The sequence below is a fragment of the Sedimentitalea sediminis genome, assembly GCF_042687825.1.
Classification (GTDB): Bacteria; Pseudomonadota; Alphaproteobacteria; order Rhodobacterales; family Rhodobacteraceae; genus Sedimentitalea.
In genome coordinates this window covers 1-202,711 of sequence record NZ_JBHUQE010000004.1, presented here as the reverse complement: position 1 = coordinate 202,711, position 202,711 = coordinate 1, and the positions used below count along the sequence as shown (strand labels likewise).

The following is a 202,711-nucleotide window of genomic DNA, read 5'->3' as shown; positions in this document are numbered from 1 at the left end:
CAGTCAGACCGGACGCTTACGTTGCTACCGCAGAGACCGAATGACCCGCGCGAGGTCAGCTTTGGGCCGATCAGGTTCCGAAGAGCGAAGACGCTTCGCAACTTTGCAGCGGCGGCTTCCTGCGCATTGCCGCCATTCGTCTGGCCCATCCAACGCCGACACCTCTCCCACTTCCGCGTGTCGGGCATCCAAATATTGACGAGAGGACCACCCTCTCGCCGCTCTCCCGGTTTGTGTTGCGAGGTTGGCCCGCAACACCACAGGGCCACCGTTCTGCCGCGTGTTCTGGATGACACGCGGCAGAACGGGCGCCCCGGATAAAGGGGAACCTTCGCTGGTGTCAATCTTTCACATCAAGGAGACCCGAGATGTTTCAACGCCCCCAGACCTTCGTTCCGGCCCCGGACTGGGCCACGGCCCCACAGCGCGGCGATATCGTGCTGTTCCGCTTTCCCGTCGCCGAGGACGACGCCCGGATCGAGCCGTCAAAGCGGCGGCCCTGCCTGGTGCTCGATACCTTTGCGCGCGGGCAGGACCGCTTTGTCGAGCTGGCCTGTGGCACCTCGTCCGGTGGCCCGGCCAATCGCGGCTATGGGTTCTTCGTGCGGCAGCCGCAATCGCAGGCGCATGCCGGGCTGACCAGGCCGACGCGTTTCGTCTGCGCCCGCCGCATCACCGTTCATTGCCGCAACCGCGAGATTGAGGGTCTGGTCGATGGATCATCGCCCCTGATCGGCCGCCTGGATGACGCGCTGGTCGAACGGATGAACGCCGTGCGCGCCTGGATCCAGGCCGAGGCGGATATCGCCGCGCACCACCGCGAGGAAAAACGCCGGGAACAGGCACGGTGGGCGCGCGAAGATCGCGATTTCCGGTAAGGAACCGCGCCTTCCGGTGCCTCCCGCACCCCCAACAATTCAAGGATACAGACAAGGGAACTTCCCTTTCCTTCGGCTGAAAAACTCACCAGCATGGCCTCCTCCTGCTTTCCGCTGGCCCGCGCCGCCGCGACCGGCATCGAGCGGGATGTGCTCGACCTCATCGCGCCCGAGACCAAGCGCGAAGCCAGAAAGCTCGCGGCACGGCTTCGGAGCGGCGCGATTTTCGACAAGGGCATCCTGGCGATGCTGCACCAGATCGTCGAGGGCACCTGTGTGGAAACCTGCTACGATCACAGCCCGGAAAATGTCTCGGACAACCGGAGTTGGGGCCGCGAGCGCCTTACGCCCGAGGCCGACAGGCCGACCAACGCGCTTTCGGTTCTCATGGAACTCTACGCCACGCTCTCGGCCGTGCATGACGTGCTGCGCGCGGAAAAGGCGCTGAAAGAACTGCGCGCCGCCGCCTGATCGAACCACGCGGGTCGAACCCCCCGCGCCAGGGCGCGCCGGCGAATTTCTGCTGCTACAGAGATGTCGGCGCGTCCGCCTTCGAGGATCAAAAGGCTCTACAAAACTTCACGAACGTGTAGCAAGAAAGGGGAGAACCAATGCGCATCCGACGATTATCGCATTGTTTTTGTTGGAATCACCGGCCTGAGCGGCGGGAAAAATGGCGGAGAGACAGGGATTCGAANGGATCAAAAGGCTCTACAAAACTTCACGAACGTGTAGCAAGAAAGGGGAGAACCAATGCGCATCCGACGATTATCGCATTGTTTTTGTTGGAATCACCGGCCTGAGCGGCGGGAAAAATGGCGGAGAGACAGGGATTCGAACCCTGGAGACGGTCTCCCGCCTACACACTTTCCAGGCGTGCGCCTTCGACCACTCGGCCACCTCTCCGTGGAGGCGATATGTGCCGGATCGCGCCGATCTTTGCAAGATGGAAATATCCGGTATTTCGGCGATCTCAGCTTCTGTTCGGCGCTATGATTTTTCGGCTTGGGTCCCGCCGGTGCCCTGCCCCGTCCCTCTGCCCGGCGTCGTCGCCCCGTCGGGGTCGGTCTGTGTCGTCATGTCATCCGCATCCTGTATCTTTGGCAACGCTTCGGGATTGCGCAGCCATATATCACGCTGGGCAAAGGGTATCTCTATGCCCGCTTCGACAAAGCGGCGGGCGATCTCGTGGTTCAGGTCCGATTTGACGCTCAGAACCCAGTTCACGTCGCGCAGGATCGCGCGGATCTCGAAATTCAGCGAGTCGGCGCCAAAGCCCTGGAACACCACGCTGGGCGCGGGGTTGGCCAGCACCATAGGATGATCATTAGCGATCTCGCCCAAGATCTTTTCGACCTTTCGTGTGTCGGTGCCATAGGCGACACCGACCGGCGCAATCACGCGACCGATCGTATTGCCGCGGGTATAGTTGGTCACCGTGCCGCTGATCAGGTCCGAGTTGGGCACGATCACGTCGCTGCGGTCAAAGGTCTCGATCCGGGTCGAACGCACCGAAATATCGCGCACATAGCCCATAAGGCCGCCGACCTCGATCCAGTCGCCCTTGGAGATCGGCCGTTCAACCAGAAGGATGATCCCGCTGACAAAGTTCGACACGATGGTCTGCAGACCAAAGCCAATACCGACCGACAGCGCACCTGCGACGATGGCCAGGGAGGACAGGTCGATCCCGGCTCCGGTGACCGCGACCAGCGCCGCCAGGAAGACCCCGACGTAACCGATGCCCGCCACGATGGCGTTCTGCCCCCCCGGGTCGATGGCGGTCTTTGGAAGCAGACTGTGCCGTAGCCCGCCCTGCAGCAGACGCGTCAGGCCAAATCCAATGGAAAAGATCAGCGCAAAGGTCAGGAAATTCGTCGGCGATATCTGAACGCCGCCCAACGAAAAGCCGGACAGAAACTGATCCCAAAGCTCGGTCAGGTCGGAAACCCGCGCGCCCCATATCAAGGCCAGAACCGGCAGAGCCAGCAAGGCCAGCACAAAGCCCAGCAGCACGATCAGCAGCGAATCCCGCGCCGCCTCGCCCCGGCCGGACAACCAGCCATAGAGATCGCCAAAGAACCGCTGCAGCGTGACGGCGACCGACACCAGGGCCAGCGTCTCAATCGCCGGATAGACGATGGCTTCGCCTGCATTCACAAATCCGGCGGCAGCCAGCAAAGGTGAAAGCACCGCCATGACCACCGCCCCGCGGCGCAGTGCGTTTACCAGCTTGGGCAGGCCAATGCGTTGTTGGGGGCCGTCCTCGCCGTCTTCGGGCGCGGCGGTTTTAAAGCGCATGCCGATACGCTGCAGGCGCAGCAGAATAAGAGCCGACAGCAGGATCGGCGGGAACACGACGACCGCGCGCGAGGCGTCACTGATATTCTCCATCCGCTGATACAGTTGGATCAGATCGTCCGCGATCAGCATCACCGCCAACATCATGACGAGCAGGAGGGATTCCGCGCGGTGATGCTGCTTGACGAATTCGACCCGGTCATCGCCGGCATCGCGATAGACCCGTTCCGCCAGCCAGCGAAAGAACAAAAAGGTCACGCCCCAGCCCGGAATGGCTTCGAGCAGCAACATGCCCCGCAGCCCCAAAAGTCCGGTCATGGTCATGCCCTTGCAAAAGGCCAGCAAGCCGATCATCGGCAAGACGATGCTGATCAGCGAGGCGACAAAGGTCCAGACCCCGGATCCGACCCCGCCAAACTGACGCAGAAACGCACGCAAACGGCGCGACCAGCGCCCGCCCATCGCCATCAGGACCACACCGACCAGCATCAGCACCGAAGCGCCGGGCCAATGGGCCTTCAACTCGCCCGTTGCAACGCCGCTTTTCCAGGCGATGCGGGTTTCGTTGTACAACCCGCGGATTGCCTCATTCACATCGCGCAACGCCACCGGCCAGTGGGCCGGGTTCAGGGGCGACGGACCGCGCAACAGCAGTTCTTTCGCCTGCCGCTCGCGGATGATCCGGTCGATTTCGCCGATCAGGCCATTGGCGCGGTTGTGCGATTCCTCGGCGACCACCCGCGGCACCCGCAGATCCGCCAGTTGGCTGTTCAGGGACTGCCGTAGCTCGGCGATATCCGCAGGTTCCTCGGCCCCCTCTTCGGGTTTCGGACCCAACGCATCAATCTGCGATTGCAAGGTCTTGATACGCGCCGAATTCTGATCGCGGGCCGAGGCAAATACCTGGCGGAATTCGGCGATCTCGGCGCGCAGTTTCTCCAGCGCCGCATCCGAGGCCCGCCCCTGATCGATGATGGTCTCGGCCCGATCGGCGGTGCGCGTCCATTCGTCAAAAACCTCCCGGTTCAGGTTCGGGTCATTTGCCGCGGCGACGCTGGCGCACAGCGCCAGCAGCAACACGCAGATAAGACGGATCACCGCGGGCACCTGCGTCACGCGTCCTGAAAGACACCAGGGATGCTGGCCGGGGCGCGGGTCATCCAGTCAGGCACCGGCAGTTCCTTTTCGCGCAGAAAATCCGGGTTGAACAGTTTCGACTGATAGCGCGTGCCATAGTCGCACAGCACTGTGACGATGGTATGGCCCGGCCCCAGATCCCGGGCCAGCCTGACCGCGCCCGCGATATTGATGCCGGTCGAGCCGCCCATCACCAGACCCTCGTCGCGCAGCAGATCAAAGACATAGGGCAGCGCCTCGTTGTCCGGAACCTGATAGGCAAAATCCGGGGTGAACCCTTTGAGGTTCTCGGTGATGCGCACCTGGCCGATACCCTCGGCGATGCTGCTGCCCTCCATTTCGAGCTTGCCATCGGTATACCAGGAATACAGCGCCGCCCCCATCGGATCGGCCAGCGCCATCTTGACGCCCTTGGGCTGCAGGGCTTCGGCGACGCCGGCCAGAGTGCCGCCCGATCCGACAGCGCTGACGAAACCGGCGACCTTGCCGTCGGTCTGCTCCCAGATTTCCGGCCCCGTGGTTTCCACATGGGCCTGGCGGTTGGCAACATTGTCAAACTGGTTGGCCCAGATCGCGCCATTGGGTTCGGTCTGGGCCAGTTCGCGGGCCAGCCGTTCGGAATAGCGCACAAAGTTGTTCGGGTTGCGATATGGCGCCGCCGGCACCTGCACCAATTCGGCTCCGGCCAGGCGCAGCATGTCCTTCTTCTCTTCGCTCTGGGTCTCGGGGATCACGATCACCGTCTTGAACCCCATCGAAGCGCCAACCAGGGCCAGACCGATCCCGGTATTGCCGGCGGTGCCCTCGACGATGGTGCCGCCGGGTTTCAGCTCGCCCTTGGCGATGGCATCGCGGATGATGTACAGCGCCGCGCGGTCCTTGACCGACTGCCCGGGGTTCATGAATTCGGCCTTGCCCAGAATCTCGCAACCGGTCTCTTCGCTGACGCGGCGCAGCCGGATCAAAGGGGTGTGTCCTACGGCCTCGGCCAGATCGCGTGCGATATGCATGGTGGTCCCAATCCTTGTTGTCGAAATCAGGTGTATCGCCGGCGGGTGCCGACCTCAAGCGCCGTCGCGCCCGATCGCCTCACCCGGCCAGGCGCAGCCGGTCGCGATGCCGGGCCAGCCACAGGGCGGTCGTGACCAGGGGCATGTCACGATAGCTACGGGCGTCAACCCCTTGCATCAACTGGTCAAAGGTCAGGACCCGGCTGCGGATATCCTCGCCTTCGTCCGTGCCGCCGATCGCCGAAAAATCGCCGCCGAGATCCGCCAGTCCGATGAAAAGATGCAGATATTCGGTCGAGGATCCGGTGCTGGAATAGACCTCACCCGCCGATTCCAGATGCCGCAAGATCAGGCCCGCCTCTTCGGCCGCCTCGCGCCTGGCAGCGGCCTGCGCGGTCTCACCGGGTTCCAGCAGCCCGGCTACCGGCTCCCAGACCCAGGGGGCGCGGTCACCGGTGATGAACAGCGGCGCGCGGAACTGTTCGATCAGCAGTACGGTGTCGCGCACCGGGTCATAGGGCAGAACCACAGCCGCCTCGCCCACCAGTACCGCCGCCCGGTTCAGGACCGGGCTGATGCTGCCGTCATACTGGCGCAGTTGCAGGTCCATCTCCTGCATCGCAAAGAACCTAGCATAGGCGTGGGTATGGCCATGCACGATCACCTCTTGCGCAACGTCCCGGTGCGGATCGCGGGCACGCGTCCGGGCGCTGACATGGGCCGCGGCGCGCCGCTGGATGCCCGGCAAGGCCGCGGCGATCGCATCGGGGCTCTTGCGCCCGTACCAGGCCATGACTTCGCGCGCCGCCTGTTCGCTGATCGCGGCCCAGTCCGCGACCCAACCCTGCAGCGACCAGGGCGCCGCGCCGGAACCGGCACCGGGCGCGGAAAAGAACACCTGCGCGGTGACCGTATCGCCATTGTCCAGCTGCACCGGAACCGGGCGCGGATCATGCCCGCAACTGACTTGATAATACTGAAGACGCTGCAATCCCGCCGCGCAAACTCCGCGCAACAGCAGGCCCGGTACGCGCCCGACCGCGTCGGCCTGCAATAGCGGAACGGGTTGGCCGGGCGGCTGCCGGACAACATGCCCGCACAGAACCGCAGGTGTCAGTTCGGCGTCGTCGACCCTGCGCCCCAGAACGATTTCCAGCAAAGGCAGATGGCGCAGGGCGCCGTGAAGAAACAAGTCGGCCAATTCAGCGGATCCTTGCGATATGTTGGGTTGCTGTCTGCTAGCGCCAGCGCCGCCAGGCGTATTCGGTGGCCAGCCCCGACAGAACGCCACCGATCAGTGCCGCGGCGATCAGGCTGGGCGCCAGCAGGGTCAGCGCATATTTCGCGCCAATCTCGAAAATCGCCAGAACAGCTTCGAACGGCCCGTCAAACCGGTTTCGCATCGCCTGGCGCATCATCTCATAGGCGCCCTGCACAAACAGGCCCCAAAACACCAACGCCACGATACCGGTCAACCCGTTGTTGACCGCCGCTGTCCAACCGCGCCCGGCACGCTTGCCCACGACGATCCACCCGACCACCACGCCCAGCAGCATGTTGATATGCGTGAAATATCCGAACCCCGTGCCTTCGGGCATCAGGGGCATGATCAGCCCGGACAGGATGAATGCAAGCAGCGCGAGGGTGATCGCGGCGACTAGTCGGGCGGCATTGGGCATCGGGTCGTTCGGGATCCTAGGCTGGACGCGTTACCGTTATCTGTGTCACGTCCACATTCCTGCTGTCAAAGGCTGCCGCGCAAGAGGTCAGATAAAAATTCCACATGCGGCGAAACCGCAAGTCAAACCCCAGATCCGCGATCTGTTCCCACCTGGCGTTGAACGTCTCGTGCCAACGCCGCAGCGTCAGGTCATAGCTGTCACCGAATTCGACAGAGCGCACGACGGTAAGACCGGCCTTTTCGATCTGCGCGCGCAGGACCGTGGGCGATGGCAGCATGCCGCCGGGAAAGATGTATTTCTGAATAAAGTCGACACCCCGCCGATAGACGTCCCAGCGCCGGTCTGCGACGGTAATGATCTGCAGGGTGGCATTGCGCCCGGGGCGCAACCGGTCGTGCACGGTGCGGAAATAGGCCGGCCAGTACTTCTGGCCCACGGCTTCGAACATCTCGATGCTGGCGATGCCATCATAGCGACCGGTCTCGTCGCGGTAATCCCGCATCTTGAATGTCACACGATCACTTAAACCCGCATTTTCAATACGTTTCACCGCATAGTTGAACTGTTCCTTGCTGATGGTCAGGCCGGTGACGCGCAGCCCGCGTTCGCGCGCGGCATATTCCGCGAACCCGCCCCAGCCGCTGCCGATCTCAAGAATGTGATCGCCGGGCCGGGCCCCCATCTGGTCGATCAGGCTGGCATATTTCGCGGTCTGCGCAGCCTCCAGGCCTTCCTGTCCGGTGCGGAACAGCGCGCTGGAATAGGTCATCGTCTCGTCCAGCCACAGCGCGTAGAATTCATTGCCCAGATCATAGTGATAGCTGATGTTCTTGCGCGCCTGGGCACGGTGATTGCGCTGCAGCCAAAAGCGCAGGCGCTCATAGGCGCGCACTATCCCCATGCCCGGAAACCCGTCATAGATCGTGTTGGTGCCCAAATGCACCAGGTCCATGAAGGCCTGCAGGTCCGGCGTGCTCCACCAGCGGTCGAAATATGCTTCGCAAAAGCCCAGATCGCCCTCGCGGATCAGGCGGGCGAACAGGTCGTCATTGTGCACGTCAAGCTCGGCGGCCGGTCCGGGTTTTTCGCCCTGGGCCCGAAACACCCGGCCATCGTCCAGGCGGATGTCCAGACGTCCATATTCAAGGTGACGCAGCATCTCCATCACCTGGGCAAAGTACCTGGGCAGGTTTTCCTGCCCCTCTGTCGATGTCAGTACCATCCGCGCTCCCCCAGCGGTCTCGGCATGAAAAGGTTAATTTGTCACGCCATCACGCGCAAGTCACGTCTTGTAAGCTATTCAAAAATCTCGGTTTTCATAGGCGTTCAACGCAACCGCCCGGCCGTCGCTTGCCGACACGATCGGATCGGGATACGGCGCGTCCGCCGTCAGCCCCCAGCGGCGCGGAATCGCGTCGAAATAGCGGCACGCGGTGGCGGGCGGGTCGGCCTGGCCCTCGGCAATCCAGCGCCGTACATAGGTGCGGTCCGGATCAAAGCGGTCCAATTGCGTTCGCGGATTGAATACCCGGAAATAGGGCGCCGCGTCGGGGCCCGAACCGGCCGTCCATTGCCAGCCCATGGCATTGTTGGCCGGGTCCCAGTCCACAAGGCAGTCGGCGAACCAGTCCAGGCCGATTTTCCAGTGACACATCAGATGCTTGGTCAGATAACTTGCGGCGATCATCCGGCCCCGGTTGTGCATCCGGCCGGTGACATACATCTCGCGCATGGCGGCATCGACAAAAGCCATTCCGGTACGCCCCTGTTTCCAGGCCCGCACATGAGGATGCGCCGGGTCGGTGATCCAGGGAAATCCGTCCCATTCACGGCGCCAGTTGTCGGTCAGGATATGGGGGGTGTGATGCATCAGGTGATAGGCGAACTCGCGCCAGACCAGCTGCTTCTGAAAGGTTTCCGCCCCGGCCATGCCGTCATGGCGGGCGCGCAGGGCGGCATGCCAGCAGCGATGCGGGCTGATTTCGCCCAGGCTGAGATATTCTGCCAGGCCCGACGTGCCGTCCTCGGCGGGCAGGTCGCGCCGGTCGCGATAGGCGTCGATCCCCTGCCCGACAAAGCGGTCCAGCCGCGCCAATGCGGCCGCCTCACCTGGCTGGATATGCGGTCGCAGCACCGCCGCCCCCCGGTTCAGGGCCCGCGCCATCGCCCAATCGTCCAGATCATCGCTGTCCGGCCAGTTCTCTGGCGGCGGGATGCGGTCTGGCGGTGGCAGCGGCACATCGACCTCGCGCGCCCTGACCGCCTTCCACATCGGCGTGAACACCCGGTAAAAGCTGCCTGTCCCGGTCTTTACCGTCCACGGTTCGAACATCAGATGCCCTCCGAACGAGCGCGCGGTCAGGCCCTGTGCGCGCAAGGCCGACTTGACGGCGGTGTCCCGGGCCACCGCCTGCGGGTCATAGAGGCGCGACCAATAGACCGTGTCGGCCCCGGTTTCCGCGATCAGCGCCTGCAGAACCTCCAGCGCATCCCCCCGACGCAGGATCAGACGGCTGCCCTGCGCCGCCAGCGCCCGTGCAAGCGCGTCCAGCCCCAGGCCCAGCCGGAACCTTGCCGCCGCACCCAGGTTCCGGGCCGCCGCGTCCAGGATGAACACCGGAATGACCGGCCGGCCCGTCGCGCTGGCCGCGGTCAGCGCCGGATGGTCCCCCAGACGCAGATCGCGCCGGAACCACATCAGGATCGGTGAATTTTGCGCCATGTTCCCCCGCGTGTTTGCCGGTGATACGCACGGGGTGCCGCGCCGGATCAGTTTCGACGGGGGCGCAGCCCGATCGGGCCACGCCCCTGCTGCCGGCATCTCAGGTCTTGAAGACCCGATAGATCGCCGGGATCACCAGAACCGTCAACAGGGTCGACGACAACAGCCCGAACAGCAGCGACAGCGCCAGCCCCTGAAAGATCGGATCGTTCAGGATCACCACCGCACCGATCATCGCCGCGATCGCGGTCAACAGGATCGGCTTGAACCGGATCGCGCCGGCCTCGATCAGGATATCGACGGGGGATTTTCCAGTCCTGTCCGCGTGCCGGATGAAATCCACCAGCAGGATCGAATTGCGCACAATCATCCCCGCCAGGGCGATGAACCCGATCATCGAGGTGGCGGAAAACGGTGCGTTCCACAGCCAGTGGCCGGCCATGATGCCCAGAAAGGTCAACGGAATGGGCGTCAGGATGACCAGCGGCAGCCGGAAGCTGCCGAACTGTGCCACCACCAGGATGTAGATGCCCAGCAGCGCCACGGCAAAGGCCGCGCCCATGTCGCGAAAGGTGATCCAGGTCACCTCCCATTCCCCGTCCCACAACAGGGTGACGCCGGTTTCGTCCTCGGGCTGGCCGTTCAGCCGGATCTCGGGTTTGGTGTCCGCCTCCCAGTCCATCGCGTCCAGCGCTTCGGCCACCGCCAGCATGCCATAAAGCGGTGCCTCGAAATCGCCGGCCAGTTCGCCCATCACCATCTCGGCGTCGCGGCCATTATGGCGAAAGATCGGGAACGAGGCGCGTTCCTGATGCACCTGCACCACATCGCCCAGCTCGACCACGCCGCGCGCACCCGGCAGGGCATTGGCCGGAATCGGCGTCGTCAGAAACCGTTCGTCCATTACCCGGTCACCACGGGCGCGTTCGACCACGATGGGGATCGGGTTGCGACGCGCGGCACGGTGCGAATAACCGACGGTCTGGCCGGCGTTCAACAGGGTCAGCGTGTCAAAGACATCGCGTTCCTGCACCCCGAAATACTCCAGGTCATCGGTGGATATCGTTGCCCGCAACCGCCGGGGCTGGGTGCCGAAACTGTCGTCGATATCGACGATATAGGGCACGCTTTCAAAAGCCTCGCGGATGCGCGCGGCCGCAGCGCGTCGGCTGTCGGCATCGGGCCCATAGACCTCGGCCAGCAGGGTTGCGATCACCGGCGGACCCGGCGGCGGCTCGACGGTTTTCAGCACCGTGCCCGCCGGCATGTCGATGGACGCCAGGCGCGACCGGATATCCAGGGCGATATCGTGGCTGGGCCGGTCCCGGTGATCCTTGGCCACCAGGTTGATCTGGACATCGCCCAGGTTCGGCTCGGCGCGCACATAATAGTGCCGCACCAGCCCGTTGAAATTGAACGGCGCCGCGGTGCCGGCATGGGTCTGAACCGACACCACCTCGGGCAGGTCCAGCACCGCAGCGGCCACCCGCTGCGCCACCGCGTCCGTGGCCTCTACCGCCGCTCCCTCGGGCAGGTCGATCACCACGGCCAGTTCCGACTTGTTGTCAAAAGGCAAAAGCTTGACCGTCACGTCCTTGGTATAGAGCAGGCCCAACGAGCCAAAGGACAAGACCGCCGTGACCAGCAGGAACACCAGGCTGGCGGATTTGCTGGCCAGAACAGGACGGGCCACGGCCGCATAGATGCGGCCCAGCCGACCACCGCTGTTGTCATGCCCGGCGCCGGCGCCGTCATGCGGCGCGCTTCCGGCGATCCTGACCATCAGCCAGGGCGTGATGATCACCGCGACGAAAAAGGAAAAGATCATCGCGGCCGAAGCGTTGGCCGGAATCGGGCTCATATAGGGACCCATCAGCCCCGAGACGAACAGCATCGGCAACAAGGCGGCGACCACGGTCAGGGTAGCGACGATGGTCGGATTGCCGACCTCTGCCACCGCGTCGATGGCGCTGGCGGTGCGGCTGCGCCCGTCGGCCATGGCCCAGTGGCGGGCGATGTTCTCGATCACCACGATGGCGTCGTCCACCAGGATGCCGATGGAAAAGATCAGCGCGAACAGCGACACTCGGTTCAGCGTATAGCCCATGATCCAGGCCGAAAACAGCGTCAGCAGGATGGTCACCGGGATCACGATGGCCACGACGATCCCCTCGCGCCAGCCGATCGCCACCAGTACCAGACCGATGATCGAGACCGTCGCCAGTCCCAGGTGAAACAGCAGCTCGTTGGCCTTTTCATTGGCGGTCTCGCCATAGTCGCGGGTGATGTCCACCTGCACCGTCTCGGGGATCAGACGGCCCTGCAGCCCGTCCAGCCGGTGCAGGATGTCCTCGGCCACCAGAACCGCATTGGCGCCGGCGCGTTTGGCCACGGCCAGCGTCACCGCCGGGCTGCGGGTGATCGTGCCATCGGGGCCGCGCGTGACATGGGCGACCACATGTTCGCGGCTGTCGGTCGCAAATTCGACCTGCGCCACGTCGGCGACATAGACCGGCCGGCCATCGCGGGCGCTCAGCAGCAGATTGGCGATCTCGGCCGGTGCGGTCAGGGTCTCGCCCGCCACCAGATCGATCTGCTCGCCGCCGTCATGCAGCTTGCCGGTGCTAAAGGCGCGATTGGCGCTGGCCACCTTGTCGGCCAGCTGCTGCAACGTGATCCCGAACAGCGCCAGCCGTTCCGGGTCGGGCGCGATCCGCAGTACCTCGGGCGTCTCCCCGACCAGATAGGTCAGGCCGACATCCTGAATCTTTGAGATTTCCGTGCGCACCTGACGGGCCACCCGGGTCAGATCGTTGGCCGAAACATCTCCGCCCGGTGCCGGCGAAAAGGTCAGCGAAACGATGGCCACATCGTCGATGCCGCGCCCGACGATCAGGGGTTCGGGAATGCCCACGGGGATCCGGTCGATATTGGCACGCACCTTTTCATGCACCCGCAGGATCGCCGCATCGGTCGAGGTGCCCACAAGAAAGCGGGCCGTGACCATGGCGCCGTCGTCCCGGGTCTGGGAATAGACATGTTCGACGCCGTTGATCGCCTTGACGATGGTTTCCATCGGTTCGGTGACCAGCTTGACCGCATCCTCGGCGCGCAGCCCGTCGGCCCGAATGTGGATGTCCACCAGCGGCACCGAGATCTGCGGCTCTTCCTCGCGCGGCAGCGACGTCAGCGCCACCAGCCCCACCGCCAGGGCGGCCAGAATGAACAAGGGGGTCAGGGACGACTTGATAAAGGCCCGGGTCAACCCCCCGGCAAGGCCCAGCTTGCCCGATTGCGCGCTGTCATTCATCGTCCAGTACCACCGTGTCTCCGGCTGACAACCCGGCAAGGATTTCGATCATCTCGATCCCGTCGATGGTCACGCGCCGTCCCGGCAGCACGGTGCGCTGCTGTTGCGCGCCATCGCCGTCCAGCTGCACAAAATCCAGCCCCGCACGACTGTGAACCGCCGCGGCCGGCACCATGAGCGCGCTGCGTTCCGCCACCGGCAGCCGCACCAGGACGCGTTTGCCGACAAAGACGTCGCTCAGCCCGGCAACCTCGACATCGGCCACCACCCGGCCATTCTCGATTTCCGGATAGAGACGCGCCAGGCGGCCCTGCCGGGCGCCGCCGGATTCCTCGATCTCGATGAGGTCGCCCTCGCCCAGAGCCGCAGCGTGGCGTTCCGGCACCGCCAGGCGCAGATAGAAACCGCCGCCGCCGATCATCGCCACCACTTCACCCGGCAGAATCACAGCCCCCACCGACACCGGCACATCCAGCACCCGGCCCGTCAGTGGCGCCAGAATGTCGCCTTCGGCGGCCTGTTGCTCGATCACCCGCCGTTCGGCGCGCGTGGCGTCGATCCGGTTGGTCAGGACGTCGACCTGAGTGCGCAGCCCGTCCAGACGCTGCACCGTCGTGACCCCGCGCTTCAGCAGTTCTTCGCCCCGGGTCAGCTCGGTCCGGGCATTGGTCAGCTGCGAGTCCAGCACCTGCAGTTGCGCATCCAGCGCCGCCAGCCGGAAATCGAGCTTTCCATCGACAATGCGCGCCAGCGGCTGCCCGGCCGCGACCTGGTCGCCCTCGGTCACGTCCAGTTGCATCAGCGTGCCCCCCAGCCGCGCCCGCGCCGGAATGCGGTCACGCGCCTCGATCCGGCCATAAACCGCCTTCCATTCGGTCACCGCCATGGCCTCTACGACATGAGCTTGCTGTGCCTGCCCCAAGGCAGGCAACAGGATACAGACGATCGCCGCAACAGCCAGTTTTCTCACGATTTCGACCCTTTCCCGTTTGCCGCCCCTGCGGGGAGCCGGCTGATCCGACCGTCATGTATCTGCTTTGGCCATGATATTCAAGTTTTTGCAGATGTAGTTCAGGTTCCGTCGCCTGGCCTTGACGTGGATCAATCTCAACCCGCTCACGGCGCGGATTGCAACGATGGTCGTTAAGGCGCCTTTAACCGCAGTGTCATATTGACTTTGACCAAACATGGCCCGGCATGCCCTAATCTGGTTGGGCGGGCATCTATCGAGCGGAGCGCTGAAATGTTGTTGTTGGCCAGTATGCTGGGTCTGATCGCAGTGGGCGGTGTCGTGCTGACGACAGACTTTACCGGTCTGAAAGCCGATGATGAAGAAGAGGATGGCCTGATCGACGAGCCCGCGGCGGACACCCTGAGGGAAAATACCCAGCTCTTGGATTTTGCGGACAGTGAAAACGACCTGCTACTGAGCGGCGGCGCCCAAGATGATCAGATCACCGGCGGTGACGGCGATGATTCCATCTCCGGCGGTGATGGCAGCGACATGCTGCTCGGCCAGTCCGGTGACGACACCCTTCTGGGCGGCGCAGGCGACGACGTGTTGCTGGGGCATGACGGCGCCGACCTGCTGCAAGGCGGCGCCGGCGATGACGAATTGCACGGGGTCGATGGCGACGACACCCTGTTGGGCGGCGCTGGGGACGATCTGCTTCACGGTGGTCAGGGCGATGACATTCTGACCGGCGGGATGGGCCAGGACGTGCTTTTCGGCGGTGCCGGGGATGATCTGATCTCCGGCCTGGAAACCGCCAGCAACGATAACGGCGCCGATGGCACTCCGACAGCGGATTTCCTGAGCGGAGGCGCTGGCAACGACACGATCCTGGCCGATTCCGGCGACGTCGTCGAAGCGGGCGACGGTGCCGACAGAATCGTGACCGGCGACTGGATCGAAGACGGCGAGGCTGCGGAACTTAAGGATTTCGAGGTCGGCAAGGACCAGTTGCTGATGGTTTGCGACCTGACCGAAACGCCGGATCCCGAGATCGAGATCGTTCCAGACGAGGATATGCCCGGACTGAGTCATGTCCTTGTTGATGGAACCGAAGTCGCTTGTGTGCACAGCGATGCACCGCTGACCGAGGCCGATATCGTGCTTATGGATCACAGCGATGGCGCCACGTTCGGCCTGACAGACGTCACCGCCTGACGCGCTTCGGGCGGTCCGCGGCCAGACCATTCCCTTGGCCGGAACCGGCGGCGCGACCCACCTGCACCTTTCAGAAAAAGCTTGCAGATTTCAGCCAATGACCGATGCGCCTGTCCGAACGGGAACGCAAAAGCGATTTGGACCCGTTCGCGCGCGATGAATCGCCGGTTAGCCCGTGTCGATCCGACATGTTTCCCCCTTGCGCGCCAGCATCACCACCCGGATCGTCTTGCCCCGCACGTCCCGATTTCCCGTCCCGAAGATGCTGTCTGCGGTGGCACCGAACGGTACCCTTGGATGACGATTGATCTTCTCCCGGCAGTTCCCACCCCAGCGGGTTGGTCGCACCGCAGGGTTCTCGCATATTGTCCGCAGGCCGGATCAATGCGCCAAACGCGATCCCCCTGCCGGCTGAACCACGACCGGCTGGCGCCGGCAGGATCGGCGATGTGTTTTTCCAGGTATGAAGCACGATGTCTTCGGTAAACGCGCCGTTGGTCGTCGAGAACTACCCCCGGCCCCAATAACGTCGGCCCCGTAACGCTGGCGTAGCTGAGCGCATTCACGTTGGACCTTGTGGGAAGACCGCCCCTTCATCAGCCGCACCAGATCGCTCACCGCCAGCCCGGGCGGCACCGGCACGAACATATGGACATGATCCGCCGATAGCACATCCCGAATGATGTTGTCTCCCTTCTCGCAGCAAACCTGCCCGCAGATGTCCCGGGCGCGCAACCGAACGTCGCCCTGCAGCACCTTGCAGCGATACTTCGTCGAGCAGTCGATATGGTAGCGGTGATAGAAAAGCAGGGGCTACCCGAAAGCGGTCAGACGGAATTTCTGTGGTTCTTGACCGACATGTCCGGCCTGCATTGCCGTCCGCCCCTCGACCGGACAGTCCCCTCTGCGCCGAAGCATGGGACTGAACCATTCGTCCCGCCGGCAATGCTCGGGCGTTTTGCCCTGGACGTTTCACCCTTCCCGGCGAAATCCGGCATGCCGAACCGCGCAAATGGCTCTGCCGGCCCGAACCCCGGCGAACAGAAGTTTCCGGGTTCCCGCAGATCGCCAAAGGCACAGTCCGGTCGAACCGCTGGGAGTGCCCTTGTGCCGGTTCACGTCGGGTCTGCCCTTTTCAGACGCGTCATTCGGTGGCAGGGTGAGCCCATGCATTGACCGTTCTGCAAGGGCGGCCAATCTGCTGACTGCTACATTAATAAAAAAAAGTCCGAACAACTTGGGAGAAAAGAATGACTCTGAAATCATATCTGGCGGCCGGTGCGACGGCGCTGGCACTCTGTGCCGGATCCGCCTCGGCGCAGGCGCTTGTCTATTGTTCCGAGGGATCGCCCGAAGGCTTTGACCCGGCCCTGTACACCGCCGGCACCACTTTTGATGCCTCGAGCCATCCGATCTACAACCGGCTGGCGGAATTCAAGGTCGGCACCACCGAAGTGATCCCCGGGCTGGCCGAAAGCTGGGAAGTATCCGACGACGGGCTGACCGTGACATTCAATCTGCGCAAGGGCGTCAAATTCCATTCGAATGCGAATTTCACCCCGACCCGCGATTTCAATGCCGACGACGTGCTGTTCTCGTTTGACCGGCAGGGCAACCCGGACCACCCCTACCATAAGGTATCCGGCGGCACCTGGGAGTATTTCGGCGGCATGTCGATGCCGGATCTGATCAAGAGCATCGAAAAGGTCGACGATCACACCGTCAAGTTCCACCTGAACCGTCCCGAAGCGCCCTTTGTCGCGAACATGGCAATGGATTTCGCCAGCATCGTTTCAGCTGAATACGGACAGGCGATGATGGATGCGGGCACGCCGGAACTGCTGAACCAGGCACCGATCGGCACCGGTCCGTTCATTTTCCAAGCCTATCAGAAGGACGCGGTGATCCGCTATCTGCGCAACGACGCCTATTGGGGCGAGCCGGCGCGCGTCGAGGCGCTGATCTTTGCCATCACGCCGGATGCGAGCGTGCGCTATCAAAAGGTTCAGGCGGGCGAATGTCATGTCATGGCCTATCCGAACCCGGCCGATATCTCCGACATGAAGGCCAATGAGAGCATCGTGGTGATGGAGCAGGAAGGGTTGAATGTCGGGTATCTGGCCTACAACACCACCCTGCCGCCCTATGACAATCCCAAGGTGCGCAAGGCGCTGAACATGGCGATCGACAAGCAGGCGATTATCGACGTGGTGTTTCAGGGCTCGGGACAGATCGCCAAGAATCCGATCCCGCCGACCATGTGGTCCTATAACGACGCGATCGTGGACGATCCCCATGACCCCGAAGCGGCCAAGGCAATGCTGGAAGCCGAAGGCGTGTCGGACCTGACGCTCAAGATCTGGGCGATGCCGGTGCAGCGCCCCTATAACCCGAACGCGCGGCGCATGGCCGAGTTGATGCAGGCGGATTTCGCCAAGATCGGCGTGAACGTGGAAATCGTCTCCTATGAGTGGGGCGAGTATCTCAGCCGTTCGCGGGAACTGGACCGCGACGGCGCGGTGCTGCTGGGCTGGACCGGTGACAATGGCGATCCGGACAACTTTCTGGCGGTTCTGCTGGGCTGTGACGGGCGCGAAAACTCGAATCGGGCGCAATGGTGCCATCAGCCCTTTGAGGATCTGATCCAAAAGGCAAAGGTCCTGCCGACCCAGGCCGAGCGCCAGCCCTTGTATGAACAGGCGCAGGTCGTGTTCAAGGAACAGGCCCCCTGGGCCACCATCGCGCATTCCGTGGTCTACATGACCATGCGGCCCGAGGTGGACAATTATGTGGTGCATCCGCTGGGCGGCCACATCTTCAACGCCGTCGGACTGAAGTAAAACCTGTTTCGGGGCAGCCAAATCAGGCCGCCCCGATTTCCCGAATCTGAAAGGCCCAGCCGTGTCGCAGTCTGTTTCCGACCGCTTGACCGACTATGCCCGGGTCGCCGCCGATCTTGGTGTCGATGCGGTGGCGCTGGTGCCCGGCCCGAATTTCACCCGGGCGCTGAATCGCTCTTTCATGAGCCACGAACGTCCCTTTCTGCTGGTGATTCCGGCCACCGGTCCGGCGGCGGCACTGGTCCCCAATCTGGAATTACGCAGTTGGGATCTGGTGGGGTTTGACGGCGCGGTGTTCGACTGGCGCGATCAGGACGGCTATGATGCGGCCTTTGCCGCCCTGCTGGCGCATCTGTCGATCACATCGCTGGCGGTCGAAGGTCAGGTGATGCGGGTCTTTGTGCATCACGCGCTGAAGGCCGCCCAACCCGACCTGCGCATCATCGATGGAGAACGCGCCATTTCAGGGCTGCGGATGATCAAGACACCCGAGGATATCGCGGCCCTGCGCGCTGCCATCGCCATTTCCGAACGCGCTCTGACGCGCACGCTAGACAGCGTGCGCATCGGACAGACCGAGACGCAGATCGAACAGGTGCTGATCCAGTCGCTGTTCGCCGAAGGCGCCCAGGACCTGGCCTTTGCGCCCATTGTCGCGGCCGGCGACAATTCGGCCCGGCCCCATGCCCATGCCCGCGCGGATTACGCGGTGCAGGCGGGCGATGCCCTGTTGCTGGATTTCGGCGCCCGCAAGGACGGATTCGCCGCCGACATCACCCGCACCGTTTTCCTGGGCCATGCCGATGACGAGGCGTGCGCAGTCTATGACACCGTTCTGCAGGCCAATCTGCGCGGCCATGCGGTGACCCGCGCCGGCGTGACGGCGCACCAGATCGACGATGCGGTGACGACCGTGCTGGAACAATCGCCATTTGCCGACCGCGTCCGCACGAAAACCGGCCACGGGTTGGGGCGCGACGTGCACGAAGCCCCCTATATCGTGCGTGGCAACCACATGCCGTTGCCTGCGGGCACGGTCTATACGAATGAGCCTGGCCTCTATGCAATCGGCAAATTTGGCGTCAGGATCGAAGACGATGTCCTGGTTACCGAGGACGCCTGCCTGTCGCTGACCACGTTTCCGAAGGAGCTGACGATCCTGCCATGTTGAAATATCTTGGTTCACGACTGCTGACCTTTGTCCCGACCTTTATCGGCGTGGCTCTGATTTCCTTTGCCTTCATCAGAGTGCTGCCGGGCGATCCGATCATCGTCATGGCCGGTGAACGCGGCCTGACCGAAGAACGGTATCAGGAGCTGACCCGGCAATTCGGCTTTGACCGTCCGGTCTATGCGCAATTCTGGGATTACCTCACCGGAATTCTGCAGGGCGACCTGGGCAATTCCTTCGTGACCAAGCGCCCAGTCTGGGACGAGTTCTTTTCCCTGTTCCCGGCAACCCTGGAATTGTCCATCTGCGCCATGGTTTTCGCCGTGGTTCTGGGGCTGCCTGCCGGTGTGATCGCGGCCGTCAACCGCGGCAAATTCTTTGACCGCGCGCTGATGTCCACCGCTTTGGTCGGCTATTCGATGCCGATCTTCTGGTGGGCGCTGCTGCTGATCATCGTGTTTTCCGGCAATCTGCAATGGACGCCGGTCTCTGGCCGCATCGACCTCGTGTACTATTTTCCCGACGCCACCGGGTTCATGCTGATCGACAGTCTGGCATCGGGCCAAAGCGGCGCCTTTGCATCAGCGGTGCGCCATCTCTTGTTGCCAACGATCGTGCTGGGCACCATCCCGCTGGCGGTGATCGCGCGCCAGACCCGCTCGGCGATGCTGGAAGTCCTGGGCGAAGACTATATCCGGACGGCCCGCGCCAAGGGACTGACACCGGGCCGGATCAACGGGATCCATGCCCTGCGAAATGCGCTGATTCCGGTAATCACGGTGATCGGTCTGTCGGTCGGCACGCTTTTGGCGGGCGCGATCCTGACCGAAACGATTTTCAGCTGGCCCGGCATCGGAAAATGGATGGTCGACAGCATCTTTCGCCGGGACTACCCGGTGGTCCAGGGCGGCCTGTTGATGATTGCCCTCATCGTAATGCTGGTGAACCTCACGGTCGACGTTCTCTATGGCGTCATCAACCCGAAAATCAGGAAGAACTAAATGACCGATACGCTGTCTTCCGACCCTGAAACGACGGTGGAACGCCCCAGCCGCCTGCGCGAATTCTGGTACTACTTTCAGGAGAACCGCGGCGCCGTCTTTGGCCTGTGGGTGTTCATCGCCTTCATCATCATTGCCGCATTCGCACCGCTGCTTGCGCCTTATGATCCGACCGAGCAGTTCCGCGAACACGCCCTGCAGCCGCCGGCATGGCAGGAGGGGGGCAGCTGGGCGTTCCCGCTGGGCACCGACCCGCTGGGCCGGGATATGCTGTCGCGTCTGATCGAAGGCGCGCGGTTCTCGTTCTTTGTCGGCGTTGTCGTGGTGGCCGTGGCCGCCACCGGCGGCATTCTGATCGGGTTGATCGCCGGGTTCGCGCCAAAATGGCTGGACAGCGTGATCATGCGGATCATGGATATCGTGCTGGCCTTCCCGTCCCTGCTGCTGGCGCTGGTGCTGGTGGCGATCCTGGGTCCCAGTCTGACCAACGCGCTGATTGCCATCGCCATCGTGCAGCAGCCGCATTACGTGCGCCTGACCCGCGCCAGCATCATGTCCGAACGGCAGAAGGACTATGTCACCTCGGCCCGTGTGGCGGGCGCCGGCCAGTTGCATCTGATGTTCATCACCGTTCTGCCCAATTGCCTGGCGCCGATCATCGTGCAGGGGGCGCTGTCTTTTTCCAGCGCCATTCTGGATGTTGCGGCGCTGGGCTTTCTCGGCATGGGCGCCCAGCCGCCGACCCCGGAATGGGGCACCATGCTGGCCGAAGCCCGCGAGTTCATCCTGCGCGCCTGGTGGGTCGTGACCTTTCCCGGCCTGACCATCCTGATCACCGTTCTGGCGATCAACCTGATGGGCGACGGGTTGCGTGATGCGCTTGATCCGAAACTGAAGCGGAGTTGATCCGATGAGCCTGCTGCGCATTCGCAATCTCAGTGTCGATTTCACGACCGCCTCGGGCCAGTTCCGGGCCGTGGATGCGGTCGATGTCGATGTCGATACCGGCGATATCCTGGCAATCGTCGGGGAATCCGGCTCGGGGAAATCGGTGTCGATGCTGGCCCTGATGGGGTTGTTGCCCTGGACGGCGACGATCACCGCCGACGAGATGCTGTTTGACGGTCACGACCTCGGCACCCTGACCGCGGCGGCACGGCGCAGAATCGTCGGCAAGGATCTGTCGATGATCTTTCAGGAACCGATGTCCTCGCTGAACCCCTGTTTCACCGTCGGCTGGCAGATCAAGGAGGCGCTGCGCTATCACCTCGGGCTGGACCGCGCCGCGCGCCATGCACGCGCCATCGAACTGTTCGAACAGGTCGGCATCCCGGCCCCGGAAAAACGCCTGTCGTCCTTTCCGCACCAGATGTCCGGCGGCATGAACCAGCGGGTGATGATCGCCATGGCCATTGCCTGCCGTCCCAAGCTGTTGATTGCCGACGAACCGACCACGGCGCTGGACGTGACCATCCAGGCGCAGATCCTCGATCTGCTGATCAGCCTGCGCGACGACGCCGGCATGGGCCTGGTGCTGATCACCCATGACATGGGCGTTGTGGCGGAAACCGCCGAGCGGGTCAGCGTGCAATATGCCGGCCAGAAGATCGAAGAGCAGCCGGTGACGGACCTGTTCGAAAGGCCGCACCATCCCTATACGGCGGCGCTGCTCAGCGCCTTGCCGGAACGCGCCACCGAAAAGCTGCTGCCGACGATCCCCGGCGTGGTGCCCGGCCAGTTCGACAGGCCCAGGGGCTGTCTGTTCTCGCCGCGCTGCAAATTCGCCGATGCGAAATGCAAGGCCGAACCGCCCAGGCCGCAAAGCGATGCCATGGGCCGCGCCCGTTGCCACTATCCGCTGAACGGTGACGAAAGGATTGCTTCATGACTCAGCCCGTGATGAGTGCCAAGGCGCTGGCCCGCCATTATGACGTCGGCGGCGGTCTTTTCGCCAAACCGCAGGTGCTGCGCGCGGTGCAGCGGGTGGATTTCAATCTCTATGCCGGCAAGACCCTGGCGGTGGTCGGTGAATCCGGCTGTGGCAAGTCCACCCTGGCCCGCATGGTCACGATGATCGAGGAGCCGACCTCGGGACAACTGCTGCTGGACGGCAAGCCGGTGGTTCGCGAAGGCTGGCCGGAATTGCGCACCTCGGTGCAGATCGTGTTTCAGGATCCGTATGGGTCGCTCAATCCGCGGCAGCGGATCGGCACCATCCTGATGGAACCCCTCGCCATCAACCGCCGCGATCTCAAAGCTGCAGAGCGCGAGGAAAAGGCGCGAGATATCCTGCGTCTGGTTGGGCTGCGCCCGGAACATTTCGACCGGTATCCGCACATGTTCTCGGGCGGGCAGCGTCAGCGTATCGCGGTTGCCCGGGCGCTGATGCTGGACCCCAAGGTGCTTGTGCTGGACGAACCGGTCTCGGCGCTGGACGTGTCGATCCAGTCGGCGATCCTGAACCTGCTGGTCGAGCTGCAGGATCGCCTGGGCCTGGCCTATCTGTTCATCAGCCACGATCTGAGCGTCGTGCGCCACGTCTCGGACGACATCATCGTCATGTATCTGGGACAGGCCGTCGAAACCGGCTCTAAGGACGCGGTCTTCGCTGCGCCCAAACACCCCTATACCAAGGCACTGCTGTCAGCGACTCCGCGGGCCGACCCGACCGGCGCGAAGGAACGGATCAAACTGACCGGCGAGTTGCCCTCGCCGCTGGCGAACTTGCCCGGCTGTCCGTTTGCGCCTCGCTGCTGGAAGGTTCAGGATATCTGTCGGGCCGAGCGCCCGGCACTGGGCGACACGCCCCATGCCGCCGCCTGCCATTTTCCAATGGAATGATCCGCGCCATGGCGGCAATCAGGCCCCGGCGTCCCCGGGCTGGAACGGTGCCGAGTCCAGTTCCGCCTGGATATCGTCATCCAGCGGCGTGCCGAAACTGTTCAGGATGAACCCAAGAGTGCTGTAAAACCCGACCGTCGCCATCAGGTCAAAGACCCCCTTGGTCCCGACCGCCCGGGTCAGCGACTGCACCGTTGCCCGAGTCAGACCGCCGGCATCGTACAATTCGTCCACGGCCTGCGCCAGCACCGCATCCTCGGGCGGCATCGCCGCTACCGGACCGCGAATCCGGTCGATGCGGGCGTCGCCCAAGCCGTATTTTCTCCCGCGCACCACATGCTGATGCCATTCATAGCTGGATCCCAGCCGATGCCCGGTGCGCAGAATGACGACCTCGGTGCGCTGACGCCCCAGAACGTTCCGGTTGACCACATGTTCGCGCAGATCGGTCCAGGCCCGCAGCAGATCGGGATGATGCGCCATGGTGCGATAGACATTCAGACCGCCGGCAAAGCCGCCCAGCATGTCGGCAATGTCCTCGGGCCAGTCCGCGTCCGAAATCGGTTCAAGTGCAACCTCGTCTGTCATCTGAGGCCCCTCCTCATGCGCGTTGTTCCAGACCGGCCTCGATCAAGGGCAGATCGAACGGTTCGAAACTGGAGGCCCGTGAGCGCCGCCAGCGCATGAGATAGCCGAATTCATCCTCTTCTTCGCGCAGCAGAAAGCCCTCGGGCAGATAGGGGTAGATCTCGTCGCCCGTGACCATGTCGCGGTCGCTTTCCCGCGTGATCAGGTGATGCGGCAGGAACTCGCCAGGGTGATCCAGCCCGGCCGCACCGGTCATTTCCGCCAGCGCATGCATGGTGTTGCGGTGAAACCGGTATACCCGCTCGGATTTCCGGGTGACATCGACGGCGCGCTGACGCAGCGGATCCTGCGTGGCGACGCCGACCGGGCATTCGTTGGTGTGGCAGGCCTGTGCCTGAATGCAGCCGATCGCGAACATGAACCCGCGCGCCGAGTTCGCCCAGTCCGCCCCCAGCGCCAGCGCCTTGGCAATGTCAAAGGATGTCACCAGCTTGCCCGACGCGCCCAGCTTGACCTGGCTGCGCAGCCCCGCACCGCGCAATGCGTTGTGGGCAAAGGTCAATCCTTCGACCAGCGGCATGCCCATATGGTTGGCAAACTCCAGCGGCGCCGCACCGGTGCCGCCCTCTTTGCCGTCGACGACAATGAAATCAGGCACGATCTTTGTTTCGAGCATCGCCTTGATGATACACATGAATTCGCGGCGGTGGCCGATGCACAACTTGAACCCCACCGGTTTTCCATGGGCGTTGTCGCGCAGTTTCTTGATGAACTGCATCATCTCGATCGGGGTTGTGAATTCCGGGTGCGAGGCCGGCGACAGGCAATCCTGGCCCATCGGAATATCCCGTGCCTCGGCGATCTCGGGGGTGATCTTGGATGCCGGCAACACCCCGCCATGACCCGGCTTGGCGCCCTGGCTCAGCTTGAGCTCGATCATCTTGACCTGCGGGTGCCCGGCCTGTTTTCGGAACTTGTCGACATCGAACCGCCCGCTATCGGTGCGGCAGCCGAAATAGCCCGACCCGACTTCATAGATCAGGTCGCCACCGCCCTCGCGGTGATACCGGCTGACGCCGCCCTCGCCGGTGTCGTGCGCAAAGCCGCCCTTTTTTGCGCCAATATTCAGGGCCAGAATGGCATTGGCGGACAACGACCCGAAACTCATTGCGGAAATGTTGTAGATCGAGGCTTCATAGGGTTTCTTGCATTCGGGCCCACCGATGGTGACACGGAAATCTTCGTTGGCGATCTTTTTCGGCACCACGGAATGGGTCAGCCATTCATAGCCGGAATCATAAACCCGCATCCGGGTCCCGAACGGGCGCTTGTCCTCGACCCCCTTGGCGCGCTGATAGACGATCGATCGCTTGTCGCGCGAAAACGGTTCCTCGTCCTGATCGTTTTCGATCAGATATTGCCGGATCTCGGGCCGGATACCCTCGAACAGGAACCGCATGTGGCCGATCACCGGATAGTTTCGCAGGATCGAATGTCGGGGTTGCAGCACATCATACGTGCCCAGAGCCGCCAGAAACCCGAAAATCGCCAGCGGAAAGACGAACCACCAACTGAACATCAGGCCAAACAGGGACAGGATGGCAAAGACCACTGTCCCGGCGAATACCGTGAAACGCGCCATCGGAAATCTCCTCTGCGATTGTCAGATCACCGCCGTGATCGCCTGGTCCAGTTTGTCGGTCAGTTCGTCCAGCTGCGCATCCTCGATGATGAAGGGCGGCGCCAGCAGGATATGATCGCCCTGACGCCCGTCGATGGTCCCCGACATCGGATAGCAGACCAGCCCGGCCTGGAATGCCGCCTTCTTGATTTTCCCGGCAACCCCCAGGCCCGGATCGAACGGCGCCTTGGTCTCGCGGTCGGCCACCAGTTCGATACCGCGAAACAGCCCGCGGCCGCGCAGATCGCCAACATTGGGATGCTGGCCGAACCGGTCCACAAGACGTTGATGCAGCTTGTCGCCCTGCGCGCGCACCCTGGGCAGCAGGCCGCGATCCTGGATCGCCGACACCACCGCCAGACCGGCGGCCGCAGCAGCCGGATGGCCGATATAGGTATGGCCGTGCTGGAAAAAGCCCGAACCATCGGCAATCGTGTCATAGATTTCGGCGCTGCACAGCATCGCGCCAATCGGTTGATATCCAGCCCCCAACCCTTTGGCGATACAGGCGATATCAGGTTCTACCCCGTCCTGTTCACAGGCAAACATCGTGCCGGTGCGGCCCATGCCGCACATCACCTCGTCTAGAATCAGCAACACGCCATACCGATCGCAGATCTCGCGGATCCGTTTGAAATAGCCAGGCGCCGGCGCCAGCGCCCCGGCGGTTGCCCCGACCACCGGTTCCGCCATAAAGGCCATCACGGTGTCCGGCCCCAGCCGTTGGATCTCCTCTTCCAGCGCGTCAGCAGCACGGCGGCCATATTCCTCGGCGCTTTCATCGTCCCGACGCAGCCGGTATTCGTAGCACGGGTCGATATGGCTGACATCCAGCAGCAGCGGCCCGAACTGCGCGCGGCGCCATTCGTTGCCGCCGGCCGACAGGGCGCCAATCGTGTTGCCGTGATAGCTTTGCTTGCGGGCGATCAGCTTGCCGCGCTGCGGCTCGCCTTTCTCCACCCAGTATTGCCGCGCCAGCTTGATCGCCGCCTCGGTGGCTTCGGAGCCGCCCGAGACGAAATAGACCCGGTCCAGCGCGCCGGGCGCGTGCGATATCAGCAGATCGGCCAGAGCTTCGGCAGGTTTCGAGGTGAAAAACCCGGTATGGGCAAAGGCCAGTTGGTCCAACTGGTCCTTGATTGCGGCGGTAATATCCGGATCGCCATGGCCCAGACAAGACACCGCCGCCCCGCCCGAGCCGTCGAGATAACGTTTGCCCGTGCTGTCGATCAGGTAACAGCCCTCGCCGCCCACGGCGACCGGCGGATTCAGTTTCGCGTGTCGTGGAAATACATGCGACATGATACGGTCTCCTGCTGAAGTTTCGCTGTGACCGATGGCTCAGTGCCCCCCCCGGCCCGAACCACAAGCCTATCCGGAAAACCCGCTATGGCAAACGATCTTGATGAATTTTTCGGAACCGTCGCTGTGACGGGGCGCGCGGAAAACGCGCCCCGTCAGGATTTCGAACCCCGGCCATTCTGCGGGGCAACGATAATTTGGCGGTGCTCAGCCTGCCAGGGCGTCCGCCAGCGCGGCCTCGAAGATCGCCAGACCTTCTTCGATGACCGCATCCGACGCGGTCAGCGGGACCATAATGCGCAGGGCGTTGCCATGCATGCCGCAGGCCAGCAGGATCAGCCCGCGCTTGAGCGCATGCGCGATCACCGATTTGGTAAAGGCGGCATCCGGCGCGGCGGTTTCGAAATCGGTGACGAATTCCACCGCCAGCATCGCGCCCAGACCCCGGATGTCCCACATGCGATAGGGGGCCGTGCGCGCGCCGATCTCGGCAAAGCGGGCACGGAAGGTTTCACCCAGCGCCGTCGAACGGGCCAGCAAACCTTCGGAATCGATCGCCTCGATGGCCGCCAGCGCGGCGGCACAGGCCACCGGGTTGCCGCCATAGGTGCCGCCCAGTCCGCCGGGTTCCAGCGCGTCCATCACGTCGGCCCGGCCGATGACACCGGCAATCGGATAGCCGCCGGCCATGGATTTCGCCACGGTGATCAGGTCCGGCGCAACGCCGGAATGCTCGATCGCAAACCAGGTGCCGGTGCGCCCGAACCCGGCCTGGATTTCATCAGAGATAAGCAGGATGCCGTGCTTGTCGCAGATCGCCCGCAGCGCCTGCCACATCTCGGCGGGAACCGGATGATACCCGCCCTCGCCCAGCACCGGCTCCAGGATGATCGCGGCGACGCGCGACGGATCGGCATCGGTCAGCATCAGGGTTTCCAGCGCCTTCAGCGCGTCCTGGACGGTGACGCCGGCACGTGCATCCGGGAACGGCGCACGGTAGATATCCGACGGGAAGGGTCCGACGTCCTTCTTGTAGGGCGTCACCTTGCCGGTCAGGCCCAGCGTCATGATCGTGCGGCCGTGATAGCCGCCGGAAAACGCGATGATGCCGGGCCGACCGGTTGCGGCACGGGCGATCTTGACGGCGTTCTCGACGGCTTCGGCCCCGGTGGTCACCAGCAGGGTCTTTTTGGCGAAATCGCCCGGCGCCAGCGCGTTCAGCTTTTCCGCCAGCGCGACATAGGGTTCGTAGGGAACGACCTGAAAACTGGTATGGGTGTACAGATCTTCCTGCGCCTTGGCGGCTGCGATCACCTTGGGGTGCCGGTGGCCGGTATTCAAGACTGCGATGCCGCCGGCGAAATCGATATAGCGGCGACCTTCGACATCCCACAATTCGGCGTTCTCGGCCCGGGCGGCAAACACCGGCGCGGCCGAGGCGACCCCGCGCGGCACGGCTGCTTCGCGCCGTGCCAGCAATGTCGCATTGTCAGTCCCGCTTGCGGCCTCTGCCTGCGATGCGGTCGCCGCGGCGGCGTCGGCGGCAACGGCAGCAGCTTTGGAGGCCACCGTTTTCGGCGCGGCTTTGGGCTTTGCCTTGGATGTGGTGCGGCGCGGCTTGGCCTTGCTGGCCGTCGCCTTGGCGGGCGCGGCCTTGGATGTCGGCGTCTTGCCGGCGATGTCGTCGGTGGTTTTGCTGGATTTGGTCGTTGTGGTCATCGGTCGCTCCGGCTCAGAATGGCGTTTGATCAGTATTATAATATCTCGCTTAATATTGTTGTCAATAATCTCATACCTCTGACCCCTGCCGCCAGCGACCCAAGGGCCTCCCCCATCCAATCGTCTGTTTTCAAGGGATAACAGCAATTGACCTTTTGTTCGTATTTGCGTTTAATATTTAAATCACGAAACAACTCGGGTCGAGACAGGTGGATATCGGCGGCAGACTCAGGATGATGCGGGAATCGCGCGGTCTGACCCAGCGCGATCTGGCAGCGCGGGCCGGTCTGACCAATGGCGCCATCTCTCTGATCGAGCAGAACAAGAGCAGCCCCTCGGTCGCCTCGCTGAAACGTCTGCTGGACGCGATACCGATGACGATGTGCGAGTTCTTCTCGGAGTTCGAAGAAAACGGCGCGGACAAGTATTTTTATGGTGCCGATGAACTGATCGAGCTTTCGCCGCAGGACATCGGTATGGGCGACGGTGCCGCGCGGGTCTCGCTGCGCCAGGTCGGCGACGCCTCGCGGCACAGCCTGCAGATTCTGCATGAGGTCTATCCCCCCGGCGCCGACACCGGCCCCGATCTGATCAGCCACGAGGGCGAAGAGGGCGGAATCGTGATTTCCGGCATCATCGAGGTGACGGTCGACGATCAGGTGCGGGTGCTGAACCCCTGGGACGGCTATCTCTTCGACAGCCGCCTGCCCCACCGGTTCCGCAATATCGGCGCAGAGGATTGCGTTATCGTCAGTGCGGGTACGCCGCCGACTTTCTGACCTTCGTTCCATGCAGAACGGATACCGCATGCCCGAAATTTTTTAGCGGCTGAGCCCCTCGGGCACGTTTCCGTTGATCCACGTCATATCTGACCCCGGGTCTTTGTCATAAAATCTTTACATTCCACACATCGCGGGAACACCCGCGTTTTGCCCGGTCATGCTTGGGCAAAGCGCCAGGTTTGTGGATCATCTCACAGGGGGGACGACTTTGAAGATTAAGGATTATCTCAAGATCGAACGCGCAACCGACATCAGCCGCAGCGAAGTGGGGCGGCTGGGTACGGCGATATTGTTTGTTGTTGCGGTCATGATCTATACCGGCACCCAGTTCGGTCACGTCGAACAGGCCTATCTGCTGATCGCCGCCGCGGTGATCGGTGCCTATATGGCGCTGAATATCGGCGCCAATGACGTTGCCAACAATGTCGGACCCGCAGTCGGATCCTTTGCCATGTCGATGACGATGGCCATCGTCATCGCTGCGGTGTTCGAGGCCGGGGGCGCCATCATCGCCGGCGGCGACGTGGTGAAGACCGTGAAAAAGGGTATCATCGACCCGGCCGACATCGCCAATGTCGATACCTTTGTCTGGGTCATGATGGGGGCGCTGCTGGGCGCCGCGATCTGGCTGAACGCGGCGACATGGATCGGTGCACCAGTCTCGACAACCCATTCGATCGTCGGCGGTGTCATGGGCGCGGGTATCGCCGCTGCGGGATGGGACATCGTCAACTGGGACGCGATGGCCAAGATCGCCGCCAGTTGGGTGATCTCGCCGGTGACCGGCGGCATCATAGCCGCGCTGTCCCTGTTCACCCTGAAAAAACTGGTCTTCTTCAAGGAAGATCCTCTGGCCGCGGCGCAAAAAGTCGTGCCCTACATGATCGCGATCATGGCCTGGGCCTTTACCACCTATCTGGCGCTGAAGGGCATCAAAAAGGTGTTTCCGGTGTCATTTCCAATGGCGGTGACAGCCGGTCTGGCGGTCGCCGTCGTGACGCTGTTGCTGGTGGGGCCGGTGATCCGCAAGGCGGCGCCCAGGCTGACGCCGGACCGCGACGGCGTGAACCGGCTGTTCACGATACCGTTGATTTTTGCCGCCGCCCTGCTCAGCTTTGCCCATGGCGCCAATGATGTGGCCAACGCGGTGGGGCCACTGGCCGGCGTGGTCGATGTGCTGACCGAAGGCGAAGGCGGCGGCAAGGTGGCGATCCCGATCTGGGTGATGGTCATCGGCGCGCTGGGCATCTCGGTCGGGCTGGCCCTGTTCGGCCCGAAACTGATCCGTACCGTCGGCTCGGAAATCACCGAACTGGATCGGTCCAGGGCGTTCTGCATTGCCCTGGCGGCAGCGATCACGGTGATCATCGCCAGCCAGTTGGGCATGCCGATCAGTTCGACCCATGTGGCGTTGGGCGCGGTCTTTGGCGTCGGGTTCCTGCGCGAATTCCTGGAACAGCGCATGGGCCGGGTCGTCGAAAACGTTCTGTCCCGGCACGAGGGTGACCCGGACTTCCTGCAGGCCGAAAAGGTCCTGCGCGAATTCCAGAACGCCCCGCCCGAGGACAAGCTGCGCCTGCTAAACGCGCTCAAGGAAATGGGCCCCGAAGCGGTGATTTCCGCAGCCCAGCGCAAAGAGCTGCAAAAAGCGCTCAAGCGGCAACTGGTCAAGCGATCGTCCCTGCTCAAGATCGTGTCGGCCTGGATCATCACCGTTCCGATTTCGGCCTTTCTGGCCGCCCTGTTCTATTTCGTGCTGCGTGGCATGATGCTGCCCTAGGAGGCTGGTCCCTTGTTGATGAAAAAACTGCTTCTGCCGGTGATTCTGACGCTGCTGATCGTCAGTTTCTACGTCAGTCCAGACTTTCAGGAGATCGCCGCAGGCGTGGCGATCTTTCTGTTCGGCATGCTGATGCTGGAGGACGGGTTCCGCCTGTTCAGCGGCGGTTTCCTGGAAAGCGTGCTGGCCAGGGTCACCGGTTCGGTGACCCGCTCGCTGGGCTTCGGCGTCGTGGCCACCACCATCATGCAGTCCAGTTCGCTGGTCTCGGTGATCACCATCTCGTTTCTCAGTGCCGGGCTGATCACCCTGCTGGCCGGGGTGGGCATCATCTTTGGTGCCAATATCGGCACCACCACCGGCGCCTGGCTGGTGGCGGGCTTCGGACTCAAGGTCAAGATTTCGGCCTATGCCCTGCCGATGCTGGCAATCAGCATCGTGCTGGTGTTCCAGCGCAACAAATACGTGCGCGGGGCCGGCTATGTGCTGGCCGGGCTGGGGTTCCTGTTTCTCGGCATCCACTACATGAAAGAGGGATTCGAGGCCTTCAAGGATCAGTTCGACCTGTCGCGCTTTGCGATGACCGGTGTCGCCGGCTTGCTGGTCTATACCCTGGTCGGCGCGGCGGCGACCGTGGTGATGCAGTCCAGCCATGCCACCATGGTGCTGATCATCACCGCCCTGGCGGCGGGCCAGATCAGCTATGAGAACGCGCTGGCGCTGGCCATCGGCGCCAATATCGGCACGACCATCACTGCGATCATCGGATCCTTGACCGCCAATTATCAGGGCAAGCGGCTGGCACTGGCGCATCTGATCTTCAATGCGGTGACCGCCGGCGTGGCGCTGGCGCTGATCGCACCGATCCGCGACACCGTCGATTGGGTCAGCGCCGGCGTTGGCATCGCCGACACCGACTATGCGCTGAAGCTGGCGGTGTTTCACACCATTTTCAACATGCTGGGTGTGGTGTTGATGCTGCCTTTTCTGCGCCGTCTCATTGGCTTTCTCGAACACGTGATTGTCGAGCCTGTCGCCGATGTCAGCAAACCCAGATACCTGTCCGAAGCCGTGGACGAGTTTCCCGAAACCGTCGAGGTCGCGCTGGGAAAAGAGGTCAAACACCTGAGCGAAAATGCCATCGAACTGATTGCGCATGGCCTGAACCTGCATCGCCACGAGCTGTATGCCGCCGAGGATATCGCCACCACGGTCCGCGACAGCCGCCAGCCGGTCGAATTCGACATCGACGCGCGCTATGAACACCGGGTCAAGGTGCTGTATGCCGCCATCGTGGAATTCACCACCCGCACCGGCGCCAAGAACCTGCCAGAGCCGGTGATGAAACGGGTCTATGATCTGCGCGATGCGGCCGGGCGTCTTGTGCGGGCCGTCAAGGCGGTCAAACACCTGCGGCGCAATGCCAGCACCTATACAGCGCGGCCGCACGGGCGGATCAGTGAATTATACAACGGGCTGCGCGTCGAGATCGCCCGCATCCTGGTCGAGCTGCACAAGCTGGATCAGAGCGACCCGGCCGACCGCAGCAGCCTGTGGCTGGACGAAGAGCGCATCCAGATCAACAAGGACCGCAAGAACACGTTTCACCGGGTCGAAGCACTGATCCGCAGTGGCGAGATCGACGCCCAGACAGCCACCTCGTTTCTGAACGATTCCGGCTATGCCTATCGCGCCATGCGCGACCTGCTGGCGGCGGCCCGAATCTATTCGGTGCATACAGAGGGTCCCGAAGCAGAGGTGGAACGCATTCTGGCGCTGGACGAAGAGGAAATCGACGCCATTGCGGCCTCGGGCGCGGATACGCGCGCGCAAATGACACATCACTGATACCAAACGCCGTTACAGACCGGCGCCATGACATATTACGCAAGGAACACCGAACCGATGGGTTTGAAGAAAAACATCGAAAAGCTCGACGCCTATTTCGACAGGCTTCGGCGGCAAAAGGTCGAAAAGATCAAGCCTTCGCATGTCGAGAAAGTACTACTGAAGCTGCGGGCCAAGGAAACCGAGTTGCTGACCGATCTGGAAACCAGCGCCAAGGACAGCAAATCCGACCGGCTGAAGACCAAGCTGACCGTCGTGCGCGAACAGATCCGGCGCGGCGAATGGCTGATGCGGGAAATCGAACCCGAATCCTAGGCCGCAGGCGGCACCAGCCTCGCCGGCAGTTCCGCATAGCCGCGAAACCGCAGCCGTCCCCCGGCGACGCGCCCCGGCAGGATCGAAAAACCCGGAAAACGGGTCAGAAACCGGCCGATGGCAATGCGCCCCTCCATCCGGGCCAGGGTCAGGCCGATACAGACATGCGGGCCGGCGGCAAAGGCCAGATGGCGGTTGGGCTTGCGCGCGATATCCAGCCGGGCCGGGTCAGGGAACACCGCCGGATCGCGATTGGCGGCCCCGATACACAGATGCAGGTTTGTGCCCGCCGCGATCCAGTGATCGCCAAGTGTGACCTCGGTGGCGGTTTCACGGTTGCCCAACTGGTTGGGCGAGCGGAACCGCAGGAATTCCTCGACCGCCGGGGCGATCAGCTCGGGCTCGGCCAACAGGCGCGCCTTTTGATCCGGGTAATCATGCAACAGCGCCAGCCCGTTGCCGATCAGATTGGTCGTGGTCTCGTGCCCGGCATTCAGGATGAATATGCAGTTCTGGATCAACTCGATCTCGCTGAGCTGGCCATCGCCGCCCTCGCCCCGGATCAGGCGGGTCAGAACATCGGTTTCGGGATCTCCGGGCCGGGCCCGGCGCCGCGCGATCAGGTCCTGCAGATAGGTCTTGAATTCACGCACGGCGTCATGGCCGCGTTGCGTCTGCTCGGGGGTCAGCACCGGTTCCAGCGCCCCGAGAATGGCCAGCGACCAGTCGCGCAGCGGGCCACGCTCGTCCACCGGCACATCCAGCAGATTACCGATGATCTGGATCGGAATCGCGGCGGCGAAATCCTCGATCAGATCGACCCGGGGCCGGTGGGCCATGTTCTGCAACAGCGCATCCACCGTGTCGACCAGGCCCGGCTCCATCCGGGCGATGGCGCGCGGCGTCAACGCCGATGTCATGATCCGGCGCACCCGCGTGTGCAGCGGCGGATCGTTAAAGACCAGCGACGTCGTGTGATGCTCGTAAAGCGGGCTGCCGATGCCGAATTTTGGACCAAAAACCGATTTCTTGTCCGAGATGAACAGCGTCGTGTCGCGATAGACCCGGTCCAGATCCGCGTGCCGCGTCAACAGAACCGAGCCGTCGGGCTGCGGCAGCACCGGCGCGTGGCGCAGCAGGGCATCATAATACCGGAACGGATCGCCGGCGAAATCCTCCGGCGGATGCGCCAGATCGAACCCCCGCACCAGATCCGCGCCCGCGACATTTTCCGGTCCTGTCATAAGCTGGCCTCCCGATCCGGCGCCCATCTTGCCCCGCCGCGGCGGCAAGTCAATCACCGCGCCAGCGGGATATGAAAAGGGCCGCTGCATCGCGGCAGCGGCCCGTGTCGGCAGTCGCGGTCGATCCGGCCGTCTGCGCCCGGCATCCAGGCGACGGTGGCCGGGGCAGGATCAGCCCACCAGTTCGAGACCGGAAAAGAAATAGGCGATCTCGACCGCCGCCGTTTCCGGCGCGTCCGAGCCGTGCACCGAGTTCTCGCCGACCGACTCGGCAAATTCGGCCCGGATGGTGCCGGGTGCGGCATCCGCCGGGTTGGTGGCGCCCATGATCTCGCGGTTCTTTGTAATCGCGTTTTCGCCTTCCAGCACCTGCACGACGACCGGTTCGGAGGACATGAATTCGCACAATTCGTCATAGAACGGGCGTTCGGCATGAACGCTATAGAACACGCCGGCCTGGGCTTTGGTCATGTGAATGCGCTTTTGCGCGACGATGCGCAGTCCGGCCTCTTCGAACTTGGCATTGATCTTGCCGGTCAGGTTGCGGCGGGTTGCGTCGGGTTTGATGATCGAAAACGTACGTTCCAGGGCCATCCGGCATCTCCTTGTCTGTCGGCGGGCCTTCCCGCCTTGGATATCGCGCGCCGCCTAACATGCGGCAACCGGATTGAAAAGGCGTCGCGAGACGACCACACGAGAAGCTGAGTTGCCCGCCGCCGGAACCTGCCTCATGATGCTGGCAAGCCGCACATCGGCAAAAGGAGTTCGCCAGTGACGCCCCTCTTTCGCACAGCCGCATTGCTGATGGCCTTGGTGACAGGCGGCGAGGCCGCAGCCCAGGCCGCCGATGGCATTCCGGCGCAGCGGTTTGTGCTGGATCCGGCACATGGCATCGTGGTGTTTTCCGTCGATCATCTGGGCCTCAGCCAGTTCGTCGCCGGGTTCGATCGTGTCGACGCGCAGCTCGATCTGGACCCGTCCGACCCGGCCAGTGCCCGACTGACGGTGCGAATCGAGGTGGCCTCGCTGGACCTGCCGGCACCGCCGCCGGGATTTCTGGACGACATGCTGGGCCCGACATGGTTCGATGCATCCACCCATCCCGAAATCATCTATGTCGCCGACGCGGTGACCCTGACAGGCGAGGACACCGCCCGTATCGACGGCACCCTGACCCTGCTGGGCGCCAGCACGCCGCTGACGTTGCAGGCCCGGTTCAACGGCGCCTATCCGGCCGGGTTCCTGGAACCACACCCACGCCTGGGATTTTCCGCCGAGACCCGGTTCAGCCGCTCGGCTTTCGGCATGACCGCCGGCGTGCCCGCGCCGGGCACCCGCATGGGGGTCGGGGACGAGGTGACGGTGCGCATCGAGGCGGAATTCATCGGCACCGGTGCGGCGTCGCCATAGACTGTCCGCGCCCGATTGGCAGCGGCCCGATTGACAGTGGATCGCGGCTGCGCCACACCGCGCCCATGTTACGCATCACCGATCTGACCTATTCCGTCGAGGGCCGCCCGCTGTTCGAAGCTGCCAGCGCCACCATTCCGGCCGGCCACAAGGTCGGGCTGATCGGACGCAACGGCGCCGGCAAGACCACGCTGTTCAAGCTGATCCGGGGCGAGTTGCATCTCGAGGGCGGTTCGATCACCCTGCCCGCCCGCGCCCGCATCGGCGGCGTGGCACAAGAGGTGCCCGGCAACGACGTGTCGCTGCTGGACACGGTACTGGCCGCCGACACGGAACGCGCCGCTCTGCTGACCGAGGCGGAAACCGCCACCGACGCGGCCCGCATCGCCGAGGTGCAGACCCGGCTGGCCGATATCGACGCCTGGTCCGCCGAGGGCCGCGCCTCGTCGATCCTGCGCGGGCTGGGGTTTGACGCCGAGGAACAGCTGATGCCCTGCAGCGCCTTTTCCGGCGGCTGGCGGATGCGAGTGGCGCTGGCGGCGGTGCTGTTTGCCCGGCCCGATTATCTGCTGCTGGACGAACCGACCAACTATCTCGATCTCGAAGGCGCGCTGTGGCTGGAAAACTACCTGGCGCGCTATCCCCATACGGTGATCATCATCAGCCACGACCGCGATCTCTTAAACCGCGCGGTCGGCGGTATCCTGCATCTGGAGAACCGCGGCCTGACCTATTACGCAGGCAATTACGACCAGTTCGCCCGCCAGCGCGCCGCCAACCGCGCCGTTCAGGCCGCCGCGGCCAAGAAACAGGACGCAAGGCGCGCCCATCTGCAGGCCTTTGTCGACCGGTTCAAGGCCAAGGCCAGCAAGGCGAAACAGGCCCAGAGCCGGGTCAAGATGCTGGAAAAGATGCAGACCATTCGTGCGCCGGAGGATGCCGCGCGCACGGTGTTCAGCTTTCCGGAACCCGAAGAACTGTCACCGCCGATCATCGCCACCGAGGGGGTCACCACCGGCTATGGCGACACCGTGGTGCTGCGCGATCTGAACCTGCGCATCGATCAGGACGACCGCATCGCACTGTTGGGCAAGAACGGTCAGGGCAAATCCACCCTGGCCAAGCTGCTCAGCGACCGGCTGGCGCCGATGGCCGGCAAGATGACCAAATCCAACAAGCTGCGGATCGGTTTTTTCGCCCAGCATCAGGTCGAGGAATTGCGCGTCGAGGAAACACCGCTGCAACACCTGCTGCGCGAACGCCCCGCCGAAGGTCAGGCGAAACTGCGCGCCCGTCTGGCCGGCTTTGGGCTGGGACCGGATCAGGCCGAAACCGCGGTCGGGCGTCTGTCGGGCGGTCAAAAGGCGCGGCTGTCGCTGCTGCTGGCCACCCTGCCCGCGCCGCATCTGCTGATTCTCGACGAGCCGACCAACCATCTGGACATCGAATCGCGCGAGGCCCTGGTCGAGGCCCTGACCGCCTATTCCGGCGCGGTGATTCTGGTCAGCCATGACATGCATCTGCTGTCTCTGGTCGCTGACCGCCTGTGGCTGGTGTCGGGGGGAACGGTCAAACCCTATGACGGCGATCTGCCCGCCTATCGCAGCATGTTGCTGAGCCGCGACAAGCCGGCCGCCAAAACCGCGCCGCCCAAGCCCAAACCCAAGCGCCCCTCGCGCGATGCTATCCTGGCGCTGCGCTCCGAGGTGCGCAAAGGCGAGGAGCGCGTCCAGAAGCTGAACCAGATGCGCGACAAGCTGGCCGCGAAGCTGGCCGACCCGGCGCTGTACGAGGATGGCAAGGCAGGCGAGGCCGAGGTTTGGCAACGCAAATACGCCGAAGTGATGGAAGGGCTGGACCGCGCCGAAACGCTGTGGATGACGGCCCTGGAAAAGCTGGAGACCGCCGAAAAGTGACCGTCGATACCGGCTTTCTGATCACCGCCTTTGTCACCCTGTTCGTGATCATTGATCCGATCGGTCTGACACCGATGTTCATGGCCCTGACCCAGGGCATGAACGCCGCGCGCCGTCGCGCCATCGCGCTGAGATCCTGCATCACGGCCATCCTGATCCTGACGCTGTTTTCCGCCTTCGGCGAGTCGGTGCTGGGTTTTATCGGCATCTCGATGCCGGCCTTTCGCGTCGCGGGCGGCATCCTGCTGTTTCTGACGGCGCTGGAAATGCTGTTCGAGCGCCGCAGCAAACGCCGCGCCGGACAGGCCGAAGCCGAGGACGACGTCCCCGACCCCTCGGTCTTTCCCATGGCGATTCCGCTGATCGCCGGCCCTGGTTCGATTGCGACGATGATCCTGCTGAGCGGGCAGAAACCCGGCGTTGAAGGGCTGGTTCTGGTGGTCGCGGTGATGATCGCCGTGGTAACGGTGGCCTTTGCGTTCTTCCTGATCAGCGGCGTGCTGGCGCGCGCATTGGGCAAGACGGGAATCAATGTGGTGACACGCCTGCTGGGGATGCTGCTGGCGGCCCTGGCGGTCCAGTTCGTGCTGGACGGACTGCGCGATTTCGGCATGGCCGGCTAGGCAAGGCGCGGATCGTACCTATATCTATCTGCGCCATGACGCGAGACCGCCACATATGAATTCTCTGGACTGGGGCAACCTGATCTATCTGCTGCTTTTGCTGGCCATGGTGCTGACCTGGTTCGTCGCCGGCAACCGCAGGTCGCTGGGCCGCACCGTGCAGCAGGCGCTGGCCTGGGGGCTGATCTTTGTCGGTGTGATTGCCGCCATCGGCGTCTGGGACGACATTCGCCAGACCCTGCGCCCCAGCCAGTCGGTCTTTGCCTCGACCGGCCAGGTCGAAGTGCCGCGCGCCCCGGACGGGCATTATTACCTGACCTTGATGATCAACGAAAAACCGGTCGATTTTCTGATCGACACGGGTGCGTCGGACATGGTGCTGACCCGCGACGATGCAGCAAGAGTCGGCATTGATCTGGCGAATTTGGCCTATATGGGCCGCGCCAACACCGCCAACGGGCTGGTACGCACGGCGCCGATCGCGCTGGAGCGTGTGGAACTGGGGCCGGCGCTGGACCGCGACGTGCGGGCCTGGGTCAACCAGGGCGAGATGGATCAGTCGCTGCTGGGCATGGCCTATCTGCGGCGCTGGGAAAAAATCGAGATCACCGGAGACGCGCTGGTGTTGACGCGCTGATCGCCCGACCCTACACCTGCCCCGCCGCAGCGGCGCGGGTCGACGGCTCATTTTTCCGCCTTCTTTTCCCAGTGGCCGGCGGCTTCGGACCAGTATTGCGCCGAACAGCCGGCATCGGTCAGAGTCTTCCATTGCACCCGGGCGTGCTGAACCGCCTGTTCGTCATTGCCGTCAAACAGGATGCAGACCCGTTCCAGCGCCGCCACCTCGGGGGCGCCGACCTCGGCCCCGTCCACCGCGAACAGACATTCGGGCGCATTTGCCGCCTGGACCCCGGTGGTCAGCAGGATCGGCTGATCCGCATCATGCGCTCCGCCGGCCAGCCCATGCGGCAGGAACCCGTCCTCGGGCCCAAGCCACAGTTTTTCGTCCAGCCAGGCCATGCGGTCCGGATCGGTGCCCCGCACCGCGATGCGCCAGCCCGCCTGACGCGCCTTGCCCAGCAGCACGCTCAGGGTCTGATCCATGGAATGCCGCGTCAGGTGATAGAAATAGGCCGCGCCCATGGGGTGCTATTCCTGTTCGAACCGGTCCCGCACCAGCCGGTTCAGCGCCGCAACGCCCCAGCCGGTGGCGCCCTTGGGGGCAAAATCGGTGTCGCTTTTGACCGAGGCCACGCCGGCGATGTCCAGATGGATCCAGGGGGTATCCTCCTTGACGAACCGGGCCAGGAACTGCGCGGCGGTGATCGACCCGGCGGGACGGCCGCCGGTGTTCTTGATATCGGCGATGCGCGACTTGATCAGGTCGTCATAGGCCTTGCCCAGCGGCATCCGCCAGGCGCCTTCTCCCTCGGCCCCGGCGGCCTTTAGAAACGCGTTGCACAGATCGTCATCATTGGAAAAGACCCCGGCGTTTTCATGCCCCAGCCCGATGATGATGGCGCCGGTCAGGGTCGCCAGATCGATCATCGCCGTCGGTTTGAACCGGTCCTGCGCATACCACATCACATCGCTCAGCACCAAACGCCCCTCGGCATCGGTATTGATCACCTCGATCGTGGTACCCTGCATCGACCGGACCACATCGCCGGGCCGCGTGGCCTCGCCCGAGGGCATGTTCTCGACCAGCCCGACCAGCCCGACCACATTGGCCCGGGCCTTGCGCAGGGCCAGCGCCCGCATCGTGCCGGCCACCACGCCGGCACCGCCCATATCCATGGTCATGTCTTCCATGCCGGCGGCCGGTTTCAGCGAGATGCCGCCGGTGTCAAACACCACGCCCTTGCCGACCAGCGCCAGCGGCGCGTCATCCGCGGCACCGCCATTCCATTGCATCACCACCACCCGCGACGGGCTGGCCGACCCCTGCCCGACACAGAGCAGCGCGCGCATGCCCAGCTTTTCCAGTTCATCCTCTTCCAGCAATTCGACGGTCAGACCCAGCTCGGTCATTTCGGCCAGGCGCGCGGCAAATTCCGTGGTGGTCAGCACATTGGCCGGCTCGTTGACCAGATCGCGGGTCATATGCGCGCCCTCGGCCACGGCCAGCAAAGGCGCTGCGGCATCGGCGATCTCCTGCGACCGGCTGTGATACATGACCACTGCGCCACTGTCCTGCGGGTCGTCCCCGGCGGATTTATAGGCGTCAAAACGGTAATCCCGCAGAGCCAGCCCCAGGGCCAGGTCCGCCGCCTCTTTGGCGTTGCCCGCCAGCAGGGTCAAAGCCGCCTTGTCCTTGACCTTGGCCAGGGCCGCCCCGGCCTTGCGGGCCGCGACCTTGTCGGCCTTGCGATCCAGCACCAGTATATCCAGAGCGTCGGCCGCCAGGCCGGCGGGCCAGGCCAGGCTGATGACCTGCCCCGATTTCGCCTTGGCAAACCGGTCGCTGGCGACAAGTCGCGCCACGGCACCGCGCGTCAGCCGGTTGACCCTGCGCCCGCCGAGGTCAAGCTTGCCTTCGGGGGTCACCAGAATGGCCACACGTCCGGAGGCCTCGGCGATGGCATCCAGATCGGTGTCCTGAAATCGGATCGGTGTCAAACGGCTCATGTTCGGGCTCCCTGTTCGCGTCTCGCCCACAGGTATCGCGCCCTGCCCGGCTTGACCAGATAGCAGTTTTCGCCGCATAGGAATTGCAGTAGGGTCGCGCCCAACAAAATGCAGGCAAACAGGGGAAGCGCAGTGTCACGCTACGACAGATATGTCCTGTCGCAATACCTGTTGCTGTTCGGGTTCTTTGCATTGATCCTTGTTGCGGTGTTCTGGATCAACCGTGCCGTTGTACTGTTTGACCGGCTGATCGGCGATGGCCAGTCGGCCATGGTGTTCCTGGAATTCACCGCTCTGACCTTGCCCAACCTGATCCGCATGGTCCTGCCGATGGCCGCCTTTGCCGCGTCGGTCTACGTGACCAACCGGCTGAACAACGAAAGCGAATTGACGGTGATGCAGGCGACCGGGTCCAGCCCGTGGCAACTGGCGCGCCCGGCGCTGGCATTCGGGCTGATCGCCGCCGTCATGATGAGCATCCTGACCCATGTTCTGCTGCCCGCCTCGATCAGCCAGCTTGCGGTGCGCGAGGCCGAGGTGGCGCGCAACGTGACGGCCCGGCTGCTGACCGAGGGCAGTTTCCTGCACCCGGCCCCGGGCGTCACCTTTTACATCCGCCAGATCGAACCGGACGGCGCCCTGAACGACGTCTTCCTGTCCGATCAGCGCGATCCGGCCCAGTCGGTCACCTATACCGGTGCCAAGGCGTTTCTGGTGCGCGATGGCCGCCGCGCCAACCTGATCATGGTGGATGGGCTGGCGCAGCGTCTGGACAATACCACACAAACCCTGTCGACCACGGTGTTCGCCGATTTTTCCTATGATATCAGCGCCTTGATTCAGAAACGCGAGTCGCGTGCGCGCAGCATGCGTACGATTTCCACCGCCGAGTTGCTGACCCGGTCCGACGCGATCAGCCGCGCCGAGGGCTTTCCGCCCGGCGAACTGGCCGAAGAACTGCACCTGCGTTTTGCGCGGGCGCTGATCTGCGTCGCCGTGACGCTGATCGGGTTTTCGACGCTGTTGCTGGGCGGGTTTTCGCGCTTTGGCGTGTGGCGGCAGATCCTGCTGGCCTTTGTCCTGCTGGTTGTTCTCGAAGTGCTGCGCGGCGTGGTATCGGAACCGGTGATGAAAAACCCGGACCTGTGGCCGCTGGTCTATCTGCCGACCGGCGTCGGCCTGATCGTGGCGCTGCTGTTCCTGCAGATGGCCGCGCGCCCGCTGTCGTTGCGATTACGCCGCGCCAAGGCGAAAACGCCCGAGGTCGCCACATGATTCTAGACCGGTACTTCGCGCGGCGCTTTACCCAGAGCTTTCTGCTGATCGGATCGGTGTTCCTGACGCTGATCATGCTGATCGACCTGATCGAGCAGTTGCGCAAGTTCGAAGGCGTCGATGTCAGCTTTGGCCAGTTGTTCCGTCTGATGCTGCTGAACGCCCCGGCCGCGGTGAACGAGATTCTGCCGCTGTTGATGATTCTGTCGACCATCGTTCTGTATGTCGGCCTGGCCCGCAGCAGCGAACTGGTCGTGACCCGCGCCACCGGGCGGTCGGGCATCCGCGCGCTGGCCGGGCCGGTGCTGGTCGCGCTGGTCATCGGCGTGCTGGCGGTCAGCACGCTGAACCCCATCGTCGCGGCGACCTCGCAACGGTATCAGCAACTGGCCGACACCTACCGCACCGGCGGCCCCTCGGCGTTGTCGCTCAGCGGCGAGGGGCTGTGGCTGCGCCAGGGGGCGGCACGCGGACAATCGGTGATCCACGCCACCGGCTTTGGCGGCGACGAGGACGAGATCACCCTCTTTGATGTCACCATCCTGACCTATGCCCCCGGCGGCGGTCCGGTGCGGCGCATTCATGCCGAAAGCGCCCAACTGCGCCAGGACGAATGGATTCTCAGCCAGGCCAAGGTCTGGCCGTTGGTCGCCGGGCTGAACCCGGAGACCACCTCGGCGCAGCACGACACGCTGCGCATCTCGACCACCCTGACCGAAGATCGTATCCGCGACAGCCTGGGCCGTCCGACGGGGATCTCGATCTATGATTTGCCCGACACCATCCGAGAACTGAAACAGGCGGGCTTTGCCACCAAACGCCACGAGGTCTGGTTTCAGGTCGAACTGGCGCGGCCGGTCTTTCTGATGGCGATGGTGCTGGTGGGGGCCGCCTTTACCATGCGCCACACCCGGTTCGGCGGCACCGGTGTCGCGGTTCTGACCGCCGTTCTGCTGGGGTTCGGCCTGTATTTCATCCGGAATTTTGCTCAGATCCTTGGCGAGAACGGCCAGTTGCCGGTCGCGTTTGCCGCCTGGGCGCCGCCGGTGGCCTCGATCCTGCTGACGGTCGGTCTGTTGCTGCACGCGGAAGACGGCTGATGCGGTATCGCGATCGGATAGGGTGCGGGTTGGCACTGCTGCTGGCCGCGGCAACGGCGACACAGACAGCCGCTCAGGTCGCCGCATCGGAGACCGAGCAGGAAGCCACGCGCGACGACGGTCCCGGCGCGGTTTCTGCGGACACCCCGGCCGCGACCGTCCCGGCGATCCTGGTGGCCGACAATGTCTATATCACGCCCGACCGCCAACTGGTCGCCGAGGGCAATGTCGAGGTGTTTCATGACGATGTGCGCCTGCGCGCCCGGCGCATCTCGTTTGAGCGCGGCAGTGGCCAACTGAGCATCCTCGGTCCGATCCGCATCGAGCAGGGCGGCGCGGTGACGATCCTGGCGGATGCCGCCGAAATGGATTCCGAGTTGCAGAACGGGTTGCTGACCGGCGCCCGCATGGTGCTGGATCAGCAGCTGCAGCTGGCGGCACTGCAGATGACCCGGGTCAGTGGCCGTTACACGCAGCTTTATAAGACCGCCGTGACCTCGTGCCATGTCTGCGAGGACGGCCGTCCGCCGCTGTGGCAAATCCGGGCCACCAAGGTGATCCACGACCAGCAAGAGCGGCAGCTCTATTTCGAGGACGCCCAGTTTCGGGTGCTGGATGTGCCGATCGCCTATCTGCCGCGGTTTCGCCTGCCCGACCCGACGCTGGAGCGCGCCAAGGGCTTTCTGATCCCCTCGGTCCGCACCACCTCGCAACTGGGTACCGGACTGCGGCTGCCCTATTTCATCCCGTTCGGCGACTCGCGCGACCTGACCCTGGCGCCCTATGTATCCTCGCGCACCCGGACGCTGGATTTCCGCTATCGGCAGGCGTTCAAGGCCGGGCGCGTCACCTTTGAGGGTGCCTATACGCGCGACGACCTGATCCCCAATACCTCGCGCGGCTACCTGTTCGGGCTGGGCCAGTTCGACCTGCCGCGCGACTTCAAGCTGCGTTTCGAGATCGAAGCGGTCAGCGACAACGCCTATGTCGCCGATTACGGCCTGCCCGATGTCGACCGGCTGCGCAGCGAGGTCGCGCTGTTCCGGGTGCGGCGGGACACCGCCTTTCAGGCCGATATCATCCATTTCCGCTCGCTGCGGGACGAGGATTCGACCACCCAGCCGCTGCTGGTGGGCGACGTGTTCTTTGAGCGGCGCTATTTTCCCGCCGCGGTGGGCGGCGAGTTTCGCCTGAACTTCGAGGCCCATGGGCACGAACGCAGTTCATCTCAGGATCAGTTGGGCCGCGACGTGATGCGCACCACCGCCGATATCGACTGGCGGCGCAGCTGGATCGGCGCCAGCGGACTGCGCGCCGACTGGCGCATGGGCGTCTCGGCCGATGTGTTCCGGATCAACCAGGACAGCCGCTATCCCGACACCATATTGCGTCACACGCCCCGCACGGCGCTGACGCTCAGCTATCCGATGCAGCGCACCCAGGCCAATGGCGTGACCCACTATCTGGAACCGATGGCGCAATTCGGCTGGAGCAACGTCAACGGCGAAGATCCGCCAAATGACGAAAGCACCTTTGTCGAGTTCGACCAGGGCAACCTGGTGTCCCTGTCGCGCTTTCCGGCGCCGGACCGGCGCGAGGATGGCGGCACGCTGGTCTATGGCCTGAACTGGTCGCGGCACGCCCCCGATGGCTGGCAGGCCTGGGCGACCGTCGGCCAGGTGTTTCGCAAGACCGCCGATCCGTCCTTTACCAACACATCTGGCCTGTCGGGCACCACGTCGGCAATCCTGGTCGCCGGGCAGTTCAAGACCGACACCGGCCTGGCGCTGACCGGCCGCGGGCTGATCGACGGTTCGCTGAGCCTGGCCAAGGCCGAGTTCCGCGGCAACTGGTACACGCCGCGCGTGTCCCTTGCTGGCACCTATCTTTGGCTTGGCACCGACCCGGCCGAAGGCCGCGGCAAACCGCTGTCCGAATTGTGGTTCGACGGCGATTACAACATCAACCCCAGCTGGACCGCCAGCGCCAACCTGCGCTACGATATTTCCGATGACCGGGCCACCCGCGCCGGGGTCGGTCTGATCTATCGCAACGAGTGCGTAACCGTCGATATTTCCCTGCGGCGGCGCTATACCTCGTCAACAAGTGTTGAGCCTTCCACCGATTTCGGCTTTACCATCGCTCTACGCGGCTTTGCCGTGGAAGGCGGAACCGAGAAATACAGAAAAGCATGCAGTTGACTCTTATGCGCAAACTCCGACCCCATCTGCGACGCCTGACGGGCGGCGCCTTGGGCCTGTTGCTGACCATGCTGGCCGGCAGTGCCATCGCCCAGGGGCTGTTCGCGCCGGTGATCATGGTCAACGATCAGGTGATCACCCGGTTCGAACTGGAACAACGCGCCCTGTTCCTGCAATTGCTGCGCGCGCCCGGTAATCCCCGACAATTGGCCCGCGAAGCGCTGATCGAGGATCGGCTGAAACTGCAGGCCGTCAAGGCCGCCGGCATGAGCATCTCACCCGAAGATGTCGAGGCCGGTATCGAAGAACTGGCCGCACGTACCGAACTGTCCGCAGAAGAGTTCATTGCCGCTCTGAAACAGAGCGGGGTGGCGCTGCAAACCCTGCAGGATTTTGCCAAGGTCAATGTTGCCTGGCGCGACCTGATCCGCGCTCGTTTCCTGTCGCAGGCGCGCCCGACCGAAGCCGAGATCGACCGCGCGCTGGGCAGCGCCGGCGGTGGCAGCGGCATTCGCGTGCTGCTGTCCGAGATCATCATCCCGGTGACGCCGCAGACCGCAGAACAGGTCGATGCCCTGGCTCAGGAAATCGCCCAGCTGACCAGTCAACAAGCGTTTTCACAGGCAGCAACGCAATATTCGGCCGCCCAGACCCGCAATAGCGGGGGTCGGATGAACTGGCTGGACCTGAACGCGCTGCCACCGGGTCTGCGGCCGGTCATTCTGGCCCTGTCTCCCGGCGAGATCACCGACCCGATCGCCCTGCCCGAAGCCGTCGCGCTGTTCCAGATGCGCGGCATCCAGGAATCCAACATCGCGGCACCCCGCTATTCCGCCATCGAATATGCGACCTATGCCATTCCCGGCGGCCGCAGCCCCGAGGCGCTGGCCGAAGCGGCGCGCATTGGCGCGGCGGTCGACAGCTGTGACGATCTCTACGGAATCGCACTGAACCAGCCGCCCGAACGGCTGGTCCGCGAAAGCCGCAAGCCCGGCGAGATTCCGCGCGACATCGCCACCGAACTGGCCAAGCTGGACGAGAATGAAAGTTCGACCGCCCTGACCCGCGCCAACGGTCAGACACTGCTCTATCTGATGCTGTGCGGGCGCACGGCCGCGCTCAACGAGGACGCTTCGCGCGCGGATGTCGCGAACGCGCTGGTCTCGCAGCGCCTGCAGGCGTTTGCGCAAAGCTATCTTGATCAGCTGCAAGCGGATGCGGTGATCGTCGAGAAATGACCGCACCGATTGCCCTGACCTGCGGAGAACCTGCAGGCATCGGACCGGAACTGGCCGTCAGGGCATGGCGCGCACTGGGGCCGGACTGCCCGTTCTTCTGGATCGGCGATCCGCGCCATCTGCCGGACAACACTCCGGTGATCGGGATCGAGGCGCCCGCGCAGGCCCCGGCGGCCAGTGCCCATGGCCTGCCTGTGCTGGCCCACCGGTTCAACGCCGCGTCGGTACCCGGGCAGCCCGATCCTCGTAACGCGACCGGCGTCATCGCGGTGATCGAACGCGCCGTAAAGCTGGTGCAATCCGGACAGGCCTGCGCGGTCTGCACCGCGCCGATCCACAAAAAGGCGCTGATCGACGGCGCCGGCTTTGCCTATCCCGGACACACAGAGTTTCTGGGCGCCCTGGGTGGATGCGACCGGGTGGTGATGATGCTGGCCAGCGACCGTTTGCGGGTGGTTCCGGCCACCATCCATGTTGCGCTGGCTGAGGTGCCCCGCCTGCTGACCCCGGATCTGCTGCGCCAGACCATCACCATCACCGCCGCCGGACTGCGCCGGCATTTCGGTCTGAGCAGACCGCGCCTGGCAATCGCCGGGCTGAATCCCCATGCCGGCGAAGGCGGCGCCATGGGCCGCGAGGAAATGGACTGGATCGCTCCGCTGCTGGCGGACATGGCCTGCGACGATTTCCTGCTCAGCGGACCGCATCCGGCGGACACGCTGTTTCACGCCGCCGCCCGCGCAAAATATGACGCGGCGATCGCGATGTATCACGACCAGGCGCTGATCCCGATCAAGACGCTGGATTTCGACAATGGCGTCAATGTCACCCTGGGCCTGCCGTTCATCCGCACCTCGCCCGATCATGGCACCGCATTTGACATTGCCGGCACCGGCATGGCCAATCCCGCCAGCCTGATCGCGGCCCTGAAACTTGCCCGGCGGATGTCCCGTGGCGACTGAGGCTTCCTCTTGCCGGAAATATCCCCGCCGGAGGCATGAAAATGCCGGCGCAACCCCGACCCCCCGCGCGACAGGAGCCGCCGCATGAGCCGCATCGACACCCTGCCCCCGCTGCGCCAGGTCATTGCCTCGCATCAGCTTTCGGCGCGCAAGTCGCTCGGCCAGAACTTTCTGCTCGATCTGAACTTGACCGCCAAGATCGCCCGTCAGGCCGGCGATCTTTCGGCCTGCGACGTGCTCGAAATCGGTCCTGGCCCCGGCGGGCTGACGCGCGGGCTGCTGGCCGAGGGCGCGCGGCGGGTGCTGGCGGTGGAAAAGGATGCGCGCTGCATCGCCGCGCTTCAGGAGATTGCTGCCGCCTATCCCGGCCGGCTAGAGGTCATCGAGGGCGACGCCTTGCAGATCGACCCGCTGGCGCATCTGACACCGCCGGTGCGCATCGCCGCCAACCTGCCCTACAATATCGGCACCGAACTGCTGGTGCGCTGGCTGACTCCGCCGGACTGGCCGCCCTTCTGGCAAAGCCTGACGCTCATGTTCCAGCGCGAGGTCGCGGACCGCATCGTCGCCCAGCCCGGCAGCAAGGCCTATGGCCGGCTGGCGATTCTGGCGCAATGGCGAAGTGACGCGCGGATCGCCATGTCCCTGCCGCCCGACGCCTTTACGCCGCCACCCAAAGTGTCCAGTGCGGTGGTGCATCTGACGGCGCTGCCCCGTCCGCGATTCGAGGCAGATGCCGCGACATTGTCGCGGGTGGTTGCCGCCGCGTTCAACCAGCGCCGCAAGATGCTGCGCGCGGCTCTCAAGGGGCTGGCACCGGATATCGAGGATCGCCTGCACAGCGCCGGGCTGAAACCGACGGATCGGGCCGAACGCGTGCCGCTCGAAGGTTTTTGTGCCCTGGCGCGGGCACTGGACGCCTGACGCGCCGGTTTGCGAAACCTGCCGGACGGGCGGGACGCGCGGCCCGGAAGGAACTGCCGTGCCGTCACGCAGAAAATGCGCGCGGCAAAACCGTCAGCCACCGCCGCCACTGTCCAAACCCGCCCAACCGGTCGGGATGATCGGATAATAACCCGCCCGTGACGCCTTGCGACCGGCGTGCGGGTTCTATTCCGCGGCTTCCGAGTTGCCGTCGGTCTCGCTATCCGCCTTGGGGGCCGCATCTGCCTTGGCGGCGGCCGGTTTGCGCGTCCGTTTCCGGCCTGCGCCCGGTTTGTCCCCCGCCGCGGCACCGGCCTCGGCAGGCTGAGCGGTCTCGGCAGGCTGAGCGGTCTCGGGCTGGCTGGCCTCGGGATTGGCGGGTTTGGCCACCGGCTTGCGGCTGCGCGGCCGGCGCGGCTTTTTCGGCGCGCTTTCCGGCGTCTCGACCAGACCACTGTCATTGCTGTCTGCGCTTGCATCGCGCGGATCGACAACATCGGGTTGCGGCGCCGCGCCGGGATCGGACATCGCGGGGGCCGCGGGTGTGACAGCGACAGACGCGGCCGCTTCGCGTTCCTGGCGCTCGGCGCGTTCGCGGTCGCGCTCGGCCTGGCGTTCACGGTTCTGGCGTTCCTGCTCCTCGCGCTTGGCGTCCATCTCGCGCTGCGCCTCGCCCAGCAGTCGCAGGTAATGCTCGGCATGCTGCTGGAAATTCTCGGTCGCGACACGGTCATTGCCCAGCTGCGCATCGCGGGCCAGCTGGTTGTATTTCTCGATGATCTGCTGCGGCGTGCCCCTCACCTTGCCCTCGGGACCCGAGCTGTCAAACACCCGATTGATGACATTGCCACCACCTTGGGACCGGTTGCGGTTCGATTTCGACCGCGAACGTGATTTGGATGATCTCATGTGCTTGCTGTCAGCCTTGTCTGCGCTGCCTTTGTGATCCGTTTCACGCCTCGTGCGTTCAAATTCACCGAATCACCGACTTTTGGGGCTTGGTGTCGCCGACGTGCTGCAGCAGCAGCCCTAGAGGCAACAACTCCGACTAACCATGTCCGGCGGCCGCAGACAAGAGTTTGTGCACTTTTTTTGTGGATTTTTTGGCTGCAACGGGCGGTCTGCGGCCGGTTTTACACGTTTCAAACCCTGACGGCGCAGATCACGCGCGGCCGCCGGTCCAGGTCATGCACCACGCTCAGCCCCTGCAGCCCGGCCGCCGCCAACAGCGCCTGCACCGCGGCCCCCTGGGTCGGGCCGATCTCCAGCAGCACGCGGCCGCCGGGGCGCAGAAACCCGGCCACCTGCGCCGAGATGACCCGATAGGCCCCCAGCCCGTCGCCGCCATCGGTCAGCGCCATTTCCGGCTCGTGCCGGCGCACCTCGTCCTGCAGCCCGGCCATGTCGTCGCGGGCGATATAGGGCGGATTGGCGACGATCAGGTCGAACTGGCCCTGCACCGCGTCAAACCAGTCGGATTGCAGGATCTCGGCGCGGTTCTGCACCTGGTGAAACACCGCATTGGCGCTGGCCTGCAGACAGGCGGCCTCGGACAGATCGACCCCCAGCCCGGTGGCGTCCGGCGTTTCGGCCAGCAGGGTCACCAGAATGCAGCCCGACCCGGTGCCCAGATCCAGCAGCCGCGAAAACGGCGCGGACAGGGCGGCTTCGACCAGCGTTTCGGTTTCCGGGCGCGGGTCCAGCACATCGCCGCTGATCTTGAACCGGCGGCCATAGAATTCGCGTTCGCCCACCAGATGCGACACCGGCACGCGCACCGCGCGCAGCGCGATCAGCTGCTCATAACGTTCGCCGATATCGGGCGACAGATCCTCGGGGGCGATCAGGGTCACGCGCGCAGCCTCGATACGCGCCGCATGGGCCAGCAGGATACGCGCATCGCGCGCCGGCTGGGCGATGCCGGCGGCGCGCAGCCGCGCGGTGGCCGCCACCATGGCCTCGGCCGCGGTCACGGCCCCATCTCGGCCAGCTTGCGCGCCTGATCGTCGGCCGTCAGCGCGTCGATCACCTCGTCAAGATCGCCAGCCATCACCTGGTCCAGCTTGTAAAGGGTCAGGTTGATGCGGTGATCGGTCATGCGGCCCTGCGGGAAATTATAGGTGCGGATGCGTTCGGACCGGTCGCCGCTGCCGACCTGAGCGGCGCGGTCGGCACTGCGTGCGCTGTCGACACGCTGGCGTTCCAGATCATAGAGGCGGGTTTTCAGCACCTGCATCGCGATCTCGCGGTTGCGGTGCTGGGATTTCTCGGAACTGGTGACCACGATGCCGCTGGGCAGATGGGTGATCCGCACCGCGGAATCGGTGGTGTTGACATGCTGCCCGCCGGCGCCCGAACTGCGCATCGTATCGATCCGCAGATCGTTCGCGTCGATCTGGATATCCACGTCCTCGGCTTCGGGCAGCACCGCAACGGTGGCAGCACTGGTGTGAATACGGCCGCCGCTTTCGGTGGTCGGCACCCGCTGAACGCGATGCACACCGCTTTCGAATTTCATCCGGGCAAAGACGTTCTCGCCCTTGATATGCGCCACGACTTCCTTGATGCCGCCCAGTTCGGTGACCTGTTCCTCGATGATCTCGAAGGTCCATCGCCGCGCCTCGGCATAGCGCTGATACATGCGCAGCAGGTCGCCGGCGAACAGTGCGGCCTCGTCACCGCCGGTGCCCGGGCGGATCTCCAGCATCGCCGGACGGGCGTCGGCCTTGTCCCTGGGCAGCAGGGCCAGCTGCAGCGCGTGTTCCGCCTGGGGCAAACGCTGGCGCAGCACCGGCAGTTCCTCTTCGGCCAGTTCGCGCATGTCGGGGTCGTCCAGCATCGCCTCGGCCTCGGACAGGTCGGCCTGCAGGACACGATAGGCCGCGATCTGTTCCACCACCGGGCGCAGATCGGAATATTCCTTGGCCAGCGCGGCGATATCGCCACCGCTGGCGCCATCGGCCATCGCGGCTTCGAGATACTGAAACCGCTGAGTGATCTGTTCAAGGCGTTCTTCGGGGACCATTGGCGCGGTGTCTTATATTGGGGGGCTTTGGTCAAGGGGCGGGCTGTGCTAGCATAGCCGCATGACACGAATGATTGCCTTGGGATTGCTGATTTTCGGCCTTCCGGCGGCGGCTGATGTCATTGGCCCCGGCGGCAAGGTGCGGGACTGTTATTGCACCGACAGCGCCGGTGCCCGGGTCGAACTGGGCGAAACCATCTGCCTGCAGGTCGACGGGCGCATGTTCATGGCGCAATGCCAGATGTCGCTGAACGTGCCGATGTGGCGCGAGGTGCAGAAAGGATGTCTGTCATCGCGCCTGCAAAGCGTCGATCCAGCCCTGGACCCGGTCCCGGTTCACGCCGAAATCTGACCGCCCGAACCGCGCGCGGCCATAGATCGTCAGAGTCGATCCGGCCTGGCGAACAGTGGTATAGTCGGGAAAACCGATCACCGCGCTGCGCGTGACATAGGTCACCATGCCGGCCTTGGGCGAACCGGCCAGTCGCCGCGTGCGCGGGGTCGCAAGGATGATCGCGTCCAGCCGATCCAGCCCGTCTGGCCTGGCATCGAGCACCCGGATAACGCCGTTGCCGAAATTCTTGTCAACAGCCGCGTCGGGCATCCGGTGCCAGATGTCCGGATCGCCGGGCGCAAGGCGGACATAGCCCAGCCCCACCACCACGGCGGTCAGCAGCGCGCAGATAACAAACATCGTCCGCCTTCCCATCTCGCTCCCTTGTTCACGCTCGTTCGGCTGACCCGGTGCCGAGGGCCTGCTCTAACGCTCGATGACGCCGGGCAGGATGCAGAGCAGTTCATACAGCAGGTTGGCCCCGGTCAGCGCCGTGTTTCCCGAAGGATCATAGGGCGGCGAGACCTCGACCAGATCGCAGCCCACGATATTCAGTCCCTTCAGGGCGCGGATCAATTCCAGCGCCTGCGGCGTCGTCAGCCCGCCGATCTCGGGCGTGCCGGTGCCGGGCGCATAGGCCGGGTCCAGACTGTCGATGTCATAGGTCACATAGGTCGGCCGGTCGCCGATGTCGCGGCGGATTTCGGCCCCCAGCTGCGACAGCGAGCGGTGCCAAAGATCATGCGCCGGAAACTGCTGAAAGCCCCATTCCTGCGCCTCGGTGAAATCGGTGGCGGCATAGCCGGTGCCGCGCAGCCCGATCTGATAGGTCTTGTCGGACTGGATCAGCCCCTCCTCATGGGCGCGGCGGAACACCGTGCCGTGGGTTTCGCGCTCGCCGAACATCTCGTCATTGACATCGGCATGGGCATCCACATGCACCAGCGCGACGGGTCCGTGTTTCTCGGCTATTGCCCGCAGGATCGGCAGAGTGATCGAATGATCCCCGCCCATCGCCATCGGGATAATGTCATGGGTCAGAATCGACTCGTAACTCTCTGCAATCACACGAATCGTGTCGGACAGAGAAAACGTGTTGATCGCCAGATCGCCGACATCCGCAACCTGCAGAGATTCAAACGGCGCAGCCCCCGTGGCCATGTTGTAGGGCCGGATCATCGCGCTTTCGGCACGGATCTGCTTGGGGCCGAACCGGGTGCCCGACCGCCACGAGGTGCCGATATCCACCGGCACGCCCAGAACCGCCACGTCCAGCCAGTCCAGCGTGCTGGTCGAGGGCAGCCGCATAAAGGTGTTGGGGCCGGAAAACCGGGCCAGTTCATTGCCGCTGATCGGCTGGTTCTTGTCACTCATTTCAGTTTGTTCCATCCCAACAGGCAGAGAATTTCGGTGGCCACATGCGCGCCCGCGATCGCGGTCGTGCCAGTGGTGTCAAAGGGCGGGCTGACTTCGACCACGTCACCGCCCTTGATGTTGATGCCGGCGATCTCGCGCAGGATGACCGCCACCTGGGCGCTGGTCAAGCCGCCCCAGACCGGGGTGCCGGTGCCCGGCGCATAGGCCGGATCCAGCGCGTCGATGTCAAAGGTCAGATAGGTCGGGTGGTCGCCCAGAATGTCGCGGATTTTCCGCGCCACCGCCTGCGGGCCGGTGGCATGCACTTCGCGCGCATCTATGATGTTGACCCCCAGCGGGTCGTCGTTGACCGTGCGGATGCCCACCTGCACCGAACGCGCCGGATCGACGATGCCGGATTTCACCGCCTTGTAGAACATCGTGCCGTGATCGATGCGGCTCATGTCGTCATCGACCCAGGTGTCGGTATGGGCGTCGAACTGTAACAGCGACAGCGGTCCGTATTTCTCGGCATAGGCCTTGAGGATGGGAAAGCTGACATAATGGTCGCCCCCCAGCGCCACGCTGGCGGCACCGGCCTGCAGGATGCCGCGGATATGCGCCGTCAGCCGGTCCGGAAAGGCCGGCACATCGGCATAGTCAAACGCCATGTCGCCATAGTCGACGATGGCCAGTTCGCTCAGCACGTCGATGGGCCAGCCATAGGGCGGATCAAAGGCCTGCAACGCGCTGGCCTCGCGCACCGCGCGCGGTCCCAGCCGGGTGCCGGGGCGGTTGGTCACCGCCTGATCGAACGGGATGCCGGTCACCGCCACATCGACTCCGTCAAGGTTCTTGCTATAGCGGCGTCGCAGGAACGAGGTGGCGCCGCCAAAGGCGTTCTCAAAGGACAAGCCCCTGAGATCGTCGCGTGTAAAAGCCTGATCAACCTGATTTTTCGCGTCTTCCAGTGCCATGGAAATCTCCCCTCAATTTGCCGCCAGCGGTTGCGCCCGTTCCACCAGGCGCGCAAAGAACGAGGCGCCCACCGGCGCCACCTCGTCGTTGAAATCATAGGCCGGATGATGCAGCCCCGCACCTTCGCCCTGTCCGAGAAACAGGTAGGCGCCGGGCCGGGCCTGCAGCATATAGGCGAAATCCTCGGCGCCCATCTCGCGCCCCGCTTCGGCGATCACCCGATGTTCGCCCGCAACCTCGCCCGCCACGCGCGTGGCAAAGGCGGTCCGGGCCGGGTCATTCACCGTGGGCGGATATCCGACCTCATAGTCCAGCCGGGCGGCGACGCCATAGCTGGCCGCCTGCCCGTCCACGATGGCCTGCAGCCGGGACATGACCATCTGCTGCACCTGCGGATCAAAGCTGCGCACCGTGCCGTTCAGATAGGCGTTGTCGGGAATCACGTTGTCGGTGGTGCCGGCATGGATCTGGGTCACCGAAATGACCAGGTCGTCCAGCGCGTAATGGTTGCGGCTGACGATGGTCTGGATCGCCTGGGCGATGCCACAGGCGGCAATCACCGGGTCGCAGGTCTCGTGCGGCATCGCACCGTGGCCGCCGACCCCGGTGACATGCACATGGAACGTGTCCACCGCCGCCATCAAAGGCCCCGGCGTGGTATAAAAGGCCCCGGCCTCAAAGCCCGGCGCATTGTGCAGCGCATAGACCTGATCGATGCTAAACCGCTCCATCAGCCCCTCTTGCACCATCACGTCCGCGCCGCCGCCGGTCTCTTCGGCGGGTTGAAAGATCAGCGCGACCCGCCCCGAGAAATTGCGGGTTTCGGCGAGATAGCGCGCCGCCCCCAACAGCATGGTCGTATGCCCGTCATGGCCGCAGGCATGCATCCGGCCCGGATGGGTGCTGGCATAGTCCAGCCCGGTCGCTTCGGCGATCGGCAAGGCATCGAAATCGGCGCGCAGACCGATCGTCGGCCCCTCGTCCCCGGTCGTTCCCCGCCCGTTGATGATCGCCACAATTCCGGTCTGCGCGATCCCCTCATGCACCGCATCGACGCCGAATTCGCGCAACCGGGCGGCGATGAACGCCGCCGTCTGCGGACAGTCAAACCCCAGTTCGGGGATGCTGTGCAGATGCCGCCGCCAGGCCGTCATGTCAGCGGCGAAATCAGCGATACGATTCACGACGGGCATGGGGTGGACTCCTGTCTCGCGCAGTGGATGATGCATCTGACACAGGAACAAAGGCCGCCGCAATGCCCGTTGACGCGCTGATTTTCGACCAGGATGCCGGAATTGAAAGGCTGCTGCAGATCATGCGCCGCCTGCGCGACCCCGAGACCGGCTGTCCCTGGGATATCGAACAGGATTTCGCCAGTATCGCCCCCTATACGATTGAAGAGGCCTATGAGGTCGCGGACGCCATCGACCGTTCCGCCTGGGACGAGATGGAGGGCGAGCTGGGCGATCTGCTGCTGCAGACGGTCTATCACACGCAGATGGGCGAAGAGGCCGGGCATTTCAGCTTTCAATCGGTGGTGCGCAGCATCTCGGACAAGATGGTGGCACGGCATCCGCATGTCTTTGGCGACGAAAGCCGGGACAAGACGGCTCAGCAGCAGACCGCCGACTGGGAGGCGATCAAGGCCGCCGAACGCAGCGGCAAATCCCAGACCGGTGCGCTGGACGGGGTTGCTGTGGGCCTGCCCGCCCTGCTGCGCGCCTACAAGCTGCAGAAACGCGCCGCCCGCGTCGGATTCGACTGGCCGGACGCCAGCCACGTGCTGGACAAGATCACCGAGGAATGCGCCGAACTGGTCGAGGCCCGCGACGAGATGCAACCGGACCGTATCGAAGAGGAATTCGGCGACCTGCTCTTTGTCATGGCCAATCTGGCCCGGCATCTGGACATTGAACCCGAGGCCGCCCTGCGCCGGGCCAACGCCAAGTTCATCCGCCGCTTTCAGGGCGTCGAAAACCGGCTGGCGGCTATGGGAAAACGTCCCGAGGACAGCGATCTGGCCGAGATGGACGCGCTGTGGGACGCGGTGAAACGCGGCGAAAAGTCTAGCCCAGGCTGATCCCCGGCATCGCCGCCAGCCGCGCCAGATCAGCGCGATAACGCGCCCGCAGCCGTTCCCGGTCGGCCGTCGAAAAGGTAGCGAACCCACGCGGCTGGGCTTGCGCCGCATGGTCCTGCACCACCTGACGCCATTGCCGCCGCGCCAGGGTCTGCCCAGCCCGGTATCTTGCCTGCAAGGCCTCCAATGCGGCATCGGTGGCACTGAGATTCATCGCGACCGCAGGTTCGGCCAAGGGTGTATCCCCCAGTTGCGGCAACAGACGCACCAGCAACTGCCGGCTCGGGCCGCGGCGTTCATAGGGCAACACCGTCAGCTGCTCGGGGCGTAGCAGGTCACGTATTTCGGCCAGCAACTCGGGCCAGCCACGATCCATCGCCAGGAATTGCGGCACGAGGTCGGAAAACCGGTCGACAGCATTGTCCTCGGCGCGTTTGCGATGGGCCGATACATAGAGGTCGTCGTAACTGCGCACGACGAACAGGACATGCCGCGGCGGGTTTGGCAGAGCCGCGGCCAGGGTCCGCAGCCGTTTGGCCGATGCCGGATAGAACCGCCCCTCGTAGAAATGCCGCATGGGGCCGGGAATGTTCTCTTCGGACAGGATCAGACCGCGATCCGCCCCGGGGCTGAGCCGGTCCAGCTTGCGGCGAATCCGGTCCGCGAACTGGGGAATGCGTTTCTCGCCATGACGCGGCCGCGGCAATGGCAGGCGCAGGGTTCCACCGGGCACATCGTCGCGCCCCGGATAGGCCAGATCAAACCCCGCGCAAGACAGGATGCTCCGGTTCTCGGCAAGGCACAGCTGCAGGGAACTGGTGCCGGTCCGGTGGGCGCCGGCATGGATGAAAACGGGTTTGGCCATCGGCTGCAGGATGGGCGAAGCGGTGCCGGCGCGCAATCGGCTTCTGGACAATCCGGACCTGGCTTGACACTGTTCGCACTCGCAGAAAAAACGGGGCGGCAGATGGGCGCACGCAAGATCATCATCGACACCGATCCGGGTCAGGACGACGCGGTCGCGATCCTGCTGGCGCTGGCCAGTCCGGACGAGATCGAGTTGCTGGGTATCACCGCGGTGGCCGGAAACGTGCCGCTGGCGCTGACGGCGAAGAATGCGCGTATCGTCTGCGAACTGGCCGGGCGGCCAGATGTCCCGGTCTTTGCCGGCTGCGACCGCCCGCTGGGGCGCAAGCTGGTGACGGCCGAGCATGTGCATGGCAAGACCGGGCTGAACGGCCCCGTCCTGCCCGACCCGAAAATGCCCCTGCAAGAGCAGCACGCCGTGGATTTCATCATCGACACGCTGCGCCAGCAACCGACGGGCGCAGTCACCCTGTGCCCTCTGGGGCCGCTGACCAATATCGCCGTCGCTTTTGAAAAAGCGCCCGACATCATGGAGCGGGTGGCCGGAATCGTGCTGATGGGCGGCGCCTATTTCGAGGTCGGCAACATCACGCCGGCCGCCGAGTTCAACATTTACGTCGATCCACAAGCCGCTGATATCGTATTCAAATCCGGGGTGGACATCACCGTGATGCCGCTGGACGTGACGCACAAGGCGCTGGTGACCAAGCCGCGCAACGACGCGTTTCGGGCGCTGAACACGCGGGTCGGCACCGCCGTGGCCGAGATGACCGATTTCTTCGAGCGGTTCGACCGCGAGAAATACGGCAGCGACGGGGCGCCGTTGCACGACCCCTGCGTCATCGCCTGGCTGATCCGCCCCGACCTGTTCAGCGGCCGGCATGTCAATGTCGCGATCGAAACCGCCTCGGAACTGACCATGGGCATGACCGTGGCCGACTGGTGGCGAGTCACCGACCGCGCGCCCAACGCGATGTTCATGGGCGATGTCGACGCGGACGCCCTGTTTGACCTACTGACGGAAAGGCTGGCCCGGTTATGAGCGCATCCCTGCATCTGGCGAAACCCGACGATCTGGACCGGCTCTGCGCTCTGGTCGCGGCCTTTCACGCCGAAACCGGAATTGCGCAGACCGACGAGGGCCGCCGCGCCGGGCTGGCGCCGCTGCTCGATGGCATTCCCCACGGGGCGGCCTATCTGATCGGCCCGGCCCGCGCGCCCATCGGCTATGTCATCGTTACCTTCGGCTGGTCGGTCGAGTTCGGCGGCATGGACGCGTTCATCGACGAATTGTACCTGCGCCGCGCGGTGCGCCGCCGCGGTATCGCGTCCGAAGTGTTGGGCAGCCTGCCCAAGGCGCTGGCCGGCGCCGGCATCAAGGGGCTGCATCTCGAAGTGGACCGTACGGACGAGGCGACCCAGCGGCTCTATGCCCGCGCCGGTTTCGCGGGCCGCGAACGGTTCATGCTGATGAGCCGGCAGCTTTGAGCATCACCGCCATCTAAAGGGCCATCTCGAAGAACAGCAGCCGGTCGCGGGCCGGCTCGGGCACCGGCTGGTAGGGGCCGCGCGGCCGAAACCCCAGATCCACATACAGCGCCTGCGCCGCGGTCAGGGGTTTTGACGTGTCCATCAGGATGCGGGCGAACCCGACCCGCCGGCATTGCGCGATCAGCGCCTGCATCAGCGCCCGCCCGGCACCGGTGCCCCGGGCGGCCTGGGTGACATAGACCCGCTTGATCTCGGCCGTGCCGGGGGCCAGCGTGTGGAACATGCCGCAACCGACCGGCACACCCTCTTGCATCGCCAGCCGGATCGCGCCGCCGGGTGGCGCGTGTTCGGCGGCCAATCGGTCCATCAGCCGGGCATACTTGTCTTTGGGATAGAACAGATCGACGATCTGTGCGTCCAGCGGCCCCAGTCCGCGCAGAAAGTCGCGGTATTCCCAGCACAGGTGACGCACAGCCGCCAGGTGCTCCGGCGTCTGCGCGTCCACGATCTCGGTCATGCCTTGTCTCCCCGCAGGCGGAGTCCCGCCCCGCTGTGATCAGCCGCGCAGGATCGAACGCCCGGCATATTCGGCGGTTTCGCCCAGCGCCTCCTCGATGCGGATCAGCTGGTTGTATTTCGCCAACCGGTCCGAGCGGGCCAGCGAACCGGTCTTGATCTGACCGCAATTCGTGGCGACCGCCAGATCGGCGATGGTGGCATCCTCGGTCTCGCCCGAACGGTGGCTCATCACGTTGGTATAGCCCGCGCGATGCGCCATATCGACGGCTTTCAGGGTTTCGCTGAGACTGCCGATCTGGTTGACTTTGACCAGCATCGAATTGGCGCAGCCGCGCCGGATGCCGTCAGCCAGGCGCGCCGGGTTGGTCACGAACAGATCGTCGCCCACCAGTTGCACCTTGTCGCCCAGAACCTCGGTCAGCATTTTCCAGCCGTCCCAATCGTCCTCGGACATGCCATCCTCGATCGACAGGATCGGATAGTCCGAGACCAGCGCCTTGAGATAGCCGACATTCTCTTCAGAGGTCAGGCTGACGCCCTCGCCTTTCAGCTGGTACCGGCCCTCGCGGTAGTATTCGGTGGCGGCGCAATCCAGCGCCAGCCAGATATCCTCGCCCGGCCGATAGCCGGCCTTTTCCACCGATTTCAGCACGAAATCCAGCGCCTCGCGGGTCGAGGCGATATTGGGGGCAAAGCCGCCCTCGTCACCGATACCGGTGGACAGGCCCGCCGCCGACAACTCTTTTTTGAGCGTGTGGAACACCTCGGCGCCCATGCGCACGGCGTCGCGGATATTGTCCGCGCTGACCGGCATGATCATGAATTCCTGGATGTCGATCGGGTTGTCGGCATGTTCGCCGCCGTTGATGATGTTCATCATCGGCACCGGCAACACCCGCGCCGGCGTGCCGCCGACATAGCGAAACAGCGGCTGGGTGGTGAAATCCGCCGCCGCCTTGGCGACCGCCAGAGACACGCCCAGAATGGCGTTGGCGCCCAGCCGGCCCTTGTTGTCGGTGCCGTCCAGCTCGATCATCGCGCCATCGATGGCCACCTGTTCGGTGGCGTCATATCCGACCAGTTCGTCGGCAATCTCGCCGTTGACGGCGGCGACCGCCTCCAGCACGCCCTTGCCCAGATAACGCGCCTTGTCGCCATCGCGCCGCTCGACCGCCTCGTAGGCGCCGGTCGACGCGCCCGAGGGCACGGCGGCGCGCCCCATGGTGCCGTCTTCCAGGATCACGTCCACCTCGACCGTCGGGTTGCCCCGGCTGTCCAGAATTTCGCGGGCGTGGATGTCGATAATGGTACTCATGGCGTCTGTCCCTCAAACTGTTTGCACGCCTCATACCGGGGCCGCCGCGCGAGGGAAAGACCCTTAGGCCGACGGGCGGCGCAGGCGGCGTTCGCGCCAGACCGTGTAGATGCCCGAAGCGATGATGATCGCCGAACCGATCAGCATCGGCAGATCCGGGCGCTCGTCAAAGACGGTCATGCCGACGACCAGCGCGAACAGCAGGCGGCTGTAGCGGAACGGCGTGACAAACGAGACATCGCCGATGCGCATCGCCGCGACCAGCGCGTAATAGCCCGCCGCCGCCATCGCGATGGCACCACAGATCAGCCCCCACAGCGGCGCGGTGGGCGTTACCAGGCCCTGCGGACTGAATTGGGCCAACAGCGCCGCCGTCGGCACCAGGGTGAGGAACCCGAGAAAGCTGAGCTGTACCGACGAGGTGGCACGCGGCACCCGACGCGTCGCCAGATCGCGAATCGCCAGCCCGACCACGCCCAGAACGGCAAACAGCGACAAGGGGTCAAAAGCGTCCATTCCGGGGCGGATGACCAGCAGGACGCCGGCAAAGCCCACCAGAATGGCGCTCCAGCGCCGCCAGCCGACCGGCTCGCGCAGGAACACGGCCGCGCCCAGCGTCACCATCAGTGGCGTGGCCTGCAGGATCGCAGAGGCCGACGACAGCGGCGTCAGGGTGATCGCGGTGACAAAGCCCACGGTGCCGACCAGTTCGCCAAGATTGCGCACCAGCACCGTCAGGCTGAGGCAGGCGCGCGGAAAAAGCCGCTGGCGCTGCCACAATGTCAGCGCCGCAAAGACGCCTGCCCCGCCCAGGCCCAGCACGCCGATGATCTGCCAGGTCGGCAGCGCATCGGACATCAGCTTGATCATCAGGTCCTCGGCGGCAAAACCGAGCATCGCCAGCGTCATCAGCGCCGCACCGCGCAGATTGTCCATGTCGGTCCCTTTCCGGGTCGAAACAGAATTGGCGGCAACCGCCAAATTCGCCTTGCCCCAGATTTGCCACCGCCGCAAGGCATCCCGCTGCGTCCACTTCGGCACCACCGCCGGTCGGGCGCGGTTTCACGCTGATTGCGGCACCGGTCACGCGGTGCTAGGCAACGGACATGCCCCTCGCCCGCATTCCGGACATGGCGGTGGTCACCGCCTATACTGTTGCATTGGGTGCCGTCGGCGCCGCGCTGGCCCATGCGCTGGCCTTTCCGGCCTGGGTGCTGATGGGGCCGGCGCTGCTGGTCAGCCTGGCCGGGCTGGGCGGGCTGCGTCTGGGCGTCGCCGATGCGCTGCGCGATGTCTGCCTAGTGGTTCTGGGGCTGGCGGTCGGCGCCGGGTTCGATCTGCAAACCGGCACCGCGATCCTGCGCTGGCCGCTGGCCTTCGTGGTTCTGGCCTGCATGCTGGTCGTGGTGATGGGCCTGGGCCGGCTGGTACTGATGCGGGTGTTCGGCTTTGACCGGCGCAGCGCCGGGCTGGCCGCCGCGCCGGGCCATCTGAGCTTTGTCATGGGGCTGGCCAGCGACATCGACGCCGATATCGGCCGCATCGCCGTGGTCCAGTCGATCCGCCTGCTGTTCCTGACCGTGTCGGTGCCCTTTGCCGCGCAGGCGCTGGGCTATCGGTTCGGCGACATGGGGGCGGCGGCCGGACCGGCGATGGCCCTGCCCGCCCTGGCCGGGCTGGCGCTGGCGGCGGTCGGTGCGGGCCTGGTGCTGCGGCGGCTGCGCTGTCCCGCGCCGCTGCTGCTGGGGGCCATGGCGGTCTCGGGGCTGGGCCATGTCACGGAACTGACACCGGGGGCGGTTCCGGCAATGCTGCTGGTGCCGGCCTTTCTGGTGCTTGGCACGCTGATCGGTACCCGCTTTGCCGGGATGAGCCGGGCGCAATTCGCCGGTTCGCTACTGGCCGGGCTGTCGATCACCGCGATCTCGATCACCTGCGCCTGTCTCGCAGCGTTGCCGGTTGCAATGGCGCTGAGCATGCCGGCCGCGCATGTGCTGGCGGCTTTTGCGCCGGGCGGGCTTGAAACGATGATCGCGCTGGGCGCGGCGATGGGGGCCAGCCCCGGCTTTGTCGCCGCCTGCCATGTCGCCCGGCTGCTGATCCTGGTAATGCTGATCCCGCTGTTCGTCGGACGCCGCGGCGCGACGGCCCCAACGGACGCCTAGCGCTTGCGCACCGGTACGCCGTACAGTTCCAGCTTGTGGCCGCGCAGCTCATAGCCCAGCTTGGCGGCGATGCGCTCTTGCAGCGCCTCGATCTCGGGATCGACGAATTCGATCACCTCGCCCGAATTCATGTCGATCAGGTGGTCGTGGTGATCGCGCTCGGCGTCCTCATAGCGCGCCCGCCCGTCGCCGAATTCCAGCCGGTCCAGAATGCCCGCCTCTTCGAACAGCTTGACCGTGCGATAGACCGTGGCAATCGAGATCCCGGCATCCAGCGCGCTGGCCCGGGCATAGAGCTGTTCCACGTCCGGATGATCCTGGCTGTCTTCGAGAACCTGCGCGATGATTCGTCTCTGACCGGTCATGCGCAGGCCCTTGGCCTCGCAGCGGGCGGCAATGGTTTCTGTCATGGCAGACCTTTTCAGCGCGGCGGTGGCGGACGGTCTATCGCAATTGAAGGCGCAGGAAAAGGCTAACCCACGCCATAATCACGCCCAAAAACCGCGCTAAGCCCAGAGAAAAGCAAAACGGAAATCGGGCAATGAACATGATCGAGACGGTACAGACTGCAGCGGCGGCATTCTGGCATGAAGGTTTTGGCGTCAGCAGCCGCCTGTGGCCGCTCTATCTGATCGCGACGCTGCTGATGGGCTATGCGCTGTTCCGGCGGCGCCGGTTGCAGGGATCCTTTTTGCATTGGCTGATGCCCCGGGCGGTGTGGACCCATGCTTCGCATATCGTCGATATCAAGCTGTTCGCGGTGTCCAAGATCCTGTCCGTGACCGGCGCCTTTCAGACCGTCGCTGTGGCGGCGCTGGTGGCCGGCGGTGTGGCCGGCTTGATGCCGGATGGCGGACTGACAGGTCAGCCCCACCCGATCCTGGTGGCCGCGCTGTTGCTGATCACCGGCGATCTCGCCACCTACTGGGTGCATCGCATCCACCATGAAACCCGCATTCTGTGGCCGTTCCATTCGGTGCATCACTCGGCCGAGGTGATGACTCCGATCACGGTCTATCGCAAACATCCGCTCTATGACGTGACCAAGACGGTCGTGCACGGGGCGCTGCTGGGCCTGCTGCAGGGCGTTCTGATCGGGCTGTTTCCCGGCGGCGTCAGCATGGCGGCCCTGATGGGCATCAATGCCGGCTATTTCCTGTTCAACATGCTGGGCGCCAATTTCCGCCACAGCCATATCTGGCTGAGCTATGGCCGGGTGCTGGAACATCTGCTGATCTCGCCCGCGCAGCATCAGATCCACCATTCCATCGAACCCCGGCATCACAACACCAATTACGGCGAGGTCCTGGCGGTCTGGGACTGGATGTTCGGCACGCTCTATGTCACCGACGCCCCCGAAGAGATCGCCTTTGGACTGGGTGACGCCATGGGGCAGCGCCTGCCCCAGCGCCATGACAGCCTGACCGCCGCCCTGCTGGTGCCGCTGCGCGACAGCTGGGGGCAGATCCGCAAACGGCTGGGCCGCCGCCGCGATGCACCCGCCCCGCCCGCGACCCCGGCCCGGTGACGCGGCCATGTCCGCCGGGTTTTCCACCTATCTGAACCTGTTGCGCTTTCTTGCGGCCCTGGTCGTGCTGCTGTCGCATTTCGCCTATCCGCGTTTTACCGGCGGCGACTGGCTGTGGGTGCGGCAGTTGAACCTGGGCTCGGATGCGGTGGTGCTGTTCTTTGTGTTGTCGGGTTTCGTCATCGCGCTGACCGCCGAGCGCAAGGATATCGACCTGTCCGATTTTGCCTTTGCCCGCGCCACCCGGCTGGTCTCGGTCGCCCTGCCCGCACTGGTGCTGGGCTGGGTGCTGGACCGCTGGGGCGCAGCGACCGCGCCCGACCAGTATTACGCCCCGTTCTATGCCCCCCTGCCCCTGTGGGAAACGCTGCTGCGCGGGCTCAGCTTTTCCAACGAATGGGGCGGCAGTCTTACCGCCCGGCTGGGCAGCAACGGCCCCTACTGGTCGCTCAGCTACGAAGTGGCCTATTACGCGCTGTTCGCCATTGCCTATTATCTGGAGGGGCCGCGCCGTACCGCGCTGCTGATCACAGGCGTCATGCTGGTGGGGCTCAATGTGCTGTTGCTGATGCCGGCCTGGCTGATGGGGGTCTGGCTCTATCGTCGGCTGCGGACCGCCGCGCCGCTGCGCATCGCCTCGGCCGTGGTGTTCGCCGGGCTGCCGGTCGCGGCCTATGCGCTGGCGCTGCGTTTTGACGTACCGCATCTGTTGCAGAGCACGCTGCAGCCGGCCCTGCCCGGCCATGCGCTGCGCTATTCCGACGAATACCTCTGGAACGCGCTGCTCAGCCTGCTGGTCAGCACCCATCTGCTGGGCGTGGCCGCGCTGACCCGCGCCGGGCTGTCGGTTTTCGGAACGCTGTCGGGGCGCCTGTCGATTCCGGTCGGCTGGCTGGCCGGGGCCAGCTTTTCGATCTATCTGGTGCATTACCCGCTGCTGCAGGCGCTGCATGCGCTCTGGCCGGGGGCCGGTCAGGCCGGTCTGTTTCTGGCGACGCTGGCGCTGTGTTTCGTCTTTGCCGCCTGTTTCGAACGCCCGCTGCATCTGTGGCGAGACCTGCTGCGCGCACCGTGGCGACAGGACCGGCCGCATGTTACGGGTTGACTTGTGTGCTGCAATGCCGCATGAGCCGTCGCAAGCGTTGTCTTCTGCCGCGTGAGCAGGGCAGACCAAAAGCGGGGCAACCCGCCCGGCCAACCGGTGGTCCGACAGCAAGACAACGATACCGTGTTCCCAAAATCACGCGTGGGGCCAATGCGCCGGACCAGTCCGAACCGCGGCATGACGCCGCCGGACCCCGAGGACCGGTGTGCCCGATGAGCCGTCGCTGAACGGCAGAAAGACCGGCCTGCCCCGTGCAGGTCCGAAAGGATATGACTTGAGCGATTTCGACATGATGGGCCTGCCCGCCAAACTGGTGGCGCGGCTTGCGAATATGGGCATCACCCAGCCGACCCCGATCCAGAAACAGGCGATCCCCCATGCCCTGAACGGGCGCGACGTGATGGGCCTGGCACAGACCGGCACCGGCAAGACCGCCGCCTTTGGCCTGCCTCTGGTGACGCGGATGCTGGAATTCGGCAAGAAACCCGAGAAATTCACCGTGCGCGGTCTGGTGCTGGCGCCGACCCGCGAACTGGCCGGACAGATCGCGCAGAACCTGCGCGCGATGACCGAGAACACGCCGCTCAAGGTCGGCATGGTCGTGGGCGGTCAGTCGATCAATGCCCAGATCCACCGGCTGGAGCGCGGCACCGACCTGCTGGTCGCCACGCCCGGACGCCTGATCGACCTGATGGACCGCCGCGCCCTGACCTTGGAGAAGTGCAGCTTTCTGGTGCTGGACGAGGCCGACCAGATGCTGGATCTGGGCTTTATCCATGCCCTGCGCAAGATCGCCGCGATGCTGCCGGCTCAGCGCCAGACCATGCTGTTCTCGGCCACCATGCCGAAACAGATAAACGAGATCGCCAACAGCTATCTCGACCGCCCCGTGCGGGTCGAGGTGTCGCCCCCGGGCAAGGCCGCGGACAAGGTGACCCAAGAGGTGCATTTCATCGCCAAGGCGGAAAAGACCGGCCTGTTGATCGAGCTGCTGGACGGGCACCGCGACGAACGCGCGCTGGTTTTCGGGCGCACCAAGCACGGATCGGAAAAGCTGATGCGGCTCTTGGAAAAGCGCGGTTTTGCCACCGCCTCGATCCACGGCAACAAAAGCCAGGGCCAGCGCGACCGCGCCATCGCTGCCTTCAAGTCGGGCCAGGTCAAGGTTCTGGTGGCCACCGACGTGGCGGCGCGCGGGCTGGACATTCCCGATGTGAAACACGTCTACAACTATGACCTGCCCAACGTGCCGGACAACTACGTGCATCGCATCGGTCGCACCGCCCGCGCCGGCAAGGACGGGGCCGCCATCGCCTTTTGCGCACCTGACGAGATGGACGAGTTCAAGGCGATCCAGAAAACCATGGGTATCGTGATCCCGGTGGCATCGGGGCGTCCCTGGGCGCCCAGCGAGGAAATCGCCAAGCCCAAGCGCGGCGGCGGACGACGCCATGGCGCGCCTGCAGGCGGCAAACCCGCCAACGGCGCGCGCCGGCGCCGCCGCCCCGGACGCGGCAAGACCGGCGGCACCCGCTCGGCGGCCTGATCCGCCTGTCGCTCAGACAAGACAGCCGGCCCGGTTTCGGGCCTGCTCCCCGCATCAGAAGGATACGCGCTCAGGCGTAGAGCGGCTGCACGCCCATCTGCAGATGCAGCGCGTTGACGACCTGCTGGTTCAAGCCCAGCGCCCGCGCCAGGCTGTCCAGATACTGGGCCTCGCCCTCGCTATCGACGCGGATCGACATCAGCGACATCGAATAGACCTGCATCTTTTGTGCGTCCGGCGTGTCGGCCGCCAGCGCATCCGGGTCCACCGGCGCATCCAGCTGGGCGCGGACAAAGGCGATGTCCTCGGGGTCGGCATCCTCGCCCACGGTTTCCATGATCTTGGCCTGTTCGGCGGCATCAATCCGGCCATCCGCCTTGGCGGACTGGATCATCGCCCGCAGCATCAGGGCGGCGGCCTCTTCGGCCTGGGGCGCGGTCTGGACCTTGCTGAACTGGTCCATCATCGCCCCGGCACCCTTGCCGCTCATGGCCGCCGCGCCGCCCAGACCCGCCAGAACACCGGCCAGACCGGTGCCGCCACCGGCCACGCCGGACAGCAGACCGCCCTTGTCGCCGGATGAACCGGTGCCACCGCCACCCAGAATGGCCGAGAGATCGAACCCGCTCTGCTCGGCCAGCTTGGTGATCGTCTCCTGCATGTTGCCCAGCCCGCCGGCACCGCCGGTCATCTGACTGAACATGTCCTGCAATCCGCTCAACCCCGAGCCTCCACCGGACATCTTCGCGATGACCTCCTGCATGTTTCCGACGCCCGGTGCCTGATCGGCCTGCGCCTCCTCCGGGGCGATCTTGGCGCCGCCGAACAGGCCGGCCAGCCCCTGCCCGCGGGACAGGCTGTCGACCCCCCGCGCGGTTGCATATCCGATCGCCACCTTGGCCAACGTTCCCATCAGGCTCATACCTGTCCCCTTTTCCGATTATCTGAAACCATCATCCATACCGTGACAGATCAGCGGCGCCTGTGAAGGGGGAAATGTGGCGCAACCGGCAGAATACTGCGGCAGGGTCGCTCACACAGCCTGCAGATCGGCCCAGATCGGCAAATGATCCGAGGCGATATGCGCGGGCCGTTCGGAATAGACGCCGTGACGCGATGCCCGCAGCCCGGCCCCCAGCGCCATCCGGTCCAGCGCCCCCAGCGGGCGCGGCGCCGGAAAGCTGGGGCGCGGCGGCAGAAACCGCATCTGCGGCGCGCAATGATCCAGCACCGGCTGGCGCGACCATTCGTTGAAATCCCCGGCCCAGACCGTCGGCATATCGCCAAACTCGGCGCATTCCTGCGCCAGATGCTGCACCTGCTGGCGGCGATATTGCCCGATCAGGCCCAGATGCAGCCCGATCACCCGCAAGGGGCCAAACGGAGTCGCGAACTCGGCGCGCACCGCGCCCCTCGGCTCGAGCCCCGGCAGGGCGATATGCCCCTTGCCGGTCAGGCGGATGCGATCGTCACGCCAGATCACGGCATTGCCGTGCCAGCCCAGCGAACCGGCCCCGCCCAGATCGGCGATCTGCCAACCGGCCTCGTGCAACACGAAATGCGGCAGGGCAGCGGGCCGTGGCGGCAGCCGCTTGTCGGCCTCCTGCAGCACCACGATCGCCGCGCCCATCCCGTCCAGCACCTGCAGGATGCGGCGCGGCTGACGGCGCAGGTCCAGCCCGACGCATTTCTGGATGTTATAGCTGGCCAGGCGCAGGCCATCCGGCGTTTCGAGGTGGTTTTTCATTGGCGGCAACTGCCTTGACTGCGACCCGCCCATGTTTGCGGACAGACGCACCGGCGTTCAAGCCCCACCGGGCGACCATCCTCAGGTGCCGCAAAAGGTCGCCGCCACCACCTCGTCCGGTTTTGGCGGGCGCATCAGGTCGGCCTGTTCTGGTTGCGTCGCGTAGGGCCGCGCCAGAACCGCGTTCAACCGGTGAAATGGCGCGTAATCGCCCTGGACCGCCGCTGCGATCATCTCTTCGACCCGGTGGTTGCGCGGGATGAAAGCCGGATTGGCCCGGTCCATCGCCGCCGCCGCTTGGCCTTCGTCCGGCAGCCGCGCGCGCCAGCCGGTCTCCCAGCCGTCAAACGCCGTTGGATCGGTGAACTGGTCGCGCGCGTCGCCCCGGGCCAGGGCGCGGAACGTATTGGTGAAATCGGCCTGGTTCTCGGCCATGCGCCGCAGCAGATCCTCGATCAGCGGCACATCCTGCGGCGTTGCATCCGGCAGCCCGATCTTGGCCCCGAAAACCGAAAGCCAGGCGGACCGGATCAGCCCCGGCATGGCGTGCACGATCTCGGTCGCCTCCTCGACCGCCCCGGCCGGGTCGTCCAGCTGCTGGATCAGCGCGGTGGCCAGCTGGGCCAGGTTCCAGACCGCGATATCGGGCTGGTTGGAATAGGCATAGCGCCCCATGCGGTCGATCGAACTGAACACCGTATCCGGGTGAAACACGTCCATAAAGGCGCAGGGGCCATAGTCGATGGTCTCGCCGGAGATCGCGCAATTGTCGGTGTTCATCACGCCATGGATGAACCCGACCCCCATCCATTGCGCGATCAGCCGGGCCTGGGCGTCGCGCACCGCCGCCAGCAAGCCCATGGGTCCCTCGGCGTCGGGAAAGTGGCGGGAAATGGCATAGTCTGTGAGCCGCTTCAGGCTGTTTCTGTCACCGCGCGCGGCAAAGACCTGAAACGTGCCGACCCGCAGATGGCTGGCGGCAACACGGGTCAGGATGGCGCCGGGCATCGCCCCTTCGCGATAGACCGGCTCGCCGGTCGCGACCGCCGCCAGCGCCCGTGTGGTCGGAATGCCCAGCGCGTGCATCGCCTCGCTGACGACATATTCCCGCAGCACCGGCCCCAGCCAGGCCCGCCCGTCGCCACCGCGCGAATAGGGCGTGCGCCCGGCCCCCTTGAGCTGAATGTCACGGCGTTGCCCGTCCCGGCCCACGGTTTCGCCCAGCAGCACCGCGCGCCCGTCGCCCAGTTGCGGATTGTACTGGCCGAACTGGTGACCGCTGTACAGTTGCGCGATCGGAGTTGCCCCCTCGGGCAGCAGATTGCCGGAAAAGACCTGCGCCAGTTCTTTACGGTCCGCCTCGGCGATCCCCAGCAAGCGCGCCAGATCCTGATTAAACGCCACCAGATGCGGCGCCCGCACCGGACTGGGGGCCTGCGCCGAATAAAACGCCGGCGGCAGTCTTGCATAGCTGTTGTCAAACGGGATGTGCAGGGTCATGCGACGACCATAGGCGGATTGGGCCGGATTTCCATAGCCCCCCGCGCAGAACCGTGATTTGCTGGCACGAAACCGGCACGGACAGGCGCATGACCCCACAAGACATCATCGACCGGCTCGGGCTTTCCCGGCATCCCGAGGGCGGCTGGTACCGCCAGACCTGGGTGGCGCGGAACGCCGGACGGCCCAGCGGCACCTGCATCTACTTTCTTTTGCAGCGGGGCGAAACCAGCCACTGGCACAAGGTCGACGCGACCGAGATCTGGCTCTATCACGCCGGTGCCCCGCTGATCCTGTCGCTCGGCGAGACAGATCGCGGGCCGGCCCGCGACCATGTCCTCACACCCGATCTGACCAAGGGCGAACCGCAGATCGTGGTACCTGAACATCATTGGCAATCGGCGCGCAGCACCGGCGACTATACGCTGGTCAGTTGCACCGTATCGCCAGGGTTCGACTTTGCCGGGTTCACCCTGGCCCCGCTCGGTTTCGACCTGCCGCGCGGTGGCGCCGGCTGACCGGCATCGGCCAGGAAGCCCGATCCGGGAATCGAATGCGCGCCAAAGGCGCGCGCCGCTGGATCACGACGACCGGAATTGCGGTCAGACTGCCGCCTCCTGCGGATCCGGGTGGCTGACCACGCCGCCGCCGACGGCCGCGCGCACGCCGGTGGTACCGGGGCAGGATGTCGGCAGACCGCGCTGAACCCGCACCGCGAGATAGGCAAAGGCCTGCGCCTCGAGCATGTCGCCATCCAGCCCCACCGCCTCGACCGGCGCGACCGGGCAATCCAGACCGGCGCGCAGCATCTGCATCAGCACCGGATTGTGCCGCCCGCCGCCGGTGACCAGCATGCGCGCCGGCGGGCTGGGACAATGCTCGATCCCCTGCACCACGCCGGCGGCGCACATGGCTGTCAGGGTCGCGGCGGCGTCCGCGTCCGACAATTCGCCCACCAGCCGCACCATCTCGGCGAAATCGTTCCGGTCCAGCGATTTCGGCGGGATCCGCGCGAAATAGGCCTCGGCCAGGAACAGTTCCAGCGCACCATCCTCGACGCGGCCGCGCGCGGCCAGTGCCCCGTCCCGGTCCATCGCCTGACCGCAGCGCGCCAGCATCAGGTCGTTCAGCGGCGCGTTGGCCGGCCCGGTGTCAAAGGCCAGCAGCGCGCCGGGCGCCTCGGGCGCGGGCCGAGAGGGATCAACCCAGGTCAGGTTGCCCACCCCGCCCAGATTGAGAAAGCACAGGGGCTGTGCGGCCCCGATATGGCGCGCGCAGGCGAAATGAAAGAACGGCGCCAGCGGCGCGCCCTCGCCCCCCAGGGCCACGTCGTCGCTGCGGAAATCCCAGACCACCGGCACGCCGCCCGCCGCCGCCAGCGCGGCGCCATTGCCGACCTGCAGCGTGCCGCGGTGACGCGGCTCATGCGCCAATGTCTGGCCGTGAAACCCGACCAGATCGGCGCCGGGAAACCCCGCCAACACCTCTGCATGTACCCGATCCACGACGGTGCCAGCGGCCTCGACCGCCGGTCCGTGCCATTGCCCCAGCGCCGTGCGCAGCACCGCCCGTTCGGCCTCGGAATAGCCGCGATACGTGCAGCGGCCAAAGCCGAGGATCGCGTGCCCGTCGGTCTTGACAATTGCCGCGTCCACCCCGTCCAGCGAGGTTCCCGACATCATGCCCAATGCCGTTACCGGCCCCTGCCCCCGGCGCATTCGCCCTGCGGCCCTATTCATGGCCTTTTCCTTTGTTCAACCGCCGCCTATACACTGCCCCGCAACATCAACCCGAGGCAAGCCATGACCTACCACCCGAAATCGGATTTCGTCGCCATCATGATGGAACGCGGCTTTCTGGCCGATTGCACCGATTACCAGGGGCTGGACGACGCGTTGGTCGAAGGGATTGTGCCGACCTATATCGGCTATGACGCCACCGCCAAATCGCTGCATGTGGGGCATCTGTTGAACATCATGATGCTGCGCTGGCTGCAAAAGACCGGGCACAAGCCGATTACCCTGATGGGTGGGGGCACCACCAAGGTGGGCGATCCCAGCTTTCGCTCGGACGAACGCCCGCTGCTGACCCCGGAACAGATCGACAGCAATATCGGCGGCATGAAACAGGTCTTTGCCAAATACCTGTCCTATGGCGACGGCGCCAGCGACGCCCTGATGCTGAACAATGCCGAATGGCTGGACAACCTGAACTATCTTGATTTCCTGCGCGATATCGGGCGGCATTTCAGCGTCAACCGCATGCTGTCCTTTGAAAGCGTGAAATCCCGGCTGGACCGCGAGCAATCGCTGTCCTTTCTCGAATTCAACTACATGATCCTGCAGGCCTATGACTTTCTCGAACTGAACCGCCGCTATGGCTGCCGGCTGCAGATGGGCGGATCGGACCAGTGGGGCAATATCGTCAACGGCGTCGATCTGACCCGCCGGGTACTCGAGACCGAGGTGTTCGGCCTGACCTCGCCGCTTTTGACCACCAGCGACGGGCGCAAGATGGGCAAATCGGCGGGCGGCGCGGTCTGGCTGAATGCCGACATGCTGGCGCCCTATGAATTCTGGCAGTTCTGGCGCAACACCACCGATGCCGATGTCGGCCGGTTCCTGAAACTCTATACCGAACTGCCGGTCGATGAATGCGATCGGCTGGGGGCGCTGCAGGGCGCCGAGATCAACGCCGCCAAGATCCGTCTGGCCAACGAGGTGACGACCCTGTGCCACGGGGCCGAGGCCGCAGCTGCTGCCGAGGCCACGGCGCGCGAAGTGTTCGAAAAAGGCGGCATCGGGGACGATCTGCCGACGCTGGATCTGTCGCCCGCCGAGGTCGAGGGCGGCATCTCGATCGTGCAGGTTCTGGTCAAGTCCGGGCTGGTCAAATCCGGCAAGGAAGCCAAGCGCCTGATCGCCGAAAACGGCGCGCGCCTGGATGACGCGCCGCTGACCGATGCCGGGCTGATGCTGGATGCGGCCGCGCTGGCCAGCCCGATCAAGCTGAGCGCCGGCAAGAAACGCCATGCGCTGGTTCAGTTGGCCGGCTGAACACCGTTGGCGTCGGCGCGGCAATCGCGCCGACCGGGCTACAGCAGCAGCCAGTCGATCAGGCTGAGCAGCAGGAACACCGGCACCGAAAGGACCGTCGCCAGAACCACCGCCGCGGCCCGCGTGGGACGCGGCGCGGCGGCGGCCTTGGCGCGAATGGAGGAGTTCCTAGCCATGCGCCCATTAACCTCAAATTAGGTTAATGGCGGGTAAACAGATGCGATGTTCGACCTGACACCGCATGATCCCGCGCCGCCCGCCCTGCAACAATACCCCGGTTTCGCCGCCGCCCTCAGAGCCTGCGGACGGGCGCCGCTGATTCTGGACGGCGACGAGCCCCTGCTGGTCTTGCGCCGCCGGTTCCGCGGTGGCTTGCGGCTGGCGATGCTGTCGCGGGCGCGCATGGACGATCCGGCCGATTGCCTGGCGCGCCTGCGCCAGGCCGGGCTGGGCCGCAGCGCCGTTATCCTGTCGCCGGACACCCCCTGCCCCGACCTGGCGCAACAGGGCGCGCTGGCGCTGATGACCCCGGCCAGCGTCGCCGAGCTGGACCTGACCCCGGACCGCGACCGCCGCCGCGCGGCGTTGCACCAGAAATGGCGCAACCGGCTGAAACACGCCGAGACCGGCCCGCTGCGCGTCACCCGTCAGAACATGCCCGCCGATCCCGGCCACTGGCTGCTGGTGGCGGATGCGCTGCAACAGCGCCGCCGCGGATACCGCGGCTGGCCGGCCGCACTGACCGCGGCCTATGCCGCGGAAAACCCCGGCATGGCGAAACTGTTCACCGCCTTTGACGGCAAGACCCCGGTGGCGGCGATGCTGATCCTGCGCCACGGCGCCGGCGCCACCTATCACATCGGCCATACCGACGCGGCAGGCCGGCGGATGTCGGCACATAACCTGCTGATGTGGCACGCTTCATGCTGGCTGGCGGCGCGCGGGCACACGCGGCTGGAACTGGGTCTGATCGACACGCGGCACGCAACCGGGCTGGCGCGGTTCAAGCTGGGCACCGGCGCGCATCTGCGACGGCTGGGCGGCACCTGGGGCTGGTGGCCGCCGCTGGGCCGCGTGCTGGCGCCGCTGGCGGCCCTGGATCGGGGCCGCATGTGAGACTCGCCCGCCCGCTCGCGGGTGGCGGTATCGACAGCGCAGTTCGGGCGCGGTATTGATAGTGCCTGACAAGGCTCCAGCCGGTCCGCCCGGCCAAAGGGAGACGCCCCATGCCGACCTGCCGAGAACAGGCCACAGCCACGCAACTGATCGACGACGACCGGGTGCGCGTCACCCGGTTCGACTTTGCCCCCGGCACGGAAACCGGCTGGCACCGGCACGAACTGGACTATGTGATCACCGCGCTGACCGCGTGCCACATGCGGCTGGAAAACCCGGATGGCTCGGCGCAGGAAACCCGCATTGCCGCCGGCGAGGCCTATCGCCGCGACCGGGGTGTTGAACACAACGTGATCAATGCCGGCGCCGCGCCCATGGCCTTTGTCGAGGTCGAACTGAAACCCTGACACGGCCGCGCAGAGCGGCGGCCCCAAGTCGAATCCCGGTTCAGACTCAGCCGGCGGCCGCCTTGTCTTCCAGCATCAGCCATTCCTCTTCAGCGGCACTCAGCCGGGTCTGACGCGCCACCAGCGCCTCGGTCGCCTTGGCGAATTTCACCGGTTCGCGGGTATAGAGCTGGGGGTCGGCCAGCAGGGTTTCCAGCTTGGCGATCTCGGCTTCCAGCCGTTCGATCTCGCCCGGCAGCGCCTCGAGCCGATGCTTTTCGGTAAAGGACAGGCCAGGCTTTGGCGTGGCCGGGCGTTTTGCTTTCTCTTTGGCCGGTTTTGCCCGCTCGGTATCCGCAGCCGGACTGGGGGCGGTGGCGCCGCGCTGTTCCACATAGTCGCTCCAGCCGCCGGCATAGACCACGGCGCGACCCTGCCCCTGCAGCGCCACGGTCGTGGTCGCCACCCGGTCGAGGAAGTCGCGGTCGTGACTGACCAGCAGAACCGTGCCGTCGTAATCGTCCAGCAGCTCCTGCAACAGGTCTAGGGTTTCCACATCCAGATCGTTGGTCGGTTCGTCCAGAACCAGCAGATTGCTCTGCCGCGCCATCAGGCGGGCCAGCAGCAGCCGCGCTTTTTCGCCGCCCGACAGGCTGCGCACCGGCGCCCGGGCCTGACGTTCGTCAAACAGGAAATCCTTGAGATAGCCGACCACGTGGCGGGGCGCGCCGCGCACCATCACCTGATCGGCCTTGCCCGACACGCGCATGTCGGCATCACCCGTCAGGCTGTCCCACAGGCTGGCATCCGGGTCCAGCTGCGCGCGGCTCTGGTCGAACACCGCCACCTGAAGATTGGTGCCCAGCTTGACGCTGCCGCTGTCCGGCGCAAGCTGGCCCAGCAGCAGGTTCAGCAAAGTCGTCTTGCCGGCGCCGTTCGGCCCGACAAAGGCCACCCGGTCGCCGCGCTGCACGGTCAGGGAAAAATCGCGCAGGATTTCGGTGTCGCCAAAACGCTTGGCGATCGCCTTGGCCTCGATAACCTTGCGCCCCGATTTCGGCCCCGATGCCAGCGCCATGTCGGCGCTGCCCTGGCGGCGGATCTGGCCGGCGCGCTCGGCCCGCAGCGCCTGCAGCGCGCGCACGCGGCCCTGATTGCGCTTGCGCCGGGCACTGATCCCTTCGACCGCCCAGCGGGCTTCGGACTTGATCAGCCGGTTCAGCTTGTGGCGTTGCGTGTCCTCTTCCTGCCAGACCGCGTCGCGCCAGGCCTCGAACGCGTCAAACCCCTTTTCCTGACGCCGCACCATGCCCCGGTCGATCCACAGGGTGGCGCGCGACAGACGGCGCAGAAACGCCCGGTCGTGGCTGATCAGCACAAAGGCCGCGCGGGTGGTCGACAACTCGTCCTCGAGCCAGCCGATCGCCTCGATGTCCAGATGGTTGGTCGGCTCGTCCAGCAGCATCAGGTCGGGCGCCTCGCCCATCAGCTTGGCCAGCGCCGCGCGCCGCCGTTCGCCGCCCGACGCGGTCTGCACGGCACGGGCCGGATCGAATTTCAACCCTTCCGCAGCGCGCTCGACCCGGTACATCTCGCCCGGTTCCAGCCCGCTGGCGGCATAGTCGCCCAGCGTGGCAAAGCCGGTCATGTCCGGGTGCTGCTCCATATAGCCCACGGCATTGCCCGGCGGCACGACCACGGTGCCGCTGTCGGCCTCGACCAGCCCGGCCATCATCTTCATCAGGGTCGATTTGCCCGACCCGTTGCGGCCCACCAGCGCCAGCCGGTCGCCGGGCTGCACCACCAGGTCAAGACCGGCAAACACCGGTTCGCCGCCAAAGGTCAGAGAAATGTCGGACAATTGCAAAAGGGGGATACGCGCCATGCTGCCAGCTAAACCGCGCAGGCAAGACCGTCAACGGCGAAACCTAGCCCGCGATCGTCCGCAAAAGCCGCTGGCGCGCTGCAGGAATGGCGCTGATTTCCATCCCGGTGAACACGTGCAGCGTGCCCATCTGCCGGTCGACCACCGCGTGATCGCCGACCCGCCCGCCCATCGTCAGATAGCTGCGCAGCAGGGGCGGCATCTGCTGCATTGCCCGCATCCGGTCAGGGGCGGGGGCGGCCTGACGGGCGAACCGGATCACCTCGGGGGCGCGAAGGCGCGGCGCCCAGCAGTCCGGGGCCAGATGCCGCGCCGCCAGCAGATCAAAGGCCGCGCGGTAGGGATGCGGCGACAGGCCGGCAAATGAGGTGCAGCCGATCAGCATGTCGATGCGCCGGGAGTCGACGATTCGCGTCAGCGCGGCCCATGCGATGCGCAAAATGTCCGGATCATGCCAGCCGGGACGCAGGCAGAAACGTCCAAGTTCGGCGATTCGCCGCTGACCGGCGAACAGGACGTCCAGATCATAGAACTGGGCCGCATAGCTTTGCCTGGGTCCGGTACCGCCATGACCCGGCAGAAGGCGGAAACAGCAGACCGGTGTCCCGGACCCGAGATGGGTCACCAGCATGTGCAGGCTCGTGTCGTCGAAATCGTCGCGATCCGGTGCGGGGGTGGCAAAGCTGGCGGTGCGCAGCGCCTGAGCCGCCTGGATGTCAGCCGCGCCGCGCGCCGGAGCGATGCGGTATCGCCCTCTAGTCAGAACAGGCCCCTCATTCGGCATTTCCGGCTCCGCTGGCTGTCGGCGCGACCGTCAGGCCGGCACCGTCATGCGTTCAATTCCGTGATGTTGCGGCCCCTATTGCGGCGCGACGGTGGAGGGGCTGAAGTTGCCCAGATTCCCCAGCAATTGCCGCAGAAACGTCTTGTTCTGAACGCTGGAATCGGTGACTCGCCGGTTCAGAGCAATGGCCCGCCCGTCCTGCAGGCTGTAGCGTTCGATGTTTTCCACGGTACCGGACCGCGTAAAGCTGATCGCCACCAGTTGCCGTTCGACGATGCGCGGTTCTGTTGCGCCATAGTGCCGCATTCGGGTGCTGACGTAATAATAGCCGCCCTCGCTCAGAACTCCCGACGCCGCCGGCGAACCGATGGCTTCGGTCACGCTGTCGCGCGTGTCGACTCCGACCGTGACCTCGGCCAGTTCCTCCTCGGTGGGGACATACCCGTGGTCGCGATAGATTGCCGAACAGCCGGCGACAGCGACCAGCGCGCCCGCCACCAGAGCGGTGCGGATCATCCGATTCAGCCGTGATAGGTTCGCCGACATGGCCGTCCCCTTGCCTTGGCACGCGGTGCCTTCTATCCCGAGTTACAGAAACCGGCCAGATGGTTCAAGAAACGAAAGCCCAGCAATGCCCGACACGACCGTCCTCAGGGTCGCGGATCTGCCCCAGAACGCGCCCACCGTCTTTGAGTTGCGGCCCGATTCCGCCACCTGTGCGGCCCTGGCCGCCGAATTGGGGCTGATCGGGCTGCGCAAGCTGCGGTTTGCTGGCCAGATCGCCGCGGTCGGCAGCGCCGACTGGCAACTGACCGGCAAGCTGGGCGCGACGGTGGTGCAGCCCTGTGTTGTCAGCCTGTCCCCGGTCACCACGCGAATCGATACAGATGTGCGCCGTCTGTTCGTTGCCGGGTTGCCCGAAATCGAGGCGGAAGAGGTCGAGATGCCCGAAGACGACACGGTCGAGCCCCTGGGCAGCGTGATCGACATCGGCGCGGTGATGGCCGAGGCGCTGGCGTTGGCGCTGCCGCTCTACCCCCGCGACGAGGCAGCACAGCTGCAAACCGCGACCTTTGCCGAACCGGGCACGGAACCCCTGAGCGACGAGGACGCCCGCCCCTTTGCCGGGCTGGCCGGACTGCGCGACGCGCTGAAAAAGGACGAATGAGTCCCGCATGCCGACCGCCACCGCTCGGGTTCGGGCTGCAGCGCAGAAAAACCGCTTGCACCGACGCTGAATCACAGTATTTTCGCGCGCTCATCGGAATTATGGTTGGACATCGGACGGGCCTCGGCCTAAACGCACGTCACGCCGGTCAGAACGATACGCGAAACGAACAATGCAACATGGCCTTCGGGAACGCCCGCCGGCCCATATCAGACAAAGGTTGAGACATGGCTGTCCAACAGAACAAAGTATCCAAATCGCGCCGCAACAACCGTCGTGCGCACGATGCACTGGTTGCTGCAAACCCGAACGAATGCCCGAATTGCGGCGAGCTGAAGCGCCCGCACCACGTTTGCGCGTCCTGCGGCCATTATGACGACAAGGAAGTCGTCGCACTGGCTGACGAGATCGATCTGGACGAAGACGCGGCGTAGGCCGACCAGACAGGCATTTGCATGACGGCCCAGCCCGATCAGAACCCCGCAAACGCCGGACGCATCCTTATTTCGGTTGACGCCATGGGCGGCGATGACGGTCCCTCGGCCGTTGTCGCCGGCATTGCCATGTCTGCGGAAAAGAATCCGGATATCGGGTTCGTTCTGCACGGTCCCCAGGACATTCTGAAACCCCTGGTCGCCCGCCGCGACGTGCTGGCGGGCCGCGTCACGTTCCGCGACGTGAGCGATGTCGTGACGATGGAGGACAAGCCCAGCCAGGTGATGCGCAACGGCAAGGGCACCTCGATGTGGTCGGCCCTGGAATCCGTGCGCAGCGGCGAGGCCGCGGGCGCGGTGTCCTGCGGCAATACCGGTGCGCTGATGGCGCTCAGCGTGATCCGCCTGCGCAAGCTGCCCGGCGTGAATCGTCCGGCCATTGCGATCCTGTTTCCCTCGAGCAATTCCCAGGGGTTCAACGTGATGCTGGATGTCGGCGCCGATATCCGCGCCGATGCCCGCGACCTGCTGCAATATGCACTGATGGGGGCGTCTTATGCCCGCAACGGGCTGGGGCTGGAACATCCTCGGATCGGGCTCTTGAATGTCGGCACCGAGGAACACAAGGGCCGCACCGAACTGAAAGAGGCGCATGGGCTGATCGCGGATTTCGCCGGCCCGGCGGATTTCGATTTTGTCGGCTTTGTCGAGGGCAGCGACATTCCCGGCGATGCCGCCGACGTCATCGTCACCGACGGCTTTACAGGCAATGTCGCGATCAAGACCGGCGAGGGCACCGCGCGGTTGATCGCCGACCTGCTGCGCCAGGCTTTCAAATACTCGATCCTGTCTCGAATCGCGTCGGTTCTGGCGATCACCTCGCTGGCCCGGCTGAAAAAGCGGATCGACCCGCGCCGCGTCAATGGCGGCGTGTTCCTGGGTCTGAACGGCACCGTGGTCAAATCGCATGGCAGCGCGGATGCCACCGGCGTCTCGGCGGCGGTCAAGCTGGCCTTTCGTCTGGCAGAAGGCGGTTTCTCGGAAAAACTGGCGGCGCGGGTTGCATCCACCGGCGAGCTTGCCCAAGATGCCGCCGAACCGGCCCCCGGCGAGGCGCCGCAACAGGCAAAACAACAACAAGAAGAAGGTCAGGCATGACAGTGCGCGCAGTTGTTCTCGGAGTCGGCCATTATCTGCCCGAGCGGGTCGTGCCGAACTCGTATTTCGAGACAACTCTGGAAACGACCGACGAGTGGATTCAGTCCCGGTCCGGCATCCAGCAGCGACATTTCGCGGCCGAAGGCGAAACCACGTCTGATCTGGGCACCCACGCGGCCCGTGCCGCCCTGGCCGATGCCAATCTGCAGCCCGACGATATCGACGCCATCATCCTGGCCACATCGACCGCCGATCTGACCTTTCCCTCGGCCGCCACCATGGTGCAGTCCGCGCTGGGCATGGAACAGGGGTTCGCCTTTGACCTGCAAGCGGTCTGCGCCGGGTTCGTCTATGCGCTGAGCACCGCCAATGCGTTGATCCTGTCGGGTCAGGCCAAGCGGGTGCTGGTGATCGGCGCGGAAACCTTCAGCCAGATCATGGACTGGACCGACCGCGGCACCTGTGTCCTGTTCGGCGACGGCGCCGGCGCGCTGGTGCTTGAGGCGCAGGAATGCGCCGGAAATTCCGACGATCGCGGCATCCTGTCCACCGACCTGAATTCGGACGGCCGGCACAAGGACCTGCTTTACGTCGATGGCGGCGTCTCGATGCAGACCACCGGTCACCTGCGCATGCAGGGCAACCAGGTGTTCCGGCACGCGGTCGAAAAGCTGGCGGCCACCGCGGAAACCGCGCTGACCAAGGCCGGGCTGAGTTCGGAGGATGTCGACTGGATCGTGCCGCACCAGGCCAATATCCGCATCATCCAGGGCACCGCCCGCAAGATGGGGCTGGAGATGGAGCGCGTCGTCGTCACGGTTCAGGACCACGGCAACACCTCGGCGGCCTCAATACCGCTGGCCCTGTCCGTGGCCAAGGAACGCGGCCAGATCAAACCCGGCGACCTCATCGTGACCGAGGCGATCGGCGGCGGGCTGGCCTGGGGGGCGGTGGTCCTGCGCTGGTAAAGCGCGCTTTTGGGCGTACGATAACCGCGGTTAACCACGCCTCTTGCAAATCATTGATATTGACAGCGAAATTGCCTCCGCCCTATGCTCGTGCGCAAATCAGGGGGAGAAGATGGGCGAAAAAACACTGACACGGATGGACCTGAGCGAAGCGGTGTTCCGCGAAGTCGGTCTGTCCCGCAACGAAAGCGCGCAACTGGTCGAAAGCATGCTCGAACACATGTCGGATGCGCTGGTTCGGGGCGAGCAGGTCAAAATCTCTTCCTTTGGCACGTTCAGCGTGCGGGACAAATCGGCCCGGATCGGGCGCAACCCCAAAACCGGCGAAGAAGTGCCGATCCAGCCACGGCGGGTACTGACGTTTCGGCCATCGCACCTGATGAAGGATCGCGTCGCCGCCGGAAACAAGAAACGCTGACCCGGAGCAGAATGCATGAGCAAGTCACCCGACGCCTTTCGCACGATCAGCGAGGTCGCCGACTGGTTGGGGGTGCAGGCACATGTGTTGCGCTTCTGGGAAAGCAAGTTCAGCCAGATCAAACCCGTCAAGCGTGCTGGCGGGCGGCGCTATTACCGACCGAACGACATGCGATTGCTGGGCGGCATCAAGAAGCTGCTGCATGAGGATGGGCTGACCATCAAGGGGGCTCAGAAAATTCTCAAGGAACAAGGCGTCGGCCACGTGGCCGAGATGTCGCAGTCGCTTGAGGAAATCGACGACACCGCCGCAACCACCGGCCCCGCCCTGCGCGCGGTGCCGACTGCGGCCAAGCCCGTGGCCTTTGCCGATCTGGACGATGATTTCGGCGAAGAAGACGACAGTCCGGGCGGAGATCTTTTTTCCGCAGCAGCGGTGCCCGCGCCAACCACCGGCGACGGCAACCCAGCCCCGCGCCCGCCTGATGACGCCGCCGCCCCGTCTGCACCACAGGCCTCGCAGTCAGGGTCGACAGCTTCAGCTGGCGCCCCCGCATTCATGCACCGACCCGCGCCCCAGAGCGCGTCCGACGCCGCATCACGGCAGGCTGCGCAGCAATCGGAAACGGCTGCGCCAACGCCCGCAGCTGCGCCGGAAACCGTGCCGCCATCCGGCTTGGAACCGGTGCAGGCCGAACCGGCCCAGACCGCGCCGGCCGCACCGCAACCATCTGCGTCCGGACAGTCAGAAACCGAACCGGAACCGCCGCGCGCCCGGGTTGTCGATGCCCCGGATCCGCCCAGCGAAGCCCGTCTGCCCTACAGCCCCGGCGTGTTGGCGCAACTGGCGATGCTGGACCGTGTCACCACCGAACAGTCCGAACAGCTGGCACCCCTGGTGCAGGATTTGCGGAACTGGCTGGCCACAAAAGCCGGACCCGGCGCGACTTAGGGCGTTTCCAGTGATTTCCCCTTGCCCCCGGTCGGAAAACCGGTATGAACACCGCATCGTCGGGCTATGGCGCAGCCTGGTAGCGCGTCCGTCTGGGGGACGGAAGGTCGCAGGTTCGAGTCCTGCTAGCCCGACCAAATCACACCGACGATGCCCGCCTGCCCGCCTCCGACCAACGGAGGCAGGGGCATGGCAATGACGGGCGTCAGTCCGAACCAGCATATCAGCGCAATGATCCGCGACGGCGCCATCTCCGCCGCAGCCGCAATCACGCCGGGACAGGTTCAGCCGGCCAGTCTGGATCTGCGGCTGGGCCACGTTGCCTACCGCGTGCGCGCCTCGTTCCTGGCCGGACGCGACCGCACCGTGGCCCAGCGGCTGGCGGAATTCCAGATGCACCAGATCGACCTGACCGGCGGCGCGGTGCTGGAAAAGGGCTGCGTCTATGTGGTGCCGCTGCAGGAAAGCCTGGCCCTGCCCCCGGGCATGTCCGGCGCTGCCAGCGCGAAATCCTCTATCGGGCGGCTTGATCTCTTGACCCGGATCATCACCGATTACGGGGTCGAGTTCGACCGGGTGCCCGCGGGCTATGCCGGTCAGCTTTATGTCGAGATCTGCCCGCAGAGCTTTTCGGTGATCGCACAGACCGGGCAGATGCTGAACCAGATCATTTTTCGCACCGGCAAGACGGTGATCGACGACGTTGCCTTGCGCGCCATTCACCGCGAAACCCCCATCGTGTCGGGCGAGCCGGTGATCTCTGACGGGCTGGGCTTTTCGGTCGACCTGAAACCCCGCGCCGGGCATCTGGTCGGCTATCGCGCCAAGCCGCATACCGGCGTCATCGATCTGAGCAGGCTGAACCATTACGACCCGGCGGATTTCTGGGAACAGGTGCATACCGACAAGGGCTGGATCATTCTGGACCCCGGCGCCTTTTACATTCTGGTCAGCCGCGAGGCCATCGCCATCCCGCCCCATTGCGCCGCCGAGATGGCCCCCTATCTGGCGATGGTGGGCGAGTTCCGGGTACATTATGCCGGGTTCTTTGACCCGGGTTTCGGGCACGCAGCTGCCGGTGGGGCCGGCTCGCGCGGGGTTCTGGAAGTGCGCTGTCACGAGGCACCGTTCGTGCTGGAGCACGGACAGGTCGTCGGCCGGCTGGTCTATGAGCGCATGGCCGCAGTGCCGACCCAGCTTTACGGCGCGGATATCGCTTCGAACTATCAGGGCCAGGGGCTGAAACTGTCCAAGCACTTTCGCGCACCGGCGGATTGAACCTCACCCGCCGTATGCAGGCGGGTTTCCGACGTCATGAATTTCGCCGGGCCAATCTGGCCGCCTGACGGGCCGCCCGGCGCGCCTGTCGTTGCTGGCGGTTCAGTTTTTTGGCACCGCCGCCCCCGCCGGTCTTGGCGCTGCCGGGATCGGGGGCGGACGGATCGGCCCTGGACGACCGGTTGGACATCGCGTTCAGGCCGGCATTCACGCCCCTGCCGACGGCTCTGCGCATCAGCATGCGCAGCGCCATCTTGACGATCTGGTTCAGGTTCATCGCACTATTCCTCCGCGTCCGGTCGGGCCGCAAGCCATCAGTCTTCGAACAGCTCCGGCTGGCCAATCGCGGCCTCCGACTCCTCGTCATCCTCGTCGCGCCGGGTCAGTTGCACCGCCCCGGGGGGCGGGCGGTTTTCCAACAGACCGGCCGCGCGCAGTTCCTTCAGCCCAGGCAGATCGCGGGCGGTTTCCAACCCGAAATGATCCAGGAATTCCGAGGTCACGACAAAGGTCACGGGCCGGCCCGGAGTCATCTTGCGCCGCCCCAACCGAATCCATTCCATTTCCAGCAACTGGTCCACCGTGCCGCGGCTGACCGACACACCGCGGATTTCCTCGATCTCGGCCCGCGTCACCGGCTGGTGATAGGCGATGATCGCCAGCGTTTCGACGGCCGCGCGGCTCAGCTTGCGCGTCTCGACGGTCTCTTTCTGCATCAGGAACCCGAGATCCGCCGCAGTACGGATCGCCCAGGCATCGTTGACCTTGACCACCTGCACGCCGCGCCCCTCATAGCGTTTGCGCAGATGCACCAGCGCCTCGGCGGCGTCACACCCATGCGGCATGCGGCTTTCCAGATCGCGCACGGTCACCGGCGCGGCGCTGGCAAACAGCACCGCCTCGACCATGCGTTCCTGCTCGGCCATGGGCGGCGCCTGAAACAGGCTGTCGGTATTTTCCCGTGTCTCTTCTGTGTCTTGCGTCACGATCTTTCACTCTTCCTGCGCAGTTGAATGGGCGCGAAAGTCTCCGATTGGCGGATCTCCATGTGCCCCTCCTTGACCAGTTCCAGCGAGGCGGCAAAGGTCGCCGCCGTGGCCGAACGCAGACGCACCGGATCGCCGTCCCAGCCCTCGGGCATATAGGTGGTCAGGTCGGTCCAGGTGCCGGCAAAGCCGATCAACGGTCGCATCCGCTCCAGCGCCTGCTCCATGGTAAAGACCGAATCCCGATCCATCACAAAGGGGCGGAATTCGTCACGGGTGCGGATGCGCGCGTAGCCCTGCATCAGGTCCAGCAAGGTCGCCGTGTAGGTCACCGATTTGACCCGGGTGACATCCTGGGCCTGACCACGGGCGAAAAAGTCCCGCCCCAGCCGGTCGCGCCCCATCAGCCGCGCCGCCGCGTCCCGCATCGCCTGCAGCCGTTCCAGCTGGAACGCCAGATGCGCCGCCAGTTCCTCGCCGCTGGGACCCTCTTCGGTCGGGTCCGGCGGCAACAGCAGCCGCGATTTCAGAAACGCCAGCCAGGCCGCCATCACCAGATAGTCGGCGGCCAGTTCCAGGCGCAGTTCCTTGGCCTTTTCGACAAAGCCCAGATATTGCTGCGCCAGTTGCAGAACCGAGATCTTGCGCAAATCGACCTTTTGCGTGCGCGACAGGGTCAGCAGAACGTCCAGCGGCCCCTCGAACCCGTCGACATCGACGATCAGCGCCTCGGCGGCCATCCGTTCGGCCACCGACATCCTGTCCTCTTGAAACTGGTTTTCAGCCATACACCGATCCGCCCATGAGGCGGTGAAGGTCTGCCTCGCAGGCGCGAATGTCAAGATCGTCCGGCGCCTGCCGCGCCGCCAGCGCCGCCTCGGCGCGCCGGTGCGCCGACGGGGACATGTGCCCGGCCGCCTCGGCGACCTGCCTGCGCTCGGACAGGCTGCCGTTGCAATGCAGGACCACGTCGCACCCGGCATCAATGGCGGCGCGGCTGAGCGCGCCCAACGTGCCGCTCAGCGCCTTCATCGAGATGTCATCGGTCATGATCAGCCCGTCAAAACCGATCCGCTGGCGGATCAGCGCCATCATCGGCGGCGAGATCGTCGCGGGGCGCGGGTCGATCGCGTCATAGACCAGATGCGCCGTCATCCCCATCGGCAGATCGTTCAACGCGCGGAAAGGGGCGAAATCGGTGGCGTCCAGCGTCTCGGCATCGACAGCCACATGCGGCAGGTCGAAATGACTGTCCGCCGTGGCGCGACCATGGCCCGGAATATGTTTCAACACCGGCAAGACGCCGCCATCCAGCAATCCCTGTGCGACCGCACGCGCTAGTTCGGACACCTGTTCAGGGTGATCGCCATAGCAGCGGTTCTTCAGAAACGGATGGGTCTGCGGCCCGGCCAGATCGGCCATCGGCGCGCAGTTGCTGTCGATGCCCAACTGCCGCAGCTCGTCGGCGATCAGGCGATAGCGCAGATACATGGCGCGCGGCGCGTGGTCCCCGGCGCGGCTGACATGATCCAGCGGCGGCAGCCAGTCCCGGGCCAGCGGCGGGCGCAGGCGCTGTACCCGTCCGCCTTCCTGATCGATGGTGATCGGCGCGTCGCGCCCGACCGCCGCGCGCAGGTCGCCGCACAGGGCACGGATCTGGTCGGGCGTGTCCAGGTTGCGGGCAAACAGGATAAAGCCGAACGGATCGGCGTCGCGAAAGAACGCCGCCTCATCGGGGCTCAGCCGCAGCCCCTCGGCGTCCAGGATGGTGGCGCCAAAGGTCAACGCGTGGTGACCGGAATACAATCGGCGCGGGCCGCCACAAGCACCGAACAGAACCGGCGCGCCTCGCTGAGATCGGCAAAGCCCATGGCCCGCAGACGATAGAAGACACGCCCACCGCTGCTGGCGCGCTGGATCACCCGCGACTTATCCTCCATGTAATCGCCGAACCGGCCCGCCAGCCGGTCCCATTCCTGCCGCGCCACAGCGGCGCTTTCAAAGGCGCCAAGCTGCGCCAGCCGGGTGCCGACGGGCAGGCTGTCGGGGTCGATCTCGGCTGTGGCCCTGGCCGCGGCGGGCGTGGCGACAGCGGCAGTTCGCCGGGCATGTGCCGGGCGCGGGCGCGGGCGCAGCGACTGGGCCAGACCGGGGCCGGCCAGAACCGCCGGCACAATCTGTTCCCGGGCGGCCTGTTCCGCGGGGTCGTCCTGGGCGTTTTGCGGGGTCTGTTCCCCCGCTGCCGGCTGTTGCCGGGCCGTATCCAGTGCCGCGGGTTGCTCTATCCGCATGGCGGCCTGCACCACCGGGGCCTCTGTCTCTGGGCCAGCCAACATGCCGGACACCAGTTGATCGACCAGCGATTGCACCGAGCCGGATTTGACCTCGTCGACCGGGCCAGGGCCTGTTGCCAGGGCCGCTTTCGCGATGGGCCGGTCCTCATCGGTCAGATCGACCGGGCGCGGCGCCAGCATCAGCCGGTCCGCCGGAGCCTGGGCCGACCCCACGGCGGCCACCGCGTTGACGGCCAGCCCTTGATGGTCGGCCTCGCGCCCGCCCGGGTCCACGGGCTGCACCCGCATCGGCCCCTCGATGGCGCGCACCACCGGCACGCCGCTGACATCGCGCATCACCAGTTGATAGCCCCAGACACCGATCCCTGCAATCAGCGCCAGTGACGCCATTGCCCCCAATACGTTCAGCGCGGTGCCGATCGGAGCCGCCTCTTCTTTGGGATAGATCTCCTGTCTCTCCACGTCGTCCTGCGTGGAATCCGGTTCTGCCATGTCCGCCTCGCTGCCCTTTTGCGCGCAACGCGCGCCCTGGGTTCTCTTGTCTGCCTCGGGCCGGCGGTTCGGGCGGTTTTGCTACCGCATCTCCTGCGCCGGTGTGACCCCGAGAATACCAAGACCTGCGGAAATAACAACGGAAACGGCCCGCGCCAGCGCCATTTTTGCCTGGCTGGCCGCGACATCGTCCTGTTGCACAAAGCGAAGGCCGGTCTCGTCATTCCCGCGGTTCCACAGGGCGTGGAAATCGCCAGCCAGTTCATAAAGGTAAAACGCAACGCGGTGCGGTTCGTTGCTGCGCGCCGCGGTTTCGATCAGACGCGGCCATTCCGCCAGTTTTTTCGCCACGGCCAGTTCAGCAGCATGGTCCAGCCGCGCTAGGTCGGCGCCGGCCAGCGCCGCCATATCCGTTGCGATCTGGGCCTCGGCGGCGCGGCGCAGCAGGCTCATCACCCGGGCATGGGCGTATTGCACATAGAACACCGGGTTCTCGCGGGATTGTTCCAGCACCTTGTCGAAATCGAAATCCAGCGGCGCGTCATTCTTGCGGGTCAGCATGACAAAGCGGGTGACATCCGGGCCGACCTGATCGACCACATCGCGCAGGGTGACGAAATTGCCGGCCCGTTTGGACATCTTGAACGGTTCGCCGTTCTTGAACAGCCGCACCAGCTGGGTCAGCTTGATATCCAGCGGCACCTGCCCGTCAGACAGCGCCGAGACCGCCGCCTTCATGCGCTTGACATAGCCGCCGTGATCGGCGCCAAACACATCAATCAGCGCGTCAAAGCCTCTGGAAACCTTGTCATAATGATAAGCGATATCGGGGGCGAAATAGGTCCACCCGCCATCGGATTTCATGATCGGCCGATCCACGTCATCGCCATGCGCCGTCGAGCGGAACAGAGTCTGCTCGCGCGGCTCCCAATCCTCGGGCGTCTTGCCCTTGGGCGGCTCCAGCGTGCCGCGATAGATCAGCCCCTTGCCGCGCAGATCCTCGATCGCCGCCTCGATCTGACCGGTGCCATACAGAGATTTTTCGGAATAGAACACGTCCATCTCGACGCCCAGAGCCGCCAGATCGGCGCGGATCAGTTGCATCATCGCGCCGGTGGCGATATCGCGCAATTCCTCCAGCCAGACGCTTTCCGGCTGATCGACCCAGACGTCGCCCTTGTCGCGCGCCACCGCCTGGCCCACCGGGATCAGATAGTCGCCGGGATAGGTGCCGTCCTCGAACGCCACCTCCCGCCCCAGCGCTTCGAGATAACGCAGATAGACCGAGCGGGCCAGCACATCGACCTGGGCGCCGCCGTCGTTGATATAGTATTCGCGCGTGACGTCGTGGCCGGCATAATCCAGCAGACTGGCCAGCGCGTCGCCGAACACGGCGCCGCGGGTGTGACCCACATGCAACGGCCCGGTCGGATTGGCGCTGACATATTCGACATTGACGCGCCGCCCCTGCCCCATGGACGAGCGGCCGAAATCGGTGCCCGATTGCAATACATGGGCGATCACGCCCTGCCAGACCGCGGGCGCCAGCCGCAGATTCAGAAAACCGGGCCCGGCCACGTCGGCACTGGTGACGCGCGCATCCGCCGCCAGTTTCCCGGCCAGCACGGTGGCGATGTCGCGCGGCTTCATCCCGGCCGGTTTCGCCAGCACCATCGCGGCGTTGGTGGCCATGTCGCCATGCGCCGCATCGCGCGGCGGTTCGACCGCGACATTGGCAAAATCCAGCCCTGCGGGCAGCGCGCCCTGGGCCACCATTTCATCCAGGCTGTGCAGCACAAGCGTGCGAATATCGGCAAACAGGTTCATTTCGGCATCCTTCGGGCTTTGGCGCGGTTTATCACGCGCGCGGCGGCGGTCAACTGATGGCAGTGCCGTTGGACGCGGCGATCAGACGAAATCCGGCGGGCTGGCGGATTTTCCCGGCGCGATCAGGCGGGCATGTTCCTGCAGCGCAAAGCGGTCGGTCATGCCGGCGATGTAATCCGAAACGATCCGCGCCAGCCCGGTCTCGTCCCGGACCTCGTCAACATCCTTGCGCCACTGTTTCGGCAATTGCTCGGGATGGGCCATGAAATAGGGGAACAGCTCCTGAACGACACAGGTCACCTCGGCCCGCATCCGCACCACGCTGGGCGCCCGGTACATGCGTTCGAACAGAAACCCGCGGATCTCCTTGAGATCGGTAAAGACCGGGCGCGAGAACTGGATCATCGGACGCCCCGCCTGACGGATGTCGGCCACGCTTTGCGGCTTCAGAACCGCCAGGTTCTTGCGGGCGACGCCGATCACGTCCTCGACCAGAACGCCAAAGAACCGGCGCAGCGCCTCGTGCCGCCGCCGGTAATAGTTCAGCCCCGGATACAACGCATCGACGCGGGCGAAATTCTGGCGCAGGATCGGCAGTTCGGCCAGTTCGTCGGTCGAGAACAGCTCGGCCCGCAGCCCATCATGCAGATCGTGGTGGTTATAGGCGACATCGTCCGCGATCGCCGCCACCTGCGCCTCGGCGCTGGCATAGGTCTCAAGCTCGAGATCGTGATGCAGATTGTACCCGGACAAGGCCCAGGGGGTCGGTCGGGGCACCGGACCGTTGTGCTTGGCGATGCCTTCCAGCGTCTCCCAGGTCAGGTTCAGCCCGTCGAACTGGGCATAGTGGCGCTCCAGATCGGTCACGATGCGGATCGCCTGGGCGTTGTGATCGAACCCGCCAAAGGGCGCCATCAGCGCATGCAGCGCGTCCTCGCCGGTATGCCCAAATGGCGGATGGCCCAGATCATGCGCCAGCGCCACTGCCTCGGTCAGTTCGGCGTTCAGCCCCAGCGCACCGGCGATGGTGCGCGCCACCTGCGCCACCTCGATCGAATGGGTCAGCCGGGTGCGGTAATAGTCGCCCTCGTGCTCGATGAACACCTGGGTCTTGTGCTTGAGCCGGCGAAAGGCGCTGGCATGAATGATCCGGTCCCGGTCGCGCTGAAAACACGACCGGAAACTGCTTTCCTCTTCCGCCACCAGCCGTCCCCTGCTGTCTGCCGGATCCGAGGCAAAGGGCGCGCGCATTGCGTGTTATCCTTGTCGCCAGTCCTTGGGGTTTCTATATGATAGGTCGCAGGATATTGAAACCGCCCCGGAGTGCCTGACGATGCAACTGCCCCCGAAAGTCACCGACCGTGCCTTTGCCCGGCTGGCCGAAATCGGCGCCGCCGACCAGGGACAGGCCCTGCGCGTCGCCGTCGAGGGCGGCGGCTGTTCCGGGTTCCAGTACGAGATCGCGCTGGATCAGCCGACCGGCGACGACCTGGTGCTGGAGGGGCAAGGACAAAAAGTCGTAGTGGATTCCGTATCCCTGCCCTTTCTGGAAAATGCCGTGATCGATTTTACCGAAGAACTGATCGGCGCACGGTTCGTGGTGGAAAACCCCAATGCGACCTCGTCTTGCGGCTGCGGGACATCGTTTTCCCTTTAGATTTTCTTCTTTATATCTGAATCTTATCGCGCGGAATTCAACTGCAATCCGAAGTGTGGGCTACTGACTTGCCCCCGCGTCGCCGGCGCGGGCAAAGCTGGCAAAGAACGCCTCGAACCTGTCGCTGCTGTGCCGGGCTTCGCACAGGATGTCGCGGCCGATCTCGGTCAGGGCCGCTTCGATATGCGGTTGCATCGCCCGCCAGTCGGCGCGGCGCGCGTCCTGCAGCCGGTACAGGCAGACCGACATGTCGCGCAGCGGACCGGCATAGGATTTCACCCGCACAAACCCCATACGCCCGCTCCCGCCCGGGGTGTGGAACGCCTCGGCGCCACGCGCGGCCAGCAACCAGTTGCCGGTGAGATAGGTATGGTAATCGTCCGCAACATTGACCTGCTGACCGACCGGCAGTTGGAACCGCAGGGTTTCACGCCGCAGCCAGTTTTCCCAGATGTCGGACGGCACCAGTCCGGCATGGCGCATCGCAATGCAGATCTCGGCCAGCAAATCAGCGTTCTGGTCGAGATAGGCCAGCAAACCGGCAAATTCCAGAGATGTCGCTGCCTGTGGGGACAGTTGCGGATCGCGGCGCCCGTATTCGCCCAGATAGAACACCGCATGGGTCAGTTCATAGGCGGCTTTTTTGTCCGGCACCGCGAAACGTTCGGGGCGGCCGATGAAACGACGCACCCGGCTTTCAAGACCGCCATCGCCGGCAAACGGATCGACTCCACGCCGCAGCATCAACCGCCGCGCTTCGAGCCGCTGCAAATCGGACAGTTCTGACTCGGCCAGGCCCTGTTTCGCGACCGCGTCGATCAACGCCGCCGCAGTGTCGCCCGCCTGCCCCAGATCCTCGAGATCGAGGCAGATCGACAACAAAAACCGGTAGTACTGCGGAAAGAACGCCAGTCGTCTTTCGGCGCTCCGATAGAATGCGTCATGCGGCTGCAAGGCCCGTTCGGACAGTTTTTTCCCGGTGCATTCCAGAATATTCAACAGTTCAGCGTTTTCCTTCAGCCAGAACACATCATCCGGCAGCCGCCGAAACTGTGCGAAACTGTCGATCAGCGCATCAGGTCCGCTTGGCGTGGCGGACTTGCGGCGGGACGAAAGGGGCAGAGGGATGACATTGGACATGGGTTAATCCTGGGTGACCGGACGGCCCGTCACCCCTTCTCAGATCGCGAACCGGATCGACTTTCATCGTGTGTCGCAACAGCCTGTGTCACATCGGCGACACGCGCGGCGGGCGCGCTGCCCGAAGAAAACATTGCGGTTGCATCTCCGACCATAGCATCGCTATGACGTGCCGGACTGGAGCCTGAGGAGAACAGCGCCGTGCCGTCTCCGTCAAACATGCTGGCCTCGCCATCCGTGACGGTCGGGTTGCCAAATGTCATGAATATGCCCTGTCTGGTCATATGTGCTTTTCCACCTCCTCGAATTTCCACAATCAATAATCTGCATTCTTAGGTAGTTTGAAACGAAAAAATACCAGTACAGGTTGATTGACCTCGCGACAACCACTTTAATATTAATATCTAATTTACTGTGATTTATTCGTTTTCCAGACTATCTGGTTTGCGCGGAAAATTTGGGCAAATCATGTCGCACCGGGAAAATCGCGACAAAGGCTCGAATCAACCGGAAAATCGGCTCGAACCGGCGCTGCGCGCTCTGGCGCAGCAGGTTCCCTGCCGGCCTTGCCCTGCTGCGCCGCATCGGCGATAGATCGAACCCACGGCCGCAAACAGGGACCCGGGAATGAAAATCGCCACCTTCAACATCAACGGCATCAAAGCCCGGGCCCAGGCCCTGCCCGCATGGCTGGACGCGGCCCAGCCCGATGTGGTTTTGCTGCAAGAGATCAAATCGATCGACGCCAATTTTCCGCGCGAGCTGTTCGAGGATCGCGGCTACAACGTCGAAACCCACGGACAGAAATCGTTCAACGGCGTCGCGATCCTGTCGAAACTGCCACTCGAGGACGTCTCCCGCGGCCTGCCCGGCGACCCGGAGGACGAGCAGGCCCGCTGGATCGAGGCAACCATCGTCGGCAAACGGGCATTGCGGATATGCGGTCTGTATCTGCCGAATGGCAACCCGGCGCCGGGGCCGAAATACGACTATAAACTGGCCTGGATGAACCGCCTGCAGGATCGGGCGGCCCAACTGGTGGCCGGCGAGGAACCCGCCTTGATGGCCGGTGACTACAATATCATCCCTCAACCCGAAGACGCCAGAAAGCCCGACGCCTGGCGTCAGGACGCGCTGTTTCTGCCGGACAGCCGGGCCGCCTATCGGCGCATCGTGAACCTGGGCTTTACCGACGCGTTCCGTGCCCGCACCGCCGCCCCCGGCCACTATTCGTTCTGGGATTATCAGGCCGGCGCCTGGAACAAGGATAATGGCATCCGTATCGATCATTTCCTGTTGACGCCGCAAGCCGCGGACCTGTTGCAGGACTGCCAGATCGACAAGCATGTGCGCGGGCACGAGAAACCGTCCGATCACGTCCCGGTCTGGGTCGAGCTCAACCTTTGACCGCGTGCCGGCGGATCATCGGCGCGCAGCACCGGCCCCAGAGCGCCTATCCGGAATGTCGTGCGCGCGCAGCGCGCTCCGCCGGATCACGTCCCTGTCAGGATGTCACATCGTGGCCGTAGATCCAGTCGTAACGCGACGCCAGCCGCGGGCCGGCCAGGCGCAATAGCGCCTGCGCCCCCCATCGCTGCGGTCCCCTCAGGTGAAACCGGTGCGCATTGGCGGCAGCGGCCGCGACCACCCGCTGCGCCCGGGGCCGGCGCTGCGCCTGATAGCGGGCCAGACCGGACGGACCATCCGCCGCAAGGCAGGCCGCCAGCACCCAGGCATCTTCCAGCGCCAGACAGGCGCCTTGCGCCATAAACGGCAGGGTTGGATGCGCCGCGTCGCCCAACAGCGCCAATTGTCCCCTGTACCAGCGGGCGGCGACCGGATGCAGATACAACGCCCACAGATGCGGGCTCTGAACCTGTGCCAGCAAGGCTTCAACCGGGCCGCCAAATCTGGCAAACCGGGCGCGCATCTCGTCCGGGTCCCCCTTTAGACGCCAGCCTTCCTGCCTCCAGTCGTCGCGCTCTTCGACGGCGACGATGTTGACCAACTTGCCGCCCCGCAGCGGATAGGTCACCACATGCTGGCCCGGCGCCATGCTCAGGACCGCGCGGGCGGGTCCGGCCTGCCCCGGTCCCGGCACCAGCGCCCGCCAGGCGACCTGACGCGAAAAACGCGCACGCGCCGGTTCCTGCAGCACCTGCCGCGCCCGACTCTGGCCGCCATCCGCGGCGATGACCAGTCCGACCTGCCGCCGGCTGCCATCGCCCATGGTCAGCTGACACCCGTGCCTATCCACTGCGTAACCCGCCACCTCGGTGGCCAGCTCGATCGGCACGTTCAGGGCTTTTGCCCGTTCAACCAACAGCGCCAGCAGATCCGCGCGGTGAAAATACCAGGTCGGCCCGGCCTCTGGCGGCGGCATCCGCGTTACCAAACGTCCCCGCGCATGGTCGCGGATCTCGGTACCGGCCGATTGCACCGCCTGCGTCGGCTCTACTCCTGCCGCCCCCAAGGCGCGCAGCACGGCCATGCCGTTGGCGCTGATCTGCAGACCGGCACCGACCTCAGTCAGCGCCCCGGCCTGTTCCAGAACCCGCACCCGCATTCCGCGCTGCGCCAGCGCGACGGCCGCCGCGACGCCGCCGATCCCGGCCCCGATCACGTGAATTTCCGCCGCCATGGTCCCATCCTGCCTGAAAATGCAAAAAACGCCGCAGCATGTGCCGCGGCGCCCGCCCGTCCGTTCATCGCCTCGCGCCCTAAGACGTCAATCGTCGCGATGTACCTTTTCGCGCCGCTCGTGACGTTCCTGCGCTTCCAGGCTCATGGTGGCGATCGGACGCGCATCCAGGCGCCGCAGCGAAATCGGTTCGCCCGTGACTTCGCAATAGCCGTATTCACCCTCGTCGATCCGGCGCAGAGCGCTGTCGATCTTGGCGACCAGCTTGCGCTGGCGATCCCGGGTGCGCAACTCAAGCGCGCGGTCGGTCTCTTCGCTGGCCCGGTCCGCCACGTCGGGAATATTGCGGGTGCCGTCCTGCAATCCCTCGATGGTGTCGCGGCTGCCCGCCAGCAATTCGTGTTTCCAGTCCATCAGCTTGCGCCGGAAATATTCCAGCTGCCGCTCATTCATGAAAGGTTCGTCTTCTGCCGGGCGGTAATTGTCAGGCAGCGGAACATCCTGTTTCATTTTGCCTCCCTCGGATTGGCCAACTGTGTCTGTCAATTTCGCTTCCCTAGACATCTGGCTGCTCACTGCCGCAGCGTTTAGCTGACACATTTCAGATTGTCACTACACAATCCCGCCTTGTCTGGGCTAAAAGCGCGGCCAAGCGGATGCCCGAAGGGGCGTAACAGCAAAGGGTTGTAAAAGCATGAAATTTCAGGGCACCGAGGAATATGTCGCCACCGAAGATCTGAAGATCGCAGTTAACGCAGCGGTAACTTTGGAACGGCCGCTGCTGGTCAAGGGCGAGCCCGGCACCGGCAAGACCGAACTGGCGCGCCAGGTCGCCGGCGCCCTGGGCCTGCGGATGATCGAATGGAACGTCAAATCCACCACCCGCGCCCAGCAGGGTCTGTATGAATACGACGCCGTCAGCCGCCTGCGCGACAGTCAACTGGGCGAGGAAAAGGTGCATGATGTCCGCAACTACATCAAGAAAGGCAAGCTGTGGCAGGCCTTTGAAGCCGACGAAAAGGTCGTGCTGCTGATCGACGAGATCGACAAGGCCGATATCGAGTTCCCCAACGACCTGCTGCAGGAACTTGATAAAATGGAATTTTTCGTCTACGAGACCGGCGAGACCATCCACGCCCGCCAGCGTCCGATCGTCATCATCACCTCGAACAACGAAAAGGAACTGCCCGACGCGTTCCTGCGCCGCTGTTTCTTTCATTATATCCGCTTTCCCGACGAAGCCACCATGCGCAAGATCGTCGAGGTGCATCATCCGGGCATCAAGGAAAAGCTGTTGACCACGGCGCTGACCCAGTTTTACGAGCTGCGCGACACCAGCGGGCTCAAGAAAAAACCGTCAACCTCCGAAGTGCTGGACTGGCTGAAATTGCTGCTGGCAGAGGATCTGAGTGCCGAAGACCTCAAGCGCGACGGTGCCAACGCATTGCCGAAACTGCATGGCGCCCTGCTGAAAAACGAACAGGATGTGCATCTGTTCGAGCGCCTGGCCTTCATGGCGCGCGGCCAGCGCTGATCGCGCCGGACAATGCGGGGCGCGGCGGGCCAGTCCCGCCCGCGCGCCCATAGCAGATAAGACTTGAGCCTTGGTGCCGCCTCTGCCACCGTTCAGGACATGAGCCAGACCGCCAGTTGCACCCTACGCGCCCTGCGCCCCGAGGATCGGCCGCAATGGACCGAGATGTGGGCCGACTATCTGGCATTCTACAAAACCGATCTGCCGGTGGAAGTCTACGACAGCACCTTTGCCCGGCTCCTGGGCGACGATCCGCGCGATTTCAGCGCGCTGGTGGCCGAGCGCGACGGCCGGCTGGTCGGGCTGACCCACTTTCTGTTTCACCGCCACGCCTGGAAGATCGAAGAGGTCTGCTATCTGCAGGACCTCTATGCCCGCCCCGAAGCCCGCGGCACCGGCGTCGGACGCGCGCTGATCGAGGCGGTCTATGCCCGGGCCGATCGCCAGGGCGCGCCGACGGTCTATTGGCTGACACAGGATTTTAACGAAACCGCGCGCAAGCTGTATGACCGCATTGCGACGCTGACACCCTTTATCAAGTATCAACGCCCATGATCCGACCCGCCCTGTTCTCGATCACCCTGCTGCTGGCCGGCTGCGCGACGATGGCGCCGCAGGACACGCCGACGCGGGCCCAGATCGCCACGTCCAGCCTGCCGCCGATCAAGGGGTTCGGCCACGCGCGCCCCAGCCCTCCGATCCGCTCGAACGCCAATATCGCCGCCGATTTCCTGTCGCTGCATTTCCAGCTGGAAAGCGGCCGCAGCCTGCCGGTCTTTACCCGTTTTGAAACGCCCATATCGGTGCGCGTCGCCGGGCAGCCGCCGGCCAGTCTGGTGCCCGATCTGCGGCGCCTTCTGTTGCGGCTGCAACGCGAGGCCGGGATCGACATCCGCTATGTCGATGACCCGGCCGCCAACATCACCATCCAGGCGGTCAGCCGGGCCGAGATTCGCCGCGCCCTGCCCCAGGCCGCCTGTTTCGTGGTTCCCAACGTCTCTGACCTGGACGATTTCCGCCGCAAGCGCCGCAGCCCCGATACCAACTGGTCGGTGCTGCAGTCGCGCCGGAAACTGGCCATCTTCCTACCGCATGACTCCAGCCCGCAGGAAATCCGCGATTGCCTGCACGAGGAACTGGCTCAGGCGATCGGCCCGCTGAACGATCTCTACCGGCTGCCGGATTCGGTGTTCAACGACGACAACGTGCACACGGTGCTGACCGGGTTCGACATGTTGATCCTGCGCGCCACCTACGCGCCGGAACTGTACAGCGGCATGTCCAAATCCGAGGTAGCAACCGAACTGCCCGACATTCTGGCACGGATCAATCCGCGCGGCGAGCGCCTGCCGGCCCAGGCGATTTCGGCGACTCCGCGCGACTGGATTGCCTCGGTACAGACCGCTTTGGGCCCGGGCAGCGATGCCGCGCGGCGGCGCGACGCGGCCCAGTCGGCCGCGGCCACAGCCCAGCGCATGGGCTGGCAGGACCATCGCCGGGCCTTTGGCTATTACATGCTGGGCCGGATGACCCAGACGCACGATCCGGAACTGGCGCAGACATATTACGACAGCGCTCTGAGCTATCTGCGTCAAACTCCGGGCACCGAACTGCACCGCGCCTATATCGCCACTCAGACCGCCGCCTATGCCATCGCCCAGGGCGACGGGGCACGGGCACTGCGTCAGATCGATCCCTATCTGGATGTTGCCGCACGGTCGGAAAACGCCGCCCTGCTGGCGACCCTGATGCTGCTCAAGGCCGAGGCGCTGGACTTGACCGGCCAGAGCAGCGCAGCGCGCAGCGTCAGGCTGGACAGTCTGGGTTGGGCAAGATACGGCTTTGGCTCGGATTGGGCCGTGCGGGCCAAGATGCAGGAGATCGCATCGCTGAACCCGCAGGTCAGAGGCAAAAGCTAGTCGAACGGGTGGACGGTCATGATCGTGATCGCGGGTGTTATCTTTGGGGCCATACTGGGCGGACTGACCGCCAGGCGGCGCGGCGGCAAGCCGGCGGATATCGCGCAATATGCCGTCGCTTCGGGCATGGCCTGCGGCATCGTCGCGATGATCGTCACGGTCCTGCTGCACCGGCTGGCGGTGTAGGCCGATGTTCCTGCCCTTTTTTGAAAACCTGCGGAAATCCGGCGTTCCGGTCAGCCTGCGCGAATACCTGACCTTTCTGCAGGCGATGCTGTCCGGCCTGGCGACTTATGACGTCGAGGCGTTCTATTACCTCGCGCGCTCTGCGATGGTGAAGGACGAGCGCAACATCGACAAGTTCGACCGCGCCTTTGCCGCCAGCTTCAAGGGGCTCGAACAGATCAGTCTGGGTCAGGTCATGGAGGCCGTGGACATCCCCGGCGACTGGCTGAAAAAGATGGCCGAAAAGCACCTGACCGACGCGGAAAAGGCCGAGATCGAAGCCCTGGGCGGGTTCGAAAAACTGATGGAGACGCTGCGCGAGCGGCTGGCCGAACAGCAAGGCCGGCACCAGGGCGGCAACAAGTGGATCGGCACCGCCGGCACCAGCCCGTTTGGCGCCTATGGCTACAATCCCGAGGGCGTGCGCATCGGTCAGAAGGAAAGCCGCCACCAGCGCGCGGTCAAGGTCTGGGACAAGCGCGAGTTCAAGAACCTCGACGACACGGTCGAACTGGGCACCCGCAACATCAAGGTGGCACTGAAACGCCTGCGCCGCTGGGCCCGCGAGGGCGCGGCTGACGAGCTGGACCTGGATGGCACCATCCGCGCCACCGCCGAGCATGGCTATCTGGACGTGAAAACCCGCCCCGAACGGCACAATGCGGTCAAGGTGGTGCTGTTTCTCGATATCGGCGGCAGCATGGACCCCCATGTGAAGGTGGTCGAAGAGCTGTTCTCGGCCGCCCGCAGCGAATTCAAGCACCTGGAATATTACTATTTCCACAATTGTCTGTATGAAGGTGTCTGGCGCGACAACCGGCGGCGCTGGGACGCCCAGACCCCGACGCATGAGGTGTTGCGCACCTATGGCCCGGATTACAAATGCATCTTTGTCGGGGATGCCAGCATGTCGCCCTATGAGATCGCCTATCCGGGCGGCGCCAACGAACACTGGAACGCCGAGGCCGGCCAGGTCTGGTTGCAGCGCGCCCGTGAACAATGGGCCAGCCATCTGTGGATCAACCCGGTGCCGGAAAAATACTGGCAATACACCCATTCGATCCAGATGATCCGCGAGATTTTCGAGGACCGCATGGTGCCGATGACCCTGTCGGGTCTTGAACAGGGCATGCGCGACCTGACCCGCTGACCCGCCGCGGCGTCGGGTTTCGGGGTTTGACCCCGGCCACCTTAGCCCCCATATCGGAACCATGCTCAAGTTCACGCCCATCCTGCTGGCCATTCTCTATGCGCTGGCGATGTATCGGATTTCGGTCTGGCGCACCGGCCGCGAGCTGGACACCCGCTCGACCGAGCTGGCCGATCCCCGGCTGAAACATCTGACCGACCGGCTGGCGGCGGCGCTGGGGCTGGCACGGATTCCGGTCTATATATACGAAATCGACCCGGTGAACGGGCTGGCAGCGCCGGACGGGCGCATTTTCATCACCCGCGGTTTCTATCGCAAGTTCCAGAACGGCGATGTCACCGGCGAGGAGATGGCCAGTGTTATCGCCCACGAACTGGGCCATGTGGCGCTGGGACATGCACGCCGGCGCATGATCGACTTTTCCGGCCAGAACGCCCTGCGCACCGCACTGATGATGGTGCTGGGCCGGTTCATCCCATTCTTTGGTGTCTGGATCGCCAACATGCTGACATCCCTGCTGGCCGCCGGCCTGTCCCGGTCGGACGAATACGAGGCCGACGCCTATGCCGCCGCCCTGCTGACCAAATCCGGAATCGGCGTCAGCCCGCAAAAGTCGCTGTTTCGCAAGCTGGACGCCCTGACCCAACAGCGCGCCGGCATGGCACCGGCCTGGCTGATGAGCCACCCAAAGACCGACCAGCGCATCGCCGCGCTGGAAAAACTGGAGGCGCAGTGGGCCGCGCCGGACTGACCCGGACCGCCCCCCGGCACCGCCTCGGCGGCGGGTTTCAGGCGGACAGGGCCTTGGCCAGGCGCGGCAGCCGCGCCTTCTTCAGCAGGGGGCGCATCTGCCACTGGCTGCCGGACAGGACATTGGCCTGAACCAGCACCCGGTCGGCCACCTGCGAGATGCTGGCGGGCGCCTGTTGCCAGAGGCGAAACAGATAGCCGTCAGGATCAAGGCGCTGCAGGCCTTCTTCGGCCAGGGTCTGGCGCGGAAAATCTTTTGCATTCAGAGTCATGATCGCATCGGCCGAGCTGGCGACCGCCACCGCCAGAACGTGCAGATCGGCCGGATCGGGCAGCCATAGCCGCGCCTCGAGACCCGGTGCGGGCGGCTGTTCGGCCTCGGGCCAGCTGGCGCGCAGCAGGGCGATTTCGGCCCCGGCCTGCGCCTCTCCCTCGGGGCCCAGCTTGACCGCCGCGCGGGCCCATTCCTGCAGGATACGGGCCGACCACAGCGGCGCGAAATGCCCGGCCCGCGCCGCGCCCAGAACCATTTCGCGCATCACCGTCGGATACAGGACACAGGTGTCGATGACGATCTTCACAGGCGATAGAACAGCGCTTTGAGATAGCCGCTTTCGGCCAGTTGCGGCAATTGCGGGTGATCCGCACCGGCAAAGCCGGTATGGATCAGCTGCGCCGCCCGTCCGGCCCGGCCGATGCCGCGCGTACAAGCAGCGCGGAACCGCGCCAGATCGGCGGCATGCGAGCACGAGCACAACCCGAGAAACCCGCCCGGCGCGACCAGCGGCGCGGCCAGCCGGGCCACCCGCTCATAGGCGCGCAGTCCCGCCTCCAGCGCCGGTTTCGCCGGTGCAAAGGCCGGCGGATCGCAGATCACCACGTCAAACACCGCCCCCTCGGACTGCAGCGCGCTCAACACTTCGAACGCATCGCCCTGCCGCGTCGCGAACCGGTCGACGATGCCGCTGGCCACCGCGCCGCGTTCGGCCAGCGCCAAAGCGGCGGCCGAACCATCCACTGCGACAGCAGATGCGGCCCCCTGCGCCAGCGCCGCCAGGGCAAAGCCGCCGACATGGGAAAACACGTCCAGCACCCGCCCCCCCTTGCCCAACTGCGCGGCAAAGCCATGGTTGGGGCGCTGATCATAGAACAGCCCGGTCTTCTGCCCGCCGGTCAGATCGGCCATGTAGGTCGCACCATTCATCGGCACCGCAACCGCGTCTGCGGGGGCCGTGCCGCACAGAACACCGGAAATGTCGTCCAGACCTTCCAGCGCGCGGGTACGGCCGCCGGCATTCTTCAGCACATGCGCGACGCCGGTGACCGCGACCAACGCCTCGGCGAGCGTGCCCAGATGCGCCTCGGCCCAGGCGGCGTTGGGCTGCACCGCGCAGATGTCGCCAAAGCGGTCGATCACCACCCCCGGCAGGCCATCGGCCTCGGCATGCACCAGCCGGTAGAACGGCGCGTCATACAGCCGGTCTCGCAGCGACAGCGCGCGCGCGATGCGGGCAGCGAACCAGTCGCGATCCAGCACGGCCGCCGGATCGCGGTCGAGCATCCGGCAAATGATACGCGAGTCGGGATTGACCGCGACCAGCCCCAGCGCCGAACGGTTTTCATCCTCAAGTATCGCCAGCGTGCCCGGCTGCAGCGCGCGGGTGCGCCGATCGGTGACCAGGTCGCTGGCATAGACCCAGGGAAAACCGTGGCGTAACCCGCGGGCATTGGTTTTGGGTTTCAGGCGGACGCGGGGGCGATCGATATCGGCAGGGACATATGTCATGCGGCACTCATAGCCACATCGCCGGAGCGGGGAAAGGTCCGCCGCGCCGGCGGCCCGGGTCGGGGTCAGTTGCGCGGGCGCGACCGCCAGCCACCGCGCCGGCGCGGCGTCGCGACCGACGTCAGCCCGTCGCGCAGCACCTGCGTCATGGGATGATCGGGCATCGACGCGCCATGCTGCGCCAGCAAGGCGCGCAGCGCCGTCGCGGTTTCAGCGCCCGCGGGCAGGCTCAGCGCCCAGTCCAGAAAGATCGACCGGCATTCCGCCGCCGTGATGCAGTCGATCCGATAGGCCTCGCGGATCAGCCCCTTGGGGTCGGTCTGGTATGCCGCCGTCATCGCTGATCCGCCTGCAGGCGCAACGCCGTCTCGATCACTTCGGCCGCTTGCGCATAACTGCGCTGCAGGGCGGCCTGCAGGGTCTCGATCCGGTCGACGCCGGTGGTCCGGCACAGAAAGGCCGACCCGCCCTCGCCCATCGCCGTTGCATCCAGAGTTTTGCCTGACAACAGCCGCGCCGCCGTCTGCACCGACCAGAACAGGTCATAGCAGTCGCGCAACGCGTCTGCCTGGGTCTGGTTCAGCAGGCCGCAACTCACCCCGCCCGCAATCCCGCCATGCACATCCCGCTCGGCCGAACCGGCCAGCAGAGCGCCGGTCTGGGCCAGCAGTTCGATATCCTGCATCCGCCCGGGGCCGATCTTGGCATCCCACAGGCTGGCCGGCGATTTCGCGGCGGCAATCCGCGCGCGCATGTCGATGACCTCGCGCAGCACGTGCCCGCGTTCACGCGGCTTGCGCAATATGGTCTGCCGGAACGTTTCGATGTCCTGTGCAAGACTGTCCTCACCGGCCACCACGCGGGCGCGGGTCAGGGCCAGGTGCTCCCAGACCCAGGCCTCGTTCTGCTGATAGTTCCGGAAACTGGCCCAGCTGGTGGCCACCGGCCCCTGGGTGCCCGAGGGGCGCAGCCGCATATCGACCTCGTATAGCCGCCCCTCGGCCATCGGTGCGGTCAGCGCGGTGATCAGCGCCTGCGTCAGGCGGGCATAGTAGAGCCGGGTCGCCAGCGGGCGCCGCCCTTCGGACGTTTCGGCATCCTGCGGATCATAGATCACGATCACGTCCAGGTCGGACATGGCGTTCAGCCGCGCCGCGCCCAGCGATCCCATGCCCAGCACCGCCGCACCGCGCCCCGGCGGCGGGCCGTGCTTGGCGGCGAACTGCGCCGTCACCACGGGGCAGAGCGCGGTGATCACCGCCTGGGCCAGATCGGTATATTGACCGCTGCAGGTGACCGCGTCGATCAATCCGCGCAGGTGGTGCACGCCGATGCGGAAGTGCCATTCCTTGGTCCAGCGCCGGGCGGCGTCCAGCTGGCGCTCGTAATCCTGTTCCGCGGCCAGGATGCCGGCCAGTTCGGCGCTCAGCACTTCCGGCCCCGGCCAGTCGGCGAAAAAGTCGCCGCCGATCACCGCATCAAACACCCCGGCATTGCGCGACAGATGGCTGGCCAGCGCCGGCGAGGTGCCGACGATGTCCACCAAAAGGTCGATCAGCTGGGTATTGGCCTCGAACAGCGAGAACAGCTGCACCCCCGCCGGCAGACCGGCCAAAAAGCCGTCCAGCGCCATCAGTGCCTGATCAGGATGTTCCGTCCGCGCCAGCCGCGCCAGCAGTTCGGGACGCAGGCGTTCGAATATCTGTGCCGCCCGCTGCGAGCGCAGCGCCGGGTAGGTTGGCCAGCGTGCAAGAATGCCGGCATCGAATTCCGACGGTTCCGGCCCGCGCGGCTGTGGCGCGGCGTCCGGGGCAAAGAACCCCTCGGTCAGGTCGTGGACTTCGGTCAGGCGGGTCTTGAGATCGGCAAGCAGCGCCGCCGCATCGGTGCCCATCAGACAGGCGATGCGGTCGATCCCTTCGGCCGATTGCGGCAGCCGATGGGTCTGGGCGTCATTGACCATCTGAATCCGGTGCTCGACCTCGCGATGAGACCGGTAATGCGCGCTGAGCCGGTCGGTGACCTCTTGCGGCACCCAGCCCTTGTCGGCCAGCGCCGCCAGCCCGGGCACGGTCTCGCGCTGCCGCAACCCGGTGTCGCGCCCGCCGGCGATCAGCTGCCGGGTCTGGGTAAAGAACTCGATCTCGCGGATACCGCCGCGCCCCAGCTTCATGTCGTGCCCCGGCACCACCAGCGCACCGCCCAGCCCCTTGTTCTCGCGAATGCGCAGGCGCATGTCATGGGCGTCCTGAATGGCGGCGAAATCCAGATGCCGACGCCAGACAAAGGGGGTCAGCGTCTTGAGAAACCGCGCCCCGGCATCGAGGTCCCCGGCGCAGGGACGGGCCTTGATATAGGCGGCGCGTTCCCAGGTGCGGCCCAGGCTTTCGTAATAGCGTTCTGCCGCCTCGGTGGCCATGCAGACCGGTGTCACGGCCGGGTCGGGCCGCAACCGCAGATCGGTGCGAAAGACATAGCCCTCGGCGGTGCGGTCGCTGAGGATGCTGCACATGTTGCGGGTGGCGCGCACCATGCCCTGGCGCGCCTCGAAAAAATCGTCGGTTTCGAACCGGGTCTCGTCAAACAGGCAGATCAGGTCGATATCCGAGGAATAGTTCAGCTCATGCGCGCCCATCTTGCCCATGGCCAGCACAATCAACCCGCCGGCCGTGGCGACGTCGTCGGCGGTCTGGCCGGGCAGTTTCCTGCGCCGGATCAGGTTTGCGATCTCGGCCTTGATCGCCACGTCGCAGGCCAGTCCGCCAAAATCGGTCAGCACCCCGGTGACCCGTTCCAGCGGCCAGGCGCCGGACAGGTCGGCCAGTGCGGTGATCAGCGCCACCCGGCGCTTGGCCTGGCGCAGCCCGGATTTCAATCGGTCGGGCGGCAGCTCGGCAATTTCGGCAAAGCACGCGTCGATGCAGGCGTCCGGATCGTCAAGGGCGGCAACCAGCCAGTCGGCCTCGGACTCGATCAGCCCTTTCAGGAACGGGCTGGACCCGCCCGCGCCGGCGATCAGTTGTGCCAGATCGCCATCGGCTGCGGGCACCGCCGCGCAGGCTTCGGCCCCCAGATCGGGGTCATAGGGTCGTGGCAGGCGGGTGATGGCGCGGATCAGTGACATGTGGGCAGACTGGAACCGGGCGCGGCAATGGTCAATGCGTCATGCTGGGAAACCGGTGCTTGCGGCGCGGGGATTTGCGCATCGGGGACCGGAAGAAAACTGCAAAGGAAAACCGCCTGCCGGAAGAGTTCCTCCGGCAGGCGGCGATGGTTTGTCTGTAGCCTGGGGCCGCGCGGTCAGCGGGCCTCGGTGGAAAGCCCCTTCATGATTGCCCAGCACATCATCAGCAACACCACGGTAAAGGGCAGACCGGTCGAAATCACCATGGCCTGCAAAGCGGCCAGCCCGCCGCCCAGCAGCAGCACGATGGCGACTGCACCTTCGAAGATGCACCAGAACACCCGCTGCGGCACCGGCGCATCGACCTTGCCGCCGGCGGTGATCGTGTCGATCACCAGCGACCCGGAGTCCGAAGAGGTGACAAAGAACACCACCACCAGGACGATACCGACGAACGAAGTGATCGAGCTTAGCGGCAGTTCGCCCAGCATTTTGAACAGCTTCAGCTCCAGCGGTGCGTCCTGCGCCCCGGTAAAGCCGTCAACGATCACCTGCTGGATCGCGGTGCCGCCGAACACGCTCATCCACAACACGCAGACCAGCGACGGAATCAACAGCACGCAGATCACGAATTCGCGCACCGAGCGGCCGCGGCTGACGCGGGCGATGAACATGCCGACAAAGGGCGACCAGCTGATCCACCAGGCCCAGTAGAACGCCGTCCAGCCCTGGCTGAAGTTAACGTCCTCGCGGCCGAACGGATTGGACAGCGCCGGCAGGTACTGCACATAGGCCATCAGGCTGTCGGCAAAGCCGGTCAGGATCGCCAGTGTCGGGCCGACCAGCAACACGAAGAAAAGCAGCAGAAAGGCCAGCCCCATGTTCAGTTCGGACAGCACCTTGACGCCGCCATCCAGCCCGCGCACCACCGACACCAGCGCCACGGCGGTGATCGCGGTGATCAGCACGACCTCGGTGGTGGCCCCGACCGGTACGCCGAACAATTCGTTCAGCCCGGCATTGGCCTGGGTGGCGCCGAAACCCAGCGAGGTGGCCAGCCCAAAGAGCGTGGCAAACACCGCCAGCGTGTCGATCACATGGCCGGTCCAGCCCCAGACCCGTTCGCCAAAGATCGGGTAGAACGCCGAGCGGATGGTCAGCGGCAGGCCCTTGTTATAGGTGAACAGCGCCAGGGCCAGCGCCACGATGGCATAGATCGCCCAAGGGTGCAGACCCCAGTGATAGATCGTCGCGGCCATGCCCAGACGCACCGATTCAGCCTGATCGCCCGCGGCGGCCCCCAAGGGGGCCCAGTCGGTGCGTGCGCCGCCTTCGGCCGAGGTACCGCCGAACGCGGTCGAGAAATGGCTCATTGGTTCGGACACGCCATAGAACATCAACCCGATGCCCATGCCGGCGGCAAACAGCATCGCGAACCACCCGATATACGAGTAATCCGGGCTCGCATCCTTGCCACCCAGACGCACGCTGCCCCAGGGCGAGACGATCAGGAACAGGCAGAACAGAACGAAAATGTCCGCCGATGCCAGAAAGAACCAGTCAAAATTGGTCGTGACCGCCGGCCGCAACCAGCCGAACAGTGCGGCGGATTGTTCCGGCAGGGCCAGCGCGTAAAAGACAAAGGCGACGATGGACGCGCCCGAGACCAGAAAGACCGGGTTGTGAATGTCGAAACCGAACGGTCCCACCGCCCCTTCGACGTTGTCCTGGCCAATCTCGTATTCCGTATCGATAATATCCGAGTCGCCCTCGGGTTCAGGTATTCCCTGATTTGTCGTGTTTTCGGTCATGCTGACCTCCCGTTGAATTTTGTCTGCCGCGATGCCCCGCGTGTCGCGGGGTCGGCGTCAATCCTCTTCGCGTACGATCAGCACCGAGACCCCGGCATGTTGCGCCATCCGGCCCCCATGCGAGGGAAACAGATAGTCGGCCATGCCCGGCACATGGCTGGCCATGACCACCAGATCGGCGCCGATCTCTTCGCGCGCCTTGAGCAGGTCATGATCCATATCGACCGCCGGGTCGTGGCTGATGATGGTGTGCGATGTGACCCTGTGGCCGTGCCGCTGGCCCTCGCCCTTGGCGAATTCATCGAGCTTGCCAGCGAATTCCTGCGGGTTATGCGCCGCCGGCCCCGGTGTCGATGCGGTGACAGCGACATAGCAGGTTTCCGCCTGATACAGCCCGGCCATGTCCGCAGCCACTTGCAGGGCCCGTTGCAATTTGGTCGCGTGAACCAGGTCCACCGGCACCATGATCTTCTTGAACACGGATGATTTCCTCCCTGTTGCCAGTATCTTGCTGCTCCGGGCCGCTGTCGGCCCAGGCAAGCAGGCAAGGACGTCGCCTTGCCGTTCCGCCCGAAAAGGCGATGTTGTGCCGTTCAGCCTAGCGGTAGGGAAGCAGTGCACGCAACCCGACGGCGACGGTTATTCGCCCGGTTGCGACGCCAGGGCAGTTTGCCGCAATGCAGCGGGAGTGACAGCGACGCGCCCGGTGGCGGACGCGCCTTCCTGACGGATCAGGCGTTCACGTCGACCACGATGCGGCCCTTGACCTGGCCTTTCAGGATGTCCGCCCCCAATTGCGGCAAATCGCCCAGGGTTGCCGGTTGAACCATGGCCTCCAGCTTGTCCATCGGCAGATCGCTTGCGATCCGCTGCCAGGCGCGCAGCCGGTTGTCATAAGGCTGCATCACGCTGTCTATACCCAACAGGTTGACCCCGCGCAGGATGAACGGCGTGATCAGTGCGCCGTCGATGGCAGCGCCACCGGCAAGGCCGATGGCCGCGACCGAGGTGCCGTATTTCATCTGCTTGAGCACGCGGCCCAGCATGGCCCCGGCAACCGCATCCACACAGCCCGCCCACAATTCACTTTCCAGCGGTTTGCGGGTGACTTCGGTCAACGCGTCACGGGCAACGATCTGCGTCGCCCCGAGGCTGCGCAGATACTCCTCTTGCTCAGGACGCCCGGTAACCGCTGCCACCTCGTGGCCCAGATTGGCCAGAATTGCGGTCGCCACCGAGCCGACCCCGCCCGCGGCTCCGGTCACCAGAACCGGCCCGTGCCCCGACTGCAGGCCGTGATCCTCCAGCGCCATGACTGCCAGCATCGCGGTAATCCCGGCCGTGCCCACCGCCATCGCCTGACGGGTGGTCAAGCCCGCCGGCAGGGGCACCAGCCAGTCGGCCCTTACCCGCGCCTTTTGCGAATACCCACCCCAATGGGCCTCGCCGACGCGCCAACCTGTCAGCACGACCTTGTCGCCGGCCTGATAGCGGTCGTCGCTCGACGTCTCGACGGTGCCGGCGAAATCGATGCCCGGAATATGCGGGTATTTCCGCACCAGACCGCCACCCGGCCCGATGCACAGGCCGTCCTTGTAGTTGACCGTCGAGTATTCGACCGCCACCGTCACTTCGCCATCGGGCAGATCGTTCAGATCCATCTGCTGTACCGCGGCGCTGGTCTTGCCGCTCTCTTCGTCCTTGTTCACCACCAATGCATCGAACATTTCCATCTCCTTATTGTTTTGTTCGACCACGCTGAATGCATGGTCTCGGTTCCTTGTTTCCGACGCAGCCCTGCCGGCGGTTCAGCGCCAGAATTTCGGCTGAATCACCGCCGCGCGCATCCCGTGTCCGGTCTCGACCTCCAGCCGGTTTCCCGGGTCCCAATGTCCGGCATCGATCATGCCGATCGCGACATTGGTCCGAAATTCCGGCGACCAGACCGCCGAAGCGATCTGTCCGACCCGGCGTCCGCCGCGCAGCACCGACCAGAGGCCGGTGCAGGCGCCGATCTCGCCCTCGATTGCGATGGGACGGATCTGGCGCGCCGGCCCGCGCCGGGCCTCGGCCATCAGCGCCGCCTTGCCGACATAATCGTCCGGCGCGTTGCAAAACCGGCCCAGCCCGCATTCATGGGGCGTGTTTTCGCGGCGCATGTCGCTGCCATAGCTGAGCAGTCCGCTTTCGATACGTTCGATATTGTTCGGGCAACCGGCACGGACGTTGAGATCCTGACCGGCCTCCATCAGCGCCTGCCACAGCGGCATGCCCAGATCGCTGCCTTGAAGATAGATCTCGAACCCGCCCTGCTTGGACCAGCCCGACCGGGCCACCACCATCTCGCGGCCCTGGAACGGCAGGCGCTTGTAGCGAAAGAAGCAGATATCGCGTACCGTGTCGCCAAACACCCGCGCCATCAGGTCGTCGGCCTTGGGCCCCTGCACCGCCAGCGGCGAAACATCGGGCTCTTCGATCTGCACCTCCATGCCATGCGCCACCGCCAGCCCGAGCGCCCATTGCAGCAAATCGCCATCCGCCAGGCTGAGCCAATAGTGATCCGCCGCCAGCTTGACCGCCACCGGATCGTTCAGCATTCCGCCATGGTGATCGACACAGGGCACGTAATAGCATTGGTCATCGGCCATCCGGCCCATGTCACGCGGCGAGATCAGCCGCATCAGCCGCAGCGCATCCGGACCCTGAATGCTGACCTGCCGCTCGCAGGACACATCCCAGATCTGCACATGCTGTTTCAGATGCGCGCAATCGGCCTCGAGGCTTTCAAACACCGTCGGCAACAGCATGTGGTTGTAGACCGTATAGGATTTGACCCCGGCGGCTTCGACCCCGGGGGTGAATGGCGTGGTACGCACGCGACGCGAACCTGTGATCGTCGGCATCAGCTATCCTCGGGCATAAAGGCCAGATCGCTGACCGGGGCTGTCAGCCCGGCCGCAGTCATCATCGCATGAACCTGACCCCGGTGATGGGTCTGGTGGTTGAACATATGCACGACGCATTGCGCCAGCGGTCGGCTGACCTGACGCCCGGCGGCACCGGAATACCAGGTCAATGGCCCTGCGAGGTCGATGGCCTTGACCTTGCCGGCCCATAGCCGGATGCGGCCGTCCATGCGAAACCGCGCTGCGCTCCAGGCGTCCAGTGTCAAATTCCGATCGGTGCTGTCCTTGATACCGCCCTCGGGCGCCGGACCACCGTCAAACCGCGACATCCACATCTGATCACCCCACAGGATGTGATCCAGCGTGCCCAGGATCGACCCGAAAAACCCACCCCTGTCGCGCCGCAGTTCCTGCGGCGTCAGCGGCATCAGCAACTGGGCCAACTGACCGTTCTGCCAGGCGTTGTAGCGCGCCATCATTCCGCAATAGTCCGGGCCAATCATCGGACAGACCTGTCCCGGCCTGTCCCACGCCTCGGGCACCGGCCGTCCGGACATGTGGGAAATTCCAAGATCATCGCCCCCTCCTGCGATTCCCTTCTTGCCTTTTTAAATGTCAGACTTTTAAATGTCAGACAAATAAAAAGTGAATCGGATGAAAATCGACCCCGACTCTTCGGCCGACCTGTCGGCCCAGATCGCCGCGGCGATCCGCTCGGCGATTCTGCGGGGCGATCTGATCGTGGACGAGCGCCTGCCCTCGGAATCGGAACTGGCCGAGCATTTCTCGGTGTCGCGCCCGACCGTGCGCGAAGCCCTGAAACGGCTGGCGGCGCAATCGCTGATCCGCACCCAGCGCGGCGCCGCCGGGGGGGCGTTTGTCAAGCGCCTGAGCTATCCCGAGGCCTATGCCCAGCAGATCACCACCTCGACCCTGCTGTTGTCGATGAACGCGGTCAGCTTTGAAACCGCCTGCGAGGCGCGCTATGCGATGGAGCGGGCCTGCGCACCGCTCTGCGCACAGCGCCGCGGCGCCGGGCATCTGGCCACCATGCACCACGAGATCGACCGTCAGAAACAGGCCGATCTGACGGACGAGGATTTCTGCGCCAGCGACGTCGCCTTTCACCGGGCGCTGGTCGATGGCGCCGGCAATCCGGTTCTGTCCTATCAACTGGTGGGGGCGGTCGAGGCGATGCAGCCGCTGATGAACATGATCACCTTTACCGCCCGCTCACGCCAGCGGATTGTGGCGCTGCACAGCCGGATTGCCGACGCGATTCAGGCACAGCACGCGCATGCCGCTGACGCTGCGCTGGCCGAGCTGGCGGAGTACACCCTGCTGCTGGGCCGCGACGTGGTACAGAACCACCAGGACAGGCCGCGTTCGCAAAGGGGCGCGGACGCGCGCTGAGCAAGGATACATCGCATGCCGGCGCCGTGGCCAGGGGCAGCCGCCGGCTCATTTCCATCGTTGCCCGACCATCTCTGCCCGACCATCTCTGCCCGCACTGCCCTCCGGTCTTGCACCGGACAGCAGCCTGTCAGACCTGGGCCAGGACCCGCGCCACCCGGTTCGCGGGCTGAGTCCGCGCGGCGTCGAAGGCCCGCCCGCTCTGGCGCAGTTCCGGAAACAGGGTGTACAGCTCGCGGCGCAGGGCCGGGCGCAACGCGGAAACCGTGCGGGCGACGGGAAAGAAACTCTCCGCTTCCACACCTTCGGCATAGATCACCTCGTGCCGGTCAAAGGCGATATGGTAATAGGTCACCGGACCCGGCGTATGATCCACCGTGACCGATTGATCATTGCACAGGGCAAAGGCGGGCACCAGCACGCCATCTTCGGCCCCGAACATCATTTCGGCGCGCCAGTCGTCGATCAGGATGCGGTGCTGGCGCGAGACCCGCAGGTCGGCCGCAGGACGGTTCGGGCCAAGGGCGCCGGCGCGGATCAGCACGGGCCGCAGATGGACATCCGCGGCGGTGCGGGCCGCCGACACCTGCGACACGCCAATCCAGCGGATCCGCTGTACCCCGTGATCGCGGGTCACGACCGGATCGCCGACGCTCAGGTTCTCGACGGCGACAATTCCATCCGGCGTACGGATGCCGGTGCCGGGGGTAAAGCAGATGACCACCGACAGGTTGTGCTGCGTCGTGATCACTTGCTGACCGCTGCCCGGATCGCCCGGGTCCTCGGCGAAATACGAGTTGACCGTGATCTTGACATCCTGACCCGCGTCAAAGGCCGGATCGACGGGGAAACAGTCGATGAACCAGCCCGACGGGTTCTTTTGGATATAGGGATCGCCGGTATCGGGATCGAGATCATCCGGTGTGATCTTGATGGTCTGGGTAAAGGGCTGCCCCAGATCGTCCAGCCCCTCGATCACCAGTTCGACGCATTCCAGTTCGGCCTGCGTCAGCGGCGCCACCACTTCGTTCACCAGATCGTCGACATCGCGCACCTTGGTCGCACCACCGGTATTGTCCAACTGGTTCAGCGCCCCGAGGCTGCTGAATTGTCCCACCCCGATGCCGGAAATGCTGGCATTCCAGTTGTTTTCCAGATCCTGGGCCGCGCCCTGTATGTCCTGCCCGCGCGGCACCGGAAACCCGTCCGACATGAACACCAGAACGTTGTTGTCCGACGGATCGGCGCCGGCATCGGTAAATGCGTCGTCAGCGGCTTCCAGACCGGCCTGAAAATTGGTCAGTCCGCCCGGGGTCATGCCGTTCAGCGCGGCGTCAAACCCGGCCCGGCCCGCCGCATCCAGGGTAAAGGGGCCGAAATGGTCGGCATCGCTGTCGTAGTCCACCAGCGAGATCGTGACCTCGCCGGGATCATAGCCGGCGTCCAGATAGGCCTGAAACAACTGTTTGGCGGCAAAGATCTGCGCCTCGAGATAGGTATCGACGGTTCCGTCGCCATCGACATCCGATCCGGATGAATTGGCCGTCGACCCCGAGGTGTCGATGGCCACGACCAGGTTGACCTGCTCGTTGACATTTCCGGCCTGAAGATCGACGGAAACCTCGAATCCATCATCATCGATACCGCCGTTGTCCTCGGTGCCGACCGTGCTGGTCTGCGACACGGATGTCGGATTGTTCGAATTCGGATCGATCGTGCTGGTCACCGGCCCCTTGACGTCGGTGTTTCCGTTGCTGTCCGGCATTTACCCCCCTCTCGATCCGATCCCGAGGCGGCGCACCGGGGCGGATTTCGTCACTTTGAACAAAAAACCATCGTTAACATACTGGTAACCCTTATGGAGCATTGATCCCGCTTTGCGCAAGCCAGAGCCGAAAATTCTCCACTGATTTGAAACAATTATGGCTTATCCCGTCACATTTCGCCTTTTCCGTGCATTTTCCGGGACAGGACACGCGTCAGACCCGGCAATCCGGCCCCTTCGGTCACAGGCGGGAGCGCAGGTTTGGCCGGACAGACAGCGATTGCATTGCGCCCGTGGCATCCCTATGTTGAGGCTGTCCTCACGGACTATGGACATAAACGCGCTCGCAATAAGCGGATCGGACCCGGGGGCGGTACCCGGCGGCTCCACCAACATCCTTCATTTGGGGATCATGGGGCCGAAACAGGATCGACGAACGTCTAAAGGGGTTAGCTTTGTCTCGGCGGGGTGCCACCGTATCGGCCCGAAAAGTACAATTGCAAATGACAATCGTGCTCCGGTTGCCGTTGCTGCGTAAGCAGTAACAAGACCGAAACTTAAGCCCTTGCGCCTAGCCGCGTAAGGCGGGGTTCGCAGGCACCTGGCAACAGAAGCCTGCACTTTCCGCCACCGCGAACGGCCCACCAAGATGTCCCGCCTGCCGGGGGGTCCAAAAACAGGTTTGACAGGCCAAAGCCCCAGGTCGCGCCCGCCCGACAATTAGTTGACATGTAAAGGTTTTTCGAAAATCACGGCTGATTGCCCGTCTTTTTCGCGCAATCCGGGAAAGCAGGCGGTACCGGCCTTGAATTTCCCGCCCGGTCCCGGGGTCGGTTGACACTTCCTTCACCATTGACGCGCAATCTGGACGCTCACGATGGAGAGAACGATGAGCAAATCCGATCAATTGCGCAAATTCTACGAGGATGTCTGGGTCAAGGGCGATCTGGACGCGATCGACATGTATTTTTCGGCCGACGCTCAGGCCGGTGGAATCATACCCGAAATGCAGGTCAGCCCGGACGATTTCCGCGATCTGGTATCTGCGTTCAAGACCCTGTTGGGCGACATCCGGTTCGACATGCCCAAGGTGATCGAGAACGGCGAATGGGCGGCGGCGATCATCCACGCCCACACGTCGCGTGCCGACAACGGCGCCCCCGTCGAAGTGACCGGCCAGACCATGGCGCGTTTTGATGGCGACAAGATGGTCGAAGCCTATAATCAGTTCGACTATGTCAGCCTGTTCGAGCAGCTGGGCCAGTTCCCGGACGATACGCTGCCGGTCTGCATGACCGGCCAGCGCCTGGATTGGGCCTGACCGGCCTCTTGCGCGTCGTCTTGACCGCAGCGACGCCCTGTGCCCTATATGGGGCATGGGGATGACCGCGAACGCCCCGTAAGGCGTCAGCCCAAGGTTCGCATGTTTGCCTTTTGACAGGAGACATGCCCATGGCTGCCCCAAACCAAATCACTGTCCCGCAATTGCTGCGCCAGATCGGCAGGCCGCAGGCCCCGGTCCTGGTCGATATCTGTCTCGCGGAAGATTTCCGCGCCGACCCGTATCTGGTTCCCGGTGCCCTGCGCCATGACCATGACGACCCGGACGGGCTGATCGACTATCTGGACGGGCGCGCCTGTGTAGTGATCTGCCAGAAGGGATTGAAACTCAGCCAGGGTCTGGTGGCCTGGCTGCGCGGCGACGGCATCGATGCGCGCTATCTGCAGGGCGGCATGTATGGCTGGCGCGATCATCCCGAGACCGCCCGCATTCCCGCAGCCACCCTGCCCCCGCCGATGGCCGGCGGCGGCACTCTGTGGGTGACGCGGCACCGGCCGCGGGTCGACCGCATCGCCTGCCCCTGGCTGATCCGCCGCTTTGTCGATCGCCGGGCCAGGTTCCTGTTCGTCTCCCCCGGCGCCGTTGCCGGGGTCGCCGAGCGGTTTGGCGCCACGCCTTTCGGCACCGGGGATGGGGTCTGGTCGCATCGCGGCGATGGCTGCACTTTTGACACGATGCTGGACATGTTCGGCCTGCGTATTCCGGCGCTGGACAGGCTGTCCCTGATCGTGCGCGCGGCCGGCACCGACCGGCACGATCTGGCGCCGCAGGCCGCCGGCCTGCTGGCGCTGTCGGTCGGGCAGTCGCGTCTGTACCGGGACGACCACCAGCAGTTGCAGGCCGGCATGGGCCTGTATGATGCGCTGTACCTTTGGGCGCGCGACGGCTTTGACGAGGGCCACGATCATGCCGTCGGAGCGACCGCATGAGCCGCCCCGATCTGCGTCAGATGGCGCGCGTGTTCGGGCGCATCGGCATCCTGTCCTTTGGCGGACCGGCGGCGCAGATCGCGCTGATGCACCGCGAACTGGTCGAACTGCGCGACTGGCTGGACGAGCAGAGCTTTCTGCGGGCGCTGTCGCTGTGCATGCTGCTGCCCGGACCCGAGGCGATGCAACTGGCCACCTATGCCGGCTGGCGGCTGCGCGGCGTCGCGGGCGGGCTGCTGGCGGGCGCGCTGTTTGTGCTGCCCGGCGCCGCCGTGATCGCCGTGCTGGTCGGCCTGTATGTCAGCTATGGCCAGTTGCCCCTGGTGCAGGCGGCGTTTCTGGGCATCAAGGCGGCCGTTGTCGTGATCGTGTTGCAGGCGCTGCGCAAGGTCGCCGGCAAGGCGCTGGACGGGATCGCCTCCTGGGCGATCGCCGGTCTGGCCTTTGTTGCGATCTTTGCGCTGAACCTGCCGTTTCCGATGATCATCGGCATGGCGGGTCTGTGGGGATTGCTCTGCGCTCCCGCAGACCAGCCTGCCGCGCCCGTCGCCGCCGCACCGGGTCATGGCGCGACGGGGCGCGTCGCGGCGGTATGGCTAACCCTTTGGTTGTGCCCGCTGATCGCGCTGACGCTGACCGGTCCGGCGCTGCTGCGCGATGTCGGATGGCTGTTCGCCAAGCTGGCGGTGGTCACCTTTGGCGGCGCCTATGCGGTGCTGGCCTATCTGACCCAGACCGTGGTGCATGACTATCAATGGATCGGCACGGCCCAGATGATCGACGCGCTGGGACTGGCCGAAACCACACCCGGCCCGCTGATCCTGGTGACGCAGTTTGTCGCCATGCTGGCGGGACACCAGACCGGCGGTTCGGCGATGGCTCTGGCCGCCGGTCTGGTAGCGTTGTGGGCCACGTTTGTCCCCTGCTTTTTGTGGATATTTCTCAGCGCCCCCTATCTTGAGCACATCGCCGCACGGCCCCGCCTGTCAGCCGCGTTGCAGGCGATCACCGCGGCCGTGGTCGGGGTCATTCTGAACCTGTCCGTCTGGTTTTCCCTGCATGTGCTGTTTGACCGCGTCGGGATGCAGCAGATCGGTCCGATGCGGCTGCCGATCCCCGATCCGGCCAGCCTGAATGCGGCAGCGCTGGGATTGACGGTGGTGGCCGTATTCCTGTTCCTGGCGGTGCGGCTGGGGATGATTCCGGCGCTCGCGCTGATGGCCCTGCTCGGAACCTGCACCGGTCTGGTGTGAAACAGATTCTGGTTGTCGCAGGCTTTCGTTTCTGATCGAATCCCCTATGCTGACCCTGACTTGATTTGGAAAGTGCGATGGACCGCGAAATCGACTATGGAAACCTGATGCACACGGCGATGCGCGGTCTGATCAAGACCGTGCTGCAGGACGTGGCGGACCATGGTCTGCCGGGGGCGCATCATTTCTTTATCACGTTTGACACGTCGCATCCCGATGCCGAACTGGCCGATTGGCTGGCCGACAGATATCCGGGCGAAATGACCGTGGTCATGCAGCATTGGTTCGACAATCTCGAGGTCGGAAAGGACGGCTTTTCCGTCACCCTGAATTTCGGCGATGCGCCGGAACCGCTGTATATCCCCTATGACGCGATCAAGACCTTTGTCGATCCGTCGGTCGAATTCGGGCTGCGCTTTGAGTCCGCCGAAGAGGAAGAGGCCGAACAAACCGACCCCCCGGCGGCAATCAACACCGATCATGTCGAGGAAAACGAGGCCGAGGCGCCCAAGCCCGATGCCGAGATCGTCTCGTTGGACAGTTTCCGCAAATAGCCACCCGTTCACCGCCGGCGCGAATCGCTTGCGGCTATTCCCGCTTGTCCAGATAGGCCTTGGTCGACCGTTGCTTGACGCCGTTGGTGATGCGTTGAAATTCCAGTTGCAGCCCGCCCCGGACCAGCGAACGATCGAACTGCTGCAATTCATACCCGCCTTCGGAATCCACAAACAAAGAAAAGACGGTCAGCATCTCGCCGGTGATTCGCGCCCAGACATAGGGTTCGCCCTTCATCGGGTCCATCTGCACCGCATGCCCGAATACGTTCTTTTTCATCGCCGCGGCGAAGACGCCGGGCCGGTCGCTGGGCACGAACGTGATGTCATAGGTGACTTCCTTGGTCCGTCCGCCGGGTTTGTGCGTCGTCGTGGTCCAGCGCACCGAAAACCCGCGCCGGGTCTCGCGGATCGACACGCTCAGATCGCGCGGAGAAACCGAACCGTCCGCATTGACCAACTCGGCCTGCCCGGAATAATCGCCGACGAACCGGCTGATATCCGCCAACACCATCTGCGCCGTCAGCCAGAACAGCGCGACCAGAGCGACCAGCAGACCGGACGGAACCGGAACGATTCGGGCCTGTCTGGCAGTAGTGGCGGCAAGACGACGGATAAAGCTCACATGCGATCCTATGGGTTTGCGCGGGCTTACGGGCCGGCGCTCTCTGGCGGGCATGCGCCCGTGCGGTCCGGGCGCGGTCTGCCCCGTCCGGTCGGCGAACCGGACCTTCAGCGGGGATTGTCCCTCTACTTTACAGCCTGTCGGGCCAAGAACAATGTTTCTGGCGGCGGTGCTGTCAAAATCGGACACGGCTTGCGCAAAACTGCGCGCAACTGGCCAATTGCGCCCCGACGCCCTGAAAGATAAACGGCATACGACAGAATACTTGACGGAGTGTCCCGATGTCCAAGACCCGTACCGAAACCGACAGCTTTGGACCGCTGGAGGTCCCTGCCGAGAAATACTGGGGCGCTCAGACCCAACGCTCGATCATGAACTTTCCCATCGGCTGGGAAAAACAGCCGGTCGCCATCGTGCGGGCACTGGGGGTGATCAAGCAGGCCTGCGCCATGGCCAACAAGGCTTCGGGCAATCTGGACGCCCGGCTGGCCGACGCCATCATCCAGGCCGCCGGCGAAGTGATCGAAGGCAAGTTCGACGACAATTTCCCGCTGGTGGTCTGGCAGACCGGCTCGGGCACCCAATCGAACATGAACTCGAACGAAGTGATCGCCAACCGCGCCATCGAGATCCTGGGCGGTGAGATCGGTTCCAAGGACCCGGTGCATCCCAACGATCACTGCAACATGGGCCAGTCCAGCAACGACACCTTCCCCACCGCGATGCATATCGCCACCGCGATGACCGTGCGCGACGTGCTGCTGCCGGGGCTGGAAAAACTGGCCGCCGGGCTGGAACAGAAATCGGCCGAGTTCAAGGACATCATCAAGATCGGCCGCACCCACACCCAGGACGCGACGCCGCTGACGCTGGGCCAAGAGTTTTCCGGCTATGCGCATCAGATCCGCATGGGCATCAGCCGGGTGAACGCCTGCCTGCCAGGCATCCATGAACTGGCCCAGGGCGGCACCGCCGTCGGCACCGGCCTGAACACCGCGCCCGGCTGGGGCGAAACCGTGGCCGCGAACATGGCGCAGATCACCGGCCTGCCCTTTGTCACCGCCCCCAACAAGTTCGAGGCGCTGGCCGCCCATGACGCCATGGTCTTCATGTCCGGCGCCTTGGCCACCATCGCCGCAAGCTGCTACAAGATCGCCAACGACATCCGTCTGTTGGGCTCGGGTCCGCGCTCGGGTCTGGGCGAACTGATCCTGCCCGAAAACGAACCGGGCAGCTCGATCATGCCGGGCAAGGTCAACCCGACCCAGGCCGAGGCGCTGACGCAGGTGGCCGCGCATGTGATGGGCAATGACGCCGCGATCAAGTTCGCCGGCTCGCAGGGTCATTTCGAACTGAACGTCTATAACCCGATGATGTCCTACAACCTGCTGCAGTCGATCCAGTTGCTGGGCGACGCCGCCGACAGCTTTACCGAACGCATGCTGCTGGGCATCCAGGCCAACGAACCGCGCATCGACAAGCTGATGAAGGAAAGCCTGATGCTGGTGACGGCGCTGGCCCCGACCATCGGCTATGACAACGCCACCAAGGTTGCCAAGACCGCGCACAAGAACGGCACGACGCTGAAGGAAGAGGCGATCGCGCTGGGCTTTGTCGACGAGGCGACCTTTGACGCGGTGGTGCGCCCTGAACAGATGATCGGCCCCAAGTAATGGCCGAGCCGGTCAATCTGAACCGGTTCCGAAAACAAAAGGCGCGGGCCGAGAAACGGGCCCGCGCCGACGCGAACAGCGTGAAATTCGGCCGCAGCAAGGCCGAAAGGGAATTGCAACGCGCCCGCGCCGACAAGGCGCATCGCGACCACGCGGCCCATCGCAACGACGACCGGGACGACGCGTGAGCGGGCGACCGAAAAAACACTCTCTGACCCTGAGGGGGCACCGCACATCGGTATCGCTGGAAGACGAGTTCTGGGACGCCTTTCGCGAGATTGCCGCCCGCGACAACCGCCCGATCAACGCCCTGGCCGCCGAAATCGACGCCGCCCGCGGTACCGAAACCGGTCTGGCCTCGGCGATCCGGCTGTTCGTTCTGGCGCGCCTGCGGCACCCGACCCCGGACTGACGCCCGCCGTCTATGCCGGTTCAGGTCGCGCGCGGGGCTGAACCTGCAACCAGATGCCGTCGCGGGCCCGCACCGTCAGATGCGCCACCGGCACCGGGTCGCGCCCCGCGACGACCGAAAACCGGAACTCGCGCAGCAGTATCGACAACAACAAGGGTCCTTCGACCATGGCGAACCCGGCACCGGTGCAGACCCGCGGCCCGGCGGAAAACGGGATAAAAGCCGTGCGCTGACAGGTCTTGCCGTTGTCGCTGTCCCAGCGCGCCGGGTCGAAATCGTCGGGGCGCTGCCACAATCGTTCGTGGCGATGCAGATGCCAGGGGCTCAGCACCAGTTGCGCGCCCTTTGGCACGTCGCGATCGCGGAACCGCTCGGGGCGGGTCGCCTCGCGCACCATCATCGGTACCGGCGGATAGAGCCGAAGCGCCTCGCGGAACACATCGCGGCTGTGTTTCAGGGTCTGCATCACCGCAAAGTCGGTGAAATCCTGCGCCGCCGCCTCCTCGGCCACGCGCTGCTGCCAGTCGGGGCTGGCCGCCAGCAGGTACAGCGCCCAGGCCAGGGCCGACGCGCTGGTTTCATGCCCGGCCAGGAAAAAGATCGCCACCTGATCGACCATTTCCTCGGTATCGAACCGCGCGCCGGTCTTGGGATCGGCGGTGGTCATGATCTTGGTCGCCAGATCGTCGGGCGCGGTCCCGGCGGCGATCTCGTCCATGCGCTGACGGGTCAGGTCCCGGATCAGCCCGCGGATCTCGGCTGCGGTGCGCCGCGTGCGCCGGCTGTGCAGTCGCGGCACCCAACGGGGCAGCGGCACAAGCGCGGCAATGTTCAGGATCGGCTGGCTGCGCTGATAGTCGCGGAACAGCGCAAAGACCCGTGCTGCGACCGCATGTTCAATGGGGATCGAAAACAGGGTGCGAAAGATCACATCGGCGGCGGCATGGCTGGTGATCTCTTCGATCTCGACCACCGCCGTGCCTTGCTGTCGCAACCGGTTCACGGCAGCGAGCGCGGCCTGCTGCATGGCGGGAAAGCTGTCGCGCAGGCGTCCGCCGGCAAAGGCCGGATCGATGATCCGGCGCTGGCGTTCCCAGGTCTCGCCATTGCTCAGAAAGACCGAGTTGCCAAGGAGCGGCCGCAGGCCCTCGCTGATCCGTCCGGATTTCGGAAAATCCCCGGGGCGGTCGCGCAGCACTGTCTGGACCAGATCGGGTTGATTCAGCAAATACGAGCGGAAGAACGGTGTGCGAAACTCGGCCATCCAGGCCCGGTACAGGCGCACCGGTTGCGCCGACAGGATGTCGCGGCGAAACAGCCGCGCATAGTGCCAGAGCGACACCTTGTCGGGCCGCGCCGCGGGTTTTGGCGGCCTCATGCGGCCACCGACGTGTATTTCGACGCAGCGACATCGATCCGCGACCGCGAAGCCGCCCGACCGGCAAACCGGCCGGCCAGCGTCTGCGGGCCGGCGGTGATGCGGAAATAGTCATAATCGCCCGGCCGGTCAAAAGCGCAGAGATATTGGAAATGCAGCCGGAAAAAGCGCCAGCGCAAGGCCGCCCAGCGCTCCGGCGACAGGGTCTGGGTAAACGCCGCCGAAATGACCAGCGGCCATTTCTTTCCAGGCCCGGCCACGCCGCTGACCGCCACCGGATCGCACAGCGCAAAGGAACAGCCATCGCCCGGCGCCGAGACATCGACCCAGCACAGCGCGTCGCTGGTGGACAGGTACCGCAGGTCGGCCCGCAACCGATGCGCCTGTTTCAGGAACGAGACCATTGGCACCACCTGACCCAGCGACAGAAAGCCCAGTACCGGCCCGTCAGCGGACACCCGGCCGGCGCGGATCAGGTCGGCCAGCAGCGAAACCCCGATATGCGCGCCCGAGGAATGCCCGACCACCAGAACCTCGTCGGCATCGCTGTTCAAAGCCGCCGCGACGATATCGGCGAAGGCGGCAATGCGCTGTTCCAGATCCGGCGGATAGGCCCCGCCCGCCTGTGCGGCATGGGCATAGTCCTGCATCAGGTAATAGGCGAACAGCCGGCCATCGCAGGCGCGAAACCCGCGCAGCGCCAGCACCAGAACCGCCAGCGCCACGACCAGCGAAAGGATCTGCGCGATCAGGTTGGCGGTCTGGCCACCGGGCAGGCGCGCCGCCAGAGCCTGCAGAACCGACGCCGCCACCCCGGCTAGCAGACAGGCCAGCAGCAATTGCAGCAACAGCATCCCGATCGGATACAGCGCGGCGATGACCGGCCCCTTGCGCAGCCACATCAGACGCCGCAGCGTCCCCGATGCGACATATGTCCAGACAGTGCGCAGCAGTTTCAGATAGGTTGCCGGGATCGACCCCGACATGCTGGACTGCACCAGATCGGACCAGACCAGCACCTCAAATTCGCTGTGAACCGGCGCGCCATCGATCCTTGCCTGCACCTGCCAGCCATAGGCCCCGTTGCCGGTTTTTGCCTTTAGATCAATCTCGTATCCCGATATCTTCGCCTGCCGGGCGGCCTCGGTGCGATACAGTTCGCGATACCGCCGCGGCGGGTTGGGATCATAGCCGGGTATGTAGAACACCCGGCGGTAACGGACCTGCTGCTGCGCCTGCCTGGCCATGGGACTCCTCGTGCCTTGGCACAACCCTAGCCTGTCTTTTCGTCCAGAGTAAGGTGCCGCGTGACGCGGTCAGCCAGCCTGATCAGCCCAGTGTGGCCAGTGCCGGAAACCGCTCGAGCAGCCAATAGGAAAAGCTGGAGAACCCGCCGGTCAGCATCAGCAATCCGATGGTCCACAGCAACAGGCCCATCAGCCGCTCGATCTGTTGCATGTGCCGTTTCATCCAGCCCAGCAGCCCCCCGAGGCGCGGCAGAAAGGCCGCTACCAGCAGAAAGGGCACGCCCAGCCCCAGCGCATAGACCGCCAGCAGCGCGGTGCCCCGCGTCACCGAGGCTTCGGAGGCCGCCAGCGACAGGATCGCGCCCAGCTGCGGCCCGATACAGGGGGTCCAGCCAAAGGCAAAGGCGAGGCCCAGCACATAGGCGCCAAAGGCGCTGCCGCCGCGATCTCCGGCGTCGATGCGCGCCTCGCGGTCCAGAAAACCGATGCGATAAACGCCGACGAAATGGGCGCCGAATACCATCACCAGAAGCCCGGCGGCCGTGTTGAACCAGGTCTGGTACTGCAGGAACAGCGTTCCGACCACCGATGCGGTAAATCCCAGCAGCAGAAACACTGTCGACAGGCCCAGCACAAAGAACAGCGCCGGCAACAAGGCGCGGTTGCGCGCGGTCGAGCCGGCCCCCAGGTCCTGCAGCGACACGCCGCTCATATAGGCCAGATAGGGCGGCACGATGGGCAGAACGCAGGGCGACAGAAAGCTGACGATCCCGGCAGACAGGGCCACGACCATGGCGGGCAGCAGGCCCGCGTCGATGATATCGATTCCGAACATATCGCCGGTCATAGGGGATCCGTGGACCAAGGTCACGGTCAGCGGGCGGCCTTTGCAGTCACATCCTTGTGGACAGGGTGAAATATCCGCCTTATCTGCCCATCATGAGCCAGATCAACGACACCCTGGACGCCATCGGGCTGCTGTGCCCCCTGCCCGTCCTCAAAGCACGCAAGCGCCTGAAATCCCTGCCCGACGGCGCCGTGCTGCAGATGCTGGCGGATGATCCAGCAGCGATCGTGGACGTGCCGCATTTCTGTGCCGAGGCCGGGCACGAACTGGTGTCGCAGACCGAAAGTGGCACGCATCAGGTCTATCTGATCCGCAAGGGCGGATAGAAAAAGGCGGACCCGCAAGCCCGCCTTTCCGGTTCGTTCGTCTGATCGGTTCAACCGGGTCAGCTGCCCAGCGACCACCAACCGCGCCGCTTGGGCTTGGGCGGCTCTGCCGTGCCGGCCTCGACCGCGACATCCTGTGTCGCCTGTTCGGCACCCGCATCCGCCATTTCCGGCACGGCCTCTTCTGCCATCGCGGGATCGGCGGTTTCGACGGTGCTATCCGCCGTCACCGTCTCGGTCGGATGCGCGGCGGCCATTGCTGGCTCGGGATGTGCCTGGGCCGGTTCCACGGGGGCCGCAACCACCTCTGCCGCGACTGTGTCGGCGGGTTCAGCATTTGCCCCAGCGGCCGCTTCGGCTGCGACCGACTCGGCGGGTTCCAGCGCGGTTTTCTCTGCGGTCGGTTCGGGCTGATCTGTCGTTTCCGCTGTGGCCGACTCGGCGACGGGTTCCACAGGACTGTCCGCTGATTTTGACCTGGACTTGCGGGTCCGCGTCGGTTTGGCCGTTTTCTTGCGCGGCGCATCCTCGGCTTCCGCCTCGACGCTGTCCTCTGGTTTGGTCTCGGTCTCCGGCCCGGCGTCGTCGGTTTTCGTGTCGGCGGCCTTTTTCGAGCGCGAGCGACTTTTGCGCGGTTTGGCCGGCGCCTCGTCCTCTTGCGGGTCTGCCGTTGTCTCTTCGGGCGCGGCAGCGGCGGCGCCGTCCGGCGAGGGTTGGGCATCCGCTTCTGTTCCGTCCGGTTCGGTTCCGCCGGCCTCTGACCCGGCTGCCTCGACCGCTGCATCCGCATCGCCGGATGCCATTTCGTCTTCGGTCCCGTTCTCGATGGCCGCGCCACCGGGCTTGCCGCGCCGACGCCGGCGGCGCCGCTTGCGCTTGGGCCGAGTTTCGGCCGCGCCGTCCACGGTTTCCGGCGCCTCTTCGGCCTCGGTCACGGTTACGTTTACGGTTTCGGGTTCGTCAGCGCTTTCATCGGCGTCGATCTGGTCCATCAGAGATGTATCCACCGACACAACCGGCGCCGATGCAACCGCCACCCGGCGAGAAGCGGTCTTGAACTTCTCGATGGCGAAATCCGGGCTGACCAGATGCGGGTCGCCTTCGATCCGCACCGACAGGCCATAGCGCGACTCGATCTGCGCCACGTGCTCGCGTTTCTGGTTCATCAGGAAATTAGCGATATTGACCGGGCATTTGACCAACACCTCGCGGCTGCGCCGGCGCACGCCTTCTTCCTCGACCTGGCGCAGGATCGACAGCGCCATGTTGTCATCCGACCGGATCAGACCGGTGCCATGACACACCGCGCAGGGCTGGGTCGTCGCCTCGATCATGCCCGGACGCAGACGCTGACGGCTCATTTCCAGCAGCCCAAAGCCCGAGATCCGCCCGACCTGGATGCGCGCCCGGTCGGTTTTCAGCCGTTCCTTCAGACGCTTTTCGACGGCGGTGTTGTTCTTGCGCTCGTCCATGTCGATGAAATCGATCACGATCAGACCGGCGAGGTCCCGCAGACGCAACTGCCGGGCCACCTCTTCGGCCGCCTCAAGGTTGGTGTTCAGCGCGGTTTCCTCGATGCTGCCCTGCTTGGTCGCGCGGCCCGAGTTGACGTCGACCGCCACCAGCGCCTCGGTCACGCCGATCACGATATAACCGCCAGACCGCAACTGCACCGTCGGGTTGAACATCGCGCCCAGATAGCTTTCCACCTGATAGCGCGCGAACAGCGGCATCGGGTCGGTGTATTGCTTCACGTTCTTGGCATGGGACGGCATGATCATCTTCATGAAGTCCTTGGCGATGCGATAGCCGCGCTCGCCCTCGACAAAAACCTCGTCGATCTCGCGGTTATAAAGGTCGCGGATCGAGCGTTTGATCAGGTCGCCCTCTTCATAGATCTTGGCCGGCGCGATAGACTTCAGGGTCAATTCGCGGATCTGCTCCCACAGGCGCTGCAGGTATTCATAGTCGCGCTTGATCTCGGCCTTGGTGCGTTTCGCCCCGGCGGTGCGCACGATCAGTCCGGCGCCACCGGGCACATCGATCTCGCTGGCGATTTCCTTCAGTTTCTTGCGATCCGCGGCATTGGTGATCTTGCGGCTGATCCCGCCGCCCCGGGCGGTGTTGGGCATCAGCACGCAATAGCGGCCGGCCAGGCTGAGATAGGTGGTCAGCGCTGCGCCCTTGTTGCCGCGCTCTTCTTTGACGACCTGCACCAAAAGGATCTGGCGGACCTTGATCACCTCCTGGATCTTGTAGCGGCGCGGTCGCGGTTTGCGTGGCGGGCGGATGTCCTCGATGTCGTCTTCGTCCGCGACGAATTCGATGCTGTCATCCTTGGCGGCGGCATCGTTGCCCGCGTCGTCCTCGTCGTCGTCTTCGCCGGCGTCATCGTCGCCAGCGTCGTCCTCGCCTGCGTCATCGGCATGCGCGTCGTCGCCGCTGTCGGCGACGGCTTCTGCGGCATCAGCCGCTGTGTCATCCCCGGTCTCGGCTGCTGCATCCACCGACGTTTCCGCTGTGTCGGGCGCGGGCGTTTCCACGGATCCGGCAGGCGACGCGTCCTGGGCGTCAGCAATCGCCGCCTCGGCCGGCTGCTCGACACCGGCTTTGTCAGCGTCGTCCACGGGTTCGGCGACCGGTGTCTCGGCCACCTGCTCCATCGGCGAAACACCTTCGGGGGCCTGCAACTCATCACTGTCGGACGGATCGTCGGCGGACAGGTCGATGGTTTCCATGCCGTTGATTTCCGCCTCGACCTCCTTGGTCACACGGGCATCGTCCGGCGCGGCATCCGCCGCCTGAGTCCGGGTGCGTCCGCGCGAGCCACGACGCGCGCGGGTCGGCTTTCGCTCTTCTTCCTCGTCGCGCGCCTTGATCGCCTCGGCATAGGCGCGCTCTTCTTCCATCAGCGCTTCGCGGTCGGCGACCGGGATCTGATAATAATCCGGATGTATCTCGGAAAACGCCAGGAATCCGTGGCGGTTGCCGCCGTAATCCACAAAGGCGGCCTGCAACGAGGGTTCGACCCGCGTAACTTTTGCTAGATAGATATTGCCGGCAAGCTGACGTTTGTTTTCGGATTCAAAATCGAACTCCTCGACCTTGTTTCCGTCGACCACCACGACGCGGGTTTCCTCCGCGTGGGTGGCATCGATAAGCATTTTCTTAGCCATGTGTCCTTGGTGCACAATCGCAACCGGGCCAGTCCTGGCGGACCCGCGCGCTTGGGATGGTGTCTTGTCAGGGCGATGTCAGACGCGGCGCGGCAGGGTCGGGTGTTCCACCCCCCTGCCCGTATGCTCAAAGCGTGCGCGCGCGTCATCGCGGTTCTTCTCCGACAGGCCGGGACGGTCCCGGCTCTGCCCATTCAATTCCTTTGTCCGAGACTTCTGGGCAAAGGCACTACACCGGCCCCTTTCGGGACCCAATCGGTCTGCCCAGTCCTGCGGAACATCTGTCTGCACATGTCTGGAACAGCGAAACTCACTTCGGATCCTCTGACGCGCGATGGCACCAGGTCCGTGGGTTCAACATAAGGGCAGGAGACCGCCGGATTCAATGGGCATAATGCGCGGCAGCGCTAATTTGCTTGCTGTGCGAAGTTTTTTTCGGCCATGAGCAGCGGATTTCCAGGCCGTGGCAGGCGCAAATCGGGTCACGCCGGCGCTTACACGCATAGAGTGTAATGTGATTCTATAGATAATCCGACCGTTGCAGCCCGTATTTCGCCATCTTCTCGTTCAACGTGCGGCGTGGCAGGCACAGCTCTTCCATCACAGCGGCGATCGAGCCCTTGTGCCGCCGCATGGTGTTATCGATCAGCATGCGTTCGAACGCTTCGACATATTCTTTCAGCGGCTTGCCCTCGGTAGTCATCACCGGCTGCATTTCCTCGTGGTCGGACATCAGCAGCGACGCGATGGTGCCGCTGCCGCGTCGGGATTGCAGCACCGCGCGTTCGGCGACGTTGATCAACTGGCGCACATTGCCCGGCCAGGGCGCCTGCAGCAGCTGCGCCGCCTCCTGCGCGGTAACCTGCGGCGTTTCACAACCATATTCCTCGGCGAACTGCTCGGACAGCCGCGTGAACAGGGTCAGGATATCCTCGCCGCGCTGGCGCAGCGGCGGCACCGTGATACGCAGCGCCGCCAGGCGATAGAACAGATCGGGGCGCAACGCATCTTCGCAGGTGCGCCCGGCCTCCTGCAGGTTGCTGATCGCCACCAGCCGGGTTTCCGCCGGCATGCCCTGTTCATTGATCACGCTCAGAAGACGGGCCTGTAACATCTCGCTCAGCGCCTCGATATCCTCCAGCACCAGCGTGCCGCCGCGCGCCTCTTCCATCGCCGGCAACTGTCCGTCCTCGGGCTGCATCGGGCCGAACAGGCGCTTGGCCAGGGCCTCTTCCTCGTAGGCGGCACAGCTGATCAGCACGAATTTCTTGCCGGCACGGCTGCCCACGGCGTGCAGCGCATGCGCCACCAGCGTCTTGCCGGTGCCGGTCTCGCCATCGATCAATACATGCCCGTCGGCCTGCCCCAGATCCAAAATATCCTCGCGCAGACGCTCCATCACCGGACTGGCGCCAATCAGCTTGTTCATCAACTGGGTGCCGTCAGACAGTTCGCGCCGCAGCGCCCGGTTGTCCAGCACCAGACGTCGCGCACTGGTGGCGCGCTTGGCCAGTTCCGACATGCGGTCCGGATTGAACGGTTTTTCCAGGAAATCGAACGCCCCGACGCGCATTGCCTCGACCGCCATCGGCACGTCGCCATGGCCGGTGATCATGATCACCGGCAGCGAACTGTCCGTGCCCATCAGTTTCTTCAGAAACTGCATCCCGTCCATGCCCGGCATCCGGATGTCCGAAATCACGATTCCCGGATATTCTGGCCCCAGCGCCTTCAGCGCCTCTTCGGCGCTGGCAAAAGTCTCGGTGTCATAGCCGGACAGCGCCAGCCACTGGCTGATCGACTGGCGCATGTCCTGCTCGTCGTCCACAATCGCAATCTTCATGGCCTGTGCCATCGCACATCCCCCATCCCTATTCCGCTGCGGCGATATCGCCTTCCAATATCGGCAGCTGCATTTCAAAGACCGCGCCGCCATCGCGGCCGTTGCGCGCGGTCAGCCGCCCGCCCAGATCGTTCACGATGCCCGAAGAGATCGCCAGCCCCAGTCCGACGCCGTCGCCAGGCCGTTTGGTGGTATAGAACGGCTCGAACAGAGACTCCAGATCCTCGATCCCGCTGCCATTGTCGCGCACGGTCAGGGTGGCGGTTTCACCGGCAGCCAAAATGATCTCGACCTCGGGATCGCTGACCGATTTGGTGGCGTCCAGCGCATTGCGCAACAGGTTCACCATCACCTGTTCGATGCGCAGCCGATCCCCCATTACCCAGACCTGATGATCCGGAAGGATACGGGTAATCTGCACCTGGCGCTGGCGCAGCTGCGGCTCCATCATCGTCAGGGACGAGGCCAGTGCATCGCCTATGTTGACGGGCGCCAGGCTGTCTCCGCCCTTGCGGGCATAGGACTTCAGCTGCCGCGTGATCGCGCCCATGCGCTCGATCAGATCGTCGATCCGGCCAAACGAGGACAACGCCTCTTCGGGCCGGTTGCGCCGCAACAGCAGCCGTGCCCCGGCCAGATAGGTCTTCATCGCCGCCAGAGGCTGGTTCAACTCGTGGCTGACAGCGGCCGACATTTCGCCCAGGGCCGCCAGTTTGCTGGATTGCGCCAGCGATTGTTCGGTCACGGCCAGGGTCTCCTGCACCCGTTCGCGCTCGGCGATTTCCCGCTGCAGACGCTTGTTCAATGCGCGCAATTCCACCGACTCACGCTGAAACAGCGCCATGCGCAGCGCCGTGCGGCGGCTGAGCGCGTAAAAGGCCAGGGCCAGCAGGATGGCAAACCCCATGATCTCCAGCGCCAGGATTCCGTTCACCCGCTCGCGGATCGAATTGTAGGTGGTGAAAGACGTCATGCGCCAGCCGCGGAACGGAATACGCCGTTCGGTGCGCATCACCGCCTCGCCCTGCAGATAGGCATCCGCCGGCAGCGCGGTCCAGTCGGCCGTTGCCCGGATGGCGCGTTCGATGGCGCCTTTCGGGGTCTCGCGGCGCAGCGCGTCCTCTTCGCTGAGGCCCCGCCAGCGCGACTCGGTGGACAGAATGATCCGGCCGGTGCTGTCGGTGACCATCACCGCGTCGGAAATGCCACCCCAGGTGCGCTCGAACTGCCGCAGGTCGACCTCGACCACGATCACCCCCAGCTTGTCGGCGCCGCTTTCCAGCCGCCGGGCATAGATGAACCGATAGCCGCCGGATTCACGCTCGATCACGGAGAAGATGGTGTTGTTGGCCCGGATCGCCTCAAAGAAATAGGCCTCGTTGCGGTGTTGCGACCCCAGAAGGTTCCGGTCGGTCGAGGCCACGGTACGTCCGTCGATATCCAGCAGCATCAGCGAGGCGGCGCCGATCTCCTCGACGAACGAGATCAGCCGCTGGGTAGACTGGCTGAAATCGTTCGAGTTCAGTGCCCCGATCAACGTCGGGTCGCGGGCCAGCAATTGCGGCACGATGGCGTTACGCCCCAATTCGCTCTGCAGATTGCCGCTGTACAACGCCAGGCGCAGGCTGGCCCGGTTGCGGGTGCTTTCGGTAAACCGGTCGGCCATCAGCCTGTTGGTCACCCAGATCGTGCCGGCGGCGACCACCAGCAGCAGCACCAGCGCCAGCCGCACCCGCCAGCTGATCCCGTCCGAACGGGGCCAGCCAGAGATCCGCGGTTTTGGCGTGACGGGCATTTTCATGCCTTCAGGCTACTTGCCAATCGGATACGGCTCAAGTCACGCCGGCATCAAAACGCCGGCCAGTCCGCGAAACATTGCCACGCCGTCCGTGCCGCCATGTCCGGCATCCACGGCCCGTTCCGGATGCGGCATCATGCCCAGCACGCGGCGGTTTTCCGACAGGATTCCGGCGATGTCATCCGCCGCTCCGTTGGGGTTTTCGACATAGGAAAACGCCACCCGATCCTGATCGCGCAGCGCTGCCAGCGTGGCCTCATCGGCAAAGTAATTGCCGTCATGATGCGCAATCGGAACGCCAATCACATCCCCGGTCTTGTATTGGGCCGTAAAGGCGCTGTCGCTGCTTTCCACTTTCAGATCAACGGTTTTGCACAGATACTTCAACCCCGCATTGCGCAGCAGCGCACCGGGCAGAATACCGGTCTCGGTGAGAACCTGAAAGCCGTTGCAGATACCGATCGCATAGCCGCCGCGATCCGCATGGGCCCTGAGGGCGCGGCAAATCGGCGACTGCGCCGCAATGGCGCCGCAGCGCAGATAGTCGCCATAAGAGAACCCGCCAGGCACGCCGACGATATCCACATTGTCGGGCAGCTGGGTGTCCTTGTGCCAGACCATCGAGACCTGAAACCCGGCCGCCTGGAACGCCACCGCCAGATCGCGGTCGCAATTCGAACCCGGAAAGACGATGACCGCAGCACGCATCAGCCCATATCCACCGTGTAGGACTCGATCACCGTGTTCGCCAGCAGCTTTTCGCACATCGCCGTCACGTCGCTCTCGCTGGTGCCCTCGGCCAGGTCCAGTTCGATCACCTTGCCCTGGCGCACGGAATTCACGCCGTCAAAGCCCATCGCCCCCAGCGCATGGCGCACGGCCTCGCCCTGCGGGTCCAGAACCCCGTTCTTCAGCATTACATGCACCCGTGCCTTCATCTCTTCATCCTCTGAACGTGGCGCCGCCGCCACGGATTTTCTTGGGGTCTCAATCTTTGGCGCGCGTGTACCGGGCGCCGGTGCGTCAGTTGATCAATGTCGGCTTGGTGACCGATCCGTTGTTCTTGGGTAGGACACCCAGCCGGCGCGCCACTTCGGAGTAGGCATCCGCCAGGTCGCCCAGATCGCGGCGGAACACGTCCTTGTCCAGTTTCTGCCCGGTCTCGATATCCCACAGCCGGCAGCTGTCCGGACTGATCTCGTCGGCGACGATCAGCCGCTGAAAGTCGCCGTCATAGACCCGGCCGATCTCGATCTTGAAATCCACCAGCCGGATGCCGACGGCCAGCATCAGGCCGGACATGAAATCGTTGACCCGCAGCGCCAGGCTGAGAATGTCGTCCATGTCCTGCTGGCTGGCCCAGCCGAAGGCGGCGATATGCTCTTCGGTGACCAGCGGGTCGCCCAAAGCATCGTCCTTGTAACAGTATTCGACGATCGGCCGCGGCAGCTGCGTGCCCTCGTCGATGCCCAGCCGGGTCGACAGGGTGCCCGCCGCATAGTTGCGCACGATCACTTCCAGCGGCACGATCTCGCAGCTGCGCACCAGCTGTTCGCGCATGTTCAGCCGCTTGATAAAGTGAGTCGGCACCCCGATCGCGTTCAACCCGGTCATGAAGAATTCGCTGAGGCGGTTGTTCAGCACGCCCTTGCCGTCGATCACGTCCTTTTTCTGGGCGTTGAAGGCGGTAGCGTCATCCTTGAAATATTGCACGATGGTGCCAGGTTCCGGGCCTTCATACAGGATTTTGGCTTTGCCTTCGTAGATTTTCTTGCGACGCGCCATGGACGACCTTTCAGGAATGACCAGTCCGGATGAATCCCGACCCTGTTTCGCTGCTATAGTGCAAGGGCCGATGTGCCGCAAGCGAACCCGGCATATGGAATGCGGCCAAGGGCCGCGACGGGGGCCGTGCCGCATTCATCTGCAATTCCCGACAAATGGGCGGCTATGCCGCATAAATCTGCCCTTGCACGCCGCAACCCGCGCGTACATATCTTTTGTTGAATTGGACAAATCCAAAGGGATGGCACTTATGACGACATTCGATGACCGCGAACATGCATTCGAAGCGAAATTCGCCCATGACGAGGAAATGCAGTTCAAGGCGATTGCCCGCCGCAACCGGTTGACTGGCCTCTGGGCCGCCGGGCTGCTGGGCAAGACCGGGGATACCGCCGAGGCCTATGCCAAATCGGTGGTTCTGGCGGATTTCGAAGAGGCCGGGCACGAGGACGTGGTGCGTAAGCTGGCCGCCGATCTGGGCGACAAGGCAGACGAGAACGCCATCCGCGCCAAGATGGACGAACTGATGCCCGTCGCCAAAGAGCAGATTCTGAGCGAGACCGAATAACCCCGCACACCGAACCGGGCCTCATGTCCCCCATCGCGGGGACATGTGTGGCGCATGGCCTTGTGCCGCCAGACCCAAGACCGGCAACCGGGCCGGTCCCGCGCCGCGTGGCCGTGGCGCGGGATGTTTTTGTCCTCATGATCAAGATGAGAAATTTCGGTTTGCCGTGGGGCGCTACTCGTGACACACGAGCCGCAGAACCCGGGCGCCGCCCGGTTGCCTGACAGGACAATCCAGCCATGACCAACGCTTTTCTGACCATGCTCGACAGCCACGACGTGATCCTGGCGGATGGCGCCACCGGCACCAACCTGTTCAACATGGGGCTGATGTCGGGCGATGCGCCGGAATTGTGGAATGTCGACGAACCGGCAAAGATCACCGCGCTGTATCTCGGCGCGGTCGAGGCCGGCAGCGATCTGTTTCTGACCAATACCTTTGGCGGCAACGCATCGCGGCTGAAACTGCATGATGCGCAGCGGCGCGTGCGCGAATTGAATCGCGTCGGCGCGGAACTCGGCCGCGAGGTGGCCGATACGGCGGGACGCCCGGTTGTGGTCGCTGGTTCCGTGGGTCCGACCGGCGAGATCATGGAACCCGTCGGTGCCCTGAGCCACGCGCTGGCGGTCGAGATGTTCCACGAACAGGCGGACGGGCTGAAAGACGGCGGCGTCGATGTCCTGTGGCTGGAGACCATCAGCGCACCGGAGGAATACGCCGCCGCCGCCGAGGCGTTCGCGCTGGTCGATCTGCCCTGGTGCGGCACGATGAGTTTCGACACCGCCGGGCGCACCATGATGGGCGTGACGTCGGCCGCGATGGCCGATCTGGTCGAAACGCTGGACAACCCGCCCCTGGCCTTTGGCGCCAATTGCGGCACCGGTGCATCGGATCTGCTGCGCACGGTTCTGGGCTTTGCCGCCCAGGGCACCGAACGCCCGATCATTGCCAAGGGCAATGCCGGCATCCCGAAATATGTCGATGGCCATATCCATTATGACGGCACGCCTGAGCTGATGGGCGACTATGCGGCGATGGCGCGCGATTGCGGCGCCAAGATCATCGGCGGCTGCTGCGGCACCATGCCCGAACACCTGCGCCACATGCGCGAGGCGTTGGACACCCGCCCCCGTGGCGATCGCCCGGCGCTGGAACAGATCACCGCCGCCTTGGGCGCATTCAGCTCGATCGGTGACGGCACGGGCGAGGACACCGCCCCGACCCGCCAGCGCCGAGGCCGCCGCCGGGGGTGACAGGTTCACCTGCCGATACCGCGTTCCTCGAGACACCCGGAATGGTCGGAAACGTGAATATGACAGCGTAATCTGCTGTTATTAAAAGTAAAACAAATCGAGCGGCAAATCCTGACCGTCCTCGCGTGTTTCGCACGGCCTCCCAAGCTGCTAGTCTGGCCGGGGAGGACAGAGAGGACGTCATGACCGGGATCAAGACGCAGAAGCATCGCGACTATGTGGGCGTCGTCACAAATACCCAGATCTGGGACGATTTCGCGCTGCGCCCGGACGACGTTATCGTCAACACACCTCCGAAATGCGGCACGACCTGGATGCTGAACATCGTGATGATGCTGATTTTCGGGCAGGTCGTGCCGGAGGCCGGAGGCTCACAGCACGCGCCCTGGCTGGACTGTGCCTTTCGCGACCGCAAGGCCATCGCGGCCTTTCTGGACGGGCTGGACCGGCGGCGCTGCATCAAGAGCCACACGCCGATGGACGGCATCCCCTATGGACCCGATCCGACCTATGTCGTCGTCTACCGTCACCCGGTCGATATGCACTTTTCGATGCGCACCCATGCCGCGAACATGCGCACCGACTGGCTGGACTACATGTTTCCCTTGGACCAGCGCGCCGGGTTCCGCCGATTCGTCGATGCACCACTCACCGGTTCCGGCACTGACGACCTGACGGTTGCCTCGATGGTGCATCACTATCGGCAGGCGAAAGCCCGCGCCGCGGCCGGAAATGTGCATTTCTTTCACTATGCCGATCTGACACGCGATCTGCCGGGGCAGGTAAATCGTCTGGCAGACATCCTGGGTTACCGCCTGTCCGACGACCTGCGCGACGCCGTCGCCGATGCCACCAGTTTCAATCAGATGCGCAAGGCGGTCCAGGACAGCCCGCGCCGGTTTTCCAGGGATACCCTGTTCAACGATCTGGCCGACTTTTACGCCTCGGGCACCTCGCAGAAATGGCAGGGTCGGCTGAGCCCGGCAGATATGGCCCATTATGATACCCGCATCGCCGACCTGCTGCCGCGAGAGGACATTGCCTGGCTGCAATGGGGCGACGCGGCTGCGGCCTGAGACGCCGGCGCCGGGGTCAGAACAGCCTTAACTGATCGCCGGAACGCGCCGGTGCCGCGAACAGATCGCAGCGCAGCGGTGCCGTGGCTCGATCCAGCCCCAGCCGCCGCGCCGCTGCGGCAAACCGCTGCCCCAGCATCTTTGCATAGGGTCCCTCACCGCGCATCCGGTGCCCCCAGCGGGCATCGTAATCCTTGCCGCCATGCATCTCGCGCAGACGCGCCATCACCTTGGCCGCCCGGCCCGGTTCGTGCTCGGCCAGCCAGTCCTGCCAGAGGACCGACACCTCGCGCGGCAGGCGCAACATGATCCAGCTGGCGGCATCCGCCCCGGCCGCTGCGCCCGCGGCCAGCAGCGCTTCGATCTCGTGATCGGTCAGCCCCGGCACGATGGGCGATGTCATCAGACGCACCGGTATCCCCGCCCGCACCAGCCGCCGGATGCAACGCAGCCGCCGCTCCGGGGCCGGCGCGCGCGGCTCCATCCGGCGGCTCAGATCGGCGTTCAGCGTGGTCAGCGACACGCCGACGCGCACAAGCCCCCGCGCCGCCATCGGCGCCAGGATGTCGATGTCCCGTTCGATCAGCGCGCCCTTGGTCACGATGGCCACCGGATGGTGAAACCGGGCCAGAACGTTGAGGCAGGCGCGCATGATCCGGTGTTGTGTCTCGATCGGCTGGTACGGGTCGGTGTTGGTGCCCACCGCAATCGGCGCCACGCGATAGCGCCGCGCCCGCAATTCGCGTTCCAGCACCGCGGCGGCGTCGGGACGGGCCACCAGACGGGTTTCGAAATCCAGCCCCGGCGACAGGCCCAGATAGGCATGGGTTGGACGCGCAAAACAGTAGACGCATCCATGTTCGCAGCCGCGATAGGGGTTGATCGAGCGGTCAAACGGCAGGTCCGGCGACCGGTTATAGGTGATCAGGCGGCGCGGCCGCTCATAGCGGATCTCGGTGCGCAACACGCCGTGCGGGTCGGGCGCGTCTGCCCAGCCATCGGCCTCGGGCACCCGCGCCAGATCGAAGCGCCCGCTGTCATTGCTGGCCGCGCCGCGCCCGCGCCGGCGCACCGGATCCACTTTGTTTTGTGTCGCCATGTCAAATCTTAGAACATTTAGCGAACATTATCAACGAACCCGCGGTCAGGGCCATCATCTCTATGTGCAACCTTCATTATCAATCCGCCGAAATCGGCGATAAGGTCGGTTGCAGCGCCGTCAATGTCGCAATCATTGCAGTCCGTGGGCGGTCAAATGGCAAAAAGGACCACAAGTTGGTCAACCGGGGCCCGGCCCCGCACAGTAAGGAAGCGCGCGCATGTCGGATGAAGATGACATCATCCTGTCGGAACTGGACGACGAGGAACTGGTCCAGCAGATGTTCGACGACCTTTATGACGGTCTCAAGGAAGAGATCGAGGAAGGCGTCAATATCCTGCTGGAACGCGAATGGGCCCCTTATGATATCCTGACCAAGGCCCTGGTCGGCGGCATGACCATCGTCGGCGCCGATTTCCGCGACGGAATCCTGTTCGTGCCCGAGGTGCTGCTGGCCGCCAACGCGATGAAAGGCGGCATGGCGATCCTGAAACCGCTTTTGGCCGAAACCGGCGCCCCGCGCGTCGGCAAGATGGTGATCGGCACCGTCAAGGGCGACATCCACGACATCGGCAAGAACCTGGTCAGCATGATGATGGAAGGCGCCGGTTTCGAAGTCGTCGATCTGGGCATCAACAACCCGGTCGAGAATTATCTGGAAGCGCTGGAAAAGGAAGAACCCGACATTCTGGGCATGTCGGCGCTGCTGACCACCACCATGCCGTATATGAAAGTGGTGATCGACACGCTGATCGAACAGGGCAAGCGCGACGATTACATCGTGCTGGTGGGCGGCGCGCCGCTGAACGAAGAATTCGGAAAGGCCATCGGCGCCGATGCCTATTGCCGGGACGCCGCCGTGGCGGTGGAAACCGCCAAGGACTTCGTCGGCCGCAAGCACAACCGCATGAGCGCCTGAGCCGCGGTCCAGCCCGTTTTCAGACCCGCCCCAGGCGGGTCTGGCAAGAACCGGAGGTTGCATGGCAGATCTCAGCGATCACAGCCTGACCGAAAACGGTCTGGCCCCCTCGCGAACCGGGCGCGTGCTGCTGATCGCCTGCGGTGCGCTGGCGCGCGAGATTCTCGACCTCAAGGCCCGCAACGGCTGGGACCATATGGACCTGACCTGTCTGCCGGCGATCCTGCACAACCATCCCGACCGGATCACCGCCGCCGTGGAAGAGGCGATCGGCAAACATCGCGCGCGCTACGACAAGGTTTTTGTCGTCTATGCCGATTGCGGCACCGGCGGGCAATTGCAGGCCGCCTGCGACCGGTTGGGGGTCGAGATGGTGCGCGGCCCGCATTGCTATTCCTTTTACGAGGGCAATGACACCTTTGCCGAACATGCCGACGAGATCAGCGCGTTCTACCTGACCGATTTCCTGGCCCGGCAATTCGATGCATTTGTCTGGAAACCCCTGGGGCTGGATCGCTATCCCGAGATGCGCCACACCATTTTCGGCAACTACACCAAGCTGGTCTATCTGGCCCAGACCGACGATCCCGACCTGACCGCGCGGGCACAGGGTTATGCCCAGCGTCTGGGGCTGGACTTTGAACGCCGCGCCACGGGTTATGGGGATCTGGACCGCACCCTCAGCGACTGGGCCGGGCAATAGTACCGATGCGGCGGCCATTGTCCTGACACCGGTCTCCGGGCTAGTCTCGTACACAGCACGTTCCCGCCGAGGGCCTGCCGGTCCGCTTCAAGTCAACGAGGTTACCATGTTTCGCATCGCAAAATTCTCTTTCATTCCGCTGATCAGCCTGGTGGCAGCCTGCGCGAATTCCGGAGCGAATTACAAACCGGTCATCGACGGAGCCGTCGGTCCCAACTATGGCACCGACCTGGCCCAATGCCAGTCGCTGGCCGCATCCGATGCCCAGGTAGACGGCAGCACCGCGGGCGCCGTTGCCGCTGGTGCCGGCCTGGGCGCGGCTTCCTCGGTGATCTGGGAAGGCAACAGCAGCAATGCCGGCGAAGCGGCGGCCGTCGGCGCGCTGGCCGGTCTGACCTCGAACGCGGTCCGCAAGAACGAGAAACGCGAATCCATCGTCAGGAACTGCATGCGCAATCGCGGCTACAACGTCGTCGGCTGACCCCTTGGACAGGGCTGCGGGGCCGTGTCAGGCGGCCTCTCCCCGTGTCCGGCGCGATTCAGACCCGTTCGGACGCAACGCTGCGAATGCGGTCGATCATCGAGCGCAGACCATTGCTGCGCTGCGCGGACAGGTGATCGTTCAATTCCAGCCGCGCCAGTTCCGCGCGCGCGTCCACCGCTGGAACCTGGGAAACCTCCAGCCCGTTATACAACGCCCGCAACACCGCGATCAGCCCGTTGACGATCATCGCGTCGCTTTCGCCATCGAACTGGAACGTGCCGTCCTCGATTTTCGGATGCAGCCAGACCTGACTGGCGCATCCGGTGACTTTGGTGGCGGGCACTTTCAGTGCCTCATCCAGCGGCGCCATCGCCTTGCCGCGCTCGATCACATAGCGATACCGGTCTTCCCAATCCTCCAGGAATTCGAAATCCTCGACAATCTCTTCAAAGGCGGCAGTGGCCATGGGTTTTCCTCTGGAACGCTAGACCTCTGAGTTAGGCCCCCTGCCCGCCCCTGTCCAGTCCTGCCTTGCGCCTTTTCAACGCTCTGCGGATGCGGTAACCCCTGATCAAGCATTTGCAAGCGGCGAGTTGGCATGAAAAAGACCCTGACATTCCTGATGGTGGCCGGCCTGATCGTGAGCGGTTGCGGCTGGCAGAATTCCCGGATCAACCCGACGAACTGGGGGAAATCCAGAACCCAGACCGTCGCGTCCGCAGAGGTGCAGAATACACTGATCCCGAAACAGCGTGACAGTCTGCTTCGCAAGGACGAGGCAGTGGACAATTCCGTGCTGATCGCCCAGGTCACCAGGTTGCAGATCGACCGCACCCCCACAGGCGCGATCATCCTGGCCGAGGGTCTGGCCAGCCGGCAGGGCGCCTATGGCGCCGAACTGCGTGCTACGCATCCTGATCTGGTGTCCAAGGACGGGGTGCTGGAGCTGGATTTCCGCGTGACCTATCCGATCGACAATACCGCCGTCGGCAGCGAGCGGACGCGCAAGGTGGTGAACGCCATTTCCATGACCACGCAGGATTTGGCAAATGTCCGCAAGGTCCGCGTCAAGGGCGCGCAGAACGCGCTGGAATCACGCCGCCGCTGATCCGGCGGGCATATTCCGGCGCCAATTCCGAAACCGCCGGCAGCCGGGCGGTCAGAGTTCGACCACGGTCACCGACTGGCCCTTGGCCGCCAGACCGATCCGGCCTTCGCACAGCCGCAGCGCGTCCTGCCCAAACACCTCGTGCCGCCATCCCGTCAGCGCCGGGACATCGCGCATCCCGGCAGCGATCGCGTCCAGATCGGCGCTGGGGGCGATCAGTTTCGCCGCCACGCCGAAACTTTCGGTCTTGGATTTCAGCAGCACCCTCAGCAGATCCGCCAGAGCCGGGTTGACCTGCAGCTTTTCCCGGCTGCGGTCGGGTTTCGGCATGTCTTCGGGCGGGCAGTTCAAGCCCTGCGCGACCGCCGCCAGAATCCCGTCGGCGATGGCGCCGCGCCGCGCCTCGCGCAGCAACAGCCGCAGCCCGCCCAGATCGGATGGCGTGCGCGGCTTGGTCGAGGCCAGTTCCACCAACGCATCGTCCTTGAACACCCGGTTACGCGGGACATTGTTTTCCTGGGCGTAACGTTCGCGAAACGCCGCCAACTCGCGTACCACCGCCAGAAAGCGCGGCGAGTTGGTGCGTGTCTTGACCCGGCGCCAGGCCTCTTCGGGCTGGACGTCATAGGTCGCGGGGTTGGTCAGGATCCGCAGCTCTTCGGCCACCCAGCGGGTGCGGTTGGTCTTTGCCAGTTCGGCGGCCAGGAATTCGTAGATCTGGCGCAGATGGGTGACATCGGCGAGGGCGTATTTCTTTTGCGCGTCGCTCAGAGGGCGGCGGGACCAGTCGGTAAAACGCGAACTCTTGTCCACCGAGGCGCGGGCGATCTTGCGCACCAGCGTCTCGTACCCCGCCTGTTCGCCAAAGCCGCAGACCATCGCCGCGACCTGGGTATCAAACAGCGGCTCGGGAAAGACCCTTGCCTCGACCCAGAAAATTTCCAGATCCTGACGTGCCGCGTGAAACACCTTGACCACGTTGGTGTCGCGGAACAGGTCATACAGCGGCTCCAGCGACAGGCCTTTGGCCAGCGGGTCCACCAGCACTGCATCGGTGTCGTCGCTGCCCGGCAGGGCCAGCTGCACCAGGCACAGTTTGGAATAATAGGTGCGTTCACGCAGGAATTCGGTGTCGACCGTCACATATGGTTGATCATGCGCCCGTTTGCAGAATGCGGTCAGGTCTTCGGTGGTGGTCAGAGTCTTCATCTCGTCCGGATTTCTTGTTCTTGTTGTTATTCTTGTCGGCAGTGGCGGCGGGCAAAGCGCGCCTGCCGCAGTCATAGTTCAATCGCCACCGATTGGAAACCGCGACACGGCCCGTCGCGCCCGGGCCCGGTTACGGCCGGCGATGCGCGGCGTTCAGGACAGACAGACCGGCGTTCGGTCCCTGGCAGCAAAGCGGCGCAGAACGGCCGGGTACAAGCGGTGTTCCTGTACCAGCACCCGCGCGGCCAGGCTGTCCGGCGTGTCTCCGGGCAGAATACGCACCCGCGCCTGCCCCAGGATCGGGCCGTCATCCAGTGCGGCGGTGACCTCGTGCACGCTGCAGCCATGTTCCGTGTCACCGGCCGCCAACGCGCGTTCATGCGTATGCAGCCCCTTGTATTTCGGCAGCAAGGACGGATGGATGTTCAGCATCCGCCCCTGCCAGTGCGACACGAAATTCGCCGTCAGCACCCGCATGAACCCGGCCAGGCACAGGATGTCCGGCGCCGCCGCAATCAGGGGCTTCATCAACTCGGCCTCAAAGGCGGCGCGGTCGCCGCGAAACGGACGGTGATCGACGCTGGCCACCGGCACGCCCCGCGCCCGGGCCTTGACCAGACCGCCGGCATCGGCATCGTTGGACAGGACCAGACAGGGCCGCGCCGGGTGATCGCCCACCATGCTGTCCAGCAGCGCCACCATGTTCGAGCCGCCGCCGGAAATCAGGATCGCGACGCGTTTGTGGCTCACGACAGGTTGCCCCTATACTGCACCCCCGGCTGGTTGGTGACGGTGCCGATATGATGCACGATCTCACCACAGCGCTGCAGCACGTCGGTGATCAGGTTGGCCCGGTCCGGATCGCAGACCAGAACCATGCCGATGCCGCAGTTGAACGTCTTGAGCATCTCGTCCTGCGCGATTTCGCCGACCCCGGCCATCCAGGTGAACACACCTGGCAGGTTCCAGGCGCCCAGATCAACGGTGGCGCCCAGCCCCTCGGGCAGTACCCGCGGCAGGTTTTCGGTCAGCCCGCCGCCGGTGATATGGGCCAGCGCATGCACGCCGCCGAGCTCGATCGCCTGCAGCGCCGGCTTGACATACAGTCGTGTCGGCGTCAGCAGCGCGTCGCCCAGCCGGCCCTCGCCAAACGGGCTGTCGGCCTGCCATCCCAGCCCCGACATGTCTACCAGCCGGCGGACCAGCGAAAAGCCGTTGGAATGCACGCCGTCGCTGGCCAGGCCCAGCAGCACGTCGCCGCGCGCAACGTCCCGGGGCAGCGCCCCGCCCCGCTCGATGGCGCCCACGGCAAAGCCGGCCAGGTCGAAATCGCCCGGCGGATACATGCCCGGCATCTCGGCGGTCTCGCCGCCGATCAGCGCACAGCCCGAGCCTTCGCAGCCCCGCGCGATACCCTCGATAATGCGGGCCGCAGTCTCGGTTTCCAGCTTGCCGGTGGCGAAATAGTCCAGAAAGAACAACGGCTCGGCCCCCTGGCAGACCAGGTCGTTGACGCACATCGCCACCAGATCGACGCCGACTCCGTCCACCGCGCCGGTGTCGATGGCGATGCGCAGCTTGGTGCCGACCCCGTCGGTCGCGGCCACCAGCACCGGGTCGTCATAGCCTGCCGCCCTGAGATCGAACAGCGCGCCAAACCCGCCCAGACCGCCAGTCACCCCGGGGCGCGTGGTGCGTTTGGCCGCCGGCTTGATCCGCTCGACCAGCGCGTTGCCCGCGTCGATATCCACCCCCGCCTCGGCATAGGTGATGCCGGTCCTGCCCGTCGTCATGCGCCACTTCCTTTCGCTGTCTGCGCGCGGCCTAGTCGATTGCGCCGCGCTATGCAACAAAAGGCTGCACTGCTGCCCCTTGACGCGCCCGTCCACCGTGATACGCAACAGACAGGCGGGCCTGTAGCTCAATTGGTTAGAGCAGAGCGCTCATAACGCTTTGGTTGCGGGTTCAAGTCCTGCCGGGCCTACCAATTCAACAGCTTAAGCTCCGCCCCGGCGACGGGACCCTTGCCGAACCGCGAGACCGCGAATCGACGCCCGGACACGTGCCGGCACAGCAGCAAAAGCGCCAGCGCGACAATGGTTTCCGGCAGCGCGTACCTATATCATGTCTGTATCGTCCGCATCCATCATCCGTATCCGGACCAGCGGCTGCGCCGCACGGGGGCCGGGTGCACGTCACGGAGGCTCTGTCATGTCCTGGTCTTTTTCCATCGGCCGTCTGTTCGGATCCGAGCTGCGGGTGCATGTCACCTTTTTCCTGCTGCTGGCCTGGATCGGCTTTGCTGCCTATTCCGATCAGGGGCCGGCGGCCGCGCTGCAGAGCGTGCTGTTCGTACTGGCCCTGTTTGCCTGTGTCGTGGCGCATGAATTCGGCCACGCGCTGACGGCACGCCGCTACGGGATCGCCACGCCTGACATAACCCTGTTGCCGATTGGCGGGCTGGCGCGGCTGGAAAGAATGCCGGAAAACCCGCGCCACGAGATTCTGGTCGCGCTGGCCGGACCGGCGGTGAACATTCTGATCTGGGCGGTTCTGGTGCTGGTCCTGCGGGTCGACATGCCTGCGGGGCCGATGAACCGGATCGACCCGGGCGCGCAGAACTTTCTGGGGCAGCTGGCCATGGTCAACCTGTTTCTGGCGGTGTTCAACATGATCCCGGCCTTTCCGATGGATGGCGGCCGGGTGTTGCGCGCGGCGCTCAGCCTGTGGACGAACCGGGTGCGCGCCACCCGCATCGCTGCCGCTGCCGGACAGGTCGTGGCCTTTCTGCTGGGATTTCTGGGGCTCAGTTCGGGCAATCCGCTGCTGGTGCTGATCGCGGTTTTCGTGTTCTTCGCCGCCTCGGCCGAAAGTCAGGATGTGGCGATGCAGGCGGTGGCCCGGCGCCTGCAGGCCCGCGAGGCGATGATCACCTGTTTCGAAAGCCTGACGCCGGGCGACAGTCTGGACGCCGCCGCTGCTGCGGTGATCCGCTCGACCCAGCACGAGTTTCCGGTGATCGACAGTGACGGCACGCTGCAGGGGTTTCTGACCCGCGACGCCCTGTTCCACGCTCTTGTGCAGCAATCCGGGCATTCGCCGGCGGGACCCACGCCGCAAGACAAGCGGGTGTCGGGCATCATGCAGACCGACATTCCGCGCGTCGGCCTGTCGACCGGCCTGACCAAGGTGCTGGATCAGTTGCATGCCGGCGCCCCGGCGGTCGCGGTCTGCACGCCGGACGGACAGCTGATCGGCTATATCACGCCGGAAAACATCGGCGAGTTGATGGTGATCAAGGGGCGGTCGGCCTAGCGCGCCGCCAGCGCGTCGCGCAGCACGGCCAGCACCTGATCACGCGGCACGTCGGTGGTGACAAAGGCCTGCCCGATGTCGCGCGCAAGCACAAAGCGCAACTGGCCGTCGACAACCTTCTTGTCCTGGCCCATCAGCTCCAGCAGCGCCTCGGCAGCGGGCAGGTCGCCGTCGATATCGGCCAGGTCGGTCTTCATGCCCATGGCGCGCAGATGCGCCCGCACCCGGCTGGGGCATTCCTGGCTGCACAGCCCCAGACGCGCCGACAATTCGAACGCCAGCGCACAGCCGATGGCGACGCCCTCGCCATGCAGCAGCCGGTCGGAATAGCCCGTCGCCGACTCGAGCGCGTGACAGAACGTATGGCCCAGATTCAGCAACGCCCGGTCGCCCTGCTCGGTCTCGTCGCGGGCGACGATCTCGGCCTTCATCTGCACCGAACGCGTGACCGCGCGCACCCGCGTTTCCATGTCGCCCGCCGCCAGGGCGGGACCGTTGTCTTCGAGCCAGGCGAAGAATTCGGCATCGCCCAGCAGCCCGTATTTCACCACCTCGCCATAGCCGGCCAGAAAATCGCGCGGACGCAGCGAGGTCAGGATAGAGGTATCCGCCAGCACCAGCGAAGGCTGGTGAAAGGCGCCGATCAGGTTCTTACCCTGCGGCGCGTTGATACCGGTCTTGCCGCCCACGGAACTGTCGACCTGCGCCAGCAGCGAGGTCGGGATCTGCACGAACCGCACGCCCCGGCGCAGCACAGCGGCGGCAAACCCCACCAGATCGCCGATGACCCCGCCCCCCAGCGCCACAACGATGTCGTTGCGCTCGATCTTCTGGTCCAGCAGCCATTCAACGGTGCGGCTGAATTGCGGCCAGCCCTTGGTGGCCTCGCCCGGCGGCAGGGCCAATGCCTGCATCGCGATACCGGCCTCTGCCAGACCCTCGCGCAGGCTCTGCAAATGCAGATCGGCAACATTCTCGTCGGTGACCACGGCCACTTTAGGGCGTCGCAGCAGGGGCAGAATTCGCCGTCCCGCATCGGCCATCAGATCGGGTCCGATCACCACCTCGTAGGATCGCGCCCCCAGCGCGACAGGCACGGTTTGCAGCATCAGTTCGGCTCCAGTACATCCGGGCGGCTCGCCAGCACGTGTATCACGCGATCCACCATGTCTTCGATCGAGGCGCGCCCGTCGGACAGCACCGACAGATCCGCCAGGGCATAGATCGGCACCCGGACCCGATAAATCTCGCTCAGGGTGGCGCGCGGGTCCGGGGTGCGCAGCAAGGGCCGCGTATCCTTGTGTTTGACGCGGTTCCACAGCACGTTCAGATCGGCATTCAGCCAGACCGAGACGCCGCGTTCGGAAATCATCCGCCGGTTCGCCTCGGACAGAAAAGCGCCGCCGCCGGTGGACAGCACGCCGCATTCCTCGTCCAGCAGGCGGGCGATGATCTGGCTTTCCTTGAGGCGAAAAAACGCCTCGCCATCGCGCTGAAAAATCTCGGGCACCGTCATGTTGGCAGCGCATTCGATTTCGGCATCGCTGTCCAGGAACGGCACATTCAGACGCACCGCCAGGGCACGGCCCACGGCGGTCTTGCCGGCCCCCATCATGCCGACCATCACCACCGTCTTTTTCAGGTGGCCGCCGGGACGCAGTTGCGTGGAATTTGTGCTGTTTTGCTCAATTTCGCTCATTTTGCCCTGAATGACGTGATCTTGCGGAAAAGGCCATATATAACTTGGGTAAAATACCATCGCGGGGCAGCGGACATCATGGGCAAACTCATCAAACTTTTGTTCTATCTCATATGCTTGGGATTCATCGGCGTGGTCGGTTACGCCTATCTCGGCCCCTGGTTCGGATCGGACTTTTCGGCACCGCAAAGCGAGATCCGCCTGCCGGTGACGCTGGATGTCAATTAGGGCCTGCCTGTTTGCCCTGCTGCTGCCGGCCCCGGTGCTGGCGCAGGAACCCCTGTCGGTGATCGAATGGCTGGGGCGGCATCCGATCCACCCCTCCGGACCGGTTCTGTACGAGCCTCCGGTCAGCGAAAGCGCGCTGCAGCCGCCGGTCGAAGTCAGCCGGCTGGACACGCAGGCCAGCCCCATTGGTCTGGTGCCGGCGCGGATCACCGGCCTGCCGGCGTCCCTGTGGGCGGGCAGCGCCACCGATGATCTGGTCGGGCTGGTTCAGAACGTCCCGGTGCAGCGCAGCCCGGCCATGCAGACCCTGCTGTATACGCTGCTGCTGTCCGAAACCGTGCCACCGGCCGATGACCGGCCGGACGGGGCGCTGCTGTTGGCGCGCATCGACCGGCTGATGGAGCTGGGGGCCACCGACCCGGCGCTGGCGCTGGCCGAACAGGTCAATCCGTCGCGCAGCGCCGCCCTGTTTCGGCGCTGGTTCGACGCGTCGCTGCTGACCGGCGCCGAGGATCAGGGCTGTGAGCTGATCGCCCAGGCACCGCATCTGGCACCGGACTATGCCACCCGCATCTTTTGCACCGCTCGGTTGGGCGACTGGCAGACCGCGGCGCTGACGCTGGAAACGGCGCATGCGCTGAATCTGCTGCCGCCGCAGCAGATGGACCTGCTGGACCGGTTTCTCAGCCCGGATGTCTTTGAAGGCGCGCCGCCCCTGCCCGCGCCGCAAGCGCCGGACCCGCTGACCTTTCGGCTGTTCGAAACCATCGGTGAACGCCTGCCCACGGCCTCGCTGCCGCGCGCCTTTGCCACCGCCGATCTGCGCGACATCGCCGGCTGGAAGGCGCAGCTGATGGCCGCCGAACGGCTGACCCGCATCGGCGCGCTGGCCCCGAACCAGTTGCTGGGTCTTTACACCGCACGGCGGCCCTCGGCCTCGGGCGGCATCTGGGACCGGGTGCGCGCGTTGCAGAGTTTCGACCGGGCGCTGCAGGCACGCGATTCGGCCGCGGTGGCGCGCGCGCTGCCCGCGGCCTGGGACAGCATGCGCCAAGCCGGACTCGAAGTCGCCTTTGCCAGCCTGTTCGCCAGCGATCTGAAACGGTTGCCCCTGGACGATCCTGCAGCCGGCGATCTGGCCTGGCGCATCCTGCTGCTGTCGCCGCAATACAAGTCGGCGGCCCGTCACACCCCGCGGCGGGACCCGGAAAGCACCTTTCTGGCGGCACTGGCGCAGGGCGATCCAGGCCGGGTGCCGGCGCCCAATACCCTGGCGCGCGCCATTGTGGACGGGTTTTCCAGCACCCCCGACCCGACGCCGCCGGATCCGGCGCGGCTGGGCGAGACGATCCTGCGCGCGATGCAAGATTTCGATGCCGGCGCGCGCGGCAACCCTGCCGAGCTGGGCCGGGCCCTGGGCACGTTTCGCGCCGTCGGCCTGGAGGATACCGCGCGGCGCGCAGCGCTGCAGCTGATGCTGCTTGGGACGCGCTGACATGTCCGCCCCCGACAGTGCCGCCCAGTGGATCTCGACCTTTCTCGAGGCGCAGGCGGCCGAACTGGGGGCCGCCACCAACACGCTGCTGGCCTATGGCCGCGACCTTAAGGATGTCGCGGCCTGGCTCAAGCAGCATGACAGCGGTTTTGCCGTGGCCACCCGCGAACAGATCGAAACCTATCTGATCCATTGCGACGCGCAGGGCCTGGCGAAATCGACCCGCGCCCGGCGTCTGTCGGCGATCCGCCAACTGTACCGGTTTGCCTTCGAGGAAGGTTGGCGCGCCGATAACCCGGCGATCCAGATTCGCGGACCCGGGCGCGACAAGCGCCTGCCCAGAACGCTGGAGGTGGTCGAGGTCGACCGCCTGCTGGCCGCCGCCCGCGAAACCGGGCGCAGCCCGCAGGACCGGCTGCGCAACACCTGCCTGATCGAACTGCTCTATGCCACCGGCATGCGGGTTACCGAACTGGTGGGGCTGCCGGTCTCGGCGGCGCGCGGCGATCCGCGCATGCTGCTGATCCGGGGCAAGGGCGGCCGCGAACGCATGGTGCCGCTGTCGCCCCCGGCCCGCAGCGCGCTGACCCGATGGATCGAGACCCGCGACAGCGATAAGGCCGAATGCGTGGCGAGGGGGGCAGCGCCCTCGCCCTATCTGTTTCCGTCGCGCGGCAAGGCCGGCCACCTGACCCGGCACCGCTTTTTCCAGTTGATCAAACAACTGGCGGTCAATGGCGGCGTCGATCCGGCCCGCGTCACCCCGCACACGCTGCGGCATGCCTTTGCCACGCATCTGCTGGCCAACGGCGCCGACCTGCGGTCGATCCAGACCCTGCTGGGCCATGCCGACATCGCCACGACCGAGATCTATACCCATGTGCTGGATGACCGGCTGACCGAACTGGTGCTGCAGCATCACCCGCTGGCCCGGGGCGCAAAGCCCACCGGTTCGGACTCGTGACGGCCGCCCCCCTTGATTGCCGCCCGCCGGATGCCCATAACCGGCGGGACACAAGGAAACGATAGCGACCGCAATGGACACAGCCATACCTGCACTGGACACGGCCTTTTGGATCACCGGCGGGGCCATTCTGCTGCTGCTGGTCCTGTCGGCGTTTTTCTCGGGCTCGGAAACCGCCCTGACCGCCGCCTCGCGCGGCAAGCTGCGCAGCCAGGCCGACAAGGGATCGCGCGGCGCCGAAAAGGCGCTGAAGATCACCGAGGACAACGAACGCCTGATCGGCTCGGTGCTGCTGGGCAACAATCTGGTCAACATCCTGGCGACCTCGCTGGCCACCGCCCTCTTTACCCGCGCCTTTGGCGAAACCGGGGTCGCGATGGCGACACTGGTGATGACGGTTCTGGTGCTGGTCTTTGCCGAAGTCCTGCCCAAGACCTATGCCATCATCAACTCGGAAAAGGCCGCCGCCGCCGTGGCGCCGGTGATTGCGCTGGTGGTGATGGTCTTTGCCCCGGTCGTGGCGGCGGTTCGGCTGCTGGTGCGCGGGGTTCTGCATGTTTTCGGCGTCGAGGTCGATCCGGACAGCCATATCCTGGCGGTGCGCGAGGAAATCGTCGGCGCGCTGCAACTGGGCCATTCCGAGGGCGTGGTGCAGAAAGAGGATCGCGACCGCATCCTGGGGGCGCTGGATCTGGGCGACCGCGCGGTCGAGGAAATCATGCTGCACCGCTCGGGCATCGAGATGATCGACGCCGAGAACAGCCCTGAAGAGATCCTGCAGCAGTGTCTGGACAGCCCGCATACCCGCCTGCCGGTGTTCAAGGGCGAGCCCGAGAACATCATTGGCGTGGTGCATGCCAAGGACTTGCTGCGCGCCATGTACAAGCAGGTCAGCGGCAGCGAAGGTGCTGCCCGACCGCTGAGCCGCTTCAAGATCACCGATGTGGCGATGCCGCCCTATTTCGTACCCGAGACCACCACGCTGGACGACCAGATGCGCCAGTTCCTGCGGATGCGCACGCATTTCGCCCTGGTGGTCGATGAATATGGCAGCCTGCAAGGGCTGATCACGCTCGAGGACATTCTCGAAGAGATCGTCGGCGAGATCACCGACGAATTCGACCCGGATTCCGAGATACCCGTCACCCGTACCGAGGATGGTCAGTTCATCGTCGATGGCGCGATGACCATTCGCGACCTGAACCGCGCCACCGAGTGGAACCTGCCCGATGACGAGGCCAACACCATCGCCGGGCTGGTCATCCACGAAGCCCAGATGATCCCGACCATCGGCCAGGTGTTCTCGTTCCACGGGTTCCGGTTCGAAGTGATGGCCCGCGACGGCAACCGGATCACAGGGCTGAAAATCCGCCCCCTTTAGGCCTGCACGCCGCCCCGACCGGTCAACGGCGCCGAATTCAGGCGCGCAGGCGCAGGCCCTTGGGGTCAAAGGGCGGTTCGGACAGGATGGTGGCGCGGTGTGGCCGGCCCAGCACCATGACCTCGACCCGGTCGCCCGCCGTGGCGTCTCTGACAAAGCCAAGGGCCAGGCTCTGGCCGACGCTGTGACCATAGCCGCCCGAGGTCACCCGCCCGATGCCCTGCCCGTCGCGAAAGATCGGTTCGCCACCGGTGGCGTCGGCGTTGCTGGCCGTGGTGTCGGCCTGATCCAGCGCCAGCAGCACCAGCCTTTCGCGCGCCGGTTCCGCCAATGCGCGGACCGCCGCGTCACGGTTCAGGAAATCCTTGTCCATCTTGCACAGCCGCTGCAGGCCGACCTCGTGCGGGCGGTATTCCGGCGAATATTCCCGCGACCACGAGCCATAGCCCTTTTCAAGGCGCAGATTCATCAGGGCCCTGCTGCCCACCGGCCCTGCCCCCCGTTCGCGCCCGGCGGCCAGCAGGGCCGTATAAAGCGCAGCCTGATCGGACTGGGCGCAATGCAGCTCCCAGCCCAGATCGCCGGTAAAGGACACGCGCAGGGCCAGGCAATCGACACCCGCGACCCGCATCCGGCGCGACGCCATGAACGGAAAATCCGGCGTTTCCAGCGAGCGATCGCTGAGGTCCTGCAACAGCGCCCGGCTGTCCGGCCCGGCGATGTTGAAACCGCACATCCTGTCGGTTTGACTGTGGAACGTGGTGCCCGGCGGCAGCGGTACCGCGCGAAAAAAGCGCTGGTGATAGCGCTCGGCCAGTCCCGATCCGATGATCCAGAATTCGTCCTGTGCCAGGCGCGTCACGGTGAAATCGCCGGCAATGCCGCCGCGTTTGCCGATCAGCGGCGTCAGACAGGATTTGCCCACGGCGCGCGGCATGCGGTTGGCAAAGACCGCGTTCAGCCAATCCTCGGCGCCGCCCCCCCGGACCACGTATCGGGCGAAATTCGAGATGTCGATGACGCCCGCGCGTTCGCGCAACACATGGCATTCCGCCGCCACCGGTCCCCACCAGTTCTGCCGGGTAAAGCCGTTGGTGTCGCCTGCCTCCGGCGCGTCGGCGAACCACAGTGGATGTTCCCATCCCGCGTTCAGGCCCATCACCGCGCCCATCTGCCGTTGCAGGTCATGCACGGGACGGGTGCGCACGGGGCGGCCCGCCGCGCGTTCCTCGTTGGGAAAATGAATGGCAAAGCGGTGCGCGTATTGGTCCGCGACCCGGGCGCGGGTGAACGCCGCATCGGCCCAGTCGCCGAACCGCGCCACATCCCAGGCGAACATGTCGTATTCGGTCTCGCCCTGCACCATCCATTGCGCCGCCATCAGCCCCATGCCGCCGGACTGGCTGAATCCCGGAATGATGCCGTTGCAGCAGAAATAACCCCTGTGTTCGGGCACCGGTCCGAACAGCACATTGGCATCGGGCGACCAGATCATCGGGCCATTGATCACCCGCTTGATCCCGGCCTGCCCCAGCACCGGCACCCGGGCGATGGCGCGCAGCATGTTCTGTTCGATCCGATCCAGATCGTCGGGAAACAGATCGTGGGCGAAATCCGGCGGTGTACCGTCCTCGGCCCAGAACCGCACGTCCCGTTCATAGGCGCCGACCAGCAGGCCCTTGCCCTCCTGACGCAGGTAATATTCGCCGTCCCGGTCGCTGACCGACGGCAGGCGGCGGTCCAGACCGGCAATCTCGGGGATGGTCTCGGTGACGAAATACTGGTGTTCCGTGGGCTGCAACGGCAGCCTGATTCCGGCCAGCGCCGCCACTTCGCGGCCCCACAACCCGGCGGCATTCACCACCCAATCGGTGGTGATGTCGCCCTTGGGCGTGCGCACGATCCAGCGGCCGTCGGGCTGGGGTTCGGTGGCTGTAACGGGGCAGAACCGGTGGATTTCGGCACCCGCCTGCCTGGCCCCGGCAGCATAGGCCTGGGTCACGCCGCTGGGATCGACATTGCCGCCCTCGGGTTCCCACATGATGCAGCGGGTGCCGTCGAAATCGACCAGCGGGTGCAGGCGCTCGGCCTCATCGCGGCCGATCTCGTGGAAGTTCATGCCATAGAGCCGCGCCTTGGCCGCCTGCAGCCGCAGCTGATGTTCGCGCGACTCGGTCTGGGCCAGATACAGGCTGCCGGGCTGAAACACGCCGCAGCTCTGGCCGGTCTCGGCCTCGAGAGACTTGTACAGCGACATGGTGTAATGCTGGATACGGCTGATATTGGTGCTGTCGTGCAACCCATGGATATTGGCCGCCGCATGCCATGTGCTGCCGCTGGTCAGTTCATCACGCTCCAGAAGAACCACGTCGGTCCAGCCCAGCCTGGTCAGATGATACAGGATCGAGCAGCCGATGACGCCGCCGCCGATGACAACCGCCTGGGCATGGGTCCGCATGGATGGGTCTCCGCGTGATGACGCCGGATGGCATTAATACGGATCAGATTGATTGACCCCGCCGCGAGGCAAGCGCCGATTTCCGACATCAGCGGTCGCGAACGGGCGATTCCGTTCGCTTTCCGGCCTCAGCGCGCCGCAATGGCCGATAGGTACCGGTCCAGATCCGGATCGTCGGCCAGCGCCTTTTTGGCCCGCGCCGCGCAGCGCCCGGCACAGGCGCGCGCTGCTGCCGCCAAAGCCGGAGACTCCGCCTCTGTCACTCCGTGCAGAGCCTGCGCAATCGCCAGATGCACCTCGACCTTATCGCCCGCGTCACGGGCAATGCGATCGAAACTGTCGCGGCAGAACCCGTCCAGATCCGGTGGCCGCAGCCAGACCCGATCCAGCTCCGGCTCCGGGTCACCTTCCCCGCCGGACGGAGCCGCCAGCAGCAGGACCGTCGCCAGCCGATGCGCCATGGCGACCGCGGTCTCGGGATCGTTGATACCGGGCGACAGCGCCCGGCTGGCAATCTCGCCCAGCACAAGCAGACCGAAACCCGGATCCTGCTGGAACGACCGGACCGAGTCGATCAGGATGGACTCGCGCAGCACCCGCGCCGCCTGCGACACTTCGCCGATGCCGTCGCAATAGCCCAGAACGCCGCCCGCCTGCACATAACCGCCGATCATGGCGGTGACATAGATCCGCACCTCTTCGGCCTCGGCACAGGTCTGCAACCGTGCCACAAAGACCTGCTGCACATAGCCGGCCTTGCGGGCATGGACCGGCGTGAAACCGGCCCGTGCCACTGCCTCGGGGTCGGACAGCACCTGCGCCCCCAGGCAGGGTTGTTTGCCCACAGCCCGCATCGCCCGCGTCGCGCGCGCCTGCACCTGATCCGCAGTCTTGTCCAGGCTGCCCAGTTCCTCGAGATGGGCAATCCACCGCACCAGCGAGATCACGATCAGCGCAATCACGCAGATGGTGAACGCGAACAGCACCACGATCTCTTTCTCACCAAAGAAATGCGACGCGCGCAGCACGATGGCCAGGAGCGCGAACAGATAGGCCCCGACGAAGGTGGACAGCACCGAATGGGTGGTGGTGTCATCCTTGAGAATGACATGGGTGCGCGGACTCCACTGGCTGGATGCGGTGCGAAAGGCACCGGTCATGATGGTCAGCGAAAAGATCGTCACCGCCAGCATCGAACTGGCCAGCGTCTGCAGGATCGGATCCACGGCCTTCGCCCCGATCGCGTCGCTGGCGCCGGCAGGAATGAGCGGGTCCAGAACCTTGGCCAGCACCAGCACCACCAGGTTGAGACAGGCGATCAGCAGCACCCGCACATACAACCGCCGCGAGATCTGCATGGCCCTGCGTAACAGCGTAGACAGCATCCGAAACTCCATTTCCGTCCAGTCCGCCGCCAGAGCGGCGAGGCAATTACGACACCGGATGTCGTCCTTCGACATGCGGCCGGGCACCACGCCCGGAATCCTGCCTGAAAACCCTAGGGGAGACACGCCATGAAAACCACCACCCGCGTCGTCGTGATCGGCGGCGGTGTCGTCGGATGTTCGGTCCTGTATCACCTGACGAAACTGGGCTGGTCCGATGTCATGCTGATTGAGCGCAGCGAATTGACCAGCGGGTCGACCTGGCATGCGGCGGGCGGGTTTCACACCCTGAACGGCGATACCAACATGGCCGCACTGCAGGGCTATACCATCCGTCTCTACAAGGAGCTCGAGGAGATCACCGGCCTGTCCTGCGGGCTGCACCATGTCGGCGGGGTGACCCTGGCCGACAATCGGGACCGGTTCGACATGCTGCTGGCCGAGCGCGCCAAACACCGGTTCATGGGGCTGGACACCGAAATTGTCGGCCCCGAAGAGATCCGCCGGATTGCGCCGATCACCAACACCGATGGTATCATCGGCGCCCTCTATGATCCGCTGGACGGGCATCTGGACCCCTCGGGCACCACCCATGCCTATGCCCGGGCCGCCCGGATGGGCGGGGCGGCGATCGAAACACATTGCATGGTGCGCGAAACCAACCCGCGCGCCGATGGCAGCTGGGACGTGGTGACGGACAAGGGCACGATCCATGCCGAACATGTGGTCAATGCCGGCGGTCTCTGGGCCCGCGAAGTCGGCGCCATGGCAGGTGTCTATCTACCGCTGCACCCGATGGAACACCAATATGTCGTCACCGACGATATTCCCCAGATATACGAGCGCGCGCAGGAACATCCGCATGTCATGGACCCGGCCGGTGAAAGCTATCTGCGGCAAGAAGGGCGCGGGCTGTGCATCGGGTTCTACGAACAGACCTGCCGGCCCTGGGCGGTGGCGGGCACGCCCTGGAGCTTTGGCCACGAACTGCTGCCGGATGACTTTGACAAGATCGCCGAAAGCATTGATTTCGCGTATAAACGCTTTCCGGTTCTGGAACACGCCGGGGTCAAGACGGTGATCCACGGCCCGTTCACGTTTGCCCCCGACGGCAACCCGCTGGTCGGTCCGGTGCCGGGCCTGCGCAACTATTGGTCGGCCTGCGGCGTCATGGCCGGGTTCAGCCAGGGCGGCGGCGTCGGCCTGACTCTGGCGCAATGGATGATCGAGGGCGAGCCGGAACGCGATGTCTTTGCCATGGATGTGGCCCGGTTCGGCAACTGGATCAGCCCCGGCTATACTCTGCCCAAGGTGATCGAAAACTATCAGAAACGCTTTTCCGTCGCCTATCCGAACGAGGAACTGCCCGCTGCGCGCCCCAACCGCACCACGCCCATGTATGACATATTTGATCGCATGGGCGCGGTCTGGGGCCAGCAATACGGGCTGGAGGTGGTGAACTATTTCGCCCAGGGCGACGAGCCGGGCCATGAAACCCCGTCCTTTCGCCGCTCGGATGCCTTTGCCGCCACGGGTCGCGAGGTGCGCGGCGTGCGCGGCGGCGTCGGCATCAACGAGGTGCACAATTTCGGCAAGTACCACGTCAGCGGACCGCGCGCCCGGAACTGGCTGGACCGGATCATGGCCGGACGGGTGCCGGTGCCGGGCCGGGTCAGCCTGACGCCGATGCTGTCGCCCAAAGGGCGGTTGATCGGCGATTTCACCATCTCGTGCCTGTCCGATACCGACTTTCGGCTGACCGCTTCCTATGGCAGTCAGGCCTATCACATGCGCTGGTTCACGACGCATCAACAGGATGGCGTAAGTATTGAAAATATCAGTGATAAACTGAACGGTTTTCAGATCGCAGGACCGCGGGCCCGCGCGGTTCTGGCCGCCTGTACGCGCAGCGATATCGGCGACATGCGGTTTCTGGACGTGCGCCCCATGACCGTTGGGATGACCGACTGTCTGGTGCAGCGGGTCAGCTATACCGGCGATCTGGGATACGAGATCTATTGCGATCCGATGGCGCAGCGCCAGCTGTGGGACACACTGTGGCAGGCCGGACGGGCGCATGAAATGGTACCCTTTGGCATGCGCGCGATGATGTCGCTGCGGCTGGACAAGTTCTTTGGCAGTTGGCTGGCGGAATATTCGCCCGACTACACCCCGGCGGAAACCGGGCTGGACCGGTTCATCGCCTTTGCCAAGCCGGTCGATTTCATCGGCCGGGCGGCGGCCGAGGCCGAGCGTGCCACAGGTCCGGCGCGCCGTCTGGCCGCCTTTCGCGTCGATGCCGCCGATGCCGATGTACAGGGGTATGAACCCATCTGGCTGGACGGGCAGGTCCAGGGCTTTTGCACCTCGGGCGGCTATTCCCACCATACCGAAACCTCGGTGGCCCTGGGGTTCCTGCCAACTGAACGTCTGGCCGAGGGCCTGGCGGCAGAAATCGAGATCCTGGGCGACCGCCGCCCGGCCCGGTTGATCACCCAGCTGCTGTTTGACGCCGATGGCACGCGCCTGCGCGGCTGATTGCATCCCACGGCGACCGCTCTAGGCTGGGCGCATGAGCAAACCGGACGCCGATATTCCGATCATCGTGCTGGCCGCCGGGGCGTCCCGACGGATGCGCGGCATCGACAAGCTGATGTTGCCGGTCGATGGCCGCCCGCTGCTGCGTCGACAGGTCGATCTGGCGCGCGCCGTCACAAGTGGCCCGGTGATCGTGACCCTGCCGCCGCCCCCGCATGCGCGCTATGGCGCGTTAGCCGGCAGCGGCGCCACAGCCGTGCCGGTCGCCGATGCCGAAGAGGGCATGAACGCCGCGCTGCGGGCGGGGTTTGCGGCCCTGCCAGGATCGTCCAGGGCGGCGATGCTGCTTTTGGCGGATCTGCCCGACCTGAGTGAAGACGACTTGAGAAACGTCCTGCACTCTGTTGATTTGAATTCTGATTTTCTGGTGTGGCGCGGCGCCACGCAAGACGGGGAACCGGGGCATCCGGTGGTGTTTGCCGCCCCGCTATTTGCCCGTATTGCGCGCCTTTCGGGTGACAGCGGCGGGCGCGAAGTGGTGGCCGCCGCCGGGAATCGCGTGGCGCTGATCCGCCTGCCCGGCCGACATGCCCGCCGCGATCTGGACACGCCCGAGGACTGGGCGCGCTGGCGGGCGGCGCATCAAAACGCCCGCTAGAGCGGCATTGCGCCACCCGCAGGCATCGGCAGGCTGGATTGCGATCGGTCACGTCGAGGCTGGTACCCAAGGCCGGACTCGAACCGGCACGCCCGCAAAGGCGGGGGATTTTGAATCCCCTGCGTCTACCATTCCGCCACTTGGGCCTCTCTTGCGGATCTAGCGCCCCCGCGCGGCAAGGTCCAGTGACAAAAATCACCCATCCGTGGTCGCCAGATGCTTGACGCTATCCCAAGCGCATGATTTTCCGGCGGCAACACGCAGCCAGAGACCCCGATCGCATGCTGAAAAGAATATACGACCGTACGATGGGTCTGGCCGAACATCCCCAGGCCCTGTGGTGGCTGGCCCTGGTGGCCTTTGTCGAAAGCTCGGTCTTTCCGATCCCGCCTGACGTTCTGATGATCCCGATGATCCTGGCGCGCCCGTCCCGGGCCTGGCTGATTGCGTCGGTGGCGCTGGTGGCCTCGGTTCTCGGCGGCCTTCTGGGGTATGGTATCGGCATGTTCGCCTTTGAAAGCGTCGGCCAGCCGATCCTGTCGGCGATGGGCAAGGCTGATGCGATGGCCGCGTTCAATGAACGGTTCAACGATTTCGGCTTTTGGGCGGTGTTGACGGCGGGGGTGACGCCGTTTCCCTACAAGGTCATCACCATCATGTCGGGCTGGACCGGCATGCCCCTGGGCACCTTTGTCGCGACATCCATCCTGGCCCGCGCCCTGCGCTTTTTCGTGGTCGCCGGATTGCTGCGGGTCTTTGGCCCGCCGATCCGCGAATTCATCGAACGGCGGCTGGGGCTCATGTTCACCCTGTTCGTGCTGCTGCTGGTCGGCGGCTTTGCCGTGGTAAGATACCTATGACACGCTCTGTCCTGATCCTGGCCGCGGCTGGCGGCTCGCTGGCGCTGCTGGCCGGCGCGTTCGGCTTTCAGCATATCGGCGGGCTGGCGCCCTGCGAGATGTGCCTGTGGCAACGCTGGCCGCATGCGGCGGCGGTGCTGATCGGTCTGATCGCGCTGGTCCTGCCGGGCCGGTTGCTGCCGCTGGCCGGGGCCTGCGCGGCGCTGGCGACGGCGTCGATCGGGGTCTATCACACCGGCGTCGAGCGCGGCTGGTGGCAGGGCCCGACCACCTGCACCTCGGGTCCGGTCGGTGGCCTCAGCGCCGAAGACCTGATGGCGCAGATCATGGCGGCACCGCTGGTTCGGTGTGACGAGGTGCCCTGGGAGCTGTTCGGCCTGTCGATGGCCAGTTGGAACGCGCTCGCCTCGCTGGGGCTGGCCCTGCTGTGGCTGCTGGCCGCGCGCTCGGATCGCCACGCCTGACACGCCTGACGCCACGACCGACAATCCGGCCTTCAGGTGGCCTTGCGGGTCGACAGCAACAGGCTGGTTTCGCTGGTGCTGACACCGTCGAACCGGCGTATCTTGCCCAGCGCCACATCCAGCCCCTCCAGGGTTTCGGTGCCCAGTTCCGCAATCACGTCCCAGCGACCATTGGTGGAATGCACAGCGCGCACCTCGGGCAGACCCTGCAGCTGGCGGATGATCCGCTCGGTGCCGCGCCCCTCGATACCGATCATCATCAGCCCGCGCACCGGGTCGCGCAGCGTGTCCTGTTTCAGCACCACGGTAAAGCCCAGGATATCGCCGCGCCGTTGCAGGCGTTCGATCCGTGACCGCACTGTGGTACGTGACAGGTTCAGACCCAGCGCCAGATCCGACAGCGAGGCGCGCGCGTCATGGCGCAGCGCAGCGATCAGACGTTCATCCGTTTTGTCCATACACAACCTCCGTTTTGCCAATATTACCTGCGGTTTGAGCAAAATTCACGCTGGTTTTCACCGCATTTCGGAGTTTTTCTGGAGCCTGTGAGAAAACGAGGCTGACATGACACGCAAAACCTGCATTCTGATCGGTGCCCCTGTCGATTGCGGCAAGGAGCGCCCCGGCTGTCTGATGGGGCCGGACGCCTATCGCACCGCCGGGCTGACCGTCGCGCTGACCGATCTGGGCCACAAGGTCCAGGACATGGGCAATCTTGCGCCGGCATCGCATGCACCGGATAATGGCGACACCCGGCTGCACCGTCCAAACGAGACCATCGGCTGGACGCATCGCCTGATCCGGGTCGCCGAAGACGCGATGGCGCGCGGAATACCGATCTTTCTGGGTGGCGATCACGCCCTGTCTCTGGGCAGCGTTGCCGGCGTGGCCAATCACGCCGCCACCAGGGAACGCCCGCAATTCGTGCTGTGGCTGGACGCGCACAGCGATTTTCATACGCCAGAGACCACCGGTTCGGGCAACCTGCACGGCACGCCCCTGGGGTATGTGACCGGGCGCGCGGGCTTTGGCGGCTTTCCGGCGATCCGAAACCCGATCCCGCAGGAAAACATCTGCATCCTCGGGCTGCGCTCGGTCGATGCCGCGGAAAAGCAGGCCTTGCAGGACACCGCCATTCACTGCCACGACATGCGTTCGATCGATGAAACGGGTATCGCCCGGCCACTGGCGGCTTTTTTGCAGCGCGTGGCCGATGCCAATGGCATGCTGCATGTCAGCCTGGACGTCGACTTTCTGGACCCGATGATCGCTCCGGCCGTGGGCACGACGGTGCCCGGCGGTGCCACCATCCGCGAAGCGCATCTGGTGATGGAAATGATCTGTGACAGCGGCCTGATGACCTCGCTGGACCTGGTGGAACTGAACCCGTTCCTGGACGAGCGCGGCCGCACCGCGCAAGTGATGGTGGATCTGGCCGCCTCGGCGCTGGGCCGCCGCGTGTTTGACCGGCCGACCTGAGACCGGCCATGCCCCTTGGAACGCCGCAATCGAAAGCCGATCCCATGACCCATCCCTCGGAAAAGGCGCTGGTGCCATTTGTTTCCGTCGATCATATGATGCAACTGATCCACCACATCGGCATCGCGCCGATGCTGCAGGGATTGGCGGATTATATCGAATCCGATTTCAAACGCTGGGAGCTGTTTGACAAGACGCCCCGCGTGGCCAGCCATTCCGATGTGGGCGTGATCGAACTGATGCCGACCTCGGACGGCGAGGCCTATGGATTCAAATACGTCAACGGCCACCCCAAGAACACCGCCGAGGGGTTGCAGACCGTGACCGCCTTTGGCCTGTTGGCCGATGTCGCCTCGGGCTATCCGGTGCTGCTGACCGAGATGACCATCCTGACCGCGATGCGCACCGCGGCGACCAGCGCCATGGTGGCCAAACATCTCGCGCCTAAAGGGGCCGACACCATGGCGATGATCGGCAACGGCGCGCAATCCGAATTCCAGACCCTGGCGATGAAGGCGATCTGCGGGCTGAAATCCGTGCGTCTCTATGACACCGACCCCGCCGCCACCGCCAAATGCGCCGCCAACCTGGCCGGGCACGGGCTGACCGTGGTGGCCTGCGACACGCCCCAGGACGCCATCCAGGGCGCCCAGATCCTGACCACCTGCACGGCGGACAAGCAATATGCCACCATCCTGACCGACAACATGGTCGGCGCCGGCGTGCATATCAACGCCATCGGCGGCGATTGTCCCGGCAAGACCGAACTGGCGCCGGCGATCCTGACCCGTTCGGACATCTTTGTCGAATTTCCGCCCCAGACCCGGATCGAGGGCGAGATCCAGCAGCTGGCCCCCGACCATCCGGTGACCGAACTGTGGCAGGTGATCACAGGTGCCGCCCCGGGCCGGGTGTCGGACCGCCAGATCACCCTGTTTGACAGCGTCGGCTTTGCCATCGAGGATTTTTCCGCCCTGCGCTATGTGCGCGACCAGTTGCAGGGCACCGGGCTGTACCACCCGCTGGACCTGCTGGCCGACCCCGACGACCCGCGCGACCTGTTCGGCATGGTCCAACGCGCCGCGCCCTGAGCCTTTGGGCCGCTGACATGCGCCTGCAATCCGGATCCTCCTGACGCCAGACCTGATCCGGACCGCAAGTGGACCTTGACCTGGAAAGCATGGTCGACCGAGAAGCGTCGGAAGCGGGCTTTGCAATTTAGGCCCACGTAGCGACAAAGAATTGCCTGAAACGGCTCAGAGCAGCCTTTCAGGATACGTGGAGTGAAAGGGTAGTATTGGGCTGTAATCGTCTTTCGAAATCAACGCAGGCCAGTTCCCTTTCACTTGAACCATGACTCGGTGCGATCGGGACACGCCGCGACGCCTTCTTCGCTTTAACTAGAGAGTTTCGATGTCTCGTCTGGCGGTAGCAGCAAGTTTTGGAAGTCCCGCTCGGGTGAGATCGAGGAGAAACTCGCTCACATTCATGCGCGGGTTCTTATAGCGCCCTCGAACCTTTCCGAGCGCACGAGCGGCTTCTACAGGGAAGAGTTCATAGGTGTTTACGAGCATCTCGTCGGCCCCCAGAACTTCTATGTCATATTCTTCGAGAACGTCAGATGGAAAATCGCGCTTGTTTTCAGTCACGATTACCTGCGCAGAACACCTGACCGCAGCAGCAAGAACATGGCGGTCGTCTTTATCCGGCATCTGGAGTCCTTCAATCAGTGGCATATGACCGGTCACGAAACATTCGTCAAAAGCTTGACGGATCATGTTTACCTGAGAATTGATGCTGTTTTCGAGCGATGGCTTCCGCTCGAGAAGATTCTGGGTCCATTCGGCCATGATTTCTTCCGTAAAGCGGGCTCGAAACAGGCCTTCATAGGCAAATGTCAATAGAACATCCCGGACGCGAAACGGGAACAGAACGTTTGCGTCCAGGATCACAACAAATGGATTTGCAATAATTCTCAAGCGGAGTCGAACTCCTGTCCAAGTCGAGCAAGCTCATCAAGTGCTTCCTCGCGCTCCCGGCGTTTCCTATCCCTATAGGCCGTCAAGGCTTCAAGCGGCACACGCCTGTGCTTTCCAACTTCTTCAAATTCGATTTCACCAGCCTTCAACAGCTTCGTGAGATGCGGGCGCGAGACGTTCAGCATGTCCGCAGCTTCTTGCGTGGTAAGCATCGTGCCAACCGGCACAAGTGTTACCATGTTTCCCGATGCCACATGGCCCAAAAGGTCGATAATCAAATGGCCAACCGCTGGGGCAATATGGACCGGATCTCCGTTTTGGCCGGAAACCCTCAGGTTCCCGTCGGCATCCATAGCGACTGCGATAGCGGTGGCGGCATGAGCAGCCGAGTTGATTTCCTCTTGTGTCGGGAGGCGCTTCTCCAAGCCTCTTTCGACCACCGCCTGTGTGGTATCGGTCATTTTTTTCTCCCTTGTGTTGTCGTAGATATGATCCCAAAACACGAACCTATCAAGAGAAATAAGCGAAATATCTGAAATAAACGTAACCCCACCTCTTCAGACGTCACCGCGATCGTTCCCTTCGATCTGAGAACGTGACGACAGCCTTCGACTGCTGCGCTGCGTTGACAGCGATGTCGCAGCGAACGACAGATCCCCGCCCTTGCCGTTGGTCCGCGAGGCTCAGCTTGCGGTCACTGGGGCAGCCACAGCGAAATGGCGCTATGTCCGCAATTTGCCAGTTTCCTACCTGTGCCGCGAAAGTCAGTTACCTCAAGTTCTCACCAGGGACAGTGGGTCAGGTTTGGGCGGGGCGCACGAGTTCGCTGCATATTGTCCGAAACGCCGCGCTGGGTCGAAAACGGGCACCGCTGCCCTCTGCCCGACCCTGACCGCCATGGGCGGTCGCCCTCAGGCTTCCAGTTCGGCGTCCCAATACAGAAAGTCCATCCAGCTGTCGTGCAGGTGGTTGGGCGGGAATTTGCGGCCCATGTTGCGCAGTTCTTCGGCGCCGGGCTGACGCGGCGGTTTGCGCAGGCGCATGCCGGTGCGGTGCAGCGGTTTTGAGCCCTTTTTCAGGTTGCAGGGGGAACAGGCCGCCACCACGTTCTGCCAGCTGGTGATCCCGCCGCTGGCGCGCGGCACCACGTGGTCAAAGGTCAGATCGCCCCGGCCGCCGCAATACTGGCAGCGGAATTCATCCCTCAGAAACAAATTAAAGCGCGTGAAGGCCACGCGCTTTTGGGGTTTCACATAGTCTTTCAGGACCACCACCGAGGGTATTCGGATCTCGGTGCTGGGGCTGCGCACCACCTCGTCATATTCGGCGACGATATCGACCCGGTCCAGCCAGGCCGCCTTGATCGCCTCCTGCCAGCTCCACAGGCTGAGCGGGTAATACGAGAGCGGGCGGTAATCGGCATTCAGGACCAATGCCGGGTGGTGGCGCAAGGCGCCGGGCTCTCTTACGAATTCCGTCCTGAACTCTGCCTTCATGGGTGACTCCGTCCTCGCCCTGTCCGCCCGAATTTCCGGCACCAGAGCGGGGAACCCGCCCCAGCATATAAACAACTATATATCGTGGTTGGCCGCTGACAAGCCTTGATGTGCCACAATATGTCGACCTTTCGTGATCGTCATTCTGCCGTGCAACCGTAACCGCCGGATGACAAAAGTTGGTTAATAGGCGCGTCAAGTGGCCGCTCGGGCCTATGCATTCACGGTCATTTCGAATAGGGCCGCCGCATGAGCCGTCTAATCCGTTTCAACAAGCCCTTTGACGTTCTGCCGCAATTTACCGATCCCGGCGGCGACCGTCGCACCCTGGCCGATTTCATCGATCTGCCGGGGGTCTATCCGGCGGGGCGGCTGGACCGCGACAGCGAGGGGCTGATGCTGTTGACCGACGATGGCCGGCTGCAGGCCCGCATCGCCGACCCGAAACACAAGCTGGAAAAATGCTATTGGGTTCAGGTCGAGGGCGAACCCGATGCCACGGCGCTGGCCGCGCTGAGTTCCGGTGTGGTGCTCAAGGACGGCCGCACCCGCCCGGCGCGCGCGCGCCGCATCGCACCGCCCGCCGCGCTGTGGCCGCGCGTACCGCCGATCCGGGTGCGCAAATCCGTGCCCGATTACTGGATCGAGCTGACGATCCGCGAAGGACGCAACCGCCAGGTGCGCCGCATGACGGCGGCGGTCGGCCACCCGACCCTGCGCCTGATCCGGCACCGCATCGGACCCTGGACGCTGGACGCTCTGGCCCCCGGATGCTGGGACCGGCTTGCGCCCCCCTGACAGCGGCCACCGCCGCTGATAGGATCAGGCTATGACGGACGATCCTCTGCCCCCGGCACCCGCGCCCGGCGCGATCCTGGAAACCGCGCTCTATGTCGATGACCTGGACGCCGCCACCGGGTTCTATCAGGACCTGCTGGGGCTGCACGCCTTTCAGACCGTGCCGGGGCGGCATGTGTTCCTTCGCATCGGCGCGGCGGTCTTGCTGCTGTTCAATCCCGACGCCACCGAACGGCCGGGGCGCAACCCGCGCCTGCCGGTGCCGCCGCACGGCGCGCGCGGCGCGGGCCATGTCTGTTTCGCCCTGTCGCGCGAAGACATCGCTGCGATGCGGGCCCGCCTGACCGCTGCCGGCGTTGCGGTGGATGCCGAGTTTGACTGGCCCAACGGCGCGCATTCGCTCTATGTGCGCGATCCTGCGGGCAATTCGGTCGAGTTCGCCGAAGGTTGGTTGTGGGACTAGGCCGACCGCTCGACGGGTCCCGCGCGGACAGAAGCGGGTGATCCCTGCATCCCTGCAGGCAAACCACACTTGTCCCAACGCAAGGCCGCACACTGGCAAAGCTGGTACAATCTGCCTTGGAAATTGGGAGCATGTTGAATGACCGGATCATCACCCCAAGGCAGGACTTACATGGTCGGCGGCGGCATTGCGGCCCTGGCCGCCGCCTTTCACCTGATCCGTGACGCACAGGTGCCGGGGGATCATATCCGTATTTTTGACGACCAGCCCCGCCCGGGCGGCGCCCTGGACGGGTCCGGAGAAGAGAACTGGGGGTATCTCACCCGGGGCGGACGGATGTTCGAGCCCAATTTTGTCAACACTTTCGACCTGTTCGATCATATTCCTTGCGCGGATGATCCGGCAACCTCGGTCACGCAGGACATCATGGCCTTTAACAGGGAAATCCGCGCGGCGTCGAACTGTCGTCTGATCGCAAATGGGAAAAAGGCCGAAATGGATCGGCTGGGTCTGTCGGCAGCGGATATTGTCGCGCTTAACCGTTTGCTGCTGACACCCGAAATCCGGTTGGCGGGACGCACCATCGGCGCGTGGTTTGAGCGCGATTTCTTTGACGGCAATTTCTGGATCATGTGGTCCAGCATGTTTTCCTTTCAGCCCTGGCATTCGGTGGCCGAAATGCGGCGCTACATGCAAAGGTTCATGCACCTGTTTCCGGGCCTGCACCGGATACGGGGCGTCCTGCGCACCCGCTATAATCAATATGACAGCCTGATCGCGCCGCTTGTGACCTGGCTCACCGGGCAAGGCGTGCGCATCGACGTGGCGACCGAAGTCACCGGTCTGGACATTGACGGCGACAACACCGGACGGAACGTGCGCGCGATCCACCTGAACGGCGGCACCCGGGTGGCCGTGCGCAATCAGGACCGGGTCTTTGTCACACTGGGTTCGATGACCGATGCCTGCACCTACGGAACCAACGAATTTGCCCCACCGTCGAAGAACCCGAAAAACCCGTCCTGGGACCTGTGGCGGGATCTGGCGCGCCGGCATGACGGGTTCGGACGTCCCGAAACCTTTTGCGGCGCCGTTGGAAAAACCCAATGGTCATCTTTTACCGTCACCATGGACCACCCCGCGTTTCGTGACCATCTGGAACAGTTCACCGGCAACGCCACCGGGACCGGCGGTCTGATCACCATCCGGGACAGCGCCTGGCTGCTGTCTTTCGTGATGTTCGCACAGCCGCATTTCCGTGCGGCCCCCGAAGGATCGGTGATCTTCTGGGGTTACGGGCTGCGTGGCGATCGCAATGGCGATTTTGTGGCCAAACCGATGCTCGCGGCCAGTGGCGACGAGATCATCGCAGAGTTGTGCGGCCACTTGCGCCTGACGCCGGAACAATGCGGCTGGTTCAAAGGCGCACGGGTCGTACCCTGCCGAATGCCCTATATCACCAGCCAGTTCATGCCCCGCCGGCCCGGTGACCGCCCCCGGACCCGGCCCGACGGCGCTGGCAATTTCGCGCTGATGGGGCAGTTCGTGGACCTGCCGCGCGACACGGTGTTCACCGTCGAATATTCGGTGCGCAGTGCCCGAGCAGCGGTGGCCGCCCTGACCGGTAAGGGCGCGCCGATCCCGGTGGTGCGCACCGACCGCGACCCCATGGTTCTATTGCGTGCCGCCAAGGTGCTGCTGCGCGCCTGATCCGGTCCGGGGCGCAAATCAAAGGCCCAGCTTGTCGCGCATGAAGGCCAGTGCAACGCTCAGACCGTCAGGCGCGATGCCGTGGCCGGTGCCTTTCATGACATGGGCATAGACATCCTGCCAGCCGGCCGATTGCAGCGCCTGCGCCGCCTCGGGCAGCGACTGCGGTGGCACCACGTCATCGACATCGCCATGCACCAACAGAACCGGTGGGCGCACGACAGCCTCGTCAGACAGGGTATCGGGCGACATCAGACGCCCGGAAAAGGCGACGATCCCGGCCACAGCATCCTCGCGGCGCGGGGCCACATGCAGCGCCATCATCGTGCCCTGAGAGAAACCGAACAGCACCACCTGTTCGGGCAGCACGTCCTCGTCCACCATCAGCGCATCGAGAAAGGCGTTCAGATCATCCACCGCCGCGGCCATGCCGCGCATGGCCTCCTCTTCGCTGGAGCCGTCGATCCAGGGGATCGGAAACCACTGATAGCCACCGGGCATGCCGGGGATGGTTTCCGGCGCGTCCGGCGCCACGAACAGCGTGTCGGGCAGATGCTCGCCCAGCGGGTCCGCCAGCCCCAGCAGATCGGCGCCATTGGCGCCATAGCCGTGCAGAAACACCACGATCGACCGCGTGGTGCCGGATTTCGGCGCTTTGCGGCCTGCGTTCAATACTCGTGTCATCTTGTCCCCTGTCCCTGAAAATTGCGCGACCCGGCGCGGCGGCGCACGGGTTGCCGAATTGGCAGGGTTCTGCCATGCCCCCCGCCCAAGGACAAGCTGCCCCGGTCAGTCCGAGATGCCGCGCCTTTCGGTGACCAGACGGTAATACGCCCACAACAGCCGCGCCGCCACCGACCGCCAGGGCGACCAGTCGGCCGCCATGTCCCGCAGCGCCCGCTCGCGCGGCCGCTCGGGCAGATCAAACAGCACCCGCGCGGATTCCTGCAGCGCCAGATCGCCGGCGGCAAAGACATCGGCCCGCCCGAGGCTGAACATGGCGTAGATTTCCGCCGTCCAGACCCCGATGCCCGGCACCTCGGTCAAGGTGGCGATCACCTGCGGCGTCGGCAGGCGGCGCAGCGCGGCATAGTCGATCCGTGCTTCCGCCAGCGCACGGGCATAGCGCATCTTTTGCCGGCTGAGACCGGCGGCCCGCAGCGCGTCGTCATCGGCCCGCAAAATCGCATCGGCATCGGTCAGCCCGGCCTGCTGCATCCGTCCCCAGATCGCGTCCGCCGAGGCGACGCTGACCTGCTGGCTGACGATGGCGCTCAGCAGCTGGTCGAACCCGTCCGGGCGTAGCCGCAGCGGCAAGGGTCCGGTGCTCTGCAGCGCGACTGAAAACAACGGCTGACGCGCCGCCAGCCAATCCGCCCCCTCGGCAATACAGGCGTCACCGATGATGACCCGCCCGATCTTTGGATCGGCCGTCATCGCGCCTGGGCCATGCCGCCGGCATTCGGCAGCGGGGTCGGTGTTTGGCAACCTTGATCCATGCCGCCGAGTCTAGCCCCGGACCCGCGCCTTGCAAGCGGCTTGTATATCGCGGTTATTGAATATACTCCCCCCCCCATGACGGATCCGATCGACGATAGACGCGCCCGGCGCAATGTCTGGGTGCTGGTGGCGGCCCAGGCGCTTTTGGGATCGCAGATGGCCATGATCTTCACCATCGGCGGGCTGGCCGGGCAATCGCTGGCCAGCAATATCTGCCTGGCGACGCTGCCGATTTCGCTGATCGTGTTGGGTTCGATGCTGTCGGCGACACCCGTGTCGGCGATCATGCAGAAATTTGGTCGCCGCACCGGGTTCTTTTTTGGGGCGCTCGGCGGTGCTCTGGGGGGGATCATCGGGGCCTACGGGTTGTATCTGGGGTCCTTTCCGATCTTTCTGGTCGGCAGTTTCGCAACCGGCATCTACATGAGCGCGCAAGGCTTTTACCGCTTTGCCGCCGCTGATACCGCGTCGGATGCCTTTCGCCCCAAGGCGATTTCCTATGTGATGGCCGGGGGGCTGGCCTCGGCGATCATCGGTCCGCAACTGGTCAAGGCGACCAGCACCGCCTTTGTGATCCCGTTCATCGGCACCTATCTGGCGGTGATCGCGATCAACCTGATTGGCGCGGTTTTGTTCCTGTTTCTCGACATTCCCAAACCCGCCGCACCGGCAATCGATGCGCCGCGCGGACGCAGCCGCTGGCAGTTGATCACCACCCCGCGCATCGCCGTCGCGGTGATCTGCGCCATGGTATCCTATGCGCTGATGAACCTGGTCATGACCTCGACCCCGCTGGCCGTGGTCGGCTGTGGCTTTACCGAAGGCAACGCCGCCGACGTGGTCAGCAGCCACGTGCTGGCCATGTTCGCGCCCTCGTTCTTTACCGGTCACCTGATCGCGCGTTTTGGCGTCGAGCGCATCGTGGCGCTGGGGCTGGTGATCCTGGCCGGCGCCGGCGCGGTGGCCCTGAGCGGTGTCTCGCTGGAGAACTTCTTTGTCGCGCTGGTCCTGCTGGGCCTGGGCTGGAATTTCGGGTTCATCGGCGCCACCACCATGCTGGCCAGCGCCCACGAACCGCACGAGCGCGGCCGCATGCAGGGGCTGAACGATCTGCTGGTCTTTGGCGGCGTCACCGTCGCCTCGCTGGCTTCGGGCGGGTTGATGAACTGTTCCGGGGGCACCGCGACCGAGGGCTGGACCGCGGTCAACATGGCGATGGCGCCCTTCCTGTTCCTGGCCGGCGGTGCGCTGTTGTGGCTGATGCTGCAACCGCGGGCACAGAACGCCTAGGGGTTTTCGCCGTATCCTACCAGCGGCCTGTCGCGGCCCGCGCCATCAGACTGGCGCGCCTGCGGGCTTCGCTGGTGCCCAGTTCGCCCGCCGCGACCCGCGCCGGTTGTCGCATCGCCTGCTGCAGGATCGGCCTGGCCTGCCAGCCCGCCAGCAGCGCCGGGGCCGCCGCCCGGCTGACCGCGCCGCGCTGGCTGCGCGCCCGCGCCAGTCGCGCCAGCCCCCGTTCGGCCAGCGCCCGCACCCCGTCAGGCGTGCCATCCAGCAGCGGCACCCGCTTGTGCGCCTCCAGCTCGGGAATGGCGCGCAGCCAGTTGGCTAGCCCCGCGGCATAAGCGAAATCGCGCACCACGGTTTCCTCGGCCGGTCCCAACGTGCGCGCCGCGATCCACATCAGGGTGCCCGCGCTCTGGTCGATATAGCGGTCAAAATGCGCCGCATCCTCGAACGGATCGCGATAGATGTCCCAACGGCGCACCGCGATCATTTCATCGGCTTGCGCGGCCAGGTCGGGCGTCAGAACCGACGCCAGCGGCGTAACCACCTCGTGCCGCCGCACCGGACCGCCGGCGGCGATCTCGGCCAGCGCATCGCGCCACCATTGCAGGCGCATCTCGGCGATCATGCTTTCCTGCGTCACCCAGGGCGCACGCGCCACCTCGACGTTCAGCGCATAGACCGGAAACAGCACGCGCCGCGCCGCCACCGGCGCCGCCATCGCCGCCAGAAACCGGTCGGGATCGGCCTTTTGCACCAGCGCCGCGCAGGCGGTCAGGTCAGCGCTGAACGTCACGGATCAGTTTCCAGCGGATCGCGTCCAGCAGGGCCTCGAAACTGGCATCGACGATGTTCGGGCTGACCCCTACCGTGGACCAGCGCCGCCCCTTGCCGTCCTCGCTGTCGATAATCACGCGGGTCACCGCCTCGGTGCCGCCTTGGGTGATCCGCACCTTGAAATCGACCAGCCGCATATCCTCGAGCACCGCCGAATACTGGCCGAGATCCTTGGCCAGCGCCCGGCTCAGCGCGTTCACCGGACCGCGATCGCTGCCCGAGGCGTCCATCGATTCGCTGACCGACAGGCGCTTTTCGCCATCGACCTTGACCACGACCACGGCCTCGGACAGGCTGACCACCCGGTTGTATTTGTTCTTGCGCCGCTCGACCGTCACCTTGTAGCGCTTGACCTCGAAATACTCGGGCAACTGCCCCAGCGCCTCGCGGGCCAGCAATTCGAAACTGGCCTGCGCCGTGTCATAGGAATAGCCCTGATCCTCGCGCGCCTTGATCCGGTCCAGAATGAGACCCAGCGCCGGGTCCTTGGCCGCCACCTTCAGCCCGGCATCCGCCAGCCGCTTGCGCAGGTTGGACTGGCCGGCCTGGTTGGACATGGGGATGATACGCGCATTGCCCACCCGCTCGGGCGGGATATGTTCATAGGTCGACGGGTCCTTGACGATGGCGCTGGCATGCAGCCCGGCCTTGTGGGCAAAGGCGCTGGCCCCGACATAGGGCGCCTGGCGCATCGGCACCCGGTTCAGGATGTCATCCAGCATCCGGGAAATCCGTGTCAGCCCGGTCAGCGCCTTGCGGCTGACGCCGGTCTCGAACTGGCTGGCATAGGGTTCTTTCAGCAGCAGCGTCGGGATCAGCGAGGTCAGATTGGCGTTGCCGCAGCGCTCGCCCAGCCCGTTCAGCGTACCCTGCACCTGACGCGCCCCGGCCTCGATCGCGGCCAGCGAACAGGCGACGGCGTTCTCGGTGTCATTGTGCGTGTGGATGCCCAGCCGGTCGCCGGGGATGCCGGCGGCGATCACCTCGGTCACGACCCGGCCGACCTGCGAGGGCAACGCACCGCCATTGGTGTCGCACAACACGATCCAGCGCGCGCCGGCCTCCATGGCGGCGGTACAGGCGGCCAGCGCATAATCCGGGTTGTCGCGATAACCGTCAAAGAAATGCTCGGCGTCAAACAGAGCCTCGCGGCCCTGCGCGACGATATGGGCGACCGAGGCGCCGATATTTTCCAGGTTCTCGTCCAGCGTGATCCCCAGCGCCGCCTCGACGTGATAGTCATGCGACTTGCCGACCAGACAGACGCTGTCGGTGCCGGCATTCATCACCGCCGCCAAAACCTCGTCATTGGCGGCAGACCGTCCGGCGCGTTTGGTCATGCCAAAGGCGGTCAGGGTCGCGCGGGTCTGGGGTGCCACCTCGAAAAAGGCGCTGTCGGTCGGGTTCGCGCCGGGCCAGCCGCCCTCGATATAGTCCACCCCCAGTGCGTCCAGCGCCTGGGTGATCTGCACCTTTTCGGCGGTCGAGAACTGCACGCCCTGGGTCTGCTGCCCGTCGCGCAGGGTGGTGTCGTAGAGATAAAGGCGTTCGCGGGTCATGTCGCGCACCCTCCTGCGAAAAGGGCCGCGCCCGAGCCTGGGGTGAGGCCCGTCTTGGAAACTGTCCAGTGGACAGTTTCAGGGCCGAACGGGCGGCGCCCCGGGGGCACGATGGATCTTGCCACTACGGAAGGGCCGCGCCCGACCCTGGGTGGGCGCATACAACTGTCGAAGAAGGAATTGTCGGCGTCGCATGGCGAAACGGGGCTTCGGCGCGAGGCCTCACCCATGCGCCCTCCCGGGGGGAGGGTTGGGCGCGGCCCGGCGTGCCGCCAGGCAAGACGATGCCGTGAAAAGGTCATTTCAGGGCCTCCAGTTTTGCTGCATCCAACACACTGTTTTCGTCAAGGGCCGCCTGCGGGCCATCCCCCGTTGCCCTTACCGTCACACCCATTGCCTCCAAAGCCCCTTTGATTTGGTCGGCCTCTGAGTAATTTTTTCGGTCGCGCAGGGCCTGCCACTTCAAAAGCACCTCGTGCAGCAGCTCTTGGGCGGCGCTGAGATTGCCGTCGCCAATCATGGAAACGCCAACCCTTTCTACTGTCTCCTCTCGAAACCAGTCGATGTCTTCGGCGTCCGGAAAACCAAGAAACCGCATCGCTGCTTTCAGCGGTTTGGCCCCCATTTTGTCCATTTCACTCAGTGCAAGATGGGTATTGAGATCATTTTTCAGAGCAGCCTCGACGCTTGCAGAAACGGTAGGAGATGCTTCGACGCCGTCCGTTTTCCGAAACCATCGGGTCAATCGTTTTCTGGCTTGCTCCGCCTTCGCCGCCGTCCAGTCCATCGGCTTGCGGTAATGCGTGGACAGGAACACGAACCGGATCACCTCGCCCGGAATCCCCTGATCCAGCAGGTCGCGCACGGTAAAGAAATTGCCCAGGCTCTTGGACATCTTCTTGCCCTCGACCTGCAGCATCTCGTTATGCATCCAGACCCGCGCGAATTCGCCCGTGGGATGGGCGCAGCAGCTTTGGGCGATCTCGTTCTCGTGGTGCGGGAACATCAGGTCGTTGCCGCCGCCATGAATGTCGAACGACTCGCCCAGCAATTCATGGCTCATGGCCGAGCACTCGATATGCCAGCCGGGCCGTCCCCGGCCCCAGGGCGACGGCCACCCCGGCAGATCGTCGGATGACGGTTTCCACAGCACGAAATCCATCGGGTTTCGCTTGTAGGGCGCCACCTCGACCCGCGCCCCGGCGATCATGTCATCGACCGAGCGCCCCGACAGTTTTCCGTAATGCGCGCGCCAGCTGTCTACCGCGAACAGCACATGCCCCTCGGCGGCATAGGCATGGCCCTTGGCGATCAATTCCTCGATCATCGCCACCATCTGCGGAATATACTGCGTGGCGCGTGGCATGTGGGTCGGCTGCAAAGCCCCCAGTGCACCCATGTCGTCCAGAAACCACTGGGTCGTTTCGGCGGTGATCTCTGCGATCTGGCGTCCGGTCTCGGCGGCCCGCGCGTTGATCTTGTCATCGACATCGGTGAAGTTGCGCACATAGGTGACGTGATCGGCGCCATAGACATGGCGCAGCAAACGATAAAGCACATCGAACACCACCACGGGTCGCGCATTGCCCAGATGCGCCCGGTCATAGACCGTGGGTCCGCAGACATACATCCGAACATTGTCCGCATCGATGGGAACAAATTCCTCTTTGCGGCGCGTCCGTGTGTTGTGCAGCTTGATCGTCATGTCAGGGTCCTCACGCAGTCAGCGCGGGCTTAGCAACTTGTTCCATGGAAGAAAACGTCAGAAACCGGCCCGCTGGATGGTTCAGCAGGGAATGCAGCAGATAATGATGCGAATGCGGTTCATGCGCCCGCTCTAGCACAGCCCGCGGCGCGCGCCAAGCCTTGGCCCCGGAGCGCGCAGGGCTGCAGCACTTGTGTCTCAGAACCGAAAGGCGGCCCGCAAGGTAAAGGTGTTCAGCTTGGCATCGACCCCGCTGCCTCCGACGCTCTTGAAATCCTGATACAGATATTCCCCCGAAAGGCTCCATTGCGGCGAAGCCAGAACGGACATGCCGACCCCGAAGAAGGCGTCGGTCTTGCTGCCCAATGTCGATTTCAGACGCGCCGGGCCGGTCACGAAATACCCCAATACGTCTCCGAAATCATACCCCAGACGCAGCTTGGCGCGGGTCACGTAATCGGCATTGAGCGCCCCGTTTGTGCCGAAATCGACATTCAGACGATCATAATCCAATTCGCCGCCCAGCACCCAGTCGCCGAAATCATAGTCATAACCCGCATTGACGCCATAGGTGGCAGCGCTGCCATCGCCGCTGCCGTCCGAGGGATCGACATTGGCGTAACCGGCCTGTCCGCCGACATAGCCGCCGGTCCAGTCCTCGGCCCGGGCAGACGGGCCTGACAAGGTCGCCGCCATCGTGGCCAGCGCAGCAGCCGATAAGAGGGTTTTCATCGATCCGTCCTCGCTTGCTGTTCAATACACGGCCGGAAATCGGCCAGACCGAAACACGCATCCCCCAAAGCGCACAGCTATCCTGACAGTCAGTAGACGCTGATATGATGATTCAAATCAAGTGGATACAGTCGATTCTTTGTGCAAAAAACCGTTCCCCCGCAGGTGGGCAGGTCTGACCCGCGATCCCGCCTCGGACGACGCAAACGGGCCGACCCGGTCGCAAACAAGACAGATCGCCCCGGATGACAGGGCAGAGTGAAACCTGACAGGAGGTGGCATGCAGGCTGAACAGAGCAAGATATGCCTGGTTTCGCGCACCATCGGCGCCAGTCGGGGGCTGGCCGCGCGTGGGCGGCCGCGGCAGCGCTGACGTCCCCCAGAACCGACATCCTGACACGAGAAGACCGCCCATGAACGACCGACCCAATCCCCCCTCGCCCAGCCGCAGCGGCGGGCGCGCCGCGCGACGCGCTGCCCGTGCAGCACCGCTGGCCGATCACCTGCGCCCGGTGCGGCCCGGCCTGAGCGGCGGCACCTACAGCGCGCTGACCGACACGGACTGCACCCGGATACATCAGACCGCGCTGGACGCGCTGGAGCAGATCGGGCTGGCCGACGCGCCGGAAAGCGGCATCCGGCTCCTGATCGATGCCGGTGCGATACTGGGGGCGGATGGCCGCATCCGGTTTCCCCGCGCGCTGGTCGAGGACACCCTGGCGGGCGCCAACCGGGCCATCACCCTGATGGGACGAGACGCGGCGCATGATCTGGACCTCAGCGGCACGCGCGTGCATTTCGGCACGGCCGGCGCCGCCGTTCACATGGTCGAGCCGGACGGGCGCAGCTATCGCGAGTCCACCGTGCAGGATCTGCACGACGCGGCGCGCATCGCCGACCGGCTGGACAATATCCATTTCCTGCAACGTCCCATGGTCTGCCGCGACATTCCGGACAATCTCGAGATGGACCTGAACACCATCTATGCCTGCTGTTCGGGCACCACCAAGCATGTCGGCGTGTCCTTTACCGAACCCGGTTTCGTCAAACACGGGTTGGACATGCTGCACATGATCGCCGGCGGCGAGGACGCCTGGCGGGCCCGGCCCTTTGTCTCGAACACCAATTGCTTTGTCGTGCCGCCGATGAAATTCGCCACCGAAAGCTGTCAGGTCATGGAGCAGGTGATCCGGGGCGGCATGCCCGTCCTGCTGCTGTCGGCCGGCATGGCCGGCGCCACCGCTCCGGCGACCATCGCCGGCGCCATCGTGCAGGCGGTGGCTGAATGTCTGGCCGGGCTGGTCTATGTCAACGCCGTGCAGCCGGGCCACCCGGCGGTATTCGGCACCTGGCCCTTTGGGCTGGACCTGCGCAGCGGGGCGATGACCGGCGGCTCTGGCGAACAGGCGCTGCTGACGGCGGGCTGCGCGCGGATGCACCGGTATTATGGTCTGCCCGGCGGCGCGGCGGCGGGGATCGCGGATTCGAAACTGCCGGACATGCAGGCCGGCTGGGAGCAGATGTGCTCGAATGTCATGGCCGGGCTGTCGGGTCTGAACATGGTCTACGAGGCCGCCGGCATGCATGCCTCGCTGCTGGGGTTCTGCCATGAAACGCTGATCCTGGGGGATGATCTGATCGGTCAGGCGCTGCGCTGCGTGCGCGGCATCGAAGTGACCGAAGACACGCTGGCGCTGGACCAGATCCGCGCCGTCTGCTTGGCGGGGCCCGGTCATTATCTGGGCACCGAACAGACGCTGGGGCGGATGCAGGCGGATCATGTCTATCCCGCGCTCGGCAACCGGATGTCGCCCAAGGAATGGGATGAACGGGGCAAGCCCGACCTGATCGCCGCGGCGAGCGCGCGCAAGGACGCGATCCTGGCGCAGCGGTCCGCCGCGCGGTTCGACGCCGCCACGGATGCTATGATCCGGGCCCGTTTCAACATTCACCTGCCGACATAGGGGCGCGGGGGACAACGGATACCGGCGCCCAGAGAGACTCTGGACGCCGGCGGCCTGCCCGTCCTTTCCTTTGATTTTCGGCCGTACCCTAGGTTTTCGGCAGCAGCCCCGCATCTTCGGCGGCGGTTACTTCGTCCTGGTCCAGCGCGCCGTCGGCGTTTGCATCCATCGCCGAGAAACTTTCCGCTGTGGTGTCCGGCAACACCGCCTGTACCTCGTCCAGGGTCAGCATCCCGTCGCCATTGGCATCGATCCCCGAGGCGGCAACGGCGGTGACCGGCAGCAGAATGGCCAGGGCGGTCAGAAATTTCGGTGTCATGTCGTGTTCTCCTGTTCAGATGTCCGGCTCCCTTTTTCATGGGAGCGCAGGGAACCAGAACCCGCCCTGCCGCCGGGCGCCAGAGTCCGGGCCGATCCGCCCTGGCACGCGCCAAAGCCCGCCTGCCGGGGCGCGCGACTCGGGCGAGGTCTCGCGGATGCAACAGGGGGGAAATCCGCTCGGCCACTTTCCCCGCCGGGTCATTACCGGTTTCGGCGGCGGGTCGCCGCATCCCGGGATCACGCGGCGGCGACTCGGGGTCGGCGCATTGTCGCCGGCGCACGAAAGAACGGGGCGCCAGAGCGCCCCGTTTGAGTTTCGCCGTTCAGGCTCATCTAGTTTACCGCCCGGTGTTTTTTTGCCTGCGGCCTGAACGTCGTCCAGAGCGAGCGCACCCGCCCCTTGTACCGTGGAAATCCGCCGGATTTCCGCGGCGTGAGACAGAGCGGAAACCAAGGGTTTCTGCGGAGTCTCACCCCATTGATATGAAGCGGGCCAACATCTCGCCCTGCTTCGTTGTTTCGTCGGGGTCCGGTCTGTGTGGCAGCGCCGGGACCCCTACGCGTCCGGTGGGACGCGATCTCTTCAGCTACACCCGCTGGTCGCGCCGCAGGTGTTGCATTTCATGCAGGTGCCGTTCCTGACCAGCGTATAGTTGCCGCATTCGCCGCAGGCCTCGCCCTCGTATCCCTGCATCCGCGCCTTGGTGCGCGCATCCAGCGACACGGTGCCGGTGGCCACCGCGGTGGTGGTCGTGGCGCTGATCGTCGCGGTTTCCGGCACCAGGGTCTGCAGGTCCGCGACGGCATTGGTTCCGTCCATCATGGCCGCCCCGACGGTCTGACCGCCCTGCAGCACCACCAGTTCCTGGGGCAGACGCTTGCGCAGATAGCCGGTCGAGCTGATCTGCTTTAACACCTCCAGCGACTTGCTGGCCGCGGTTTCGCTGATCTCGCTGACATTGGACACGCCCTCTTCCTCGCCGCGGCCCAGATCGTCAAAGGACGCGCCCTCGGGTTTGACATGCGCCAGATCGGTGCGGTCCAGATAGCTGACGGCCAGTTCGCGGAACACATAGTCCAGGATCGAGGTGGCGTTCTTGATGCTGTCATTGCCCTGCACCATGCCCGCCGGCTCGAATTTGGTAAATGTAAAGGCATCGACGAATTCCTCGAGCGGCACGCCATATTGCAGGCCGACGCTGACGGCGATGGCGAAATTGTTCATCATCGCCCGAAAGCCCGCGCCTTCCTTGTGCATGTCGATGAAAATCTCGCCCAGATTTCCGTCTTCGTATTCGCCGGTGCGCAGATAGACCTTGTGGCCGCCGACAATGGCCTTTTGCGTATAGCCCTTGCGCCGCTGGGGCATCTTTTCGCGGTGGCTCTTGACGATCTCCTTGACGATAACCTTTTCGACGATCTTTTCGGCCAGCACGGTCGCCTTTTCCTGCACCGATCCGCTTTCCAGCGTTTCGGCGGCTTCGTCGTCATCCTCGACCAGGGCCGCGGCCAGCGGCTGGCTCAGTTTCGAGCCGTCGCGATAGAGCGCGTTCGCCTTGACCCCCAGCGACCAGCTGAGTTCATAGGCCTTTTGGCAATCCTCGATGGTGGCGTCGTTGGGCATGTTGATGGTCTTGCTGATCGCCCCCGAGATGAACGACTGGGCCGCGGCCATCATGGTGATGTGGCTGTTGACGCTGAGATAGCGCTGACCCTTCTTGCCGCAGGGATTGGCGCAGTCGAAAATCGAATAATGTTCGGGCTTGAGGAACGGCGCGCCTTCCAGCGTCATGGTTCCGCAGACATGGTCGTTGGCCGCCTCGATGTCCTTTTTCGAGAACCCCAGATGCCGCAGCAGATCAAAGGTGGGGTCGCTCAGCTTTTCGGCCGGAATGCCCAGCACGTTCTGGCAGAATTCAGCGCCCAGCGTCCACTGGTTGAACACGAACCGGATGTCAAAGGCGCTTTGCAGCGCGGCGTCGACCTTGGCCAGTTCGTTGGGACCAAAGCCGTGCCCGGCCAGCGTGGTGTGGTTGATGCCCGGCGCATTGCCGATGGTGCCATGGCCGACCGCATAGGACACGATTTCCTCGATCTGTGCGCTGCCATAGCCCAGCGTTTCCAGCGCCGCCGGCACCGACTGGTTGATGATCTTGAAATAGCCGCCCCCGGCCAGCTTCTTGAACTTGACCAGCGCGAAATCCGGTTCGATCCCGGTGGTGTCGCAATCCATCACCAGCCCGATCGTGCCGGTCGGCGCGATCACCGTGGCCTGCGCGTTGCGATAGCCGTGGCGCTCACCCAGGCTCAGCGCCTCGTCCCAGGCCGACATCGCCAGATCGACCAGACGCGGATCCGGGCAGTTGCCATGATCCAGCGGCACCGGTTTGACGGCCAGTTTCTCATAGCCCTCGGTGGCGCCGCGGGCGGCACTGCGATGGTTGCGGATGACGCGCAGCATGTGGGCGCTGTTGCGTTCATAGCCGGCAAAGGCGCCCAGCTCGCCCGCCATCTCGGCGGATGTGGCATAGGCCACACCGGTCATGATCGCGGTCAGCGCCCCGCACAGGGCGCGGCCCTCGTCGCTGTCATAGCCATAGCCCATGTTCATCAAGAGCCCGCCGATATTGGCATAGCCCAGACCCAGGGTGCGGAAATCATAGCTGAGCTGCGCGATTTCCTTGGACGGGAACTGCGCCATCATCACGCTGATTTCCAGCGTCACGGTCCACAGGCGGCTGGCATGCATGAAATCCTCGGCCTGAAACCGTCCGTCCTTGAGAAAGGTCAGCAGGTTCATCGACGCCAGGTTGCAGGCGGTGTCGTCCAGGAACATGTACTCGGAACAGGGGTTGGATCCGCGGATCGCGCCGTCTTCGGGGCAGGTATGCCATTCGTTCACGGTATCGTGGTACTGGATGCCGGGATCGGCACAGGCCCAGGCTGCATGCCCCACCTGTTCCCACAGGTCGCGCGCCTTGACCACCTTGGCGACCTTGCCGTCGACGCGGTTGATCAGCTCCCAGTCGGCATCCTTTTCCACCGCCGTCAGAAACGCGTTGGTGACCCGGATCGAGTTGTTGGAATTCTGCCCCGAGACGCTGTTATAGGCCTCGGAGTCCCAGTCGGTGTCATAGGTCGGAAACTCGATGCCGGTATGGCCCTGCTTGGCGTAATCCAGAACCCGCTTGATATAGGTTTCCGGGATCATGTTGCGCTTGGCGTCGCGGATCGCCGTGCCCAGCGCGGCGTTGACCTTTGGGTCATAGGCATCCGCCTCGGCGCCGTCCCAGGCCTTGATCGCGGCGAACAGCCCGTTCAGCTTGGCCTCGTGCATCTTGGACCCGGCGACGATGCTGGCGACTTTCTGTTCTTCCAGCACCTTCCAGTTGATAAAGTCCTCGATATCCGGGTGATCGGCGTCGACGATCACCATCTTTGCTGCTCGACGGGTTGTCCCGCCTGATTTGATGGCGCCGGCCGCGCGGTCGCCGATTTTCAGAAAGCCCATCAACCCGCTGGACTTGCCGCCGCCCGACAGGGCCTCGCCCTCGCCGCGCAAATGGCTGAAATTGGTGCCGGTGCCGCTGCCGTATTTGAACAGGCGCGCCTCGCGGACCCACAGGTCCATGATGCCGCCGTCATTCACCAGATCGTCCTGCACGCCCTGGATAAAGCAGGCATGCGGCTGCGGGTGCTCGTAGCTGCTGGTGGATTTGGTCAGCTTGCCGGTCTTGTGATCCACATAGTGATGCCCCTGGGCCGGGCCGTCGATGCCATAGGCCCAGTGCAGGCCGGTGTTGAACCATTGCGGGCTGTTGGGCGCGGCGCGCTGGGTCGCCAGCATGAACCGCATCTCGTCATAATAGGCGCGGGCATCTTCCTCGGTGCTGAAATAGCCGCCTTTCCAGCCCCAATAGGCCCAGGCGCCGGCCAGGCGGTCAAAGACCTGCTTGGACGAGGTTTCGCCGCCCAGGTCGACATCGTCCCCATCGGGTACCGAGCGCCACAGAAATTCCGGCACGTTCTTTTCGCGCACCTTTTTCAGGCGACTCGGTACCCCGGCCTTGCGAAAGTATTTCTGGGCGATCACGTCACTGGCGACCTGGCTCCAGCTGGACGGCACCTCGACATTGTCGAGCCGGAACACCACCGTGCCGTCGGGGTTGCGGATTTCCGACGTGGCCGAAACGAAATCCAGCGCGGCATAGGCATCCTGTCCGGCGGTGGTGAATTTGCGTTCTATCTTCATGTGCGCTGCCTCTGTATTCCAGCATTTCCAGTCCGCCCGTCCGCCGGGCCTGTGCCGCGGTTCCGGCACGTTGTTCTTGTCCGCGGGGCGGTGGACACAGTCCCACTGTTGCCCCGCCATATGCGGGACCGATCCGGCGTGCGCTCCGGATATACAGTTGGGTTTTATATCGTTCCGTCCCTGTTGCTGCCCTGGCTATTCCTACCAGATTTAGTGGTGCAGCCACCGACACACACAATTTGGCGTATCCATGCCTAACTGGTCAACGCAATTTTTGACGCTTTTGTGACTCTTTTCTGTTGACCTGAAGCCCGGTTTTGAGGGTGCACAACCATAAGGCGATTTATCCACAGCTCGTTAACCGAAAAATTGCTGCGCTGCACCATCGGCGCCTGCGCGAAATTCCGCCTGTAAGACGGGCGTTCAGAATGCGATACTGGCCGGGACGGCTTGTGTCTTTCTGCATCGCAGCATTAGGGTGGCGCGCGACTCATCGCCATATATGGGGATAAGCCGTTCCGCCCTTTGGGTGACCATTTTTTTCGGAGATCCGCGTCATGCGACTCGCTTCTGCCCTGATTCTCGCACTACCCGGTGTGGTATTAGGCGCGTGTGGCACACCAGATATAGCTTCTTCCAGCGGAAAAGCCCGGTTCGCCGAATATCCCGACTCGCTGATCGCCGCCCTGCAATCGACCTGCAACGGCCCGGCCCAGACTTTTCGGCGACCGACGCCCGAGTCCGTGGAATGCCGCGAATACCTGCCGCCCGAACCCACCGCCGCGATCATCCTGACCTATGGCGGCATACCCGAGGATCTGCCGCAACTGGTGATCCGGTTCCGCACCCGCGCCGATGCGCCCGGATATCTCGTCGAAAACGAGGTGTTCCTGAATGTGCCGCAGAAATCCGGCCCGCCGCTGAAGGTCCGCCAACAGGACCCGCGGCTGAACCGCGAACTGGACGCACTGTATACCCGGGCCGGCGGCGTACCCGAACCCTGACGCGCGCTGATCCTGACGATGGCACCGCTGCACCTTTCTGGCGACCCGACCAGATACAGCGGCAGAGGCTGTCTGTCAGCCACCCGCGTCTGCAACCAGTCCTGTCCGATTGCCTTAGTCGGCCGCGTCCAGCAATCCAGTCTTGAATAGGATACCGGCGGCAATCGCCCCCAAAACCGGTGCAACGATAAACAGCCAAAGCTGTCCGATCGCCGTGGCACCCGCAAACAATGCCGGACCGATTGAGCGTGCCGGGTTGACGGAAACGCCGGTGATATTGATGCCGACGAGATGAATCACGACGAGCGCCAGACCAATTGCCAGACCCGCCATCGCAGTCGGCGCACCGCCCCCCGTGGCCCCGAGAATGACAACCATGAACAAAAAGGTTGCGACGAACTCGAAAACAAAGGCCGCAAGGACAGAATACTCGCCCATATAGCCCGCTCCCCATCCGTTTTGCCCCAAACCGTTGACCGCGACGCTATTATCGGCCTTGCCGCTGGCAATGATCAGCAAGACCAGCGCGGCGACGATTGCACCAGCGACCTGGGCAATCATGTGTCTGACCGCCTCTGGCCTCTGCATGCGTCCCGCCGCGACCATGCCAAGCGAAACCGCCGGATTGATGTGACAGCCGGACACGGGACGGATCCCATAGGCCATGCCGATCAGGGCCAGACCAAATGCAAAACTGATGCCGGTCAGACCGATTTCGGCCCCGGCGATGACGGCTGAACCACACCCCAGCAAGACCAGCGTGAACGTTCCTATGAATTTTCCCGCGAACACATCACGAGGCGCACTGATCGTGCGGCGCCGCGGCGGTGGAGGGGCATCAAGCTGATGAAAATTCCGTGCCGCATCGGCGGATTACCGGCGCGCGGAGATTTATCTTGCGACTGTCCTGCCGCAAAGAATGGTCGGGACGGCAAGATTCGAACTTGCGACCCCCTGTACCCAAAACAGGTGCGCTACCAGACTGCGCCACGCCCCGGACCGTGCGCCTCTCTAGCCGCCGCAATGCGATTTGAAAAGCCCTAACAGGGCCAGGCCGCCGCGGCACCGGAAAAAACCGGATGCCGAACCTGCGTGCCGTTGGCAATGCCATAGGCGGCGGCGAGACCGCCGTTGATTTCAAGCACCGCATAGACTTTGTCGCCGCCTTCGATCGGGGTGAGATCGCCGGGCTTGGCGCGATGATGCACCCGCGTGACCCGGCCCCGGCGGTCGATGAACAGCATGTCCAGCGGGATCAGCGTATTCTTCATCCAGAAACTGGCACGTTGCGGACGTTCATAGACGAACAGCATCCCGGCAGCACGCGGCAGGGTTTCGCGAAACATCAGGCCGCGCGACCGCGCGCCCGACGTGTCGGCCAGTTCGATCGAGAACCGCGCCTGGCCCCAGTCACCGCGCAGATACACCACATCGTCGCGACAGGCCGCCTGCACCGCCGATCCGCCGCCAAGCAGCAGCCCCAGCGTCAGCGCCACCAACGCCGCCTTCACTGATTTGATTTCACCGCTCCCGAGGCCACTTCCCAGGCCATCACCTCGGCCGCCATGCGACCGCGTTTGCCCTCGATCACCCGCATCGCCAGCGCCTCGCCGGGCTGCAGATCGGCCAGGCCGGACTGGCGCAACACTTCGATATGCAGGAACACGTCCTCCGGTCGGCCGAACACATTGGCAAAGCCAAAACCCTTGCCCTTGTCAAACCACTTGACCCGCGCGGGTTCCAGCGGTGCCGAGCGCAGCATTTCGTCGTCCAGTTCGGCGAAATCCGTCAGCACCGGCGAGTCGTCGCGTTCCGGCGGTGTGATATTGACGATCTCGACCGCCTGAACCCCGCGTTCGGTGCGATGGGTCACCACCTCTATTCCCGCGCCATCCGCGACCGAACTCTGACCAAAGTTCCGCAGCACGTTGACATGCAGCAATATATCGGGACCACCCTCGTCAGACACGACAAAGCCGAACCCCTTGACGGGGTCGAACCATTTCACCTGACCACGGACGTGATACATACTGCTTAAATCTTCTGCCACGGGCCAACCACCACATATGTGTTAGGGTATTATTACACGAAGTTGTTACTATTATTAAGCACCAATTTTGCCGAAAGAAAAACCCCTTTTCACAACAGTTTGCATTTCACGTGACGCGAAATTCAGGGGCTGAGTCGCTGAATCCGCCAGATTCCACCTGCATCCGGACGGTGCCAGGCAAAACGGTCGTGCAGCCGGAACGCGCCATCGGCCCAGAACTCGATATGGCTGGGTACGATGCGATAGCCGCCCCAGAACGGCGGGCGATCCGGGTTTGTTCCATGCCGGGCCGTCACCCGGGCCACTTCGGCCAGCAGCGCGGCGCGACCGCTCAGGGGCCGGGACTGGTGCGAGGCCCAGGCGCCCAGGCGGCTTTTCAGCGACCGCGAGGCGTAGTAGGCGTCGGCCTGAGCACCGTCTTCGCGGCTGATCGTGCCGCGCACCCGGATTTGGCGGCGCAGGGATTTCCAGTGCATGACAAAGGCCGCCTTGCCGGCGCCGTCCAGTTCCTGCGCTTTCTGGCTGCCGTAATTGGTGTAAAAGACAAAGGCATCCGCCTCGATCTCTTTCAGCAGCACCATGCGCACATTGGGCAGCCCCTCGGCATCGACGGTGCTCAGCGCGATCGCATTCGGATCGTTGGGTTCCGTTTCCTCGGCCTCGGCCAGCCAGCGCCGCGCGATGTCGAACGGATCGTCGCCCGCAAATATCCCATCCCTGTCGCTCATGTCGCCTCCTGCAATCGGACGCCGCAGGCTATTGCACCGCGGCGGCAACGACAAGCCCGTCGCCGCCCTTGATGCAGTCATGGCAATCGCCTAAAGGTCAAACCCTGAATGCGGAATGGGCGGAGAAGTTACATGTCAAATCAGCTGATGGCCGGAAAACGCGGCCTGATCATGGGTCTTGCCAATGACAAGTCGATCGCCTGGGGTATCGCCAAGGCGCTGGCCGATGCCGGTGCCGAACTGGCCTTTTCCTATCAGGGCGATGCGCTGAAAAAGCGGGTCACGCCGCTGGCGGAACAATTGGGCAGCGACCTCGTCCTGCCCTGCGATGTCGGCGAAGAGGGGTCGATCGACGCCCTGTTCGACGCGCTGAAACAGCGTTGGGACAATCTGGATTTCGTGGTGCATGCCATCGGCTTTTCCGACAAGAACGAGCTGCGCGGCCGCTATGTCGACACCAGCCGGGCCAATTTCCAGCTGTCCATGGACATCTCGGTCTATTCCTTTACCGCCGTGGTGCAGCGCGCCGAAAAGATGATGAACGCGGGCGGGTCCTGCCTGACCCTGACCTATTACGGTGCCGAGCGGGTGATGCCGCATTATAACGTCATGGGGGTGGCAAAGGCCGCCCTCGAAGCCTCGGTACGCTATCTGGCCGAGGATCTGGGCAAGGACGGTATCCGCGTCAACGCCATCTCCGCCGGCCCGATCAAGACCCTGGCCGCCAGCGGCATCGGCGATTTCCGATATATCATGAAGTGGAACGAGTATAATTCGCCGCTGCGCCGCAACGTGACCATTCAGGATGTCGGCGGCTCGGCGCTGTATCTGTTATCGGACCTGGGTGCCGGCACCACCGGCGAAGTGCTGCATGTGGACGCGGGCTATCACGTCGTCGGTATGAAAGCGGTGGACGCCCCGGATATCAGCAAGGGCTAGGCTTGGCTCCGGGCGAGCCGGCGCTTTAGCCCCTCGAGACCGCGCGCCATCGCCCAGTTGTGGTTGGCGGCAAGAACCGGCCACAGCAGCGGGGTCAGCGGACTCAGCAGCGGCTTGCCGGCCGCGACCCGCCAATCAAAGCGGATATCGGCGATCTCGCCCTTCTGGCGCAGGTGCCAGCGGCCCTGCCCGATCAGATCGCCGCGCGCCGCGATGGTCCAGCCGGTCGGCCGGTCGGCCGGTCGGCGCGGATCACCTCGGCCTGTCGACGCAGCGTGCAGGGCAGCCAGCCGCGGCTGTGACACCGCACCCGCCGCCCAAGGCCGGTGTCGTCGCCGGGCGCGACGACCTCGGCCGCCAGACAGACCGCGCCCACCATTCCGGCAGGCGTTCGACATCCGCCGGGATATCGGACACGGTTTCGATCCGCGCCGGCAGGCGCCACCGGGTTTGCAACAGACGTTCCGTCATGCCCGCCAGCTTGGCACATTCGACGCCGCCGCGCTTTCCTTCGCACCTGCTCTGCGCTAGAAATTCGGCAAAATCGAGGAGCCCGCGATGACCGGCAAAGACACTGGCAAGGACCCTGCGCGACTGCCACACGAAAAAGGCTTTCACATCAGCTGGGACCAGATTCACCGCGACAGTCGTGCCCTGGCCTGGCGGCTGGACGGACAGGGCCCCGAGGATGGCGCCTGGCGCGCGGTGGTGGCGATCACCCGCGGTGGCATGGCCCCGGCGATGATCGTCAGCCGCGAGCTGGACATCCGCACCGTCGACACGATCAGCGTCAAATCCTATGACCATCAGGCCCGGTCACAGGCCAAGGTGCTGAAATCCCCCGATACCGGGTTGATGGGCGATGGCACCGGGATCCTGATCGTCGATGATCTGGTGGACAGCGGCAAGACTCTGGAACTGGTGCGCGCGCTGTTTCCCAAAGCGCATTTCGCCACCGTCTATGCCAAGCCCAAGGGGCGCCCGATGGTCGACACGTTCATCACCGAGGTCAGCCAGGACACCTGGATTTTCTTTCCCTGGGACATGGCGCTGCAATATGTCGAACCCTATCGCGGCACCGACTGACGGGCGCCCTGCCACCTTGCGGCGGGGTGGCGGCGTCACCGGCTGGCCGCCACCATCGAGGTTTGAAATGACCAACAGTCGCACACAGGCCACGTTTGCATCGCCGATCGTCGAGACCCGGCGCTGGCTGGATGGTGTCGAGCACCCGGCCAACCGCCCGCTGATGCTGGTCTCGCAGGCGGCCCCGGTCGCGCCACCGCCCGCCGGGTTACGCCGCGCCATCGCCGATCTGATCCTGACCGATGACAGCACCCATCTTTATGGGCCGGTGCTGGGTCTGCCCGCCCTGCGCGACGCACTGGCGGCCCAGATCGGCCGCCACTATGGCGGCACCGTTGCGGCCCGGCAGGTGGCGATCACCGCAGGCTGCAACCAGGCCTTTGCCGCCGCTATCGCGGCACTGACGGGCCAGGATGACGAGGTCATCCTGCCCACACCCTGGTATTTCAATCACAAGATGTGGCTGGACATGAGTGGCGTGCGAACCGTGCCGCTGCCGGTGCAGCGCAACATGCTGCCCGACCCCGAACAGGCCGCTTCCCTGATCACCGATCGCACCCGCGCCATCGTGCTGGTGACACCGAACAACCCCACCGGCGCGGAATATCCCGCCGATCTGCTGCGCGCCTTTTTCGATCTGGCGCGGTCCCGCGGCCTCAGGCTGATCCTGGACGAGACCTATCGCGATTTCGACAGCCGGACAGGTGCGCCGCATGATCTGTTTGCCGATCCCGACTGGGACGATACGCTGATCCATCTCTATTCGTTTTCCAAGGCCTACCGGCTGACCGGCCACCGGGTCGGGGCGCTGGTGACGGCACCGGCGCTGCTGGCCGAGGCGGAAAAGTTTCTGGACACCGTCACCATCTGCCCAGCGCAGATCGGCCAGCATGCCGCGCTATGGGGCATACGCAATCTGCAGGACTGGCTGGCCGGTGAGCGCGCCGAAATCCTGGCCCGGCGCGCCGCAATCCGCGACAGGTTTCCGGCGTTGGCCGACCATGGCTGGTCGCTGGCCGGGCTGGGCGCCTATTTCGCCTATGTCGCGCATCCGTTCAGGTCGGCGTCCGAGCCGGTCGCGCGCGATCTGCTGCAGCGGGCCGGCATCCTGGCGCTGCCCGGCTCGATGTTCACCCCCGCCGGGGACCGCGACGGCGCCCGGCATCTGCGCATCGCCTTTGCCAATCTCGACCGCGAGGGCATCGCCACCCTGTTCGCGCGCCTGACATCGCTGCCGGTCTAAGCGCCGCTATGCATCTTGCTCCCCCAGAACGCGCGTCGTAGACAAGGCGGCGAAAAACAGGGCAGTTCGTTGCCAATTCAGGGGGTATCATGGCCGCAGGCGTAAAAAGTTTCTCCAAGACCTTTGTCTGGATCATTCTGGCATTGCTGATCGTCGGTCTGGCGGGATTTGGCGCCACCAACCTGTCAGGCACCGTCCGCAGCGTCGGCCATGCCGGCGATCAGGTGATCAGCGTCGACGCCTATGCCCGCGAATTGCAGCGCGAGATCCGCGCCCTCGAAGCACAGGCCGGCGAGCGCGTGCCGATGTCGCAGGTGCAGGCGATGGGGCTGGACCGGACGGTGCTGGCCCGGCTGGTGGCGATCGCCTCGCTGGATCACGAAGTGGCCGAGATGGGACTGTCCATCGGCGATGCGAACCTGCAGCAGGAAATACTGAAAGTGCCCGCGTTTCAGGGTATCGACGGCAAGTTCGACCGCGAGTCCTATCGCTTTGCGCTGAACCAGGCCGGCCTGAGCGAAGCCGAGTTCGAGGCTGAACTGCGCGCCGAGAACGCCCGCACCCTGGTGCAGGGCGCGATCGTGTCGGGCGCCACCATGCCCGACGTCATGGCAACGACGCTGGCCGATTTCATCGCTGCGCGACGCAGTTTCACCTGGGCGACGGTGACGGCCGACAATCTGCCAGAGCCGGTGCCAGCTCCCACCCCGGAGGAACTGCGCACCTTTTACGACGCAAATCCCGACCGGTTCAGCCTGCCGGAAACCAAGCGGCTGACCTATGTGCTGCTGACACCCGACATGATCCTGGATCAGGTCGAGGTCGACGCCGCCGCGCTGCGAACGCTGTATGACAGCCGCAGCGACGAGTTCGACCTGCCCGAACGGCGACTGGTCGAACGTCTGGTTTTTGCCAACGCCGCCGCTGCCGACCGCGCCAAGGCGCAGCTGGATGTCGCCGGCACCACGTTCGAGGCGCTGGTGGACGACCGGGGCCTGTCCCTGGCCGATATCGATCTGGGCGACGTGACGCGGGACGATCTGGACGATGCGGCCGAGGCGGTTTTTGCCGCCGATATCGGCCAGACGGTGGGGCCGCTGCCCTCGCCGCTGGGACCGGCACTGTTCCGGATCAACGGCGTGCTCGAGGCCCGTACCACCGCATTTGAAGAGGTCGAGGACGAGTTGCGCGCCGAACTGGCCGGCGACCGCGCCCGACGGCTGATCGAGACCGGGGCCGGCGACATCGACGACCTGTTGGCCGCCGGCGCGACGCTGGAAGAACTGGCCAACGAGACCGACATGCAGCTGGGCCGGATCGACTGGACCGCCGAGGCGACCGGGGACGTGGCCGCCTACGAATCCTTCCGCGCGGCCGCCGCCGCGGTCACCGAAGCGGATTTCCCGGCCGTGACCTACATGGACGAAGGCGGTATTTTTGCCTTGCGGCTGGACGAGGTGCTGCCGGTACGCCCCGAACCCTTTGACACAGCGCGCGACAAGGTGGCCGAGGCCTGGACCCGCGCGCAAACCGTTGAGGCGTTGCAGGCGCATGCGGAAACGCTTGTGCAAACGCTGGGCGAGTCCGGCGATTTCGCCGAGACCGGTTTGAGCGTGCGCGTCGAGAACGGCCTGACCCGCACCGCCTATCTCGAGGGCACGCCGGCCGATTTCATGGCGCGGGTCTTTGAAATGGACAAGGGCGATGTTCAGGTCATTTCCGGCGAGGACAGCGTGATGATCGTCCGGCTCGAGGACATGCGTCCCCCGGCGGACACGCCCGAGCTGACCGAGATGCGCCAGGCCCTGACCGAACGCCTGAACCAGAGCCTGTCCGAAGCGCTGTTCCGGGCCTATGTCAGCGATGTGCAGAGCCGGGCGAAACCGCAGATCGACCAGCGGGCGCTGAATGCGGTGCAGGCCAGTTTCCAGTAAAGGCGGCGCGTCATGGTCCTGACCCCCGAATTCGACAGCTTTGCCCGCGCCTACGAGGCCGGCCAGAATCAGGTGGTCTATGCCCGCCTGGCGGCCGATCTGGATACGCCGGTGTCGCTGATGCTGAAACTGACCGGCGCGCAAAAGGATGCGTTCATCCTGGAATCGGTGACCGGCGGCGAAGTGCGCGGACGCTATTCGATCATCGGCATGAAACCCGACCTGGTCTGGCGCTGCCGCGGCGAAACCGCCGAACTGAACCGCAGCGCCCGCTTCGATCCGGACAATTTCGAGCCGCAGGCCGGCAATCCCCTGGACGGGCTGCGCGCGCTGATCGCCGAAAGCCGCATCGCCCTGCCCGACAATCTGCCCCAGGCCGCGGCCGGGCTGTTCGGCTATCTGGGCTATGACATGGTGCGCCTGGTCGAGCACCTGCCCGACGTGAACCCGGACCCGCTGGGATTGCCGGATGCCTTGATGCTGCGCCCCTCGGTGGTGGCGGTGCTGGACGGGGTCAAGGGCGAAGTCACCGTGGTGTCGCCGGCCTGGGTCAGCGACGGGCAGACCGCCCGCGCCGCCTATGCCCAGGCCGCCGAACGGGTGATGGACGCGGTGCGCGATCTGGAACGCGCCATGCCGGCGGAATCCCGCGATCTGGGCGAAGCCGCCGAGATCGCCCCGCCGGTCAGCAACTTTACCCCCGAGGCCTATCGCGCCGCGGTCGAGACCGCCAAGGACTACATCCGCGCCGGCGACATCTTTCAGGTGGTGCCCAGCCAGCGCTGGACCCAGGCCTTTCCGCAGCCGCCCTTTGCGCTGTATCGCAGCCTGCGCCGCACCAACCCGTCACCCTTCATGTTCTATTTCAATTTCGGCGGGTTCCAGGTGATCGGCGCCAGCCCCGAAATCCTGGTGCGGGTCTTTGGCAACCAGGTCACCATCCGCCCCATTGCCGGCACCCGGCCGCGCGGCGCCACGCCCGAAGAGGACCGCGCGCTGGAAGCCGATCTGCTGGCCGATAAAAAGGAGCTTGCAGAACATCTGATGCTGCTGGATCTGGGCCGCAACGACACCGGTCGCGTCAGCAAGGTCGGCACCGTGCGACCGACCGAGAAATTCATCATCGAACGCTATTCCCACGTCATGCATATCGTCAGCAATGTCGTCGGTGAACTGGCCCCGGACAAGGACGCGCTGGATGCGTTCTTTGCCGGCATGCCGGCGGGCACGGTCAGCGGTGCCCCCAAGGTGCGCGCCATGGAGATCATCGACGAACTGGAGCCGGAAAAGCGCGGCGTCTATGGCGGCGGCGTCGGTTATTTCTCGGCCGGCGGCGACATGGACATGTGCATCGCGCTGCGCACCGCCGTGGTGCAGGACCGCAAGCTGTACATCCAGGCCGGCGGCGGCGTGGTCTATGACAGCGATCCCGAGGCCGAGTTCCAGGAAACCGTGCACAAGTCCAATGCCATCCGCCGCGCCGCGGCCGACGCGGCGCGCTTTACCGGCAACGGCAACGACTGACGCCCCGGGCGCGACCGGGCGTGCCTGCCGCCGCTTGGGCCGGGCCGGTGCGCCTGCCATGTCCGTGGCTTCGGGCGCGCAGGGGCGCGTAGCCGGTCGCCACATCGGTCCCCCCGGTAACCACCATGTCACCACTGCGTGAGATCGGCTCTGCTGGGCTTTAAGTCCGGCGCCCCTGCCCCCAACCTAGGGCCAGCACAGGAGAGTCCCGACATGCCCACTGAACGCATCACCTTTCCCGGTCACGATGGCAGCGCGCTGGCGGCGCGTCTGGAACTGCCCGATGGTCCGCCTCTGGCGACGGCGCTGTTTGCGCATTGCTTTACCTGCGGCAAGGACATCGCGGCGGCGCGGCGCATCGCCCGCCGGCTGGCGCATATGGGCATCGCGGTGCTGCGGTTCGACTTTACCGGTCTGGGCCATTCAGAGGGCGAATTCGCCAATACCGATTTCACGTCGAATACCGGCGATCTGATCGCCGCGGCGCGCTATCTGGACGGCCGTGGCCTGGCGCCGGACCTGGCCATCGGCCATTCGCTGGGTGGCGCCGCGACCCTGAAGGCCGCCAAAGACATTCCCAGCCTGAAAGCCGTGGCAAGCATCGGCGCGCCGTTCGATCCGGCCCATGTCAGCCACAATTTCGCCGAGGCGCTGCCCGAGATCCGCAGCCGCGGCAGCGCCCAGGTCTGCCTGGGCGGCCGGCCGTTCCGGATCAGCCGTGGATTTCTCGACGATATCGAATCCAGTTCGCTGAGCGCGGCACTGGCCGGCCTGAAACCGGCGCTGCTGGTGATGCACGCGCCGCGCGACGCCGTTGTCGGCATCGACAACGCGGCGCAGATATTCCAGGCCGCGAAACATCCCAAGAGCTTTATCACGCTGGATGATGCCGACCACCTGATCAGCCGCGCCGAAGATGCCGAATATGCCGCCGAGGTGATCGCCGCCTGGGCCGGGCGCTACCTGGACCTGACGCCGCCCGCGCCGCCGCCGGGCGCCCCCGAAGGCATCACCCGAGTCAGCGAGGCCGACCCCGACGGGTTTTTGCAGGACATTCAGTCCGGTCCGCGGCATCACATCCTGGCCGACGAACCCAGCGCCTATGGCGGTAGCGATCAGGGCCTGACGCCCTATGGGCTGGTCTCCGCCGGGCTGGGGGCCTGCACCTCGATGACGATCCGCATGTATGCCCGCCGCAAGAACTGGCCGCTGGATCATGTCCGCGTCGATGTCAGCCATGACAAGGTGCACGCCCAGGATGCGGACAGCGCCGGAAAGATCGACAGTTTTCTGCGCGAAATCACCCTGACCGGCGAACTGAATGCCGACCAGCGCGCCCGGTTGCTGGAAATCGCCAACAGATGCCCGGTGCATCAGACCATGGAACGCAGTTCGCGGGTCGAGACCCGGCTGGTCGACTGACCCGGGCCGCGCCCCGCCTGCCCGGCGCCTCCCAATTGACCTATGTCAAGGCGTCGCGCGCCGATCCGTGACCAAATTTCGGCGGTTGTTCGATTGCAATCGTCGAAGGGGAAACCAACATGGGACTATTCTCGAAACTGTCCGGCAGCGCCGACCTGGTCAATGGTATGGCCGACCGGCTGGATGCCGATCTGGCCGACGCCATCTGCCGCGATCCCGAGTCGCAGGCCGCCAAGTTCCGCAGCATGGTGATCACCTGCTCGGCCTGCAGCGATCAGGAAGGCTGTGCCGAGTTGCAGAGCCGTGAGGACCACTTTGAATCCGCGCCGGACTACTGCCTGAACAAGGACATTCTGGAAGCCGCCCGCCGGCGTTGATCCGCCCCGCCTGCCTATTGCGGGCGATAACGGCTGATCATGCAATAGGCCTTGCGCGGGCCATGTACCCGCCAGGTCACCCGAAATCGCGGCCAGTCCGAAAAATCGTAGCCCGCTTCATATTGATCCGGGTCGCACCAGTGTGCGCTGCGCCCGCCCATCGGTGGCACGGTGTGAAAGAACCGGCCATCCTCGAACCAGACGCTCAGATCCGCATGCCAGACATGGCACCGCGACGCCGATATCGCCGGTTGTCCAGCGATGCGCAGCATGCCGGTTTCAACCTGGCGCAATCCCGCGTCACAGGGTTGCCATTCGGCCAATCCGGTGAATTCGGCGCGCGCCCCGTCAACATGGCGGATCCGGCGGCGCAGCTGCCACCTGCCCTGAAAATCGCTCAGCCGGCGCGGTCGCCTCACCACGGCGCATCCGGCCCATGATGCTCGGCAGGCAACATGCCGGACCGCAGGCGCCCACGGCTCTGCCCCGGCCCGGCGCAGCCAATCCGCCTCAAACCACCGCTCGCGCCTTGTGGCGCTGCACCGCTCGGTCTATGAGGCGGCGCAACTGCCGTTTCAAACAAAGGTGCCGCACCCGATGATCCCCCGCTATTCCCGCCCCGACATGGTCGCCATCTGGAGCCCAGAAAGCAAGTTCCGCATCTGGTACGAGATCGAGGCACATGCCTGCGATGCCATGGCCGATCTGGGCGTGATCCCGCGCGAGAACGCCGAGGCCGTGTGGAAGGCAAGGGATGTCGAATTCGACGTGGCCCGGATCGACGAGATCGAAGCCGAGACCAAGCATGACGTCATCGCCTTTCTGACCCACCTGGCCGAACATGTCGGCAGCGAAGAGGCCCGGTTCGTGCATCAGGGCATGACCAGTTCCGACGTGCTGGATACCTGTTTCAACGTGCAGCTGGTGCGCGCCAGCGACATCCTGATCGAAGACATCAAGGGGTTGTTGGCCGCCCTGAAAAAACGCGCTTACGAGCACAAGGACACCATCCGCATCGGCCGCAGCCACGGCATCCATGCCGAACCGACCACCATGGGCCTGACCTTTGCCCGCTTCTATGCCGAGATGGACCGCAACCTGAACCGGCTGGAAAAGGCGCGCTATGAAATCGCCACCGGCGCGATCTCGGGCGCGGTGGGGACCTTTGCCAATATCGACCCGGCGGTCGAGGAACATGTCTGCGCCAAGCTGGGCCTGCAGCCCGAACCGATCAGCACCCAGGTCATTCCGCGCGACCGCCATGCCGCGTTCTTTGCCGCCCTTGGCGTGGTCGCCAGCAGCATCGAGAACGTCGCCACCGAGATCCGCCACATGCAGCGCACCGAGGTGCTGGAGGCCGCCGAGTTCTTCTCGATGGGTCAAAAGGGGTCCTCGGCGATGCCGCACAAGAAGAACCCGGTCCTGACCGAGAACCTGACCGGGCTCGCCCGTCTGGTGCGGATGACCGTGGTCCCGGCGATGGAGAACGTGGCGCTCTGGCACGAGCGTGACATCTCGCACAGCTCCGTCGAGCGCAATATCGGCCCGGATGCCACGATCACGCTGGATTTCGCCTTGGCCCGCCTGACCAACGTGATCGAAAAGCTGCTGGTCTATCCCGACAACATGCTGGCCAACATGAACAAGTTCCCCGGCCTGGTGATGTCGCAGCGGGTCCTGCTGGCTCTGACCCAGGCCGGCGTCAGCCGTGAGGACGCCTATAAGATGGTGCAGCGCAACGCGCTCAAGGTTTGGGAAACCGGCTGCGACTTCAAGACCGAGCTGCTGGCCGACGCCGACGTGGTCAAGGCGCTGTCGGTCGACGAGATCGAAGAGAAATTCGATCTGGGCTATCACACCAAACATGTCGACACGATTTTCAAGCGGGTTTTCAAAGACTAATCCAGCAAGCCTCGATTGCGACCGCGGCCCGCACCGGCGTCCTCACGCCTTTGTGGGCCGTTTTCGTTTTGTGAAACCGCCGTTGCGGGCTAGGGTTAGGCGTCAAGACCGACGCCCGGCACCTTTGCCGGGACCCAATGGAGGATTGCCGATGACCCTCAGAACCGGTTTGGCCGCGCTGGCGCTGATCCTGCTGCCCGCGGTGTCTTATGCCTATTGCGCGGACCGTGGCAACCAGGCCTATTCCTGTGCCCCCGGCACGGTCTGGGATCTTGCCACGCAAAGCTGCGTCAAGCAGGCCAGCAGCTAGGCGCGATGCCACGCCGGCGCGACGCGGACGCCCCCTGCGGGCGGAGGCAGTGGCGCGGATGACGTTCCGCGCCGGTCTTGCAGTCCGCCCAGTTTCTTTTGATATGTGTCTGTGACGAAACGAGGCTTTTGAACGTAGCGATGGGACAGATGATGCGATTGATACTTGCCCTTTTCCTGGTGATCCCCGGTCTGGCCTTTGCGGCCAGCGACAGCGGTTGGCCCTCGACCACCAAGCCGCCGAAACCCACCGCGACCACGAAATCCTGCAAGGGTGTCACGGTCTGGGACGCCAAGACCCAGAAATGCGTCAAACCCAAGGGCGCGGCGCTGGACAGCGAAACCCTGTATCAGGCGGCGCGCGAACTGGCCTATGCGGGGCGCGTTCTGGACGCGCAGGGCGTGCTGGGCGCAATGCCCGACCAGAGTGAGGACCGGGTGCTGACCTATTGGGGCTTTACCCATCGCAAACTGGGCCATGTCGAACAGGCACAGGCCTATTACGACCGGGCAATCGCACAGAATCCCGACAACATCCTGGCGCGCTCCTACATGGCGCAGGGCTATGTTCAGGCGGGCCGCATGGACGCTGCCATTGCCCAATGGCGCGAGATCAAGGCGCGGGGCGGCACCGGCACCTGGGCCGAAACGTCGCTGCGCCAGGCGATCCGCAGCGGCAGCACGTCCGACTACTGACTTTCAGCGTTTGTTTACAGCTGTCGGCCTAGACTGCGGGCATCCCCCCCGGACAGGGCATGCAGCAAGGGCAGACAGATGCAGAAAGACGCGGCGATATCGAAATTGCCTGTGGTGGCAAAGGACGTCGGGCCAGGTCAGATCGCGGCGCCCAAACCGCGCCCGCTGGACAACAGGGCCAAGGCGGCCATCGTGGTGCGTCTGCTGCTGAACGAGGGCGCCGATCTGCCGCTCGAGGATCTGCCGGACGATCTGCAGGCACGGCTGATCCAGCAGATGGGCAAGATGGGGCTGGTGGATCGCAACACGCTGGCTGCGGTGATCGAGGAATTTGCCACCAAGCTGGACGGCATCGGACTGGCCTTTCCCAATGGGCTGGCCGAGGCGCTGAACGCAATGGACGGCAAGATCAGCCCGCAAACCGCCGCACGCCTGCGCAAAGAGGCCGGTGTGCGTCAGGCCGGCGATCCCTGGACCCGCCTGCGCGCTGTACCGGTCGCCGATCTGGCGTCGATGATCCAGGCGGAAAGCATCGAGGTGGCGGCGGTGCTGCTGTCGAAACTGGACACCGCCAAGGCCGCCGCCTTGCTGGGCGAATTGCCCGGCCCGACGGCACGGCGCATCACCTATGCGGTATCACAGACCGGCCAGGTCACACCCGACGCGGTCGACCGCATCGGATTGTCTCTGGCCAGTCAATTGGACGACAAGCCCTTGTTGGCCTTTGAAGACGCGCCCGGCGAACGCATTGGTGCCATTCTGAACCAATCCGCCGCCACGATCCGCAACGACATGCTGACCGGGCTCGAGGAAACCGACGCCAAATTCGCGTTGGCCGTGCGCAAGTCGATCTTTACTTTTGCTCACATTCCGACCCGCCTGGAAACCCGCGATGTGCCCAAGATCATCCGCGCCGCCGACCCGGAGGTGCTGGTCACCGCGCTGGCCGCAGCGACTGACGAGGACACCAAGCGCGCCGCCGAGTTCCTGCTGGCCAACATGTCCAGCCGCATGGCGGACAATCTGCGCGAAGAGGTGCAGGAAAAGGGCGCGGTCAAGCTGCGCGACGGCGAGATCGCGATGAACGAAGTGGTGGCCGCCATCCGGGAACAGGAGCAGGCCGGCGAACTGGTCCTGATCGCCCCCGAAAGCGACGAGGACGAGGAAGGCGGCTGAGCCGACGAACCACGGCATCGGCCCAAGCGATGCCAGGCCTATTTCCGGACAGGATTCGCCCCGGAAACCCGGCAGGCACCTGCCCCGCCATCCACGATTTCCCGCGATCGCCTGAAATGGCACGGTGTCGCGGATGGTAGGCGTCTGGAGTCGCGGGCTCCGCGCCAAGGCGGGCCGCGCCATCCAAGCCGTACAGAACCCGGCCCTTCGCCAGGTCCAAGCACGGTCAAGATCTGGACGCTGCGCGACGGACCCGCCCGCACCCGCCCCGCCCCACCAGAATGCCACCGCAAGATGCTCGGGTCCGACAACCCCGAGGCAGACAGCCCTGGCTTTGCGGCACGGCAGTCTCGCAAACCAGCTCATCCTGTACCGTCAGAATACCGCCGCGGGACGCTCGGCATGTGCCGGCCCGGCACAGACTGTCCTGGTCTTTAGCCCACCAGGCCGGGCAGATAGAGAACGATGCCGGGAAAGGCGACCAGCAGGGCGATGGTCACCGCGTCGGCGATGAAAAACGGCATCACGCCGCGAAAGACGTCCTGCACCGTCAGATCCTCGCGCACCCCGGCGACCACGAAACAGTTCAGACCGATGGGCGGCGTGATCAGGCAGAATTCGGCCATCTTGACCACCAGGATTCCGAACCAGATCGCGCACATCGGGCCGGACATGCCAAAGGCGCTGTCGGCCGCCGCCACCGTCTCGCCGCCATTCAGCGCCATTACTGCCGGATAGACCACCGGCAGGGTCAACAGCAGCATGCCGATCGCATCCATGAACATGCCCAGCACCGCATAGGCCAGCAGAATGCAGATCAGGATCAGCATTGGCGACATCTGCAACGACGTGATCCACCCGGCAAAGGCTGCCGGCAATTCGGCGAATCCGAGAAAGCGCACATAGATCAGCACCCCCCAGATGATGGTAAAGATCATCACCGTCAGCTTGGCGGTATCCAGCAGCGCCGATTTCAGTTCCGACCAGCGCATGCCGCGGTACAGCGCCATCAGAAACACGATAAAGGCGCCCACCGCACCGCCTTCGGTCGGGGTGCCCCAGGCCTCGCCAAAGGGGTTGTAGACAAAGAAGATGATGATCACGACCACTGCCACGATCGGCAGCGCCGGGGGCAACGATACCAAGCGCTGGCGCCAGGTGAAACCACCGACCGGCGGGCCGACGGATTTGAACAGCACCGCGATGCCGACGATCAGCAGCGCATAGACCCCGGCGGAAAACGCGCCGGGGATGAACCCGGCCAGCAACAGCTTGCCGACATCCTGTTCGACAATGATGGCATAGATCACCAGGATCGCCGAGGGCGGGATCAGCGAGGCCAGCGTGCCCCCGGCCGCGACAACCCCGGCGGCGAATTGCTTGTTGTAGCCGATTTTCAGCATCTCGGGGATGGCGATACGGGCAAACACCGCCGCCGTCGCCACCGAGGCGCCGGAGACGGCGGCAAACCCCGCGGTGGCAAAGACGGTGGACACGGCCAGCCCGCCGGGCACCCAGGCGATCCAGCGTTTTGCAGCCTCAAACAGCGCCGTTGTCAGGCGCGCGTAATAGGCCATGTATCCGATCAGAATGAAGACCGGGATCAGGCTGAGCACCTGGGCGCTGACTTTGGAATGCGGGGTCAGACCAGCGATGCGCACACTTATGGTCAGTGCCTTGCCGAACCGCGCCGGGTCATAGTCAAACCCGTTCCAGCGCAGCCAGACCAGGCCCACGAACCCGGCCATGGCCGCAGCAAAGGCGACGCGCATGCCCAGCACGACCATCAGCAGCAGGCCGGCACTGGTCCACAGACCGATCTCGATGGGTTCCATCATTCGTGCCCCGCAAGCTGGCCGGCCTCGGCCTGGGCCTGTTCTGCGACACTGAGATTGAGCGGCACAGCCACCGGGCGCTTCAGCCCCAGGACCAACGCCCGACCATAGCCCACCGCCTGCAGGATCAGTCGCAGAACCAGTACGCAAAAGGCCACGGGCACCACCAGCTTGCTGGGCCAGGTGGGCAGGCCGATATCGATGGAACTGTCCCGGCTGCACAGCGGGCGGGCGCAGTCGAACGAGCGGGCGAAATGCTCCCACGCACCCCAGGTGAGCGCCACGATCAGGACCAGAATCAGCAAGACCGAGATCAGTTCGAACAGCCACAGAACGCGCCCTTTCAGCGCCCCCACCAGCATGTCCATGCGGATGTGAGCGCCCTCGCGCTGGACATAGGAAACGCCCATGATCGCGATGACCGGCATCGCCGCCTCGATGTAGTCGACATAACCCAGCAAGGGTGCACCAAGGAATTTCCGCCCGGTGACCGAATAGGCGGCCAGAAACATCAGCGAGAATATCGCCAGCCCACTGAGCAATGCGCAGAACCGTTCGACGGGCAACAGGGCCCGGTCCAAGCGGCTGAGCAGGCTGGAATCCTCGAGCACCGCAGCAGTTTCGGCCATGTCATCCCCCGATTGAAATCGGGCGGCGCGCAGATATCACGCCGCCGCTTCAGTACAGCAATCGCGGCGTCAGTGGGTGGCCTTGGCGTCCGCCAGCGTGCTTTGCACCAGATCATACAACTCCTGACCCGGCAGGCCCTGGGCTTGGATATCGGCAATCCAGGTCGCATGGATCGGCGCCGCCGCCTTTTCGCGGAACGCCGCCAGTTCGGCTTCGCTCAGTTCGACCTTGGCGACGTTCTTTTCGGCCAGAACCGAATCCCATTTCTGCAACAGTGCGCCATAGTTCTGCAGATAATGCGCAATCGCCTCGTCCACGGAACTGTCCAATGCGGCACGGTGTTCGTCGCTGAGACTGTCATAGGCATCGATATTGACCACCACCGGGCAGTTCACCGTGCCGGGATTCAGGTTGGCGGTCCACCAGTCGGCCTGGTTGATCGTGCCAAAGGACAAATGGGCGTGCTGGGCAAAAGCCACCGTATCCACCACACCGGATTCCATCGCCTGATAGGCCTCGGTTGCGGTGACCGAGGTCGGCACCGCGCCGACCGCCTCGAACGCCTTGCCCAGACCGCCGGTGGCGCGCACCCGCATGCCGTCGAACTTGGCGAGTGTATCGCGCGGTTCGCCGGTGCCGACGATGTTGTACTGTGGCATCGGACTGGTCATCAGCAGCCGGGCGTTCCATTGCGCCATTTCCTCTTGCACCGCCGGGTGGGCATAGACCGCATGGCTGACCGCGACCTCCTGTGCCAGGTCCGAAACCCCCAGGAACGGCAGTTCGAGAACGGTTATCAACCGGTTCTTGTCCGGGTGATAACCAGCGCAGAACTGCGCCATTTCAAAAGCGCCGATCGAAATGCCGTCGAGGTTCTCGCGGTTTTTCGAAAGACCGCCATAGCTGACATTCAGGGTGAAATCCCCGTCTGTCTTGGCGCTGACCAGTTCGGCCAGTTTCTCGACATGCTCGGTAAAGGCCCGCCGCTTGCCCCAGACCGACACGTTCCATTCGGTGGCCGACGCATGGGCGGCAAAAGACAGGACCACGGCCGCCGCGGCGGCGCCGGTCAATACTCTGTTCATGATATACGCTCCCTTGTTGCGAACCGATGCATGGTCCGCTTGCCGAAAAGCTAGCGCGCGCCCGGGATTCTGCCAAGTCCCGACCGGCAGACCGGTTTTTCGTGGCCCCGGGGACGGCCGTTTGCGGCAAGTGGCGAAGCGAAACAAAATGTCGCACCATCTTGTCGCGGCCGGCCACCCACCCCATGGCAATTCGCGCCGCCGGAACGGCGAAACCGGTTGACAGGCAATGCCTTATATCAGAACGAAAAATCGCCTATTTGGGAAAGTTTTTTACAAAAATTTTCCCGTGATCGAAAAAACTTTACAAACAAATCGTTTTATTACCGCAAGTTATTTCATTATTTTCAGCCCCGGCTATTATCCTTCCGTGGAGCGTTAGGGGTGACGCTTCAATTCGCTCGGTTCAGAGCGATCTGTCATAGACCTAAAGGGAGTAGCGTCGCATGAGCACCACAGAAGCATCCGAAAAGACCGCGGAAAAGGTATATCCACCTTCGGCCGAGGTCGTATCACATGCCCTGATAGACAGTGCCAAATACGACGAGATGTACGCCGCCTCGATAAATGATCCCGAGGCATTCTGGGACGAGCACGGCAAGCGTATCGACTGGATCAAACCCTATACCAAAGTCAAGAATACCAGCTTTGAGCCTGGCAATATCGACATCCGCTGGTTCGAGGATGGCACGCTGAATGTCAGCGCCAACTGCATCGACCGCCACCTGGAAACCCGCGGCAACCAGACCGCGATCATCTTTGAACCGGACGACCCCAAGGAGCAGGCCCAGAGCATCTCGTATAACGATCTGCACCGCCGGGTCTGCCGGATGGCCAACATCCTCGAGGATCTGGGCGTGCGCAAGGGCGATCGCGTCGTCATCTATCTGCCGATGATTCCCGAAGCCGCCTATGCGATGCTGGCCTGCGCCCGGATCGGCGCGATCCATTCGATCGTGTTTGCCGGTTTCTCGCCCGACGCCCTGGCCGCCCGGGTCAATGGATCGGACGCCAAGGTGATCATCACCGCCGACGAAGCCCCGCGCGGCGGCCGCAAGACCCCGCTGAAATCCAATGCCGACGAGGCGCTGCTGCACTGCAAGGACACGGTGAAATGCCTGGTGGTCAAGCGCACCGGCGGTCAGACCACCTGGATCGACGGTCGCGACTATGATTACAACGAACTGGCGCTCGAGGCCGACGATTATTGCAAGCCCGCCGAGATGAATGCCGAGGACCCGCTGTTCATCCTCTACACCTCGGGTTCGACCGGCCAGCCCAAGGGCGTCGTGCATTGCACCGGTGGCTATCTGGTCTTTGCCGCGATGACCCACGAATACGTGTTCGACTATCACGACGGCGACGTCTACTGGTGCACCGCCGATGTCGGCTGGGTCACCGGCCACAGCTATATCGTCTATGGCCCGCTGGCCAACGGCGCCACCACCCTGATGTTCGAAGGCGTGCCGACCTATCCGGATGCCAGCCGTTTCTGGCAGGTTTGCGAAAAGCACAAGGTCAACCAGTTCTACACCGCGCCCACCGCGCTGCGCGCATTGATGGGCCAGGGCAACGAATTCGTCGAGAAATGCGATCTGTCCAGCCTGCGCATCCTGGGCACGGTCGGCGAACCGATCAACCCCGAGGCCTGGAACTGGTACAATGACATCGTCGGCAAGGGCAAATGCCCGATCGTCGACACCTGGTGGCAGACCGAAACCGGCGGTCACCTGCTGACCCCCCTGCCCGGTGCCCACGCGCTGAAACCCGGATCGGCGATGAAACCATTCTTTGGCGTGCAGACCGTGGTTCTGGACGCGCATTCCGGCGAAGAAATCCACGACTATCCCTGCGAGGGCGTGCTCTGTCTCAAGGACAGCTGGCCCAGCCAGATGCGCACCGTCTGGGGCGATCACGAGCGCTTTGAAAAGACCTATTTCAGCGACTACAAGGGCTATTACTTTGCCGGCGACGGCTGCAAGCGGGACGAAGACGGCGATTTCTGGATCACCGGGCGCGTCGATGACGTGATCAACGTTTCCGGGCACCGCATGGGCACCGCCGAGGTGGAAAGCGCGCTGGTGGCGCATGCCAAGGTCGCCGAGGCCGCCGTGGTCGGCTATCCGCACGAGATCAAGGGCCAGGGCATCTATTGCTATGTCACGCTGATGAACGGCGTCGAGCCCAGCGACGATCTGGTCAAGGAACTGCGCACCTGGGTGCGCACCGAGATCGGCCCGATCGCCAGCCCGGACGTGATCCAGTGGTCCCCCGGCCTGCCCAAGACCCGCTCGGGCAAAATCATGCGCCGCATCCTGCGCAAGATCGCCGAAAACGACTATGGCAGCCTGGGCGACACCTCGACCCTGGCCGATCCCTCTGTTGTCGATGACCTGATTGCGAACCGGGCGGGGTAATTGTCATGACCACATCGACGATGACCAAACCGGCAGTATTGAT

General features: G+C 64.6%; 191 protein-coding genes, 5 tRNA genes, 1 other RNA gene and 1 pseudogene. 98 read left to right on the top strand and 100 right to left on the bottom strand.

The features are described 5' to 3' along the window. Positions 1 to 368 precede the first annotated feature (368 nt). Positions 369 to 878, top strand: a complete 510-nt coding sequence (locus tag ACFMPD_RS05690; RefSeq protein WP_380992699.1) for a type II toxin-antitoxin system PemK/MazF family toxin — start codon at positions 369 to 371, stop codon at positions 876 to 878. A 93-nt stretch (positions 879 to 971) separates the two neighbouring features. After that, positions 972 to 1,349: a hypothetical protein gene (locus ACFMPD_RS05685; RefSeq protein WP_380992697.1), complete on the top strand. Its 378-nt coding sequence runs from the start codon at positions 972 to 974 to the stop codon at positions 1,347 to 1,349. 345 nt (positions 1,350 to 1,694) lie between these two features. On the opposite strand, the gene ACFMPD_RS05680 is transcribed toward ACFMPD_RS05685, so the two are convergent. From ACFMPD_RS05680 to ACFMPD_RS05640, 9 genes are all read right to left on the bottom strand, one after another. After that, a tRNA-Ser gene (locus ACFMPD_RS05680) sits at positions 1,695 to 1,784 on the bottom strand. A gap of 84 nt (positions 1,785 to 1,868) precedes the next feature. Beyond that, entirely contained in the window at positions 1,869 to 4,295 is a 2,427-nt protein-coding gene (locus ACFMPD_RS05675) for a DUF3772 domain-containing protein (protein ID WP_380992695.1), read from the bottom strand. Continuing rightward, the gene (locus ACFMPD_RS05670; RefSeq protein ID WP_380992693.1) at positions 4,292 to 5,326 is read right to left on the bottom strand and encodes a cysteine synthase A; all 1,035 of its coding nucleotides are present in this window, start codon (positions 5,324 to 5,326) and stop codon (positions 4,292 to 4,294) included. The genes ACFMPD_RS05675 and ACFMPD_RS05670 overlap by 4 nt, the downstream gene beginning before the upstream one ends. Positions 5,327 to 5,405: 79 nt before the next feature. Beyond that, a complete protein-coding gene (locus ACFMPD_RS05665; protein ID WP_380992691.1) occupies positions 5,406 to 6,527 on the bottom strand; it encodes an NUDIX domain-containing protein in 1,122 nt (373 codons plus the stop codon). A gap of 37 nt (positions 6,528 to 6,564) precedes the next feature. Beyond that, positions 6,565 to 7,005 (bottom strand): TrgA family protein, encoded by a 441-nt coding sequence (locus ACFMPD_RS05660; RefSeq protein WP_380992689.1) that lies wholly within the window; start codon positions 7,003 to 7,005, stop codon positions 6,565 to 6,567. A gap of 16 nt (positions 7,006 to 7,021) precedes the next feature. Next, positions 7,022 to 8,230: a class I SAM-dependent methyltransferase gene (locus ACFMPD_RS05655; protein ID WP_380992687.1), complete on the bottom strand. Its 1,209-nt coding sequence runs from the start codon at positions 8,228 to 8,230 to the stop codon at positions 7,022 to 7,024. Positions 8,231 to 8,308: 78 nt separating this feature from the next. Continuing rightward, on the bottom strand, positions 8,309 to 9,730 hold the full coding sequence (locus tag ACFMPD_RS05650) for a cryptochrome/photolyase family protein (protein ID WP_380992685.1): 1,422 nt from the start codon (positions 9,728 to 9,730) through the stop codon (positions 8,309 to 8,311). A gap of 100 nt (positions 9,731 to 9,830) precedes the next feature. After that, on the bottom strand, positions 9,831 to 13,040 hold the full coding sequence (locus ACFMPD_RS05645; protein WP_380992682.1) for an efflux RND transporter permease subunit: 3,210 nt from the start codon (positions 13,038 to 13,040) through the stop codon (positions 9,831 to 9,833). Beyond that, entirely contained in the window at positions 13,033 to 13,926 is an 894-nt protein-coding gene (locus ACFMPD_RS05640; protein ID WP_380992713.1) for an efflux RND transporter periplasmic adaptor subunit, read from the bottom strand. The genes ACFMPD_RS05645 and ACFMPD_RS05640 overlap by 8 nt, the downstream gene beginning before the upstream one ends. Positions 13,927 to 14,283: 357 nt before the next feature. Between ACFMPD_RS05640 and ACFMPD_RS05635 the strand changes: the two genes are divergently transcribed. Continuing rightward, positions 14,284 to 15,210: a calcium-binding protein gene (locus tag ACFMPD_RS05635; protein ID WP_380992680.1), complete on the top strand. Its 927-nt coding sequence runs from the start codon at positions 14,284 to 14,286 to the stop codon at positions 15,208 to 15,210. Positions 15,211 to 15,632: 422 nt separating this feature from the next. Here the strand turns inward: ACFMPD_RS05635 and tnpA are convergent. Beyond that, positions 15,633 to 16,020 (bottom strand): annotated as a pseudogene (gene tnpA / locus ACFMPD_RS05630) (IS200/IS605 family transposase); the annotation flags it as partial. Between the two features lie 440 nt (positions 16,021 to 16,460). Between tnpA and ACFMPD_RS05625 the strand changes: the two are divergent. The 6 genes from ACFMPD_RS05625 to ACFMPD_RS05600 all read left to right on the top strand — a co-directional run bounded on the left by ACFMPD_RS05625 (position 16,461) and on the right by ACFMPD_RS05600 (position 23,063). Further along, positions 16,461 to 18,050, top strand: coding sequence for an ABC transporter substrate-binding protein (locus ACFMPD_RS05625; protein ID WP_380992676.1), 1,590 nt, complete (start codon positions 16,461 to 16,463; stop codon positions 18,048 to 18,050). A 61-nt stretch (positions 18,051 to 18,111) separates the two neighbouring features. After that, positions 18,112 to 19,221, top strand: coding sequence for a M24 family metallopeptidase (locus ACFMPD_RS05620; protein WP_380992674.1), 1,110 nt, complete (start codon positions 18,112 to 18,114; stop codon positions 19,219 to 19,221). Next, a complete protein-coding gene (locus ACFMPD_RS05615; protein ID WP_380992672.1) occupies positions 19,215 to 20,222 on the top strand; it encodes an ABC transporter permease subunit in 1,008 nt (335 codons plus the stop codon). Before ACFMPD_RS05620 ends, ACFMPD_RS05615 begins: the two co-directional genes overlap by 7 nt. After that, positions 20,223 to 21,128, top strand: a complete 906-nt coding sequence (locus ACFMPD_RS05610) for an ABC transporter permease subunit (RefSeq protein WP_380992670.1) — start codon at positions 20,223 to 20,225, stop codon at positions 21,126 to 21,128. Between the two features lie 4 nt (positions 21,129 to 21,132). Beyond that, positions 21,133 to 22,110 carry an ABC transporter ATP-binding protein gene (locus ACFMPD_RS05605; protein ID WP_380992668.1) on the top strand — a complete coding sequence of 326 codons (978 nt, stop codon included), beginning with the start codon at positions 21,133 to 21,135 and terminating at the stop codon, positions 22,108 to 22,110. Continuing rightward, the gene (locus ACFMPD_RS05600; RefSeq protein ID WP_380992666.1) at positions 22,107 to 23,063 is read left to right on the top strand and encodes an ABC transporter ATP-binding protein; all 957 of its coding nucleotides are present in this window, start codon (positions 22,107 to 22,109) and stop codon (positions 23,061 to 23,063) included. The genes ACFMPD_RS05605 and ACFMPD_RS05600 overlap by 4 nt, the downstream gene beginning before the upstream one ends. Positions 23,064 to 23,081: 18 nt before the next feature. On the opposite strand, the gene ACFMPD_RS05595 is transcribed toward ACFMPD_RS05600, so the two are convergent. The 4 genes from ACFMPD_RS05595 to gabT form a co-directional block, all read right to left on the bottom strand. Continuing rightward, positions 23,082 to 23,651: a carboxymuconolactone decarboxylase family protein gene (locus ACFMPD_RS05595; protein ID WP_380992664.1), complete on the bottom strand. Its 570-nt coding sequence runs from the start codon at positions 23,649 to 23,651 to the stop codon at positions 23,082 to 23,084. A 13-nt stretch (positions 23,652 to 23,664) separates the two neighbouring features. Then, entirely contained in the window at positions 23,665 to 25,293 is a 1,629-nt protein-coding gene (locus tag ACFMPD_RS05590) for an FMN-binding glutamate synthase family protein (protein ID WP_380992662.1), read from the bottom strand. 21 nt (positions 25,294 to 25,314) lie between these two features. Beyond that, positions 25,315 to 26,634: an aspartate aminotransferase family protein gene (locus tag ACFMPD_RS05585; RefSeq protein ID WP_380992660.1), complete on the bottom strand. Its 1,320-nt coding sequence runs from the start codon at positions 26,632 to 26,634 to the stop codon at positions 25,315 to 25,317. 207 nt (positions 26,635 to 26,841) lie between these two features. Next, positions 26,842 to 28,353 carry a 4-aminobutyrate--2-oxoglutarate transaminase gene (gene gabT, locus ACFMPD_RS05580; protein ID WP_380992658.1) on the bottom strand — a complete coding sequence of 504 codons (1,512 nt, stop codon included), beginning with the start codon at positions 28,351 to 28,353 and terminating at the stop codon, positions 26,842 to 26,844. Between the two features lie 209 nt (positions 28,354 to 28,562). On the opposite strand from gabT, the gene ACFMPD_RS05575 reads away from it, so the two are divergent. From ACFMPD_RS05575 to ACFMPD_RS05560, 4 genes are all read left to right on the top strand, one after another. Continuing rightward, positions 28,563 to 29,132 (top strand): cupin domain-containing protein, encoded by a 570-nt coding sequence (locus ACFMPD_RS05575; RefSeq protein ID WP_380992656.1) that lies wholly within the window; start codon positions 28,563 to 28,565, stop codon positions 29,130 to 29,132. 211 nt (positions 29,133 to 29,343) lie between these two features. Next, on the top strand, positions 29,344 to 30,915 hold the full coding sequence (locus tag ACFMPD_RS05570) for an inorganic phosphate transporter (RefSeq protein WP_380992654.1): 1,572 nt from the start codon (positions 29,344 to 29,346) through the stop codon (positions 30,913 to 30,915). A gap of 18 nt (positions 30,916 to 30,933) precedes the next feature. Then, positions 30,934 to 32,763, top strand: a complete 1,830-nt coding sequence (locus ACFMPD_RS05565) for a Na/Pi cotransporter family protein (protein ID WP_380992652.1) — start codon at positions 30,934 to 30,936, stop codon at positions 32,761 to 32,763. Between the two features lie 57 nt (positions 32,764 to 32,820). Then, a complete protein-coding gene (locus ACFMPD_RS05560; RefSeq protein WP_380992650.1) occupies positions 32,821 to 33,078 on the top strand; it encodes a hypothetical protein in 258 nt (85 codons plus the stop codon). Here the strand turns inward: ACFMPD_RS05560 and ACFMPD_RS05555 are convergent. Beyond that, positions 33,075 to 34,322 carry a cytochrome P450 gene (locus tag ACFMPD_RS05555; protein ID WP_380992648.1) on the bottom strand — a complete coding sequence of 416 codons (1,248 nt, stop codon included), beginning with the start codon at positions 34,320 to 34,322 and terminating at the stop codon, positions 33,075 to 33,077. The genes ACFMPD_RS05560 and ACFMPD_RS05555 overlap by 4 nt on opposite strands. Before the next feature lie 171 nt (positions 34,323 to 34,493). Then, positions 34,494 to 34,916 (bottom strand): nucleoside-diphosphate kinase, encoded by a 423-nt coding sequence (gene ndk / locus ACFMPD_RS05550; RefSeq protein ID WP_380992646.1) that lies wholly within the window; start codon positions 34,914 to 34,916, stop codon positions 34,494 to 34,496. Between the two features lie 177 nt (positions 34,917 to 35,093). Here ndk and ACFMPD_RS05545 point away from each other — a divergent pair, with 177 nt between their 5' ends. From ACFMPD_RS05545 to ACFMPD_RS05530, 4 genes are all read left to right on the top strand, one after another. Continuing rightward, positions 35,094 to 35,732 carry a YceI family protein gene (locus tag ACFMPD_RS05545; RefSeq protein WP_380992644.1) on the top strand — a complete coding sequence of 213 codons (639 nt, stop codon included), beginning with the start codon at positions 35,094 to 35,096 and terminating at the stop codon, positions 35,730 to 35,732. 65 nt (positions 35,733 to 35,797) lie between these two features. Continuing rightward, on the top strand, positions 35,798 to 37,648 hold the full coding sequence (locus ACFMPD_RS05540) for an ABC-F family ATP-binding cassette domain-containing protein (protein ID WP_380992642.1): 1,851 nt from the start codon (positions 35,798 to 35,800) through the stop codon (positions 37,646 to 37,648). Next, positions 37,645 to 38,271, top strand: a complete 627-nt coding sequence (locus ACFMPD_RS05535; protein WP_380992640.1) for a MarC family protein — start codon at positions 37,645 to 37,647, stop codon at positions 38,269 to 38,271. The genes ACFMPD_RS05540 and ACFMPD_RS05535 overlap by 4 nt, the downstream gene beginning before the upstream one ends. A gap of 55 nt (positions 38,272 to 38,326) precedes the next feature. After that, the gene (locus ACFMPD_RS05530) at positions 38,327 to 38,908 is read left to right on the top strand and encodes a retropepsin-like aspartic protease family protein (RefSeq protein WP_380992638.1); all 582 of its coding nucleotides are present in this window, start codon (positions 38,327 to 38,329) and stop codon (positions 38,906 to 38,908) included. Between the two features lie 47 nt (positions 38,909 to 38,955). Here ACFMPD_RS05530 and ACFMPD_RS05525 read toward each other — a convergent pair whose 3' ends face one another. Both ACFMPD_RS05525 and ACFMPD_RS05520 read right to left on the bottom strand, forming a co-directional pair. Next, entirely contained in the window at positions 38,956 to 39,414 is a 459-nt protein-coding gene (locus ACFMPD_RS05525) for a DNA polymerase III subunit chi (protein WP_380992636.1), read from the bottom strand. A 6-nt stretch (positions 39,415 to 39,420) separates the two neighbouring features. After that, the gene (locus ACFMPD_RS05520; RefSeq protein ID WP_380992634.1) at positions 39,421 to 40,899 is read right to left on the bottom strand and encodes a leucyl aminopeptidase; all 1,479 of its coding nucleotides are present in this window, start codon (positions 40,897 to 40,899) and stop codon (positions 39,421 to 39,423) included. A gap of 132 nt (positions 40,900 to 41,031) precedes the next feature. Between ACFMPD_RS05520 and lptF the strand changes: the two genes are divergently transcribed. The 6 genes from lptF (at position 41,032) to rsmA (ending at position 48,599) form a co-directional block, all read left to right on the top strand. After that, positions 41,032 to 42,174 (top strand): LPS export ABC transporter permease LptF, encoded by a 1,143-nt coding sequence (lptF, locus tag ACFMPD_RS05515; protein ID WP_380992632.1) that lies wholly within the window; start codon positions 41,032 to 41,034, stop codon positions 42,172 to 42,174. Further along, on the top strand, positions 42,171 to 43,274 hold the full coding sequence (gene lptG / locus ACFMPD_RS05510) for an LPS export ABC transporter permease LptG (protein WP_380992630.1): 1,104 nt from the start codon (positions 42,171 to 42,173) through the stop codon (positions 43,272 to 43,274). The genes lptF and lptG overlap by 4 nt, the downstream gene beginning before the upstream one ends. Further along, positions 43,274 to 45,475 (top strand): LPS-assembly protein LptD, encoded by a 2,202-nt coding sequence (locus ACFMPD_RS05505; protein ID WP_380992628.1) that lies wholly within the window; start codon positions 43,274 to 43,276, stop codon positions 45,473 to 45,475. Before lptG ends, ACFMPD_RS05505 begins: the two co-directional genes overlap by 1 nt. After that, on the top strand, positions 45,466 to 46,713 hold the full coding sequence (locus ACFMPD_RS05500; RefSeq protein WP_380992626.1) for a peptidylprolyl isomerase: 1,248 nt from the start codon (positions 45,466 to 45,468) through the stop codon (positions 46,711 to 46,713). Before ACFMPD_RS05505 ends, ACFMPD_RS05500 begins: the two co-directional genes overlap by 10 nt. Further along, a complete protein-coding gene (gene pdxA / locus ACFMPD_RS05495) occupies positions 46,710 to 47,675 on the top strand; it encodes a 4-hydroxythreonine-4-phosphate dehydrogenase PdxA (RefSeq protein WP_380992624.1) in 966 nt (321 codons plus the stop codon). The genes ACFMPD_RS05500 and pdxA overlap by 4 nt, the downstream gene beginning before the upstream one ends. 84 nt (positions 47,676 to 47,759) lie before the next feature. Further along, positions 47,760 to 48,599 (top strand): 16S rRNA (adenine(1518)-N(6)/adenine(1519)-N(6))-dimethyltransferase RsmA, encoded by an 840-nt coding sequence (rsmA, locus tag ACFMPD_RS05490; RefSeq protein ID WP_380992622.1) that lies wholly within the window; start codon positions 47,760 to 47,762, stop codon positions 48,597 to 48,599. A gap of 186 nt (positions 48,600 to 48,785) precedes the next feature. On the opposite strand, the gene ACFMPD_RS05485 is transcribed toward rsmA, so the two are convergent. From ACFMPD_RS05485 to prfA, 3 genes are all read right to left on the bottom strand, one after another. Further along, positions 48,786 to 49,508 carry a DUF4167 domain-containing protein gene (locus ACFMPD_RS05485; protein WP_380992620.1) on the bottom strand — a complete coding sequence of 241 codons (723 nt, stop codon included), beginning with the start codon at positions 49,506 to 49,508 and terminating at the stop codon, positions 48,786 to 48,788. 233 nt (positions 49,509 to 49,741) lie between these two features. Beyond that, positions 49,742 to 50,554, bottom strand: coding sequence for a peptide chain release factor N(5)-glutamine methyltransferase (prmC, locus tag ACFMPD_RS05480; RefSeq protein WP_380992711.1), 813 nt, complete (start codon positions 50,552 to 50,554; stop codon positions 49,742 to 49,744). A 14-nt stretch (positions 50,555 to 50,568) separates the two neighbouring features. Continuing rightward, entirely contained in the window at positions 50,569 to 51,624 is a 1,056-nt protein-coding gene (prfA, locus tag ACFMPD_RS05475) for a peptide chain release factor 1 (protein ID WP_380992618.1), read from the bottom strand. A 61-nt stretch (positions 51,625 to 51,685) separates the two neighbouring features. Here prfA and ACFMPD_RS05470 point away from each other — a divergent pair, with 61 nt between their 5' ends. Then, positions 51,686 to 51,976: a hypothetical protein gene (locus ACFMPD_RS05470; protein WP_380992616.1), complete on the top strand. Its 291-nt coding sequence runs from the start codon at positions 51,686 to 51,688 to the stop codon at positions 51,974 to 51,976. Here ACFMPD_RS05470 and ACFMPD_RS05465 read toward each other — a convergent pair. From ACFMPD_RS05465 to ACFMPD_RS05450, 4 genes are all read right to left on the bottom strand, one after another. Next, positions 51,914 to 52,318: a DUF1499 domain-containing protein gene (locus ACFMPD_RS05465; protein ID WP_380992614.1), complete on the bottom strand. Its 405-nt coding sequence runs from the start codon at positions 52,316 to 52,318 to the stop codon at positions 51,914 to 51,916. The genes ACFMPD_RS05470 and ACFMPD_RS05465 overlap by 63 nt on opposite strands. 66 nt (positions 52,319 to 52,384) lie before the next feature. Further along, entirely contained in the window at positions 52,385 to 53,332 is a 948-nt protein-coding gene (gene speB / locus ACFMPD_RS05460; RefSeq protein WP_380992612.1) for an agmatinase, read from the bottom strand. Continuing rightward, positions 53,329 to 54,291, bottom strand: a complete 963-nt coding sequence (speB, locus tag ACFMPD_RS05455; protein ID WP_380992610.1) for an agmatinase — start codon at positions 54,289 to 54,291, stop codon at positions 53,329 to 53,331. The genes speB (ACFMPD_RS05460) and speB (ACFMPD_RS05455) overlap by 4 nt, the downstream gene beginning before the upstream one ends. Positions 54,292 to 54,303: 12 nt before the next feature. Next, positions 54,304 to 55,485: a M20 aminoacylase family protein gene (locus ACFMPD_RS05450; RefSeq protein ID WP_380992608.1), complete on the bottom strand. Its 1,182-nt coding sequence runs from the start codon at positions 55,483 to 55,485 to the stop codon at positions 54,304 to 54,306. Positions 55,486 to 55,547: 62 nt separating this feature from the next. Between ACFMPD_RS05450 and mazG the strand changes: the two genes are divergently transcribed. Continuing rightward, on the top strand, positions 55,548 to 56,372 hold the full coding sequence (mazG, locus tag ACFMPD_RS05445) for a nucleoside triphosphate pyrophosphohydrolase (RefSeq protein WP_380992606.1): 825 nt from the start codon (positions 55,548 to 55,550) through the stop codon (positions 56,370 to 56,372). On the opposite strand, the gene ACFMPD_RS05440 is transcribed toward mazG, so the two are convergent. After that, the gene (locus ACFMPD_RS05440; RefSeq protein WP_380992604.1) at positions 56,359 to 57,237 is read right to left on the bottom strand and encodes a hypothetical protein; all 879 of its coding nucleotides are present in this window, start codon (positions 57,235 to 57,237) and stop codon (positions 56,359 to 56,361) included. The two genes, mazG and ACFMPD_RS05440, sit on opposite strands and share 14 nt — an antisense overlap. A gap of 102 nt (positions 57,238 to 57,339) precedes the next feature. On the opposite strand from ACFMPD_RS05440, the gene ACFMPD_RS05435 reads away from it, so the two are divergent. Further along, entirely contained in the window at positions 57,340 to 58,281 is a 942-nt protein-coding gene (locus tag ACFMPD_RS05435) for a nucleoside hydrolase (protein ID WP_380992602.1), read from the top strand. Further along, on the top strand, positions 58,278 to 58,727 hold the full coding sequence (locus tag ACFMPD_RS05430; RefSeq protein ID WP_380992600.1) for a GNAT family N-acetyltransferase: 450 nt from the start codon (positions 58,278 to 58,280) through the stop codon (positions 58,725 to 58,727). The genes ACFMPD_RS05435 and ACFMPD_RS05430 overlap by 4 nt, the downstream gene beginning before the upstream one ends. Before the next feature lie 13 nt (positions 58,728 to 58,740). Here the strand turns inward: ACFMPD_RS05430 and ACFMPD_RS05425 are convergent, their stop codons facing one another. The 3 genes from ACFMPD_RS05425 to ACFMPD_RS05415 form a co-directional block, all read right to left on the bottom strand. After that, positions 58,741 to 59,247, bottom strand: coding sequence for a GNAT family N-acetyltransferase (locus tag ACFMPD_RS05425; protein WP_380992598.1), 507 nt, complete (start codon positions 59,245 to 59,247; stop codon positions 58,741 to 58,743). A gap of 39 nt (positions 59,248 to 59,286) precedes the next feature. Continuing rightward, the gene (gene eno / locus ACFMPD_RS05420; RefSeq protein WP_380992596.1) at positions 59,287 to 60,564 is read right to left on the bottom strand and encodes a phosphopyruvate hydratase; all 1,278 of its coding nucleotides are present in this window, start codon (positions 60,562 to 60,564) and stop codon (positions 59,287 to 59,289) included. A gap of 63 nt (positions 60,565 to 60,627) precedes the next feature. Further along, positions 60,628 to 61,500 (bottom strand): DMT family transporter, encoded by an 873-nt coding sequence (locus ACFMPD_RS05415; protein ID WP_380992594.1) that lies wholly within the window; start codon positions 61,498 to 61,500, stop codon positions 60,628 to 60,630. Positions 61,501 to 61,670: 170 nt separating this feature from the next. On the opposite strand from ACFMPD_RS05415, the gene ACFMPD_RS05410 reads away from it, so the two are divergent. Then, complete coding sequence (locus tag ACFMPD_RS05410; RefSeq protein WP_380992592.1) at positions 61,671 to 62,729, top strand: AbrB family transcriptional regulator; 1,059 nt, start codon at positions 61,671 to 61,673, stop codon at positions 62,727 to 62,729. On the opposite strand, the gene ACFMPD_RS05405 is transcribed toward ACFMPD_RS05410, so the two are convergent. Continuing rightward, on the bottom strand, positions 62,726 to 63,139 hold the full coding sequence (locus ACFMPD_RS05405) for a Fur family transcriptional regulator (protein WP_380992590.1): 414 nt from the start codon (positions 63,137 to 63,139) through the stop codon (positions 62,726 to 62,728). The two genes, ACFMPD_RS05410 and ACFMPD_RS05405, sit on opposite strands and share 4 nt — an antisense overlap. A 131-nt stretch (positions 63,140 to 63,270) precedes the next feature. Here ACFMPD_RS05405 and ACFMPD_RS05400 point away from each other — a divergent pair, with 131 nt between their 5' ends. From ACFMPD_RS05400 to ACFMPD_RS05390, 3 genes are all read left to right on the top strand, one after another. Continuing rightward, positions 63,271 to 64,257 (top strand): sterol desaturase family protein, encoded by a 987-nt coding sequence (locus ACFMPD_RS05400; RefSeq protein WP_380992588.1) that lies wholly within the window; start codon positions 63,271 to 63,273, stop codon positions 64,255 to 64,257. A 7-nt stretch (positions 64,258 to 64,264) separates the two neighbouring features. After that, the gene (locus ACFMPD_RS05395; protein WP_380992586.1) at positions 64,265 to 65,362 is read left to right on the top strand and encodes an acyltransferase family protein; all 1,098 of its coding nucleotides are present in this window, start codon (positions 64,265 to 64,267) and stop codon (positions 65,360 to 65,362) included. Positions 65,363 to 65,636: 274 nt separating this feature from the next. Continuing rightward, positions 65,637 to 66,908: a DEAD/DEAH box helicase gene (locus tag ACFMPD_RS05390; protein WP_380992584.1), complete on the top strand. Its 1,272-nt coding sequence runs from the start codon at positions 65,637 to 65,639 to the stop codon at positions 66,906 to 66,908. 70 nt (positions 66,909 to 66,978) lie between these two features. On the opposite strand, the gene ACFMPD_RS05385 is transcribed toward ACFMPD_RS05390, so the two are convergent. The 3 genes from ACFMPD_RS05385 to ACFMPD_RS05375 form a co-directional block, all read right to left on the bottom strand. Further along, the gene (locus ACFMPD_RS05385) at positions 66,979 to 67,830 is read right to left on the bottom strand and encodes a DUF533 domain-containing protein (RefSeq protein ID WP_380992582.1); all 852 of its coding nucleotides are present in this window, start codon (positions 67,828 to 67,830) and stop codon (positions 66,979 to 66,981) included. A 111-nt stretch (positions 67,831 to 67,941) separates the two neighbouring features. Beyond that, positions 67,942 to 68,655, bottom strand: a complete 714-nt coding sequence (locus tag ACFMPD_RS05380) for an endonuclease/exonuclease/phosphatase family protein (RefSeq protein WP_380992580.1) — start codon at positions 68,653 to 68,655, stop codon at positions 67,942 to 67,944. Positions 68,656 to 68,736: 81 nt separating this feature from the next. Beyond that, the gene (locus tag ACFMPD_RS05375; protein ID WP_380992578.1) at positions 68,737 to 70,155 is read right to left on the bottom strand and encodes a protein adenylyltransferase SelO; all 1,419 of its coding nucleotides are present in this window, start codon (positions 70,153 to 70,155) and stop codon (positions 68,737 to 68,739) included. An 89-nt stretch (positions 70,156 to 70,244) separates the two neighbouring features. Here ACFMPD_RS05375 and ACFMPD_RS05370 point away from each other — a divergent pair, with 89 nt between their 5' ends. Beyond that, positions 70,245 to 70,673, top strand: coding sequence for a cupin domain-containing protein (locus ACFMPD_RS05370; RefSeq protein WP_380992575.1), 429 nt, complete (start codon positions 70,245 to 70,247; stop codon positions 70,671 to 70,673). 84 nt (positions 70,674 to 70,757) lie between these two features. On the opposite strand, the gene ACFMPD_RS05365 is transcribed toward ACFMPD_RS05370, so the two are convergent. Continuing rightward, the gene (locus ACFMPD_RS05365) at positions 70,758 to 71,894 is read right to left on the bottom strand and encodes an anhydro-N-acetylmuramic acid kinase (RefSeq protein WP_380992572.1); all 1,137 of its coding nucleotides are present in this window, start codon (positions 71,892 to 71,894) and stop codon (positions 70,758 to 70,760) included. A gap of 63 nt (positions 71,895 to 71,957) precedes the next feature. Here ACFMPD_RS05365 and tyrS point away from each other — a divergent pair, with 63 nt between their 5' ends. Then, positions 71,958 to 73,211: a tyrosine--tRNA ligase gene (gene tyrS, locus ACFMPD_RS05360; protein WP_380992570.1), complete on the top strand. Its 1,254-nt coding sequence runs from the start codon at positions 71,958 to 71,960 to the stop codon at positions 73,209 to 73,211. 38 nt (positions 73,212 to 73,249) lie between these two features. Here the strand turns inward: tyrS and ACFMPD_RS05355 are convergent, their stop codons facing one another. Beyond that, complete coding sequence (locus ACFMPD_RS05355) at positions 73,250 to 73,387, bottom strand: hypothetical protein (RefSeq protein ID WP_380992568.1); 138 nt, start codon at positions 73,385 to 73,387, stop codon at positions 73,250 to 73,252. 46 nt (positions 73,388 to 73,433) lie between these two features. On the opposite strand from ACFMPD_RS05355, the gene ACFMPD_RS05350 reads away from it, so the two are divergent. Further along, a complete protein-coding gene (locus tag ACFMPD_RS05350) occupies positions 73,434 to 74,327 on the top strand; it encodes a GNAT family N-acetyltransferase (protein WP_380992566.1) in 894 nt (297 codons plus the stop codon). 110 nt (positions 74,328 to 74,437) lie between these two features. Continuing rightward, positions 74,438 to 74,734, top strand: a complete 297-nt coding sequence (locus ACFMPD_RS05345) for a cupin domain-containing protein (protein WP_380992564.1) — start codon at positions 74,438 to 74,440, stop codon at positions 74,732 to 74,734. A 46-nt stretch (positions 74,735 to 74,780) separates the two neighbouring features. On the opposite strand, the gene ACFMPD_RS05340 is transcribed toward ACFMPD_RS05345, so the two are convergent. From ACFMPD_RS05340 to ACFMPD_RS05330, 3 genes are all read right to left on the bottom strand, one after another. Continuing rightward, positions 74,781 to 76,598: an ABC-F family ATP-binding cassette domain-containing protein gene (locus ACFMPD_RS05340; RefSeq protein ID WP_380992562.1), complete on the bottom strand. Its 1,818-nt coding sequence runs from the start codon at positions 76,596 to 76,598 to the stop codon at positions 74,781 to 74,783. A gap of 43 nt (positions 76,599 to 76,641) precedes the next feature. Continuing rightward, positions 76,642 to 77,382, bottom strand: coding sequence for a GNAT family N-acetyltransferase (locus tag ACFMPD_RS05335; RefSeq protein ID WP_380992560.1), 741 nt, complete (start codon positions 77,380 to 77,382; stop codon positions 76,642 to 76,644). Positions 77,383 to 77,457: 75 nt separating this feature from the next. Further along, positions 77,458 to 77,928 carry an outer membrane protein assembly factor BamE gene (locus ACFMPD_RS05330; protein ID WP_380992558.1) on the bottom strand — a complete coding sequence of 157 codons (471 nt, stop codon included), beginning with the start codon at positions 77,926 to 77,928 and terminating at the stop codon, positions 77,458 to 77,460. Between the two features lie 85 nt (positions 77,929 to 78,013). Between ACFMPD_RS05330 and ACFMPD_RS05325 the strand changes: the two genes are divergently transcribed. The 8 genes from ACFMPD_RS05325 to ACFMPD_RS05290 all read left to right on the top strand — a co-directional run bounded on the left by ACFMPD_RS05325 (position 78,014) and on the right by ACFMPD_RS05290 (position 83,757). Next, positions 78,014 to 78,550: a YceD family protein gene (locus ACFMPD_RS05325; protein WP_380992556.1), complete on the top strand. Its 537-nt coding sequence runs from the start codon at positions 78,014 to 78,016 to the stop codon at positions 78,548 to 78,550. Positions 78,551 to 78,777: 227 nt separating this feature from the next. Continuing rightward, a complete protein-coding gene (rpmF, locus tag ACFMPD_RS05320; protein ID WP_380992554.1) occupies positions 78,778 to 78,984 on the top strand; it encodes a 50S ribosomal protein L32 in 207 nt (68 codons plus the stop codon). 21 nt (positions 78,985 to 79,005) lie between these two features. Further along, a complete protein-coding gene (plsX, locus tag ACFMPD_RS05315; protein WP_380992552.1) occupies positions 79,006 to 80,142 on the top strand; it encodes a phosphate acyltransferase PlsX in 1,137 nt (378 codons plus the stop codon). After that, positions 80,139 to 81,110 carry a beta-ketoacyl-ACP synthase III gene (locus ACFMPD_RS05310; RefSeq protein ID WP_380992550.1) on the top strand — a complete coding sequence of 324 codons (972 nt, stop codon included), beginning with the start codon at positions 80,139 to 80,141 and terminating at the stop codon, positions 81,108 to 81,110. Before plsX ends, ACFMPD_RS05310 begins: the two co-directional genes overlap by 4 nt. A 112-nt stretch (positions 81,111 to 81,222) precedes the next feature. After that, positions 81,223 to 81,528, top strand: a complete 306-nt coding sequence (gene ihfA, locus ACFMPD_RS05305) for an integration host factor subunit alpha (RefSeq protein WP_380992548.1) — start codon at positions 81,223 to 81,225, stop codon at positions 81,526 to 81,528. A gap of 15 nt (positions 81,529 to 81,543) precedes the next feature. Then, the gene (locus ACFMPD_RS05300) at positions 81,544 to 82,479 is read left to right on the top strand and encodes a MerR family transcriptional regulator (RefSeq protein ID WP_380992546.1); all 936 of its coding nucleotides are present in this window, start codon (positions 81,544 to 81,546) and stop codon (positions 82,477 to 82,479) included. Positions 82,480 to 82,539: 60 nt separating this feature from the next. Beyond that, positions 82,540 to 82,616, top strand: a tRNA-Pro gene (locus ACFMPD_RS05295). A gap of 58 nt (positions 82,617 to 82,674) precedes the next feature. Further along, positions 82,675 to 83,757: a 2'-deoxycytidine 5'-triphosphate deaminase gene (locus ACFMPD_RS05290; RefSeq protein ID WP_380992709.1), complete on the top strand. Its 1,083-nt coding sequence runs from the start codon at positions 82,675 to 82,677 to the stop codon at positions 83,755 to 83,757. Between the two features lie 34 nt (positions 83,758 to 83,791). On the opposite strand, the gene ACFMPD_RS05285 is transcribed toward ACFMPD_RS05290, so the two are convergent. The 7 genes from ACFMPD_RS05285 to ACFMPD_RS05255 all read right to left on the bottom strand — a co-directional run bounded on the left by ACFMPD_RS05285 (position 83,792) and on the right by ACFMPD_RS05255 (position 90,607). Next, entirely contained in the window at positions 83,792 to 84,034 is a 243-nt protein-coding gene (locus tag ACFMPD_RS05285; RefSeq protein WP_380992544.1) for a hypothetical protein, read from the bottom strand. A gap of 37 nt (positions 84,035 to 84,071) precedes the next feature. After that, complete coding sequence (gene scpB, locus ACFMPD_RS05280) at positions 84,072 to 84,683, bottom strand: SMC-Scp complex subunit ScpB (RefSeq protein WP_380992707.1); 612 nt, start codon at positions 84,681 to 84,683, stop codon at positions 84,072 to 84,074. Between the two features lie 56 nt (positions 84,684 to 84,739). Next, the gene (locus tag ACFMPD_RS05275; protein ID WP_380992542.1) at positions 84,740 to 85,531 is read right to left on the bottom strand and encodes a segregation and condensation protein A; all 792 of its coding nucleotides are present in this window, start codon (positions 85,529 to 85,531) and stop codon (positions 84,740 to 84,742) included. After that, positions 85,524 to 86,528, bottom strand: coding sequence for a beta-N-acetylhexosaminidase (nagZ, locus tag ACFMPD_RS05270; protein WP_380992540.1), 1,005 nt, complete (start codon positions 86,526 to 86,528; stop codon positions 85,524 to 85,526). Before nagZ ends, ACFMPD_RS05275 begins: the two co-directional genes overlap by 8 nt. Beyond that, entirely contained in the window at positions 86,525 to 87,529 is a 1,005-nt protein-coding gene (locus tag ACFMPD_RS05265; protein ID WP_380992538.1) for an SPOR domain-containing protein, read from the bottom strand. The genes nagZ and ACFMPD_RS05265 overlap by 4 nt, the downstream gene beginning before the upstream one ends. 81 nt (positions 87,530 to 87,610) lie before the next feature. Continuing rightward, the gene (argS, locus tag ACFMPD_RS05260) at positions 87,611 to 89,356 is read right to left on the bottom strand and encodes an arginine--tRNA ligase (RefSeq protein ID WP_380992536.1); all 1,746 of its coding nucleotides are present in this window, start codon (positions 89,354 to 89,356) and stop codon (positions 87,611 to 87,613) included. Between the two features lie 81 nt (positions 89,357 to 89,437). Beyond that, positions 89,438 to 90,607 carry a deoxyguanosinetriphosphate triphosphohydrolase gene (locus tag ACFMPD_RS05255; protein WP_380992534.1) on the bottom strand — a complete coding sequence of 390 codons (1,170 nt, stop codon included), beginning with the start codon at positions 90,605 to 90,607 and terminating at the stop codon, positions 89,438 to 89,440. Positions 90,608 to 90,689: 82 nt separating this feature from the next. Here ACFMPD_RS05255 and ACFMPD_RS05250 point away from each other — a divergent pair, with 82 nt between their 5' ends. Continuing rightward, entirely contained in the window at positions 90,690 to 91,013 is a 324-nt protein-coding gene (locus tag ACFMPD_RS05250; RefSeq protein ID WP_380992532.1) for a HesB/IscA family protein, read from the top strand. Between the two features lie 60 nt (positions 91,014 to 91,073). Here the strand turns inward: ACFMPD_RS05250 and ACFMPD_RS05245 are convergent, their stop codons facing one another. Then, positions 91,074 to 92,153, bottom strand: a complete 1,080-nt coding sequence (locus ACFMPD_RS05245) for a DUF6902 family protein (RefSeq protein ID WP_380992530.1) — start codon at positions 92,151 to 92,153, stop codon at positions 91,074 to 91,076. A 627-nt stretch (positions 92,154 to 92,780) separates the two neighbouring features. Here ACFMPD_RS05245 and xth point away from each other — a divergent pair. Further along, positions 92,781 to 93,560, top strand: a complete 780-nt coding sequence (gene xth, locus ACFMPD_RS05240; protein WP_380992528.1) for an exodeoxyribonuclease III — start codon at positions 92,781 to 92,783, stop codon at positions 93,558 to 93,560. Positions 93,561 to 93,657: 97 nt separating this feature from the next. On the opposite strand, the gene ACFMPD_RS05235 is transcribed toward xth, so the two are convergent. Continuing rightward, positions 93,658 to 94,794: an FAD-dependent monooxygenase gene (locus ACFMPD_RS05235; protein ID WP_380992526.1), complete on the bottom strand. Its 1,137-nt coding sequence runs from the start codon at positions 94,792 to 94,794 to the stop codon at positions 93,658 to 93,660. 87 nt (positions 94,795 to 94,881) lie between these two features. After that, positions 94,882 to 95,304 carry an RNA polymerase-binding protein DksA gene (gene dksA / locus ACFMPD_RS05230; RefSeq protein WP_380992524.1) on the bottom strand — a complete coding sequence of 141 codons (423 nt, stop codon included), beginning with the start codon at positions 95,302 to 95,304 and terminating at the stop codon, positions 94,882 to 94,884. Between the two features lie 184 nt (positions 95,305 to 95,488). Here dksA and ACFMPD_RS05225 point away from each other — a divergent pair, with 184 nt between their 5' ends. From ACFMPD_RS05225 to ACFMPD_RS05200, 6 genes are all read left to right on the top strand, one after another. Next, on the top strand, positions 95,489 to 96,328 hold the full coding sequence (locus tag ACFMPD_RS05225) for an AAA family ATPase (protein WP_380992522.1): 840 nt from the start codon (positions 95,489 to 95,491) through the stop codon (positions 96,326 to 96,328). 99 nt (positions 96,329 to 96,427) lie between these two features. Continuing rightward, positions 96,428 to 96,883 carry a GNAT family N-acetyltransferase gene (locus ACFMPD_RS05220; RefSeq protein ID WP_380992520.1) on the top strand — a complete coding sequence of 152 codons (456 nt, stop codon included), beginning with the start codon at positions 96,428 to 96,430 and terminating at the stop codon, positions 96,881 to 96,883. Continuing rightward, positions 96,880 to 98,247 (top strand): DUF2927 domain-containing protein, encoded by a 1,368-nt coding sequence (locus ACFMPD_RS05215; protein WP_380992519.1) that lies wholly within the window; start codon positions 96,880 to 96,882, stop codon positions 98,245 to 98,247. The genes ACFMPD_RS05220 and ACFMPD_RS05215 overlap by 4 nt, the downstream gene beginning before the upstream one ends. 18 nt (positions 98,248 to 98,265) lie before the next feature. Continuing rightward, the gene (locus tag ACFMPD_RS05210) at positions 98,266 to 98,433 is read left to right on the top strand and encodes an apolipoprotein acyltransferase (protein WP_380992517.1); all 168 of its coding nucleotides are present in this window, start codon (positions 98,266 to 98,268) and stop codon (positions 98,431 to 98,433) included. A gap of 4 nt (positions 98,434 to 98,437) precedes the next feature. Then, the gene (locus ACFMPD_RS05205; protein WP_380992515.1) at positions 98,438 to 99,622 is read left to right on the top strand and encodes a vWA domain-containing protein; all 1,185 of its coding nucleotides are present in this window, start codon (positions 98,438 to 98,440) and stop codon (positions 99,620 to 99,622) included. 61 nt (positions 99,623 to 99,683) lie between these two features. Then, positions 99,684 to 100,373, top strand: coding sequence for a M48 family metalloprotease (locus tag ACFMPD_RS05200; RefSeq protein WP_380992513.1), 690 nt, complete (start codon positions 99,684 to 99,686; stop codon positions 100,371 to 100,373). Between the two features lie 37 nt (positions 100,374 to 100,410). On the opposite strand, the gene ACFMPD_RS05195 is transcribed toward ACFMPD_RS05200, so the two are convergent. From ACFMPD_RS05195 to ACFMPD_RS05155, 9 genes are all read right to left on the bottom strand, one after another. Beyond that, complete coding sequence (locus ACFMPD_RS05195; protein WP_380992511.1) at positions 100,411 to 100,953, bottom strand: RSP_2648 family PIN domain-containing protein; 543 nt, start codon at positions 100,951 to 100,953, stop codon at positions 100,411 to 100,413. After that, on the bottom strand, positions 100,950 to 102,158 hold the full coding sequence (locus ACFMPD_RS05190) for an RSP_2647 family RNA methyltransferase (RefSeq protein WP_380992509.1): 1,209 nt from the start codon (positions 102,156 to 102,158) through the stop codon (positions 100,950 to 100,952). The genes ACFMPD_RS05195 and ACFMPD_RS05190 overlap by 4 nt, the downstream gene beginning before the upstream one ends. 65 nt (positions 102,159 to 102,223) lie before the next feature. Next, on the bottom strand, positions 102,224 to 102,496 hold the full coding sequence (locus ACFMPD_RS05185) for a hypothetical protein (RefSeq protein ID WP_380992507.1): 273 nt from the start codon (positions 102,494 to 102,496) through the stop codon (positions 102,224 to 102,226). Beyond that, positions 102,493 to 105,282: a [protein-PII] uridylyltransferase family protein gene (locus tag ACFMPD_RS05180; RefSeq protein WP_380992505.1), complete on the bottom strand. Its 2,790-nt coding sequence runs from the start codon at positions 105,280 to 105,282 to the stop codon at positions 102,493 to 102,495. Before ACFMPD_RS05180 ends, ACFMPD_RS05185 begins: the two co-directional genes overlap by 4 nt. A gap of 176 nt (positions 105,283 to 105,458) precedes the next feature. Beyond that, the gene (locus ACFMPD_RS05175; RefSeq protein WP_380992503.1) at positions 105,459 to 107,093 is read right to left on the bottom strand and encodes a BCCT family transporter; all 1,635 of its coding nucleotides are present in this window, start codon (positions 107,091 to 107,093) and stop codon (positions 105,459 to 105,461) included. A gap of 57 nt (positions 107,094 to 107,150) precedes the next feature. Further along, positions 107,151 to 107,573, bottom strand: coding sequence for a universal stress protein (locus tag ACFMPD_RS05170; protein WP_380992501.1), 423 nt, complete (start codon positions 107,571 to 107,573; stop codon positions 107,151 to 107,153). 251 nt (positions 107,574 to 107,824) lie between these two features. Next, positions 107,825 to 108,820: an acryloyl-CoA reductase gene (acuI, locus tag ACFMPD_RS05165; RefSeq protein ID WP_380992499.1), complete on the bottom strand. Its 996-nt coding sequence runs from the start codon at positions 108,818 to 108,820 to the stop codon at positions 107,825 to 107,827. An 81-nt stretch (positions 108,821 to 108,901) separates the two neighbouring features. Further along, positions 108,902 to 109,996 carry a dimethylsulfoniopropionate demethylase gene (locus tag ACFMPD_RS05160; RefSeq protein WP_380992497.1) on the bottom strand — a complete coding sequence of 365 codons (1,095 nt, stop codon included), beginning with the start codon at positions 109,994 to 109,996 and terminating at the stop codon, positions 108,902 to 108,904. Continuing rightward, positions 109,996 to 110,556 carry a DinB family protein gene (locus ACFMPD_RS05155; protein WP_380992495.1) on the bottom strand — a complete coding sequence of 187 codons (561 nt, stop codon included), beginning with the start codon at positions 110,554 to 110,556 and terminating at the stop codon, positions 109,996 to 109,998. Before ACFMPD_RS05155 ends, ACFMPD_RS05160 begins: the two co-directional genes overlap by 1 nt. A 97-nt stretch (positions 110,557 to 110,653) precedes the next feature. Here ACFMPD_RS05155 and ACFMPD_RS05150 point away from each other — a divergent pair, with 97 nt between their 5' ends. After that, complete coding sequence (locus ACFMPD_RS05150) at positions 110,654 to 111,412, top strand: FadR/GntR family transcriptional regulator (protein WP_380992493.1); 759 nt, start codon at positions 110,654 to 110,656, stop codon at positions 111,410 to 111,412. Between the two features lie 130 nt (positions 111,413 to 111,542). On the opposite strand, the gene ACFMPD_RS05145 is transcribed toward ACFMPD_RS05150, so the two are convergent. Next, the gene (locus tag ACFMPD_RS05145; protein ID WP_380992492.1) at positions 111,543 to 113,177 is read right to left on the bottom strand and encodes a Hint domain-containing protein; all 1,635 of its coding nucleotides are present in this window, start codon (positions 113,175 to 113,177) and stop codon (positions 111,543 to 111,545) included. Positions 113,178 to 113,453: 276 nt separating this feature from the next. Here ACFMPD_RS05145 and ssrA point away from each other — a divergent pair. From ssrA to ACFMPD_RS05120, 5 genes are all read left to right on the top strand, one after another. Next, positions 113,454 to 113,799, top strand: a transfer-messenger RNA (tmRNA) gene (gene ssrA, locus ACFMPD_RS05140). Between the two features lie 267 nt (positions 113,800 to 114,066). Further along, a complete protein-coding gene (locus tag ACFMPD_RS05135; protein ID WP_380992490.1) occupies positions 114,067 to 114,498 on the top strand; it encodes an ester cyclase in 432 nt (143 codons plus the stop codon). A 131-nt stretch (positions 114,499 to 114,629) separates the two neighbouring features. Then, positions 114,630 to 115,448 carry a chromate resistance protein ChrB domain-containing protein gene (locus ACFMPD_RS05130; RefSeq protein WP_380992488.1) on the top strand — a complete coding sequence of 273 codons (819 nt, stop codon included), beginning with the start codon at positions 114,630 to 114,632 and terminating at the stop codon, positions 115,446 to 115,448. Next, entirely contained in the window at positions 115,445 to 116,701 is a 1,257-nt protein-coding gene (gene chrA, locus ACFMPD_RS05125; RefSeq protein ID WP_380992486.1) for a chromate efflux transporter, read from the top strand. Before ACFMPD_RS05130 ends, chrA begins: the two co-directional genes overlap by 4 nt. Before the next feature lie 77 nt (positions 116,702 to 116,778). After that, the gene (locus tag ACFMPD_RS05120) at positions 116,779 to 117,255 is read left to right on the top strand and encodes an SspB family protein (protein WP_380992484.1); all 477 of its coding nucleotides are present in this window, start codon (positions 116,779 to 116,781) and stop codon (positions 117,253 to 117,255) included. A 34-nt stretch (positions 117,256 to 117,289) separates the two neighbouring features. Here ACFMPD_RS05120 and ACFMPD_RS05115 read toward each other — a convergent pair whose 3' ends face one another. After that, the gene (locus ACFMPD_RS05115; RefSeq protein WP_380992482.1) at positions 117,290 to 117,880 is read right to left on the bottom strand and encodes a hypothetical protein; all 591 of its coding nucleotides are present in this window, start codon (positions 117,878 to 117,880) and stop codon (positions 117,290 to 117,292) included. Between the two features lie 281 nt (positions 117,881 to 118,161). On the opposite strand from ACFMPD_RS05115, the gene fumC reads away from it, so the two are divergent. Genes fumC through ACFMPD_RS05100 form a run of 3 tightly spaced genes read left to right on the top strand, consistent with a single transcriptional unit; the run spans position 118,162 to position 119,965 of the window. After that, positions 118,162 to 119,553 carry a class II fumarate hydratase gene (gene fumC / locus ACFMPD_RS05110; protein WP_380992480.1) on the top strand — a complete coding sequence of 464 codons (1,392 nt, stop codon included), beginning with the start codon at positions 118,162 to 118,164 and terminating at the stop codon, positions 119,551 to 119,553. Beyond that, a complete protein-coding gene (locus tag ACFMPD_RS05105; protein WP_380992478.1) occupies positions 119,553 to 119,741 on the top strand; it encodes a DUF4169 family protein in 189 nt (62 codons plus the stop codon). The genes fumC and ACFMPD_RS05105 overlap by 1 nt, the downstream gene beginning before the upstream one ends. After that, positions 119,738 to 119,965, top strand: a complete 228-nt coding sequence (locus tag ACFMPD_RS05100; protein WP_380992476.1) for a ribbon-helix-helix domain-containing protein — start codon at positions 119,738 to 119,740, stop codon at positions 119,963 to 119,965. The genes ACFMPD_RS05105 and ACFMPD_RS05100 overlap by 4 nt, the downstream gene beginning before the upstream one ends. 10 nt (positions 119,966 to 119,975) lie before the next feature. Here the strand turns inward: ACFMPD_RS05100 and ACFMPD_RS05095 are convergent, their stop codons facing one another. From ACFMPD_RS05095 to ACFMPD_RS05085, 3 genes are all read right to left on the bottom strand, one after another. Further along, on the bottom strand, positions 119,976 to 121,343 hold the full coding sequence (locus tag ACFMPD_RS05095) for a cytochrome P450 (RefSeq protein WP_380992474.1): 1,368 nt from the start codon (positions 121,341 to 121,343) through the stop codon (positions 119,976 to 119,978). Continuing rightward, positions 121,340 to 122,590 carry a hypothetical protein gene (locus ACFMPD_RS05090; protein WP_380992472.1) on the bottom strand — a complete coding sequence of 417 codons (1,251 nt, stop codon included), beginning with the start codon at positions 122,588 to 122,590 and terminating at the stop codon, positions 121,340 to 121,342. Before ACFMPD_RS05090 ends, ACFMPD_RS05095 begins: the two co-directional genes overlap by 4 nt. 82 nt (positions 122,591 to 122,672) lie before the next feature. Continuing rightward, positions 122,673 to 123,425 carry a cytochrome c biogenesis CcdA family protein gene (locus tag ACFMPD_RS05085; RefSeq protein ID WP_380992470.1) on the bottom strand — a complete coding sequence of 251 codons (753 nt, stop codon included), beginning with the start codon at positions 123,423 to 123,425 and terminating at the stop codon, positions 122,673 to 122,675. Between the two features lie 104 nt (positions 123,426 to 123,529). On the opposite strand from ACFMPD_RS05085, the gene ACFMPD_RS05080 reads away from it, so the two are divergent. Continuing rightward, on the top strand, positions 123,530 to 123,763 hold the full coding sequence (locus ACFMPD_RS05080) for a sulfurtransferase TusA family protein (RefSeq protein ID WP_380992705.1): 234 nt from the start codon (positions 123,530 to 123,532) through the stop codon (positions 123,761 to 123,763). A 59-nt stretch (positions 123,764 to 123,822) separates the two neighbouring features. On the opposite strand, the gene ACFMPD_RS05075 is transcribed toward ACFMPD_RS05080, so the two are convergent. From ACFMPD_RS05075 to purC, 6 genes are all read right to left on the bottom strand, one after another. Next, a complete protein-coding gene (locus tag ACFMPD_RS05075; RefSeq protein ID WP_380992468.1) occupies positions 123,823 to 126,939 on the bottom strand; it encodes a ribonuclease E/G in 3,117 nt (1,038 codons plus the stop codon). A 520-nt stretch (positions 126,940 to 127,459) separates the two neighbouring features. Then, positions 127,460 to 128,794 (bottom strand): sigma-54-dependent transcriptional regulator, encoded by a 1,335-nt coding sequence (locus ACFMPD_RS05070; RefSeq protein ID WP_380992466.1) that lies wholly within the window; start codon positions 128,792 to 128,794, stop codon positions 127,460 to 127,462. A gap of 16 nt (positions 128,795 to 128,810) precedes the next feature. Then, on the bottom strand, positions 128,811 to 130,583 hold the full coding sequence (locus ACFMPD_RS05065; RefSeq protein ID WP_380992464.1) for a sensor histidine kinase: 1,773 nt from the start codon (positions 130,581 to 130,583) through the stop codon (positions 128,811 to 128,813). 36 nt (positions 130,584 to 130,619) lie between these two features. Beyond that, positions 130,620 to 131,288 (bottom strand): phosphoribosylformylglycinamidine synthase subunit PurQ, encoded by a 669-nt coding sequence (purQ, locus tag ACFMPD_RS05060; RefSeq protein ID WP_380992462.1) that lies wholly within the window; start codon positions 131,286 to 131,288, stop codon positions 130,620 to 130,622. Beyond that, the gene (gene purS / locus ACFMPD_RS05055) at positions 131,288 to 131,518 is read right to left on the bottom strand and encodes a phosphoribosylformylglycinamidine synthase subunit PurS (RefSeq protein ID WP_380992461.1); all 231 of its coding nucleotides are present in this window, start codon (positions 131,516 to 131,518) and stop codon (positions 131,288 to 131,290) included. Before purS ends, purQ begins: the two co-directional genes overlap by 1 nt. 85 nt (positions 131,519 to 131,603) lie before the next feature. After that, complete coding sequence (purC, locus tag ACFMPD_RS05050; protein WP_380992459.1) at positions 131,604 to 132,365, bottom strand: phosphoribosylaminoimidazolesuccinocarboxamide synthase; 762 nt, start codon at positions 132,363 to 132,365, stop codon at positions 131,604 to 131,606. Positions 132,366 to 132,615: 250 nt separating this feature from the next. Between purC and ACFMPD_RS05045 the strand changes: the two genes are divergently transcribed. The 3 genes from ACFMPD_RS05045 (at position 132,616) to ACFMPD_RS05035 (ending at position 135,262) form a co-directional block, all read left to right on the top strand. Further along, positions 132,616 to 132,933, top strand: a complete 318-nt coding sequence (locus ACFMPD_RS05045; protein WP_380992457.1) for a DUF1476 domain-containing protein — start codon at positions 132,616 to 132,618, stop codon at positions 132,931 to 132,933. Positions 132,934 to 133,172: 239 nt separating this feature from the next. Continuing rightward, entirely contained in the window at positions 133,173 to 134,186 is a 1,014-nt protein-coding gene (bmt, locus tag ACFMPD_RS05040) for a betaine--homocysteine S-methyltransferase (protein WP_380992455.1), read from the top strand. A 182-nt stretch (positions 134,187 to 134,368) separates the two neighbouring features. Beyond that, a complete protein-coding gene (locus ACFMPD_RS05035) occupies positions 134,369 to 135,262 on the top strand; it encodes a sulfotransferase domain-containing protein (protein ID WP_380992453.1) in 894 nt (297 codons plus the stop codon). A 16-nt stretch (positions 135,263 to 135,278) separates the two neighbouring features. On the opposite strand, the gene ACFMPD_RS05030 is transcribed toward ACFMPD_RS05035, so the two are convergent. Then, positions 135,279 to 136,361 carry a PA0069 family radical SAM protein gene (locus ACFMPD_RS05030; protein ID WP_380992451.1) on the bottom strand — a complete coding sequence of 361 codons (1,083 nt, stop codon included), beginning with the start codon at positions 136,359 to 136,361 and terminating at the stop codon, positions 135,279 to 135,281. 220 nt (positions 136,362 to 136,581) lie between these two features. On the opposite strand from ACFMPD_RS05030, the gene ACFMPD_RS05025 reads away from it, so the two are divergent. The 3 genes from ACFMPD_RS05025 to ACFMPD_RS05015 all read left to right on the top strand — a co-directional run bounded on the left by ACFMPD_RS05025 (position 136,582) and on the right by ACFMPD_RS05015 (position 138,464). Beyond that, positions 136,582 to 137,280, top strand: a complete 699-nt coding sequence (locus ACFMPD_RS05025; protein ID WP_380992449.1) for a corrinoid protein — start codon at positions 136,582 to 136,584, stop codon at positions 137,278 to 137,280. A gap of 61 nt (positions 137,281 to 137,341) precedes the next feature. Then, entirely contained in the window at positions 137,342 to 137,983 is a 642-nt protein-coding gene (locus ACFMPD_RS05020) for a DUF1638 domain-containing protein (protein WP_380992447.1), read from the top strand. 106 nt (positions 137,984 to 138,089) lie between these two features. Further along, the gene (locus ACFMPD_RS05015; RefSeq protein WP_380992445.1) at positions 138,090 to 138,464 is read left to right on the top strand and encodes a glycine zipper family protein; all 375 of its coding nucleotides are present in this window, start codon (positions 138,090 to 138,092) and stop codon (positions 138,462 to 138,464) included. Positions 138,465 to 138,522: 58 nt separating this feature from the next. Here ACFMPD_RS05015 and ACFMPD_RS05010 read toward each other — a convergent pair whose 3' ends face one another. Continuing rightward, positions 138,523 to 138,933, bottom strand: coding sequence for a SufE family protein (locus tag ACFMPD_RS05010; protein WP_380992443.1), 411 nt, complete (start codon positions 138,931 to 138,933; stop codon positions 138,523 to 138,525). A 132-nt stretch (positions 138,934 to 139,065) separates the two neighbouring features. On the opposite strand from ACFMPD_RS05010, the gene ACFMPD_RS05005 reads away from it, so the two are divergent. Next, positions 139,066 to 139,575, top strand: coding sequence for a hypothetical protein (locus ACFMPD_RS05005; RefSeq protein ID WP_380992441.1), 510 nt, complete (start codon positions 139,066 to 139,068; stop codon positions 139,573 to 139,575). Positions 139,576 to 139,626: 51 nt separating this feature from the next. Here the strand turns inward: ACFMPD_RS05005 and rnd are convergent, their stop codons facing one another. From rnd to purM, 3 genes are all read right to left on the bottom strand, one after another. After that, complete coding sequence (rnd, locus tag ACFMPD_RS05000; RefSeq protein WP_380992439.1) at positions 139,627 to 140,784, bottom strand: ribonuclease D; 1,158 nt, start codon at positions 140,782 to 140,784, stop codon at positions 139,627 to 139,629. 153 nt (positions 140,785 to 140,937) lie between these two features. Next, complete coding sequence (gene purN, locus ACFMPD_RS04995) at positions 140,938 to 141,534, bottom strand: phosphoribosylglycinamide formyltransferase (RefSeq protein WP_380992437.1); 597 nt, start codon at positions 141,532 to 141,534, stop codon at positions 140,938 to 140,940. Beyond that, a complete protein-coding gene (gene purM, locus ACFMPD_RS04990; RefSeq protein WP_380992435.1) occupies positions 141,531 to 142,577 on the bottom strand; it encodes a phosphoribosylformylglycinamidine cyclo-ligase in 1,047 nt (348 codons plus the stop codon). Before purM ends, purN begins: the two co-directional genes overlap by 4 nt. A gap of 117 nt (positions 142,578 to 142,694) precedes the next feature. Here purM and ACFMPD_RS04985 point away from each other — a divergent pair. Together ACFMPD_RS04985 and ACFMPD_RS04980 are read left to right on the top strand one after the other, a co-directional pair. Continuing rightward, positions 142,695 to 142,771: transfer RNA gene (locus tag ACFMPD_RS04985), tRNA-Ile, on the top strand. Positions 142,772 to 142,995: 224 nt separating this feature from the next. After that, positions 142,996 to 144,099, top strand: coding sequence for a site-2 protease family protein (locus ACFMPD_RS04980; RefSeq protein ID WP_380992433.1), 1,104 nt, complete (start codon positions 142,996 to 142,998; stop codon positions 144,097 to 144,099). Here the strand turns inward: ACFMPD_RS04980 and aroB are convergent. Both aroB and ACFMPD_RS04970 read right to left on the bottom strand, forming a co-directional pair. Then, entirely contained in the window at positions 144,096 to 145,208 is a 1,113-nt protein-coding gene (gene aroB / locus ACFMPD_RS04975) for a 3-dehydroquinate synthase (RefSeq protein WP_380992431.1), read from the bottom strand. The genes ACFMPD_RS04980 and aroB overlap by 4 nt on opposite strands. Beyond that, positions 145,208 to 145,798: a shikimate kinase gene (locus ACFMPD_RS04970; protein ID WP_380992429.1), complete on the bottom strand. Its 591-nt coding sequence runs from the start codon at positions 145,796 to 145,798 to the stop codon at positions 145,208 to 145,210. The genes aroB and ACFMPD_RS04970 overlap by 1 nt, the downstream gene beginning before the upstream one ends. 78 nt (positions 145,799 to 145,876) lie before the next feature. Here ACFMPD_RS04970 and ACFMPD_RS04965 point away from each other — a divergent pair, with 78 nt between their 5' ends. The 4 genes from ACFMPD_RS04965 (at position 145,877) to ACFMPD_RS04950 (ending at position 149,866) form a co-directional block, all read left to right on the top strand. Then, the gene (locus ACFMPD_RS04965) at positions 145,877 to 146,026 is read left to right on the top strand and encodes a hypothetical protein (RefSeq protein WP_380992427.1); all 150 of its coding nucleotides are present in this window, start codon (positions 145,877 to 145,879) and stop codon (positions 146,024 to 146,026) included. Next, on the top strand, positions 146,016 to 147,521 hold the full coding sequence (locus ACFMPD_RS04960; protein ID WP_380992425.1) for a hypothetical protein: 1,506 nt from the start codon (positions 146,016 to 146,018) through the stop codon (positions 147,519 to 147,521). The genes ACFMPD_RS04965 and ACFMPD_RS04960 overlap by 11 nt, the downstream gene beginning before the upstream one ends. A gap of 1 nt (position 147,522) precedes the next feature. Beyond that, a complete protein-coding gene (locus tag ACFMPD_RS04955) occupies positions 147,523 to 148,485 on the top strand; it encodes a site-specific tyrosine recombinase XerD (RefSeq protein WP_380992423.1) in 963 nt (320 codons plus the stop codon). A gap of 73 nt (positions 148,486 to 148,558) precedes the next feature. Continuing rightward, positions 148,559 to 149,866: an HlyC/CorC family transporter gene (locus tag ACFMPD_RS04950; RefSeq protein WP_380992421.1), complete on the top strand. Its 1,308-nt coding sequence runs from the start codon at positions 148,559 to 148,561 to the stop codon at positions 149,864 to 149,866. Between the two features lie 37 nt (positions 149,867 to 149,903). Here the strand turns inward: ACFMPD_RS04950 and ACFMPD_RS04945 are convergent, their stop codons facing one another. Further along, on the bottom strand, positions 149,904 to 152,324 hold the full coding sequence (locus ACFMPD_RS04945; protein WP_380992419.1) for a GcvT family protein: 2,421 nt from the start codon (positions 152,322 to 152,324) through the stop codon (positions 149,904 to 149,906). A 128-nt stretch (positions 152,325 to 152,452) separates the two neighbouring features. Continuing rightward, the gene (locus ACFMPD_RS04940) at positions 152,453 to 153,784 is read right to left on the bottom strand and encodes a DUF2254 domain-containing protein (RefSeq protein ID WP_380992417.1); all 1,332 of its coding nucleotides are present in this window, start codon (positions 153,782 to 153,784) and stop codon (positions 152,453 to 152,455) included. 54 nt (positions 153,785 to 153,838) lie between these two features. Here ACFMPD_RS04940 and ACFMPD_RS04935 point away from each other — a divergent pair, with 54 nt between their 5' ends. Both ACFMPD_RS04935 and ACFMPD_RS04930 read left to right on the top strand, forming a co-directional pair. Next, positions 153,839 to 156,247, top strand: a complete 2,409-nt coding sequence (locus tag ACFMPD_RS04935; RefSeq protein ID WP_380992415.1) for a GcvT family protein — start codon at positions 153,839 to 153,841, stop codon at positions 156,245 to 156,247. A gap of 34 nt (positions 156,248 to 156,281) precedes the next feature. Then, on the top strand, positions 156,282 to 156,905 hold the full coding sequence (locus ACFMPD_RS04930; protein WP_380992413.1) for a nucleotidyltransferase family protein: 624 nt from the start codon (positions 156,282 to 156,284) through the stop codon (positions 156,903 to 156,905). Positions 156,906 to 156,965: 60 nt separating this feature from the next. Here the strand turns inward: ACFMPD_RS04930 and ACFMPD_RS04925 are convergent. After that, positions 156,966 to 157,051: transfer RNA gene (locus ACFMPD_RS04925), tRNA-Leu, on the bottom strand. Between the two features lie 135 nt (positions 157,052 to 157,186). Here ACFMPD_RS04925 and ACFMPD_RS04920 point away from each other — a divergent pair. Both ACFMPD_RS04920 and ACFMPD_RS04915 read left to right on the top strand, forming a co-directional pair. Then, positions 157,187 to 157,765, top strand: coding sequence for a YqaA family protein (locus ACFMPD_RS04920; protein WP_380992411.1), 579 nt, complete (start codon positions 157,187 to 157,189; stop codon positions 157,763 to 157,765). Continuing rightward, the gene (locus tag ACFMPD_RS04915; protein ID WP_380992409.1) at positions 157,762 to 158,229 is read left to right on the top strand and encodes a disulfide bond formation protein B; all 468 of its coding nucleotides are present in this window, start codon (positions 157,762 to 157,764) and stop codon (positions 158,227 to 158,229) included. Before ACFMPD_RS04920 ends, ACFMPD_RS04915 begins: the two co-directional genes overlap by 4 nt. Before the next feature lie 32 nt (positions 158,230 to 158,261). Here ACFMPD_RS04915 and ACFMPD_RS04910 read toward each other — a convergent pair whose 3' ends face one another. Next, positions 158,262 to 158,687, bottom strand: a complete 426-nt coding sequence (locus ACFMPD_RS04910) for an Lrp/AsnC family transcriptional regulator (protein ID WP_380992407.1) — start codon at positions 158,685 to 158,687, stop codon at positions 158,262 to 158,264. A 106-nt stretch (positions 158,688 to 158,793) separates the two neighbouring features. Here ACFMPD_RS04910 and rocF point away from each other — a divergent pair, with 106 nt between their 5' ends. Both rocF and ACFMPD_RS04900 read left to right on the top strand, forming a co-directional pair. Continuing rightward, positions 158,794 to 159,708, top strand: a complete 915-nt coding sequence (gene rocF / locus ACFMPD_RS04905; RefSeq protein ID WP_380992405.1) for an arginase — start codon at positions 158,794 to 158,796, stop codon at positions 159,706 to 159,708. Positions 159,709 to 159,752: 44 nt separating this feature from the next. Continuing rightward, entirely contained in the window at positions 159,753 to 160,799 is a 1,047-nt protein-coding gene (locus tag ACFMPD_RS04900; protein WP_380992403.1) for an ornithine cyclodeaminase, read from the top strand. Between the two features lie 309 nt (positions 160,800 to 161,108). Here ACFMPD_RS04900 and ACFMPD_RS04895 read toward each other — a convergent pair whose 3' ends face one another. The 3 genes from ACFMPD_RS04895 to ACFMPD_RS04885 all read right to left on the bottom strand — a co-directional run bounded on the left by ACFMPD_RS04895 (position 161,109) and on the right by ACFMPD_RS04885 (position 163,183). After that, positions 161,109 to 161,687 carry a VapC50 family PIN domain-containing toxin gene (locus ACFMPD_RS04895; protein WP_380992401.1) on the bottom strand — a complete coding sequence of 193 codons (579 nt, stop codon included), beginning with the start codon at positions 161,685 to 161,687 and terminating at the stop codon, positions 161,109 to 161,111. After that, complete coding sequence (locus tag ACFMPD_RS04890; protein WP_380992399.1) at positions 161,684 to 162,148, bottom strand: helix-turn-helix domain-containing protein; 465 nt, start codon at positions 162,146 to 162,148, stop codon at positions 161,684 to 161,686. The genes ACFMPD_RS04895 and ACFMPD_RS04890 overlap by 4 nt, the downstream gene beginning before the upstream one ends. A 450-nt stretch (positions 162,149 to 162,598) precedes the next feature. Then, positions 162,599 to 163,183, bottom strand: coding sequence for an HNH endonuclease (locus ACFMPD_RS04885; protein ID WP_380992397.1), 585 nt, complete (start codon positions 163,181 to 163,183; stop codon positions 162,599 to 162,601). 249 nt (positions 163,184 to 163,432) lie between these two features. Between ACFMPD_RS04885 and ACFMPD_RS04880 the strand changes: the two genes are divergently transcribed. The 3 genes from ACFMPD_RS04880 (at position 163,433) to ACFMPD_RS04870 (ending at position 166,154) form a co-directional block, all read left to right on the top strand. Then, positions 163,433 to 163,981: a pseudouridine synthase gene (locus tag ACFMPD_RS04880; protein ID WP_380992395.1), complete on the top strand. Its 549-nt coding sequence runs from the start codon at positions 163,433 to 163,435 to the stop codon at positions 163,979 to 163,981. Positions 163,982 to 164,012: 31 nt separating this feature from the next. Next, positions 164,013 to 164,444: a VOC family protein gene (locus tag ACFMPD_RS04875; protein WP_380992393.1), complete on the top strand. Its 432-nt coding sequence runs from the start codon at positions 164,013 to 164,015 to the stop codon at positions 164,442 to 164,444. Between the two features lie 138 nt (positions 164,445 to 164,582). After that, complete coding sequence (locus ACFMPD_RS04870) at positions 164,583 to 166,154, top strand: oleate hydratase (protein ID WP_380992391.1); 1,572 nt, start codon at positions 164,583 to 164,585, stop codon at positions 166,152 to 166,154. Between the two features lie 18 nt (positions 166,155 to 166,172). Here ACFMPD_RS04870 and ACFMPD_RS04865 read toward each other — a convergent pair whose 3' ends face one another. Further along, on the bottom strand, positions 166,173 to 166,838 hold the full coding sequence (locus ACFMPD_RS04865) for an alpha/beta hydrolase (RefSeq protein ID WP_380992389.1): 666 nt from the start codon (positions 166,836 to 166,838) through the stop codon (positions 166,173 to 166,175). A 105-nt stretch (positions 166,839 to 166,943) separates the two neighbouring features. After that, entirely contained in the window at positions 166,944 to 167,591 is a 648-nt protein-coding gene (locus ACFMPD_RS04860; protein WP_380992387.1) for a DNA-3-methyladenine glycosylase family protein, read from the bottom strand. Between the two features lie 138 nt (positions 167,592 to 167,729). On the opposite strand from ACFMPD_RS04860, the gene ACFMPD_RS04855 reads away from it, so the two are divergent. Beyond that, entirely contained in the window at positions 167,730 to 168,944 is a 1,215-nt protein-coding gene (locus ACFMPD_RS04855) for an MFS transporter (protein WP_380992385.1), read from the top strand. A 16-nt stretch (positions 168,945 to 168,960) separates the two neighbouring features. Here ACFMPD_RS04855 and ACFMPD_RS04850 read toward each other — a convergent pair whose 3' ends face one another. The 4 genes from ACFMPD_RS04850 to ACFMPD_RS04835 form a co-directional block, all read right to left on the bottom strand. Then, positions 168,961 to 169,737, bottom strand: a complete 777-nt coding sequence (locus ACFMPD_RS04850) for a squalene/phytoene synthase family protein (protein ID WP_380992383.1) — start codon at positions 169,735 to 169,737, stop codon at positions 168,961 to 168,963. After that, positions 169,721 to 171,337 (bottom strand): citramalate synthase, encoded by a 1,617-nt coding sequence (gene cimA, locus ACFMPD_RS04845; RefSeq protein ID WP_380992381.1) that lies wholly within the window; start codon positions 171,335 to 171,337, stop codon positions 169,721 to 169,723. The genes ACFMPD_RS04850 and cimA overlap by 17 nt, the downstream gene beginning before the upstream one ends. Before the next feature lie 298 nt (positions 171,338 to 171,635). After that, positions 171,636 to 173,042 (bottom strand): cysteine--tRNA ligase, encoded by a 1,407-nt coding sequence (gene cysS, locus ACFMPD_RS04840; RefSeq protein ID WP_380992379.1) that lies wholly within the window; start codon positions 173,040 to 173,042, stop codon positions 171,636 to 171,638. A gap of 198 nt (positions 173,043 to 173,240) precedes the next feature. Continuing rightward, entirely contained in the window at positions 173,241 to 173,774 is a 534-nt protein-coding gene (locus ACFMPD_RS04835) for an outer membrane protein (protein ID WP_380992377.1), read from the bottom strand. Between the two features lie 413 nt (positions 173,775 to 174,187). Between ACFMPD_RS04835 and ACFMPD_RS04830 the strand changes: the two genes are divergently transcribed. Next, positions 174,188 to 175,738, top strand: a complete 1,551-nt coding sequence (locus tag ACFMPD_RS04830; RefSeq protein ID WP_380992375.1) for a trimethylamine methyltransferase family protein — start codon at positions 174,188 to 174,190, stop codon at positions 175,736 to 175,738. A gap of 88 nt (positions 175,739 to 175,826) precedes the next feature. On the opposite strand, the gene ACFMPD_RS04825 is transcribed toward ACFMPD_RS04830, so the two are convergent. Together ACFMPD_RS04825 and ACFMPD_RS04820 are read right to left on the bottom strand one after the other, a co-directional pair. Then, on the bottom strand, positions 175,827 to 176,057 hold the full coding sequence (locus tag ACFMPD_RS04825; protein ID WP_380992373.1) for a hypothetical protein: 231 nt from the start codon (positions 176,055 to 176,057) through the stop codon (positions 175,827 to 175,829). 585 nt (positions 176,058 to 176,642) lie between these two features. Then, on the bottom strand, positions 176,643 to 180,311 hold the full coding sequence (locus tag ACFMPD_RS04820; RefSeq protein ID WP_380992371.1) for a vitamin B12-dependent ribonucleotide reductase: 3,669 nt from the start codon (positions 180,309 to 180,311) through the stop codon (positions 176,643 to 176,645). Positions 180,312 to 180,868: 557 nt separating this feature from the next. Here ACFMPD_RS04820 and ACFMPD_RS04815 point away from each other — a divergent pair. Then, positions 180,869 to 181,315 carry a hypothetical protein gene (locus ACFMPD_RS04815; RefSeq protein ID WP_380992369.1) on the top strand — a complete coding sequence of 149 codons (447 nt, stop codon included), beginning with the start codon at positions 180,869 to 180,871 and terminating at the stop codon, positions 181,313 to 181,315. Between the two features lie 114 nt (positions 181,316 to 181,429). On the opposite strand, the gene ACFMPD_RS04810 is transcribed toward ACFMPD_RS04815, so the two are convergent. From ACFMPD_RS04810 to pdxH, 5 genes are all read right to left on the bottom strand, one after another. After that, positions 181,430 to 182,107 carry an aquaporin gene (locus ACFMPD_RS04810; protein ID WP_380992367.1) on the bottom strand — a complete coding sequence of 226 codons (678 nt, stop codon included), beginning with the start codon at positions 182,105 to 182,107 and terminating at the stop codon, positions 181,430 to 181,432. Between the two features lie 128 nt (positions 182,108 to 182,235). After that, a tRNA-Pro gene (locus tag ACFMPD_RS04805) sits at positions 182,236 to 182,312 on the bottom strand. 43 nt (positions 182,313 to 182,355) lie between these two features. Further along, complete coding sequence (locus ACFMPD_RS04800; RefSeq protein WP_380992365.1) at positions 182,356 to 182,826, bottom strand: DUF192 domain-containing protein; 471 nt, start codon at positions 182,824 to 182,826, stop codon at positions 182,356 to 182,358. Further along, positions 182,823 to 183,365: a cold-shock protein gene (locus ACFMPD_RS04795; RefSeq protein WP_380992363.1), complete on the bottom strand. Its 543-nt coding sequence runs from the start codon at positions 183,363 to 183,365 to the stop codon at positions 182,823 to 182,825. Before ACFMPD_RS04795 ends, ACFMPD_RS04800 begins: the two co-directional genes overlap by 4 nt. Before the next feature lie 122 nt (positions 183,366 to 183,487). Next, positions 183,488 to 184,093 (bottom strand): pyridoxamine 5'-phosphate oxidase, encoded by a 606-nt coding sequence (gene pdxH, locus ACFMPD_RS04790; protein WP_380992361.1) that lies wholly within the window; start codon positions 184,091 to 184,093, stop codon positions 183,488 to 183,490. Positions 184,094 to 184,225: 132 nt separating this feature from the next. Here pdxH and fabI point away from each other — a divergent pair, with 132 nt between their 5' ends. Next, the gene (gene fabI / locus ACFMPD_RS04785; RefSeq protein WP_380992359.1) at positions 184,226 to 185,032 is read left to right on the top strand and encodes an enoyl-ACP reductase FabI; all 807 of its coding nucleotides are present in this window, start codon (positions 184,226 to 184,228) and stop codon (positions 185,030 to 185,032) included. Here fabI and ACFMPD_RS04780 read toward each other — a convergent pair. Further along, the gene (locus ACFMPD_RS04780) at positions 185,029 to 185,337 is read right to left on the bottom strand and encodes an SRPBCC family protein (RefSeq protein ID WP_380992358.1); all 309 of its coding nucleotides are present in this window, start codon (positions 185,335 to 185,337) and stop codon (positions 185,029 to 185,031) included. The two genes, fabI and ACFMPD_RS04780, sit on opposite strands and share 4 nt — an antisense overlap. A gap of 253 nt (positions 185,338 to 185,590) precedes the next feature. Here ACFMPD_RS04780 and gpt point away from each other — a divergent pair, with 253 nt between their 5' ends. The 6 genes from gpt (at position 185,591) to ACFMPD_RS04750 (ending at position 192,618) form a co-directional block, all read left to right on the top strand. Next, positions 185,591 to 186,118, top strand: coding sequence for a xanthine phosphoribosyltransferase (gpt, locus tag ACFMPD_RS04775; protein WP_380992356.1), 528 nt, complete (start codon positions 185,591 to 185,593; stop codon positions 186,116 to 186,118). A gap of 67 nt (positions 186,119 to 186,185) precedes the next feature. Further along, positions 186,186 to 187,361, top strand: coding sequence for an aminotransferase (locus tag ACFMPD_RS04770; RefSeq protein ID WP_380992354.1), 1,176 nt, complete (start codon positions 186,186 to 186,188; stop codon positions 187,359 to 187,361). Positions 187,362 to 187,450: 89 nt separating this feature from the next. Continuing rightward, a complete protein-coding gene (locus ACFMPD_RS04765) occupies positions 187,451 to 189,295 on the top strand; it encodes a peptidyl-prolyl cis-trans isomerase (RefSeq protein ID WP_380992352.1) in 1,845 nt (614 codons plus the stop codon). A gap of 12 nt (positions 189,296 to 189,307) precedes the next feature. After that, complete coding sequence (trpE, locus tag ACFMPD_RS04760) at positions 189,308 to 190,819, top strand: anthranilate synthase component I (RefSeq protein ID WP_380992350.1); 1,512 nt, start codon at positions 189,308 to 189,310, stop codon at positions 190,817 to 190,819. Between the two features lie 213 nt (positions 190,820 to 191,032). Further along, positions 191,033 to 192,241: a bifunctional alpha/beta hydrolase/OsmC family protein gene (locus tag ACFMPD_RS04755; protein WP_380992348.1), complete on the top strand. Its 1,209-nt coding sequence runs from the start codon at positions 191,033 to 191,035 to the stop codon at positions 192,239 to 192,241. Between the two features lie 119 nt (positions 192,242 to 192,360). Then, positions 192,361 to 192,618, top strand: a complete 258-nt coding sequence (locus tag ACFMPD_RS04750; RefSeq protein ID WP_380992346.1) for a DUF6455 family protein — start codon at positions 192,361 to 192,363, stop codon at positions 192,616 to 192,618. 14 nt (positions 192,619 to 192,632) lie between these two features. Here the strand turns inward: ACFMPD_RS04750 and ACFMPD_RS04745 are convergent, their stop codons facing one another. Continuing rightward, complete coding sequence (locus ACFMPD_RS04745) at positions 192,633 to 193,037, bottom strand: DUF6314 family protein (RefSeq protein ID WP_380992344.1); 405 nt, start codon at positions 193,035 to 193,037, stop codon at positions 192,633 to 192,635. 178 nt (positions 193,038 to 193,215) lie between these two features. On the opposite strand from ACFMPD_RS04745, the gene purB reads away from it, so the two are divergent. From purB to ACFMPD_RS04725, 4 genes are all read left to right on the top strand, one after another. Then, the gene (gene purB / locus ACFMPD_RS04740; RefSeq protein ID WP_380992703.1) at positions 193,216 to 194,520 is read left to right on the top strand and encodes an adenylosuccinate lyase; all 1,305 of its coding nucleotides are present in this window, start codon (positions 193,216 to 193,218) and stop codon (positions 194,518 to 194,520) included. 151 nt (positions 194,521 to 194,671) lie between these two features. After that, entirely contained in the window at positions 194,672 to 194,830 is a 159-nt protein-coding gene (locus ACFMPD_RS04735) for a carbohydrate-binding module family 14 protein (protein WP_380992342.1), read from the top strand. Positions 194,831 to 194,982: 152 nt separating this feature from the next. After that, on the top strand, positions 194,983 to 195,525 hold the full coding sequence (locus tag ACFMPD_RS04730; protein WP_380992340.1) for a tetratricopeptide repeat protein: 543 nt from the start codon (positions 194,983 to 194,985) through the stop codon (positions 195,523 to 195,525). 78 nt (positions 195,526 to 195,603) lie between these two features. Further along, positions 195,604 to 196,701, top strand: a complete 1,098-nt coding sequence (locus tag ACFMPD_RS04725) for a flagellar motor switch protein FliG (protein ID WP_380992338.1) — start codon at positions 195,604 to 195,606, stop codon at positions 196,699 to 196,701. A 434-nt stretch (positions 196,702 to 197,135) separates the two neighbouring features. On the opposite strand, the gene ACFMPD_RS04720 is transcribed toward ACFMPD_RS04725, so the two are convergent. From ACFMPD_RS04720 to ACFMPD_RS04710, 3 genes are all read right to left on the bottom strand, one after another. Then, positions 197,136 to 198,536 (bottom strand): TRAP transporter large permease, encoded by a 1,401-nt coding sequence (locus tag ACFMPD_RS04720; RefSeq protein ID WP_380992701.1) that lies wholly within the window; start codon positions 198,534 to 198,536, stop codon positions 197,136 to 197,138. Beyond that, a complete protein-coding gene (locus ACFMPD_RS04715) occupies positions 198,536 to 199,165 on the bottom strand; it encodes a TRAP transporter small permease subunit (protein ID WP_380992336.1) in 630 nt (209 codons plus the stop codon). Before ACFMPD_RS04715 ends, ACFMPD_RS04720 begins: the two co-directional genes overlap by 1 nt. Positions 199,166 to 199,234: 69 nt before the next feature. Further along, entirely contained in the window at positions 199,235 to 200,251 is a 1,017-nt protein-coding gene (locus ACFMPD_RS04710; RefSeq protein ID WP_380992334.1) for a C4-dicarboxylate TRAP transporter substrate-binding protein, read from the bottom strand. Between the two features lie 446 nt (positions 200,252 to 200,697). Here ACFMPD_RS04710 and acs point away from each other — a divergent pair, with 446 nt between their 5' ends. Then, positions 200,698 to 202,668, top strand: coding sequence for an acetate--CoA ligase (gene acs / locus ACFMPD_RS04705; RefSeq protein WP_380992332.1), 1,971 nt, complete (start codon positions 200,698 to 200,700; stop codon positions 202,666 to 202,668). Positions 202,669 to 202,711 lie beyond the last annotated feature (43 nt).

Coding starts and splice junctions, on each gene's coding strand:
- ACFMPD_RS05690 (WP_380992699.1), top strand. CDS start 369: ATGTTTCAACGCCCCCAGACCTTCGTTCCGGCCCCGGACTGGGCCACG.
- ACFMPD_RS05685 (WP_380992697.1), top strand. CDS start 972: ATGGCCTCCTCCTGCTTTCCGCTGGCCCGCGCCGCCGCGACCGGCATC.
- ACFMPD_RS05670 (WP_380992693.1), bottom strand. CDS start 5,326: ATGCATATCGCACGCGATCTGGCCGAGGCCGTAGGACACACCCCTTTG.
- ACFMPD_RS05660 (WP_380992689.1), bottom strand. CDS start 7,005: ATGCCCAATGCCGCCCGACTAGTCGCCGCGATCACCCTCGCGCTGCTT.
- ACFMPD_RS05655 (WP_380992687.1), bottom strand. CDS start 8,230: ATGGTACTGACATCGACAGAGGGGCAGGAAAACCTGCCCAGGTACTTT.
- ACFMPD_RS05650 (WP_380992685.1), bottom strand. CDS start 9,730: ATGGCGCAAAATTCACCGATCCTGATGTGGTTCCGGCGCGATCTGCGT.
- ACFMPD_RS05645 (WP_380992682.1), bottom strand. CDS start 13,040: ATGAATGACAGCGCGCAATCGGGCAAGCTGGGCCTTGCCGGGGGGTTG.
- ACFMPD_RS05640 (WP_380992713.1), bottom strand. CDS start 13,926: ATGGCGGTGACCGAATGGAAGGCGGTTTATGGCCGGATCGAGGCGCGT.
- ACFMPD_RS05635 (WP_380992680.1), top strand. CDS start 14,284: ATGTTGTTGTTGGCCAGTATGCTGGGTCTGATCGCAGTGGGCGGTGTC.
- ACFMPD_RS05625 (WP_380992676.1), top strand. CDS start 16,461: ATGACTCTGAAATCATATCTGGCGGCCGGTGCGACGGCGCTGGCACTC.
- ACFMPD_RS05615 (WP_380992672.1), top strand. CDS start 19,215: ATGTTGAAATATCTTGGTTCACGACTGCTGACCTTTGTCCCGACCTTT.
- ACFMPD_RS05610 (WP_380992670.1), top strand. CDS start 20,223: ATGACCGATACGCTGTCTTCCGACCCTGAAACGACGGTGGAACGCCCC.
- ACFMPD_RS05605 (WP_380992668.1), top strand. CDS start 21,133: ATGAGCCTGCTGCGCATTCGCAATCTCAGTGTCGATTTCACGACCGCC.
- ACFMPD_RS05600 (WP_380992666.1), top strand. CDS start 22,107: ATGACTCAGCCCGTGATGAGTGCCAAGGCGCTGGCCCGCCATTATGAC.
- ACFMPD_RS05595 (WP_380992664.1), bottom strand. CDS start 23,651: ATGACAGACGAGGTTGCACTTGAACCGATTTCGGACGCGGACTGGCCC.
- ACFMPD_RS05590 (WP_380992662.1), bottom strand. CDS start 25,293: ATGGCGCGTTTCACGGTATTCGCCGGGACAGTGGTCTTTGCCATCCTG.
- ACFMPD_RS05585 (WP_380992660.1), bottom strand. CDS start 26,634: ATGTCGCATGTATTTCCACGACACGCGAAACTGAATCCGCCGGTCGCC.
- gabT (WP_380992658.1), bottom strand. CDS start 28,353: ATGACCACAACGACCAAATCCAGCAAAACCACCGACGACATCGCCGGC.
- ACFMPD_RS05565 (WP_380992652.1), top strand. CDS start 30,934: ATGAAAAAACTGCTTCTGCCGGTGATTCTGACGCTGCTGATCGTCAGT.
- ACFMPD_RS05560 (WP_380992650.1), top strand. CDS start 32,821: ATGGGTTTGAAGAAAAACATCGAAAAGCTCGACGCCTATTTCGACAGG.
- ACFMPD_RS05555 (WP_380992648.1), bottom strand. CDS start 34,322: ATGACAGGACCGGAAAATGTCGCGGGCGCGGATCTGGTGCGGGGGTTC.
- ndk (WP_380992646.1), bottom strand. CDS start 34,916: ATGGCCCTGGAACGTACGTTTTCGATCATCAAACCCGACGCAACCCGC.
- ACFMPD_RS05540 (WP_380992642.1), top strand. CDS start 35,798: ATGTTACGCATCACCGATCTGACCTATTCCGTCGAGGGCCGCCCGCTG.
- ACFMPD_RS05530 (WP_380992638.1), top strand. CDS start 38,327: ATGAATTCTCTGGACTGGGGCAACCTGATCTATCTGCTGCTTTTGCTG.
- ACFMPD_RS05525 (WP_380992636.1), bottom strand. CDS start 39,414: ATGGGCGCGGCCTATTTCTATCACCTGACGCGGCATTCCATGGATCAG.
- ACFMPD_RS05520 (WP_380992634.1), bottom strand. CDS start 40,899: ATGAGCCGTTTGACACCGATCCGATTTCAGGACACCGATCTGGATGCC.
- lptG (WP_380992630.1), top strand. CDS start 42,171: ATGATTCTAGACCGGTACTTCGCGCGGCGCTTTACCCAGAGCTTTCTG.
- ACFMPD_RS05505 (WP_380992628.1), top strand. CDS start 43,274: ATGCGGTATCGCGATCGGATAGGGTGCGGGTTGGCACTGCTGCTGGCC.
- ACFMPD_RS05500 (WP_380992626.1), top strand. CDS start 45,466: ATGCAGTTGACTCTTATGCGCAAACTCCGACCCCATCTGCGACGCCTG.
- pdxA (WP_380992624.1), top strand. CDS start 46,710: ATGACCGCACCGATTGCCCTGACCTGCGGAGAACCTGCAGGCATCGGA.
- rsmA (WP_380992622.1), top strand. CDS start 47,760: ATGAGCCGCATCGACACCCTGCCCCCGCTGCGCCAGGTCATTGCCTCG.
- ACFMPD_RS05485 (WP_380992620.1), bottom strand. CDS start 49,508: ATGAGATCATCCAAATCACGTTCGCGGTCGAAATCGAACCGCAACCGG.
- prmC (WP_380992711.1), bottom strand. CDS start 50,554: ATGGTGGCGGCCACCGCGCGGCTGCGCGCCGCCGGCATCGCCCAGCCG.
- prfA (WP_380992618.1), bottom strand. CDS start 51,624: ATGGTCCCCGAAGAACGCCTTGAACAGATCACTCAGCGGTTTCAGTAT.
- ACFMPD_RS05470 (WP_380992616.1), top strand. CDS start 51,686: ATGACACGAATGATTGCCTTGGGATTGCTGATTTTCGGCCTTCCGGCG.
- ACFMPD_RS05465 (WP_380992614.1), bottom strand. CDS start 52,318: ATGTTTGTTATCTGCGCGCTGCTGACCGCCGTGGTGGTGGGGCTGGGC.
- speB (WP_380992612.1), bottom strand. CDS start 53,332: ATGAGTGACAAGAACCAGCCGATCAGCGGCAATGAACTGGCCCGGTTT.
- speB (WP_380992610.1), bottom strand. CDS start 54,291: ATGGCACTGGAAGACGCGAAAAATCAGGTTGATCAGGCTTTTACACGC.
- ACFMPD_RS05450 (WP_380992608.1), bottom strand. CDS start 55,485: ATGCCCGTCGTGAATCGTATCGCTGATTTCGCCGCTGACATGACGGCC.
- mazG (WP_380992606.1), top strand. CDS start 55,548: ATGCCCGTTGACGCGCTGATTTTCGACCAGGATGCCGGAATTGAAAGG.
- ACFMPD_RS05440 (WP_380992604.1), bottom strand. CDS start 57,237: ATGGCCAAACCCGTTTTCATCCATGCCGGCGCCCACCGGACCGGCACC.
- ACFMPD_RS05435 (WP_380992602.1), top strand. CDS start 57,340: ATGGGCGCACGCAAGATCATCATCGACACCGATCCGGGTCAGGACGAC.
- ACFMPD_RS05430 (WP_380992600.1), top strand. CDS start 58,278: ATGAGCGCATCCCTGCATCTGGCGAAACCCGACGATCTGGACCGGCTC.
- ACFMPD_RS05425 (WP_380992598.1), bottom strand. CDS start 59,247: ATGACCGAGATCGTGGACGCGCAGACGCCGGAGCACCTGGCGGCTGTG.
- eno (WP_380992596.1), bottom strand. CDS start 60,564: ATGAGTACCATTATCGACATCCACGCCCGCGAAATTCTGGACAGCCGG.
- ACFMPD_RS05415 (WP_380992594.1), bottom strand. CDS start 61,500: ATGGACAATCTGCGCGGTGCGGCGCTGATGACGCTGGCGATGCTCGGT.
- ACFMPD_RS05410 (WP_380992592.1), top strand. CDS start 61,671: ATGCCCCTCGCCCGCATTCCGGACATGGCGGTGGTCACCGCCTATACT.
- ACFMPD_RS05405 (WP_380992590.1), bottom strand. CDS start 63,139: ATGACAGAAACCATTGCCGCCCGCTGCGAGGCCAAGGGCCTGCGCATG.
- ACFMPD_RS05400 (WP_380992588.1), top strand. CDS start 63,271: ATGAACATGATCGAGACGGTACAGACTGCAGCGGCGGCATTCTGGCAT.
- ACFMPD_RS05395 (WP_380992586.1), top strand. CDS start 64,265: ATGTCCGCCGGGTTTTCCACCTATCTGAACCTGTTGCGCTTTCTTGCG.
- ACFMPD_RS05385 (WP_380992582.1), bottom strand. CDS start 67,830: ATGAGCCTGATGGGAACGTTGGCCAAGGTGGCGATCGGATATGCAACC.
- ACFMPD_RS05380 (WP_380992580.1), bottom strand. CDS start 68,655: ATGAAAAACCACCTCGAAACGCCGGATGGCCTGCGCCTGGCCAGCTAT.
- ACFMPD_RS05375 (WP_380992578.1), bottom strand. CDS start 70,155: ATGACCCTGCACATCCCGTTTGACAACAGCTATGCAAGACTGCCGCCG.
- ACFMPD_RS05370 (WP_380992575.1), top strand. CDS start 70,245: ATGACCCCACAAGACATCATCGACCGGCTCGGGCTTTCCCGGCATCCC.
- ACFMPD_RS05365 (WP_380992572.1), bottom strand. CDS start 71,894: ATGAATAGGGCCGCAGGGCGAATGCGCCGGGGGCAGGGGCCGGTAACG.
- tyrS (WP_380992570.1), top strand. CDS start 71,958: ATGACCTACCACCCGAAATCGGATTTCGTCGCCATCATGATGGAACGC.
- ACFMPD_RS05355 (WP_380992568.1), bottom strand. CDS start 73,387: ATGGCTAGGAACTCCTCCATTCGCGCCAAGGCCGCCGCCGCGCCGCGT.
- ACFMPD_RS05350 (WP_380992566.1), top strand. CDS start 73,434: ATGTTCGACCTGACACCGCATGATCCCGCGCCGCCCGCCCTGCAACAA.
- ACFMPD_RS05345 (WP_380992564.1), top strand. CDS start 74,438: ATGCCGACCTGCCGAGAACAGGCCACAGCCACGCAACTGATCGACGAC.
- ACFMPD_RS05340 (WP_380992562.1), bottom strand. CDS start 76,598: ATGGCGCGTATCCCCCTTTTGCAATTGTCCGACATTTCTCTGACCTTT.
- ACFMPD_RS05335 (WP_380992560.1), bottom strand. CDS start 77,382: ATGCCGAATGAGGGGCCTGTTCTGACTAGAGGGCGATACCGCATCGCT.
- ACFMPD_RS05330 (WP_380992558.1), bottom strand. CDS start 77,928: ATGTCGGCGAACCTATCACGGCTGAATCGGATGATCCGCACCGCTCTG.
- ACFMPD_RS05325 (WP_380992556.1), top strand. CDS start 78,014: ATGCCCGACACGACCGTCCTCAGGGTCGCGGATCTGCCCCAGAACGCG.
- rpmF (WP_380992554.1), top strand. CDS start 78,778: ATGGCTGTCCAACAGAACAAAGTATCCAAATCGCGCCGCAACAACCGT.
- plsX (WP_380992552.1), top strand. CDS start 79,006: ATGACGGCCCAGCCCGATCAGAACCCCGCAAACGCCGGACGCATCCTT.
- ACFMPD_RS05310 (WP_380992550.1), top strand. CDS start 80,139: ATGACAGTGCGCGCAGTTGTTCTCGGAGTCGGCCATTATCTGCCCGAG.
- ihfA (WP_380992548.1), top strand. CDS start 81,223: ATGGGCGAAAAAACACTGACACGGATGGACCTGAGCGAAGCGGTGTTC.
- ACFMPD_RS05300 (WP_380992546.1), top strand. CDS start 81,544: ATGAGCAAGTCACCCGACGCCTTTCGCACGATCAGCGAGGTCGCCGAC.
- ACFMPD_RS05290 (WP_380992709.1), top strand. CDS start 82,675: ATGACGGGCGTCAGTCCGAACCAGCATATCAGCGCAATGATCCGCGAC.
- ACFMPD_RS05285 (WP_380992544.1), bottom strand. CDS start 84,034: ATGAACCTGAACCAGATCGTCAAGATGGCGCTGCGCATGCTGATGCGC.
- scpB (WP_380992707.1), bottom strand. CDS start 84,683: ATGGCCGAGCAGGAACGCATGGTCGAGGCGGTGCTGTTTGCCAGCGCC.
- ACFMPD_RS05275 (WP_380992542.1), bottom strand. CDS start 85,531: ATGGCTGAAAACCAGTTTCAAGAGGACAGGATGTCGGTGGCCGAACGG.
- ACFMPD_RS05265 (WP_380992538.1), bottom strand. CDS start 87,529: ATGGCAGAACCGGATTCCACGCAGGACGACGTGGAGAGACAGGAGATC.
- argS (WP_380992536.1), bottom strand. CDS start 89,356: ATGAACCTGTTTGCCGATATTCGCACGCTTGTGCTGCACAGCCTGGAT.
- ACFMPD_RS05255 (WP_380992534.1), bottom strand. CDS start 90,607: ATGCGCGCGCCCTTTGCCTCGGATCCGGCAGACAGCAGGGGACGGCTG.
- ACFMPD_RS05250 (WP_380992532.1), top strand. CDS start 90,690: ATGCAACTGCCCCCGAAAGTCACCGACCGTGCCTTTGCCCGGCTGGCC.
- ACFMPD_RS05245 (WP_380992530.1), bottom strand. CDS start 92,153: ATGTCCAATGTCATCCCTCTGCCCCTTTCGTCCCGCCGCAAGTCCGCC.
- xth (WP_380992528.1), top strand. CDS start 92,781: ATGAAAATCGCCACCTTCAACATCAACGGCATCAAAGCCCGGGCCCAG.
- ACFMPD_RS05235 (WP_380992526.1), bottom strand. CDS start 94,794: ATGGCGGCGGAAATTCACGTGATCGGGGCCGGGATCGGCGGCGTCGCG.
- dksA (WP_380992524.1), bottom strand. CDS start 95,304: ATGAAACAGGATGTTCCGCTGCCTGACAATTACCGCCCGGCAGAAGAC.
- ACFMPD_RS05225 (WP_380992522.1), top strand. CDS start 95,489: ATGAAATTTCAGGGCACCGAGGAATATGTCGCCACCGAAGATCTGAAG.
- ACFMPD_RS05220 (WP_380992520.1), top strand. CDS start 96,428: ATGAGCCAGACCGCCAGTTGCACCCTACGCGCCCTGCGCCCCGAGGAT.
- ACFMPD_RS05215 (WP_380992519.1), top strand. CDS start 96,880: ATGATCCGACCCGCCCTGTTCTCGATCACCCTGCTGCTGGCCGGCTGC.
- ACFMPD_RS05210 (WP_380992517.1), top strand. CDS start 98,266: ATGATCGTGATCGCGGGTGTTATCTTTGGGGCCATACTGGGCGGACTG.
- ACFMPD_RS05205 (WP_380992515.1), top strand. CDS start 98,438: ATGTTCCTGCCCTTTTTTGAAAACCTGCGGAAATCCGGCGTTCCGGTC.
- ACFMPD_RS05200 (WP_380992513.1), top strand. CDS start 99,684: ATGCTCAAGTTCACGCCCATCCTGCTGGCCATTCTCTATGCGCTGGCG.
- ACFMPD_RS05190 (WP_380992509.1), bottom strand. CDS start 102,158: ATGACATATGTCCCTGCCGATATCGATCGCCCCCGCGTCCGCCTGAAA.
- ACFMPD_RS05185 (WP_380992507.1), bottom strand. CDS start 102,496: ATGACGGCGGCATACCAGACCGACCCCAAGGGGCTGATCCGCGAGGCC.
- ACFMPD_RS05180 (WP_380992505.1), bottom strand. CDS start 105,282: ATGTCACTGATCCGCGCCATCACCCGCCTGCCACGACCCTATGACCCC.
- ACFMPD_RS05175 (WP_380992503.1), bottom strand. CDS start 107,093: ATGACCGAAAACACGACAAATCAGGGAATACCTGAACCCGAGGGCGAC.
- acuI (WP_380992499.1), bottom strand. CDS start 108,820: ATGTTCGATGCATTGGTGGTGAACAAGGACGAAGAGAGCGGCAAGACC.
- ACFMPD_RS05160 (WP_380992497.1), bottom strand. CDS start 109,996: ATGCCGACGATCACAGGTTCGCGTCGCGTGCGTACCACGCCATTCACC.
- ACFMPD_RS05155 (WP_380992495.1), bottom strand. CDS start 110,556: ATGTCCGGACGGCCGGTGCCCGAGGCGTGGGACAGGCCGGGACAGGTC.
- ACFMPD_RS05150 (WP_380992493.1), top strand. CDS start 110,654: ATGAAAATCGACCCCGACTCTTCGGCCGACCTGTCGGCCCAGATCGCC.
- ACFMPD_RS05145 (WP_380992492.1), bottom strand. CDS start 113,177: ATGCCGGACAGCAACGGAAACACCGACGTCAAGGGGCCGGTGACCAGC.
- ACFMPD_RS05135 (WP_380992490.1), top strand. CDS start 114,067: ATGAGCAAATCCGATCAATTGCGCAAATTCTACGAGGATGTCTGGGTC.
- ACFMPD_RS05130 (WP_380992488.1), top strand. CDS start 114,630: ATGGCTGCCCCAAACCAAATCACTGTCCCGCAATTGCTGCGCCAGATC.
- chrA (WP_380992486.1), top strand. CDS start 115,445: ATGAGCCGCCCCGATCTGCGTCAGATGGCGCGCGTGTTCGGGCGCATC.
- ACFMPD_RS05120 (WP_380992484.1), top strand. CDS start 116,779: ATGGACCGCGAAATCGACTATGGAAACCTGATGCACACGGCGATGCGC.
- fumC (WP_380992480.1), top strand. CDS start 118,162: ATGTCCAAGACCCGTACCGAAACCGACAGCTTTGGACCGCTGGAGGTC.
- ACFMPD_RS05105 (WP_380992478.1), top strand. CDS start 119,553: ATGGCCGAGCCGGTCAATCTGAACCGGTTCCGAAAACAAAAGGCGCGG.
- ACFMPD_RS05095 (WP_380992474.1), bottom strand. CDS start 121,343: ATGAGGCCGCCAAAACCCGCGGCGCGGCCCGACAAGGTGTCGCTCTGG.
- ACFMPD_RS05090 (WP_380992472.1), bottom strand. CDS start 122,590: ATGGCCAGGCAGGCGCAGCAGCAGGTCCGTTACCGCCGGGTGTTCTAC.
- ACFMPD_RS05085 (WP_380992470.1), bottom strand. CDS start 123,425: ATGTTCGGAATCGATATCATCGACGCGGGCCTGCTGCCCGCCATGGTC.
- ACFMPD_RS05080 (WP_380992705.1), top strand. CDS start 123,530: ATGAGCCAGATCAACGACACCCTGGACGCCATCGGGCTGCTGTGCCCC.
- ACFMPD_RS05075 (WP_380992468.1), bottom strand. CDS start 126,939: ATGGCTAAGAAAATGCTTATCGATGCCACCCACGCGGAGGAAACCCGC.
- ACFMPD_RS05070 (WP_380992466.1), bottom strand. CDS start 128,794: ATGGCACAGGCCATGAAGATTGCGATTGTGGACGACGAGCAGGACATG.
- ACFMPD_RS05065 (WP_380992464.1), bottom strand. CDS start 130,583: ATGAAAATGCCCGTCACGCCAAAACCGCGGATCTCTGGCTGGCCCCGT.
- purQ (WP_380992462.1), bottom strand. CDS start 131,288: ATGCGTGCTGCGGTCATCGTCTTTCCGGGTTCGAATTGCGACCGCGAT.
- purS (WP_380992461.1), bottom strand. CDS start 131,518: ATGAAGGCACGGGTGCATGTAATGCTGAAGAACGGGGTTCTGGACCCG.
- purC (WP_380992459.1), bottom strand. CDS start 132,365: ATGGCGCGTCGCAAGAAAATCTACGAAGGCAAAGCCAAAATCCTGTAT.
- ACFMPD_RS05045 (WP_380992457.1), top strand. CDS start 132,616: ATGACGACATTCGATGACCGCGAACATGCATTCGAAGCGAAATTCGCC.
- bmt (WP_380992455.1), top strand. CDS start 133,173: ATGACCAACGCTTTTCTGACCATGCTCGACAGCCACGACGTGATCCTG.
- ACFMPD_RS05035 (WP_380992453.1), top strand. CDS start 134,369: ATGACCGGGATCAAGACGCAGAAGCATCGCGACTATGTGGGCGTCGTC.
- ACFMPD_RS05030 (WP_380992451.1), bottom strand. CDS start 136,361: ATGGCGACACAAAACAAAGTGGATCCGGTGCGCCGGCGCGGGCGCGGC.
- ACFMPD_RS05025 (WP_380992449.1), top strand. CDS start 136,582: ATGTCGGATGAAGATGACATCATCCTGTCGGAACTGGACGACGAGGAA.
- ACFMPD_RS05020 (WP_380992447.1), top strand. CDS start 137,342: ATGGCAGATCTCAGCGATCACAGCCTGACCGAAAACGGTCTGGCCCCC.
- ACFMPD_RS05015 (WP_380992445.1), top strand. CDS start 138,090: ATGTTTCGCATCGCAAAATTCTCTTTCATTCCGCTGATCAGCCTGGTG.
- ACFMPD_RS05010 (WP_380992443.1), bottom strand. CDS start 138,933: ATGGCCACTGCCGCCTTTGAAGAGATTGTCGAGGATTTCGAATTCCTG.
- ACFMPD_RS05005 (WP_380992441.1), top strand. CDS start 139,066: ATGAAAAAGACCCTGACATTCCTGATGGTGGCCGGCCTGATCGTGAGC.
- rnd (WP_380992439.1), bottom strand. CDS start 140,784: ATGAAGACTCTGACCACCACCGAAGACCTGACCGCATTCTGCAAACGG.
- purM (WP_380992435.1), bottom strand. CDS start 142,577: ATGACGACGGGCAGGACCGGCATCACCTATGCCGAGGCGGGGGTGGAT.
- ACFMPD_RS04980 (WP_380992433.1), top strand. CDS start 142,996: ATGTCCTGGTCTTTTTCCATCGGCCGTCTGTTCGGATCCGAGCTGCGG.
- aroB (WP_380992431.1), bottom strand. CDS start 145,208: ATGCTGCAAACCGTGCCTGTCGCGCTGGGGGCGCGATCCTACGAGGTG.
- ACFMPD_RS04970 (WP_380992429.1), bottom strand. CDS start 145,798: ATGAGCGAAATTGAGCAAAACAGCACAAATTCCACGCAACTGCGTCCC.
- ACFMPD_RS04965 (WP_380992427.1), top strand. CDS start 145,877: ATGGGCAAACTCATCAAACTTTTGTTCTATCTCATATGCTTGGGATTC.
- ACFMPD_RS04960 (WP_380992425.1), top strand. CDS start 146,016: ATGTCAATTAGGGCCTGCCTGTTTGCCCTGCTGCTGCCGGCCCCGGTG.
- ACFMPD_RS04955 (WP_380992423.1), top strand. CDS start 147,523: ATGTCCGCCCCCGACAGTGCCGCCCAGTGGATCTCGACCTTTCTCGAG.
- ACFMPD_RS04950 (WP_380992421.1), top strand. CDS start 148,559: ATGGACACAGCCATACCTGCACTGGACACGGCCTTTTGGATCACCGGC.
- ACFMPD_RS04945 (WP_380992419.1), bottom strand. CDS start 152,324: ATGCGGACCCATGCCCAGGCGGTTGTCATCGGCGGCGGCGTCATCGGC.
- ACFMPD_RS04940 (WP_380992417.1), bottom strand. CDS start 153,784: ATGTCGAAGGACGACATCCGGTGTCGTAATTGCCTCGCCGCTCTGGCG.
- ACFMPD_RS04935 (WP_380992415.1), top strand. CDS start 153,839: ATGAAAACCACCACCCGCGTCGTCGTGATCGGCGGCGGTGTCGTCGGA.
- ACFMPD_RS04930 (WP_380992413.1), top strand. CDS start 156,282: ATGAGCAAACCGGACGCCGATATTCCGATCATCGTGCTGGCCGCCGGG.
- ACFMPD_RS04920 (WP_380992411.1), top strand. CDS start 157,187: ATGCTGAAAAGAATATACGACCGTACGATGGGTCTGGCCGAACATCCC.
- ACFMPD_RS04915 (WP_380992409.1), top strand. CDS start 157,762: ATGACACGCTCTGTCCTGATCCTGGCCGCGGCTGGCGGCTCGCTGGCG.
- ACFMPD_RS04910 (WP_380992407.1), bottom strand. CDS start 158,687: ATGGACAAAACGGATGAACGTCTGATCGCTGCGCTGCGCCATGACGCG.
- rocF (WP_380992405.1), top strand. CDS start 158,794: ATGACACGCAAAACCTGCATTCTGATCGGTGCCCCTGTCGATTGCGGC.
- ACFMPD_RS04900 (WP_380992403.1), top strand. CDS start 159,753: ATGACCCATCCCTCGGAAAAGGCGCTGGTGCCATTTGTTTCCGTCGAT.
- ACFMPD_RS04890 (WP_380992399.1), bottom strand. CDS start 162,148: ATGACCGATACCACACAGGCGGTGGTCGAAAGAGGCTTGGAGAAGCGC.
- ACFMPD_RS04885 (WP_380992397.1), bottom strand. CDS start 163,183: ATGAAGGCAGAGTTCAGGACGGAATTCGTAAGAGAGCCCGGCGCCTTG.
- ACFMPD_RS04880 (WP_380992395.1), top strand. CDS start 163,433: ATGAGCCGTCTAATCCGTTTCAACAAGCCCTTTGACGTTCTGCCGCAA.
- ACFMPD_RS04875 (WP_380992393.1), top strand. CDS start 164,013: ATGACGGACGATCCTCTGCCCCCGGCACCCGCGCCCGGCGCGATCCTG.
- ACFMPD_RS04870 (WP_380992391.1), top strand. CDS start 164,583: ATGACCGGATCATCACCCCAAGGCAGGACTTACATGGTCGGCGGCGGC.
- ACFMPD_RS04865 (WP_380992389.1), bottom strand. CDS start 166,838: ATGACACGAGTATTGAACGCAGGCCGCAAAGCGCCGAAATCCGGCACC.
- ACFMPD_RS04860 (WP_380992387.1), bottom strand. CDS start 167,591: ATGACGGCCGATCCAAAGATCGGGCGGGTCATCATCGGTGACGCCTGT.
- ACFMPD_RS04855 (WP_380992385.1), top strand. CDS start 167,730: ATGACGGATCCGATCGACGATAGACGCGCCCGGCGCAATGTCTGGGTG.
- cimA (WP_380992381.1), bottom strand. CDS start 171,337: ATGACCCGCGAACGCCTTTATCTCTACGACACCACCCTGCGCGACGGG.
- cysS (WP_380992379.1), bottom strand. CDS start 173,042: ATGACGATCAAGCTGCACAACACACGGACGCGCCGCAAAGAGGAATTT.
- ACFMPD_RS04835 (WP_380992377.1), bottom strand. CDS start 173,774: ATGAAAACCCTCTTATCGGCTGCTGCGCTGGCCACGATGGCGGCGACC.
- ACFMPD_RS04830 (WP_380992375.1), top strand. CDS start 174,188: ATGAACGACCGACCCAATCCCCCCTCGCCCAGCCGCAGCGGCGGGCGC.
- ACFMPD_RS04825 (WP_380992373.1), bottom strand. CDS start 176,057: ATGACACCGAAATTTCTGACCGCCCTGGCCATTCTGCTGCCGGTCACC.
- ACFMPD_RS04820 (WP_380992371.1), bottom strand. CDS start 180,311: ATGAAGATAGAACGCAAATTCACCACCGCCGGACAGGATGCCTATGCC.
- ACFMPD_RS04815 (WP_380992369.1), top strand. CDS start 180,869: ATGCGACTCGCTTCTGCCCTGATTCTCGCACTACCCGGTGTGGTATTA.
- pdxH (WP_380992361.1), bottom strand. CDS start 184,093: ATGAGCGACAGGGATGGGATATTTGCGGGCGACGATCCGTTCGACATC.
- fabI (WP_380992359.1), top strand. CDS start 184,226: ATGTCAAATCAGCTGATGGCCGGAAAACGCGGCCTGATCATGGGTCTT.
- gpt (WP_380992356.1), top strand. CDS start 185,591: ATGACCGGCAAAGACACTGGCAAGGACCCTGCGCGACTGCCACACGAA.
- ACFMPD_RS04770 (WP_380992354.1), top strand. CDS start 186,186: ATGACCAACAGTCGCACACAGGCCACGTTTGCATCGCCGATCGTCGAG.
- ACFMPD_RS04765 (WP_380992352.1), top strand. CDS start 187,451: ATGGCCGCAGGCGTAAAAAGTTTCTCCAAGACCTTTGTCTGGATCATT.
- trpE (WP_380992350.1), top strand. CDS start 189,308: ATGGTCCTGACCCCCGAATTCGACAGCTTTGCCCGCGCCTACGAGGCC.
- ACFMPD_RS04755 (WP_380992348.1), top strand. CDS start 191,033: ATGCCCACTGAACGCATCACCTTTCCCGGTCACGATGGCAGCGCGCTG.
- ACFMPD_RS04750 (WP_380992346.1), top strand. CDS start 192,361: ATGGGACTATTCTCGAAACTGTCCGGCAGCGCCGACCTGGTCAATGGT.
- purB (WP_380992703.1), top strand. CDS start 193,216: ATGATCCCCCGCTATTCCCGCCCCGACATGGTCGCCATCTGGAGCCCA.
- ACFMPD_RS04735 (WP_380992342.1), top strand. CDS start 194,672: ATGACCCTCAGAACCGGTTTGGCCGCGCTGGCGCTGATCCTGCTGCCC.
- ACFMPD_RS04730 (WP_380992340.1), top strand. CDS start 194,983: ATGCGATTGATACTTGCCCTTTTCCTGGTGATCCCCGGTCTGGCCTTT.
- ACFMPD_RS04725 (WP_380992338.1), top strand. CDS start 195,604: ATGCAGAAAGACGCGGCGATATCGAAATTGCCTGTGGTGGCAAAGGAC.
- ACFMPD_RS04720 (WP_380992701.1), bottom strand. CDS start 198,536: ATGGAACCCATCGAGATCGGTCTGTGGACCAGTGCCGGCCTGCTGCTG.
- ACFMPD_RS04715 (WP_380992336.1), bottom strand. CDS start 199,165: ATGGCCGAAACTGCTGCGGTGCTCGAGGATTCCAGCCTGCTCAGCCGC.
- ACFMPD_RS04710 (WP_380992334.1), bottom strand. CDS start 200,251: ATGAACAGAGTATTGACCGGCGCCGCCGCGGCGGCCGTGGTCCTGTCT.
- acs (WP_380992332.1), top strand. CDS start 200,698: ATGAGCACCACAGAAGCATCCGAAAAGACCGCGGAAAAGGTATATCCA.